Here is a 224,409-nt window from a genome sequence, read left to right as displayed (position 1 = left end):
CGCTCAAGGGGCTCGTGTACCTCGTCGAGGCGCTCGCGAAGCTGCGTACCGAGCAGCCCGACGCGCACCTCGTCGTCGTCGGCAAGCGCGCCGAGCAGGGGCCGGTCGCCCGCGCCATCGAGACGTACGGCCTCCAGGACGCGGTCCGCTTCGTCAAGGGCATCACCGACGCCGAGCTCGTCGACCTCGTCCGCAGCGCCCAGATCGCCTGCGTGCCCTCCCTCTACGAAGGCTTCTCGCTCCCGGCGGCCGAAGCCATGGCCACCGGCACGCCGCTCGTCGCCACCACCGGCGGCGCGATCCCCGAGGTCGCCGGACCCGACGGCGAGACCTGCCTCGCGGTGCCCCCGGGCGACGCGGGCGCGCTGGCCGCCGCGCTGGGCCGGATGCTGGGCGATCCGCAGCTGCGGGCCCGCCTCGGCGCCGCCGGGCGCGAACGGGTCCTGACCCGGTTCACCTGGGCCGCGGCTGCCAAGGGCACCGCCGCGCACTACCGCGCCGCCATCGAGCAGGCCGCCGCCGGCCGGACCCGTCGGGCGCGCTGACCTTCTGCTTCTTCTGCTTCCTCCGCTTCCTCACCATCCCCGAACACCCCCGCGACCGCGAAGGCAGGACCCCGTGCTGACCGTCGATTTCTCCCGGTTCCCGCTCGCCGCAGGCGACCGCGTACTCGACCTGGGCTGCGGCGCAGGCCGGCACGCCTTCGAGTGCTACCGGAGAGGCGCCCAGGTGGTCGCCGTCGACCGCAACGGCGAGGAGATCCGCGAGGTCGCCAAGTGGTTCGCAGCGATGAAGGAGGCCGGTGAGGCCCCCGCCGGGGCCACCGCCACCGCCATGGAGGGCGACGCGCTCGCGCTGCCCTTCCCCGACGACTCCTTCGACGTCGTCATCATCTCCGAGGTGATGGAGCACATCCACGACGACAAGGGCGTGCTCGCCGAGATGGTCCGCGTGCTCAAGCCCGGCGGGCGCATCGCCATCACCGTGCCGCGCTACGGCCCCGAGAAGATCTGCTGGGCGCTCTCCGACGCCTACCACGAGGTCGAGGGCGGCCACATCCGCATCTACAAGGCGGACGAGCTGCTCGGCAAGATGAAGGCCGCGGGCCTCAAGCCGTACGGCACGCACCACGCGCACGGGCTGCACTCCCCGTACTGGTGGCTCAAGTGCGCCTTCGGCGTCGACAACGACAAGGCGCTGCCCGTCAAGGCGTACCACAAGCTCCTGGTCTGGGACATCATGAAGAAGCCGCTGGCCACGCGGCTCGCGGAGCAGGCCCTGAACCCGCTCATCGGCAAGAGCTTCGTGGCGTACGCGACCAAGCCCCACCTCCCCGTCAGCGCGGCCCAGTGAGCACGCCGGGGCGCACCGAACACCTGGTCCTGGACGGCGTACTGACGGCCGAGGAGGCCGCCCTGACGGTGGCGGGGATCCTCGCCGCGCAGCGCGCCGACGGGGCCATACCGTGGTTCCGCGGGCACCACCTCGACCCGTGGGACCACACCGAGGCCGCGATGGCGCTGGACGCGGCCGGTGAGCACGAGGCCGCGGAGCGGGCGTACGCGTGGCTGGCCCGGCACCAGAACCAGGACGGTTCCTGGTACGCGGCCTACGCCGACCGGCCCGACGGTGTGGACACCGCGGAGCCGCAGGACGCGAGCCGCGAGAGCAACTTCACCGCGTACATAGCCGTCGGCGTGTGGCACCACTACCTCTCCACCGGCGACGACGGCTTCCTCGACCGCATGTGGCCGGCCGTGTACGCGGCCGTGGAGTGCGTCCTCTCGCTCCAGCAGCCGGGCGGCGAGATCGGCTGGAAGCGGGAGGCGGACGGCACGGCCGTCACCGACGCCCTCCTCACCGGCTCCTCCTCCATCCACCAGGCGCTGCGCTGCGCGCTGGCCATCGCCGAGCACCGCGAGGAGCCGCAGCCCGACTGGGAGCTCGCGGCGGGCGCGCTGCGGCACGCCATCCGGCGTCACCCGGAGCGGTTCCTCGACAAGGACCACTACTCGATGGACTGGTACTACCCGGTCCTCGGCGGGGCCCTGACCGGTTCGGAGGCCAAGGCGCGCATCGAGGAGCGCTGGGACGAGTTCGTGGTCCCGGACCTGGGCGTGCGCTGCGTGCTGCCCAACCCGTGGGTGACGGGCGGGGAGTCCTGCGAGCTGGCGCTCGCGCTGTGGGCGACGGGGGAGTCGGACCGGGCGCTGGAGATCCTGCGGTCGATCACCCACCTGCGCGCGGACAACGGCATGTACTGGACGGGGTACGTGTTCCAGGACGAGGCCGTCTGGCCGGTGGAGCAGACCACCTGGACGGCCGGGTCCCTGCTGCTCGCCGTCGCGGCGCTCGGCGGGGACGAGGCCACCACCGAGGTGTTCGGCGGGACCTCGCTCCCGGCCGGGCTGGAGCCCGACTGCTGCGGGTGAGGCCGATGGGGCGGCCGGCTCAGCGGCGGTAGAGCCAGCCGGCTATGGCGTGGCCGACGAGCAGGTAGGCCACGGCGGCGATGCCGTAGCCGATGACGACCTGGACCCATTCGCGGCTGAAGGTGAACAGGTCGTAGGACCAGGCCGCGAGCCAGGACGCGACGTCGTGGACGAGGTCGACCAGGGCGTTGCCCTGGTTGGCCTCCAGCAGGTAGAGCAGGATCCAGAGTCCGATGACGAAGGCGAGCACGTCCGCCACCAGTGCGACGGCGCGGCCTGCCTGACTGCTTCCCCGGGTGCGTACTCGTGTGTGAGTGCTCATGCGGCGCGTGTTGCCGCCCTGACGTGTCGTAAACCCGAACGGGTCCCCCGGGTGGTGGAGGCGGGGGACCGGGGTGAGGCTGCGGGAGACGCCTCATTCCCGGAGGAAACCGTGCCCGTGCCCGTGCCCCTGCCCGTACCCACGACCGTCCGATTCCGCCGCGCCCTCACGGCGGTGGTCCTGTCCACCGCGCTGATGGTCGGCGCCACCGCGTGCGGCAGTGGCGGAAACGGCCCGCGCGAGGAGCTCTCCGCCGCGTCGATGGGGGAGCTGGCCGCCCTCGCGGCGGCGGAGCCGGTCGCCGCCGAGGCCGACGAACTGGCCGCCGTGACGCCGTCGCCCAGCACGTCCGCGGAGAAGCAGAAGTTCGCCAAGACGCGCTTCGTGGCCAACGCGGGGCTCGCGGCCGGTGCGACGTACCAGTGGATCGTCAAGCCGTACCGCGCGGGCAAGTTCAAGAAGGGCGCCAAGGGCCGTACCTTCGCGCTGATCAAGGCGGGCCTCGCGGGCGCGTTCGCGTACAACCGGCTCAAGGCGGCGGCCGAGAACGCCAAGGGCGACCCGCTGCTGGCGAAGGCGGTGGCCCCGCTCACGGCGGGCATCGAGTCCCTCAAGGGCCTCGGCAGCAAGCTGCGCAAGGGGCAGGCGGGTGACGGCGACATCGATGCCTTCGACAGTGTCATCAACAGCGTGAAGGAAGCGGGCCAGAGCGCGGGTGCCACGGTGACGGACAAGGTCCCGAGCGTGTCCCAGCTGGGCGGCTAGGGCCTGTCCGGCGGATCTTGCCGGACAGGCCCCTGGCGCCGAGGAGGGCTCAGCGCTTGAGCGTGAAGGTGAAGTCGCCGGAGAGCTTGCCGCTCAGCCGGACCGCCGAAACGAGTTTGCCCTCCGTGATCAGTCTCTCGACCTCGGCCCGCGAAAGACCGCACCCTTCAGCGATCAGCCGCACCGGCCGGACAGGGATCCGGGCCGCGAAGCGGACCGAGACGTCGATCACCTCGTGGTCCAGGTGATCCGATCCGCCGGTGTCGAGGCGCCAGGCGTTGTCCCAGTCGAGGGCGATGCGATTACGGCGCCGCACGACCGGATCCTGGAGCAACTCAGCTGCCAGGCCAAGGTCGTTGTCATGCATCCGGTCCAGCAGCTCAGGCCGTACGGAGCGCACGTTTATCCGCTCCAGGACCGTGAGCTTTGCCGTGTCCCCGCAAGCGGTACAGAGCACGAGGAGCCAGGCGTCAAGGAGCTTGTGGTGTGCGTTGACGCGGAATTTGCCGTTCGCCCGGAAGCGGTCGGACGCGCACGCGGGGCAACGGCGGAGAACGGTTGGCAGGCAGGTGGGCATGACCACCCAGTCATTGAGCACAGAAGTACACCGGTTTCAGTGAGAAGTCCGCAGCAAAAAGCAGCGCGGCGCACAGGCGCGACGCGCGACAGATCAGCACTCGGGAGGTCTCACAGGGTGTACAACGGCACGTCCTTGCCTAGACGACTTGGCTCGGCAGCACGGTAATGGCGCACAGCGGCGCTGCTCCACTGGTTTTCGAGCGCCTCACCGCCAGGCTCTGGCCGGCGGATCATGGGCGGAGCCACGCCCATGCCAACGACCCGAAGTCACGACGGACACAAGATCCGCCGGACAGGCCCCAGGGCGCCGCGCGGACCTGGTTCCTCCCGCACTTCGCCCACAATGACGAAACGGGCCCCTCGGTGGTCAAGGGGCCCGTCGGCCATGACGTGTACTCGGCCCGCAGGGACGCTATCTCGACGAGAGGCGCAGCCGTGCCACCAGGCCGGCATGATCGGACGGCCACAGTCCGGTCGGGGTGCGGTCCCGCAGCTTGTCCCCGATCACGTCGGCGGAGACCGCCGACAGCCGGCCAGGCTGGTAGAAGACGTAATCGATGCGGCGGTCCAGCTTGGACGGCACGTTGGTGAGATCGGGGTCCTGAACTGCGGTGAAACCGCGTCCCGTGCCGTGGACGTTGCGCCACGCCTCTTCATAGCCGCCGGTGGTGAACGTGCCGTACGGACCGGTCACGTCCGCAGGCGGGGAGTTGAAGTCACCGACCGCGGTGACCGGGTACGGCGACTGTGCCAGCGCGTTGTGCAGTTCCTGGCCCTGGGCGTTCCGGACAGGCGGCGCCACAGGCTCCAGGTGTGTGTTCGCCACCCGTACTGGCTTGCCCGCGAGTTTCACGTCCACCGTGGACCAGCCGCGCGGAATGGTGAAGGTGATACCGAACGGTGTAGGGACGACGAGCTTTGCGGTGTAGATGTGCGATTGGGTGTTCGTCACCCGGACTCCGTGGCGTACGAGGATCACGTCCCGGTCCGTGAAGCTCGCCTGCTCGGTGGCGCTGATCGGCAGAGCGCCGCTGAACGTGGTGTTGACCGCGACCGCCCGGTAGTCCAGACCCGCCTTACGCAGTGTGCGAAGCAGGATGTCCAGGAAGTCGTACGTGGTGGTGAGGTCGCCGCCCTGCGGGCCGGTCTTCCACAGGGCGACCTCCTGCAGACCGATGACCTCGGGCCGGTCCTTCTTGATCAGGCGGGAGATGGCGCGGGCGCGAAGCGGGAAGTCGGTGGCGACCACCTGGCCGTAGGCGATTCCTGCTCGCCTGACGAGTTCCGGCAGGTTGGGTGCCGTAAAGAGGGGCGTGAGGTCGGCGCCTTGATAGATGTTGTACGTGGCTACGTCGAGTTGTCGACGCCCTGTTTCGGCCTGAGCCGGGGCCGCCAAGCCCAACGCTGCGGCGATCAGTCCGGCGACGACCCATAGTGCCGTCATTCTTCGCGGCATGCGCTGCTCCCAGTGCCGAGTGAGATTCTGGATAAATCACCGCATAGTTGAAATGGGGTGACAAGCGCATAGCCCGCGCCCGTCGAGAAGTCACCTGAATAGCTGTCCTGCGGCCCGGTGGCCACACCCGGACCCGGAAGCGCACCGCCCGGCCAGGGCAGGGGACAATGGGTGGGTGATCGAGATCGTGGTGGCTGTCCTCGGCGCCGTGGGGGCCGGGTGGCTGCTGCGGCGCAAGCATCGTGCGCGGACGGCCGCCGGGCCCGTGCCCGGGATTCCCTGCATGGTGCGGATTCCGGCCGGGGAGGGCCGGTGGCGGGCCGGGCGGGTGTACGCCGAGGAAGGCGTGGCCCGGTGGGTTCCGCAGCGGGGGGAGCCGGTGGCGCTGCCCGGCGGGCGGGCCACAGGGATCCGGGTGCCCTCCGTGAAGGAAGGGATCTCCATCAACCCCGGCTCGCGGATCGTCACTTGTGCCTATGACGGCGGTGGGAGCATCGAGATCGCCGTCATGCCGCTGGACGTGCGGGAGTTGCTTGACGTCGTACCGCAGGCCGAGTCCTGACGACTCTTCAGGACAGGACCTGCTGAGCAGTCTTCCGGCGGCGTCGCCGGTCGGCCACCGCGACGTACACGAGGCCGAGGGCGGCGGCCGTCGCCACGAGGCGGATGGCGCCCCAGGTCGTCCCGACGATGGCGTCCTGCAAAGGGGCCGACGCAACGGCCTCAGCTGTTGAGATCCGCCAGGACGCGCAGGGTGTGGGGGTCCGGGGCCGTCAGGAGGAGGTCGGTCACCGGGCCCTTGCGCCAGAGGTCCAGGCGTTCGGCGATCCGTTCCCGGGGGCCGATGAGCGAGATCTCGTCGGCGAACTCGTCCGGTACGGCCAGGACCGCCTCCTCCTTGCGGCCCGCGAGGAACAGCTCCTGGATGCGGCGGGCCTCCTCCGCGTAGCCCATGCGGGCCATCAGGTCGGCGTGGAAGTTGCGGGCCGCGTGGCCCATGCCGCCGATGTAGAAGCCGAGCATCGCCTTGACCGGGAGCAGTCCCTCCGTGACGTCGTCGCAGACCTTGGCGCGGGCCATCGGCGCGATCATGAAGCCCTCGGGGAGGTCGGCGAGGGAGGCCTGGTAGACGTCGGTGCGGGTCGGGGGCCAGTACAGGGGGAGCCAGCCGTCCGCGATCCGGGTGGTCTGGGCGATGTTCTTCGGGCCCTCCGCGCCGAGGAGGACCGGCAGGTCGGCCCGCAGCGGGTGGGTGATGGGCTTCAGCGGCTTGCCGATGCCGGTGCCGTCCTCGCCGCGGTACGGGTGGCTGTGGAAGCGGCCGTCCAGTGCGACCGGGCCCTCGCGGCGCAGCACCTGCCGGACGACGTCCACGTACTCGCGGGTGGCGGTGAGCGGTGAGGAGGGGAAGGGGCGCCCGTACCAGCCCTCGACGACCCGCGGCCCGGACAGGCCGAGGCCGAGCATCATCCGGCCGCCGGAGAGGTGGTCCAGGGTCAGGGCGTGCATGGCCGTGGCGGTCGGGGTGCGGGCGGCCATCTGCGCGATGGCCGTGCCGAGGCGGATCCGCGAGGTGTGCGCGGCGATCCAGGTCAGCGGGGTGAAGGCGTCCGAGCCCCAGGCTTCGGCGGTCCACACCGAGTGGTAGCCGAGGTTCTCCGCCTCGGTGGCGAGGTCGAGGTGCGCGGGGGCGGGGCCGCGGCCCCAGTAGCCGAGTGCGAGTCCGAGGCGCATCTGCGGTCCCTTCAGAATCTGACGAGGCGTCAGGTGACTGTAGGGCAACGGCCCCCCGCCCGGAAGGGCGGGGGGCCGTCGGCCTCGGTCGGTCCGGGTGGCGGTCAGCCGCGCTGGATGCCCGAGGTGTCGTTCAGCACGCCGCGGCGGCCGTCCTGGGTCTGGGCGATCAGAGTGGCCGCGCCACGCTGCTCGACGGCCAGGTACCAGGTGCCCGGGGCGAGTTCGGCGATCGGGGTCGGGGAGCCGTCCTCCCCGTAGAGGGGACGGGCCACCGGCACCGCGAACCAGAACGGCGTGAAGTCCGCCGCCGGGGCCGGGGCCGGGGCCGGGGTGTGCTGTGAGTCCTGCGGACCGGGACCCGGGGTCGGGGCCGGGTTCGGCGTGCCGCCGTACGGCGGGACCGGCTGCGGCGTGGCACCGTACGGCGTCTGCTGCGCGCCCGGGTAGCCGTACCCGGCACCCGGCTGGGGCTGGCCCGGCTGGCCCGCGTACGGCGGGACGGCGGCGGGGCGCGGTTCCGGGACGAGCTGGCCGGCGAGCGCCGGGATCTTCGCACCGGCGATGGCCACACCGGCCAGGGCCAGCGTGGCCAGGAGGGCGAGGATGGAGCCCGCGCCCAGGTCGAGCACGTCCGGGCAGGCGATGAGCGCCCACAGCGACGACCAGGCGGCGGAGACGGCGAGCACGGTGCCCCACGCCGTCAGCGGCAGGCCGGCCAGCTTGCGTTCCGGCTGGAAGCGGGACGCGATCAGCAGGCCGGCGGCGATGAAGGCGAGCAGGAAGATGCTGGGGAGCGTCAGGTGGTTGGAGTCAAGGTCCCACACGCTCGGCCGGTCGATACCGGTCGCGGAGTAGAAATCGAGGAACGAGGCGATGAACAGCAGCGCCGCTGCTCCGATCACCACGCCGTCGCCTCGAGTGAGGGAGCGGATGTTCACGTCTTAGGTGTCCTTCTCGGTCTCGGTCGTCGTCTCGTGGTGCCACGGTCGCAGAACGTGTCTGCAGCAGGGCGGGCTGCACCATGGTACGGAGGTTTCCGACGGCCGAGATGATCGGGTCGGCGGGTGGTCCCGCCGGACTCCCGAGGGGGACTACCCGCCCAGGAAGCCGACGATGCCGTCCGCGATGCCCTGAGCCGCCTTCTGCCGCCACTCCGGACTCGTCAGCTGCGCCGCGTCCTTGGCGTCACGCATGTTGCCGCATTCGATGAACACCTTGGGCTGGGTTGACAGGTTCAGTCCGCCGAGGTCGTCGCGGACGACCAACCCGGTGCCGCTGCCCAGGTAGTTGGCGGGGGCGGAGCCGGTGGTGCGGGCGAAGTTCCCGGCGATCCGCTCACCCAGCTCCCGGGACGGCCCGACGATCTTCGCGGTGTCCGCGGCGCCGCCCTTGACCTTGGCCGGGAGGATGATGTGGAAGCCGCGGTTGCCCGACGAGACCCCGTCGGCGTGGACGGACACGACGGCGTCGGCCTTCGCCTCGTTGCCGATGCGGGCGCGCTCGGTGATGCAGGGCCCCCAGGGGCGGTCGGCCTGGTGGGTGAGGACGACCTTGGCCCCCTGGGCCTCCAGGGCGGTCCGCAGGCGCCGGGAGACGTCGAGGGTGAAGTCCGCCTCCTTGTACCCGGCGTTGGTGGTGGTGCCGGTGGTGTCGCACTCCTTGCGGCCCGTGCCGATGTCGACCTGCTGGTCGATCTCGTCGGTGTGCTCGAAGTTTCCGGCGTTGTGGCCGGGGTCGACGACCACGGTCCGGCCGGTGAGCGGGCCCTTGGCGGGCGCGGGTGCGGGCGCGGGTGCGGCCGCGGTGGTGCTCTGACTGGCGCTGGGGCTCGTACTCGCGCTCGCGCCCTCGCTGGGGTCGGAGCCCGGCTTCGCGTCCCGCTGGCCCGGCGTCAGGGCCGAGTGCGAGGCGGACAGCGGCGCCGAGGGGGCCTGACCGCCGGACCCCGGCCCGGCGAACGCCTGGGTCAGGACCCAGCCCGCCAGAGCGGCCGGGGCGAGCGCGGCAACCCCGACGACGAGCGTGGAGCGTCGGGTGAACCAGGACCGGTCCGGGTCGATGGAGGAGCCGGACTCGGGGGGCGGGGGGCTGTTGTCGTTGCGCACGCCGCGATGCTAGACCCGGCTCCGGGCGCCCGTCCGGACCGTAGGCCATCCGAAGGCGTGGTGCGATTGTCTGCCTGGCGTTCATCAGGTCGGATGACTGGCCTGATGAACGCGCCCGACAGCCCTCAGATGCCCGCGCCCGTACGCCGCAGCACGCGCAGCGAGTCGGTGACGGAGATCTCCTCGAAGGCGCCGGAGGCCAGAGCCCGCAGATAGATCCGGTACGGGGCCTGGCCCCCGTCGGCCGGGTCCGGGAAGACGTCGTGGATGACGAGCGTGCCGCCCTCCGCGACGTGCGGGGCCCAGCCCTCGTAGTCGCCGCTCGCGTGCTCGTCCGTGTGGCCGCCGTCGATGAAGACGAAGCCGAGCTTGCCGCCCCAGGCGGCCGCGACCTGCGGGGACCGGCCCACGATCGCGATCACGTGGTCCTCCAGCCCGGCCTTGTGGAGGGTCCGGCGGAAGGTCGGCAGGGTGTCCATCAGCCCGACCTCCGGGTCCACGACCGTCGGGTCGTGGTACTCCCAGCCCGGCTGCTGCTCCTCGCTGCCCCGGTGGTGGTCGACGGTGATCGCCGCCACGCCGGCCTCACGGGCGGCGTCGGCGAGCAGGATGGTGGAGCGGCCGCAGTACGTGCCGACCTCCAGCAGCGGCAGCCCGAGCGCCCCGGCCGCGGTGGCCGCCTCGTACAGGGCGAGGCCCTCGCGTACGGGCATGAACCCCTTGGCGGCCTCGAAGGCGGCGAGGGTCTCCGGCTTGGGGGTGGCCATGGTTCCTCCGGCGGTGATCGTGTGTGGCGGCCCATGGTGCCTTACCCGCTGGTAGGACGCTACGGCCGGGGGTGCGCTCGTACGCCGCCGCCCGGTCAGCGGCCGAACAGCCGGGACAGGCCGCCCGTCCCGCCCGTCCCCTCGGCCCGCCGCTGCTCCCGTACGGCACGCCGGAAGTCCGCCCGGGTGTCGGAGACCTCCTGGGCCAGCCCCTGCATGCCGGAGAGGAAGGGGAGCCGGTGCAGCAGCAGGTTCATGTGCGCCAGGGCGCTCGCCGGATCGCCCGCCTCACCGATGGTGCGGAGCACCCGGTGGGCCACCTCCGGATTGCCGTACTCGGCGAGTTCGGCGAGATCCGGGAAGAGCCGCCAGTACAGGAGCGCGGCGCCGGCGACGTCACCGACCAGCCAGGCGTCGTGGGCCAGCCTGCGCCGCACGTCCAGCAGGACGGGACTGTCGGCGGTCAGGGCCCATTCCAGGTCGGGCAGCAGCGGCCCCAGCCAGGCGCGCTCGCTCAGCGCGCGCTCCCGGCTGCGCAGGTCCCACTGGCCGTCGCGGGCGTGGGCGCCCCGGTGCATGGCCGACGCGAGGTGGTAGCGGGCGGTCAGCGTGACCAGGGCGTGCGTGCCGAACACCCGCGTCGCCTGCTCGACGATCTCGCGCAGCTCCTGTTCGTGACGGCGGCCGTCCCCGGTCCCGAAGGCCGCCGCCTCGCCGACCCAGGCGGCGCGCCCGGTGATCGTGTCCGGGTGCTCCAGGCCCAGGACCCGCACCATGCGCGGCAGCAGGCGTTCCAGGTCGATCGTCCTGGACGGCCCCGGGACCCGCATCACGCGGTGGTAGGCGGCCCGCACCGTCAGGGTGTCCTGCGCGCCGAGTTCCTCGGTCAGGTCGTCAGTCAGCATGCGCAGCCGTTCCACGACGTCCGCCGGTTCGTCCTCCAGCAGCTGCGTCAGCCTGCGCTCCAGCATCGCGCGGACGGGGTCGGTGGCCGCGGTGTGCACGGTGGGGGCGTAGGAGGGTGGGGGCGGGAAGGAGCCCGCCTGCGGCACGGGGGCCGGTACGGGCGCCGGCGCAGGGGCGGGCGCGGGCGCGGGGGCCTCGCTCCGGGCGATCTCCGCCAGCCGCCGGGACACCTCGGCCGCGTCCGCGGGCCGGTCCGCCGGGTCCTTCGCGAGCAGCTCCAGTACGAGGGAGTCCAGCGCCGCCGGCAGCCCCGCCCGCAGCGAACTCGGAGCGGGCGGCGCGGTCGTGAGGTGCTGGGCGAGCAGCTCGTGCATCTCGCGCGCGGCGGCGAAGGGACGGGTACCGGTCAGCAGTTCCGTCAGCACGCAGCCCAGGGCGTACAGGTCGGCCCGCCCGTCGACGGGTACGCCGTTCGCCCCGCCGGTCCACCGCTCGGGAGCCATGTACGGGAAGGAGCCGATGATCATGCCGGTGGCCGTCAGCCCCGTCGTGGTGGTGGCGGCGCCGGTGCCGCCCCCGGCCTTGGCGATGCCGAAGTCGAGCACCTTCGTCAGCCCGCCGTCGGTGACCATCACGTTGGCCGGCTTGACGTCCCGGTGGACGATCCCGGCGGCGTGGGCCGCCCCGAGTGCGTCCGCGATGCGCCCGGCCCACTCCAGGGCGTCCGCGAGCGGCGGTACGCCGGCTTCCAGCACGTCGGCCAGGCTGCGGCCCCGGAGCAGCTCCATGACGAGGTAGACGGCGTCGCGCCCCTCGCGTTCGGTGCGCCCGAAGTCGTGGATGGTGGCGATGTTGGGGTGCGCGAGGTTCCCGGCGAGGCTGGCCTCCCGCTCGAAGCGGCGGGTGTCCTCCGGCGTCTGCGGATATCCGATCTTGACGGCGACCTGGCGGCCCACCCGGCTGTCCTCGGCCCGCCACACCTCGCCGAAGCCGCCCCGGCCGAGCAACTCGGCCAGCGCGTACCGGTCTTCGATCACTTCCCGCACCTGCCAGGCCCCCGTCACCCCAAGATCAGTTCGGCAGAGCATTATCGCCGCCCGCGCGCGGAGCGGCTGACGACCGCGTCTGACCGACCGTGACCGAATGCGTGATTCACGTCACCGGAGCGCATGCGGCTGATTACGCTCGGCGACAGGGCGAAACGAACGCCGAACGCACAGCGTGAACTTGGGGGTGACCACCTCGTGGTCAAGATCCGCGAGCTCGATCCCAGCGCCTCGCCGCTGGACTACTACGGCTACGAACTGCGGCGGCTGAGGGAGCAGGCGGGCCTGAAGCAGGCGCAGTTGGGCGAGATCATCTTCTGTACGGGCTCCCTGATCGGCCAGATCGAGACGACGAAGCGCGTCCCGACCCGGGACTTCTCCGAGCGGGTGGACGCGGCGCTCAATACCGGTGGGGTGTTCTCGCGGCTGGTGGGGCTGGTGCTGCGGAGCGTGCTGCCGACGTGGTTCCAGCCGTACGCGGAGATGGAGGCGCGGGCCACCTACCTCTCCACCTATCAGGCGCAGTTGGTGGATGGGCTGCTGCAGACGGAGGCGTACGCGCGCGCGGTGTTGGGGGTGTGGAGTGAGGACGACCTCGATGCGAAAGTGGCTGCCCGGATGGAGCGCCAGCGAGTACTCGACCGCGAAAATCCGCCGCTGATGTGGGTGGTGATGAGCGAGGCCGTGCTGCACCAGGAGATCGGCGGCCGGGCGGTCATGCGGAATCAACTTGCCCATTTGTTGGCGCAGCAGAGGCGGCAGTGGGTGCAGGTGCAGATCCTGCCTTTCGAGGCGGGTGCCCATGCGGGGCAGCCGGGCTCGTTCAGCCTCATGCGGTTCGACGGCGACCCGGACCTTGTCTATACGGAGGACTTCGTACAGGGCCATATGACGGCCAATCCGCAAGCTCTCAGGGAGGGTTCGCTCCGATACGATCATTTGCAGGCAGCCGCCCTGTCCGTGCAGGACTCGGCGGTACGGATTGCCCGCGTAATGGAGGAGCGATATGGACACCAACCGGAACCTGACGGGCGCGCAGTGGCGTAAGTCCTCGTACAGCTCTGACACGGGCGGTCAGTGCGTCGAGTGCGCGCCGCTCGGTGACACCGGCTGGCTGAAGTCCTCGTACAGCGGTGACACCGGCGGTGAGTGTGTCGAGGTCGCCGCTCAGCCCTGCCTCGTCGCCGTCCGGGACTCCAAGAACCCCGGGGGTCCCGTCTTCACCGTCCAACCCGCGGCGTTCGAGGCCTTCGTGAGGTCCGTCTCGGTATGATCCGCTCCCTGTCGACGGGGAGGGAGTCGGGGGAAATGGAGCACGTGGGACCTTCCGGTCCGACGCACGTGGGGCCGTTCAAGGTGGCTGGCGTGCTCGGGCAGGGCGGTATGGGGCGGGTGCTGCTGTGCGCCGGGCCTGACGGGCGGCTCGTCGCCGTCAAGCAGGTGCTCGCGCACTTCGCCGACGACGAGGGCTTCCGGGCCCGTTTCCGGCGCGAGGTCGCGGCCTCGCGCAAGGTCTCCGGTGCCTATACGGCGGCCGTGATGGACGCCGACCCGGACGCGCCGACACCGTGGCTGGCCTCGGTGTTCGTGGCGGGGCCCTCGCTGGGGGCCGTGGTCAAGACGGACGGGGTGCTGGAGGAAGCCGTCGTCCACCGGCTGGCGGCGGGGCTCGCGTCGGCGCTCGCGGAGATCCACCGGGCGGGGCTGATCCACCGGGACCTCAAGCCCGACAACGTGCTCCTCACCGAGGACGGCGTACGCGTCATCGACCTCGGCATCGCGCGGGTGACCGAGAGCGGGGTCGAGGGCGACATCGGGCTGACGCGCACCGGCTGGGTGATCGGTTCGCCCGCCTTCATGTCGCCCGAGCAGGCCGAGAGCAAGCCGCTGACACCGGCGAGCGATGTGTTCTCGCTCGGTTCGATGCTGGTCATGGCGTTCACCGGCAGCAGCCCGTTCGCCGGGACGTCGACCCTCCAGACGCTCTACGACGTGGTGCACTCCACCCCCGACCTGAGTGCGGTGCCCGACGGGCTGCGCGGGATCGTGGAGCGCTGCCTGGCCAAGGACCCGGCCGCCCGGCCCACCCCGGCGCAGCTGCTCGAACTCCTCGGGCCGGTGGCTCCGGCCGGCCGGCAGTGGCCGCCCGCCGTGTACCGGATGCTGGCCGTGCAACGGGCGGACATCGACCGGCTGTTGTCCGGTGACACGGCGACCGCGGTGGCGCCGCCGGAACCGCTCCCCGAGCCGGTTCCGGCGCCCGAGCCCGCGCCCGGGGAGGCGGTGGAGCGGGCGGCCGAGGTCACGGAGTCCGCCCCGCCCGTCATCCCGCCCGTCATCCCTCCCCGGCCGACGAGCCCGCCGACCGAGCCGTCGCCCACCCCGCCCCGGCGGCGGTCGCGGACGGTGGCCCTGGTGGCCGCCGGAGTGCTGGTGGCCACGGGCATCGGCGTAGGCGCGTACACCCTGGACCATGCGGCGGAGGGTGCCGATCCCGCCGCCTACGCCGACGTACCGGCCTGCCCGAAGGCCACCCAGTACATCTCGCTGACCGGGCGGGATGCCAAGGAGGACTTCCGCAGCGCGAGCGAGACCCAGGCCCACACGATGTGCACCTGGTACGACACGCTGGCGGACCGGCGGACCGCGCTGGTCCGGTGGGACGTCAAGCGGGGCAGTGACACCAGCGCCAACGCGAAGGTCCAGCAGGCCGGTTTCGCCGCGGACGCGGCCGACGGGAGGCGGGTGAACAACCTCGGGTTCGGCGACGGGGCGTACTGGGAGTCCGACGGCACCACCGAGTGGACCTGCGCGCTCTCCGTCCGGCACGGCAATCTGGTCGTCTGGGTCGGTCTCTACCATCCCGGGGCGTGCGAGCAGAAGGCCAAGGAGGTCGCCAAGGCGGCGCTGAAGCCGGTGCCGGTCACATCCGGCTGAATCCCGCCTACTGCTTCTCCTGCTGCCGTCGCACCATCTCGCCGATCCAGGCGGGCGCGAACGGAGACGTGCAGTTCGGAGGGGTCGGGTAGTCCTTGAGGACTTCCAGGCGCTCGCCGATGCCGATGGCACGGGCGCGGTGCTCGGAGTGCTCGATCCCGATCTGGGCCAGGCAGTGGTTCATCGCCCACTGCAGACGCTCCGGGGCGTCCTTCATCTCCGCCTCGATGGCATCGAGCAGGCCCGGGAGGTCGAGGCCGTCGGGCTTCTTCGCGACCCGCTCGGTGGTCAGCGCCCAGCCGGCGCTCGCGACCACCGGATCGGGATCCGCGAACCAGGCGAGGCGCAGTTCTTCGGAGTGCGGGCTCTTCTTCACGACGTAGTTCACGAGCCAGTCGTGCACCTTGGGGGTGCGGGCCTCGCGCAGCATGGCGTCCAGCTCGTCGCGCCCGAAGGCCTTCGGGCGGCAGATCAGCAGCGCCAGGAGCATCGCCGCGCTGTCGCCGGTCTTCCAGAGTTCGCGTGAGAGGTCCTGCTGCGTCTTGAGCCGCTTCGCGAGCGCGCGCAGCTTGCCGAGGTTCACGCCGTGATCGTCACCGTGTCTCTCGTTCACCGCGCGCGTCTTCGGGTCCTCCAGCCCGGCCAGCTCGGCCATGACCTGCTCCACCGTGGTCCCGGTCGTCTCGGTCATCCTGGCCTCCTGTCCGTCGCGGATGATTCCCGGCCAGCCTACGACCGCCTCCGCGACCTGCCGACCCGCCCGGTCTACTGACCGGTCGCGGCCTTCGCTGCGGACATGGTTTTCTGTTTGGCGAGCAGCGGCCCCGCCAGAGCCTTCGAATTGGACTCGATCAGGAACCGCTGATATTCACTTTCGGCGTCGGACCATACGCCGATCAGGTTCACCTTCTGCTTGCACAGCACGTCGGCGAGTGCCACTTCCTTCTCGTGGGCTCCGGGAGTGGCGGCACTGAATTCCTTGTCGTTGATCGCGGCGAGGGGGTCAGGGTAGGTGTGCCCGGATTCCTTCATGCAGTTCGACCACTCCTCGGTCGCTTTCACCACCGCAGGAGCCTTCTGCGACTTCGTGTAGCTTTCCATGTTGAGTTTGTGGGGAAGATTCAAGGCGTCCTGCAGCTCGACCTCGTGAAGCTCCCTCTGGGCCTCTCCGATGCATCCGCCTTGCGGTACGGGTGTGCCGTTGTACGTGGTCACTTCACCCGTGACGAGCTGCATGACCGATGAGGGATAGTCTTCGGCCCGTTTGTCCAGGTCGGGCACGTGATATCCGTGTTGCTTCGCGAGCTCCGCGTCGGCCAGGCCGTAGCGCCGCTCGTTCGTCTCGATATCGGTATTTCCCTGCGCTTTAGGGGTATAGGGGGCGCCCAATCCGGTAAGGCACCGCTGCATGAGGGAATCGCGCCCGCGGGCGAGCGCGCCCGCGTCGATCGTTGTCAGCAGGTAATCGTCCAGAGGCAGCTTGAGGGCCTTGCTGTCGGCGAGCCGGCGCGCCCCCGTCGGGCTTGGGGTTTCGCCGGAACCGGCGATGTCGGTCGTGCAGGCGGACAGGAGCGGCACCAGGAGCACCGCCATACCGGCACACGCTCTGGAGGAAGGGGTGGTCACGTTCACTGGTTCCTCTACAGGTAGCAAGGAAGGGTGCTCCGCAGCCGCGACGGCGGTTGCGGAACACCCTTTCCCGGTCCAGGTGCCGATGCTCAGCAGATCAGGTCCCTGACGGAAGCGTTGTTGTTGTACGTGTTCACAAGGTTCCGGGACGTGTGAGCCGGAACGGTGTCGTACGGGCCGGCGTAGTTCGAGTTGTAGTAGACCCGGTAGCAGTAGTTCGAGGCATTCTGGGTCGACGCGGCATTGTTCTTCACCGGCTCGCCCTCACCATTGGCCCACGTGGTGAATTCTTCCCCGGCGAGATTGGGTACATTGCCGTCCGTGAACCATCGGGCGCCGGCCTGGTTGGAGTTGTAGTAGAGACAGAAAAAGCCGGTCTGGCATGCATACGCGCTGGCCGGGGTGGCCATCCCGAGCGTGACGGCAGCTGAGGCAACCAGGAGTGCCAGGGTCCGCTTCATGCGCATGGTTCATCCCCTACGTAGTCGTGTCTCGCCGGCGCCAAATCGGGCGCCACGAAGGGGAGTTGGTTCCCGAAAGCGGCACGCTCGGACCCAGGCCGGCCGTGTCCTCGCCGACTATAGTGAACGGTCCATCTGTACTCAACAGCCTGTATAGAAGCCCGAGTTGGGGTGAAGTACGTCGGTGGACCCGCTATCTGCGGGTGCACTCGGACCGCGTTCGAGGCCTTCCGCCCTGCGGCGAACCGGCTACGGGACGACCGTGCCGTTGCGTCGGTACTCGATCAGCTCACAGGCGTGTGCTGCGACCGCCGCGGCCCGGCCCTGGACTTCGGCCACCTTGGGGTGGCACGTCGTATGGCGACGAGCCCTTCGTGGACGAGCATCGGCCCGATGCGGTCACGGTGCCGCGACGCCTTCAGGCGCCTGGTTTCCGGGCAGGGCACCCCCACCCCCGCAGCCGTACGGGTCGATTTCGTTGCCCCTCCTGTTACAGAGACGGCCAGGTCGCAGAGCCTCCGGCGTGGGACACGCTGACGGTAGCCGGTCGGCTACAGCCGATCAGGAGACCGCCCGAGTCGGCGCGCAAAGTTCAAGCCATCACCCGGCTGTCGCTGCAGAGAAGCGGTGGCGGCAAGGTCACTGAATTTCGGCGGAAAGCTGAACAGTGTGCACCAAATCGGGTCCGTGAATCAGCCAGAATGTTTTGCGGCAGCCTCTAATCCGATTGACTGCTGACATTCCTTCGTTGAGGATTTCTCCGGAAACCCCACCGGGGGAGTAGAAGAGGGGGATATGACGTGAGGAAATTCGGAAAATCGGCAGCTCTCGGCTTTGTGAGCGTGGCGCTCGCAGTGTTCGGCGCTGCCACGCCGGCGGCCGCGAACGGTTCTCAGACCGGGACCGCTACCGGTGTTGTGGACACCGCCGATCTCAAGGCCGGGCAGGTCGTCATTCATCAGCGCGGCGACGGGGTGCAGCCGCCGGCGGAGCTGGGCAACCCCTCCGAGTGGGGTGTGGTGAAGCTCGAAATCAGCGGTTCGGCGAGCGCTTTCCAGCCGACGGGGAACACCTGTAAGCAGGTCACGCACGGCACCTGGTGCTATGGGTGGCAGTCGGCGGGCCTGGACGGAAAGAAGTGCTACTCGAACTACATTGCAAATGTGGGGCACCTGACCACGGTCAGGGTCAGGAACATCGATTATTCGAGTGGCTGGGTGCCGAAGGGGCAGACTTCCTACGCCAACGTGACCATCGGCATGGCCTACACCTGCTACGCCTACTACAACAACGCCTAACTCCGGCTAGGTGCAGTAGACTTGTACGCGACTCCGGATCCCCACGTGGATCCGGAGTCGCGTCGTATCCGCTTGGATCCAGAACGGACGGGGAAGAGGAATCATGCACTTTCCGCGCGCTCGCGCTGCGTCGCTGGCAGCGCCTCTCGGGGTCGGTCTGGTGCTCGGCCTGCTGGGCCCCATTTCTGAAAAATGGGACAATCCCGTCAGTGTGGCCGTGAATGCCGTTTTCTCCGGCGGGTGGTCATGGGCCTGTTATGCGTTCCTGGTGGGATATTTCCGCCGATCCAAAATCGAAGCAACCCTTCTTGCGTCTTTCGGGCTGGCCATCGGGGTGGTTGCCTACTACCTGTTCAAAGGCATCGGTGTTGCCGCCCCGAACGGAATGGACGTCGGCGCCTCGGGTGGCGGATCGCTCTCCGGGATCGTGGTGTGGGGAACGCTGGCGTTCGTGTTCGGCGCACCTGTCGGGTTCTTGGGCAACCTGGCGCGAGTGCCGGGTGTCGGCGGCCTCTTCTTTCGACTGCTCATGCCGCTCGTAGCCTTTTATGAGACCTCCATGCGCTTGGCCGTCGAGGCGCGTGGGCAAGGTTCGGTCGTCGAAATTACCTGGAGTGCTGTTCGGTTCATCTCAGTTGCTGTTGCGCTCGCTCTGGTGGGGCACGTCATCTGGAGTTGGTGGCACACTCGACGCACTCGTTCGTTCGAGTTCTGAAGAGCTTGATCGCCGGCAGCCCGGGCCGCACCTCGCGCATGTGGGGATAATGGAGCGATGTGAGCCTTACGTTCTTCGACGACAGGCGTCTGGCGCGTGACCTCTATGCCGCGGCGAGCCAGAACGCCGGCCCCGAACAGGTCGGAGCGGGGATCTCGCGCGTGCTCGCCCCCATCGTGGCCCACGAAGTGCTGAGCCTGGTGGGAACCGATCCGGCAACCGGTCCCGGGCTGGGCAGTTTCAGCGGGATCTAGCGAGGAACCCCGGGCCTTCAGGCCCGGGAGGAATCGCTTCTCTGGACTGCTCTGACTGGCAGGTCACATCGGACGTTTCTGCTGCTCGATGTACTCCTTGATGACGGACAGGGGTGCTCCGCCGCAGCTCGCTGCGAAGTATGAGGGTGACCAGAAGTGTGCGCCCCACAGGTACTTGCGGATGTGGTCGGGGTATTCCTGGCGGAGTCTGCGGGCGGAGACGCCTTTGAGGGAGCCGACCAGTTTGGAGATGGAGACTTTCGGCGGGTAGTGGACGAGCAGGTGGACGTGGTCGGTCTCGCCGTTGAACTCGACCAGTTCGGTCTCGAAGTTCGCGCAAACGGATCGCATGACTTCCTCGCAGCGGCGAAGGATCTCGTCGGTGAATGGTCCGCGACGGTACTTCGGTGTGAAGACCAAATGGGCGTGGAGGGTGTAGACGACTGTACGGCCCCTGCGAATGTCGGGGTTTGACTCCCAGCGTGGTGACATAGGCCAACCGTATTCCGATGTCCCGCATAAAGATCGTCGTGCAGGTGAAGCTGATGCCGGATGCCGTACAGGCACCGGCTATCGGTGCGACCTTGCGCACGGTCAACGACCGGGCCAATTGGGTGTCCGGGGTGGCGTTCGTGCACGGTGTGCCGCGTGAGTACGAACTGCGGAAGCACACCTACGCAGAGCTGAGAGCCTCCGGTCTCGGGGCGCAAGCCTCGCAGCACACGATCAAGAAGGTTTGCGACGCCTACACCGCGTTGAAGGCGAACGTCCGGGCGGGGAATCTCGGCAAGCCCGGTTCCAAGCGCCGGGCCAAGGCGGAGTCGAAGCCGGTCACGTTCCGGCCGGACTCGGCACAGCCGTACGACGACCGGTGTCTGTCCTGGCAGTACGACGCGCAGACCGTCAGTATCTGGACCACCGCCGGTCGCTTGAAGAACGTGCGTTTCGCCTGCTCCGCCGACGCGCTCAAGATGCTCCGCGAGTACCGCAAGGGCGAGTCCGACCTGATCGAACGTAACGGCATGTTCTACCTGATCGCGGTGTGCGAGATCCCCGAAGCCCCGGTCAACGAGAACCCGTCCGGATTCATCGGCGTGGACCTCGGCATCGTCAACATCGCCACCACGTCCACCGGCTACCGGGCCGCCGGGCGCGGCCTGAACCGGCACCGCAAGCGGCAGCACGACCTGCGCCGCAAGCTCCAGGCCAAGGGCACCCAGTCCGCGAAGCGCCGGCTCAAGCACCGCGGCCGCAAAGAGACGCGGCACGCCGCGAACATCAACCACATCATCTCGAAGAAGATCGTCACCACCGCTGAACGCACCGGTCGCGGGATCGCCCTGGAAGACCTCACGGGCATCCGCGACCGGGTACGGCTCCGCAAGGACCAGCGGGCACAACTGCATTCGTGGAGCTTCCACCAGCTCGGCCGGTTCATCGCCTACAAGGCGTTGCGGGCTGGGGTGCCGCTGGTGTACGTCGATCCGGCGTACACCAGCCAGCAGTGCTCCGAGTGTGGACACATCGACCGGAAGAACCGAGTCGATCAAGCAACGTTCGCGTGCCGCGCCTGCGGCGTCACCGCGCACGCGGACGATAACGCGTCCCACAACATCGACCGCAAGGGCGAAGCCGTGTGGACCGCGGGGCGTGAGTCACGCGTCCCAGCCACCCCGTAGGTGGTCTGGACGGAGGAGACAACCCGGCAGCCAGTCGGGCTCTACCTCCAAGCCCGGCCCTTCAGGACCGGGTCAAGTTGACATGTGCAACTCGGGCGGGAAGCCCGTCCAGCGCAGTTCGGCCGGCAGGTGCCGCATGTCGTTGGAGAAGAGGACGGTGGCGGGTCGGCCGGGCGCGTAGCGGATGACCGTCAGGGCGGCGTTGGCGTGGTTGAGGCCGAGCCAGCGCCACTTCGGCGCGTGCATGGCCTCCCGGACGAGCCAGGCGACGAGGAAGTTGTGCGTGACGACCAGCTCGTGACGGTCCTCTTCGCCGTCCACCGGCCCGGTGAACAGATCCATCGCCCGGCGGGCCAGTGCGGGTCCGTTCTCTCGCTCCTCGGCGCTGGCGCCGGCGAGGAACTGGAGGTAGAAGTCGGCCGATTCCGGCGGGAGTTCATCCCGCTGCGGCATGTAGGGGACATAGTCGCCCGCGACGTCCGAAAGGTGCAGGGGGACGTCCGTCAGCTGGTCGCCGATCAGGCGGGCCGTCTGCTGCGCCCGGGGCAGCGGGCCGTGGTGGACGGCCGCGAGGGGGACGTTCCGCAGGCGCCGGCCGAGCAGTGTGGCCTGTCGGCGGCCTGCCTCGGTGAGCTCGCTCTCGTCCGGTGATGCCTCGCCGTGCCGGGCGAGATAGAGGTATCGGGTGGCCGTGCCGGTCATTGCAGACTCCTTCGAACCCATAATCGATCTTGTGGATCCGAGGACGCCGCCCCCTCCGGGGCCGGTTCCCGCCCCCGAATCCCTCCCCATCTGACCTTCCGTCAGAATGGAACGTGTTCTAGTCTGCCGCGCATGGGCATCGGAATCACGCAGGAGCAGCGCGAGTTGGCCGAGGCGGTGCGCGGCTGGGTCGCGCGGGCCGTGCCTCCCGAGGAGGTCCGCAAGCTGCTCGACACCCCGCCGCAGACCGGGTCACGGCCCGCCTACTGGGACGCGCTGACCGCGCAGGGGCTGCTCGACCCGCACCTGGACGGCGGCACCCTGCTCGACCTGGCCGTCGTCGTCGAGGAGACGGCCCGGGCCGCGCTGCCCGGGGCCTACCTGCCGAGCGCGCTGGCCTCCGTCCTGCTGGAGCGGGCCGGCGCCGAGCCCCTCGCGGGCCGGGTCGGGGCGGTCGCGCTCGGGCCGGGGACCCTGACCGCCGTCGCCGTCGAGGGCGGCGGCTACCTGCTCGACGGACTCGCCCCGCCCGTCCTCGGCGCCGGGGAGGCCGACCTGGTGCTGCTCGCCGCCGAGGCCGCGCACGGCACCCGCTGGTTCGCCGTGGACGCCGCCGCGCTGGACATTCGTACGCACGACAGCGCCGACCCCACCCGCCCCACCGCCGAGGTGCGGGCGCGCGGGGTCGCCACCGCCCCGGACCGGCTGCTGGCGCTGGACGCGGCCCTGGTCCGCGACCTGGCCTGCACGCTCTTCGCCGCCGACGCCTGTGGCACCGCCGCCTGGGCGCTGCACACGGCCGCCGAGTACGCGAAGGTGCGTGAGCAGTTCGGCCGGCCCATCGGGCAGTTCCAGGGCGTCAAGCACCTGTGCGCCGACATGCTGGTCCGGCTGGAACAGGCCCGGGCGCTGGCCTGGGACGCCGCGCAGGCGATGGACGAGCCCGCCGGCGTGCGCTCGCTGGTGGCCGCCCTCGCCGCCGGGACCGCCCTGGACGCCGCCTACTCCTGCGCCAAGGACTGCATCCAGCTCCTCGGCGGGATCGGCTTCACCTGGGAGCACGACGCCCACATCTACCTGCGGCGGGCGCTGGTCGCCCGACAGCTGCTGGGGCCCGGCGACGGGCACCGCGTACGGGCCGTGCGGTGCGCGGCGGGCGGCGCGCGGCGCGAGCTGCGCCTGGAACTCCCCGCGGAGGCCGAGACGTACCGCGCGAAGGCCCGTACCGCCATCGCGGACGCGCGCGGACAGGGCCCGGCCGCCGCCCGCCGGATCCTGGCCCCCACCGGCTACGCCGCCCCCTACCTGCCGCCGCCCTACGGGATCGGCGCGGGCCCCGTCGAGCAGCTCGTCGTCCAGCAGGAGCTGAGCGCGGCCGGCGTGAAGGTCGCCGACCTCGGGATCGCCACCTGGGTGGTGCCCTCACTGCTCGCCTACGGGACGCCCGCCCAGCGGGAGGCCTACCTCCTGCCGACCCTGCGCGGCGACGTCACCTGGTGCCAGCTCTTCTCGGAGCCGGGCGCGGGTTCCGACCTGGCCTCGCTGCGGACCCGGGCGGAGCGCGCGGAGGACGGCTCCTGGAAGGTCAACGGCCAGAAGGTGTGGACGAGTTCCGCGCACAGCGCCGACTTCGGGATCCTGCTGGCCCGCACCGACCCGGACGCGCCCAAGCACAAGGGGCTCGGCTACTTCGTCGTCGACATGAAGAACACCCCCGGCATCGACGTCCGGCCGCTGAAGGAGATCACCGGCGAGGCCCTCTTCAACGAGGTCTACTTCGACGACGTGGAGCTCCCGGCGGACGCGCTGGTCGGCGCGGCGGACGGCGGCTGGAAGGTGGCCCGCAACACCCTCGGCAACGAACGCGTCCACATGGCCGACCAGATGACCTTCGACACCGGCCTGGAGGCTCTTCTCGCGCGCGCCGCCGACCTCGACGGCACGTACAGGGCGCGGATCGGTGCACTCGCCGCCGAGGCGCACGCCCTGGCCTGCATCGGGCTGCGCACCACGCTCCAGCAGGTGTCGGGGCTGGAGCCGGGCGCGGGCGCTTCCATACGCAAGCTCGTCCAGACCCCGCACCAGCAGCGGACCGCCGAGCTCGCGCTCGAACTGCTGGGGCCGGCGGGCGCGGTACGGGAGGGGGCGGGGGAGCGGGCGGTGCACGGGATGCTCATGTCCCGCTGCCTGACCATCGCCGGGGGCACCACGCAGGTCCAGCTCAATGTCGTCGCCGAGCGGATCCTCGGCCTACCCAGGGACTAGGAGTTGTCGGGCATGAAGTCGTACATCGTGGGCGTCGGCATGACGAAGTTCGAGAAGCCGGAGTCGCGGGACTGGCAGTACTGGGACATGGCGAAGGAGGCCGGATCGGCGGCCCTCGCGGACGCGGGCATCGACTACGGACTGGTCGAACAGGTCCCGGTGGGCTACTGCTTCCAGGCCTCCACCGCCGGCCAGCGGGCGGCGTACGAGCTGGGGCTCTCCGGGGTGCCGGTCTACAACGTCAACAACAACTGCGCGACGGGCTCCACGGCGCTGATGATGGCGCGGCAGTTCGTGGCGGGCGGGATCAGCGACTGCGTGCTGGCGCTGGGCTTCGAGAAGATGAAGCGCGGCGCGTTGGGCGGGGGCGCGGACGGGGGCGACTTCAAGACCTCGCCGGTGGCCCGGCACTACGGGATCATGGCCGCCGGCCACGGCTTCGAGATGTCCCCGCCCACGGCGCAGATCTTCGGCAACGCGGCTCGGGAGCACATGGAGCGGTACGGGACCACGGCGGCGCAGCTCGCGGCGGTCGGTGCGAAGAACCACCGGCACTCGGCGAACAACCCGAACGCGCAGTTCCAGGACGTGTACTCGGTCGAGGAGATCCTGGCGGCCAAGGAGATCCACGCACCGCTGACGAAGCTCCAGTGCTCGCCGACCTCGGACGGCGCGGCGGCGGCGCTGGTGGTGTCCGAGCGGTTCGTGGTGCGGCACGGGCTGCACGACAAGGCGGTGGAGATCGTCGGCCAGTCGATGACGACGGACACCGAGGCTTCCTTCGCGTCGGGCTCGTGCATCGACGTGGTCGGCAAGCCGATGACGGCGGCGGCGGCCCGGCAGGCGTACGAGGCCTCGGGGCTCGGCATCGAGGACGTGGACGTGGTGGAGCTGCACGACTGCTTCTCGATCAACGAGCTGCTGACGTACGAGGCGCTGGGCATGTGCGAGGACGGCGCCGCCGGGAAGCTGGTGGAGTCGGGCGCGACGACGTACGGCGGGCGGTGGGTGGTGAACCCCTCCGGGGGGCTGATCTCCAAGGGGCATCCGCTGGGGGCGACGGGGCTGGCGCAGGCGGCGGAGCTGGTGTGGCAGCTGCGCGGCGAGGCCGGTCCGCGGCAGGTCGAGGGGGCGCGGGTGGGGCTGGCCCACAACATCGGCCTGGGCGGCGCGGCGGTGGTGACGCTGCTGCGGAGGTAGGGAGCCCGCCGGGCTCGCTCCCGGGGCTCCGCCCCGGCCCTGCCGGGCGCTGCCCGGACCCGCGCCTCAAACTCCCCCAGCTACCGCTGGGAGGTGCCCCCGGGCGGGGCTGGAAGAGCGGGGCTCCGCCCCGGGCCCCGCGCCTCGAAGGCTGGTGGGGATGGAGGCGCCGGGCCTGTTCGGAACTCGCTTTCGGCCATGGGGGCGGAGCGCTAGGCTCCGCTCCCGTGAGCGAGATACGCGAGGCGTCCTTCAGCGCCACCGGCAGCCTGACCAGGGACGAGTACGACGAGGCCGCCAAGGCGGCGGGGCTGTTCCGGCGGGGCCGGGCGGTGGCCGCCATCAGCACGGCCTTCCTCGCCGCGGCGAGCGTGACGCTGTCCTCCGGCGGTCTCACCGTGCACCCCGTCCCCCTCGGGATCGCGGTGGCGTACGGCCTCGTCGTGCTGATGGTCCTCCCGCGGTGGGTGGTGGGCCGGGGCTTCCGTAGCGGCAGGGCCGCCGAGGAGAAGCGGGTCGTGGTGGACGGTACGGGCATCGAGGTGTTCCGGGGCGAGGAGTCGCAGCGGATCGTGTGGGACGAGATGCGCTACTACCACGAGACGCCCCGGCTGCACGTGTTCGTGGGCCGCTCGCGCCGCCGGACGTGTCTCGTGGCGCTGCCCAAGCGGCTGTTCACCGCCCCGGGCGAGAGCGAGCTCCTCGCCGCCTTCGGGCACGAGCAGGCCGGCGACGGCTCGTAGCGGCCCGGCCCCGCCCCGCCCGGTCAGAGCTTTTCGATGTCCTTGTGCACCACGTCGGAGCCGGGGTGGTCGGCGTACAGGCGCACCTTGAGCGGGTGGCCGACCGGAGCCTTGATGATCCGGTCGGGGTACTCCCCCAGGCCGGTGCCGTTGCAGGAGGGCTCGCTGGTCAGGTTGGACCAGCCGTTCACGTCGTGCGGGTCGTTCCACGACACCCAGGCGCAGTCGCGCTCGCCGCTGGTGACGTGCACCGAGAGGATCCTGACCGAGTTCACCTCGCCGTCGACGCGCTCGTAGAACACCGTCCCGACGTTGTGGTGGAGGCCCTTGCCGGCCTCCAGGTCGACCTGGAGGACCGGGCCGGCCGGGGTGTCGGCAGCGGCCGGGGCCGCGCCTCCTGCGAGGGTCGCGAGCACGAGCGCGGCGGTGGCGGACAGGGCGGATAAGCGCATGGTTCCGTCTCCACGAAGCTAGGTTGAAGGGGGTCTCATCCTGCTCCAGTACGTGGACGCGCGCTGCTGCGGAATCCGTCAATCGGTGGCCGGGAGCGAGCGGTTGAGCCCGAGCCGGGCAGGCCCGTGCCCCACCGGGCGCTGCCCGGGCCCCGCGCCTCGAACGCCGGCCGGGCCGGGGTCAGCGGGATGCCGGCTTCAGTTCGCAGCGGCCGTCCGTGCACTCGCGTTGCAGGCGGCCCCTGGAGAGCGTCTGGGCCAGTCCGATCGCCCAGCACATCGGGCAGCCGCGCAGGGCCAGCAGGCCGATCGGGGCGAGGGCCAGGGTGGCCGGTCCGTAGAGCGGGAGAAGGGCGAAGGCGCCGATCAGGGCGCCGAGGCCGACCGCGCCGCGGAGCAGGTGCCGGGGCAGGGAGGAGCTCGCGAAGTCGGGGCCGTCAGTGGGTGACATCGTCGCCTCCAGGGGTCGGGTACAGGGTGTGCCGGAGGGCCGCGCGGGCCCGGTGCAGCCGTGATTTCATCGCGGCGGGGCTGAGTCCGAGCGCGTCCGCGGCCATCCGCCCGCTGTAGCCCTGGATGTCCCGCATGATCAGCACCCGCCGCTGGTCGGCGGGGAGGGCGGCGATCGCGCGCGCCACCCGGGCGGCCTCCAGGTGTTCCAGTACCTCGTCCTCGGCCGACATCACGGCGGAGTCGGACAGCGGGGCGCGCTCGCGCGGCACCAGCCGGGCCCGGCGCAGGCACTCGTTGCGGACGATGCGGAACATCCACGAGGCCAGGGCGCCGGAAGCGCGCAGCATGCCGATCTTCCGGTAGAGGATGATCAGCGCCTCCTGGGCCGCGTCCTCGGCGTCCTCGGGGGAGGCGCACAGCGAGTACGCGAACCTGCGGACGTTCGGATGCGATCCGGAGACCAGCGCGGTGACGGCGTCGAGGTCCCCGCCCTGCGCGGCGAGGATCAGCGGCTCGGCGGGCCAGGTCGACTCAGCCACGGGAGCGGCTCCGTCGGCGCACCACGAGGACGGTGCACGTGCAGAGCAGGAGCAGGACGACGGCGCCTACGGCGACAGCAGTGATCACGACAACCTCCAGGTCAGGTGCCGAACCTCTGCGTCGGCACATGCATAAGAGGCGTGGGAGCCGCAAAAGGATTCACCGGGATTCACCGAGATTCACCGGGAATCACGGGGACCTGCCGGGCTCCACCGGCGTTCACCCCAGGGCCGGGTCCACCACCGTCTCGCCCGTCGAGGCGCGCCGGACGCAGTCCGCCAGGTCCCCGACCGGGCCGTCCCGCAGCACCAGCCCCACCGCGCCCGCGGCGAGGGCGGCCTCCGCGAGGCCGGGGTGCGCCGAGCCCGTCAGGACGAGCACCCGGCACTCCGGGTCGTCGGCCAGCAGGGCGGTCACGGCCGCGAGCTCCTCCACCAGTGCCACCGCGGGCCGGGCCATGGGGTCCCGGACGATCTCGATGTCCGGCTGGAGGCCGAGCTGGAGCGCCAGGGCCGGATTCGGCGGCTCCAGCAGGACGCGCAGGGCGCGGGCCTCACGGTGATCAACAGGCATTTCGTCCACGCGGGCAGCGTATTGCCCCGCCTTCCGGCAGGCATGCAACACGCCCCGCACGCAGCGGATCTGACGTGAAGTCAAGAGTCTTCCCAAGTGTGGGGGCGTGCGTTATACATTCCCTCACCGGCCGGGCCTAGAACGCGTTCTAGAACCGGCCCCCGCATACGACCTCGGTGCGGCCGACGGTGCGGACGGCCGCACCGAGGTCTTCCACGGCCCCGGTTCTCCAACGACAGGGAGCAGCATCCCCATGCCGATCGATGCCGCCAAGGCCCTCGCCGCCGACCCCCGCCTGGGGGACATCGGCTGGGACCACAAGGACATCCAGCTGTACCACCTCGGCCTCGGCGCGGGCCGGCCGGCCACCGACCCGGACGAGCTGCGCTACACCCTCGAATCCAAGCTCCACGTCCTGCCCAGCTTCGCGACCGTCGCCGGCGCCGGCATGGCCATGCTGGGCGGCCTCGCCGCACCCGGGATCGACGTCAACCTCGCCGCCGTCCTGCACGGCGGCCACTCCATCGAGCTGCACCGGCCCATCCCCGTCAAGGGGCAGGCCACCTCCCGCTCGAAGGTCGCCGCCGTCTACGACAAGGGCAAGGCGGCCGTGATCGTGCTGCGCTCGGAGGTCGCGGACGCCGACGGGCCGCTGTGGACGAGCGACGCGCAGATCTTCGTACGCGGGGAGGGCGGCTTCGGCGGTGAGCGCGGGCCCTCGGCCAAGGAGGAGCTCCCCGGGCGCGCGCCCGACCGTACCGAGGAGCGGCACATCCGCGAGGACCAGGCGCTCCTCTACCGCCTCTCCGGCGACTGGAACCCGCTGCACGCCGACCCCGAGTTCGCCAAGACGGCCGGCTTCGACCAGCCGATCCTGCACGGCCTGTGCTCGTACGGGATGACCCTCAAGGCCGTCGTCGACACGGCCCTGGGCGGGGACGTCTCCCGGGTCCGGGCCTACCGCACGCGCTTCGCCGGGATCGTCTTCCCGGGCGAGACGCTGCGCATCCGGATGTGGCAGGAGCCCGGCCGGGTCCTGGTGTCGGTGACCGCCGCCGAACGGGACGACGCGCCGGTCCTCGCCGACACCGTCGTCGAACACGCGTAACCACGAGGACGAGCACAAGACCGTACGAGACCCAAGGAGCCGCACCGTGCGCGCAGCACTGCAGAGCGAGATCGGCCAGGACAAGCTCGAGGTCGTCGACGACATGGAGGCCGTCGGCCTCGGCCCCGGCAAGGTGAAGATCCGGATCAAGGCCACCGGCCTGTGTCACTCGGACCTCTCCGCGATGAGCGGCGTCCTGCCGCAGCCCGCCCCCTTCATCCCGGGCCACGAGGGCTCCGGGGTGATCTCCGACGTCGGTGACGGGGTGACCACCCTCAAGCAGGGCGACCGGGTCCTCGTCTGCTGGCTGCCGCCGTGCGGCCACTGTCCGTCCTGCAAGCGCGGCCAGGGCCACCTGTGCCTGGCGAGCCTGGTCAACGCGGGCACCCCCAACTTCCGCCGCGCGGGCGGCGACATCTTCGGCTTCGCCGCGACCGGCACCTTCGCCGAGGAGCTCGTGGTCGATGCCGCGTGCGCCGTCCCGATCCCCGACGACGTGCCCTTCGACATCGCCGCGCTCATCGGCTGCGGCGTCACCACCGGCCTCGGCGCCGCCATCAACACCGCCAAGGTGGAGGCCGGATCCTCGGTGGCCGTCATCGGCTGCGGCGGCGTCGGCATCTCCGTCATCCAGGGCGCCAAGGTCCAGGGCGCGGCCCAGATCATCGCCGTCGACCCGGTGGAGTCGCGGCGCGAGGCGGCCCTGCGGTTCGGGGCCACCGAGGCCGTGGGGCCGGAGGCCTTCGACGACGCCAAGAACCGGATCACCGGCGGCGAGGGCTTCGACTACGTCTTCGAGGTCGTCGGGAAGTCCGCCACCGCGCAGACCGCGTACAAGATGACCCGCCGCGGCGGCAGCGTGGTGATCGTCGGCGCGGGCGCGCTGGACGACAACTTCCAGATCGACATGTTCTCGCTCTTCTTCGACGAGAAGAAGATCCTGCCGTCGATGTACGGCGGCGGGGACGTGCTCCGCTCCTACGAGCGCACCATCGCGCTGTGGCGGGCCGGCCGGGTGGACCTGGCGACCCTGATCACGCACCGGGTGCAGCTCGCCGAGATCAACGACGCGCTCGACCAGATGCGTACGGGTGTCGCCCTGCGCACCTGCATCGAACTCTGACCCGCTCTGAGAGGAACGCTACGGATGTCACTCCCACTTGAGGGGCTCTCCGCCATCGTGACGGGTGCGGGCCGCGGGCTCGGCCGGGCCGAGGCGATCGAGCTCGCGCGGCTCGGCGCGAGCGTGGTCGTCAACGACTTCGGCCAGCCGGGCCGGGACGGCTCCGGGGAGGCCTCGGCCGCCCCGGCGGAGGAGGTCGCCGCCGAGATCCGCGCCGCGGGCGGCCGGGCGGTGGCGCACCTGGGCGACGTGGCCGACTTCGAGCAGGCGCGGGAACTGGTCGAGCTGGCGGTGGCCGGCTTCGGGAAGCTGGACATCCTGGTCAACAACGCGGGCATCCTGCGCGACCGGATGGTCTTCTCGATGTCGGAGGAGGAGTGGGACTCGGTGATCCGGGTCCACCTCAAGGGCCACTTCAACACCACCCACTTCGCGTCCGTGCACTGGCGCGAGCGCTCGAAGGCGGCGGGCGGCCCGGTCTACGGCCGGATCGTCAACACCTCCTCCGAGGCCTTCCTCGGCGGCTCGGCCGGCCAGCCGAACTACGCGGCGGCCAAGGGCGGCATCGTGGGCCTGACCACCTCGACCGCGCTCGCGCTCGCGAAGTACGGGGTGACGGCCAACGCCATCTGCCCGCGCGCCCGGACCCGGATGACCGAGGACGTCTTCGCCGGCTTCGAGGTACCGGAGGAGGGCAAGCTGGACGCCCTCGCCCCCGAGCACGTCGCACCGCTCGTCGGGTACCTGGCCTCGCCCGCCTCCGCCAAGGCCAACGGCCAGCTGTTCGTCGTGCACGGCGGCATCGTGGTCGTCATGGAGCGCCCGAAGGTGGCCGCCAAGTTCGACACGGCCAAGGAGTCCTTCTCCTACGAGGAGCTCGACGAGCTCCTGACCCCGCACTACGCGGCCCGGCCGGCGAACGAGACCTTCGCCGCGACCGAGGTACTGGGCCTCAAGCACGCCTAGGCGGCGACTGCCCCCGCCCCCCGTTCCTATCGCCCGGCCAGCGGTGCCTGCTGGAGGGGGACCGGGCGGGGGGCGGCCGCCGTGGGCGGATCCAGGACCACCGGCGGGGGAGGGGAGGCCGGCAGGTTCAGGCCGACGATCCCGCAGGGCACCTCGGGCGTCGCGTACGGGAGGTGCAGTCGGCCTTGCGGGCTCCACAGACCGGTCCCGCCGAGCCAGCCCGCCGGGGCGCCGAGCCGCAAGACGTGCCGGTCGGAGGGGCGCCACAGGCCGATGCCGCCCTCGGGCAGCCGCAGCGCCACCCCGCAGGTCTCCGGCATCAGGGCCTGGCCGGGCTGGACCGCGAACGGGCGGGCGTCCCCCAGGCGGGCCAGGCATTCCGGGAAGCGGAGGGGCAGGGAGCTGCCCAGCACCCCCCAGCCGAGGCGCGGTTCGCCCGGTGCGTCGGAGCGGATCAGCAGCAGACCGCTGTCCGGGTCGGCCAGCAGCAGCCGGTCGTCGCTGTCCTCGGTGATCTGCAGCAGCGGGGACACCTCGGTGCGCCCCAGGTCCACGGCGACGGCCTTGGTGGTGCCGTCCAGCTCGCGGTCCAGGGCCAGCAGCCGGCCCGCCCGGTCCAGCCAGACGCCGCCCGAGCACCGCCCCGGGATCCGGGCGACGGGCCGCGGGCCCGACGGGCCCCCGGCCACCTGCCAGACCGTGCTCACGGTGTCCTCCGCGGCCAGGGCGAAGGCACCGGAGCCGTCCGGATTCGGCGGGAGCAGGCGAACCCGTACGCCCTCCCGCACGTCCATCCCGCCCAGCTGGAGCTCCCCGGTGCTCGGCCCGGCCTCGGCTCCCGTCGGGTAGAGCAGCGCGAAGGCGTGCCGCTCCGCCACCCGCCGGTGGATGAGCACCCGTCCGTCGGCCAGCGGCAGCACCTCGCTGGCCGCCTCCTCGGGCTGCGCGAGCGGCAGCGGTACCGCGTACGGCTCGGGCCCGGCGAGGGTCCAGCGCTCCGCGTAGAGAGCGTCGCCCTCCCCGGCCAGCCGGGCGGCGTACGACCCGTCCGCGGCGATGCTGAACGCGGCCGTGGTCGTCATTTCGATGGCACAGACAGTCATCCGTGGTCACCTCCGGGGGGAAGCTAATGACCGGGCTTCCCGGCGAACAACACCACCACCACCGCTTCACACATACGGGTGTCCGCTCGGCGATTCGCGCGTGGTGGACGAGGCGGTTGTGCTGCGCGGCCTCCGAGCCGGGACGCTCCGCTGTCGGAAGGGGCGGCGGCCGTCAGGTCTTCGGCGACCCGGGAGCCCTCCCGGGGCCCGGGGCCCGGGCCCCGGCCGAGGAGGTACGGGGACCGGACGTGGCGCCCGGGCGGGCCGCGCGGTGCGCGGCGGTCCCCGCGGCTCCGCGGTCACGTGCCGGGGCCGGGGGACAGGTGCAGGCGGGAATCTTCCGGTTTGTCCGCCCCGGAAGGGAAGGGCCCCGACCGGCAGGGCTGGCCTGACCGGGACGGTCGCCCCGGACGGTAGCCTTGGCCCGTGCCCCGTCTCTCTGAAGTCATCGCCGCGCTGGACGCTCTCTGGCCCCCCTCGCGGGCCGAGCAGTGGGATGCCGTCGGAACCGTCTGCGGCGACCCGGACGCCGAGGTCACCCGGGTCCTGTTCGCCGTGGACCCCGTCCAGGACATCGCCGACGAGGCGGTCAAGCTGGGCGCCGACCTGATCATCACCCACCACCCCCTCTACCTGCGGGGCACCACCACCGTCGAGGCCGGCACCTTCAAGGGCCGCGTCGTGCACACGCTGATCAAGAACGACATCGCGCTGCACGTCGCCCACACCAACGCCGACACCGCCGATCCGGGGGTCTCCGACGCCCTCGCCGGCGCCCTCGGCCTGCGGATCACCGGCCCGCTGGTGCCCGACCCGAGCGACCCGGACGGCCGCCGGGGCCTCGGCCGGATCTGCGAACTGGACCACCCCGAGACCCTGCGCGAGTTCGCCGCCCGCGCCGCGGCCTGGCTGCCGCCGACCGCCCAGGGCATCCGCGTGGCCGGCGACCCGGACGCGCCGGTCCGCCGTGTCGCCGTCAGCGGCGGCTCCGGCGACAGCCTCTTCGAGCAGGTCCGCGCCGCCGGTGTGGACGTCTTCCTGACCGCCGACCTGCGCCACCACCCGGTGTCCGAGGCCCGCGAGACGAGCCGCCCGCTCGCCCTCGTCGACGCCGCCCACTGGGCCACCGAGTGGCCCTGGTGCGAGCAGGCCGCCGCGCAGCTCGACGCGATCTCCGAGCGCCACGGCTGGGGTCTGCGGACCCACGTCTCGCGCACGGTCACCGACCCGTGGACGGCCCACGCGCCGTCCGTCACACCCCCTTCTATCTCTGGAGCCCCCAACTGAACGCCGAGCCCGCCGACCAGATCCGACTTCTCGACGTCCAGGCGCTGGACGTCCGGCTGTCTCAGCTCGCCCACAAGCGCAAGTCGCTGCCCGAGCACGCCGAGCTCGACTCGCTCACCAAGGACCTGGCGCAGCAGCGCGACCTGCTCGTCGCCGCCCAGACCCAGGCGAGCGACACCGCGCGCGAGCAGACCAAGGCGGAGCAGGACGTGGACCAGGTGCGCCAGCGCGCCGTCCGCGACCAGCAGCGGCTCGACTCGGGCGTGGGCATCTCGGCCCGGGACCTGGCGAACCTGCAGAGCGAGGTCGTCTCCCTCGCCAAGCGCCAGGGCGACCTGGAGGACGTGGTCCTGGAGGTCATGGAGCGTCTGGAGGGTGCGCAGGAGCGCGTCACCGGGCTGACCGAGCGCGTCTCGGCCCTGGAGGCCAAGGCCGCGGACGCCACCGCGCGCCGTGACGCGGCGACCTCCGAGATCGACGCCGAGGTCGCGAAGGTCACCAAGGACCGCGAGGTCATCGTCACGTCCATGCCCGCCGACCTGATGGCGCTGTACGAGAAGATCCGCGTCAAGCAGGGCGGGGTCGGCGCCGCGCGCCTCTACCAGCGCCGCTGCGAGGGCTGCCGGCTGGAGCTCGACATGGCCGAGGTCAACGAGATCAAGGCCGCGGCCCGCGACCAGGTCGTACGTCACGAGAACTGCGGCCGCATCCTGGTCCGTACGGCCGACTCGGGCATCTGATGCCGCAGTTTGTCGTGGAGGCGGACGGCGGGTCCCGGGGCAACCCGGGGCCGGCCGGCTACGGCGCGGTGGTGCTCGACCCGGCGACGGGCGAGACGCTGGCCGAGCGTGCCGAGTACATCGGCATCGCGACGAACAACGTGGCCGAGTACAAGGGCCTGATCGCCGGGCTCGCGGCGGCCCGTGAGCTCGCCTCCGACGCGCAGGTCCTGGTCCGGATGGACTCGAAGCTGGTCGTCGAGCAGATGTCGGGCCGCTGGAAGATCAAGCACCCGGACATGAAGCCGCTCGCGGCCGAGGCCGCGCGGATCCTGCCGCGCGCGCAGGTGACGTACGAGTGGATCCCGCGCGAGCAGAACAAGCACGCGGACCGGCTCGCGAACGAGGCGATGGACGCGGGCAAGCGCGGCAAGCAGTGGGAGCCTTCGGCGTCCACGGCCGCCCTCGACCACGGCGCGGCGCGCGCCCTGGCCACCCCGCCGGCGCCGGCGGGCCCGCCGGGGGACGCGACGAAGGGAGCCGCGGCCGTCCGCGCCGCCCTGGTCTCCGCCTCCGGAGCCTCGGCCACGTCGGCCCAGGAGCTCGCCGACACGCTGTTCGCCGACGCCGAGGCCCTGGCGGACGCGATCGAGCCCTGCCTCGACGCCGATGCCCCGGCGGTCGCCGCGGGCAGCCACGGCTGGGGCCCGGACATGGGGGCGCCGGCCACCTTCGTGCTGCTGCGGCACGGCGAGACCGCCCTCACCCCGCAGAAGCGCTTCTCGGGCAGCGGCGGCAGCGACCCCGAACTGTCCCCGGCCGGCCGCCGGCAGGCCGCCGCCGTGGCCGAGGCGCTCGCCGCCCGCGGCACCATCCAGACGGTCATCAGCTCCCCGCTGCGCCGCTGCCGTGAGACCGCCCAGGCGGTCGCGGACCGCCTCGGCCTCACCGTGACGGTCGAAGAGGGCCTGCGCGAGGTGGACTTCGGGGTATGGGAGGGCCTGACCTTCGCCGAGGTGCAGCAGCGCTTCCCGGACGACCTCCAGGCCTGGCTGGACTCCCCGAAGGCGGCCCCCACGGGCGGCGGTGAGAGCTTCATGTCCGCCACCCGCCGGATCTCGGCCACCCGCGACCGCCTGCTGTCCGCCCACGCGGGCCGCACGGTCCTGCTGGTCACCCACGTGACCCCGGTCAAGATCCTGGTCCGGCTGGCCCTGGGCGCCCCGCCGGAAGCCCTGTTCCGCATGGAACTCTCGGCGGCCTCCCTGTCGGCGGTGGCCTACTACGCGGACGGCAACGCCTCGGTCCGCCTCCTGAACGACACGTCCCACCTGCGGTAGACCCCCGCTCGGGGAAGGCCCTCGCCGACGGCGGCCCGTCGGCGGCGGCCCGTCGGCGGCGGCCCGTCGGCGGGGGCGGGCCGGCGGGGGCGGGCCGTCACCGCGTCTGCACCCGTGCCCCCGTCAGGGCGCGGGCTTGAAGGGGTCGAGGGCCTTCATGGCCCGGTCGAGGGCGCGGACCATGTTCTGTGCCTCGGCCTGGGCGGACTGGACGGCGCCGCGCGCCTGCCGTGCGTACGGGCGGTCCCGCTCCCCGTCCGGCGCGGCCCAGTCCCCGGCGTCCCGCCGACCGATGTGGACCTCCAGCTGGCGCAAGGCGTCTTCGAGATGGCGGGCGAGTTCGCGCAGGCTCCCGGTCACGGCAGCGATTTCGGCGGGATCCGCGTAGGCGTTGCGGGGGTCGGTGGTCGCTTCGGCGAGTTCGCGTACGTGCGCGGCGGCCGAGGCCGCGCGGGCAGGGTGATCGGTCATGTGGCTGAGCGTCCCGCATCGGCCGGACCGCGGAAAGGCGTGTGCACCGACTGCCGGGATCCGGTGGCCGGGCCGCCGCCGAGCGGGGCCGGGGCGGGGAGCCGTGGCGCCGCTGCCCCGAACGGGAGGGGAAGCGGCAGACGAGCCGGCCTGTACGCCGGGTTCTGTCGCCCGGTGACCTCGCGGTCGCCGGGGAGACGGCCATCCATCTAGGACCGGTGTTGCCACCGGCCTCGTGCGGTCTACCCGCGAACTCGGGCGGGCAGCCCTCGAACGTTCGCGCAGACCCGTCCGGGGACGGATCCTCTTGACCTTGCTCCGGGTGGGGTTTACCTAGCCGCCTGAGTCACCTCAGGCGCTGGTGGTCTCTTACACCACCGTTTCACCCTTACCGAGGGCCGAAGCCCCTGGCGGTCTGTTTTCTGTGGCACTGTCCCGCGGGTCACCCCGGGTGGGCGTTACCCACCACCCTGCCCTGTGGAGCCCGGACGTTCCTCGGCGGGATCCTGAGACCCCGACGCGGCCGCCCGGCCGACTCGTCTGCCGTGGCGACCATGTTACCCGGGGCGACGGCCGCACTTGACCTCGCTTGACCTTGACGCAGCGGCAGGGTTTCTACTGGGGGCATGCGGATCGGAGAGATCGCCGCGGTCGTCGGGGTCACCACCCGGGCGATCCGGCACTACCACCATGTCGGGCTGCTCCCGGAACCGGAGCGGCGCCCCAACGGCTACCGGGCCTACAGCCTCCGTGATGCCGTCCTGCTGGCCCGCGTACGCCGGCTCACCGAGCTCGGGCTCAGCCTCGACGAGGTGCGGGACGTCCTCGCGGACGACGCCGGGCGCGAACTCGCCGACGTCCTCACGGAACTCGACGCCGACCTCGCCCGGCAGGAGGCCGAGATCCAGGAGCGGCGCCGCCGTCTCGCCGTGCTGCTCGCCGCCGGGCCGGGGGAGGCCGAGCCGCTCTCGCCCGGGCTCGCCGCGCTGCTGGCGAAGGCGCCGCGGACCGACTCGCCGGCCGCCGCGAAGGACCGCGAACACCTGGCCCTCCTCGACGCGACGGGCGCGGGCGGCCAGGAGATGTACGCCGCGCTCGGGCCGCTGGCCGGCGATCCCGCCGTGCTCGCGCTGTACGTGCGCCTCGACGAGCTCGCCGACGCGCCCGTGGACGACCCGCGGATCCCGCCCCTGGCGGCGGAGCTGGTGGCGGCCGTCCCCGACGAGGTGTTCGCCGCGATCCCCGCCGACGGGGTGGTCGTGACCGGGTTCAAGGAGGCGCTGCTCGCCGAGTACGCGCCCGCGCAGGCCGAAGTCGTCCGCCTCGTCATGGAGGCGTTCATCGAGAGGGGGCGGGGATGACCCGCATACGGGCGGCGCGGATCGCCGTCACCGCCGTCGTCCCGGCGGAGCTGGCGCTCGTGGTGTGCCTGGCGGCCGGGGTGCGCCTGCCCGGGTGGGCGCTCGCCGCCACCGAGGCGCTCCTCGCCGGCGTGCTGCTGCTGGAGGCGTGGGTGCTGCACGGCCTCTACGCCGCCGAGCGCGCCCGCGGCGCCGGCCGGCGGGCCGCCGTCCGGACGGCGGTCCGGGCCGTGGTCCCGGTGCGGGTGCGGCGGCTGGTGCGGCACGAGCTGCGCGCCATCGCCTCCCTCGGCCGGTGGGCCGTGCGCGGGAAGCACGGGGTGCGCCCCGGAGACCTCGCCGCCGCGTACACCGGACCGCAGACGGCCATGATGTACGGGATGCTCTTCGTGTCGGTGATCGAGACCGTCGGCCTGGCCGTGCTCATCCCCTGGCCGACGGTGCACCGGGTGGTGCTGGTGCTGGACGTGTACGGAATCCTGCTCGTCCTCGCCCTGCACGCCGCGTGCGTCACCCGGCCGCACGTGGTCCGCCCCGACGGGTCCCTGCGGATCCGCTACGGGGCCCTGTTCGACCTGGCCGTACCGGCGGACGCGGTGGCCTCGGTACGCGTGGACCGGCGCTACCCCGAGGGCCGGCTCGTCACGCTGTCCGAGGACGGGGTGCTCGACCTCGTCGTCGGCAGCCAGACCACCGTCACCCTGGAACTGAACCGGCCGCTCCCCTTCACCCGGCCGCTCGGAGCCACCGGCGAGGCCCGGACCGTCCGCTTCCACGCCGACGACCCCCGCGCCCTGGTCACCGCCCTGTGCCGGCAGCCCGCCACTTCCTAGTGCTGTGACCGGGCCACAGCACTAGCCGGGCACGTCGAAGAGGATCTTCGACGTGCCCGGGTCGGCCTCCGTCAGCCGGACCCGGATCCGGTCGCCCAGGGGCAGGTCCAGCGTGGTGGACCGGACGCGGCCGACCACCGCCGGATCCTCCAGGTGGACCGTGCCCGCCAGCGGCTCCCCGTCCTTGACGTCGATGACCGTGGCCTCGAAGGTCTCCCCGACCCGGTCCTTCAGCACGGCGGCCTCGACCAGGTCCACGGACTCCCGCTCCACCGTGTTCGCCAGCCGGCTGCCCTCCGCCATCTCGTCCGGGAGCGCGGGAAGGGCCGCCAGTGCCCACGGCGGCGGTTCGGTCCCGGCCACCGCCGCCAGGCACAGCTCGCCGGCGTACCGGTCGACGAGGCGGCGCAGCGGCGCCGTGCAGTGCGTGTACGGGGCCGCCACCGCGGAATGGATCGCCGGGTCGGGGCTGTCGCCGCCGGTGAAGGCCGTGTAGCCCGCGCCGCGCAGCAGCGCCGTGCACTCCTGGAGGAAGGCGGCGTGGGCGGGCCGGTGCGGGTCGAGGGAGCGCACCAGTTCGGCGTACGGCACGTGGTGCGGCCAGTCGATCCGCAGGGCCTTCGCCGTCCGCCGGAGCCGGCCGACCGCGCCGTCGGGGGCGCTGGGCAGCGTACGCAGGATGCCCGTGCCGGTGGCCAGCATCAGATCGGCCGCGGCCATGCCGGTCATCAGGGAGATCTGCGCGTTCCAGCCGTCGGCGGGCAGCGGGGCGCGGTAGGCCAGGGAGTACGTGCCGTCGCGCTCGACGACCTCCTGCTCGGGCACATTGAGGGAGATGCCGCCGCGCGCCTGTTCCAGGGCCTCGCGAAGCCGGCCGACGTCCTTGAGGAGGGCGAGCGGCTCCTCCGCCGTTCCGGTGTCGATGGCCTTCTGGACGCCGTCGTAGTCGAGCCGGGCCCGGCTGCGGACCAGCGCGCGGCGGACGTCGACGGTCTCGACCCGGCCGTCGGGGTCCAGGTCGAAGCGCCACACCAGGGCCGGGCGGACCTGGTCGGGCAGCAGGCTGGCGGCGCCCTCCGAGAGGACGGGCGGGTGCAGCGGGACCTTGCCGTCGGGGAAGTAGAGGGTGGTCACGCGGCGGTGGGCCTCGGCGTCGAGCGCGCCGCCGGGAGCGACGAAGGAGGCGACGTCGGCGATGGCGTAGTGGACGCGGTAACCGCCGCCGGAGCGCTTCGCCAGGTGCATGGCCTGGTCGAGGTCGACGGAGGCCGGCGGGTCGATCGTGAAGAAGGGGATGTCCGTACTGTCCAGGTCCGGGAGGCGGGGGTGCGCCGCCGCGTGCTCGGCCTCGGCGAGGACCGCCGCCGGGAAGGCCTCGGGCACCTCCAGCTTCGTCCGCAGTTCACGCAGCGCGGCCCGCAGAGCAGCCCCGTCTGCGCCGGTCATGTGCATCTGACGGCGTGGCATGCGTCGAGCCTAGGTCTGGCCGGCGCGGACGGCGCGGCGAGCGGGGGCGGAGGACGTCTACCCTGGCTCGGGGGCCGCACCCCCTGCGACGTCGTACCGAAGGAGAACCACCGTGCTCGTGCTGCTGCCGCCGTCCGAAGGAAAGGCCGCCGGCGGCTCCGGCGCACCCCTGAAGCCGGAGGCGCTGTCGCTGCCCGGTCTGACCCCGGCCCGTGCGGCGGTGCTGGAGGAGCTGGTCGAGCTGTGCGCGGCGGACGAGATGAAGGCGCGCGAGGTGCTGGGCCTGAGCGAGGGCCTGCGCGGCGAGGTCGCCAAGAACGCGGAGCTGCGTACGGCGGGGGCCCGTCCGGCGGGCGAGATCTACACGGGCGTGCTCTACGACGCGCTGGGCCTGGCCGATCTGCCCGCGGCGGCGCGGGCGTCGGCCGAGGACGCGCTGCTCGTCTTCTCGGGGTTGTGGGGTGCGGTGCGGGTCACCGACGCGATCCCCTCGTACCGCTGCTCGATGGGGGTGAAGCTGCCCGGGCTGGGCGCGCTGGGCGCGTACTGGCGGGGGCCGATGGCGGAGGTCATGCCGGAGGCGGCGGGGGACGGGCTGGTGCTGGACCTGCGGTCGGCGGCGTACGGGGCCGCGTGGAAGCCGAAGGGTGAGGTGGCGGGGCGGACCGCGACCGTCCGGGTGCTGCACTCGCAGCGGGTGGACGGGGTGGAGAAGCGGTCGGTGGTGAGCCACTTCAACAAGGCGACGAAGGGGCGGCTGGTACGGGACCTGCTGCTGGCCGGGGCGGCTCCGGCTTCGCCCGCCGAGCTGGTCACGGCCCTGCGGGACCTGGGCTACGTGGTCGAGGCCGAGCCCGCCGCGAAGCCGGGCAAGGCCTGGTCCCTCGATGTGGTGGTCACGCAGATCCACCACTGAGCCGGGCGCGGCGCCGTCGCCGGGGGCTCTGCCCCCGGACCCCCGCGCCTCAAACGCCGGCGGGGCTGAAACATGCAGCCCCGTCGGCGTTTGAGGCGCGGGTCCGGGCGGAGCCCGGGCTTAGTGGCCCAGGGGCCAGGCCACCGTGGCCGGGGTGCGGTCAGCGGCGCCCGCGTAGGTGGCGCAGGCGTCCGTCAGGGTTTCCAGGAGGGTGAGCGGGTCCGGGAGGGGGTGTTCCATGCCGCGGATCCAGGTCACCGCCTGGTCACCGGGCAGGGCCGCCGGCGGGACCAGGACGTAGCTGCCGCGGCAGTGCCAGCGCAGGCCCGGGTGTTCGTCCATCGTCTCGGGGTGGCAGTCCAGTACGCACGGCCACCACTCGTCCTCGTCCTCGGGGGTGCCGCGGGTGGCGGTGAAGAAGAGCATCCGGGCCTGCTCGCCGGTGCCGCCCGACTCGGCGACGGGGCCGACCTCGATCCCGGCCTCCAGCAGTCGGGCGAGGGCTGCGGTGCCGGCCTCCAGCGGGACGTCGAGAACGTCGTGGACCATGCCGGTCGCGGTGATGAAGTTGGCCTGGGGCTGGTTGCGCGCCCAGCGTTCGACCTGTGCGCGGTCGGTGGTCGACTGGGTCTGCCAGGCGAAGGAGATGGGGTGCCGTGCGGGCGTCGGACAGCCGATCCGGTCGCACGAACACCGGTAACCGGCGGGATGGGCGGCGGGGGCGAGCGGCAGGCCCGCGGCGGCGACGGCCAGGAGGAGCGCCTCGCGCTCCGCTCCGGGGTCCTCGGCGGTGGGTTTCTGCCGCCGGCGCAGCCACTGGGAAATCCTGCTCTGCTCGCCGCGTTTGACGCGGCCGGACTCAGACCCCATCTATCCCCTCACCTCACCGTATCCCCGGCGGACCAACCCATGGTCCCACCATCCTGAGCCCCGGGTGACCGCTCTTGACGACCGGGGGGTTGGAGATGCGCGACCGGAAACCCCCACATAACCATAGAATCAGGCCAAATGTTCTCGGCCGGTCTTCGATTCCCTGCCCGCTATCGGGCGGTGACGTTGGCCACCCCGCCCAGCACCCGGTCCACGAGCGCGTCGGTGTACGCGTGCGTCAGGGGCGCGGTGCGCATCAGCCAGCGGTAGGTGAGCGGTCCGACGAGCATCTCGACCGTGAGGCGCAGGTCCGTGTCCGGCGCGAGCTGGCCGGCCTCCCGGGCCGTGTGCAGCCGGGCCTCGTACAGGGCGAGCTGGGGCTCCAGCAGCCGCTCGGTGAAGCGGGCGCCGAGCTCGGGGTCGGTGGCCCCGGCCGCCGTCAGGGCGCGCGCGGGAGCCTCGTACTTCTCGTCGTTGAACTCGTCGACCGTCGCCCGCAGTACGTGCTTCAGGTCGGCCGCGAGATCCCCGGTGTCCGGGAAGCCGGTCCACCCGGCGTCCGTCTCCGCGTCCCCGGCGAGGGCCAGGGAGGCGTCGAGGAGGACGGCGGCCTTCGACGGCCACCAGCGGTAGATGGTCTGCTTGCCGACGCCCGCGCGGGCGGCGATGGCCTCGATGGTCAGCTTGTTGTAGCCGACCTCCCCGACGAGGGCGAGCGCGGCGTCGAGGATGGCGCGCCGGGAGCGGTCGCTGCGGCGGGTGGCGTCAGGGGTCTTGGGCATGGCCCGAAACTATCAAAGCGAGACGTCTCGTCTTTCCGCAGGTTTGCGTAAACCACCCAATCAGTTCACTGTGCTGTCCAGGTGGAGGAGAGACGATTCTCTCCAGCACTCGTCCCGAGTCGTGAAAGTCGTGAGGAGCCTTCTTTGCGCAGAGACGCCACACCCCGGCGCTACCTGATGTGCCCACCCGCACACTTCAAGGTCACGTACTCCATCAATCCGTGGATGGACCCCACGAAACCGGTGGACCTGCCCCTCGCACTGGCCCAGTGGGAAGACCTGAGGGACCGCTACCGCTCCCTCGGGCACATCGTCGAGACCCTCGAACCCGACCCCGCGCTGCCCGACATGGTCTTCGCGGCGAACGGGGCCCTCGTCGTCGACGGCCGGGTCCTCGGGGCCCGGTTCGCCTACCCGGAACGGTCCGCCGAGGCCGAGATCCACCTCGACTGGTTCCGTTCCCACGGCTACCCGGACATCCACGAGCCCTCCCACGTCAACGAGGGTGAGGGGGACTTCGCGGTCACCGCCCGCTACATCCTGGCCGGCCGGGGCTTCCGCTCCAGTCCGCTCTCGCACGACGAGGCCCAGGAGTTCTTCGGCCGCCCGGTCATCGGCCTCGACCTGGTGGACCCGCGCTACTACCACCTGGACACGGCGCTCAGCGTCCTCGACGGCGACGAGATCATGTACTACCCGGACGCCTTCTCGCCCGGCAGCCAGGCGGTGCTCAGGCGGCTCTTCCCGGACGCCCTGATCGCCGACGGCAAGGACGCGGCCGCCCTCGGCCTGAACGCGGTCTCCGACGGCCTGCACGTCCTGCTCCCGCAGGCGGCGACCGGACTCCTGGAGCCGCTGCGGGACCGGGGGTTCGAGCCGGTCCCGATGGATCTGGGCGAGCTGCTCAAGGGCGGCGGCAGCGTGAAGTGCTGCACCCAGGAGCTGCGGCCTTAGGGCCCGCTACGGTGCCGGGGGCCAGGCCTGGCCCCAGTCGGCGTCCCGGGCCGCCTTGTAGAGGTCGCCGTGGCGCTTGGTCACATTGACCCGGGTCAGGCCCGCTTCCTCGGGGCCGCACAGCTCCAGCAGGACGAGCCCCTTCCGGATCTGCGGCTTCCGCGTGATCCGGGAGGCGGCCGGCTCCGCCGGGAAGCGGGTCGCGGCGACGTAGCTGAACTTCTCGTCCTCGTACGGGAGCGAGCCGCCCTTGACCTGCCGGTGCAGGGAGGACCGGCTGACCCGCGCCGAGAAGTGGCACCAGTCCTTGCCGACCTCGATCGGACAGGTCCCGTCGTGCGGGCACGGGGCGGCGATCCGCAGCCCGGCCTCGATCAGCTGGTCACGGGCCTCGCGGATGCGCAGGTACCCCTCCGGCGTGCCCGGCTCGATCAGCACCACGGCCTGGCCGGCCCGCGCCGCCTCGGCGACGACGGCCGTGCGCGCCTGCGGGGTCAGCTCGCCGAGTACGTACGACACGGTCACCAGGTCGGCCTCGGGGAGGCTCAGCCCCGAGCCGATGACGGCCCGCCGCCACGCGGCCCCGCGCAGCACCTCGGAGGTCGAGGCGGCCGCCAGTTCCCGGCCGAGGGCCAGGGCCGGCTCCGCCCAGTCCAGCACCGTGGTCTCCCGCGGGCCGTCCCAGGTGGCGTCCACCGCCCAGGTCGCGGCGCCCGTGCCGCCGCCCACGTCCACGTGCGAGCCCGGCGCCCAGTCGGGTGCCGCCTCGGCCAGCCCGTCGAGGGCGCTCCGGACGGCCTCGAAGGTGGCGGGCATCCGGTACGCCGCGTACGCCGCCACGTCGGAGCGGTCACGCAGTACGGGCGCGTCGGTCGGGGTCTGTCCCCGGTAGCTGGCGATGAGCCGCTCGACGGCGGCCGCGGCCTGCTTCGGCGGGAGCCCGTCGAGCAGCCCGCCGAGCGTGCGGCGGAGGGTGTCGGCGGAGGTGGGGGCGGAGGCGTTCACCTGCGAAGTTTATGCCGCCGATCCGGGTCGGGGCCGCCGGTCCCGGGCGGGGCCGGCTGGTCGGGTGCGGCCGCCGGACCGGTGCGGCTCAAGGATCGGGGCTCCGCCCCGGACCCCGCGCCTCAAACGCCGGCGGGGCTGGAGTCGTCGGCGGGGTCGGCCAGGTCGGCGGAGGCGGATCGGCTCTGCCACGGGCGGCACAGGCCGGAGAAGGCGCTCAGGGCGAGCAGTGCGCACACCAGCTGGACCAGCGCCATCGGTACCGCCGTGTCCTCGCCCGCGATCCCCACCAGCGGCGAGGCGATCGCGCCGATCAGGAACGAGGAGGTGCCGAGGAGCGCGGAGGCCGATCCGGCCGCGTGCGGGGTCCGCATCAGGGCCTGCGCGTTGGTGTTCGGCAGCACCACGCCCATCGCCGACATCAGGACGAACAGGGCGGCGGCGATCGGGGTCAGCCCGACCTCCCCGAACACTCCGGTCGACATCAGCAGCAGGGCCACCGTGGCGGCCAGGACGACCGTGAGCCCGACGGCCAGGACCTTGTCCAGGCTGACCCGGCCCACCAGCAGCTTGCCGTTGATCTGGCCGACGAGGATCAGGCCGACCGAGTTGAGCCCGAACAGCAGGGCGAAGGCCTGGGGCGAGGCCCCGTAGATCTCCTGCACCACGAAGGGCGAGGCGGATATGTAGGAGAAGAGCGCGGCGAAGGCGAAGCCGCCGGTCAGGGTGTAGCCCGCGAAGACGCGGTCGCCGAGCAGCCCCCGCATGGTCCGCAGGGCGGAGCCGACACCGCCGGTGTGCCGCCGCTCGGGCGGCAGGGTCTCGCCGAGGCCGCGCCAGACCATCAGGGTGAGCACCGCGCCCACGACGGTGAGGACGACGAAGACCCCGCGCCAGTCGGCGAAGCGCAGCACCTGGCCGCCGATGAGCGGGGCGATGATCGGGGCGGCCCCGGATATGAGCATCAGGGTGGAGAAGAAGCGCGCCATCTCGTCCCCGTCGTACAGGTCGCGTACGACGGCCCGGGCGATGACGATCGCGGCGGCGCCGGCCAGGCCCTGGAGCAGCCGGAAGGAGATCAGCAGCTGGGTGGTCGGGGCGAGCGCGCAGATCGCGGTGGCCAGGACGTAGACGACCATGCCGATGAGGAGGGGCCGGCGGCGGCCCCACTTGTCGCTCATCGGGCCGATGACGAGCTGGCCCAGGGCCATGCCGGCGAGGCAGGCCGTGAGGGTGAGCTGGATGGTCGCGGCAGGGCTGTTCAGGGCGTCGGTGACCTGCGGCAGGGCCGGCAGGTACATGTCCATGGACAGCGGGGGGAGGGCGGTGAGCCCGCCGAGTATGAAGGTGACGAGAAGGCCCGTGCGGCGGGCGGCCGTCAGGGGCGTCGTGGCGGTGGGGGGAGTGGGGGCAGAGGGCGATGCGGGCGACGAGTCGTGCGAGGCGGCCGTCGCGGGGCCTCTCTCCGACATGCGGAACTCCAGTCTTCTCATCTGATCTACGCACCCCTGACCGACCCATGCTCTCAGCAATCGGAACGTCCGGGGAACGGGGCGCCGTGTGACGTACCCTGCGGCCCCATGGACGAAAGTACGAAGAAGATCGCCCTGGTGACCGGAGCCGGCTCCGGGATCGGCCGCTCCGTGGCGCTGACCCTGGCCGCCGCGGGCTGGGCCGTGGCCGTGGCGGGCCGCCGCACCGAACCGCTGGAGGAGACCGCCCAGGCCGCCGGGGAGGGCGCGGACGTGCTGTGCGTACGGGCGGACGTGAGCGACCCGGACGACGTGACTGCTCTGTTCGAGTCGGTCCGGGCCCGGTACGGGCGCCTCGACCTGCTCTTCAACAACGCGGGCACCTTCGGACCGGGCGGGGTCCCGCTGGAGGACCTCACCTACGAGGCCTGGCGCTCGGTCGTCGACGTCAACCTCACCGGCTCCTTCCTGTGCGCGCAGGCCGCCTTCCGGCAGATGAAGCGGCAGGACCCGCAGGGCGGCCGCATCATCAACAACGGCTCCATCTCGGCGCACGTGCCGCGCCCCCACTCCATCGCCTACACCGCGACCAAGCACGCGATGACCGGACTGACCAAGTCCCTGTCGCTGGACGGGCGGCCGTACCGGATCGCCTGCGGCCAGATCGACATCGGCAACGCGGCGACCGAGATGACCGAGCGGATGCGGACCGGCATCCTCCAGGCCAACGGGCGGCTGGCCGTCGAGCCGGTGATGGACGCCGCCGACGTGGCCCGCACGGTCCTGCACATGGCGGAGCTCCCGTTGGAGGCGAACGTGCAGTTCGCGACGGTGATGGCGACCTCCATGCCGTACATCGGCCGCGGCTGACCCACGCGGGATCCGGTGCCGCAATCGCATTGCCAGCCCGCGGGGACGCGGACGATCATGGCCGCATGACCGACACCGAGGTACTGCGCTACACCGCCTTCTCCCACGACCCGGACGGCGGCAACCCCGCCGGGGTCGTGCTCGACGCCGCCGGACTGGACGAGCGCGCCATGCTGGAGATCGCCGCCGGGCTGGGCTACAGCGAGACGGCCTTCCTGACCGCCCCGCCCGAGGGGTTCGGCGGTGCGGAGGGCCGGTCCTTCACCGTGCGCTACTTCAGCCCCAAGGCGGAGGTCCCCTTCTGCGGGCACGCCACCGTGGCCACGGCCGTCGCGCTGGGGGAGCGGATCGGGCCGGGCGAGCTCCTCCTCGCCACCCGGGCGGGGACCGTACCGGTGTCCGTCACCTCGGAGGACGGGCAGCTGCGGGCCACGCTCACCAGCGTCGAGCCGCACACCGAGGAGATCGGCGCGGCGGACCTCGCCGAGGCACTGGCCGCGCTGGACTGGCCCGAGGCCGACCTGGACCCGGCGTTCCCGCCCGCGATCGCCTATGCCGGTGCCCGGCACCTGGTGCTCGGCGCCGCCACGCGGGCCCGGCTCGCGGACCTGGACTACGACTTCGCCCGGCTGGAGGCCCTGATGCGCCGTCTGGACCTCACCACGGTCCAGCTGGTGCACCGGGCCGGACCGGCGGAGTTCCACGTACGCGACCCCTTCCCGGTGGGCGGCGTGGTCGAGGACCCCGCCACGGGAGCCGCCGCGGCCGCCTTCGGGGCGTACGCCCGCGAGCGCGGCCTGGTCCCGGCGGACGCCGTGCTCACCCTCCACCAGGGAACGGACATGGGCCGCCCCGGGGTGCTCACGGTGGAACTGCGCGCCGGTGACCCCCGGGTCAGGGTGGGCGGCGAGGGCGTCCGCATCCCGTGAGCGAAACCATCGGCCCGGATCCCCGGGGTTCCGCCCCGGACCCCGCCCCTCAAACGCCGGAAGGGATGGATTCGTGAGGGTGATCGGATGCGCCGAGGCGGACCTGCCTGCAGGGCTGGCGCGGCAGGTCGCGGAGCTGGAGGACGCGGCCTGGCCGGGGGCCGAGCCCGGGCACGACCCGGCCCTGGCCCCGCGGGCCCTGCTCCTGCTGGCCGCGGACGGCACCGTGGCCGCCTCGCTGGCACTGCTGTTCAAGGAGATCCGGCTCGCGGGGCGGACCTACCGGGCGGCCGGGCTGAGCGCGGTCGTGACCCGGCCCACGCTGCGCGGCCGGGGCCGCGGGGCGCGGCTGGTGGCGGAGGCCCGCGCCGAGCTGGCGGCCGACCCGGCCGTGGACCTGGCGCTGTTCAGCTGCGACCGGCCCCTGGCGGCCTTCTACGAGGCGGCCGGCTTCGAAGTGCTGCCCGGCACGGTCCTGGTGGGCGGGACCCCCGAGGATCCCCTGGCCACCGACGACCCCGGCTTCGACAAGGTGGTGCTCGCGGCCTTCTTCACGGACGACCCGGGCCGGGACCGCGCCGCCTTCACGGGCGTCCGCGTCCCGCTCCACCCCGGAAACACCGACAGGCTGTGGTGACGGGCCCGAGGGCCCCTCACCACAGCCTGCCGGCGGCAGCCGCTCGGCCGGACACCCTCAGCCGGCGGGCGTGGAGTCCGAGTCCGCGGGCCGTACCTTCGGCGCGGCCGCCGGGCGGCCGCGGTCGACGAGGAACAGCGTCAGCACGGGGACCAGGTACAGCAGCCACACCGTGAGCTGGAGGACGGTCGGGTCGGGCTGGAAGTTGAAGATGCCCTTGAGCAGGGTCCCGTACCAGCTGTCCGGCGGGATCGTCTCGCTGATGTCGAAGGCCCTGTCGCCCAGGCCGCCCAGGAAGCGGGCCTCCTGGAGGTCGTGCACCCCGTACGCGAGCACGCCCGCGGCCACGATCACCAGCATGGCGCCGGTCCACCGGAAGAACTTCGCCAGATTGATCTTCAGCGTGCCCCGGTAGAAGAGGTACCCCAGCAGGATCGCCGTGGCGATGCCCAGCAGCACACCGATCAGCGGTGCCGAGGAACCCTCGCCACTGGCCCGTACCGACGCCCACACGAACAGGGCCGTCTCCAGGCCCTCCCGGCCGACGGCCAGGAAGGCGGTGGCGACCAGCGCCCCGGTGCCCATGGCAAGCGCCGAGTCGAGCTTGCCGTGCAGATCGGCCTTCAGATGCCGCGCGGTGCGCTTCATCCAGAAGACCATCCACGTCACCAGGCCCACGGAGATGATCGACAGAGTGCCGCCGAGCAGCTCCTGCGCCTCGAAGGTCAGCTCCTGGGTGCCGAATTCGAGCATCGCGCCGAAGGCGAGGGACAGCCCGCAGGCGATCGCGATGCCCAGCCACACGGGACGCAGGGCGTCCCTGCGCTCGGTCTTCACCAGGTACGCGACGAGGATGCAGACGACCAGGCTGGCCTCCAGCCCCTCGCGCAGGCCGATCAGATAGTTGCCGAACACGGCGGTGGTTCCTCTCCGGCGGGGACTACGCGAACAGCGTCCGGCCCCACCAGTCGTCCTTGTCACGGACGCCCGGCGGGACGGCGAAGATCGCCGAACCCACGTGCTGGATGTATTCGTTGAGGACGTCGGCCTTCGCCAGCTGGCGCTGGATCGGGATGAAGCCCTTGCGGACGTCGCGCTGGTAGGCGAGGAAGAACAGGCCCGCGTCCAGGCGGCCCAGTCCGTCCGTGCCGTCGGTGAAGGAGTAGCCGCGGCGCAGGATCGTCGCACCGTTGTTGGTGTCCGGGTGCGCGAGGCGCACGTGCGCCTCCGGCTTCATCGCCTTCAGGAACGGCTCGTCGCGCTCCTTCGACTTGCCGACCGGGGCACCCTCGCCCTTGTCGCGGCCGAAGATGTCCTCCTGCTCCTGGAGCGGGGTGCGGTCCCAGGTCTCGATGTTCATCCGGATCCGGCGCGCCACCAGGTACGAGCCGCCGGTCAGCCAGTCGCTGCCGTCGCCCGCGCCGACCCACACGTGCTTGTCCAGGGCGGCCTTGTCGGTGCCGGAGATGTTCCGGGTGCCGTCCTTGAAGCCCATCATGTTGCGCGGGGTCTGCTCGTCGGGAGTGGTCGACGAGGTCTTGCCGAAGCCGAGCTGCGACCAGCGCATCGCGGTGCGGCCGAAGCCGATGCGGGCCAGCTGGCGGATCGCGTGCACGGCGACCTGCGGGTCGTCGGCGCAGGCCTGGACGCAGAGGTCGCCGCCGGAGCGGGCCGGGTCCAGGTTGTCGCCGGGGAACAGCTCCAGGTCCACCAGTGCCTCGGGGCGCTTGCCCTCCAGCCCGAACCGGTCCTTGGCGAACAGGCCCGGACCGAAGCCGATGGTCAGGGTGAGCCGGGAGGCCTTCAGGCCCAGCGCCTCGCCCGTGTCGTCCGGCGGGGCCTCAGGGAGGCCGCCGAAGCCGCCCTCACCGACCGGCAGACCGGCCGTCATCAGCCGGGCCGCCACCGTCCACTCCTTGAGGAGCTTGATCAGTTCCTCGCGGTCCTTCGTCTTCACGTCGAAGGCCGCGAAGTGCAGGCGGTCCTGCACGGCGCTCGCTATACCGGCCTGGTGCTCGCCGTGGAACGGCACGGCCGCCCCGGCGGACGCCGCCGACACCATGTCCGTGCCGCCGCCGAAGGCCGTCACCGCACCGCCGGCCGCGGCGGCGCCGAGCGCGAACCCGGCCCCGCCCCAGCCCAGCACCGCACGCCGTGAGGGCGCGGCACCGGAAGCCGGTGCGGATGCGGCACCGTCCTGCTGCGGCTGCTGCCCAGCCGAGTCCGACTCGGTCATCGTGATCTCCCGCCTGCTTCCGTCTCTGCCGGTTACTTGGTGACCGCGGCGGCGAGCTTGGAGAGCGGCTCGGCGAGCGCGTTCACGCCGTCCGAGAGCTCCTTGCGCTCCGGCTCGCCGACCTTGTCGTACGAGGTGAACTCGTAGCTGTTCTTGTCGGTGCGGTACTTGTCCAGCAGCACGGTCAGGGCCGCGAACTGGGTGTCGAGCTGCTTGACCAGCTCCGGGTCGTTCTTCGCGGCGATCGGCTTGAGCAGCTCGTACGCCTTCTGCGCACCCTCGACGTTGGCCTTGAAGTCGACCAGGTCGGTGCGCGAGTAGCGCTCCTCCTCACCGGTGACCTTGCCGGTGGCGACCTCGTCCAGGAGCTCCTTGGCGCCGTTGGCGATCGAGGTCGGGGTGATCTCCGCCTGGCCGACCTTCTTCTGCCAGTCGGTGAGGTCCGCGATCAGGGTGTCGGCGAGCTGCTTCTCGCGGTCGCCGATCTTGTTGTCGGCCCACAGGGCCTTCTCCAGGCGGTGCCAGCCGGTCCAGTCCTTCTCCAGGTCCTGGCCGGCCTCCAGGCCGTCCTCGCGGACGTCGACCTTGGGGTCGATGTCACCGAAGGACTCGGCGACCGGCTCGGTGCGCTCCCAGCCGATGCGCGAGGTGGCGTAGAGCTTCTTCGCGCCCTCGACGTCACCGGCCTTCACCGCGTCCGCGAAGGCCTGCGCCTTCGGGAGGGTCTCCTCGGCCTGCTGGACCACGTACGCGCGGTAGGCGGCGACGGCGGCGTCCATCTCGGGGCTGCGCTTCTCCTCGCCGCCCTTGCCGGTGGCCTTGACCTTCTGGGAGATGCCGTCGCCCTTCATGCCGGGCTTGCAGACGATCTCGTAGTCGCCCGCCTTGATCTCGGCGGTGATGGAGGCCTTGGTGCCGGGGCCGATGTTCTCGCGCTCGGTCACGATGCGGGCGTCCGGGAAGAGGACGTAGACCTCGGTGACCTTGGAGCCCTTGTTCTCGACGTCGATCTGCACCTTGCCGGCCGGGAACTCCGTCTTCGACACGTCGCAGGCGCTGTCGGACGCCGCCACCTTGATCGCGCCGTCGCCGCCCGCGTCGCTCTTCTGGGAGCAGCCGGTGACGGCGGTCAGCGCGGCCGCCACGGAGGCCGCGGCGATGACAGTGAGGCGAGCGGGGCGCATAGGGGGCTCCTGGCGTCGGACGTGAGGGGCCGCCCCGAGGAGGGAGAGGCCGTTGAGGCGGACCTAACTTAACCGAGGCTTACCTCACCCATACCCCCGCGTACCGTGATTCAGCTCATACGTCTGGGTCTTGGACACGGCGCTGTCACGGCGCCCCCACGGCAGCCCCATGGCACGGTCAAGCGGAGGTCAAGCCCGTACGGGAAACACCAGCGGGGCCCCGGTGCGCGGGTGCGGGAGCACCTCCACCGGCTGCCGGTACACCCGGCTCAGCAGCTCGTCCTCGAACACCTCTGCCGGCGGGCCGTCCGCGGCGATCCGCCCGTCGTGCAGCACGGCGGCCCGGTCCGCGTAGGCGGCGGCCAGCCCCAGGTCGTGCAGGACCACGACGACGGCGTCCCCGGCCGCGGCCCGCTCCCGGCAGATGCGCAGGACGAGCTCCTGGTGGCGCAGGTCGAGGGCGGCGGTCGGTTCGTCGAGCAGCAGCAGCGGGGTCCGCTGGGCCAGTACGCGGGCCAGCGCGACCCGGGCCCGCTCACCGCCGGAGAGGGCGGAGAAGGGGCGCGCGGCGAAGTCCGTGACCTCGGTGGCGGCCATGGCGGCGGCCACCGCCTCCTCGTCGGCCTCGGCGAAGGGGGTGCCGGCCCAGGGCGCGCGGCCCATCCGTACGACGTCCTCCACCGGGAAGGGGAAGGAGAGCGCGGCCGACTGGGGGAGTACGGAGCGGCGCAGTGCGAGATCCGGGGCGCTCCAGTCGCCCACCGGGCGGCCGTCGATCCGGATCACCCCGGAGGCGGCGGGCAGGTCGGCGGCGAGCGCGCCCAGCAGCGTGGACTTGCCGGCGCCGTTCGGGCCGACCAGCGCGAGCACCTCGCCGGCCCGCGCGGTCAGGTCGATCCCGGCGAGGACCTCGCGCTGCCCGAGCCGGAGGTGCAGGTCTACGGCCTCGGCGACCGCGTCACCCGGGGCGGGGCGGGCGGGGACGGTCCTGCGCGAGCGGGTGAGCAGCCCGGACAGCGGCCCTGCCAGCTTGCTGGTCAGCGGCCCGCTCGGCTTGCTCGTCGCCTTGCCGGTCGGTTTGCTGGTCGGTTTGCTGGTCGGCTTGCTGGTCACGCCCAGCCTCCTTGCCTGCGGCGGGTGCGGCGCAGCAGCCAGAAGAAGAACGGGCTGCCGAGCAGGGCGGTCAGTACACCGAGCGGCAGCTCGGCGGGCTGGGCGAGGGTACGGGCGGCCAGGTCGCCCGCGACCAGGACGACGGCGCCGGCGAGGGCGCTGCCGGGGACCAGGAAGCGGTGGCCGGGGCCGTTGGCCATGCGCAGCAGGTGCGGGACGAGCAGGCCGATGAAGGTGATGACGCCGGCCACGGCGACGGCGGCGGCGGTGAGCAGCGCGACGACCAGGATGAGGGAGAGGCGCAGCCGCTCGACGTCGATGCCGAGGTGGCGGGCCGGGCGTTCGCCGAGGGAGAGGAGGTCGAGGCGGCGGGAGTAGAAGGGGGCGATCAGCAGGCCGGCGACGGCGCAGGGCAGAACGGCGAGGACCTTGGGCCAGGTGGCCTGGGCGAGGGAGCCGAGCTGCCAGAAGGTGATCTGGTTGACCTGGCCGCTGTCCGCGAAGAAGACGAACAGGCCGATGAGGGCGCCGGCGAAGGCGTTGACGGCGATGCCGGTGAGGATGAGGGTGACGACCTCCGTCTTCCCGCCGTTGCGGGAGAGGAGATAGACCGAGCTGACGGTGATCAGGCCGGCGACGAACGCGCAGACGGTGATGGTCCAGTTGCCGAAGAAACTGAGGCCGAGGCCGATGGCGGCGACCGCGCCGACGGCGGCGCCGGCCGAGATGCCGATGACGCCGGGCTCGGCGAGGGGGTTGCCGAAGACGCCCTGCATGAGCGCGCCCGCGCAGCCGAGGCTGGCGCCGACGAGCAGGGCGAGCACGACGCGGGGGAGACGGACGTTCCACAGCACGCTCTCGCCGACCCGGTCGAGGGGGGCTCCGCCGAGGCCGAGGTGGTGCTGGACGGAGGCGAGGACGTCGGTGAGGGGGATGTCGTAGGCGCCGACTCCTGCGGAGAGCAGGGCGAGGAGGGCGAGGGTGGTGACGAGGGCGATGGTGAGCAGTGCGGGCCTGCCGATGCCGATGCCGATGCCGGTGCCGTTGCCGGTGCCGGTGCCGTTGCGCGGCTTTGCGGGGGTGGCGGTTCCGCCGGGGCCGGGGCCGGGCGCGCGCCGGGGCGTCTCCTCGGGCGCCGAATGTGACGAGGGGTCGGACGGCGCGGCGGAAGTGCATTCGGCGCCCTGCGGGGATCGCCCCGGCACACACCCGTCCCCGTCGGAACCGCGCGGGGGGTGCACCGGCGCACTCCCGTCCCCGTCGGAACCGGTTGACCGGTCGGAGGGTGCGGTGGCGGTGGTGCGTTCGGCCTGCGGGGGTCGCCCCGGCGCACTCCCGGCCCCTGCGGGACCGTGCGGTGCCGCGTGGGTGACCTGCTTGCTGGAGGAGTCCGTGCCGGGAGCGGTCCTGGCTTCGGGGTCGTAGAGGGCCACCTCAGGCGCCCTTGCCGTAGAGCTGGGTGACCAGGGAGGAGAGGACCTGGTCGGTGCGGGGGCCGTAGTTGAGGAGGACGCCGTCGTCGACCGTGACGACCCGGCGGTCCATGCCGGCCGGGGTCTGGGCGACGCCCGGGATCTTCACCAGGCCGTCGATGCCGCCGACCGATTCGAGGCCCTTGGACATGACGAGGATCGCGTCGGGTGCGGCGGCCGCCAGGGCCTCGCTGGTGATCGGGGTGAAGTCCTTGCCGAGTCCGGAGTCCTTGCCGGTGTCGACCGCGCCGGCGGCCTCCAGCAGGGAGGCGGCGCCGGAGTCCGAACCGCCCAGCAGGTAGACGGAGGCGGTGCCGCGCAGGTAGAGGAAGGCCACCCGGGGCTTCTTGCCGGAGGCGGCCGGGATGTCCTTGCGGACGGTGGCGATCCGGTCGGCGGTGCGCTGGTTCAGCTGCGTGCCGGCCTCCTTGACGCCGAGCGCGGCGGCCACGGCGTCGATGCGCTTCGGTACGTCGTCCAGTCCCTTGGCGGGGGCGATGACGAGGACCGGGACGCCGGCGTCGCGGATCTGCTGGATCGCTTCTCCGGGGCCGCTGGTGGTCTCCGCGATGACGAGGGTCGGGCGCAGGGACAGGACGCTCTCCGCGGAGACGTCGTGTCCACGTGTCACCACCGGCAGCTGGGCGGCCTGTTCGAAGGTGGCCGTGATGTCCCGGGCGACGACCTGCTTGCCGAGGCCCAGCGTGTGGACGATCTCGTTGAGGCTGCCGCTCAGCGGGACGACCCGGTCCGCGGACGTGATGGTGACCTGGGCGCCGTCGACCGAGGGCACGGTGACCGGCAGGGCGGGCTGTGGCGCCGGGAGCGGTTCGAGCCGGTCCGGGACCGCGGCTGCGGCGGGGGCGGATGAGCCCGGGGTGGTGGCCGTACCTCCGCAGGCCGTCAGTGCGAGTGCCAGTGCTGCCACGGCAACTGCGAGACGGGGAAAGCGGTGTGACGCGGCGGGCGTAGGCACGAAGGCACCGTCCTGATCGTCCGACTGAGGTTCTGGAGACCGGGGGGTGTTCATCCGGCCGGGGTTAGCTTAGGTTAGCCTAACCTTGCTCGCTAGACCTTAGGAGGGGGCATTCATGCCCACAAGACCCGTCCGTGCGTTCGCCGTCGCCCTGTTGGCGGCCCTGCTGGGCGCTCTGCTCCCGGCGACCGCCGCCCGGGCGGGCACCGTACAGGGGGGTCGACTCGACTGGGGCATCAAATCGTCTTTCCAGAGTTATGTCACGGGTCCGGTGGCAAAAGGTGGTTTCAAGCTGAAGAGTGGCGCAGCCACGGTGGGCGGCAGCCTCTTCCGCTTCCACTCCGCGGCCGGCTCCTACGATCCCGGCTCCGGAACCTTCGAGGCCTCCTACTCGGGCGGGGTGACCTTCCAGGGCCACCAGAAGCCCGACGGCGTCTACGAGCTGGACATGGCCATCAGCCGCCCGACCGTCAAGATCTCCGGCGGCAAGGGCACTTTGTACGTGGACGTCTCCAGCAAGGCCAAGGACAGCGGCGCGGTCACCGACCAGTCGCAGGTCGCCTTCGCCTCGCTCGGCGTCGGCGGCATCAACATGAAGGGCGGCGCCGGCCCGCTGTCCCTCACGAACATCCCGGCCACCCTCACCGCGGAAGGCGCCAAGGCGTTCGCCGGCTACTACGGCGCCGGCACCCAGCTCGACCCGATCTCGCTCTCCGCCGACGTCAAGACCGCCCCGGCCGCCGAGCCCGTGCCGTCGGCGACGGCCGCGCAGCCGAGCGCCACCGCGGAGACCCCGCAGGCGCCGGGCGCCTTCGCCGACGCCGCCGTCGACTGGGGGGTACGCCGCACCTTCCGCGAGTACGTCACCGGCTCGGTCGGCCAGGGCAAGTGGACCCTCGCCGAGGGAGCCCAGGACGGCGGCGCGCTGTTCCGCTTCCCGCAGGGCAAGGGATCGTTCGACGCCGCGAAAGGCGCTCTTGACGCGGCCTTCGCCGGTACGGTCCAGTTCACCGGCGCCCACCTGGACCTCACGCTCGGCAAGATGAGCGTGAAGGTGGAGAACGGCAAGGGCGTCCTGTCCGCGGACGTCACCGCCGGCGGCGCGACGAAGAACGCCGTCCCGCTCGTGGAGTTCGACGCCAAGGGTCTGAAGACCGAGGGCAAGCTGGCCACCCTGACCGAAGCCCCGGCCACCCTCACCGAGGGCGGCTCCCAGGCCTTCAACTCCATGTACAAGGCCGGCACCGAGATGGACCCCGTCTCGCTCGCCGTCGCCCTGGACTCCACCGCCCAGCTGCCCGCCCTGCCCGACCTGGGCTCGACGGCCTCGCCCGCCCCCGCGTCCGCGTCGCCGTCCGCCGAGCCCGCCCCCGCCGCGAAGGCTGCGGAGTCCTCGAACACCGGGCTCTTCGTCGCCCTCGCCGTGGCCCTCCTGGTCCTGGCCGGCGGTGGCACCTTCCTGGTCGTGCGCAAGCGTCGTACGGCAGCCGCCCCGGCCGCGCCGACCGACACGCCCCAGTAGGCACCCCCTCCTCTCCCCCTTCCCCCGGTTCCTTCAGGAGTCCCAGCCATGTCGTCCATCCGACGCCCGATCTCGCTCGCTGCCGCGGTCCTGACCGCCGCGGCGCTCGGCGCCACCGCCTTCGCCCTGCCCGCCACCGCCGCGGGCGGCCCGCCCACCGACCCGATGAAGATCACCGGTGGCACCCTCGACTGGGGCCTGCTCGCGAGCTACCGCGCCTACGTGACCGGCATGGCCAAGGGCACCATCACCGTCGCGGACGGCGCCAGGCAGAACGAGGACGGCACCCTGCGCTTCGTCGAGCCGGCCGGCGCGTACGAGCCGGCCAACGGGCACGTGGTGAAGGCGGCCTTCAAGGGCAGCGTCACCTTCTCCTCGCCCGCCCCGCCGGCCGGCCACGGCTTCGAGGTCAAGCTCTCGGACTTCCGCATCGACACCGGCACCAAGAAGCTCACCGTGGACGTCACCAAGGGCGGCGCGACCACTCAGGACGTGCCGATGGCCACCGTGGCCTTCGCCGGCCAGGTGATGAACGGCCTGGGTACCACGCTCACCAAGGAAGCCGCGGACGCGCTCGGTTACCCGGACTACAAGGACAGGCCCGGCGACCCGCTCACCGCGAAGCTGGAGTTCGAGAAGAAGCCCGACCCCGAGCCCACCCCGGAGAACACCACCAAGAACCCGACGCCTCCGGCCGGCGACACGCAGAAGGTGCTCAGCGGCAAGCTGACGTGGGGCGTGAAGGAGTCCTTCCGCAAGTACGTGCTGAGTGCGGGGTCGATCACCCCGGCCGGCGGTGCCGCCAAGAACGGCGACACCTTCGACTTCGCCTTCGGCAAGGGCGACCTCGACGCCAAGAAGCAGAAGCTGAACGCCTCCTTCCAGGGCAACCTCCGCTTCCAGTACGCGGCCCACGGCATCGACATGACCTTCGGCAGCCCCCGCGTCGAGGCCACCGGCAAGACCGGCACCCTCTACGTGGACGTCAAGAACGCCTCCGGCGCCAAGACGGGCCTTCGCTTCGCCACGCTCGACCTCTCGAAGACCGACTACAAGACCAAGAACGGCGTCCTGGCCCTGAACGCGGTCCCGGCGGTCTTCACCGCCGAGGGCGCGGCCGCCTTCGCCAGGGACGCCACCGGCTCCATGTACAAGGCGGGCGACGCGATCGACCCGCTCACCTTCGCCGTGGCGGTGGACAAGGACGCCACCCTCCCGAGCACCGGTGGGACGACCGGCGGCTCGACGGGCGGCTCGAACGGCGGCACCACGGGCGGAACCGGCGGCACCACGGGCAGTACGACCGGCGGCACCACCGGCGGTACGGGCGGCACCGTCGGCGGCGGTTCCTCCTCCGTCGGCGGCAACCTCGCCAACACCGGCGCCGAGATCCCGGCCGGGGCCCTGCTCACCACCTCCGGTGTGGTGATAGCGGCCGGCGCGGGCGCGGTGTACCTCGCGCGCAGGCGCCGTACGGCCCAGGTCTGAGCCGTGCTTCAATTCCCGCGTGAACGATCTCGACGTGTTGAAGGTCTTCTGCGCGGGTGACGGCCGCTTCGGCAACCTGCTCGGTGTCGTACGGGACGGCCGGACCTGCCCCGACGACGCGTCGCGGCAGGCCCTGGCCGCCGAACTCGGCTACAGCGAGACGGTGTTCGTCGACGACCCCGAGCGCGGGGTCGTCGACATCCGCACCCCCGGCACGCGCATGTCCTTCGCGGGACATCCGCTGGTCGGGGCCGCGTGGTTGCTGGACATCGAAGAGCTGCAGCCGCCCGCCGGATCCGTATGGGCCCGTGACGACGGGGAGTTCACCTGGATCACGGCCCGCCCCGAGTGGGTCGAGGGCAAGCGCACCGAGCAGTACGGATCCGTCGCCGAGGTCGAGGCGCTGCCCGCCCCGCCGCCCGGCGAGGGCTGGTTGTACGCCTGGGCCTGGGAGGACGAGGCCGCGGGCCGCGTGCGGGCCCGGGGCTTTCCGCGCCGCCCCGACGGGATCATCACCGAGGACGAGGCCACCGGCTCGGCGGCGATCCTGCTGACGGCCCAGCTGAACCGCGCCCTGAACATCACCCAGGGCGCCGGATCCCAGATCCTCACCGCTCCCGGCCCGGACGGCACCGTGGAGATCGGCGGCCGCGTCCGCTTCGCCCCGACCCCGGACAGGATCTGACACACCCCTTTCCGGTCCCACCTGCTCCTCATCGGGTGGCTCACGCCCCGGGCCTTCTCGGGCGGCTGATTTTTTACCGACAAGGCGTCGGGAACTCATTGACTTAGGCAAGCCTAAGTAGGAGGATCGGGCGTGACGGTGATGCCGCCGCGCCTGTTTCCTCTTCCTGGAGGTCCGCCTTGGACGCCTTCTCTACGGTCATCCGCGTCGCCTCGCACGAGCAGCACACCGAGGCAGAGACGTCGACCTTCATGAGCGATCTGCTGGGTGGACGGCTCGGCGTGGACGCGTACACGCGCTACACCGAGCAACTGTGGTTCGTGTACCGGGCCCTGGAGGACGCGGCCGAATCGCTCAAGGACGACCCGGTGGCCGGCCCGTTCATCCAGCCCGAGCTCATGCGCGTCGCCGAGATCGAGCGCGACCTCGCCCACCTGGTGGGACCGGACTGGCGGGAGAGCGTGGTGGCCCTGCCCGCGACGCGTGCGTACGCCGACCGGGTGGCCGAGTGCGCGGCGCAGTGGCCGGGCGGGTACGTCGCCCACCACTACACCCGCTACCTGGGCGACCTCTCCGGCGGCCAGATCATCCGCGACAAGGCCGAGCGCACCTGGGGCTTCGAGCGCAAGGGCGACGGCGTCCGGTTCTACGTCTTCGCGGACATCTCCAACCCGGCGGCCTTCAAGCGGACCTACCGCGAGCTGCTGGACGCCATAGCGGCGGACGACCTGGAGAAGCAGCGCATCATCGACGAGTGCAAGCGCGCCTTCGACTTCAACGGCGCGGTCTTCCGGGAGCTGGGCGAGCAGTTCCCGCTCAGCGCGTAGCCCCCGGGGAGTCCGCGGGAACAGGGCCGGGCCCGGTGCACAGGTGCACCGGGCCCGGTCGTGGTCGCGGAGAGACCGCTGGAACGGCCAGGGCCTAGGGAAGGGTCAGGATCTCCGCGCCGGAGTCCGTGACCACCAGCGTGTGCTCGAACTGCGCGGTCCGCTTGCGGTCCTTCGTGACGACCGTCCAGCCGTCCTCCCACATGTCGTACTCGTGGGTGCCCAGCGTCAGCATCGGCTCGATGGTGAAGGTCATGCCGGGCTCGATGACGGTGGTGGCGTGCGGGTTGTCGTAGTGCGGGACGATCAGGCCCGAGTGGAAGGACGTGTTGATGCCGTGGCCGGTGAAGTCACGGACCACGCCGTAGCCGAACCGCTTCGCGTACGACTCGATGACCCGGCCGATGATGTTGATCTGGCGGCCCGGCTTGACGGCCTTGATGGCCCGGTTCAGTGCCTCCCGGGTGCGCTCCACCAGCAGCCGCGACTCCTCGTCCACCTCCCCGCACAGGTAGGTCGCGTTGTTGTCGCCGTGCACGCCGCCGATGTACGCGGTCACGTCGAGGTTCACGATGTCGCCGTCGCGCAGGACGGTGGAATCGGGGATGCCGTGGCAGATGACCTCGTTCACGGAGGAGCACAGCGACTTCGGGAAGCCCCGGTAACCGAGCGTCGAGGGGTAGGCCCCGTGGTCGCACATGTACGCGTGGGCGACCCGGTCGAGCTCGTCGGTGGTCACCCCCGGCGCGATCAGCTTCGCGGCCTCTTCCATCGCCTGGGCGGCGATCCGGCCGGCGATGCGCATGGCCTCGATGGTCTCGGCCGACTGCACCTCCGGTCCGGTGTACGGAGTGGGTGCGGGCTTGCCCACGTACTCGGGCCGGCGGATGTTTCCGGGAACGGAACGGACGGGAGAGAGCTCGCCTGGTACGAGCAGCGACTGGCCAGACATGCGAGCGAGTGTATCCAGCGGGGATGGGGCAGCATGGCGGGATAGAGCGGTATGAGAGGAGCCCGACGACGATGGCCCTGTTCAAGAAGCGTCAGGTGGGCAAACCCGGCGAGTGGTACTACTGCCTGGTCCACAAGAAGGTCGAGGAGGGCCCCGACTGCCCGGCCAAGGACCGGTTCGGCCCGTACGGCACCCCGGAGGAGGCGAACCACGCCATGGAGACGGCGCAGGAACGCAACCTCGAATGGCAGAACGACCCCAAGTGGAACGACAGGACCCGCGAGGACGAAGAGGGCGGCACGGGCGGGGCGTAGGCCCTACCAGCGGCTGGGCGGCGGCGCGGTCAGGTGGTCGGCCAGCCGCGCCAGCCGGTCCCTGAACCGGCGCGGTCCGCGCCGCACCGGCACGGTGTTCTCCCCGGCCGCCGCGCTGACCAGGTGCTGCACGGTGTCCAGGTCCATCCCGTCCTCCGGCACCGGTGCCGGTACCGACAGCGCGTCATGGGCGAGCGTGCACAGATCCGGGTCCCCGCCGTCCAGGGACAGTACGGTCGCCCCCGCCCGCCGCGCGTCGTGGACGCGCTCCAGCAGCCCCTCACCCGGTGCCCCCGGAGCCACCACCAGCAGCGTGTGCCCGCGCCGGGCCGCCGCCAGCCGGCCCAGCCCCACCGACAGGTGCGGCGGCTCCCCGGGCCGCACGTGGTGGCGTACGAGCGTGGGCGCCAGCTCCGGCAGACCCGACCAGGCGGCCTCGTCCACCAGGTGCGCCGCCAGATGCCAGGGCTCGTAGCCCTCGGTCCCCACCAGCAGCAGGTGACCGCCGCCCGGTACGACGGACCGGCGCAGCGATCCGGCGAAGCGGCGCGCGGCACCCGGCCACTGCGTACCGGCGAGCACCTCGCGCAGCAGCGCGACCCTCACGGCGTCCATATCGGCATCCTGCACCATGCGGGCGACACGGGGGAGCGGTTCCCTCCCCTTCGACTGTGGACTACCCGGCAGTACCCTCGCCCCCATGACTTCCTCAGACAACACGCAGAAGCCGCCGGTCAAGGACCCGTGGGAGCTGCCGGACGTGTCCGGCCTCGTCGTCGGCGTCCTCGGCGGCACCGGTGACCAGGGCCGGGGCCTGGCCTACCGGCTCGCCAGGGCCGGCCAGAAGGTGATCATCGGCTCCCGCGCCGCCGACCGCGCGCAGACCGCGGCCGGCGAACTGGGCCTCGGCGTGGAGGGCGCGGACAACGCCGAGTGCGCGCGCCGCAGCGACATCGTCATCATCGCGGTGCCGTGGGAGGGCCACGCCAAGACCCTCGAAGCGCTGCGCGAGGACCTCGCGGGCAAGCTCGTGGTGGACTGCGTCAACCCGCTCGGCTTCGACAAGCAGGGCGCCTACGCCCTCCAGGTCGAAGAGGGCAGCGCCGCCCAGCAGGCCGCCGCGCTGCTCCCGGACTCCCGCGTCACCGCCGCCTTCCACCACCTCTCGGCCGTCCTGCTCCAGGACGAGTCGATCGACGAGATCGACACCGACGTGATGGTCCTCGGCGAGGTCCGCGCCGACACGGACATCGTCCAGGCCCTGGCCGCCCGCATCCCGGGCATGCGCGGCGTCTTCGCCGGCCGCCTGCGCAACGCCCACCAGGTCGAGTCCCTGGTGGCCAACCTGATCTCCACCAACCGCCGTTACAAGGCCCACGCGGGCCTGCGCGTCACGGACCTCTGACCCGGGTCCCCACGCCACCCCCGAAGCCGCACCCGGCGGCCCGGCCCGCAGGCCCGGACCGCCGGGAACCGGATCAGCCCCGGCGGCCGCCGCGCGCCTCGAAGGCGCCCAGGTGGGCCACCACCCCGTGGTAGAAGCGGTCGACCGCGGCGTCGACGCCGCGGATGAAACCGGGCTCCGTCGCGGGCCGAGCAGGCCGGGCTGATCGTTCTGTCACGCCCGGATACGGCGCGTACCCGCCGAACCTAGTGCCACGGGGTGCAGAAGATCAGGTGAAGCCGGAAACGAGCCGGATGGGATCGCCGGCGCTCTTACGGCAGCACTGCGGGGCATGGGGGACACTGGAGTGGCTCGACCCCGTTCAGTGTTTCCGAGGAGCTCTTTCCATGCCCCGCCTTGCCGTCTTCGCCCTTGTCGTCTGCGCCTGTGCGGTGGCCGCGGCCGTCGTCGCCTTCGTCGAAGGCAGCTTCCTCGGGATCGTCTGGGTGCTGCTGGCCGGCCTCACGTCCAACATGGCCTGGTACTACCTGCGCAAGGCGAAGGCCGAGAAGGCCTCCGCCGCGCGCCAGGTCGGCTAGGCCGTCTCGTCCGGCAGGATCCGGACGAGACGGCCCGGGAACCGCCCGGGCGGCCTCGGGGGTGTCCGGGGGCGTCCGGTGGGTCAGACGGCCGGGCCGAAACCGGTGACCGTGGGGTGCGGGGTGGCCGTGCCCGTACCCGGGAAGACGGTGACCTTGCCGGTGGCGTCCGCGGACCACAGGTCCGGCAGGCCGTCACCCGTGAGGTCGCCGTCGGAGCCGACGCGCGGGTGCGCGGCCGGGGTCAGGGTGGACAGGACCGGCCCGGCGGCCGGGTTCACGAAGGCGGAGAAGTCCGGTGCGTCAGCGGTGCCCTTGACGGAGAAGGCGCGGATCGCGCCGTCCGCCCGGGAGCGGGCCCACAGGGTCGGGAAGTCCGTGCCCTGCGCCCGGCCCGGGGTGAGCAGGTCGTAGCCGGCCCAGTGGGTGTCGTCGCCGGAGAGGAGCGTGGCCGTCCGCAGCCGGATGCCGCCCAGCTTCGCGAGCCACAGCCGCCCGTTCTCGACGAACAGCAGGGAGCTGCGGGGCAGGAGGCCGTTGACCGCGCTGTCGCCGGTCGGCGATCCGTACGCGGCGATCTGCGTGACCTTCGACCAGTCCGGACCGAACCCGTGCTGAGCGCAGTCGATGACGGAACCTGCCGTGTCCAGGCACGTGGCGGGCTTGCCCAGGTGGATCGGGCTCTGGTCCGTGAAGCGGCCCGCCCCGTCGTTGTTGAACCGGTAGATGTACTCCCCGCCGGGGGCATGGGCCACCAGGTCGTCGACCGTCTGCTCACCCAGCGACCCTCGGTGGGTGTACTGAACGCCCGCCCAGCTCTCGCCGCCGCCCGGGGCGGCCAGGTGGTGGGCGTTCGCGGGGTCCAGCGGGTTCGAGCCCCGCTTGCGGAGGCTGCCCGCCGCATCCGGGACGAGGACGTCCGGCTTTCCGTCGGCGTCGATGTCGCCGAAGGCTGCGGGCTTGGCGGCGGGCTGCGCGTAGTAGTACGCCTCCGCCTGGCCGAGGTTGCCCGCGTTGTCCCTGGTCTGGAGGTACACCGCCTGGCTGCCCCAGGTGGCGGGCTTGACCTTGATGTCGGCCGAGCCGTCCGTCAGCCGGAGGACGCGCGAGTCGGTCGCCTCGTCCGCGCAGCTCCAGCCGACCGGGAAGACGGGGCTCGTCTGCCAGCGGGCGCAGGCGATTCCCGAGCCGCCGTCGGTGCCCTTCAGGGTGAAGGTGGCCTCCTCGCCGACCTTCTTGGGGGTCTCGTCCGTGGTGACCTCGGCGGTGGGCCGGGTGTGGTCCACGCGGAAGTAGCACCAGGCCGTGTACGGGCTGGTCAGCTTCCCGTCGGTGGCCCGGGCCCGCCATGCGTACTGGCCGCCGTCCTTCAGCAGGTCGCGGGGGAGGTTCGTGGCGGCCTCGGGGTAGGTGGACCACGAGGTCGGGAAGTCGGTGCGCCTGCCCCCGTACGCGTTGTCCCACAGCTGGAACGTCGTCTGCAGCTGGGCGTTGGACGCCGAGGTGGCGGTGACCTTGGTGGTGACGTCGTTCAGGCCGATCCAGCCGGCTCCGGACCCTGCATACGGGTCGGTGTAGCAGTCGGAGTACTGCTCCTCGCCGGCGAAACCGGGGGCCGGGCTGGTGCGGGGCGCCGTGACCTCGGGTGCCGCCGGGTCGGCGGCGGCCGAGGCCGGCGCCGCGGCGGCCAGGCCGAGAGCCAGCGACAGGGCCGCCGCGGGCAGGGCGCGCAAGCGCGTTCTGGGTGTCATGTGTGCGAAATCCCCCTGAGATCACTGCTGTTGATCGGTCGGATCCGTTGCAGTATTTCCGAAAGGAATAGCAGATCGCACTGACATTTGACCGGGTGAGCGGCTCGGGCCGGGCCGAGCTCTCCGAGCTCTCCGAGCTCTCCGCCCGGCACCGGGCCGTCAGTCCTGCGGGACGGCGCAGAAGCTGCCGGTCTCCCGCCAGAAGTTGTAGAGCTCGCGGCCGCAGTACGTCTCCAGGTCCGACACGCCGAGCGCCGATATCACGCCGTCCACCACGCCGAAGAAGAACGCGTTGACCCCCGGGATCCACAGCAGCGCGAACACGGCCAGCAGGCCGAACTGCGCCAGCGGCTCCATCTCGCGGCGCACCCGGTACGACAGCCAGGGCTCGATGACCCCGTAGCCGTCCAGGCCCGGTACCGGCAGGAAGTTCAGGATCGCCGCCGAGACCTGCAGCATGGCGAGGAAGGCGAGCGCGTAGCGGAACGCCAGCGGCACCCCGTCGAGGGCGTCCAGCCAGAACGGGGCCGTGCACACCACGGCGAACGCCACGTTGGTCAGCGGGCCCGCCGCCGAGATGAGGCTGTGCTTCCAGCGGCCCTGGATCCGGTTGCGCTCGATGAACACCGCGCCACCGGGCAGGCCGATGCCGCCCAGGATCACGAAGATCACCGGCAGCACGATGCTGAGCAGCGCGTGCGTGTACTTGAGCGGATTCAGGGTCAGGTAGCCCTTGGCGCCCACCGTGAGGTCACCTCCGTGCAGCGCCGTGCGGGCGTGCGCGTACTCGTGCAGGCACAGGGAGACGATCCACGCCGACGTCACGAAGAGGAACACGGCGAGTCCCGGGCTCGCCGCGTACCCCGTCCACACCGCCCAGCCCGTGACGGCCATGATCGCGAAAATGCCGAGGAATACCGAACTGATCCGCCGCTCGCCGCGGCTGCCCTGATGACCCATGCCGGGAAACCTATCCCGCAGGCCTGACGGAAAACGGTGCGGGTCCGGTGCCGGGTGCGGGGACAATGGGCCGGTGCGTTACGCGATCCTCGGAACCGCCCAGGCCATCCACGACGACGGGACCCCCGTCGCCGTCGGCGGAGCACGCCTTCGGGCGCTCCTGACAGCGCTCGCGCTGCGGCCGGGGCGGGTGGTGCCCGCCCGGCTGCTCGTCGCCGAGGTGTGGGACGGCGATCCGCCGGCCGACGCGGTGGCGGCCCTGCAGGCGCTGGTCGCCCGGCTGCGGCGGGCGCTCGGGCACACGGCCGTGCGCTCCGCGGAGGGCGGCTACCAGCTGGCCGCCGAGCGCGAGGACGTCGACCTGTACCGCTTCGAGCGGCTGGTCCGGGCCGGAGGCCAGGCGCCGGAACCGGCCGAGGCGGCGGCCCTGTACGAGGAGGCCCTGGCCCTGTGGCGCGGACCGGCCCTCGCCGACCTGCCGGACCCGGCCGCGGAGGCCGCGCGCTGGGAGGCCGTACGGATGGACGCGCGCCGGGGGCGGCTCGCGGCGGGCCTGGCCATGGGCGAGGCGGAGCGGTGCCTGCCGGAGCTGACCGCGATGTGCGCGCAGCAGCCGCTGGACGAGCCGCTGCACACCCTGCGCATACGGGCCCTGCGCGACGCGGGCCGCCCGGCGGAGGCGCTGGCCGAGTACGACAGCCTGCGCCGGGAGCTGTCCGACCGGCTGGGCACGGACCCGGGCCCGGAACTGCGGGCCCTGCACGCCGAACTGCTGACCTCGGACGGGCACCCGCCGACCGCCGACGCTGCTGCCGCCGGTGCCGGTGCCGCGCCCGCCGCCGTCGTGGCCCCGGCCGCCCCCGCGTCCGCGGGAAATCTGCGGGCGCGCCTGACCACCTTCGTCGGCCGTGAGGACGACATCCGCACCATCGGGGACGACCTCGCGCGGGCCCGCCTCGTCACGCTCCTCGGGCCCGGCGGCGCCGGCAAGACGCGGCTGTCCCAGGAGGCCGCCGAGGCCCAGGACGAGAGCGCCTGGCCCGACGGGGTCTGGCTCGTCGAACTCGCCCCCGTCGACGACCCCGAGGACGTCGCCGAAGCCACCCTCGCCGCGCTCGGGGCCCGGGAGACCAAGCTGCGCGGCGCCGCCGCCGAGGAACTGCGCGCCTTCACCGACCGCGCCGGGGACGACCCCCTCGACCGGCTCGCCGAGCACTGCGCACGGCGCCGGCTCCTGCTGCTGCTCGACAACTGCGAGCACGTCATCGGCGCGGCCGCCGCCCTCGCGGAACGCCTCCTCACGCACTGCCCCGACGTCCGGATCCTGGCCACCAGCCGCGAACCCCTCGGCGTCCCGGGGGAGTCCGTGCGCCCGGTGGAACCGCTGCCCGACCCGATCGCGCTGCGGCTGCTCGGCGACCGCGGGGCCGCCGCCCGCGCCGGGTTCACCGTCGAGGAGGACCCGGCCGCGGCCGCCGAGATCTGCCGCCGCCTCGACGGTCTGCCGCTCGCCATCGAGCTGGCCGCCGCCCGGCTGCGGCTGCTCACCCCGCGCCAGATCGCCGACCGCCTCGACGACCGCTTCCGCCTCCTGACCAGCGGCGCCCGTACCGTCCTGCCCCGCCAGCAGACCCTGCGCGCCGTCGTCGACTGGTCCTGGGACCTGCTCGACGAGGCCGAACGCACGGCCCTGCGCCGGCTGTCCGTCTTCGCCGGCGGCTGCGACCTCGCCGCCGCCGAGGCCGTCTGCGCCGACCCGTCCGACCCCGCTTCCTACGACGCCGCCGACGTCCTCGGCTCCCTCGTCGACAAGTCCCTCGTCGTGGCCGCCCCCGGCCCCGACGGCCGCGGCATGCGCTACCGACTGCTGGAGACGGTCGGCGAGTACGCCGCCGAACGCCTCGCCGATACCGCCGGCGACCGCGAGGCCACCGAGCACCGCCACCTCGTCCACTACCGGGAGCTCGCCCGCACCACCGAGCCGCTGCTGCGCGGCCACGGCCAGCGGGCGGCCGCCGACCGGCTCGCCACCGAGTACGAGAACCTGCGTACCGCCCTGCGCCGCGCCGTCGCCGTACGCGACGCCGACGAAGCCCTGTGCCTGGTCCACTCGCTCGGCTGGTACTGGCACATGCACGACCTGCGCTCCGAGTCCCGGCACTGGGCCGAGGCCACCGCCACCCTCGGCCCCAACCCCTTCGAGCCGCCCTTCGTCCCCGCCGAGCCCGTCTACGAAAGGCTCGTCGACACGCCGCCGCCCTACTCCGGCGAAACGCGTACCGAAGGCTGGCGCGCCCTCAACCTGGTCCTGCTGGCCTCCCGCGACCAGACCAACGAGACCTGGAACACCCCCTCGGTCCGCGCCCTGATCGACGGGGTCCTCGCCACCTACCGGCCCGGACTGCCGCAGACCTGCCAGACCCCCGCCTCCCTGTGGATCTACGCCGTCATGATCGCCGGCGACCCCGGGCTGCTCCAGCGGGTCGTCGACGCGACCGTCACGACCGCCCGCGAGCTCGGCTACCGCTGGGAACTGGCCTCCGCGCTCCAGCTGCGCGCCAACATCCTCGCGAACCGGGCCGACTGGGCCGGGGACGCCTCGCGCGACGCCGACGAGAGCCTGGCCCTGTTCCGTGAACTCGGCGACGCCTGGGGCTGCGCCGAGGCGCTGTCCGCCCGCGCCGAGGCCCGGGAGAAGCGCGGCGCGTACGCACTGGCCGCCCGCGACTTCCAGGAGGCCATCGCCTACGCCGAACGCCTCGGCGCGATGGCCCAGGTGACGGTGCTGCGCGTACGGATGGCCGGGACGCTGACCGAGGCCGGCCGGATCGAGGAGGCCGAGCGGATCCTCACCGAGATCACCGCGACGGTGCAGCGGTACGGCAACGAGGCCATGCCCGCCGCCCGGATGTTCCTCGCGGGCATCCTCGGCCGCACGGGCCGGATCTCCGAGGCGCGCGCCCAGCTGCAGCTCCTGCGGGACGAGTTCGCCTTCGGCGCGTTCGCCATCTTCGACGGTTTCCTGCTCGGCACGATGGCCTGGCTGGACAACCGGCAGGGGCTGTACGAGGAGGCCCTCGGCCGGCTGCGCCAGGGCATGGGCACCGCCCTGGACCCGATGGCGCGGATGGTGGCCCCGCAGATGCCCGCGGTCTACCTGCTGACGGCGGCCCTCTCGCTGGTCTCGCTCGGCGGTCGGCGCCGGGAGTACGACGCCGCCAGGCTGCTGGGTGCCTACCGGGCGCAGCTGCCGCCCGCGCACTTCCCGGTCACGACGGAGCGCGAGGACCACGCCCGCGCGCAGGAGCTGGCCCGGGCGGCGCTGGGCGAAGCCGTCTACGAGAAGGCATACGCCGAAGGCGGCGGCCTCTCCCTGGAGGAGGCCACCGCCCTCATCTGACCCGGCCCCCGGCCGGTGCCCGTCCGGGACGCGATCCGAACGGATCGGTCCGCGGGTCAGGTCTTCTGGCGGAACTTCCGTACCGCGAGCGGCATGGTGACCGCGGTGATGGCCAGCGACCAGGCCAGGGTCATCCACACCGAGTCGCCCACCGGCGTCCCGTTGATCAGGGCCCGGGCCGCGTCGGCCAGGTTGGACAGCGGGTTGTAGTCCGTGAAGGTCTGCAGCCAGCCCGGCATGGTGGACGGCATGGCGAAGATGGAGCTGCCGAACTGGAGCGGCATGAGGACCATCATGGCCATGCCCTGGACGGCCTGTGCGGAGCTCAGGGTGAGACCCAGCAGGATGAAGATCCACATCAGCGCGCTGCCGAAGACGACCGACAGGCCGATGGACAGGAACAGGTCCACGATCGAGCCCTTGATCGACAGGCCCAGGATGAAGCCCATGCCCAGCAGGATCGTGATGGCGACGAGCATCCGGCCGATCTCGACGACGATCTTGGCGAGGAGTACGGACGACCGGGCGATCGGCATGGACCGGAACCGGTCCATCACGCCCTTCTTGAAGTCGTCGTTGACGCCGGTGCCCACCGCCATGGCGATGTTCATGCCCATCATGGCCATGAGGCCCGGGACCAGGTAGCTGACGTACTGGCTCTGGTTGCCCTTGCCGGAGACGGCGCCGCCGAAGACGAACACGAACAGCAGCGTGAAGATGATCGGCATGAACAGGACGTCGAACATCGACTCGGGGTCCTGCTTGATCTGCAGGGCGTTGCGGCGCACGAGCGCGCCGATGTGCCGCAGGTTGGCGCGCAGTCCGATCCGGCCCTCGCCGGACCGGCCGTCCACCGGAGCCGGACCGGAGGCGGTGGGAGCGGGCTTCGTCGTGGTTACGGTGCTCATGCCGCGACCTCCTCGGTCTTCTCGGTGGGAACGGAGTCCTCGACGGAGAGGGGCTTCTGGCCGGTGATGGCCAGGAACACCTCGTCCAGGCTGGGCAGGTAGGTGCCGAGATCGGCGATCGCGTACCCGCGGGCGGCCAGCAGGCCGACGACGGCCGTCAGCTGCTCGTCGCTGAGGATCGGGACCAGCAGCACGCCCTCGTCCGGCACGGCCTGGCTGCCGGCCACGCCGTCCAGTCCGGCCTCGGCCAGCGCCCGGGCCATGCCCGGCAGGTCCGAGGCCGCCACGGGGCGGATCTTCAGGGTGCGGCCGCCGACGCGCGCCTTCAGCTCGTCGACCTTGCCGTTGGCGATGACCTTGCCGCGGTCGATGACCGTCAGCTCGCTGGCGAGCTGCTCGGCCTCCTCCATGTACTGGGTGGTGAGCAGCACGGTGGCGCCCTCGGCGACCAGGCGCTGGACCTCGTCCCACACCTCGTTGCGGGTGCGGGGGTCGAGACCGGTGGTCGGCTCGTCCAGGTAGAGCACGGCCGGGTTGCCGATCAGGGAGGCGGCGAGGTCGAGCCGGCGGCGCATACCGCCGGAGTAGTGCATGGCGGCCTTCTTGCCCGCCTCGGTCAGGGAGAACCGCTCCAGCATCTCGTCCGCGCGGCGGCGGGCGTCCTTGCGGGAGAGGTCGAGCAGCCGCCCGATCATGTAGAGGTTCTCCCAGCCGGAGAGCTTCTCGTCGACCGAGGCGTACTGGCCGGTGAGGCCGATGGTGCGGCGCAGCTGCCGCGGCTGGCGGACCACGTCGAAGCCGGCGACGACCGCGGTGCCGGCGTCCGGGGTGATCAGGGTGGAGAGGCAGCGGACGAGCGTGGTCTTGCCGGCGCCGTTGGGGCCGAGGACCCCGAGGACCGTGCCCTCCCGTACGTCCAGGTCGACACCGTCGAGGGCCTTGGTCTCGCCGTAGTGCTTGACCAGCCCCCGTACCTCCACGGCGTTGGGCTTGTTGTCGTTTCGCGTCATGCCCTCATGGGACCAGCCGCCACTGACAAAGCACCGACAGCCGACCGACAAACGTACGACAGACATACGACAGCCCGCCGACACGCGGTCGGCGGGCTGTCGGGCCGTCGCTCACCGCGTCAGTGGAAGGCGTGCTCCGCCTGCGGGAACGTTCCGCCGACCACGTCCTCGGCGAAGGCCTTCGCCGCGCCGGTCATGGTCTCGCGGAGCTTCGCGTACTGCTTGACGAACTTCGGCATCTTCCCGCCGGTCAGGCCCATCATGTCGGTCCACACCAGCACCTGCGCGTCGCACTCCGCGCCGGCGCCGATGCCGACCGTCGGGATGTGCAGGGACCGGGTGACCTCGGCGGCCAGCTCGGCCGGGACGAGCTCCAGCACCACCGCGAACGCGCCCGCGTCCTGCGCCGCCTTCGCGTCGCGCAGCAACTGGTGCGCGGCCTCGTCGCCGCGGCCCTGGACCCGGTAGCCCATGGCGTTGACGGACTGCGGGGTCAGACCCAGGTGGGACATGACGGGGATGCCGGACTGCACGATCAGCTCGGTCTGGGCCAGCGAGCGCTCGCCGCCCTCCAGCTTCACCGCGCCGACCCCGGCCTCCTTGACGAGACGGGTGGCGCTGCGCAGGGCCTGCACCGCGCCTTCCTGGTACGAGCCGAACGGCATGTCGCCGATGACCAGCGCACGGCTCGTGCCGCGTACGACGGCCGCCGAGAGCATGGTCATCTGGTCCATCGTCACCGGGACGGTGGAGTCGTAGCCGAGGTGGCAATTGCCCATGGAGTCGCCGACGAGGATGACCGGGATACCGGCCTCGTCGAAGACGGACGCGGTCATCGCGTCGTAGGCGGTGAGCATGGGCCACTTCTCGCCGCGTTCCTTGGCGAGGGTCAGGTCGCGGACGGTGATGCGCCGGGTGCCCGTGCCTCCGTACAGGGTGGGTGCGTCCGACGGAGATGCTGTTGCGGGTTCGCGGGCAGGCGAAACGGCAGGCGTCATTGCAACTGCTCCTTGTGTCATCTCGAGGCGCCCTTACGACGTCCCCGGACTCACCCCCCATGGTGGCATCCGCGCGGGCAAAGGCGGAAGTGGTCCGTGGCGCGAGCCTGGCCACGGGATCCAATGTGCGCGTTTCGTGACAAGCGGAACCCCCTGCGCACGGCCGTTCGTCCTCCCGGACGTACGACCGTGACCGGCGGTCGTGACGTACGGCACGGAAGGCTCCGGTTCATCGCCTAGGGTCAAGGGGCGGGGACGGAGCGCGAGCACGGCAGTGAGGGCAGTGGCATGGCACAGGCGTACATGACGGAGTCGGGGAACGGTGGCTCGGAGCCCGAGCCCTCCGGAACCCACCTCCGGCGCCGGCTGACCGCACTGCGCAAGGACCCCGGAATCTGGCGGCGGGGCTGGGTCCTCGCCGCGATCGCCGCACTGATCTCGCTCGTCATGATCCTCCACGCGGAGCTGCCCAACCAGGTGGGCAACCTCGGCAGCCTCACCGAGACCTTCCTGCCCTGGGTGGGCCTGGCCGTCCCGCTCCTGCTGGCCGGGGCCGTCTACCGCAAATCCGCGACCGCGCTCCTCGCGGTACTGCTGACGGCCGCGGTCTGGGCGAACCTCTTCGGCGGCCTGGTCAGCGACAAGTCCGGCTCCGGCGGCAACCTGGTGGTGGCCACCCACAACGTCGACGCCGACAACCCCGACCCGCGCGGCACCGCCGAGTCGGTGGCCCGGTCCAGGGCCGACGTCCTGGCCCTGACCGAGCTCAAGGGCAGCGCCGTCCCCGTCTACGAGAGGGCCCTCGCGGCCACGTACAAGTACCACTCCGTCGAGGGCACCGTCGGCCTGTGGAGCAAGTACCCGCTCAGCGCGAGCGCGCCCGTCGACATCCGGATGGGCTGGACCCGGGCCATGCGCGCCACCGTCACCACCCCCCAGGGGGAGGTCGCCGCCTTCGTCGCCCACCTGCCCTCCGTCCGGGTCAAGCTGAACGCCGGCTTCACCGCCAACCAGCGCGACGACAGCGCCGACGCGCTGGGCGCCGCGCTCGCCTCCGAGCCGCTGAAGAAGGTCATCCTGCTCGGCGACCTCAACGGAACCATGAACGACCGCGCCCTGTCCGAGGTCACCTCGCAGATGCGCTCCACCCAGGGCGCGGCGGGCGACGGCTTCGGGTTCAGCTGGCCGGCGCAGTTCCCGATGGCCCGGATCGACCAGATCATGGTCCGCGGAATCCGGCCGGAGGCCTCCTGGACCCTGCCCCGCACCGGCAGTGACCACCTTCCCGTCGCGGCCCGGGTCACCTTGAAGCGCTGACGGACGCGGGTACGCGAAGGCCCCGGCCACTCCCCTCGGGGAGCGGCCGGGGCCTTCGCGCGGCCGCGGCTACGCCCGCTCGCGCCAGCCGTTCGTGATCGGCAGCCGGCGGTCCTTGCCGAAGCCCTTCGCGGAGATCTTCGTGCCCGGCGGGTACTGGCGGCGCTTGTACTCCGCCGTGTCCACCATCCGCAGGGTCCTGGCCACCAGCTCCGGGTCGAAGCCGGCCGCCACGATCGCGTCCATGCCCTGGTCGCGGTCCACGTACATGGCCAGGACCGCGTCGAGCACCGGGTAGTCCGGCAGCGAGTCCGTGTCCACCTGGCCCGGGCGCAGCTCGGCGCTCGGCGGCTTCACGATCGAGTTCTCCGGGATCGGCGGGAGCTCACCGCGCTCGGCGGCGGCCCGGTTGCGGTACTCCGCGAGCCGGAAGACGTCCGACTTGTAGACGTCCTTGATCGGGCCGTACGCGCCCACCGAATCGCCGTACAGGGTGGAGTAGCCGACGGCCAGCTCCGACTTGTTGCCCGGGGCCAGCACGATGTGGCCCTCCTGGTTGGACAGCGCCATCAGCAGGGTGCCGCGCAGCCGGGACTGGAGGTTCTCCTCGGCCAGGCCGGTCAGGCCCAGCGAGCCCATGTAGGCGTCGAACATCGGCTCGATGGAGACGGTCCGGAAGTTCAGCCCGGTGCGCTCGGCCAGGTCGGCCGCGTCGTTGCGGGAGTGGTCCGAGGAGTACTTCGAGGGCATCGAGACGCCGTAGACGTTCTGCGCGCCGATCGCGTCGCAGGCGATGGCGGCGACGAGCGCGGAGTCGATGCCGCCGGAGAGCCCGATCAGGACGGAGCGGAACCCGTTCTTCTTGACGTAGGCGCGCAGCCCCACGACCAGCGCGTCGTAGATCTCCTCGTCGTCGTCGAGCCGGTCGGCGTAACCGCCGGTGACCACCGGCTCGTACGGCTCCACGGGCTCCTCGGAGAGGATCACGCGCTCGATGCGCAGCCCGTCGTCCACCACGCCCTCGGGCGCGTCGGGGCGGGCGGCCGGCAGGTCGAGGTCGACCAGGACGCAGCCCTCGGAGAACTGCGGGGCGCGGGCGATGACCTGCCCGTCGGCGTCGACGACGATCGAGTCGCCGTCGAAGACCAGCTCGTCCTGGCCGCCGATCATCGCCAGGTAGGCGAGGGTGCAGCCGGCCTCCTGGGCCCGCTTCTGGACCAGTTCGAGGCGCAGGTCGTCCTTGTTGCGCTCGTACGGGGAAGCGTTCACGGAGATCAGCAGCCCGGCCCCGGCGGAGCGGGTGGCCGGGACCCGGCCGCCCTCCTGCCAGAGGTCCTCGCAGATGGCCAGGGCCACGTCGACCCCGCCCACCCGGATCACCGGCTGCGTGTCGCCCGGTACGAAGTACCGGAACTCGTCGAACACGCCGTAGTTGGGGAGGTGGTGCTTGGCGAAGCGCAGGACGACCTGCCCGCGGTGCAGCACGGCGGCCGCGTTCTCGGGGGAGCCGGCCGGGCGGCCCAGGCGGGGCGTGGCCCGCTCGGTGCGGTCGAGGTAGCCGACGACGACCGGCAGCTCGCCGAGCCCCTCGGCCGCCAGCCGCTCCGCGAGCTCGCGCAGCGCGGTACGGGAGGCCTCCACGAAGGACCCGCGCAGGGCGAGGTCCTCGACGGGGTACCCGGTCAGCATCATCTCCGGGAACGCCACCAGGTGGGCGCCCTGCTCGGCGGAGTGCCGGGTCCAGTGGACGACCGAGTCGGCGTTGGCGGCGATGTCGCCGACGTGCGAGTCGATCTGATTCAGAGCGAGTCGAAGTTGAGGCACGGGGCCCAGTGTAATCGTCTTTCTGACGCGATGTCCCGGGCCCCGCCTGTTTCCTGCGTGGTGACGTTCCGTCAGCCGATCGGGCCCGCGTACTTCACGTTGTCGAGACCGACCCCGGCGGAGATGTCCGCGGTGATGCTCTTGGTGCTCTTGGGGACCTCGAAGGCCACGACCCCGCTGGCGGATTCGCCCGGCAGGATCGAGCCCCTGATCATCTTCGGCACATTGCGGCCGTCGAAGGCCATCTGGGCGGTCATGCCCTGGTCGTCGCGGACGTTGGGCGAGGCGGAGATCACCTCGTGCGGCTTGGCCGAGCCGTTGGTGATGGTGACGGTGAGCACGACCGCGTTCTTGATCGTCTCGCGGGAGTACTGGTCCTTCGGCTCGTACATCGCCGGAACCGAGAGGCTCACCTTGATGCCGTTCGGGTAGGTGAAGGTCTCGCCGAACGGCAGCGCGCTGGTCAGGCCGGGGACCGGGGTGGGCGAAGGGGACTTGGAGGGCCAGGGCTCACTGCTGGGGTAGTGCCCGTCCGGCCCCCGGTCCTCCTCGGTCCGCCGGTCGAAGCGGCTGTCGGCCCTGTCGAAGAGCATGGAGGTGAGGAAGAAGCCGCCGACCGAGGAGAGCAGGCCGAGCACGGCGAGAACGGTGCCCACGACGGCCATCGACTTGTTCGGGGCGCCCTTGTTGGCGCGGGCGATACCGCCGATGCCGAGGCCCACGCCGACGGCGGCGATCAGGGTGCCGGCCCAGAAGAGGAACGGGATGACGCCCAGGAAGATGCCGAAGCCACCGGTGATGACGGCGGCGACCGCCAGGCCGTTGCCGGTCGGGGTGGCCTGCGGGTACGCGGGGTACTGGGCTCCGGGGAAGCCGGGGGTGGGCTCACCCCACGGGTGACCGGGTGCGCCGGGTGCGCCGAAGCCTGCGGCCGCGGGGGCGGGAGCGGGTGCGGACGGCGTCGGCGGAGCGAAGGCCGACGGGGCGAAGGCCGACGGGACGGGAACCGGCTCCGGGGCGGCCGCGGCCGCGGCAGGGGCTTCGGGGACCTCGGGGGCCTGGGCCGCCTCCGCCTCGGGGGTCGCCGGGGCCTCGGGGGCCTTCGGGGCCTCGGGGGCCTTCGGGGCGGCCGGGGTCTTCTCCAGCGAGAGCGGCTGCGCGGGCGCCGGTATGGAGTCCGTCTCGGGTGTCGGGGTGCCCGCCGGCTCGGTCGGCGAACCGACGGGAGTGCTGGGCGGGTTCGGCGGGGTGCTCATACCGGCGGGGTCGTCCTTTTGTCGCGGCAGTCGTGATCACCGCAAGGGTGTCATGCCCGCCCCGGGGCCCACCCGAATTCCCGCCCGGCCCGGAGGCCGGGCGGGGGGCCTGACCTACAGCTGGTAGCCGAGCACCGTCATCATCCCGGACTCCGAGTGGTAGACGTTGTGGCAGTGCGTCATCCACAGCCCGGGGTTGTCCGCGTCGAAGTCCACCGTCAGCCTGCGCCCCGGCAGGAGGATCGCGGTGTCCTTGCGCGGCCCGCCCTCCTGCCCGCCCAGCGCGAAGGTGTGCCCGTGCAGGTGTACCGGGTGCCACATCGGGGTCGCGTTGCGGAACTCCAGCCGGACCCGCTCGCCCGCCTTCACCGGGTGCCGCTGGTCGGGCGTGTACGGCTTGCCGTCGAAGGCCCAGTTGTAGTTGGTCATGGAGCCGGTGAGCCGGAGCTGCACCGTACGGTCCGGGTCGCGCGGGGCCAGTGCGACCGATTCGGCGGCCCTCAGCGCGTCCGCCATCAGCGGCGGCGCGTCCAGTTCGGACGGCCGGGTCGCGGCCGTGGGCGCCGTTCCCGAACCGGTGCGCAGCACCGCGAGCGCCGAGCCCTCCTTGCCCTCGGCCAGCGCGGTGAGGGGGAACACCCCGTCCTTGGCGGTGACCAGGACGTCATACCGCTCGCCCATGCCCAGCAGCAGTGACCCCGTCGTCGTCTGCTCCACCGGGTAGCCGTCGGTGTGGGTGACCGTCAGTTCGTGGTCGCCGAGGGCGATCCGGAAGGCGGTGTCCCCGCCGGCGTTGACGAGGCGCAGCCGGATCCGGTCGCCGGGCTTGGCGGTGAACACCGAAGGGTCGTCCGCCACCCGCCCGTTGATCAGGTAGTACGCGTAGACGACGTCGCCCGCGTCCCCGCCGAGGTAGTCGCTGTGGCCGCCCATGGCGACGTAGGGGCGCTTCTTGGTGCCGCTGGGGGAAGGGGACGGGGAGGGGGAGGAAAGGGAGGGGGAAGCGCTCCGGCCGTGGGCCGCGTGGGCTCCGCCGTTGCCGTTCATGCCCTTGCGGAGCTCGGCGAGGACGGCGTCCGGGGTGGCTCCGTCCACCCCGTCGATCCAGTCGTCCAGGACCACCACCCACTCCTTGTCGTAGGAGAGCGGCTCCTTGGGGTCCTCGATGATGAGCGGGCCGTAGAGGCCGCGGTCCTGCTGGACCCCGGTGTGCGGGTGGAACCAGTACGTGCCCGGGTTCGGGACGGCGAACCTGTACGGGAAGGACCCGCCCGGGGCGATGTCCCGCTGGGTGAGCCCCGGGACCCCGTCCATGTCGTTGCGCAGCGTGAGGCCGTGCCAGTGCAGGGAGGTGGCCTCGGGGAGGTTGTTGGCCAGGGTGAGGGCGAGGGTGCCGCCCGCGGTGGCCCGGACCTCCTGGCCCGGCAGCTTGTCCCCGTACGCCCAGGAGCGGACGGTGATGCCGGCGCCGAGGTCGAGCGGGGTGGCGGTCGCGGTCACCTTGACCTCGGTGAGCGGGCCGGTGGCCTTGCGGGCGGCCTCGGCGGCCTGCACCTCGGGCCCGGCCGGGTCCACGTACCCCTCGGGCGCGTCGGCGGCGGAGCCGCCGTGGTTCATCGAGCCGTGGCCGGTGCCGGCGGACCCTGCGGATCCCCCTGAACCGGAGGATCCGGAGCAGGATGCGAGCAGCCCGGAGCCGAGGGCGGCCGCGGACGCGCCGAGCACGGTGCGACGGGTGGGAAGAGAGCGCATGGGAGCACCTCATGGGTGTGGTGGTACGGATGCATGGGCACGGTTCGGCGCCGCCCCGGGCATGCACGGGCATGCGGGGGCGGCGGCGTCGGCCTACACCCGCAGGACCGCCAGCCGGGTGAGGAGCTCGCGGGGCGAGGGCGGGTCCGGACCACCGCCGGACCGGACCGGTATGCGGGCCGCGCCCCCGAGCGGCGCGGCGCGACGGGATCCGGTCCGGCCGGTGCCGATGAGCAGGACGACGAGCCCCGCGAGCACGGCGAGGCAGACCGACGTGGGGTCCATCTCGGTCGCGGGCATCGCGTGTCCCCACCAGGGGACCGCGGGGGAGGGCGCGTCGGTGGCCGGGGCCGAGATGTGGCGCGTGCCACCGTGCCCGGCCGGGGCGGGGTGTCCCGCCGAGGCAACGGAGTCGGCCGGGGACACGTCTTGCACGGCGTGGGACTCAGTCGGATGGCCCAGGGTGTGCATGGTGACGATGCCCAGCAACAGTGCGGCGAGCAGCAGCAACCGGGCCCCCGGGGCGGCTCGCTGAGCACTGCGCGTCATGACGGGAACCCTACCGGGGGTGGGTATCCGATCGTAGGACCGACCCCGCGTCTGCTTAGGATTAGTCACACTATGTCCCCACATGGACTCTCGCCGCGGACCGCCTGGCCGGTCGCCACCCTGATCGGTCTGGCCGCGGCCGCCTACACGGCGTGGGTACTCGAAGTCGTCCTCTCCACGGGCCTCAACCCCATCAAGACGTACGTCAGCGAACTCGCCGCCCAGGACCAGCCGCTCGGCGGCCTGTTCCGGGCCACCGACTTCACCGCCGGGCTGCTCGCCTTCGCCGGAGGGCTTCTGGCCCTCTTCCGGCTGCTGAAGTACGCGGAGTCCCGCCGCGCCTGGGCGGTCATCGGCTGGTCCGGGATCGCCCTCTTCGGCGCGGCCACCGCCGCCGATGCCTGGCTGCCGCTGAGCTGCCGGCCCACCGTGGACCCCGAATGCGCCGCCCGGGAGACCGCCGGACTGGTCCCCGCCACCCATCAGGCCCACGCCGTCAGCAGCAGCCTGGCCATGACCGGGGCCCTCGTCGGCCTGGTGGCCCTCACGGTCGCCGCCCGCCGCTACGGCTGGTTCGCCCCGCTCGCCCGCTACGGCCCCGCCCTCGTCGCCCTCGAACTGCTCGCCACCGTCTGGACCCTCTCCGCGATCGCCCTGTTCACGGCCGGGCGCGGGACCTGGGCCCTCGGCGCCGGCCAGCGGCTCCAGGTGCTCCTCGTCGCGCTCTGGCTGGGCCTGCTCGCCTACTCCGTCCACAAGGAAGGCCGTACGTGAGCGTCACCGGCCGGTTCGTCACCGTCCACGGCGCCGACGGCCTCCACGGCGTCGACCGCGTCGACGGGGTCCCGCTGCACGTCGTCGTCGAAGGCCGGGGACCCGTGTGCGTCCTCAGTGCCGGGCTCGCCATGGCCTGGTTCGACTGGGACCCGGTCGTCGCACCCCTCGTTGCCGCGGGCCGCACCGTCGTCCGCTTCGACCGCCCCGGACACGGCCTCAGCGGCCCCGCCACCGAGCCGCCCACCACCGCCGGGGAGGCCCGCCGCATCGCCGGGCTGCTGGACGCGCTGGGGCTCGGCACCCCGGCCGCCGGTCCCGTCACCGTCGTCGGGCACTCCATCGCCGCCTTCCACGCCGAGGCCTTCGCCCGCCTGTACCCGCAGCGCACCGCCGCGCTCGTCCTGGTCGACGGCAGCGTCGAGGAGACCCCGCACACGATCCTGCCCGTCGCACTGCGCACCGGGGCCGCCCGCGCCCTCGGCCGGGCCCTGAGCGCCGCCGGACTGCCGGCCGCGCTGGGACCGCTGGCCCGGCGCGCCACCGTACGGGCCTCCCGCACCGGCGGCTCCGACCCGGCCGCACCGGACCTCGTACGCCGCTGCTACCGCACCGGCCGGGTCTGGCGCGGCGCCCTGCTGGAGAACTCCCGCTACCTGGACATGGCCGCCGAGCTGCAGGACCTGCGCGCGACGCACCCGCTGGCCGCCCCCACCACCGTCCTCGCCGGTCACGACGGCTCGGCCGGGCGCCCGGCCCTGCGCTGGCTGGCCCGGCAGGCGGACCTCGCCGACCTGCTCGGCGCCCGCTTCGAGGTCGCCGAGCCCGCCGGCCACCTGGTCATGCTGGACCGCCCGGGCCAGGTGGCCCGGGCGGTCCTGGCAACGGCCGGGCAGGGTCAGGCCCGCGCGTAGACCTTCTCCACGAAGGTGGCCATCTGGTCGTCGGAGAGGTGCTGGGCGAGGTCGGCCTCGCTGATCATGCCCACCAGCTTCTTGTTCCGGATCACGGGCAGTCGGCGGATCTGGTGGCTCTGCATCTCCTCCAGCACGTCGCCGACGTCCGCGCCCGCGTCGATCCAGCGCGGGGTGCCCTGAGCCATGTCACCGCAGGTGACCTTCGCCGGGTCGTGGCCCTTGGCCACACAGTTCACGACGATGTCGCGGTCGGTGATGATGCCGCACAGCCGCTCCTCCGCGTCGCTGATGGGCAGGGCGCCCACATTGAGCCGGGCCATCAGCTGGGCGGCCCGGTCGAGGGTCTCGGTGGCGGGAATCCACTGGGCCCCGGGGTGCATGATGTCTGCGGCGGTGGTCATCGTCGAACCTCCTGAGCACGTCGTTCGACACCGGGCGCGGACGCGTCCGGCGCGGCGGTCCCCCACGGGCCGGTACGGGTCCCACACGGCGGAGCACACGCCCGTACGGGTGAGAGGGCGCCTCTCACCACGGTACGGGCGTGTCGCGTCACCCGCGCGGCGCGGCTCCGCGCTGCCGCAGCATGTCCGCCATCAGGGCGAGCTCCGAGCGCTGCGCGTCGACCATGCCCTGCGCCAGTGCCCGCTCGACCGGGGTCTCGCACTGCTGCGCACAGCCCTCGGCCATCGTGACGCCACCCTTGTGGTGGTCGGTCATCAGCTGGAGGAAGAGCACCTCCGCGTCCCGCCCCGAGGCGGTGCCCAGCCGGTCCAGCTCCTCCTTGGCGGCCATGCCCGGCATCAGCGCGCCGGGCTTGGCGGCGCCCGCGTCGGCGCCGTGCCCCGCGTGCCCGCCGTGGCCGCCCGAGGTCCCCATCCAGGACATCGGCGGCTCGCCGGCCACCACCTTCGGCAGCCCCCACAGGTCCAGCCAGCCGAGCAGCATGCCCCGCTGGTTGGCCTGGGTGTTGGCGATGTCGTAGGCGAGGGTGCGTACCGCCTCGTCCTGGGTGCGGTCGCGGACGATGAAGGACATCTCCACCGCCTGCTGGTGGTGTACCGCCATGTCCCGGGCGAAGCCCGCGTCCGGCGACCGGAGCCCGGGAGTACGGGGCGCCGCCGCCGTACCGGCCGACGGACCGGAGCCGGCGGAACCGCGGTTGTTCGTCGCGGCCACCGTGGCGGCAGCCGCGAACAGCAGGGCCAGCAGGACGGCCGTGCCCGCGACCCAGTACGTACGGGGGACGGGGCGGACCGGGCGGACCGGGCGGCTCACTTGCCGGCCAGCCCGCTCGTGCAGGCCGCGCCCGGCTCCGGGGTCTGCTCGCCCTGCACGTACTTCGTGAAGAACTGCGACACCCGCGGGTCGTCCGCGCTGTCCACGGTCAGCTGCTTGCCCCACGCGCTGAGCATGATCGAGCCGGTCTGCTCCTTGACCGGGCTCATCAGCGAGTACGGAGTCTTGCCGACGGTCGCGGCCAGCTTGTCCACGTCACCCTTGGGGGCCTTCTCGTTGTACGTCACCCAGACCGCGCCGTGCTCCAGCGAGTGCACGGCGTTCACCTCCGGCACCGGGCTCTTGTAGACGTCACCGTTGCAGTTCATCCAGCGGGGGTGGTGGTCACCACCGACCGGCGGGTTCATCTCGTACTTCACCGGGGTCTCGACGTGGTTGCGGCCCAGCTTCTTCGCGTCCCAGAGCTGCTCGCCCTCGACCGGCTGCTTGCGGATCTCCTCGGCCTCCTTGCGGATCTTCTCCGCGGCCGCCTGCTTGCGCTGCTCGTCCTGCTTCTGGTCGATCAGCACCCACGCGCCGAAGCCGACGAGGCCGACGACCACGGCCGACGCGGCCGTGATCGCGATGGCCTTGTTGCGCCGCTCCCGGATCTGGTCGGCGCGGCGCATCTCGGCTATGCGCGCCTGACGCGAGTTCGGGTCGGTGTTCTGGTTGGTCCTGCCGGACTTGCTGGCCATGTGCCCTGGTTTCCTTCTGCTGAGGGGGGTGGATGAACGCGAAACCGAACCGGACCGCTCAGGTCCGCAGCACCTGGAGGGCATACAGGTCCGGGGCGCGCGGCGGAGCCCCGTACAGCCGGATCCGCGAGGCCCCGGAGGCGATCGCGGCGGGCGCCGGCGCACCCATGGGGCCCGTCACGGCGGGCGGCGGAACGGGCAGCACACCCGGAGTGACGCGCGTGCGCGGAGAGCAGCCGGGCAGGTCGTACGGAGACACGCAGACGGCGTGCGCCGACGCCCCCGCCCCCGCCTGTACCTGCTGCACCTGCACACCCGGCGACGGGACGTGCGACTCGCCCGAGCGCGCGCACAGCAGCAGCGCGCCGGCCAGCACCCCGAAGACGATCAGCAGGGCGGCACGCCGAAGCCCGGGACGTCCGCGACGCCCCGGCTGCGTGTCCTGCCGGCCCCCCATGGCCGCAGATGGTAATGCTCATGACGGCTCCCAGGTCAGTGCGGGGGTGCCGCGAGCTTTCCCGGGTGCGTAATGTGGCGGAAACCACGACTGGCGATACTGGGCGCGCCCGACTGTGCCCCGACTGTCGAGGCGGTGGTGCACAGGCCGTCTGAACTGCGAGGATGAAGGCATGGACAAGCAGCAGGAATTCGTCCTCCGGACGCTTGAGGAGCGCGACATCCGCTTCGTGCGCCTGTGGTTCACCGACGTACTGGGCTTCCTCAAGTCCGTCGCGGTCGCGCCGGCGGAGCTGGAGCAGGCCTTCGACGAAGGCATCGGTTTCGACGGCTCCGCGATCGAGGGCTTCGCGCGGGTCTACGAATCCGACATGATCGCCAAGCCGGACCCGAGCACGTTCCAGATACTGCCGTGGCGCGCGGAGGCCCCCGGGACCGCCCGGATGTTCTGCGACATCCTGATGCCGGACGGCTCGCCGTCCTTCGCGGACCCGCGCTACGTCCTCAAGCGCATCCTGGCCAAGACCTCCGACCTGGGCTTCACCTTCTACACCCACCCGGAGATCGAGTTCTTCCTGCTGAAGGACAAGCCGCTGGACGGCACCCGCCCGGTCCCGGCCGACAACTCCGGCTACTTCGACCACACCCCGCAGAACGTGGGCATGGACTTCCGCCGCCAGGCGATCACCATGCTCGAATCGATGGGCATCTCGGTGGAGTTCAGCCACCACGAGGGCGCCCCGGGCCAGCAGGAGATCGACCTCCGCTACGCCGACGCGCTCTCCACGGCCGACAACATCATGACCTTCCGCCTGGTCATGAAGCAGGTGGCGCTCGAACAGGGCGTCCAGGCCACCTTCATGCCGAAGCCGTTCTCGGAGTACCCCGGCTCGGGCATGCACACCCACCTCTCCCTCTTCGAGGGCGACCGCAACGCCTTCTACGAGTCGGGCGCCGAGTACCAGCTCTCCAAGGTCGGCCGCTCCTTCATCGCGGGCCTGCTGCGCCACGCCGCCGAGACGGCAGCGGTCACCAACCAGTGGGTCAACTCCTACAAGCGCATCTGGGGCGGCTCCTCCCGCAGTGCCGGCGCGGGCGGCGAGGCCCCCTCGTACATCTGCTGGGGCCACAACAACCGCTCGGCACTGATCCGCGTCCCCATGTACAAGCCGGGCAAGACGGGCTCCTCGCGCGTCGAGGTCCGCTCGATCGACTCGGGCGCCAACCCGTACCTCACCTACGCCGTCCTCCTCGCGGCCGGCCTCAAGGGCATCGAGGAGGGCTACGAACTCCCGGCGGGCGCCGACGACGACGTCTGGGCCCTCTCCGACGCCGAACGCCGCGCGATGGGCATCGAACCCCTCCCGCAGAACCTCGGCGAGGCCATCGCCCTGATGGAACGCAGCGAACTGGTCGCCGAGACCCTCGGCGAGCACGTCTTCGACTTCTTCCTGCGCAACAAGAAGCAGGAGTGGGAGGAATACCGCTCGGAGGTCACGGCCTTCGAACTCCGCAAGAACCTCCCGGTCCTGTAACCCCAGGTCAGCGGCGATACCCCAGTCACACGCACCCCGGGCCGGCGGCCCTCAACCGCCGGCCCGGAAACGGGGCATCAGCCACTGCGCCGGTCCCCGGTCCGGTCAGTGGAACACGATGGCGTGACCGGTGGCGATGCTCGTGCGGCACACCTCGTACAGCTGGAGCCAGGCGAACCTCTCCATGTGGAAGGGGTTGTCGGACGCGGTGTCCAGGCGGGCGCTCTCCTCGTCGGAGAGATGCCAGTCCCGGTCGAGCCGGACTCCGATGGCGGGAGCGAAACCGCACAGTTCGGCGAGCAGCTGCTGACTGGAACCGACCATCCCGCCGCCCTCCACCTGCTTGTCCGCCGGCAGGAAGAGCGGATCGTCGAAGTCGACCGGCACGTAGAATCCCGCGCTGTCCGAGTGGCACAACAGGTGCGAGCTCATCATCGTCGACTCGTCGAAGACCTTGTCCTCGTCCCGTTCGTACTGCTCGGCGTTGGTGGCCGATGCGGGCGTGACGGACTCGCCCCGGGCCGCCAGCACGAAGACGCGGCGCAGGTGGTGCAAATGACCGGTGGGGAAACTTGTGAAACGCAGATGCGACGGCTCGTCCAACGCCGGCTCCTGCCAGACGATTCCCTCATCGGCCAAGGCCCGGCTGAGAAGGTCGAATCTCCCCTGCCAGCGTACGAGCGCCTCGTGCTCCTCGATGCCGGCCATGTTCTGGAGCATGCCGACCGAAATGTGAAGTCCCATGTCCGGAAGGCTAGACGGTGGCTCTGACAGTCATGTCAGCAACCACCGTGCGTCGGCGCCGTCACGGCTGGCTTTGTTGGTCAGTGGCGAGAGCGTCTGTTGCCCAGGCGCGAGAGCACCCCGCTGACGAGGGAAACGATGCCGCCGACTTTCAGCAGCACCTGACTGCTTGACGAATGTGGATGGAAAGCCGTTGGTGTCGCAGGGCCCGCAAGGCAATATATGGCGTCACTCAATAAAGGCCGGTCGGCTATGAGCCGACCGGCCTTGTTTTCGACTCTCGGGGCATAAGCCCTCAGGTGTTCTTTCTTGTCGGCGAATTCACGCCGCGCGGTCAGGCGGAAGGTGTGGGAACCTCAAGCCTGTCCCAGGTGAGCTTCCCCGGGAAGCCGTCCGCGTCGGAGCCCTCGAACCCATTCTTTTTCTGCCACTTGCTGTACGAGGCCTTGTCCGCCGACGACCACGTCACGTCCGGCTCCGGCGGCTCGTAGGTGCCACAGCCTTCCCGCTCCAGGCGGCGAGCCATCGCGAGGACGACCTTGTTGTTCGGCTGACGGTGGAACCACAGCGCTCCGGGGAACGGCACGAAGCCGTTTCCTGAGTGGGAGATGACCAGGCGCTGCCCGGCGCGGATCTTGTCGGGGTCCGGAATGTTGTTCAGCTTCTGGAGCTCCGCGACTGTGGTCCCGAAATGCTGGGCTATCTCGGAGAGAGTGTCGCCGTCTACGACGTAGTAGATGGCGTCTCGTGTCTGTGTTGTGGTCATGGCTTTAAGGCTAAGCCTGTTCGCAGTGGCTCGCATTTCGAAGCTTAGCAGGCGTGCGGGTTCACCCTATTGGCGTATCGGCGGATGACTACATTTTACTGGTGGAATAAAACGCCTCGCAGACGGTGGAGCTTGGCCCATACCCGGGCCTTGCTCCACTCGGAAAAGCGCCGGTGGGCTGTCGCCCCCGACGGGGCACAGAGGACCAAGGGAGCGCAGCACTCCTGACGAAGCGGCCGGGTGCTTCGCGGACCGAGCCACCTGGCCGGCATGCCACCATCGTGTGAGCAGCGCGTGAAAGTAGTGGGCTCACGCCTCACCTTTCCATGTCCCTGCACGTCAGGTGCCCTGTAGTGCTTCAACCACGGATGCCCTCCCGAGCCGTGTGCGCACACGCGGCTGCGAAGTGTGAGTACAGCCGCCGTCTCGCGATCCAGCTCCGTCCCTCTAGAGCGCGGACGGCCGCTTGGAAGCTGGCTGGGGCGGGGTCGGAGGGTGGGATCACGGCTTCCTGCGCAACAGGAAGCAGGAGTGGGAGGAATACCGCTCGGAGGTCACGGCCTTCGAACTCCGCAAGAACCTCCCCGTCCTGTAACTCCAGCTCAGCGTGCACGTCACCCCGGGCCGGTGGTCAGCGACCGCCGGCCCGGAGTCGTCTCACCGGCCCTGGGCCGGCACCCCCTAGCATGTGGCTGCCGCCCGGGCGTGACGGGCAGGCGGTGGGTGGCACAGATGCGGGGGAAGAGCGTGAGCAGGAACAGGGGCGGCGGCGTGTGGGTGGCTGTTGCGGGGGTCGCGGCGCTCGCGGGGGTGCTCGGCGTCGGTGGGGCCGTGCTGGCTTCGGCCGGTGAGGACGGCCTCGACGGCTGGGTCCGGGAACCGGCGGGGGCGGAGGTTCCGGCCCGCGTCGGGGGAGATCCGTCGCGGGGCACGGTCGCGGCGGAGCTCGCCGCCGCAGCCACCGCCGCAGGGCTCACCCCGGGCGCCGCGCACCCCGCGGAGGAGGGGGAGCTCGCCGACTGCATCGCGGACTGGACGGGCGACGGCCCCGCCGACGACGGCCGGCTGGCGGCTCTCGAAACCGCTCTGGAGGAACGCGGCTGGCAGGTCACGGCCCGCCAGGGCGGGCCCGCTCCGGCGGTGGCCCTGAAGAGCGGCTCCTGGCGTCTGCACTTCACCAACGGCGGCCTCGTCGACACCCTCTCGCTGGTGGCCACCCGCTCCGGCCGCACCTGCGAAGAAGCCTTCCGCCGCGCCGAAGCGACCCGCGGCCCGCTCGGTTAGGCCGTCTCCTTTCCCCCGGGCGGCCTCAGTGGACCGCGCGGTGCCAGGTGGGGCGGTTGGGGGTGGTGGGGGTCGTCGTCGTGTGGAGTTCGGCGTCCAGGCCCAGGACCGCCGTCGTGGTGGTGCCCGAGGGTTCGAGGACGGCCGACGGGGCGCCCGCGAAGAGCATGAGGGATTCGGCCCATGCCGGGGGGCCGCCGAGGCCCGTGGTGCTGACGGTGCCGCTGTCCGCGCGGCCCACCATGAGGCGGCCCGCGGCGCCGACCGCGCCGTAGCCGGCGCGGCCGCCCGCCTCCGTGACGCTGGAGACGTGGGGCCGGACCGAGGGTCCCGCCGTCACCAGGGCGGTGCGGACCACCCCCGAGTCCGGGCGGCGGAAGAAGAGGCGGACGCCCGCGCCGTCCGGGGCGGCCGACAGGGGGACCGTGGTGGCGGGCAGGCCCGTCGGTGCGGGGCCGAGCAGCGGGGTGTCCGGGGTGCGCTGGGTCCAGGCCAGGACGGACGTCGTGGTGGTCGCGTACACGTGGCGCCGCCCGGCCGCGTCGATCGCCGTCACCGGGTCGCTCTGCAGGTCCTCGCCGCCGAGCCGCTCCCACGGGGAGAAACTGCCGTCCGGCTGCTGGGTGCTCGCGCGCAGGGTGCGGCGCGAGTCGCGGAGGTAGACGGTGAGGAGGCCCCGCGCGTCCACGGACACCGCGGGTGCGCTGATCGCCGAGGTGCCCTCGTCGTCGGTGCGCTCCGGGGTGCCGAGCGACTGCCACGGGCCGAACGGGCCGTCGGGCGCGGCCTGGACGGCGTACACGACCTCGCGCCGGTACTCCGCGGACGCGGAGCCGAAGGTGGTGCGGGTGGCGAGGACGGCGACGCGGCCGCCGGGGAGGCGGGCGGCGGTGGCGCCCGGGTCGATGCCCGTGCCCGGAAGGAAGATCGGGCCCGCCCAGTCGCCGCCGGAGGTGCGGGTCCAGTACGCGGTCTGGCCGTCCAGCGTGGCGAAGGCCCACAGGCGGCCGGGCGTTCCCTCCGTCAGCCAGGAGGTGTTGTCGGCGCGGGTGTAGCGCAGCGACTGGGCCCAGTTGCGCCCGGTCGGGTTGCCCGCGACCTTGCGGTCGCCGCAGCCCGACGGACTGCCGCAGTAGTCCTGGTGGTCCTGCCAGGCGTAGGTCCTCAGGAAGCCGGTCTTGGTCTCGGCGGTCTGCGGGTCCAGCGCGTGCGGGAGGGTGCTGTTGTGGTAGCCGAGGTAGCTCTGGACCGTGAAGTGCGGGCGTCTGCTGACCTGGGCGGCGTACGTGGCGGTGGCGGCCTGCACGAAGCGGGCGCCGTACATGTGGTCCTGGTGGTCGGTGTACCGGCCGGTCCCGTTCTCGCCGTACCGGTTCGGCGTCGGGTCCTGCATCCGTATCGTCGTCGGCCGGTAGCGGTCCAGGACCGCGGCTATCGCCTGGACGAGCTGGTCCTTCGTGTACGTGAACGGCTGCTTGACCGGGGTGCCGGAGGTGAGCTGGGCGTCCAGCGCGGGTATCCGGCCGTTCCACAGGCCGCGCAGGCTCTCGGGGGTGTCCCCGCCGGTGGTGCGGGCCTCCCGCAGCATCAGCCACACCAGGTTGACCTGCGGCTTCGCTATGAGGACGTCGAGCTCGGCCTGCCCGCCCCCGGCGGTGGGTATGACCGTACGCCTCCACGCGCTGGTGCGGTCCCCGGTGGCCATCTGCGCGTATGCGGAGCGGATGCCGTTCTGCCGGGCCTCCGCGTAGTGGGCGCGGTCGGCGGGCTGTTCGGGGTCGGTGGCGGCGCCGCCGTGGGCCTCGTTGCGGCCGTCGGACTCGCCGGAGGTGAGGTAGGCGGTGGTGACCTGGGTGCCGGACAGCAGGGATCGGCTGAGGTCCGGGTTCATGAAGAACAGGTCGTCGTCGGGGTGGGCGACGATCTGGACGACCGAACCGGCGGTGACGCTCGCGGGCCGGGCCGCGGCCGGGTTCTTCTCCTGGGTGGCCTGGGCGGTGGTCTGCTGGCCGCCGGCCACGGAGAGCACACCGGTGGCGCCGGCTGTCAGCACGGTGAGCAGGGCCGCGAAGCGGCGACGGGTCACGGGCATCGGGTCACGCCTCGGGTTCGTTCTGGGCGGGAGAAAGCGTTGAACAGTCAGAGAGAGGGCAAATCGGCGGACTTGGTTCACCGAATGCGCAGATGACCGGCGCTTTTCCGGAACAAAATGCGGACGTTGTTCGTCCGCCTACGCGGGCGGCGGAGCCGACTTACGGAGACGGAGACGGAGACGGAGACGGAGGCGCGTTGCGCGGGCCCACCGGCTGCCACGGCGCCAGGTGCGCGTTCGGGGCGTCGGCCGAGGAGGTCACGTACAGCCGCGCGTCGAGCCCCACCACCGCCAGGCTGACCAGGTTCTTGCCGGTCATCGTGGAGGAGGGCGCGCCGACGAACATCAGCGGGGACCGTTCCCACGGGCGCCCCGGCCCGGCCTCCGAGCCCAGTTGGCCGCCCGCCGTGCGGCCCGCCAGCACGTGCCCGCTCGCCGTCACCGAGCCGAAGCCCTGGAGGCCGCCGAGGTCGGTCATCTGGCTCACCTTCAGCCCGCCCTCACCCGTGATCAGGGCGGTACGGACATTGCCGGAGCCGGGCTTGCGGAACCACAGCCGTACCCCGCCCTCGCGGCCGTCCGCGGTCAGCGGGAGCGTGGTGTCCGGCAGCCCGGTGGCCGTGACCTGGCCCAGCGGGGCGCCCGGCATCGGCTGCACCCAGCCCACCACCGACTTGGAGGTGGCGGAGAACACCATGCGCCGCCCGGCGCCGTCGGTCGCGGTGGCCGGGGAGCCGTGCAGGTCGGTGCCGCCGTACTTCTCCCAGGGCCCCCAGCTGCCGTCCGCCCGCTGCACCCGGCCGCGCAGGCTGTTCGCGCCGTCGCGGACGTACGCCGCCAACTGCCCGGTGCCGTCGACCGATACGGCCGGCGCGCTGATGTCGGAGGTCCAGGTCTCGTCCGCGGTCTCGGGGGTGCCGAGCGACTGCCACTCCGTGAACTCCTCGGCCCCCGGCTGCTTCTGGACGACGTAGACGATCTCGCGCTTGTAGTCGGTGGGCTTCGCGCCGAAGGAGGTGCGGGTGCCGAAGGCGGCTATCCGGCCGTCCGCCAGGGTCACGGTGCTCACGCCCGGATCCATGCCGGTGCCGGGGAGCAGGTCCGGGCCCTTCCAGCGGCCGGCGAGACCGGGCCGGTGCCACACGGCCACCTGGCCGTCGAGCACCTTGAAGGCCCACAGCCCGTGCCCGGGGTCGGAGGTCAGCCAGCTGGTGCTGGTGCCGCGGGTGTAGTTGATGGAGTCCGACCAGCGGTTGCCGCCCGGCTGGTCGGAGACCTTGAGGTCGCCGCAGCCGGCGGGGCTGTTGCAGTGGTTCTGCTGGTCGAGCCAGGCGTAGGTGCCCAGGATGTCCAGCTTCTCCCTGGCCTCGTCCGGGTCCAGGGTGCTGGGGAGCGAGCCGTTTATGTAGCCGGCGTAGTTCTGCACCGCGAAGTGCGGGCGGTCCGTGACGTCCTTGGCGTAGGCGGCGGTGGCCAGCTGCACGAACCGGGCGCCGTAGAAGTGGTCCTGGTGGTCGGTGTACCGCTTGGTGTCGGGATGCCGGCCGGGGGTCGGGTCCTGGGAGCGGACGGTGGTCGGCCGGTACTGCTCCAGGATGCCCACGAGGGTCTGGACGACCTGGTCCTTGGAGTACGAGAACTTCTCCTTGACCGGGGTGCCGGACGCGAGCATGGAGTCCAGGCGGGGAACCTTGCCGTCCCACAGGCCGTGCAGGCTGTCTGGGGCGTTGTCGTAGACGGTGCCGGCCTCGCGGAGCTGCAGCCAGACGAGGTTGACCTGGGACTTGGCGACGAGGACGTCGACCTCGGCGTGGCCGCCGCCCTTGGTCGGGACGACGGTGCGGGTCCAGGGGCTGCCGCGGTCGCCGGTGGCCATCTTGGCGTAGGCGGCGCGGATGCCGTTCTGGCGGGCCTCGGCGTAGGCGGGCTTGTCGGGCTTGGTGGTGGCCGCCTTGGCGGCGCCGGCGTTGATGCCGTCGGCCTCGCCGGAGGTCAGGTAGACCGAGGTGACGGGGTGGCCGGCGGATATGGAGTACCGCAGGTCCGGGTTCATGAAGTACAGGTCGTCGTCGGGGTGCGCTATGACCTGGAGCACCCGGCCGGGGTCGGGCGGCTCGGGGGCGGGGGTGGGGGTGCCGGCCGCCTTGTCGGGGACGGTGGGGGAGCCGAGGCGGTCGAGGAGTTCGTTGCCCCGGAGCAGGAGAAGGCTCCCGGCGGCGGTGACCACGCAGAAGGCGACGACCTTGACGAGGGCGGCCCGGCGGCGGCGACGGGCCCCACTGCGGACCCCACCGCGGGCCCCGTCCTTGCCGCGGGCGAGGCGGCGCGCCCGGCGGCGGCTGTCGGTGGCTCCGGCCTCGGGGGCCTCGGGGGCTTCGGCGGACTCGGGGGCTTCGGGGGCTTCGGCTGACCCGGGGGTCTCGGCCACGGCGAGCGGGTCGGCAGGTTCGGCCGTGGCCGGCGGTTCGGCCGCGTCGCCCAAGTCGGCCTGCGGCGTGGCCTGGTGGGCCTGCTGGGGCGGGCGGGCGTACGCGTGTGCATGTTGCTGTGGGTGCCCCTGGTGCGGCTGTTGCGCCGGATACTGCTGGTGCTCCTCGTACCCCTCGTACCCCTCGTACCCCTCGTCCCCCTGGTACCCCTCGTCCCCCTGGTACGCCTCGTCCCCCGGGAGCGCCTGCCCGGACGGCCAGGCCTGCTGCCCCCGCGCGGATCCGGTCGGTACACCTCGCGGGTCCCAGGCTCCGGGGCCCTGCCAGGAGTCGGACATGAGGCTCCTTCCGGCAGGACGGCGGGGTGTACCCCGATGACGCGATAAATAATCCGATGAGGTCAGAGAATCCTTGGCATCGTATGCGCCTCGGGTCGAACATTTGATCCGGACACGCCCAAACCTACGCCGCGGTCCGAGCGGGACCCCGCCGACCGGTCCCAGGGCCTAGGCTCAGGAGCAGAGCCCGCGACCCAGGGCAGTGCAGGCAGTGGCAGCGACAACCGCGGGAGGCGGCGGGATGACGGTCCCGGGACGCAGGAGCAGCACCTTCATCCGGCTGCTCCGCAGCGGCTTCACCGACCCCTCCGCCGCCGCCCGGCTGCTCGACGCCGACGCGCTCGCGGCCGTGCGCGCCGATCCCGTGCTGCTCGACGCCCTCGGCGCGACCGCCGACCCCGACCTCGCCCTCCTCGGCCTCGTCCGGCTCGCCGAGGCCCAGCCCGACGGCGAGCTGCCCGGGCTCCTCGACACCCTCGTCAGCGCCAAGCCGCTGCGCGACCGGCTGCTCGGCGTGCTCGGCGCCTCCGAGGCCCTCGGCGACCACCTCGCCCGCCACCCCCGCGACTGGCTCGGCCTCATCACCTACGAAGCCGCCGACCTGCACCCCGGACTCGCCGAGTTCGAGCTCGGCCTCGCCGACGCGCACGACCCCGTCGGCCTGCGCGTCGCCTACCGCCGCTGCCTGCTCTCCATCGCCGCCCGCGACGTCTGCGGCACCATCGACGTCGCCCAGACCGCCGCCGAGCTCGCCGACCTGGCCACCGCCACCCTCCGCGCGGCCCTGCGGATCGCCTCCGCCGCCGCCCCCGAGGACGCCGCCCTGTGCCGGCTCGCCGTCATCGCGATGGGCAAGTGCGGCGGCAACGAGCTGAACTACGTGTCCGACGTCGACGTCATCTTCGTCGGAGACTCGGTCCCCGGCGCCGACGAGGGCAAAGCCCTCCAGGCCGCCACCCGCCTCGCCTCCCACCTCATGCGGATCTGCTCGGAGACCACCGTCGAGGGCACCATCTGGCCCGTCGACGCCAACCTCCGCCCCGAGGGCCGCAACGGCCCCCTCGTCCGCACCCTCGCCTCCCACCTGGCCTACTACCAGCGCTGGGCCAAGACCTGGGAGTTCCAGGCCCTCCTCAAGGCCCGCGCCGTGGCCGGCGACGAGGCCCTGGGCGCCGAGTACATCGCCGCCATAAGCCCGCTGGTCTGGCAGGCCGCCGAACGCGAGAACTTCGTCGCCGACGTCCAGAAGATGCGCCGCCGCGTCGTCGACAACATCCCCGCCGCCCAGGTCGACCGCGAGCTGAAACTCGGCCCCGGCGGCCTGCGCGACGTCGAGTTCGCCGTCCAGCTGCTCCAGCTCGTGCACGGCCGCAGCGACGCCACCCTGCACTCCGGCACCACCCTCGACGCCCTGCACGCCCTCGCCGCCGGCGGCTACGTCGGCCGCGCCGACGCCGCCCAACTGCACGACGCGTACCGCTTCCTGCGCGCCATGGAGCACCGCATCCAGCTCTACCGGCTGCGCCGCACCCACCTCGTCCCCGAGGACGAGAACGACCTGCGGCGCCTCGGCCGCTCCATGGGCCTGCGCACCGAACCCGTCGTCGAGCTCAACAAGGCCTGGCGCCGGCACGCCTCCGTGGTCCGGCGCCTGCACGAGAAGCTCTTCTACCGGCCGCTGCTCGACGCCGTCGCCCAGCTCACCCCCGGCGAGACCCGGCTCTCCCCGCGCGCCGCCGGCCAGCGCCTCGAAGCCCTCGGCTACGCCGACCCGGCCTCGGCCCTGCGCCACCTCGAAGCCCTCGCCTCCGGTGTCACCCGCAAGGCCGCCATCCAGCGCACCCTGCTGCCGGTGATGCTCGGCTGGTTCGCCGACTCCGCCGACCCGGACGCCGGCCTGCTGAACTTCCGCAAGGTCTCCGACGCCCTCGGCAAGACGCCCTGGTACCTGCGCCTGCTGCGCGACGAGGGCGCCGCCGCCGAGAACCTCGCCCGCGTCCTGTCCGCCGGGCGCCTCGCCCCCGACCTGCTGATGCGCGCCCCCGAGGCCGTGGCCCTGCTCGGCGACCCCGAAGGCCTGCAGCCCCGTACGCACGAGGCCCTGGAGCAGGAGGTCCTCGCCGCCGTCGGCCGCGCCGAGAACCCCGAGGCCGCCGTCGCCGCCGCCCGCGGCGTGCGCCGCCGCGAGCTGTTCCGCACCACCGCGGCCGACATCATCGGCTCGTACGGTACGGAGGACAACCCGGCCGAGGAGGACCACGGAGCCCTCGTCGACCGGGTCGGCGGGGCCGTCTCCGACCTCACCGCCGCCACCGTCGCCGGGGCCCTGCGCGCCGCCGTCCACAGCCACTACGGCGACACGCTGCCCACCCGCTTCGCCGTCATCGGCGTCGGCCGCTTCGGCGGCCACGAACTCGGCTACGGCTCCGACGCCGACGTCCTGTTCGTCCACGAACCCCGCGAGGGCGTCGACGAACAGGAGGCCGCCAAGGCCGCCCAGACCGTCATCGCCGAAATGCGCAGGCTGCTCCAGCTGCCCACCACCGACCCGCCGCTGCTCATCGACGCCGACCTGCGCCCCGAAGGCCGCTCCGGCCCGCTGGTGCGCACGCTGGCCTCCTACGCCGCCTACTACCGGCGCTGGTCCCTGACCTGGGAGAGCCAGGCCCTGCTGCGTGCCGAACCGGTGGCGGGCGACGCCGACATCGGCGCCGGCTTCATCGAGCTGATCGATCCGCTGCGCTACCCGATGGAGGGGCTCGGTGAGGACGCCGTACGCGAGATCCGCCGGCTCAAGGCCCGCATGGAGTCGGAGCGGCTGCCCCGCGGGGCCGACCCGACCCTGCACACCAAGCTCGGCCGCGGCGGCCTCAGCGACGTCGAGTGGACCGTCCAGCTGATCCAGATGCGGCACGCCTGGGCCGAACCGGGCCTGCGTACCACCCGTACCCGCGAGGCCCTGGCGGCCGCCCACGCCGCCGGGCTGATCCCGACCGAGGAGGCGCAGATCCTGGACGAGGCCTGGGTCCTGGCGACCCGGGTCCGCAACGCCGTGATGCTGGTGCGCGGCCGCGCCGGGGACACCTTCCCGACCGAGGCCCGGGAACTCGCGGCCGTGGGCCGCTACCTCGGATACGCCGAGGGCACGGTCGGGGAGCTGCTGGACGACTACCGCCGCATCACCCGCCGTGCCCGGGCGGTCGTGGACGAACTCTTCTACGGCGCGTAGCCGGCTCGGGGACCGGGCCGCCCAACTGGCCTGCCGTGCCTATGCAAATGCCTTCGCTATTTGCATAGGATCAGCCTCCGATCATGGGGGAGGCACGGAAATGACAGACGTGTTGGGTCCAATACCGGATCAGCGGGTCGACATGCGCTTGAACAGCGGGCCGCCGTTGGGCCCGTACGCTCCGGGCACCACCGCGCCGTCGGTGGTGCCGTACGCCCCGGGAGTGACCCCGCCGCCGTCCGGGCCGTTCGTTCGGGGCGGGTCCCCGGACTTCGCCTCGTCGCCCGCCGAGAAGAACGCGGCGGCGGTCACGATACAGACCTACCTGGAACCCGAGACCAAGAAGCACGCCGGGGGCGCGGACGAGGCCACCGAGGCCGCAGGGAAGGGCTTCGAGGGCTGGCAGACCGCCGCCGCCCTGAAGAAGGTGACGGACACCTGGGACCAGCAGGTGAAGACCCTGATGGGCCGCCTCGCCGGGGAGAAGACCGCCCTGCGCCGCGCCGCGGGTTCTTTCGCGGGCAACGACATCGGCCTGGGCAACCAGTTCGCGTCGCAGTCGCAACTGAACCGGATGTAAGGGGCTTCGGTGCTGACCTACTACGAAGTCCTGACCACGGATCTGGGTCTGCTGTCGACGGCCGCCGCCAAGTGGGAGGCGATGGCGGGCGAGCTGCAGAAGATCGAGACCCACTACGGCGACACCGTCCAGAAGATCACCATGGGCGACACCTGGTCCGGTCTCAGCGTCCAGACCGCGCGGGTGAAGTTCACGGCGACCCGCTACGAGTACTCCGCCGCGCAGAGCCAGGCCAAGGCCGTCGCGAGCCTGCTACGGGGCGCCCACGCGCTGCTCACCGACCTCAGGAAGAAGCTGGAGAGCGCCCGCGACGACGCGATCGCCGCCGGCATGACCGTCTCGGAGCAGGGGCGCGTCGCCTTCGACTACAGCAAGCTCACGCCCGCCGAACGCAGTGCCCATCACCACGACCCCGACGGCCAGGAGGCCGTCCGGACCGCCGTCGGCACGTGGCAGAAGCACATCGACGACAGGGTGAAGGCCGCCTCCGACGCCGACCAGCACGTCCACGACGCCCTCACGACGGCCGTGGTCGACAGCAACAAGGACGCCCTCGGCAAGGGCAGCGGCGCGGACGAGACCCTCACCGGCTTCAACAAGTACGCGGAGGGCGACCTCAAGAAGTTCGAGAAGCCCGAGGCCGCGCCTGCGAAGACCGGTGGACCCGAGGGGAAGGTGACGGTGACCGGGCCCGATGCGGGCTTCACCATCAGCGGTGTCAAGTACGGCAAGGAGGGCTCGGTCAAGGCGTACGCCGACCTCTTCCATGTCACCGCGGAAGGATCGATGCCCAAGGGCGACTGGGCGCTCTCCGGGATCGCCGATGTCTATGGGGGCGCCAGAGCCACCGCGAACTACGGCATCACCGGCGAGGGCGTCGTCGCCAAAGCCGAGGGATCCGTAGGGCTACGGGCACTGGCCGAGGGGCGTGCCCAGAACGGGCGTTTCGGTACCTACGGGCGTTTCGAGGGCTTCGCCGGCGGCGAGATAAGCGGCACTGCCCAGGCGACCAAGGAAGAGGTCACGCTGGGGGCGAAGGCGTTCGCCGGGACGAAGGTCGGTGTCGCCGGGGGCCTGGAGTATGCGGGGATCGGCATCGGCGGAACTGCCGAGGCGTGGAACGGGCCCGGTGCCAAGGCGTGGTGGGGTCTGAAGCACAACGAGGCGACGGGCGTGTGGTCGCTCGGCGGCGAGGCGGGTGCTTCCCTCCCCAAGGGCGGTGCACTGGGGTTCGAGATCACCTTCGACCCTGACAAGGTTACGGAGGCCGCCGGCGCCGCGGCTGACTCGGTCGGTGACGCGGTCGGCGACTTCAAAGACTGGTTGATCGACCTACGTATGTCTCAGTGAAGGGAGGGCTGGAGATGCCCACAACACTGCCGGTGCCGATCGAATTCCGGCTGCCGGAGGGCTGGCTCCCGGCCCGTCCGGAGGGGTTCGGGGCACCAGAGGTGGCTTTCGCCGCGGTGTGTCCGGAGTCGGACGCCGGGTTCACCGCCAACATCACCATCGACGGCGGGTTCCCGAAAGACGGGGTGACCCTGGCCGAGATCGCTGATGCGTCGGTAGAGCGCCTGCGCGAGTTCGCCGAGTCGGTGGAGCTGGTCCACCGCCGCGAGGTCGGTTCCGAGGAGGCGCCCGCCCTGACCCAGCGGCTGAACTTCTCGGCCGTGGCCGACGGTGCCCGCCACGAGCTCGTCCAGTCCCAGGTGTACCTGTGCCTCGTGGACACCGAGGACCCGCACAAGCGGGCGATGATCCGCCTGGCCCTGACCGCCACCAGGGCCCGGCACGACGAAGTCCTGCACAAATTCCAGGACTTCGTACGCACGGTGCGCCCGGACAATGGGGCGGTGAGCTGACGATGGGCCGTCTCTGGGACAAGTACACCGGCACCAGGTACCCCGACAGCGGGATCGCCCCGCTGCCGACGATGGAGCTCCGGGAAGCGCTGCTTGCGGTCAATGGCCAGGACGTGCCATTCCGTATCCGTTATGCCTTCCCGAAGGAGAAGGCCGACCTGGTGGCGGAGTGGCGGGTGCTGAAGCCAGCCTCGGGCTCCGGCTTCTCCCGTAGGCAAGTGGAGCTGAGACTCAAGATCCGGATGCGCTTCATCCCCCTGCAGCGCGAGGTGCGCACCCTCGACGAGCAGGTGCAGGTGACGTGGGTCGGGGATCCGCCCAAGTTGGCCGTGTCGCGTGAGTCCGGAAGCGGGCCGGCGCCCACGGTTTCCCGGGAGTGGACGTATGAGAAGGGGCTCGACGGCCGGCGGCGCAAGGTCGAGACGTTCAGCTTCGACTCGCGGGACATGAAGGACCCACTGCGGAACCTGGTTCTCGAGGCGGGCTGGACCTGGCGCGGGGTGGTGTACAGGTTTTGACGAGCGGACCGCCGGGCGGGCCGACGCACGGTGTGCGCCCGGACAACGGGGCGAGGAGCTGACGATGGGGCGTTTCTGGGACAAGCGCACGGGCACCAGGTACCCGGCCCGTAGCGTCACTCCGGGGGCCGCCGAGGAGCTCCGGGACGCGCTGCTCGCGCTGGGAGGCCCGGACGGGCTGTTCGCCGTCCGTGAGGGCACCCCGCGAGAACGAGCCGACCTGGTGGTGGAGTGCCGGGTCAGCGAGATGCGCCTGACCCTCAAGACCAGCATGCGCCTGGTCCCCGCGAAGCACGAGGTGCGCGTACTCGAAGAGCGGTGGGAGCCCTCGCTGGAGCACTCCGGCGAGCAGTACGGCCGGGGGCCGGGGAAGGCGGTCTACCGACAGTGGGAGTTCCAGCGGGGCGCTGACGGCCGCCGCCGCAAGGTGGAGACGTTCCGCTTCGACACGGGGCTGATGAAGAACCCCCTGCAGAACACGGTCCTCAGGGCGGGCTGGACCTGGCGCGGAGTGCTGTTCAGGCTGTGACCGGAACGGGCGCAGCGGACCGCGGACCCTTCGTGGGTCCGCGGTCCGCTCCACCGGGCGGGCGCGGGGTCAGCGCGCCGTGCCGAAGTCCTGCGTCCAGTAGGAGCCGGGCTGCGCCAGGCCGATACCGATCTCCTTGAAGGAGCAGTTCAGGATGTTCTCCCGGTGGCCCTGGCTGTTCATCCAGCCCTCCATGACCTTCTCGGGCGTGCTGTAGCCGTAGGCGACGTTCTCGCCGTACGTGCTCCAGGTGTACCCGGCGCGGGTGATGCGTGCGCCCGGGTCCGAGCCGTCGGAGCCGGTGTGGGACATGTTGCTGTGGGAGGCCATGTCGGCGCTGTGGTCCTGCGCGGCCTTCGTGAGCTTCGCGTTGAGGGAGACGGCCTGGCATCCGGCCGAGGCGCGCTCCTGGTTCACGAGCGCGAGGACCTGGGCGATCTCGCCGGAGGCCGGCGGGGCGGCCGGCTTCGACGGCGCGGGCGCCTGCGGCTTCTTGGTGGCGACCGGCGGCTTCGCAGGCTTGGGCTGCGCGGGCGGCGTGGTCTCCACGACGGGCGGTGCGGCGGTCTCGGCGGGGCTGCTCGGGGAGGCCTCGGCGGGGCTGCTGCTCGGCGACGTGGCCGGGAGCGGGGCGTCCACGGGCGCCAGGGTGCTCGGAGTGGCCGAGGGCGTGGACTGCCACTGCCACGGGCGCTGCTGCTGGTGGCTCGCGGTCCGGGTCCGGCCGTTGCCGTCGTCCTGGCCGTCGAAGCAGGCCATGGCGGCGGTGGGAACACCCACGAGGGCGAGCGCGCCGACGCCGATGGCTATTTTCTTGTAGGACGACTTCTTCCGATGCTTCTGCATGCCTGACCTCATTCAGTGATCGCGAAGCTTCCGGCGCCGGAAGCGCAGGGCGCCGAAGAGGCCGCCATTCTTAAAAGCCTCTGAATGGCCTGGCAAGTTTCCGCTGATCACGAGCCTGGGGCGGTCGGCACGTGGCTTGAAACGGGACCGTGATCGTGCATCATCACGATTTGGTCACTCCCGCAACCGTCTGATGAGTGCTCAGAAACGGCTGTGACCTGGCCGGTCGGCGGCGGGTCTACCGGTACCACGCATTCCGTTTGCGGCGGAGAGGGGAATGTCAATTCCAAAAGGGACAAATATCGAAATGTCGGCGGGTTAACGCTCCGTCAAGAAAGCCCACCACCGACGTGCACGCCGTGACGCATATCACTGTTTCCCGGCCGGGCGGCCCGGCGAGGCCGAGACAGCGCGAAGCGCCCGTTCCCCGACGTACGGCGGGAAAACGGGCGCTTCGCGCTGTCTCGCAGGCCCTACCGCGGTTCCAGGGCCGCCGCCCGGCAGGCGCCGTTTGCGGCGCCACCCGGCACTCCTGCCGCGGTCAGGCCGCTCACGCAGCCCTGCAGGTCGCCGCTCACGCCCTGCCGGCAGGACGCCGTGACGGCGTCGGTGACCTCGACACCCGTCTGCGCGGCCATGTTCGTGCAGGCGGGGATGTCCGCGTGGGCGGCGGGGGCGACGAGGGCTGCGCCGGTGAGGGAGAGGAGCAGACCGGCGAGGACACCGGCGATACGGGTCGACGGGCGCATGGGGCACACACCTGCTCTCGGAAGGGGGGCACGGGCGGCGGCGGAGTTCCTATTCGGGGGCCACCCGGCAGGCGCTCACCGCAGTCCCGTTGGTGACACCGGCCCCGGTCAGGCCGGACACGCACTGCTCGTTGTCGCCGGTCAGGCCGACGTAGCAGGCCATGCGGACGGAGTCCGGGGCCTCGCCGCCCTGCAGCTCGCGCTCGACCTGGTTGACGCAGGCCGTGACATCCGCGTGGGCGGCGGGGGCCGACAGGGCGGCGCCGCCGAGGGCGAGGGCCAGGCCGGTGAGGACACCGGCGATACGGGTCGACATGCGCATGAGGACGTACCTGCTCTCCGAATTCGCCGCAGCCGGGTCCGGTCCTCCCCCGTACCGGACGGCTCGGCAGGACTTCCCCCTCGTCTTGGGTGCTGGATCAGCCGTGTGGCTACCTCGACTGGACGGCGAAGAGCTCGACGGCGTACTGGCCGTTCGTGCCGATCCCGGTCTGCTTGTACGTGCAGTTCAGAATGGTGGTCCGGTGGCCCTTGGTGCTGGCCATCCAGCCGTCCACGTGGGCCTTGGAGGAGTCGAAGCCGGGTCCGGAGACGTTCTCCGCGGACGGGCCTGCGGGCGAGTAGCCGGCCTTCTCCATGCGGGACAGGGCGGTGGACCCGTCCGAGCCGTCGTGCGCGGTCAGCCCGTTCGCCGCCATGTCGTCAGCGTGGGCCTGGGCGGCCGCCGCGAGCCGCGGGTCCACCGTCAGGGGCTCGCAACCGGCATTTTTGCGCTCCTCGTTGACCAGTACGAGGATCTCGTCCGGCGAGGACTGCTGCACGCTGCGGGTGACGGAGGCCGACGCCGCCGTGGCTGCCGCCGGGACGGCGACCGCGGTGGCCGCGCCGCCGAGTACGAGCAGCGGGACGGTACAGGCGGCGGCGCACACGCGACGGATCCGGCTGTTCTTGGTACGCATCAGAGTTTTCCCCTCGTCGGGGGTCGTGGGGAGCCGCCCATGGCACCCGCCTCTCGGGGTCGGGGTGCTGCGCGGCCTGTGCGGGCAGGTGCACCGCCGCAGGCTGCTGCGGGGGCGCGCGCCTCCTTCCACCGTACGACCGGTGGCACCTCCCCACGACCGGGGGAGGCCGGTCCTGCGGAGTGGTGCTTGCGGCGGAAGGGCGCGAGGTCGTTGTGGAAGCCGATGACGAGGTCGCCGGTGATGGCAGCGGGGTGGCCGTCGAGTTCCGTGCATGCCACGGCATCCACCCAGTCGCAGTGGCCGGTGAGTGGCCGGCCGATGGCTTGGCCGATGGCTTGGCCGGTGGTGAGGGCCCGGGACACGCAGGGCACCGCCGACTTCGCCATCAAGAACGGGCGCCCTGACCCAGCTGCCCCTCAGCGGCCTTGTACCCCAGGCCACTTGCGGACCCCAGGCGTTCTGACCTCGCACATCGACCCGCCGCCCAGGGGCCGGGACCGGTCGTCGAGAATGAGGGCGGAGTACGTCGCGGCTGCAACGCGACGCCCACTCGCAGTCGTAGCGAGCCCTGTTGAGGGCCAAACCCGAGGAGACACCATGCGCTTGTCCAGAACTGTTACCGCCGGAGCCGCTCTCATAGCGCTTGCGTCCCTGACGGGCTGCGGCGGGGAAGGGGAGGCCGTCGCCGGAGGCGGCGGCAAAAGCCTGCCGAAGGCGAAGGACGTCGCCGCGATGGAGCGGTTCGTCAACCAGTACACGCCCTGCACGGACCTGGAGGTGAACCCGCCGGACGCCCGGCACGGGGGCTCGGAGTTCGAGGACCTCCCCAAGGGCGCCGGAGCGGGCGTGAAGGAGCAGGTGTACTGCGACGCCGACAGCGGGCACATCGCTCTGGTGGCCATCTCCGACATGAAGAAGTTCCAGCAGGCGCTCAAGGCCAACGACGCAGCCGGGAAGGAAAGCGATGCGGTCGCGCTGGTCGGGGTGGACTTCGCCGTCGTTCCCACTGACAGCGACACAGCGCGCGCGCTGAAGCCCTCGGGACTGCTCGTCGCGTCGTGCAATGCAAAGTTCAACAGCAAGATCCCGAGTGGCTACACCAAGAAGGAAGGCAAGGTCGAGGGCTGCATCACGACGGACTACCTCCCCGCGTAGCCCGCACCGCCGCCACAAGAGCACGGTGACGTGCGCTGGGACCCCGGCCTGGGCTGAGGGGTCGAGCCGTTCACGCCACCCGCGGACGGCCGGCTCCGCCTCCGGGATCCGGACGACGAGTCCCGTCTGACCCGCTTGAACACCGAGCCCGAAGAGGTCCGGATCCCGGACATGCGCTGTGGCATGATCCGGGCACAAGCTCTGACGCCGCGTGAATCGCTGACCTTCATCGAGAAGGCACTGGGGGAGACATGAGCCTCCGGCCCGGCTCCGTACCGGCGCCCTCGAAGGAGCTCGTACCCGTACCGGCTCCCGCGCAAAGGCGGTTCCTCCGGTCCGGGCGCCCGGTCTGAGCTTCCGAAGTGCCCGGGAACGCGGCGGGGTTACGGTGAGGTCATGTTCACAGTTCGTCGCGCCGCCCCGTACGACGGGGGCGTCCTCGGTGAGATCCACGCCGCGGCCTGGGAGGCGGCCTACGCCCCCCTCTTCGATCCGGAGTTCGCCGCACGCGGTGTCCGGAGCAGGCGAACGCGGTGGCACGAAAGGGTCGGACAGCCGGACACCACGATCCTGCTCGCCGAACACGACGGCCGTGCGCTGGCGCTGACCGCCTTCAGGGCCTCTTCGACCCGGCCGGGTCTTTCCGAGATCCTCTCCTTCTACAGCCACCCCGACGGCTGGGGCAGCGGCATCGCGGCCGCGCTGATGACCGGGACGCTGGACCACCTGCGCAACGACGGGTTCGCCCGGACACACCTGTGGACCCTGCGCGACACCCCGCAGTCCCGCCGCTTCTACACCAAGTGCGGCTTCACCGAGAGCGGCGCCGTCCGTCCCTTCGACTTCGGCGACGGGAAGCCCCTCACCCAGGTCGAGTACGAGCGCGCGTGCTGACACTCTGCCGAATTCCGCCGGACTCCGGCAGAATCCGACTGCCGTTCGCCTGACGTACCCGCTGCCGTCACACCGGGCTCCCTCTCCGGTACGCCAGGCGCGCTGTTCTTGGGAGCGCTCAACCACCCTCGACAAAGCAGAGGTCTCGCCATGGCAGAACTCAACCGCCGCCGTTTCCTGCAGCTCACCGGCGGCGCCGCCGCCCTGAGCCTGCTCAACGAGAGCATCGCGCGCGCCGCCGCCATCCCCGCGCAGGGGACGACCGGAACCATCGCCGATGTCGAGCACATCGTGGTCCTGATGCAGGAGAACCGTTCCTTCGACCACTACTACGGCGCGCTGCGCGGTGTCCGGGGCTTCGGCGACCCGCGCCCGGTGACCCTGCCCAGCGGCAAGTCCGTCTGGCACCAGGCCGACAACGCGGGCAAGGAGACGCTGCCCTTCCGCCCGCCGTCCGACGACCTCGGCATGGAGTTCCTCCAGGGCCTCAACCACGACTGGGCGGGTGGCCAGAGCGCCTTCAACAAGGGCAAGTACGACAACTGGGTGCCCGCCAAGACACCGGCCACCATGGCGTACCTGACGCGCGACGACATCCCGTTCCACTACGCGCTCGCCGACACGTTCACCGTCTGCGACGCCTACCACTGCTCCTTCATCGGCTCGACCGACCCCAACCGCTACTACCTCTGGTCGGGCCACACCGGCAACGACGGCACGGGCGGCGGCCCGGTCCTCAACAACGCCGAGGCCGGCTACGGCTGGACCACCTACCCCGAGCGCCTGGAGCAGGCCGGCATCTCCTGGAAGGTCTACCAGGACATCGGCAACGGTCTCGACGCCGCCGGATCGTGGGGCTGGATCGATGACGCCTACCGCGGCAACTACGGCGACAACTCGCTCCTCTACTTCGACAACTACCGGGGCGCCCAGCCCGGCAACCCGCTCTACGACAAGGCCCGCACCGGCACCGACGCCCGGACCGGCGAGGGCTACTTCGACCGGCTGCGCGCCGACGTCGCCGCCGGCACCCTGCCCCAGGTCTCCTGGATCGCCGCCCCCGAGGCGTTCAGCGAGCACTCCAACTGGCCCTCCAACTACGGCGCGTGGTACATCGCGCAGGTGCTGGACGCGCTGACCTCCAACCCCGACGTGTGGGCCCGTACCGCGCTGTTCATCACCTACGACGAGAACGACGGCTTCTTCGACCACGTCGTCCCGCCGTACGCCCCGGCCGACGCGAACCAGGGACTGTCGACCACGCCGACCGCCCTCGACGTCTTCCCCGGCAAGACCGGCTACGTCGCCGGACCGTACGGGCTGGGACCGCGCGTCCCGATGCTCGTCGTCTCGCCGTGGAGCACCGGCGGCTACTCCTGCTCCGAGACCTTCGACCACACCTCCGTGATCCGCTTCATGGAGAAGCGCTTCGGTGTGCACGAGCCGAACATCTCGCCCTGGCGCCGCGCCGTCTGCGGTGACCTGACCTCGGCCTTCGACTTCGCCCGCCAGGACACGGCCACGGTGTCGCTGCCCGACACCGGTTCGTGGGAGCCGCAGGACCGCGAGCGCCACCCCGACTTCCGGGCCACCCCGCCCGCCGTGGGGAGCATGCCGCGCCAGGAGAAGGGCCTGTGCCGCACCCGTCCGCTGAGGTACGCCCCGTACGTGGACGGCGCCGCGCTCACCGGCGAGGGCAAGTTCAGGCTGACCTTCAGCGGCGGCCCGGACCTGGGCGCCCAGTTCCACGTCACCGCGGACAACCGGACCGACGCCCCCTGGACGTACACCACCGAGGCCGGCAAGTCGATCTCGGACACGTGGAACACCCGCTACTCCGCCGGAGTCACCGACCTGACCGTCCACGGTCCGAACGGCTTCCTGCGCGGCTTCCGCAACCCGGGCACCACCCCCGGCCCCGAGGTCACCGCCCGCCACAACGCCACCACGGGCAACCTGGACCTCACCCTCACCAACGCCGGGGCGTCGACCGTGACGCTCACCGTCACCAACGCCTACGGCGGCGGCCCCAAGCGCCTCACGGTCGCCAAGGGCGCCACCGTCACGTACAGCGTCTCCCTGAAGAACACCCGACGCTGGTACGACGTGACGGTCACCGCGTCGGAGTTCGCGGACTTCGGCCGCCGCTTCGCCGGCAAGGTCGAGACCGGCGCGGCCGGCCTGTCGGACCCGGCGATCCTGACGAACCAGTCGTCCTGACCCCGAGGCCCGCCCGCGGGGATATGCGCTGGCACGGAACGAGCGGTCGCTGGTTGGATGCCGGGATGAGCGATGACCTTCCCGACGGATACGAGATCTCCACCGACGCCGCCCGACTGGACGTCGGGCTCGTCCACCGGTGGCTGTCCGAAGACGCGTACTGGGCGCTCGGGCGCAGTCGGCAGAAGCAGGAGGACGCCATCGCGGGCTCCCTGAACTTCGGCCTCTACGACCAGGCCTCCGGGGCCCAGCTCGCGTACGCCCGCCTCGTCACCGACCGGGCCACCTTCGCCTGGCTCTGCGACGTCTACGTCGATCCGGGCGCCCGCGGCAAGGGGCTCGGCGGGGCCCTCGTCGACGCGGTGTGCGCGCACCTGGAGCCGTACGGGCTGCGCCGGGTCCTGCTCGCCACCGCCGATGCGCACGCCGTCTACGCCCGGGCCGGCTTCGAGCCCCTCACCACGCCCGGGAAGTGGATGGCCCTCGGGCAGCAGTAGCCGGCCCGGCGCACCTTCCCGGTCACAGCACTAGCGGCGGGTGAGGACGCGGTTCAGCAGGTCCGACGCGGGGTGCGGGCCCGTGTGCTCAGGGTGGCGGGGCAGGCGGTGGGCGAAGGAGCCGTACCAGGACCGCGAGACCGTGTAGCCGAAGGTCAGGCAGAGCATGCCGCCCACGGCGTCGAGCCAGAAGTGGTTGGCGGTGGCCACGATGACGACGAGGGTCGCCGTCGGGTAGAGCAGGCCCAGGATCCGGGCCCAGGGGGCCGAGGCGACCGCGAAGATCGTCAGGCCGCACCAGAGCGACCACCCTATGTGCATGGACGGCATCGCGGCGTACTGGTTCGACATCTGCTTGAGGTTGCCGGAGGCCATGGAGCCCCAGGTGTGGTGGACCAGCACGGTGTCGATGAAGTTCTGCCCGTTCATCAGCCGGGGCGGCGCGAGCGGGTAGCAGTAGTAGCCGACCAGGGCGACACCCGTGGTGGCGAAGAGGACCAGACGCGTGGCGGCGTACCGCCCCGGATGAAAACGGTAGATCCAGACCAGCACGCCGATCGTCACGACGAAGTGGAGCGTGGCGTAGTAGTAGTTCATGCCCACGATCAGCCACGTCACGGAGTTGACCGCGTGGTTGACCGACTGCTCGACGGCGATACCGAGGGTCCGCTCGGCGCTCCAGATCCAGTCGGCGTTGGCGAGGGCCGCCGCCTTCTGCTCGGGCACCGCGTTGCGGATCAGCGAGTACGTCCAGTAGCTGATCGCGATGAGCAGGACCTCGAACCAGATCCGAGGCCGGCGCGGGGCACGCAACCGGGAGAGCAGGGTGCGCTCGGACCCCGGGCGGGTCTCGGTCTCAACCACGGTGGGTGATGAGACGTCCGTCCGGGTTTCCAGTGTCTTCACGCTCGATTCACCCATGGGCAGAGTCTGCCAGATGCCTTCCCGCCTCCGATCATCCCTCGGGACGGTCTTCGGCGCAGCCGCTCAGACCTGGGGACGACATGGCCGCGTCAGTCTCCCACCTCTCCCGCCTTCCCGGCGACGATCTGCTGCCCGCGGGTGGAGTCGACGACGATGGGGGCACCACCAGGGAGGCCACCGAGCCGATCACGAGCACCAGCAGGCCGCCGAGCGCCACGAAGGCGAGGGCGGTGGCGGACCGGACCCGCATCACCCCGGCAGGGACACGTCCTCCGGAGGCCGCCGTACCGGCCGTACTAGTCCCGGCGGCGTTGGCCCGGGCCCGAGGCCGTGGAGCCGCGCACCACCAGTTCGGGGAGGAAGACGAACTCGCTGTGGGGGGCGGGCGTGCCGCCGATCTCCTCCAGCAGGGTCCGGACCGCCGCCTGCCCCATCGCCTGCACGGGCTGGCGGATGGTCGTCAGCGGCGGGTCGGTGAACGCTATGAGCGGGGAATCGTCGAAGCCGACCACCGACACGTCCTGCGGCACCTTCAGCCCCTGCTGCCGGGCCGCCCGGATCGCGCCGAGCGCCATCATGTCGCTCGCGCACACCACCGCCGTGCAGCCGCGCGAGATCAGCGCGGCCGCGGCGGCCTGGCCGCCCTCCAGCGAGTAGAGGGAGTGCTGGATCAGCTCCTCGATCTCGGCCTCGCCCAGTCCGAGCCGCTCCTTCATCCCGAGCCGGAAGCCCTCGATCTTGCGGAGGACCGGCACGAAGCGCTTCGGTCCCACCGCGAGCCCGATGCGGGTGTGCCCGAGCGCGGCGAGGTGGGTGACGGCGAGCTGCATCGCGGCCCGGTCGTCGGGGGAGACGAAGGGGGCCTGCACCTTCTCGGAGAACCCGTTGATCAGGACGTACGGGACGCCCTGCCCGCGGAGTTGGTCGTAGCGGCCCATGTCGGCCGTGGTGTCGGCGTGCAGGCCGGAGACGAAGATGATCCCGGAGACCCCGCGGTCGACCAGCATCTCGGTCAGCTCGTCCTCGGTGGACCCGCCGGGCGTCTGCGTGGCCAGCACCGGCGTGTACCCCTGCCGGGTCAGGGCCTGGCCGATGACCTGGGCGAGCGCCGGGAAGATCGGGTTGTCCAGTTCAGGAGTTATCAGACCGACGAGCCCCGCACTGCGCTGGCGCAGTTTCACGGGCCGCTCGTAGCCGAGTACGTCGAGGGCGGCCAGCACGGATTCGCGGGTGCCTGCGGCCACACCGGGCTTGCCGTTGAGTACGCGGCTGACTGTGGCTTCGCTGACCCCCGCCTGGGCTGCGATGTCGGCTAGCCGTGCGGTCACGGGATTGGACTGTACCGGTCGGACGTTCACAATGACCACCACGTGCACGAATCCGGGGGAAGCCGGACGGTGCGGCCGTCCGTTTCCACCGGGGCGCTGGAGAGTACGGGACGCCCGGGCGCGGGAAGTTCGACCGGGCCGGAGCGGCTGTTGAGCGTGCAGGCGAAACCGGGGCGGGTGAAGAGGAGCACGCCCTCGGGGGCGGACTGCCAGCGCATTCCGCATGCGTACGGGCCGTACGGGTCGTACGGCCCGTACGGGGCTTCGGCCGAGGCATCGGCCCCGGCCCCCGCCTCCGTCCCGGCCCCCGCCTCCGCGCCCGCCCCCGCCTCCGGCGCGCCCAGCCCCGGCATCGCCCGGCGCAGTTCCAGCGCGGCGCGGTAGAGCTCCAGCGTCGAGTGCGGGTCGCCGGTCTGCGCGGCGACGCTGAGGCCGCCCCAGCCGGCGGGCTGCGGGAGCCAGCTGCCGGCCGGCCCGAAGCCGTACGGGGGCTCCGCGCCGGACCAGGGGAGCGGCACCCGGCACCCGTCGCGCAGCCCGTCCTGTCCCTCCGGCTCCGCCGCGCCCTCCGGCCGGGGCCCCGGCCCGGAGGGCGCGCCGACCTGTGGTCCGCAGGCGGCGGGGGCAGGGGACCCGGTCCCGCCGGCCTCCCCCTCCCACCCCGCCGGGCCGTCCGTGTCCCACGGCTGCCGGCGCCCGCGGCGGAAGGCAGGGTCCTGGCGGACCTGGTCCGGGAGGTCCGCCACCTCCGGGAGGCCGAGCTCCTCGCCCTGGTAGAGGTACGCCGACCCGGGCAGGGCCAGCATCAGCAGGGCGGCGGCCCGGGCCCGGGCCAGGCCGCGGGCCCCGCCGCCGTAGCGGGTCACATGGCGTACGACGTCGTGGTTGGACAGCACCCAGGTGGTCGGGGCGCCGACGGCGGTGGTGGCGGCCAGGGACTCGTCGATGACGGTGCGCATCGCGGCGGGGTCCCACGGGCAGTTCAGGAAGCGGAAGTTGAACGCCTGGTGCAGTTCGTCGGGGCGGACGTACAGGGCGAGCCGCTCCGAGGTGGGCGCCCAGGCCTCGGCGACCCCGATGCGCCCGCCCGCGTAGGAGTCGAGGAGGCGGCGCCAGGAGCGGTGGATCTCGTGGACCCCGTCCTGGTCGAAGAAGGGGAGCGGCTCGGTGCCGATCAGGGTGGCCTGGGCGCCGCGGCCGATGTCCGGCAGGCCCGGGGCCTTGACCATGCCGTGGGCGACGTCGATGCGGAAGCCGTCGATGCCGAGGTCGAGCCAGAAGCGCAGGACGGAGGCGAATTCGGCGGCGACCTCGGGGTGGTCCCAGTCGAGGTCGGGCTGCTCGGGGGCGAAGAGGTGCAGGTACCAGCCGCCGTCCGGGACCCGGGTCCAGGCGGGGCCGCCGAAGATCGACTCCCAGTCGTTCGGGGGCTCGGCGCCGTCCGGCCCCCGCCCGGGCCGGAAGTGGTAGCGCTCGCGGGCCCCCGGATCCCCGGCGAGGGCGGCGCGGAACCACGGGTGCTGCTCGGAGGTGTGGTTCGGCACCACGTCCACGATGACCCGCAGCCCCAGCGCGTGCGCGGCCCGGACCAGCTCGTCGGCGTCGGAGAGGTCCCCGAAGAGGGGGTCGACGGCCCGGTAGTCGGCGACGTCGTAGCCGCCGTCTGCCTGTGGGGAGACGTAGAAGGGGGTGAGCCACACGGCGTCGACCCCGAGGCGGGCGAGGTGGGGGAGGCGGGAGCGGACCCCGCGGAGGTCGCCGATTCCGTCCCCGTCGCTGTCGGCGAAGGAGCGTACGTACACCTGATAGATGACGGCATCGCGCCACCAGTCACCGCTCGCGGTCGCGTTGCTGGAAGAGCTTGCAAGCTGGACGGCCGTCGAGTCGTGGGTCATATCGGGGTCAACGCGGGTACATGCCCCCTGGTTGCGGGCCCGGACAGTCGAAGGTGACCCGAACTAACAGCAAGCTGCGGCAACCGTACGGACACACGGATGTAACGATCGCCTCCGCTTGCAGAAAGTTTGCGCAAGGTCTTTCGGTCCTCTTTCAGTCTTGTTACGTTCCTGGCAACTCGGGACCGCGAGGGCGCGGCCGGGATCATCGAAGGAGTTCATATGCGGCGTGGCATAGCGGCCACCGCGCTGGTCGCGACCCTGGCGCTCGCGGCGACGGCTTGCGGTGGGGACGACAAGGACGCGGCCGGCGGGACCAAGGCAGGCGGCGAGCTTTCCGGCACGGTCACGTGGTGGGACACCTCGAACGACGCCGAGAAGGCCAGCTTCCAGAAGCTCGCCGAGGCGTTCACCGCCAAGCACCCGAAGGTGACCGTCAAGTACGTCAACGTCCCGTACGGCGACGCGCAGAACAAGGTCAAGAACGCCTTCAGCAGCGGCTCCGACGCGCCTGACGTCATCCGTGCCGACGTCGGCTGGGTCGCGGACTTCGCCTCCCTGGGCTACCTCGACGAGGTCCCGGCCGACACGGCGAAGAAGATCGACGCCGAGTTCCTCCCGCAGGCCGCGGCCAGCGGCAAGTTCGAGGGCAAGACCTACGCCGTCCCGCAGGTCATCGACAGCCTCGGCCTCTTCTACAACAAGAAGATGCTCGCCGACGCCGGCGTCCAGCCCCCCAAGACGCTGGAAGAGGTGAAGACCGCCGCAGCCGCGATCAAGGAAAAGACCGGCAAGGCCGGCCTCTACCTCCGCGGCGACGACTCCTACTGGTTCCTCCCCCTCATCTACGGTGAGGGCGGCGACCTGGTCGACGCCAAGAACAAGACGGTCACGGTCGACAACGAGGCGGGCGTCAAGGCCTTCAAGACCGCTCGTGACCTCGTCACCTCCGGCGCGGCGATCACCAACGCCACCGACGGCTGGAACAACATGCAGACCGCCTTCAAGACCGGCCAGGCGGCCATGATGATCAACGGTCCGTGGGCGGTGGCCGACAGCTTCGCCGGCGACCAGTTCAAGGACAAGGCCAACCTCGGCATCGCCGCGGTCCCGGCCGGCTCCGTCAAGGCCGGTGCCCCGCAGGGCGGCCACGACCTCGCCGTCTACGCCGGCTCCAAGAACACCGCGGCCGCGCACGCCTTCGTCGAGTACATGACCTCGCAGGAGGTCCAGGTGCAGTCGACCAAGGAGCTCAGCCTGCTCCCGACCCGGACCGCCGCCTACGAGCAGCCGGACGTCAAGAGCAACGAGATGGTCCAGTTCTTCAAGCCGGCCGTGGACAAGGCCGTCGAGCGCGCCTGGATCCCGGAGAACGGCTCCCTCTTCGAGCCGCTGAAGGTCGAATACACCAAGGCGATCACCGGGGCGTCGAGCCCGGAGGACGCGGCCAAGTCGGCCGGCGTCGAGTTCCGCAAGATCCTCAAGGGCTGGAAGTAACGAAACCATGGCTGCTCACACCAGCCAGTCGGTGGCGAAGGCCGCGGGCGACGACGTCGAGAACGACGCCGCCGCCCGCGGCCGGAGCCGCAGGACTGACAGCGACAGCGGTAACCGTGACGGTAACCGCGGTGGAAAGGGCGCGTCCGGCCTCCGGCGCGCCGTCGGCACACACTGGTACGCCTGGGCCATGGTCGCCCCGGTGGTGCTCGTCCTCGGCGTGATCATCGGCTGGCCGCTGGTCCGGGGCGTCTACCTGTCACTGACCGACGCCACCGAGCGCAACGTCTCGCGCACCATCGGCGCCCGGCACATCGAGGCCACGTACGAGTTCGTCGGACTCGACAACTACGTGGCCGTGCTCAGCGACCCGGTGTTCCTGCAGCGGCTGGTGTGGACGGTGATGTGGACCGTCGCGTGCGTGTCCGTCACCTTCACGCTCGGTCTGATCCTGGCCAACATGCTCAACCGGGACTTCAAGGGCCGCGCCGCCTACCGGATGGCGCTCATCCTCCCCTGGGCCGTCCCCGGCTTCGTCTCCGTCTTCGCCTGGCGGTTCCTCTTCAACCGCGACAACGGCATCCTCAACAAGATCCTCGACGGTGGCGGCATCGCCGCGATCCCGTGGCTCGACGACCCGACCTGGGCCAAGTTCTCGGTCATCGCCGTCAACGTCTGGCTCGGCGTCCCCTTCATGATGGTCGCCCTGCTCGGCGGCCTGCAGTCGATCCCCGGCGAGCTCTACGAGGCCGCCGAGATGGACGGCGCCAGTGCCTGGCAGCGCTTCCGGCACATCACCCTGCCCGGGCTGCGCGCGGTGAGCATGACGGTGATCCTGCTCTCCACCATCTGGACCTTCAACATGTTCCCGGTGATCTTCCTGCTCACCCGGGGCGGACCCGGCGACTCCACCGAGATCCTGGTGACCCAGGCCTTCCGCGAGGCGTTCGTGTCGAGCCCGCGCGACTTCGCCGGCTCGGCCACGTGGGGCGTCCTGATCCTCGCCCTGCTCATGATCTTCGCGCTGGTCTACCGGCGCTCGCTGCGCAAGCAGGGAGAGGTGTGGTGACCATGTCCACTGCGAACACCGATCGTACGGCCACCGCCGGCGAAGCCACCGCCGGCAAGGCGACCACGGGCAAGGCGACTGCAGGCAAGGCGACCGTCCGTGCCCGGGGCAGCCGTTCCCCACTCGCCTCCGTCGGCCTGCACGGCACCCTCGTCGTGGCGTCCGTGATCGCCGTCTTCCCGGTGTTGTGGATCCTGCTGACCTCGCTCAAGCCGGCCAAGCACGCGGTCACCACCGACTTCGTCAAGGAACCGACCCTCAGCAACTACACGTACCTGCTGGAGCAGAGCCACTTCCTCAGCTGGTTCGCGAACTCCGTCCTGGTCGCCGGCATCACCACCGTCCTCGGTGTCTTCATCGCCGCCACCACCGGATACGCGGTCAGCCGCTTCAAGTTCCCCGGCATGAAGCCGCTCATGTGGACCCTGCTCATCACGCAGATGTTCCCGATGGCGATCCTCATCGTCCCGCTCTACAACCTCATGGGCGACCTCGGCCTGCTCAACCAGCCGCTCGGCCTGATCATCACCTACCTCACCATCGCCGTGCCGTTCTGCGCCTGGATGATGAAGGGCTTCTTCGACACCATCCCGGTGGAGATCGACGAATCGGGCCGCGTCGACGGGCTCAACCCCTTCGGCACCTTCTGGCGCCTCATCCTGCCGCTCGCCAAGCCCGGCCTCGCCGTCACCGGTTTCTACGCCTTCATCACCGCCTGGGGCGAGGTCGCGTACGCCTCCGCCTTCATGGTCGGGGAGGAGAACCTCACCCTGGCCGGCGGACTGCAGACCTTCGTCACGCAGTACACCTCCAACTGGGGAGCCATGAGTGCCGCCTCGGTCCTCATCGCCATCCCCGCGGCGATCTTCTTCGTCTTCGCCCAGCGTCACCTCGTCGCCGGGATGACGGCAGGCGCAACCAAGGGCTGACCACCCGAGCCTGCCCCCTCTCACCCCCGGCCCGATCTCTCCAAGGACACCATGACCCAGCACCTCGCCGACGCGCTCCCCACCTCCACCGGCACGCAGCCCGGCTGGTGGAGAGAAGCGGTGATCTACCAGGTCTATCCGCGCAGCTTCGCCGACTCCAACGGGGACGGCATGGGGGACCTCGAAGGCATCCGCAGCCGCCTGCCCTACCTGAAGGAGCTGGGCGTCGACGCCGTCTGGCTCAGCCCCTTCTACGCCTCCCCGCAGGCCGACGCCGGCTACGACGTCGCCGACTACCGGGCCATCGACCCGATGTTCGGCACCCTGCACGACGCCGACGCCGTGATCCGCGAAGCCCACGAACTGGGCCTGCGCATCATTGTGGACCTCGTCCCGAACCACTGCTCCGACCAGCACGAATGGTTCAAGCAGGCGCTCCGGGAAGGCCCCGGCAGCCCGCTGCGCGAGCGCTTCCACTTCCGCCCCGGACAGGGCGCGGACGGCTCGGAGCCCCCGAACGACTGGGAGTCGATCTTCGGCGGCCCGGCCTGGACCCGGGTCGCGGACGGCGAGTGGTACCTGCACCTCTTCGCCCCCGAGCAGCCCGACTTCAACTGGGAACACCCCGCAGTACAGGACGAGTTCCGCTCCATCCTGCGCTTCTGGCTCGACCTCGGCGCCGACGGCTTCCGCATCGACGTCGCGCACGGCCTGGTCAAGGCCCCCGGCCTGCCCGACCTCGGCCGCGACGAACAGCTCAAGCTGCTCGGCAACCAGGTCCTGCCCTTCTTCGACCAGGACGGCGTCCACGAGATCTACCGCTCCTGGCGCCTGGTCCTCGACGAGTACGCGGGCGACCGCATCGGCGTCGCCGAGGCCTGGACCCCCAGCGCCGACCGCACCGCCATGTACCTGCGCCCCGACGAACTGCACCAGGCCTTCAACTTCCACTACCTGAACACCGGCTGGGACGCCGAGGCCCTGCGCGCCACCATCGACGAGTCCCTCGACTCGATGCGGCCCGTCGGCGCCCCCACCACCTGGGTGCTGTCCAACCACGACGTGGTCCGCCACCGCACCCGCTTCGGCACCCTGGGGAAGGCGCGCGCCGCCGCCCTGCTGATGCTGGCCCTGCCCGGGTCGGCGTACGTCTACCAGGGCGAGGAGCTCGGCCTCCCGGAGGTGGTGGACCTCCCGGACGAGGTGCGCCAGGACCCCTCCTTCTTCAAGGCGAACGGCCAGGACGGGCTCCGCGACGGCTGCCGCGTACCGATCCCGTGGAGCGGCGACCAGGCCCCGTACGGCTTCGGGACCGGCGGCAGCTGGCTCCCGCAGCCCGCCGAATGGGCCGGGCTCAGCGTGGAGGCGCAGACCGGCGACCCCGACTCCACGCTGGAGCTCTACCGCTCCGCGCTGCGGGTACGGCGCGCGCACCCGGCACTGGGCGCCGGCGACGGCGTCGAGTGGCTGCCCGCACCGGCCGGCGTACTGGCCTTCCGGCGCGGAGACTTCGTCTGCACCGTGAACACCACGGACGAGCCGGTACGGCTGCCCGCGCCGGGCACCGTGCTGCTGGCGAGCGGCGACCTCGCCGACCCCGACGTCCTCCCGGCGGACTGCACGGTGTGGTGGCAGGGGTGACTTCCCCGCTGAGGCTGACGGACATCGCCGCGCAGGCCGCGGTCAGCGAGGCGACCGTCAGCCGCGTGCTCAACGGCAAACCGGGCGTGGCGGCCGGCACCCGGCACAAGGTGCTGGCCGCGCTCGACCTGCTGGGCTACGAGCGGCCCGTACGGCTCAAACGGCGCAGCAACGGGCTGGTCGGGCTGCTCATCCCGGAGCTCACCAACCCGATCTTCCCGGCGTTCGCGCAGGTCATAGAGCAGGCGCTGGCCGGGCACGGGTACACGCCGGTGCTGTGCACGCAGACCCCCGGCGGGGCCACCGAGGACGAACTGGTGGAACAGCTGGAGCAGCGCGGGGTCACCGGGATCGTCTTCCTGTCCGGCCTGCACGCCGACGCCCACGCCGACCCCGCGCGCTACCAGAGACTGGCGGCGCGCGGGGTGCCGTTCGTCCTGATCAACGGCTTCAACGAGCAGGTGAACGCCCCGTTCATCTCCCCGGACGACCGGGCGGCGGCCGACATGGCCGTACGGCACCTGCAGGACCTGGGGCACCGCAGGATCGGGCTCGCGATCGGACCGACGCGCTATGTGCCGTCGGCCCGCAAGGAGCAGGGATTCCTCGCGGCGCTGCCGACTGCGGAGGCGGACGGGCTGATCCAGCGCACGCTCTTCACGGTGGAGGGCGGACACGCGGCGGGCATGGCCCTGCTGGACCGCGGCTGCACGGGCATCGTGTGCGGCAGCGACCCGATGGCGCTCGGCGTCATCCGGGCGGCGCGCGAGCGTGGGCTGCGGGTGCCGCAGGACGTGTCGGTGGTCGGCTTCGACGACTCACCGCTGATCGCGTTCACGGACCCGCCGCTGACGACGGTCCGCCAGCCGGTACGCGCGATGGCGACGGCGGCGGTGGGTGCCCTCCTGGAGGCGGTGTCGGGCACCCCGGTCCAGCGCACGGAGTACGTCTTCCAGCCGGAACTGGTGGTGCGCGGCTCGACGGCCGAGGTGCCGTAGGCCTCCGGGGGGGCGGGGGCTTCGGAGGGCGGAAGCCACCGCCCTCCCGCTACCCCTGCCGTCAGTGGCCGTGGCCCCCGTGGCCGCCCCCGTGCCCGCCACCCCCGTGGCCGCCGTCCTGGTCGACAGGGAGGGGGGCGTCGGGGTCGACGATCGTGAACGGGCGCATCAGGTCGTCGTCCTCGTGTTCGAGGAGGTGGCAGTGGTGGACGTACGTCGCCGGGAGCTCGGTTCCGCTGTTCGGGATCCCGGCGATCTCTTCCATCGGCGGGCTCCATGGGTCAGTGACGATTCTGGTCACCGTCTCCGGATAGGACTTGAAGGTGTCCTTGTAGGAGAGTGCTTCGTCCGGGTCCGGCGGGATCGGCGGGCCGGTGAAGTAGTTCGCCAGTACCGGCTTGTCCGCCGCTTTCCGGCCGCCGTCGATCCACTTCTCGTAATCCGCCTGGTAGGCGGCCGCGTCGATGGGCTGCCTGTTCAGAACCTGGAAGTTGACGAGGTGGACGTGCATCGGGTGCGCGTCGTGGTTGGGATTCACGTACTCCCAGATTTCCCTCGCGCCCGCCTTGATGAAGTCCTCGGACGGCTCCATGAAGGGCACCGCGTTGAACGTCATGGTGCTGAAGAGCTTGTGCTGGTACACGACCCATTCCCGCCGGTGGATCTCCGGTTCCGGCTCGATGGGCACGACCTCCGGCAGCTTGAGATGCTTGGGCGGCGTCGTCCTGTCCGCACCGGACAGCGGCTTGGTGACCTGGAACTGCATGACTTCCGAGATCTCCGGTCCCTGGCCGGGCACGCCCGGGTAGTGCACCGGTGCGTGGTAGTTCGTCAGTGTGATCTTCGAGCCCGTGGGCATCCCGCTGAAGTCGACGATCAGGTCGTACCGCTCGGCCGGCCCGATCAGGAAATTCAGCATGTGCAGCGGGGCGCGGAATCCGCCGTCGGTGCCGATCAGCCAGAACGGAAGATTGGGCTGCAGCACCACGTCCCTGGGAGGGTCGAACCTCAGCCGCCAGAAACGCTCGTTCGACGCGTTGAGGATCCGCAGCCGGTAGCGCCGCGGCTCGACGGCCAGGAAGGGGTACGCCTTGCCGTTGACGACCGGGGTGTCCTCGCCCTCCTGCTGGGTCATGGTGTAGGCGAGTCTGCCGTCCGGGTGGAAGGTCCGGTCCTGCAGGATGAGGGGGACCTCGAACTCGCCCTGCGGCAGCCCGAGCCGCTCGTCGGCGGGGTCGCGGATGAGGTACAGGCCGGCGAGGCCCGCGTAGACGTTGACGCTGGTCATCCCCATGCCGTGATCGTGGTACCAGAGCATGGACGAGCGCTCGTGGTTGGTGTACGCGCAGATCGCTTCGTTGCGTTTGACGCGGTCCGGTTCCAGCGTGGTGTAGGACTCGGCATGGATGCCGTCCGGGCTGAACGAATGCAGAGGCATTCCGTCGGACTGCGGTGGTGTGAAACCGCCGTGCTGGTGCACGACGTTCCACACGTTGACGTTCTCGGGAAAGGGCGGTTCGCTCGTGTAGGGAGGCGGGGCGATCGGGGCGAGCTGGGGGTCCCCGCTGCGGATCGCGTCGATCACGAACTGGAAGAGGTGCGTGGTCGGCAGCTTGTTCCGGTATTTGACGACCGTCGGCTGGTCCTTGATCACGCTGATGGTCGGCCCGAGATAGCCCATGCCGATCGGCTGGTGGCGATCGTGAGGGTTCTTGGCCCAGTAGCCCCACACGTCGGCCGGCCCGAGGTCCCGGTGGAATTGCCAGGTGCCCGGCCGCATCGTGATGTCGTAGTAGTCGGCGCCCGGATAGGCGGAGGTGTCCGGGACGGCGGTTTCCGGCGTGGGCAGCGGGTCGACGTACTTCTCCAGCGGAGGGGTCTTCGGAATCGGGGCGTCCGAAGGCGCCGGTTCGTGACCGTGATGATGGCCGGGACCGGGATCCGCGTGCGCCTGTGCCCCCTGACCGCTCCCCGAGAGCATGGCCGCACCCCCGACGGCGCCGGCCATGAGGAAATTCCTTCGCCCAACCATCGTCTTCAGCCTTCCGCCGGCGCCGTGTGTCCTGGAAGGCATATCGCGCTGGTTCGGAGGGCGTTGTCGCCGCGCGCCGGTCCGGATGGAGATGCGCCCATTCGGCAGTAATTGGGCAGGAATTGAGATCGAGTTATTGTCGCCGGTCCAAAAATATCTCGCCCGGTGCGACCGAATGCCTTCATCCCGTACGCACTCCGCCCCGGGCGCGATTGCGGGCCGCGCGTGAGGTCGGCCGTGGGGGGCGCGGGCGCAGGGCGGGCGCCGGCACCCGGCGAGGGGCGGGTGTGTCGCGGCCGCGTCCCGGGGGGTGAACTGGCTCTGCCGGGGCCGGAGTCCAGGGGCCCCGCTCAGGAGGACACACCTCGGAAACAATTCTGCAATCTCTTGCGCAAGGTCTTGCAGGGCTCCTACCTGGCCCCTACGGTCGCTCCAATCCCCACGTCTTCCGCCAGGAGGCCCCCCGCATGCCTGCCAGAGCCGTCAGAGCTGCAACCTTTTGCGCCACCACCGCACTTGCCGCCGCCACCCTCACGGGCCTCGGGCCGCAGGCCGCCGCCGCGCCCCCCGGCGAGAAGGACGTCACCGCCGTCCTGTTCGAGTGGCGCTTCGACTCCGTCGCCAAGGCCTGCACCGATTCCCTCGGGCCCGCCGGGTACGGGTACGTGCAGGTGTCGCCGCCGCAGGAGCACGTGCAGGGCGGGCAGTGGTGGACCTCGTACCAGCCCGTCAGCTACAAGATCGCCGGGCGGCTCGGGGACCGGGCCGGCTTCAAGGCCATGGTCGACACCTGTCACGCCGCCGGGGTGAAGGTCGTCGTCGACTCCGTCATCAACCACATGGCCGGACCGGCGGACGCCGGCGCCACCTTCACCGGGACCGGGGGATCTTCGTACACGAAGTACGGCTATCCGGGGCTCTATTCGGGTGCCGACATGGACGACTGCCGGTCCTCGATCTCGAACTACCAGGACCGGGGCAACGTCCAGAACTGCGAGCTCGTGCAGCTCGCCGACCTGGACACCGGTGAGGACCACGTGCGCGGGCGCATCGCCGGGTACCTGAACGACCTGCTGTCGCTGGGCGTCGACGGCCTCCGGATCGACGCCGCCAAGCACATGCCCGCCGCCGACCTCGCCGACATCAAGTCCCGGCTCACCAACCCCAACGTGTACTGGAAGCAGGAGGCGATATACGGGGCCGGGGAGGCCGTCTCGCCGGGCGAGTACCTGGGGAACGGGGACGTGCAGGAGTTCCGGTACGCCCGGGACCTCAAGCGGGTCTTCCAGAACGAGAACCTCGCCTACCTGAAGAACTTCGGCGAGGCCTGGGGGTACATGCCCGGCGGCCAGGCAGGCGTCTTCGTCGACAACCACGACACCGAGCGGGGCGGCGACACCCTCAGCTACAAGGACGGGTCCGCGTACACGCTGGCCGGCGTCTTCGCGCTGGCCTGGCCGTACGGCTCACCCGACGTGCACTCCGGCTACGAATGGACCGACAAGGACGCCGGTCCGCCCAACGGAGGTGCCGTGAGCGCCTGTTACGCCGACGGCTGGAAGTGCCAGCACGCCTGGCGGGAGATCTCCTCCATGGTCGGCTTCCGCAACGCCGCCCGCGGCCAGTCCGTCGGCAACTGGTGGGACAACGGCGGTGACCAGATCGCCTTCGGGCGCGGCACCAAGGCGTACGTGGTGATCAACCACGAGGGTTCCGCCCTGACCCGGACCTTCCAGACCTCGCTGCCGGGCGGCGACTACTGCGACGTGCAGAGCGGGCGGACGGTCACCGTCGGCTCGGGCGGGCAGTTCACCACCACGGTCGCCGCCGGGACGGCTCTCGCCCTGCACACCGGGGCCCGTACCTGCTCCGGCACCCCGGCGGGCCCGGCCGGGGCCTCCTTCGGCGTCAACGCCACCACCGTTCCCGGGCAGAACATCTACGTCACCGGTGACCGCGCCGAGCTCGGCAACTGGAACACCGGCGGCGCGCTGAAGCTCGACCCGGCCGCGTACCCGGTCTGGAAGCTCGACGTGACGCTCCCGGCCGGGACCGCGTTCTCGTACAAGTACCTCCGCAAGGACGCCGCCGGGAACGTCACCTGGGAGAGCGGAGCCAACCGCACCGCCACCGTCCCCGCGAGCGGCAAGGTCACGCTGACCGACACCTGGCGCACCTGAGCCGCCGCTCCACAGACCAGGGGGCCGCCCGGCACCATCCTCCCTGCCAGGCCGGGCGGTCCTCATCCATGCGACACGTACACAAGGAGACCTGCCTTGATACGCCCTGCCGCAGGAGTGCTCGCCGCCGCCCTGGCCGTGACGCTCCTGCCCGCCCTCCCCGCCGCGGCCGCGACGAGCGGGCCGCCGCCCGCCCCGCCCTCGGACGCGAAACTGGCCGCCGAACCGGCCCGCCACGACCTGACCCGGGAGCAGTTCTACTTCGTGCTCCCGGACCGGTTCGCGAACGGCGACCCGGGCAACGACCGGGGCGGCCTGACCGGCTCGCGCCTGGAGACCGGCCTGGACCCCACCGACAAGGGCTTCTACCAGGGCGGTGACCTCAAGGGGCTCACCGACCGGCTCGACTACATCAAGGGGCTCGGCACCACGGCCATCTGGCTGGCGCCGATCTTCAAGAACCAGCCGGTGCAGGGCAAGGGGGCCGATGTCTCCGCCGGCTACCACGGCTACTGGATCACCGACTTCACTCAGGTCGACCCGCACTTCGGGACGAACGCCGACCTGGAGCGGCTGATCGACAAGGCGCACGGGAAGGGGATGAAGGTCTTCTTCGACGTCATCACCAACCACACCGCCGATGTCGTGGACTACCGGGAGGCGTCGTACTCGTACCTGTCGAAGGGGGCGTTCCCCTATCTGACGAAGGACGGGGTGCCGTTCGAGGACAAGGACTATGCGGACGGGAAGGCGAAGTTCCCGAAGGTGGACGGCACGTCCTTCCCGAGGACTCCCTTCGTGCCCGACGCGAAGAAGAACCTCAAAGTGCCGGGCTGGCTGAACGACCCGACGATGTACCACAACCGAGGGGACTCCACCTTCGCGGGCGAGTCCTCCGACCAGGGCGACTTCTTCGGCCTCGACGACCTGTGGACCGAGCGTCCCGAGGTCGTCAGCGGGATGGAGAAGATCTACGAGAAGTGGGTGCGGGACTTCGGCATCGACGGCTTCCGGATCGACACGGTCAAGCACGTCAACACCGAGTTCTGGACGCAGTGGGCGACCGCCCTCGACACCTACGCCGCGAAGCGCGGCCGTGACGACTTCTTCATGTTCGGCGAGGTCTACTCCGCCGACACCGCCGTCACCTCCCCGTACGTGACCCGCGGGAAGCTCGACGCCACCCTCGACTTCCCGCTCCAGGACGCGATCCGCGCGTACGCCTCCCAGGGCGCGGCGGCCGGCCGGCTGGCCGCCGTCCTCGGCGACGACTACCGCTACACCTCCGGCAAGGCCAACGCCTACGAGCAGGTGACCTTCCTCGGCAACCACGACATGGGCCGCTTCGCCACCTTCCTGAAGCAGGACCGGCCGGGGGCCGGGGAGCAGGAGCTGCTGGAGCGCTACCGGCTGGCCAACGAGCTGATGTTCTTCTCCCGGGGCAACCCGGTGATCTACTCCGGTGACGAGCAGGGCTTCACGGGCGCGGGCGGCGACAAGGACGCCCGGCAGCCGCTCTTCGCCACGCAGGTCGCCGACTACCTGGACGACGACCAGCTCGGAACGGTGCGCACACACGCGAGCGACGCTTACGATCCGGGACACCCGCTCTACCAGCAGATCAGTGCTCTCTCCAAGCTGACGAAGGCGCACCCGGCCCTCCGCGACGGCGTCCAGAGTGAACGTTTCGCCGACGGCTCCGTCTACGCCTTCGCCCGCACCGACACCAAGACCCGCACCGAGTACCTGGTCGCCGCCAACAACGGCGCCGCATCCCGCACCGTCGAGATCGACGCCCCGGCCGGCGCCCAGTACCGCACCCTGTACGGCGGCACCGCGCTGATCCGCGCCTCGGCGGCCGGCAAGCTCCCCGTCCCCGTCCCCGCCCTCGCCTCCGTCGTCCTCCAGGCCGTGACGCCCGCCGCCAAGCCGGCCGCCAAGCCCACCCTGACCCTGAAGGCCCCGGCCCCCGGCGCCACCGGCACCGTCGAGCTCTCCGCCGACATCAGCGGCGGCGGCCTGAACCGCGTCGTCTTCGCCGCCCAGACCGGCAACGGGAAGTGGCAGGTCCTCGGCACCGCCGACCACGCCCCCTACAAGGTCACCCAGCACCTCGACGCCAAGACCCCGGCCGGCACCGCCCTGCGCTACAAGGCCGTCGCCGTCGACTCCGCCGGCCGCACCGCGAGCGCCCTCGCCTCCTCCGCCGCCGGCCAGGCCCCACCCACCGAGATCCCCACCGCCACCCAGCGGGACTACGCGGTCGTCCACTACAACCGCCCCGACGGCGACTACACCGACTGGCGCCTGTACGCATGGGGCGACCTCGCCGAGGGCGAGGCCACTCCGTCAAAGGCACAGCCGGCCGGCCACGACTTCACCGGCCGCGACGCCTACGGCGCCTTCGCGTACGTCAAGCTCAAGCCCGGCGCCTCCTCCGTCGGCTATCTCGTCATCGACAAGGACGGCAACAAGGACGTCGCCGCCGACCGCACCATCGACGTGACGAAGACCGGCGAGATCTGGCTGGAGCAGGGCAAGGAGCCCGCCCGCACCGACCGCCCCGCCTACCCGCCGCAGGACCAGTCCAAGGCCGTCCTGCACTACCAGCGCCCCGACGGCGCCTACGACGGCTGGGGTCTGCACGTCTGGACCGGAGCCGCGAACCCCACCGACTGGTCCAAGCCGCTCCTCCCCACCCGCACCGACTCCTACGGCGCGGTCTACGAGGTCCCGCTCGCGCCCGGCGCCACCAGCCTCAGCTACATCCTCCACAAGGGCGACGAGAAGGACCTGCCCACCGACCGGTCCCTGGACCTGAAGGCCACCGGCCACGAGGTGTGGATGCTGGGCGGCCGGGAGCAGTACCTCCTCCCGCAGCCCGCCGGCTCCGCCGCCGCCCTGGACCTCACCAAGTCCCAGGCCGTCTGGATCGACCGCGACACCCTCACCTGGAACGCCCCCGCCGCAGCCGCCTCCGTGCAGCTCCTCGCCTCGCGCGAAGGCGCCGTCAAGGCCGAGAACGGCACCCTGACCGGCCGGGCCCAGTGGCTGCGGCTGGGCAAGGCCGAGCTCACCGCCGCCCAGAAGCAGAAGTTCCCGCACCTCGCCTCGTACGGCGCCTACACCGTCGACCCGCGCGACCGCGACCGGGTCCGCGAGGCCCTGCGCGGCCAGCTCGTCGCGAGCGCCCGCGCCGCGAACGGCGCGGTCCTCGCCGCCACCGGCGTACAGCTCGCCGGCGTCCTCGACGACCTGTACGCGACCACCGCCTCTCTCGGCCCCGCCTTCAAGGACGGCCGCCCCACCCTCTCCGTCTGGGCCCCCACCGCCCAGCAGGTCTCCCTCGAACTCGACGGCCGCACGGTCGCCATGCGCCGCGACGACGCCACCGGCGTCTGGTCGGTGCGCGGCGAACGCTCCTGGACCGGCAAGCCCTACCGCTACGACGTGACCGTCTGGGCCCCGAGCACCCGCCAGGTGGTCCACAACCTCGTCACCGACCCCTACTCCACCGCGCTGACCGCGGACTCCGTCCACAGCCTGGTCGTGGACCTGGCCGACCCGAAGCTCGCCCCGCCCGGCTGGAAGACCCTGCGCAAGCCCGCGCCCGTCCCCTTCACCTCCGCGCAGATCCAGGAGCTGCACATCCGCGACTTCTCCGTCGCGGACCGCACCACCACCCACCCCGGCCAGTACCTGGCCTTCACCGACACCACCTCGGCGGGCATGCGGCACCTGCGCGACCTGGCCGCCGCCGGGACCTCGTACGTCCACCTCCTGCCGGCCTTCGACATCGGCACCATCCCGGAGAAGGCCGCCGACCGCACCGAGCCCGCCTGCGACCTCAAGGTGTACGCCCCCGACTCGCAGGAGCAGCAGGCCTGCGTGGCCGCCGCGGCCGCGAAGGACGCGTACAACTGGGGCTACGACCCGCTCCACTACACCGTCCCCGAGGGCGGCTACGCGAGCGACCCGAACGGCACGGCCCGCACCGTCGAGTTCCGCAGGATGGTCCAGTCCCTCAACGGGTCAGGGCTGCGCACGGTGATGGACGTCGTCTACAACCACACCGTCGCCGCGGGCCAGTCGGACAAGTCCGTCCTGGACCGCATCGTCCCCGGCTACTACCAGCGCCTGCTGGCGGACGGCTCCGTCGCCACCTCCACCTGCTGCGCCAACACCGCCCCCGAGAACGCCATGATGGGGCGCCTGGTCGTCGACTCGATCGTCACCTGGGCGAAGGAGTACAAGGTCGACGGGTTCCGCTTCGACCTGATGGGCCACCACCCGAAGGCCAACATCCTGGCCGTCCGCTCGGCCCTCGACTCCCTGACGGTCGCCAAGGACGGGGTCGACGGCAAGAAGATCGTCCTCTACGGGGAAGGCTGGAACTTCGGCGAGATCGCCGACGACGCCCGCTTCGTGCAGGCCACGCAGAAGAACATGGCCGGAACCGGCATCGCCACCTTCTCCGACCGGGCCCGTGACGCCGTGCGCGGCGGCGGCCCCTTCGACGAGGACCCGCGCGTCCAGGGCTTCGCGTCCGGTCTGTTCACCGCCCCGAACGCCTCGCCCGCGAACGGCACCGCCGAGCAGCAGAAGGCCCGCCTCCTGCACGCCCAGGACCTGATCAAGGTCGGGCTCTCCGGCAACCTCGCCTCGTACGCCTTCACCGACACCACCGGCCGCCGCATCAAGGGCTCCGAGCTGGACTACAACGGCGCCCCGGCCGGCTACGCGGCCGCCCCCGGCGACGCCCTCGCCTACGCCGACGCCCACGACAACGAATCCCTCGCCGACGCCCTGACCTACAAACTCCCGCCGGCCACGAGCAACGCGGACAAGGCCCGCATGCAGGTACTGGCCATGGCCACGGCCACCCTCTCGCAGGGCCCGGCCCTCTCCCAGGCGGGCACCGACCTGCTCCGCTCCAAGTCCCTGGACCGCAACTCCTACGACAGCGGCGACTGGTTCAACGCCATCCACTGGGACTGCCGGGGCGGCAACGGCTTCGGCCGTGGTCTGCCCCCGGCCGCCGACAACGCCTCGAAGTGGCTCCACGCGAAGCCGCTCCTCACGGGACCGGCGCCCACCTGCACCGACATCAACGCCACCTCGGCGGCCTATCGCGACCTGCTGAGGATCCGCACCACCGAGCCGGACTTCGCCCTCACCACGACCGAGGCGGTCCAGTCCCGGCTGGCCTTCCCCCTCTCGGGCAAGGACGAGACCCCGGGCGTGATCACCATGACCCTGGGCGACCTGGTGGTCGTCTTCAACGCGGCCCCCACCGCCCGGGCCCAGCGCGTCCCCGCCCTCGCCGGCACCGCCTACCGGCTGCACCCGGTCCAGGCCGCGGGCGCCGACGCCACCGTCAAGCAGTCCGCGTACGACGCGAAGACAGGAGAGTTCACCGTCCCCGCCCGCACCGTCTCGGTCTTCACACGACGCTGAGCCGGTCCAGCCGCTTCTCCAGCAGGATCACCCCGTAGGTCCTGCCGTCCTTCCCCTCCTTGTTGGGGAGCTCCCCGACCACCCGGTAGCCCGCACCCCGGTAGTACGCGAGCAGCCGGGGGTTGGTGGAGACGCAGTCCAGCCGCGCCCGTTCCCGACCGGTCCGGGCGGTCCGGCGCTCGGCGTGTTCGAGCAGCCGCCGCCCGGCCCCCGCGGGGGCCACCTCGCGCGCCACCATCAGCCGGTGCACGTAGCCGGCCACGGGCGGCTGGACGCCCCAGGCTTCCTCGTCGGACCACCACAGCTCGTAGGCCCCGCACACGCGCCCGTCGGCATCGGCGGCGAGCCAGACCTCGCCCTCGCGCATCTTCGACCGGAAGTGCGCGGCGTCCTTGTCGCCGGGCTTCCACTGATCGATCCCGTGCTTGCGCATCCACCGGGCAGCCTGGTCGTACAGCTGCACCAGCGTGCCGGCGTCCTTCTCCTCGGCAGGCCGGAACAGGATCTCGTCGTCAATGATCACGCGGGCATTATCGATGATCATGGGCGGCCGTCACACCCCGGATCCGGCGCGGATTCAGCCCGCCTTCCGCATCTGGCCCGGCACCCGGCCCGGCGACTGGCCCGGCCCTCAGCCCGGGACGGTCTCCGACGCCCCGCCCGGCACCAGCGCACCGAGCCGCCCGACCAGCTCCCCGAAGGGCCCGTCGGCAGGCTCGCCGGCCAGGATCCCCACGAGGATCCCCGCCATCTCCGCGTCGTACGCGGCGCTCACGGCGGCCAGCGCGGCGAAGTCGTGCACCAGCTGCAGCTCCAGTTCGCCCCGCGGGATCCGGCGCCCGTCCAGCCAGATCAGCGCGGTGGACTCGGCGAGCGACACCCAGGACCGCACCACGAGCTCCAGGCGCGCGGGCGTGCGCTCCAGCCCGATGCCCAGGTGCGTGAGGATCTGCTCGTACGCCGCCTGCCGGACCTCGTCGATCATCGCGTTCGTCCGGCTGCTGCCGACGGCCGGACCGCCGCGCATCAGCGCCGAGAAACCCGGCCCGTGGTCGTCGACGAAATCGAAGAACCGCCCCATCACCCGCAGCAGGCGCGCCCCGAGCGGACCCTCCCGGGGCTCCACGAACCGCAGCGCCAGCTCGTCGGCCGCCCGCCGCAGCGCGGCCTCGTACAGGCTCAGCTTGCCCGGAAAGTAGTGGTAGACGAGCGGCCGGGATATCCCCGCGGCCGCCGCGATCTCGTCGATCGACACATCGTCGGGCGAGCGGTGGCTGAACAGCTCCAGGGCAACCCCGATCAGCTGCTGCCGCCGCTCCTCGACACCCATCCTGCGTCGCACTCCGGTTGTCATGCGGACACCCTACTGGGGAGCGTTCAGAGGTCCAGGACCAGCCGGTCCCCCTTCGCGCGGGAGACGCACAGCAGCATCGAGTCCTCGCGCTCCCGGTCCGTGAGGAGCTCGTCGCGGTGGTCCACCCCGCCCGCCAGGACCCGGTGTTGGCAGGTCCCGCAGAAACCCTGCTCGCAGGAGTACGGGGTGTCCGGCAGCTCCCGGCGCACCGCGGCCAGCGTGCTCTCGTCCGCCGCCACCTCCACGACCCGCCCCGAGCGGCGCAGTTCGACCGTGAAGGCCCGCCCCGGACCGGGGCCGTCCGCCGGGGCGAACCGCTCCAGGCGCACCGCCGCCGGATCCGCGGCCGCCGCCGTGACGGCCCGCATGAGCGGCTCCGGACCGCAGCAGTAGACCAGGGTGCCCGGCCCCGCCGCGGACACCGGGGCCAGGTCGGGCAGGCCCGTCTCGTCCTCGGGGAGGACCGACACCCGGTCGCCGTAGGGCGCGAGGTCGTCCAGGAAGGGCATCGAGTCGAGGGTGCGGCCCCCGTAGAGGAGGGTCCAGTCGGCGCCCGCCGCCGTGGCGGCCCGCAGCATCGGCAGGATCGGCGTGATGCCGATGCCGCCCGCGACGAAGACGTACGAGGCCGCCGGGACCAGCTCGAAGCGGTTGCGCGGCGGGCGCAGTTCCAGCTCGGCGCCCTCGACCAGCTGCGCGTGCGCCTCGCGGGAGCCGCCCCGGCCGTCCTCGATCAGCCGGATCGCGATCGTGTACCGGCCGGCGTCCGCCGGGTCGCCGCACAGCGAGTACTGGCGGACCAGGCCCGAGGGCAGGGTGACGTCCACGTGCGCGCCCGGGGTCCACGCCGGCAGGTCCGGTGACTCCACGGTCAGCCGGAGCACGCCCTGCGCGGGCTCCGTACGGGAGACGATCAGCGCCCGCAGCGCGCGGCGCGGGGAGTGGCCCGAGACCGGGGTCTCCAGGGCCGGCAGCGGCCAGAGCGGGGAGCCGCCGATGCGGCGCTTCAGGGCGCGCCTGGTCACCCAGGCCGCGCCCAGGGCGGCCGCGACCGTGAGGGCGCGCCTCATGCCCGCACCCCGCCGTTCGCACCGGGGGAGGCGGCGAGATAGGCCACCGCCTGGGCCGTCGAGCCCTCCTGCGAGGGGTGGTAGGTGCGGGAGAGGTACTTCGGGATGGACTTCAGCATCGCCCCGGTCGACGGGAGCACCCCCTGCTGCCCGGCCACGAAGAACTTCCCGAAGGAGGCCTTGCCGTCCACCAGGTGCGGGTCGTTCTCCATGAAGAAGCGCACCCCGCGCTGCCACAGGAACACCAGGGCCGAGAAGGCGGTCGCCCAGGTCCGCGCCCGGCGGCGGTAGTTGCCGTCGACGTGCATGAAGAGGTCGAAGGCCACCGAGCGGTGCTCGACCTCCTCCGCCCCGTGCCAGCGCAGCAGGTCCAGCATGGTGGGGTCGGCGCCCCGCCGGTCCAGCCCGTCGGCGTTCAGCACCCAGTCGCCCAGGAACGCCGTGTAGTGCTCGATCGCCGCGATCATCGCGACCCGTTCCATCAGCCACCAGTGGCGGGCCCGGCCCGGCGGCAGGGTCCGGTCGCCGAGGAGCTTCTCGAACAGCCAGTCCACCTGCGCGGTGTAGGGGGTCGGGTCCAGCCCGAGCCGCTTCAGGTGGGGGAGCACGTCGTCGTGCGCGGTGGCGTGCATGGCCTCCTGGCCGATGAAGCCGACGACGTCCGCCCGCAGCTGCCCGTCCTCGATGTACGGGAGCACCTGCTTGTAGACGTGTACGAACCAGCGCTCCCCGGCGGGGAGCAGCAGGTGCAGCACATTGATCATGTGCCCGGCGAAGGGGTCGCCGGGCAGCCAGTGGAGCGGGGTGTCCTCCCAGCCGAAGGACACGTTCCGGGGCCTCAGGTCCACGTGTTCCGACGCCACGGGGGCGGGCGCGAGCGGCGTATTAGACATGGCGTCAATGTACTGATGGGTAGGTGCAAGGAGAAGCCCCCTGCGCGGACTTCTCCGGCATGCCACTGCCCGGGCGCGTCCACGCCCGGGCAGTGTGTGTCGGTGTGCGTGGGGATCGAGCCGGCTATCGCCCGACGTGGCCGGTCGAGAGCGCCCACTCGCGGTTCAGGGTGCCCAGCGGGATACGGCGCTCGAAGACGGGCGTGCCGAACAGCGACAGCTGGAGCTGGAGGTTTCCGCTCAGGTCGAAGCCGCCGTACAGTGCCCAGGCGCCGTCGAGGGAGGTCTTGCCGTCGCTGGACGCGGCCGCCTTGATGTCTCCCTCACCACGCAGGTACGGGGCGAAGTCCGCGGTGACGCCGACGGCACCGTAGAGACCGACGGAGGCCTCGGCGCCGAGCGCGCCCTTGACCCGCCCGGCGGCGGTGACGCTCGCCCGGACCGGCGTGCTCTTCACGTTCGAGGCGCTCACCGGGGTCCAGCCCTTGCCCGCGGCGTAGCTGCCGCCGACCTTGAAGTCGCCCTTGACGTCCTGCTGGACGTCGAGGGTCACGCGGCCGTCGGCCTCCACCTGGATGTAGCAGGTCAGGTCGAGGTTGACGACGACCGGCACCGGGCCGACCTGGATGACGGGCGAGCTGTGCAGCTTGGCGAACGGGATCCGCTTGGGCGCCCCGGTGCTCGCGGCGGCGCGGCCCTGGAGCTTCCACTGCGAGGACCAGTCGCCGCTCATGCCGAGGAAGGCGCCGCGCGGACCGGGCGTACCGCCGGTGCTGCCGTCGTACGCGAACTCGATCTGCGGGGCGAGCTGGACGAACCCGGACACCGAGGCACCGGCCGAGGCGGGGGCGTCCGGGGCGGTGTCGACGGAGGCGTTGACGTCGAGCCGCAGGTTGCCGAGCGGCAGCTTCGCGCCCTCGGGGCCGAAGGTCAGGCCCGGGCCCTTGGCCCAGGAGAAGGTGACGCCCTTCATCAGGGGCTCGACGGTGACCGCCGTCGGGTCGACGGGGACCTTGCCGTCGGCCTTGTCGTCACCCAGGACGGCGGCCAGCGTGGTGGAGGCGGTCTTGACCTCGGTGCCCTTGTCGGTCTTGCCGACGACCTCGGTGACCTTGGCGAGCAGGCCCGCGGGGGCGCCGGGGGCCGGTGCGCTGGCGATGACATCGCCCACCGCCACCGGCTTGTCGGCCTCGGGGGACTTGCCGGCCTCGGGGGACTTGCCGCTCTCGGGGGCCTTGCCCGTGCCGGTCGACTTGCCGGGTGAGGGCGAACGCCCGGCTTCCGGTGCGGACTTGGCGATGACGGCCCGGCCGCTGGCCTGGTCGTAGGAAGCGACCTTCAGCGTGGACTTCTCGGTCTTTCCCTTCCCGTCGGCCCGGGCCACGGCCGCCGGCGTGGGCGTCCCCTGCGGGGCCGCGGCCACGTCGAGCTGCTGCGACGTGCCGTCGGACGAGGGGGTGACGGAGGCGGGGGCGGCCGGTCCGGCGTCGCTGGTGTGAGGGGTCGAGCCGCAGCCGGTGGCGGTGAGGGCGAGGGCGGTCAGGCCGGGTATGAGGAGGCGTCGGGTGAGCGTGCGCACGTGGGGTGACCTTCAGGTGGGGGAGGGGTGTTGAGGGTTACCGCTTGGTAACCGGAATCCGATCATGCCATGTGCCCATGGCGACCGTCATGTCCGGATCCCGCCAACTGCCCGACGGTTTCTGACGGTTGAAGCTTCACCCACCCGCAAGGTCCACCCGCAAGGTCCTACCGCAGCACGCCCGCCTTCGTCCCGTCCGTCAACTTGCCCGACAGATCCACCTGCGCACCCGCCGGCGCCTTCACCGCCAGCCGGTTGCCGTTCGCCGACCCGCTCACCCCGCCGCCCGACACCGACAGCGAGGCGAACTGCGCACTGCCCGCCGCCAGCACGTACCACTGGCCGGCCCGCGACTTCCACAGCACGCCCGCCAGCACCCGCGGCTCCCGCGGCCCGCAGGCCGCCGACCCCTCCGAGCGGGCCGCCTGCGCCGCCATCGGGGCACCCGGGGCCAGGAACTGCGCCTGCACCCGGTCGGCCGCCCCCTGCCAGGTCTCGGCACGGGTGCAGAGCCAGGCCGCCGTCCCGCCGCCCTCCGGCAGCGGCTGCTTCGCGTACGTCCACGCGTTGACCGTACGGACCCCGTGCGAGCGGACCGCCGGCAGCAGACAGACGATCCTCGACCAGTCCCCGAGCTCCGCGGCCTCCGTCACATCGCGCTCGGCACCCGGCGCACCCGACGTCAGCCGGGCCGGCGTCAGTTCACCGAGGTCGGTGATCAGCCGGGTGGCGCCGTCGCCCGTCAGAGCCAGCGCGTTCCAGCTCGTACAGCTGCCCGCCGGGCCCGCCACCGGCGGGGTCACCCCGTCCGGGGACGGCTTCAGCGCCACCACGGGCGCGGCGGGCTTGAGCAGGTCCCGCAGGGCCGTGCCGGTGACCCAGGGCGCCGTGAGATAGCGGACGTTGCCGTCGACCCGGCTGAGCACCAGCGCGGTGGCGGTCTCCGCCGAGGCGCCGTCGGTCCGGGCGAAGTCGAGGGCGGCGCCCGCCGTCCCGGTCCGCGGTTCGGCGTAGCGGACCACGCGCAGGCCGTCGTACATCAGGACCACGACGGCCTGGTCCACGGCGCCCGCGAACAGCAGCTGCGCCGGCCCCATCGGCGGCCCGGCGGGCGTGCCCGGGGTGGCCGAGGTGACCACCGAGGGGCCGGGCCGGGCCCACACGGCCAGCGCCCGGCGCAGCAGCTCCGTGTCGCCGGCCCGGTCGCCGCGGGCGGGCCAGGTGGAGAAGTCCGTACGCGACGACGTAGGCCAGAGGGCGGGCGAGGCCCGGACCAGCTTCGCGGGATCCAGGGCCTGCTCGGCCGCGGCGTTGCGCGCGTACAGCGGGGCGGCGGCCCCGTCCGAGCCCCAGCCCCCGCCGGGCAGCGCGAGCAGCGCCCCGCACACGGCGAGGGCGGCCCCGGCGGCCAGCGCGGCCCGCCCGAGACGGCGCCGCCGCAGCAGGTCGGTGGGCCGGGCCTGCAGCACGCACGGGTCGAACTCGGGGGAGGCGAACAGGGCGTCGTTCGCCGGATCCCCGGACTCCGCGACCGCGGCGGCCGGATCCGGGACCCCGGCCTCGTCGAGCACCCGGAGCACCTCCGGCTCGGACAGCCGTTCCAGGGCCCGCAGCACGCAGGCGGCCCGGCCCGCCCCGTCGAGGGTGGCCAGCCACTGGTCGAGGGCGAGCTCCTCGGCCCCGCCCGAGCGGGGGAACAGCCGCAGCCCCCACACCTGGGGGAGCACCGGCGGGAGCTGCGCGCGCCGCGGCAGCGCCCGGAAGGTCAGCGGGATCCCCGCCTCCAGCGCGGCGCGCAGCACGCGCAGCCGGACGTACGCGTACCCGGAGTCCTCCGCCCCGTCCCGCTGGCCCGGAACCCCGCCCCGCACGGCGGCCGCGGCCGCCGCCGAGTCCCGGCGCCCGCGCGGCAGCGCCCGCTGGACCAGCGAGTGGGCGGTGAGCACCCGCCGGTTGCGGCCGAGGGCGGGCGGCAGCGCCAGATAGGCGAGCCGCACCAGCCGGGGGTAGTGCTCGACGATGGCGGCCTCGGCCTGCTCGACGTCCGGCGGCACGGGAGGCATGGGGCGGGTGGCGGTATCCGGCGCAGTCACGTTCAGCAGAACGAGCGAATCGTCGGATGGTCACCGGTCCCGGCCCCCGGCCCGGGGTGTGGGGCGCGGTCCCGGGGTGCGGGGGCAGGGGGGCGGGGGGCGGGGCGCTGGGTCAGACCACCAGACGGGCGCGCAGCGCCTCGACCGTCTCGTCGGCGACACCGAGCCCCTCACTCACGTACTTCTCCATGGAGCCGTACCGCGTCTCGACCTCGTCCAGCGCCGCCCGCAGGTAGGAGGGGAAGACGCCGATCAGCGCGAGCGCGATGTCCGGGTTGCCGCCGGCCGCCGTGAAGCCCTCGATCATCGGGGCGAAGGCGTGCTTGACCGCCGGATTGACGGACAGGTATTCGGCCATCAGCGTCTCGTCGTCCGCACCCAGCAGCGCCAGGATGACCGTCGCGCCCCAGCCGGTCCGGTCCTTGCCGGCCGTGCAGTGGAACAGCAGCGGGCCCGAGCCGGCGTCGGCGGCCTCGGTGAGCAGCATCCGGTACGCGGCCTGCGCGGAGCCGGAGTTCACGAAGGACCGGTAGGTGTCGGCGAACAGCGCCTGCGCCCGCCCGCCGCCCAGGTGCTTCTCGGCCACGGCCGGGTCGGACAGCAGGTCCTTCAGCTGCGCGGCGGGCACCTGGGCGGAGTTCAGCTTGTCGGCGAGGACGTCGCCGACCAGGACCCGGGCCCCGGCGGGTATCCGGTCGGGGTGGTCGGCGCGCTCGGCGGCGGCGCGGAAGTCGATGACGGTGCGCAGGCCCAGCCCGGCCACCACCGGGTCGGCGTCGAGGTCGAGCCGGTCGAGCTGGCCGGAGCGCAGGACCAGGCCGGGGCGGACGGTGCGGCCGCCGGGGAGCGGGGTGCCGCCGAGGTCGCGGAGGTTGGCGACGGTGGTGGACGGGGTGGCGGTCATCGTGGCAGCTCCTGCTGGGTGTGGTTCATGTAATTTTCTGATGTTTCGCCCCGGAAAGGCAATCGAGGGCCAGCGAGACCCCTATGCCCACCCCGAGCGCGGCCAGGTGCCCGGCGTCCGTGAAGGTCCGCCCGCGCCGGACCACCGGCGCCGCCGCGAGCGCCAGCAGCCCCACCCGCGCGGCCGCACGGACCGCCCCGCGCGGCAGGGCCGAGGTCAGCGAGCCGAGCACGGCGTTGAACCCGTAGCTCGTCCCCACGTCCACCGCGCGCCGCGTCCGCGGATCGGCCCTCCCGCGCAGGGCGCCGTAGACGAGGAGGGTCGCCGCGGCGTGCCCGAACAGGAACACCGCGGCCGTCCACCAGGCGCCGTACGCGTACTCGGCGTATCCGAGGACCGCGACCAGCAGGAGCGCGTACGGCAGGGGCATGGGCTCCTCGACGACGAGGGCACTGCTCAGCAGCGTCTCCCAGCGCCCGGCGGCGAGATTGTCGACATTCGTCGAGCAGTCCCGGAGCAGCCGCTCCCGCTCGGCCGCCCCGGTGCGCTCCAGGGCGTAGGCCCCGAACTGCACCCCGCCGGCGTACACCGCTCCCCACGGAATTGGATTCATCTGCTCATGATCGGATAAGCCTCTGGCGGGAACCAAGGCACCCCGTGCGAACATGTCCCGGCCATGTTCGAATCATTCGCGCCGATGCGCGCCACGCGAGCCGCAATATTCGCGGCGATGTGTGTCGCCCTGGGCGCGACAGGGCATTCGTCCATGTCCGGAACGGATATCCCCTTCTTCGGCCTTCTGGGTGCTTTCGGGGTGACCTGCGGGTTCGGATGGCTCGCCGCCGGGCGGCGGCGGGGCCCCGTGGGCATCACCGCCGCGGTGCTCTCCGTACAGGGCGTGCTCCACCTCGTCTTCTCGGGGAGTACGGGCGCCAAGCCGTTCGCCGCTCCCGCCCCGCTGCACGGCCACCACCCCCTGTCGGCCGCGGACGCGGGCACGATGGCCGCCGAAGCCCCCGGCACGGCCGACGTGGCCGACATGGCTCACATGGCGGGCACCGCAGGGATGGCAGGCACCACGGGCCTGGCCGACATGGCCGACATGGCCGGCCTGGCCGGTCACGGCGGCGCCGCGATGATCGCCGCCCACGTGCTCGCCGGGCTGCTCTGCGCCGCCTGGCTCGCGCGCGGCGAGGCCGCCGTCTTCCGGCTGGCCCGCGTCCTGGCCACCGCGCCGCTGCACGCGGCCCGGCCGCTCGCCCGCGCGCTCGCCCTGGTCCGGGCACGGGCGGCCGCCGTACCGGCCCCGCCCGTCTTCCCCGCCCCGTACGAACGGCCGCGCCGCCTGCGCGGAGCCGTCCACGCCCACGCCGTGGTGCGCCGCGGGCCGCCAGGACGCACTCCGCTCCCGCGTTCCACGGCCCCCGGCCGGCCTGCCCACGCCTGATCCGGCGAAGCGGCGAGACCTGGGGTCTGCTCCCCATGTCTTCGCCAACACCTAGGATCCCCATGTCTCTTGACGAGGTTCAAGACGTCCGCACCCCGGACGCCGAACCGGCCGGCACGGCCAGGAACCGCGGCGGCAGCTGGGCGGCCGTACGGCCGCTCCTCCTGCGCATGCACTTCTACGCGGGGCTGCTCGTCGCCCCGCTGATCTTCCTCGCCGCCGCCACCGGGCTGCTCTACGCCGCCTCCTGGCAGGCCGAGAAGATCATCTACTCCGACGAGCTGACCGTCGCCCGCGTCGGCGAGAGCGCCCTGCCGCTCAGCGCCCAGATCGACGCGGCCAAGGGGGCCGCCCCCGAGGGCGAGGTCGTGTCCGTGTGGCCCGCCCCCGACACCGAGGCCACCACCCGGGTGATCATGGAGAGCCCGGGCCTCCCCGAGGGCGAGACCCTCACCGTCTTCGTCGACCCGTATACGGCCGAGGTGCGCGGGCAGCTCGCCACCGCCGGCGACGCGCTGCCGCTGCGGGCCTGGCTGAGCGAGTTCCACTCCAGCCTCCAGCTCGGCGAGTTCGGCCGGAACTACAGCGAGCTCGCCGCGAGCTGGATGTGGGTGGTCGCGCTCGGCGGACTCGCCCTGTGGCTCGGCCGCCGCCGCAAGCGCAGGTCACAGCTGGTCCTCCCGGACCGCAAGGCCACCGGCCGCCGCCGCACCCTGTCCTGGCACGGAGCCGTCGGCCTGTGGGCCGTCGCCGGACTCGTCGTACTCTCCGCCACCGGCCTGACCTGGTCGAAGTACGCCGGCGAGAACATCGGGCAGCTCCAGGACAGCCTCGGCGGGGCCACCCCCGCCGTCTCCGCGCAGCTCAGCGCCGGGGCGGACGCCGGCTCCGACGAGCACGCCGGGCACACCATGCCCGACGGCACGCAGATGGCCCCGCCGCCCGCACCCACCACCGACGTCGGCATCGACAAGGCCGTGGACGCCGCCCGGGCCGCAGGCGTCACCGAGGCGCTCCGCGTGACCCTGCCCGCCAAGGGCAAGGGGTACGTCATCAAGGAGCAGGACAAGCTGGTGCCGGTGCACCTGGACTCGGTCGCCGTCGACCCCGCGGACGCCCGCGTCATGGACGAACTGCGCTTCGCCGACTACCCGGTCCTCGCCCAGATGACCCGCTTCGGCATCGACCTGCACATGGGTACGACCTTCGGGCTCGCCAACCAGATCGCGCTGGCCGCGCTCGCCGTCGCCGTGATGTTCCTCGTCTTCTGGGGCTACCGCATGTGGTGGCTGCGGCGGCCGACGAAGGACCGCAAGCTGTCCGTCGGCCGTGCACAGCCGCGCGGCGCCTGGCGCAAGCTCCCGGTGACCGCGGTGCTGCCGCTGGCCGCGGTGACCGCCGTGATCGGCTGGTTCGTCCCGCTGCTCGGGATCAGCCTGGTCGTCTTCCTCGCGGTCGACGTCCTGCTGGGCTTCGTCGCCGGCCGCCGGGCCAAGGCCGCGTAGCCGCATCGCCGCAGGGCCGCACGGCCGTCACGAACGAGGTGGGCCCGTACTCCCCAGGGGAGTACGGGCCCACCGCCGTCAGGTCAACCGCCGACTCAAGGCGCGTACTTGTAACCGACCCGGCGCACCGTCTGGATCGCGGCGCGGTGGGAGGCGCCCAGCTTGCGGCGCAGACGGGCGATGTGGACGTCCACGGTCCGGCCGTCGCCGACGTGCCCGTAGCCCCAGACCGTGGTGACCAGCTGGTCCCGGCTGTGCACCCGGTGCGGGTGCTGCACCAGGTGGGCCAGCAGCTCGAACTCCAGGTACGTCAGGTCGAGCACCTGGCCGTCGACCTCGGCGGTGCGCTGCGCCGAGTCGATCCGCACCAGGCCGTCCCCCGGTCCGGCCGGAGCGGCGGCGGGAGCCGGCTGCACGGCGGCGGCCACCGCCTGCGGGGCGAAGGCGATCGGAGGCTGCTGGTCGGCCGGTACGAGCACCAGGTAGCCGATCATCGGCGGCTGACCCGGCAGCGCCGGCAGGGTGTGCTGGGGCGCGGGCAGCCAGGTGGCCCCCGGCGGCAGGAGGTCCACGACTCGGGCCACTTCGTCTCGGTCAACGGAACGGAGCCGGTGGCGCGGACTGGGCGGATACGTCAGGGGAGAGGTCGCAGCGGTGGCGGCGGAAGAAAGTGAGCGGGTGTTCGCCATGAGTGGTCAGCTCTTTCACGCGGAGTGGTCGGCAGGAGACGTGCGTACGTCGTCGATGTCGATACCGCGCAGACCGAAGGCCTCGGGGAAGGTCAGGTGGGTGATCCCGGAGGCTTTAGAGGGCCGGCGCGTTCTTCGCGCGGCAACACTCCCGGTCGTAATCGTGATCCTGACGGGACGGCCAGAAAGGCTCGAGGTCGCTGCGACCTGACGAGGTGTGCGAATGGCTGGCCATGGCCCCATTCAAGCAGAAGTCATGTCTCCGGGGCAGGTCCCGTCTCACCCCGTGGATGGAAATCTCATATATCGAGCCCACCCCCCCTGTCAATCCGGGACAAAAGCCAACTCCTGCGGGCCTCAGGGGAGACGCAGCCGCTGCCAACTCGGACCGACGTCCCAGCCCTTCTCCTGGCGGGCCCAGCGCGCCATGACCTCCACCACCTCGGCCGCCGCGGGCAGATGCACCTGGAAGTGCCGCTCCGCGGACCCGTCACGGTGCTCCAACTGGTAGTCGTCGCCCTCGTCGTGCCAGACCTGGATGTAGACGTCCGGCTCCTCGACGAGCCGCTCGACGATGACGAAGCGGTCCCCGTCCGCGCCGATGCGCTCCACGAGTTCGGACAGCACGCCGAGCGCGGGGCGTTCGTAGGACTCGCCGCGCTCCGTCTGGATCTTGATCGCCAACATGGCCACACCGTGCCACACGCCACTGACAACGCCCGCCGGCCCCATGGGGGCGCGGCGGGCGCTGTCAGTGGTCATCGGCCGGGTGCGGTCCCGGCGGTGCCGGACCGGGTGCGGGACCCGGTGCCGGTCCTGAACCCGGTCGTCAGACCAGGCCGTCCTTCTCCAGGCCGGCGCAGCAGGTGTCCGTGATGAGACGGGTCACCACGTACGGGTCCACGTTCGCGTTCGGACGGCGGTCCTCGATGTAGCCCTTGCCGTCCTTCTCCACCTGCCACGGGATACGGACCGAGGCGCCGCGGTCCGAGACGCCGTAGCTGAACTCGTTCCACGGGGCGGTCTCGTGCAGACCCGTCAGGCGCTCGTCGATGCCGGCGCCGTAGTTCTTCACGTGGTCGAGCGGCTTGCTGCCCTCGCCCAGCGCGTCGCACGCGGAGATGATCGCGCGGTAGTCCTCGCGCATCGCCTTCGTGGAGAAGTTGGTGTGCGCGCCCGCGCCGTTCCAGTCGCCCTTGACCGGCTTCGGGTTCAGCGTCGCGGAGACGTTGAAGTCCTCGGCGGTGCGGTAGAGCAGCCAGCGCGCGATCCACAGCTGGTCCGAGACCTCCAGCGGACCGACGGGGCCGACCTGGAACTCCCACTGGCCGGGCATGACCTCGGCGTTGATGCCGGAGATGCTCAGGCCCGCCGCGAGGCAGTGGTCCAGGTGCTTCTCGACGATCTCGCGGCCGAAGATCTCGTCGGAGCCGACACCGCAGTAGTAGCCGCCCTGCGCGGCCGGGAAGCCGTTCACGGGGAAGCCGAGCGGACGGGTGCCGTCGAAGAAGGTGTACTCCTGCTCGATGCCGAAGATCGGCTCCTGCGCGGCGAACTTCTCGGCGACCGGACGCAGCAGCGCGCGGGTGTTCGACTCGTGCGGGGTCATGTCGATGTTCAGGACCTCGCACAGGACGAGGACGTTGTCGCCGCCGCGGATCGGGTCCGGGCAGGAGAAGACCGGGTTGAGCACGCGGTCGGACGCGTGGCCCTCGGCCTGGTTCGTGCTCGATCCGTCGAAGCCCCAGATCGGCAGCGCGTCGCCGTCCCCGATGATCTTCGTCTTGGAGCGAAGCTTCGCCGTCGGCTCGGTGCCGTCGATCCAGATGTACTCAGCCTTGTAGCTCACGGGCCCCATCCTCAGACTCTGCGGGTGCTGCTGGTCGCTGTTTCATCGCTGCGGTGATGACCGCAGCGTGCCCGCCCGCGATTTCTCTTCCGTTGCCCGTGTGTGAACCCCGTGTTACCGAGGTTTGCACCGCAGGTCGGGTGGGTTGTGCGGGTTGGTGGTGGCGCGCCCGTCCGGGTGGGGCAGACTGACCACGTGAGCATTTCGTCTGATTTGAACTCCGCCGAGGGCCCCGTCGAGAGCGCCGCCGGACGTGTCGCCGAACGTGTCGCCGAAGGTGCCGCCGATCAGGCCCCCGCAGGCCGCCGCCCCCGGGTCGGGCTGCTGGGCACCGGCCCCTGGGCCCACCGCACCCACGCCCCCGCCCTCGCCGCGCACGCCGGCTCCGACTTCGCCGGCGTGTGGGGCCGCCGGCCCGAGGCCGCGGCCGAGCTGGCGCACGAGTACGGCGTGAAGGTGTACGAAGACCCCGACGAGCTGTTCGCCGAGTGTGACGCCGTCGCCTTCGCCCTGCCGCCCGACGTACAGGCCGCCATGGCCGTCCGCGCCGCCGCCGCCGGATGCCACCTGCTCCTCGACAAGCCCGTCGCCACCACCGTGGAGGACGCCCGCGCCGTCGCCGAAGCGGTCACGCGCCACCAGGTCGCCTCCGTGGTCTTCCTCACCCTGCGCTTCGCCGAGCCCACCGCGGGCTGGGTCGAGGAACAGGCCGCACGCTCCGGCTGGTTCACGGCAGCGGCCCACTGGCTCGGCGCCGTCTTCCCGCCCGACGGAACGCCCAGCGCCTACGCCGACTCGCCCTGGCGCAAGGCCAAGGGCGGACTGTGGGACGTCGGCCCGCACGCCCTGTCCGTCCTGATCCCGGTGCTCGGCGAGGTCACCGCGATCAGCGCCACCCGGGGCCCCTCCGACGTGGTCCAACTGGCACTCCGGCACACCTCCGGCGCGGCCAGCACCGCCGTGCTCAGCCTGGGCGCGCCGCGCGCGGCCGCCGGAGTGGGCCTCGAACTGCGCGGCACCGAGGGCGTGCACGAACTGCCCGGCTGGAGCGACGTACCGGGCGCCTACGGACGTGCCCTGGACGCGCTGCTCACCGCGGCCCGGACGGGGGTGCCGGACCCGCGCGGGGCGGAGTTCGGGGCCCGGCTGACGGAGATCCTGGCCGAGGCGGAGGCACAGCTCCCTACTTGATCACCGCGTTCGCCACGATGATGGCCAGGCCGATGGTGGCGTCCGCCATGCCGATCGCCAGGGCGGAGCCGAGCCGGTAGCCCACGCGGAGCGCGACGAGCGCACCCCAGGCGAACAGCAGGGCGGTGTTCACCCCCAGCCCGACGGCGGTCACCGCGTAGGCGTCCCAGTCGAAGACACCGGCGGCGACCAGCAGCAGGACGGTGGGCAGGGCGGCCACGATCAGCGGCCACTCGTTCCACAGCGCCAGGCCCAGCATCCGCCACCGGTGCCCGGCGGAGTCCTGGCGGTCGGAGGCCATGTGGTGCGAGTACCCGTGCGCGAGCCCGGCGGTCGCGGCCGTCACGAGCACCCAGCTGGCGTCGTAGTACGGGGTGAACTCCTCCCCCTTCTGGTGCAGCGCGGCCAACAGCGCACTGGCCAGAACGGTCCCGTACACCCCGCCGAACATCCAGTCGGCCCCCCGCCGCCCGGGTCGTGAGCCCGCCCCGGCGGGGAGGGCCGACCGGGCCGCCTGGCCGTGTGGCTGCTGCTCCTCGTTGACATCCTCGTTCACAACGGATCCTCGGGTCCTCGGGTCCTTGGGTCTTCTGTCCGATACATCCTCTTTGTCACCCTGGTCACCCTAGGGGGTGGGGGGTGGGGGCGGGATGAAGAGGGGGAGCCGGTCGGGCAGATCCCGCCTTCCGGAGCCACCGCCGCACTTCGTCTGATGCCGCCCAACCGGCTCCCGCCGCCCGAAGCCCCCGCCCCGCCTCCCCGACCCCGCCCGGCTCCCGCCCCCCGACCCCACCCGCCCGGCACCGCATCCCCTCACCTCGACCCGCTCACCACCCCCGCCAAGGTTGCGAGTGCCCGGGTGAACGCCGAGTCCGGGGGTGCCGCGTAGCCGACCACCAGGCCCTCGCGGGGTGGGGCCGGGTCGGCCGGGTGCTGGTAGGACGACAGGCCGTCCAGGGCCAGGCCCGCGGCGTGGGCCGCCGCGAGCGCGGGGGATTCCCGGCCCGGGGGGAGTTCCAGTACGGCGTGCAGGCCGGCCGAGATGCCCGTCACCCGGACCTCCGGGGCGCGTGCCGCCATTACGGCGACCAGCTGGTCGCGGCGGTCCCGGTAGCGCAGGCGCATCCGGCGCACGTGGCGGTCGTACGCCCCGCACTCGATGAAGTCGGCCAGCGCCAGCTGGTCCAGCGTGCTCGCCCAGGACTCCCGCAGCCCCTTCGCGGCCAGCACCTGATCGCGCAGCTGGTCGGGGAGGACCAGCCAGCCCAGGCGCAGCGCGGGGGAGAGGCTCTTGCTCAGCGAGCCCGCGTACACCACGTGTTCGGGGGCCAGCCCCTGCAGCGCGCCGACCGGTTTGCGGTCGTAGCGGAACTCCCCGTCGTAGTCGTCCTCCACGATCACGCCACCGGTGCCGCGGGCCCATTCCACGGCGGCGGCCCGCCGTGCGGGCAGCAGGCGGCCGCCCGTCGGGAACTGGTGCGCCGGTGTGAGCAGCAACGTACTGGCCCGGGAGGGGAGTTCCTCCCCCAGCCTCCGGCCGGGAGCTACCCCCAGCAGGGCGCCGTCCTCGTCGACCGGGACGGGGTGCGGGCGGACCCCGGCGGCTTGGAGGATGCCGTGGTGGAAGGGCAGCCCGTACGCCTCGACGGCCCAGTCCCGGGGCCGGACGGACGACAGGAGCCGCAGTCCGTTGGCGAAGCCGGAGCAGATCACGATGTTCTCGGGGCCGCAGCGCACGCCCCGCGCGCGGGAGAGGTAGTCGGCCAGGGCCCGCCGCAGTTCGGGGCGGCCCTGCGGATCGCCGGGCCCGAAGGCCTCGGTGGGTGCCTCGGCCAGAGCCCGGCGGGCGCTGGCGGCCCAGGCGGCGCGCGGGAAGGAGGCGGGGTCGGGCTTGCCCTGGAGCAGGTCGTGGCGGGGCCGGTCGGGCGCGGGCCCGGCCGGGGCGGCCGGTGCGCCGGCGGTTGCGACCCCCTCGGCGACCCGGGTGCCGGAGCCCTGCCGGGCCGTGAACCAGCCCTCGGCGACCAGCTCGGCGTACGCGTCGGCGACGGCGTTGCGGGCCAGCCCGAGGTCGGCGGCCAGCGTCCGGTACGGCGGCAGCCGGGTCCCGCCGGCCAGCCGGCCGCTGCGCACGGCGCTGCGCAGGGCCTGGGCGAGGGCGGTCCGCCGGGCGCCCTCGGCGGGGAGTTCCAGGTGCAGGCCGGCACCGCCGCCGGGCCCCTGGTCGGGGGTGGTCATGGGCGCGGCTCCGATGCGAAGACGGCGTGGGTGGCCGTCAGGAAGCGGCGCACGGTCTCCCGTTCGGCGGGGTCGAAGGAGTCGAGCACCTGGAGCACCCCGTCGATCAGCGGCCCGAAGAACTCCTTGCCCAGACGGATCGCCGCCGGCTCCACGCGCAGCAGGATCCGGCGCCGGTCGTGGTCGTCGCGGATCCGTGCCACGTGGCCGAGCCGTTCGAGCCGGTCGATCACGGCGGTGGTGCCGGCGGAGTTGAGGCCGAGCCGGGCGCCGAGCAGGCCCGCGGTGGCCGGTTCGCCCGCGCGGGCCGCGTCGAGCAGGCAGATCAGGGCGCGTACGTCGGTGGGGTGCATGCCGTTGCGGGCGGCGAACTCGGCCTGGCGCAGGCCGAACTCGACGGTCACCGCGCGGAGCAGGTGCACCAGTCGGAGGTTGTCGGGCTCCTCGTTCTGGGGCTCCTCGTTCTCGGGTTGCTCGTTCTCGGGTTCCCGGTGGTCCGGGTTTCTGTCGCCGTTCATATCGCCCCCTGGCGGAATCTCTCGCTGGGCGAGATTATCGTCTGGCGAGATATTCGATGAGGCATGCATGAGGAACCGGCTGAGGCATTGGACGAGGGATCGGAGCGGCACATGTCCCGGACGTCTTCCTTCCGCGCCGCCTACGACGCGGTGCTCGGCCGGTGGCCCGGACCCGTCGAGGCCGTCGACCTGACCACCCCGTACGGGGTCACCCGCGTCAACCGCTGCGGCCCGGCCGACGCGCCGCCGCTGGTGCTGCTGCCCGGTGGCGGGTCCACTTCCACCGTATGGGGCGCCTGCGTGGCCGCCGGGGCGGCCCGCGCCCACCGGGTGCACGCCGTGGACCTGGTGGGGGACCCGGGGCTCAGCGTTCCGGCGCCCGACCGGGCGATCCGGACCGCCGGAGACCTGGTCGGCTGGCTCGATGCGGTCCTCGATGCGGTCCTCGACGGGCTGGGTTCGCACGGGCCGGTGACCCTCGCCGGGCACTCGTACGGGGCCTGGATCGCCGCCCACTACGCCGCCCGGCGCCCGGCCCGGCTCGGCCGCCTGGTGCTGCTTGACCCGACTCAGGTCTTCGCGGGACTGCGCCCGGGCTACGTCCTGCGCGCGCTGCCCATGCTGGTGCGGCCCACCCCGGAGCGGATCCGCTCCTTCCTCGCCTGGGAGACCCGAGGGGCCGCGCTCGATCCGGCCTGGCTGCGGCTGCAGGAGGAGAGCGCCGGCTTCCCCGCCGTCCGGCCGGTCACCGGGCCGCGCCCGGACCTGGCCGGACTCGCGCAGCTCACGGGCGCGGGCCCGCAGGTCGACGTCCTCTTCGCCGGGCTCGCCCGCTGCCACGACTCCGGCCGTGCGGCCCGGGCAGCGCGCGGGGCGCTGCCGGGCGCGCGTGTCGGCGTACTGCCCGGGGTCCCGCACCACGCGCTGCCGCTGACGGCCGCCGCGGAGATCGCCCGGCGCGTGTTCTAGCCCTTGCGGGACAGGGCCTCGCGGACGGCCTCCTCGGAGCGGCCGACCACGGCCGTGCCGTCCTCGGCGGTGATGATCGGGCGCTGGATGAGCTTCGGGTGAGCGGCCAGGTGGGCGATCCAGAGCCCGCGCGCCGCGTCGGTCTCCTCACGCGGCAGGTCCCGTACGCCGGTCTCCTTGGCCAGCGGGTCCGAGGTGCGCGTGATGTCCCACGGCTCCAGCCCGAGACGGCCCAGCACCTCGCGGATCTCGTCCTCGGAGGGCACGTCCTCCAGGTAGCGGCGCACCGTGTAATCGGCGCCCTCCGCGTCCAGCAGGGTCAGGGCGCTGCGGCACTTGGAACAGGCGGGATTGATCCAGATCTCCATGGCGGCAACCCTACCCAGGGTCGGTCTGGCCAGGGGCTTTTGTCAGTGGTCCCCGGTAAAATCGAGGAAGAACGACAGGACGCCAACTACCGTTTGGGAGGCTGTAGATGGCCACTGCCACCACCGTCCAGCACGTCAAGAAGAAGCCGCTGCCGGCGGGGCTGCCCCGCGAGTGGTACGAGAGCCACAACCGCCGTCTGAAGGCGATGCGGCTGGCGATATCCCTGCTCGACTCGGGGACGTACGACGCCCGCCGTGCCACCAACCGGAAGATCCGGACGATGGCCGTCCGGACGGGGATCCACCGGCCGTCGAATGTCACCTGCAAGATGGTGCGCGCGTTCATCATGGAGTCGTAGGCGCCGGTCGTGACCGGTGCGGCGGTCACTCACCGCATGACAGGGGGTTCCGGCCGGCCGGGCGCGGCCGGCCGGCCGGAACCGCCCGGCACGGCCTACGCCGCCGGTTCCCGTCCGTCCAGGGAGAGCAGCAGCAGGGCCACGTCGTCGTTCGGGCCGCCTTTCGTGAAGTCCGCGAGGTCCCGCCACACCGCCCCGACCAGGCCCGCCGGGTCCCGCGCCAGTACGGGGACCCGGGCGGCCAGCGGGTAGAAGTGCCCCGTCGCGTCGCGGGCCTCCGTCACGCCGTCGGTGTGCAGCAGCAGCTGGTCCCCGGGGCGCACCGCCAGCTCCGTCGCCACCGGCGGGGTCGGACCGGCGAGCCCCAGGCCCAGGGGCGGCCCCGGCTCGACGAGCACCTCCTCCACCACCGATCCGCGGACCCGCAGGGCCGACGGATGCCCGCACGACACGATCCGTACGACATCCAGCCCGGGAGGGAATTCCAGCAGCACGGCCGTGGCGAACAGCTCCGGATGCTCGACCGACGCGGCCGCCGCGTCCGCCACCAGCCGCCGGTCCAGCCGAGCCGCGACCGCACCGAGTCCGGCGTCGTCGATCACGGCCTCGCGGAAGGCCCCGAGCAGCGCCGCCACCGTGCCGACCGCCGCCAGCCCATGCCCCTGCACGTCCCCGACCAGCGCCCGCACCCCGTACGGCCCGGCCCGTACGTCGTACAGGTCGCCGCCGACCAGCGTGCCGTGCTGCGCCGCCCGGTAGAGGCCCGAGCAGCGCACCGGACCCACCCGTTCCGGCACCGGTGGGAGGACCGCGAGCTGGGCCGCCTCCGCCACCGTCCGGACGCTGACCAGCTGCGCGTCCCGGCGCTGGCGGACCCAGGCGATCACCACGCTGAGCACGCCGACGGCGGCCACCGTGGCCAGGTCCGTGCCCCGGGCGTTGGCGACACCGAGCGAGTGGACCCCCAGCAGCAGGAGGACGATGCCGGCGAAGGCCGCGGTCCCGGCCGCCCCGTACGCGAAGGCGGCCACCGGGGGCAGACCGGCCAGGAAGAACCCGAGCTCCGCGCCGGGGGTGACCGCCTGGGCCAGGACCAGCACGACCAGGGCCGCCGCGGGCGCGATCCGGGCCCAGCGCGGCGGTGGCTCGCCGCGCAGCCAGCCCGCCTCCTGACGTCGCCGTCTCACCCCTCCACCCTGGTACGGGCGCCGGGCCCGCGCACCCCGGACCGGCCCGCCGGGTGGCCTCGTACGCCCCGGGCCGCGACAGTGGGGGGCGTGACGGCAAGCGAAGGCGCGGGGAAACGGCCCGGCAAGGCGCACATCGAGGCACACGGCGAGGGCGACGGCTCGCAGAGCGCGGAGATCAGCACGCGGCTCAACTGGCTGCGCGCGGGTGTGCTCGGTGCCAACGACGGGATCATCTCCACCGCGGGCCTGGTGGTCGGTATGGCGGGGGCCACCACCTCGCGCTCGGCGATCCTGGCGGCGGGCGTCGCCGGGCTGCTGGCGGGCTCGCTGTCGATGGCGGCGGGGGAGTACGTCTCCGTCAGCTCCCAGCGGGACTCCGAACGGGCGGCGCTCGACCTGGAACGCCGGGAACTGGCCGAGGAGCCGGAGGCGGAGCTCGACGAACTCACCGACCTGCTCGCCGGGCGGGGGCTCAGCCGGGACGTGGCGCGGGAGGCCGCCGAGCAGCTGACGGAGCGGGACGCGTTGCGGGCCCATGCCCGGGTGGAGCTCGGGATCAACCCCGACGAGCTCGCCAACCCGTGGCACGCAGCCTTCGCCAGCCTCGTCGCCTTCACGGTGGGGGCGCTGCTGCCGCTGCTGGCGATCATCCTGCCGGGGCCGTCGCAGCGGGTGCCGGTGACGGTGGTGGCGGTGCTGGCGGCGCTGACGCTGTGCGGGGTGATCAGTGCGCGGCTGGGCGGGGCGCCGCTGCCGAGGGCGGTCGCCCGCAATGTGGCCGGCGGCGCCCTGGCCATGGCCGTGACCTACGCGGTCGGCACCTGGCTCGGCACCGCGACCGCCTGAACCGGGCTCCGCCCGGCCCCGGGGCTCCGCCCCGGACCCCGCGCCTCAATCGCCGGCGGGGCTGAAGATCCCAGCCCGGGTCGGCGATCGAGGCGCGGGCGCGGAGCGCCGTGTGGTGACGTCCGCGGACGGCGCACCCCCAAACCCGGCCGAGCAAGCGCAGCGACCCGGCAGGATGGGGGCATGCGGATTGCTGTCACCGGGGCGACCGGGCTCATCGGAAGTGCACTCGTGCGGTCCCTGCGGGCGGACGGGCACGAGGTGGTGCGGTTCGTGCGGCGGGAGCCCGTCGGCGCGGACGAGGCGCGATGGGATCCGGCGCGCGGGTACGTGGACCCTGCCGGGCTGGCCGGCTGCGGGGCCGTCGTGCACCTGGCCGGGGCCGGGGTCGGGGACCACCGGTGGACGGCCGCGTACAAGAGGGAGATCCGCGACAGCCGGGTGCTCGGCACCGCCGCGCTCGCGCAGGCCCTCGCCGACCTCGACGAGCCGCCCGCCGTCCTGGTCAGCGGTTCGGCCGTCGGCTACTACGGGGACACCGGTGACCGGGCCGTCGACGAGACCGCCCCGGCCGGGCGGGGGTTCCTGCCCTCGGTCTGCGTGGAGTGGGAGGCGGCCGCCGCCCCCGCCCAGGAGGCCGGGATCCGGACCGCGTTCGCCCGTACCGGACTGGTCGTCGCCCGCGAGGGCGGGGCCTGGGGGCGGATGTTCCCGATCTTCCGTGCCGGCATCGGCGGCCGGCTCGGCAACGGCCGCCAGTACTGGTCGTACATCTCCCTCCGGGACGAGATCGCGGCCCTGCGGCACATCATCGACACCCCGGGCCTGTCCGGCCCGGTCAACCTGACCGCCCCGGAGCCGCTGACCAACCGCCAGGTCACCGAGGCCATGGCCCGGGTGCTGCGCCGGCCCGCGCTGCTGCCCGTACCGGCCGTGGCGCTGCGCGTCGTGCTGGGGGAGTTCTCCGAGGACGTGCTGGGCAGTCAGCGGGCCCGGCCCGCGCGGCTGCTGGAGTCCGGCTTCGTCTTCCGCGACCCCGGCATCGAGCAGGCGATCCGCGCCGCGCTCTGAGATCCGCGTGCGACCACCGTGCGACCGTTCGTGACCCACATGCGACCGCTGTGCGACCGGAGTTGACCGTAATACCCCGCCGAACTCGGGTTCCCCTTTAACCGGTTGGGGGAAGGAGGATCCCCACACAGCCGCGCCGACCTCGGGGAGGGGCACGTGCTCAGCAGCGCACACCATGCCGCACACCATGCGGACGTCGTCATCGTAGGAGCCGGAGTCTCAGGACTCGCGGCAGCGCAGCACCTGATCGCAGCCGGAGTCACGGTCACCGTCCTGGAAGCCGCGGACGACCCCGGTGGGCGGATGGCCACCGAGTCCGCCGACGGGTTCCGGCTGGACCGGATCGGCCAGCTGCTCAACACCTCGTACACGGAGCTCGAACGCACCCCCGGCCTGCGGGCCCTGACCCTGCGCCCCTTCACACCGGGCGTCCTCGTCCACACCGACGGGAAACAGCTGCGGGTCGGGGTCCTCACCCCGGCCCGGGCCCTGGCCAGCGGCTCCCTCGACCAGGCCCGGATCAGCGCCGCCCTCGGCCGGCTCGCCACCCTGCCCGAGGAGAAGCTGCTCGCCCGTCCCGAACGCACCGCGCACGCCGCCCTGCGTTCCCGCGGGCTGCCGGCACGCACCCTGAACGGAGCGCTCCGCCCCCTGCTCGCCACCCTGCTGCGCGACCCGGAGCTCACCACCTCCAGCCGGGTCGCCGACCTCGCCCTGCGCACCTTCGCCCGCGGCCGCCTCGCCGTGCCCGAGGGCGGCGCGGCGGCCCTGCCCGGCCTGCTCGCCGCCGCCCTGCCCCCCGGCACCGTACGGACCGGGGTCCGGGTCCGGTCGGTGGCGACCAACCTGGTCACCACCGAGGAGCACGGCGACTTCCGCTGCCGTTCCGTCCTCCTGGCCACCGGGGCCCGCGCCGCCGCCGAGCTCCTGCCCGGCCTGCGCGTGCCCGCCTTCCACGAGGTCGCCGTCCTGCACCACGCCACCACCGCACCCCTGACCCGGGACGGCTCGCTGCTCCTGGACGGGGACCCCAGGTGGCCCGTCTCCCACACGGCCGTGATGAGCGCGGTCGACCCGACCCGGGCACCGGCCGGCCGGAGCCTGGTCACCACCACCGTGCTCGGTCCGCCGCCGCCCGCGCGCACGGTCGCCTCGCGGCTGGCCCGGCTCTACGACACCCCCACCCGCGAGTGGGACCTGCTGGCCGTCCACCACACCCCGGAGGCGGTCCCCGCGATGCCCCCGCCGCACGACACAGGGCGTCCCGTACGGGTACTGGCCGGGCTGTACGTGTGCGGCGACCACCGCGACACCAACACCGTCCAGGGGGCCCTGCACTCGGCCCGGCGTGCCGCCGGCGCCGTCCTGCGCGACTTCGGAATCCCGCTCCCGGTCGCCCCGGAGCCCGCGCTTCCGGTGGCAGCCTGAGAACCACGTCCGACACAGGGGCCCGGTCCCGTCACAGGACCGGGCCCCTGCCGCATGTCCCGGGGCGCTTCAGGACGGCTCAGGACGCATTAGGACGCATCAGGACGGCTCGGGCGCTTCAGGACAGGGCGGCCACCCGGTCCCGGTAGGTCCGCACGGCCGAGGCGTCCCGGTACGGCTCCAGCCGCCGCTCGAAGTCCCGTACGTACTCCACCGCCCGCACCGACCGCATCTCCATCGCCTGCTGCGCCGCCTCCGCGCCCAGTGCGCACGCCTGGTCCAGCTCGCCCAGCCCCAGCCGGGCCGTGGCCAGCACCACCCGGCAGAACAGCCGGGAGCGCGCGTACGCCGGTCCCCGCAGCTGCAGGGACCGTTCCGCGTGCTGCGCCGAGGCCCGGTACTGCTGGAGGTCCCGGTGGCAGTGCCCGAACTCGTCCGCCAGCTGCGCCTCGTCGTAGAACCGGGCCCAGTGCGGAACGTCGTCCCCCGGCCGGGCCGCGCCCAGCGCGCGCTCGGCCCGCACCAGGGAGGCGGTCGACGCCCGGACCTCGCCGAGCACCGCGTGTCCGCGTGCCTCCGCCGAGTGGAGCAGCGCCTGCACCACGGGCGGCGGCCCGGAGCCGACGCCCTGCTGGGCCACCCGGGCGAGCTGCACGGCCTCGCGGCCGTGGCCGAGGTAGACCGCCTGCCGGCTCATGGTGACCAGTACGTACGAGCCGTAGGGGCGGTCCCCGGCAGCCTGCGCGAGCCGTAGCGCCTGCACGAAGTACCGCTGGGCGAGCCCGTGCGCGGCGATGTCGTACGAGGTCCAGCCCGCGAGCCGGGTCAGATCGGCGGCGGCCGCGAACAGCCGCCTCCCGGTGGTCTCCCCGTAGGTCCCGCGGAGCATCGGTTCGGCCTCGTGCTCCAGGTAGCGCACCAGGGCCTGGCGGGCGTGCCCGCCGCCGTAGGCCTGGTCCAGGGTCCGGAACAGCTCGCTCACCGATCTCAGCGCCGCGATGTCCCCGCTCGTCACGCGCTGCCCGGGGCCGCGGTCGATCTGCCGCTGCCGGGGGACCGAGCCCCGCCCCTGCAGCGGGACGCGGGCCGCGGAGGGTTCCGCGCCCCGGCCGACCCGCTCGTCGGCCCGCCCGATCAGCCAGTCCCGGCTGGGCACGACCAGCCCGGCCGGGGTGAAGGCGATCTTCCGGAGCTCGGCGTGCGAACCGGAGTCCTTGCGCCACAGCCCGCTCGCGATGTCCACGGCCTCCTCCGGGGTGGCCGCGAACTCCAGCCCCGCGTACACGGGCGCGCAGGCGTCCAGACCCAGGTCCTGTGCGGAGAGCCGGCGTCCGAGGCGGCGGGTGAAGACCTCGGCGATCAGCGCCGGGGTGGTCCCGCGGGGCTGCTGCCCGCGCAGCCATCGGGTCACGGAGGTCTTGTCGTACCGCAGGTCGAGACCGTGCTCCAGGCCGAGCTGGTCGACGCGGCGTGCGAGACCGGCGTTGGAGAACCCGGCTTCCGCGATCAGCGCCGCGAGCTGCCGGTTGGGGACGCGCTGGGCAGGTCGTTCCGTCATCGGCTCCACGGTTTCCTGACGTGACGGACCGGAGTCCCGGCCCTGTGAACGGCGTGAATGTAGCGGCGAACTTCGCCGATGCCGCCCTCTCTACCCCACATTCATCCGATCGTGTGCAGAATGCGTAGGGCCCTTTACGGACCGGCCCCCTCCGCCCGCGTACGCTGCGGCCCATGACCCCTCGGCCCCACAGGGCGCACCTCCCCGAGGAGCGAACCGAATCCACCGCTCCGCTGCCGCCGCCCGAACTGACGGAGGCGGAGTGCCGGCGCTGCGGCACCTACATCGCGGGGCTCGACGGCCGGTACGCGTGCGGGGTGTGCGGCTGGGTCAACGACCATTCGGAGGGCCACCGGCGGCTGCCGCGCGCGGACGAGGACCCGGACCGGCCGCTCAAGGGACGGCGCCGGCCGAAGCAGCTGCCGGGGCCCCCGCCGGAGCCCGTGCCGGGGCCCTGAAGGGGCCCTGAAGGGGCCCGCACGGGTCGCCGTACCCTTGCTCAGTGAGGTACGTGCACACAGCAGGTTCAATGAGGAGGCGCTGCGGTGGCTGAGCTTGGGTTTGTCCATCTGGGCTTCGGACCGGAATCCGTCGAGTACACCCAGGCCTGGGAAGAACAGCGCAGGGTGCACGCAGCCCGCTTCGCGGACGAGATCGAGGACACCTGCCTGCTGCTGGAGCACCTGCCGGTCTACACGGCGGGCCGGCGTACCGACCCCAGTGAGCGCCCCCTCGACGGCACCCCCGTCGTCGACGTGGACCGCGGCGGCAAGATCACCTGGCACGGCCCCGGCCAGCTGGTCGGCTACCCGATCATGAAGCTGCCCCGCCCCGTGGACGTCGTCGCCCACGTCCGCCGGCTCGAAGAGGCCCTGATCCGCACCGCCGCCGAGTTCGGCCTGGAGACCACCCGGGTCGAAGGACGCTCCGGTGTCTGGGTCCTGGGCGACCCCGTCGAGGAGCGCCCCATGATCGGCGGCCTCTCGCTGGAGCTCGACCCCCGGCTGCACGACGAGGAGTTCGACGCGCGGCTGAACGGCCCCGAGTACGCCCCGTCCAACGCCGGCCAGCGCCGCGAGGACCGCAAGCTCGCCGCCATCGGCATCCGGGTCGCCAAGGGCGTCACGATGCACGGCTTCGCGATCAACGTGAACCCGGACAGCACCTGGTTCGACCGGATCATCCCCTGCGGGATCCGGGACGCCGGTGTGACCTCGCTCTCGTACGAACTGGGCCGGGAGATCACCATCGCCGAGGTGCTTCCGGTGGCCGAACGGCACCTGAAGGACGTACTGGAGCACGCGGAGCTGAGGCCCCGCGAGACAGAGCCGGCCGTGGGCTCCTAGCCCACGGGAATGAGTCCGGCCGCTCGCAGGTTGGCCGACGTAAGAGCGTACGAAATTACGGGCGTACCCTGGTGGGCGCCCGAACAATCGAAGTCACAGGGAGCCGGTCGTGTCCGCAGTCGCACCCGACGGACGCAAGATGCTGCGCCTCGAGGTCCGGAATGCCCAGACCCCCATCGAGCGCAAGCCCGAGTGGATCAAGACCCGGGCGAAGATGGGTCCCGAGTACACCAAGATGCAGGCCCTGGTGAAGGGCGAAGGACTGCACACGGTGTGCCAGGAAGCCGGTTGTCCGAACATTTACGAATGCTGGGAGGACCGCGAGGCCACCTTCCTCATCGGTGGTGACCAGTGCACCCGGCGCTGTGACTTCTGCCAGATCGACACGGGCAAGCCCGAGGCGCTGGACCGTGACGAGCCGCGCCGCGTCGGCGAGTCCGTGGTCACGATGGACCTGAACTACGCCACCATCACCGGCGTCGCGCGCGACGACCTGGCCGACGGCGGCGCCTGGCTGTACGCGGAGACCGTGCGCCAGATCCACCAGCAGACGGCGGGCCGCGAGTCCGGCCACACCAAGGTCGAGCTGCTGGCCCCCGACTTCAACGCGGTCCCGGAGCTGCTGGAGGAGGTCTTCGCCTCCCGCCCCGAGGTCTTCGCGCACAACGTCGAGACGGTGCCGCGGATCTTCAAGCGGATCCGCCCCGGCTTCCGCTACGAGCGCTCGCTCGACGTGATCACCAAGGCCCGTGCCTACGGCCTGGTGACCAAGTCGAACCTGATCCTCGGCATGGGCGAGGAGCGCGAGGAGGTCTCGCAGGCCCTGAAGGACCTGCACGAGGCCGGCTGCGAGCTCATCACCATCACCCAGTACCTGCGGCCCTCGCCGCGGCACCACCCCGTCGAGCGCTGGGTGAAGCCGGCCGAGTTCGTGGAGCTGGCGAAGGAGGCCGAGGAGATCGGCTACTCCGGCGTCATGTCCGGCCCGCTGGTCCGCTCGTCCTACCGTGCGGGTCGCCTCTACCAGCAGGCGATGGAGAAGCGCAGCCGAGTCTGAGCGCAGGTTGAGGGTCCGCCCGAGGTACGAGGGCGGGCACTCGGCCGGAGCGGTGACGAGGCGGAGCTCGACCGCAGGTACCGAGAAGCGCGCGTCGGTCTGACCGGCCGCGCGACCGTCCGCGCGCCGAGCGTGTGAAGTCGCGCACAAAGCGTTACTAGTGGGTAACACCGCATCGACGCGGCCCCTAGGCTCTTTCCTGAGGAAGAGTCCGGCGGGTCGCGTCAGTGTTTGCAACGTGTCCATCACATTTGACCGACCGGTCACGCCCTGGTAACACCAGTCAGTGACGCTTGGTCCACGCACCGCACACACCGCTCGCATCACGCAGAGGCGAGCATCGTGAAAGGGATCGACATCATGCAGGCCGCGCCCGTACGCGCCATTGCCATCCCGACCCTCTCCGACGCCTTCCGGGGTATTGAGTCCCTGCTGATGAGCGGGGCCCGTCGCAACGCCTGGACGGCGGTCCTGGAGGACCGCAAGAGGGCCAAGGACCGGGTCGAAACCGAACATGTACTTGAGGTCGCGGCTACCCGAACCCCGCAGGCCACGTAAACTTCGCTTTATGGCGAGGAAGTCAAACGCAGAGACTGCTGCGAACCCCGGGCGACTGAAGCAGATCGCCCTGACGTACAAGATGACGCGCAAGGCGGACCCGAAGGTCGGTCTGATCGTCGCAGGCGTGGGCATCGTCACCTTCGGTGTCTTTCTCGCGATCGGCTTCCTGGTCGGGCATGAGCTCTACCTGGGCATCCTGGGATTCCTGGTGGCGTTCCTCGCGATGGCGATCGTCTTCGGACGGCGGGCCGAGCGGGCTGCCTTCGGGCAGATGGAAGGGCAGCCGGGAGCGGCCGCGGCCGTGCTGGACAACGTGGGACGGGGCTGGACGACCACCCCCGCCGTCGCGATGACCCGGCAGCAGGACATCGTCCACCGTGCCGTCGGCAAGGCCGGCGTCGTGCTGATCGCCGAGGGCAACCCGAACCGGGTGAAGCCGCTGCTCGCGAACGAGAAGAAGAAGCTGGCCCGGATCATGCCGGACGTGCCGGTGCACGACTTCATCGTGGGTACGGGCGAGGGCGAGGTGCCGCTCAAGAAGGTGCGCACCACCCTGCTCAAGCTGCCGCGCGTGCTGGCCGGCCCGCAGATCACCGAGGTCAACGACAAGCTGCGCGCCATGGGTGATCTCATGAGCAACATGCCGCTGCCGAAGGGCCCCATGCCGAAGGGCATGAAGATGCCGCGCGGCGGAAAGATGCGCTGACCGGGTCACCTGATTTTCGTATACGACACAGGGGTGCCCCCCGAGCCCGCGGGCTCGGGGGGCACCCCTGTGTCGTCGTACGCGTTCCCCGCAGTGCGGGGCGGTCGCCCTAGATGCGGACCTGGACGGCGCGGGCCAGCCGGTCGTGGAGGCCGCGGCCGTCGCGGTCCCAGATCAGCGCCGGGACGACCAGGGCCAGCAGCAGCGTGCGCAGGACCACCCGGACGATGCCGAGGCGGCCGCCGGACTCCGAAATCACCCGGAGGCCCAGGATCCGCTTGCCGGGGGTGAAGCCCACGGTGCCGACCGTCAGGATGGTGAGGGCCACGAAGAGGGCGAGGGTCCAGTTGCCCGCCGCGTCCAGGTTGCCGCCGGTGATCAGCCCGTAGGCAATCAGCTGGCAGCCGATCCAGTCGATCGCGACGGCGCCGAGCCGGCGCCCGAAGCGGGCCACCGAGCCGGGCCCCTGCTGGGGGAGGCCGAGCCGCTGACCCGGATAGCCGAAGTCGACGCCCATCTCCTCGGCGGCCGCGCGGGGGCCGGAGAGCCAGGATCCGATTGCCTGTCTGTTGTCCACCCGAACACGGTACCCGTGGCGCCGCACGGCCCTCCGGCCGGACCCTGGTTAACTTGTGCGAAACAAATGGGTCATGCTTGGGAAATCCCGTCTGCTTATGGTCGGGTCAGCGTGCGGCACCGCACTGACGCACCACGAGCTATAAAGCCCGTCCCTGCCCCGGGGCCGGGAGTAGGAGGAGTTGGATGTTCAAGAACGCCGACGAAGTGAAGCAGTACATCGAGGAGAACGACGTCAAGTTCGTCGACGTCCGCTTCTGTGACCTGCCTGGTGTGATGCAGCACTTCACCATCCCGGCGCGAGCGTTCGACCCGGCGGAGGAGCTCGCCTTCGACGGATCCTCGATCCGCGGCTTCCAGGCGATCCACGAGTCCGACATGGCGCTGCGTGCCGACATCACCACCGCGCGTCTGGACCCGTTCCGCAAGGACAAGACGCTCAACATCAACTTCTTCATCCACGACCCGATCACGGGTGAGGCCTACAGCCGCGACCCGCGCAACATCGCGAAGAAGGCCGAGGCGTACCTCGCCTCCACCGGCATCGCCGACACCGCGTACTTCGGCCCCGAGGCCGAGTTCTACGTGTTCGACAGCGTGCGCTTCGCGACCTCCGCGAACGAGGGCTTCTACCACATCGACTCCGAGGCCGGCGCCTGGAACACCGGTTCCGAGGAGAACAACCGTGGCTACAAGGTCCGCTACAAGGGTGGTTACTTCCCCGTAGCCCCGGTCGACCACTTCGCCGACCTGCGCGCCGAGATCTCCCTCGAGCTGGACGCCCAGGGCCTCCAGGTCGAGCGCCAGCACCACGAGGTCGGCACCGGTGGCCAGGCCGAGATCAACTACAAGTTCAACACGCTGCTCGCCGCGGCCGACGACCTGATGCTCTTCAAGTACATCGTGAAGAACGTCGCCTGGCGTAACGGCAAGACCGCGACCTTCATGCCGAAGCCGATCTTCGGTGACAACGGCTCGGGCATGCACGTGCACCAGTCGCTGTGGGCGAACGGCGACCCGCTGTTCTACGACGAGGCCGGCTACGCGGGCCTGTCGGACACCGCGCGCTACTACATCGGCGGCATCCTCAAGCACGCCCCGTCGCTGCTGGCGTTCACCAACCCGACGGTGAACTCCTACCACCGCCTGGTGCCGGGCTTCGAGGCGCCGGTCAACATGGTGTACTCGCAGCGCAACCGCTCCGCCGCCATGCGCATCCCGATCACGGGCTCGAACCCGAAGGCCAAGCGCGTCGAGTTCCGCGCCCCGGACCCGTCGTCCAACCCGTACCTCGCCTTCGCGGCGCTGCTGCTCGCGGGCCTCGACGGTGTCAAGAACAAGATCGAGCCGATGGAGCCGATCGACAAGGACCTCTACGAGCTCTCGCCCGACGAGCACGCGAGCGTCCCGCAGGTCCCGACCAGCCTTGAGGACGTCCTCAAGGCCCTGGAGGAGGACCACGAGTACCTCCTGGCCGGCGGTGTCTTCACCCCCGACCTGATCGAGACCTGGATCGACTACAAGCGCACGCACGAGATCGCCCCGATCGCGCTGCGTCCGCACCCGCACGAGTTCGAGCTCTACTTCGACATCTAAAAACACCTGATGGGAGGCCCCCCGCCACGCTCCACGGAGTGCGGCGGGGGGCCTTTCCGCTTTGACAGGGCCGCATGGGCGAGTGAGGGTGGAAATGACCTAAAAGCCTCATAAGCGAAAGATGTGCGGAGGTGCATGATAATGCGCCGTAAGATCGTTGCGGCAGCCATGGCGGGCGCCGCGGGAATCGCGATAGGTCTGCTGCCCGTCGCCAGCGCCTCGGCTTCGGTCGTCACCGGTAGCGGTGGCGGCGGTGGGAACGGCGGCTACGACTGCTACCGGTACCCCTCGAACCGCTCCGACGCCCGGTGGGACGCCTGCTGCAACCACGACTGGCGCAACCGTCCCAGCTGGTGCTGGGACCAGGGCGGCGTCGGCGGATACAACGACAACTGGCGCGACAACCACAACTGGCGCGACTCGAACTGGTCGAACTGGAACGACTCCGGCCGCGGTGGCAACGGTGACTGGGGCCACCACGACGACTGGGGCAACGGTCGCGGCGGCAACGGTGACTGGGGCAACGGCCGTGGTGGCGACGGTGGACGCGGTGGCGACGGCGGCGGCAACTGGGGTGACGGCGGCGGTCGCGGTGGCGACGGCGGCGGCAACTGGGGCGGCGGCGGGGGCGGTGACGGCGGTCGCGGAGGCGACGGCGGCGGAGGCAACTGGGGTGGCGGCGGAGGGGGCGGCGGTGGCGGTGGCGGCGGCTGGGGTGGCTGAACCCCACCTCGAAGCGTAGAGCCGCGGGCCCGGCCCGGCCCGACCCGATGCGATGCCCCTGTTCCTACCCCTGGCGGAGGAGCAGGGGCATCGCCCCTGTGAGGTCGCGCAGGCAGCGGACCGCGAGCTCCGCCGGGGATCCGGGGCCCGAGACCGGGGCCTGCGTCGTCGACCACAGCTCCAGCGAGACGCGGATCGCGTCCGTGGCCGCCGCCGCGAGCAGACGTACCTCCAGCGGGTCGGCCCCGGGGCCCACGAGCCGGGAGATCACCGGGACCAGGTGCTCCTCGGAGTCCTGGTTCACGCGGTACCAGACCGCGCGCAGGGCCTGGTCGTCCGCCGCCGCGCGCAGCAGGCCGCGGGTCACCTCCAGGCCCTCCTCGACCGCCTGCCGTCCGCTCAGGGACCGGGTGACCGCGCGTTCCAGCGCCTCGCCCAGCGGCGTGCCGGGGTCCTCCTCGGCGAGCAGGGCGCGCCAGGCGTCACCGCCGCCCGTCAGCAGCGGGGCCACCGCCTCCTGCTTGTTGCGGAAGTAGCGGTAGAAGGTGCGCAGCGCCACCCCCGCCCGGTGGGCGATGTCCTCGGCGGTGGTGCCGTCGGGGCCGTGTTCGGCGAACAGTTCGCAGGCCGCGCGGGCGATGTCGAGCTGGGTGGCGGCCTTGCGGCGCTCGGTCAGCGACTGGGCTCCGGGGCCGGCCTGGGGAGAGTACGGACGAGGGGATCTCACGGGTGAAGCGTACCCCTCGCCAACCTCGGTGATTACATTCTTTGTCGTCGTGGCAAAACGTGCCATCGCTTCGGTACGCTCGCGCCATGAACCGTTACGAAGGACGTCGCGTCCTCATCACCGGCGGTGGCTCCGGCATCGGCCGGGCCACCGTCCACCGCATCCTCGCCGAGGGCGGCCGGGTCCACACCGTGGACGTCAACGAGGCCGGCCTGAAGGCCACCGCCGACCAGGCCGCCGCCGACGGCCACGCGGCCCGCCTCACGACCGCGCTCCTCGACGTATCCGACGAGAGCGCCGTCAAGGAGGGCGTGGCCGCCGCGGCCGGCGTCCTCGGCGGGATCGACGTACTCGTCAACGCCGCCGGCATCCTGCGCTCCGGGCACACCCACCGGACCACCCTCGACCTCTGGAACCAGGTCATCGGGGTCAACCTGACCGGCACCTTCCTGATGATCCGCGAGTCCCTCCCGGCGCTGCTCGCGGCCGACCGGCCGGTCGTCGTGAACTTCAGCTCCACCTCGGCGTCCTTCGCCCACCCCTACATGTCCGCCTACGCGGCCAGCAAGGGCGGCATCCAGTCCATGACCCACGCGCTGGCCGCCGAGTACAGCAAGCAGGGCCTGCGCTTCGTCAGCGTCGCACCCGGCTCCATCGAGAGCGGCATGACCACCGGCGACGGCCCCGGCCTGCCGGAGGACACCGACTGGTCCCTCTTCGCCAAGCTGGCCCCGGCCCTCGGCCAGGGCTTCGCCGGCCCGCAGACCGTCGCCGGCGTCGTCGCCATGCTGGGCTCCGAGGACGGTGCGTTCATCACCGGTACGGAGATCCGCATCGACGGCGGCACGCACTACTGATCAGGCGCGGAACCGGTCCCACAGCCGGGGGAAGCGCTCCGCGAGCACGGCTTCGTTCTCGAAGTCCAGCGGGGCGCCCTCCGGCTCGGCTGCCTGCAGCGGGATGCCCAGATCCGGCGCCACCGCCCCGGTCAGCTGCTCGTACGCCTCGTCGGCCGCGTACCCCAGCTCCTCGCCGTCCCCGTCGATCTCCTCGTCGAAGTCGCCCAGGAGCTCCGCCAGCTGGTCGGGATCGTGCACCCCGCCCTCGAACACCTCCCGGCCCTGGCCGATCAGCCAGCAGCGGAAGTAGTCGAACGCGTCGTCGCTCGCCCCGTCGAGCAGCACCCAGGCCGCGCCCCACAGGTCCCAGGTGTACGCCCGGTTGTACCGGGACTCGAAGTGGCGGGCGAAGTCCAGGACGGAGTCCGGGTCGAGCAGTGCGAGCCGCTCCACGAGCAGCTCGGCGTGTTCCTCGGGGTCGCCGTCGGCGGCCTCGCGGGTACGGTCGACGATCTCCCAGAACTCCGTCTCGTCCATCACCGCTCCAGCATCACGGGTTCACCCCCCGGCCGCCACCGCTCATACGGCCAAAGGCCGGTGTCCGACCCCCTTGGCGGGGCCGGACACCGGCCTTCGGTGTGCCGTGCGCGGGCGCGGGACCTTACAGGCCGTAGCGCTCCCGGGCCTCCTTGACGGCGGACGCCGGCACCTCGCCGCGGCGGGCGAGCTGGGCCAGCGCGGCCACCACGATCGACTGGGCGTCGACGCCGAAGTGGCGGCGGGCGCCCTCGCGGGTGTCGGACAGGCCGAAGCCGTCCGTACCGAGCGAGGTGTAGTCCTGCTCCACCCACTGGCTGATCTGGTCCGGGACCTGACGCATCCAGTCGGAGACGGCGAGCACCGGGCTGGTGACGCCCTCCAGCGCGCGGGTGACGTACGGGGTGCGGACCTCGCCGCGCAGCAGCGCCTCGTCGCACTCCAGCGCCTCGCGCCGCAGCTCGCCCCAGGAGGTGGCGGACCAGACGTCGGCGGCCACGTTCCACTCGGCGGCCAGCAGCTTCTGCGCCTCCAGGATCCAGTGGATCGCCGTACCCGAGGCCATCAGCTGGACCTTGGGGGCGTCGGCGGCCGGGGCCGCCTCCGCCAGGTCCGCCGCCGTGTTGAAGCGGTAGAGGCCCTTGAGGATGCCCTCCTCCACGCCCTCCGGCATGGCGGGCTGCACCTTCGGCTCGTTGTAGACCGTCAGGTAGTAGAAGACGTCTTCCGGCGTCTCGCCGTACATCCGGCGCAGACCGTCCTTGACGATCACCGCGATCTCGAACGCGAAGGCCGGGTCGTAGTTGAGCGACGCCGGGTTCGTGGACGCGATCAGGTGCGAGTGGCCGTCCGCGTGCTGCAGGCCCTCGCCGGTCAGCGTGGTGCGGCCCGCGGTGGCGCCGACGATGAAGCCCTTGCCGAGCTGGTCGGCGAGCTGCCACATCTGGTCGGCGGTGCGCTGCCAGCCGAACATCGAGTAGAAGATGTAGAACGGGATCATCGGCTCGCCGTGCGTCGCGTACGACGTGCAGGCGGCGATGAAGTCGGCCATGGCGCCGGCCTCGGTGATCCCCTCGTTGAGGATCTGGCCGTCCTTGGCTTCCTTGTAGTACATGAGCTGGTCGCGGTCGACCGGCTCGTACGTCTGGCCCAGCGGCGAGTAGATGCCGGCCGACGGGAAGAGGGACTCCATACCGAAGGTACGGGCCTCGTCGGGGACGATCGGCACCCAGCGCTTGCCGGTCTCCTTGTCCCGCATCAGGTCCTTGACGAGCCGGACGAAGGCCATGGTGGTGGCCATCTCCTGCTTGCCGGAGCCCTTGAGCAGCGGGGCGAAGGAACGGTCCGCGGGGGCGGGCAGGGCCACGTGCTTGACCTTGCGGGCCGGGGCCGGACCGCCGAGCGCCGCGCGGCGCTCGTTCAGGTACCGGACCTCGGGGCTGTTCGCGCCCGGGTGGCCGTACGGGACGACGCCGTCGGCGAAGGCGCTGTCCGGGATCGGGAGGCCAAGGAGGTCACGCATGTCCTTGAACTCGTCGATCGTCAGCTTCTTCATCTGGTGGTTCGCGTTCTTCGACTCGAACCCGGCGCCCAGCGTGTAGCCCTTGACGGTCTGCGCGAGGATGACCGTCGGCGCACCCTTGTGCTCCAGGGCGGCCTTGTACGCGGCGTAGACCTTGCGGGGCTCGTGGCCGCCGCGCGAGGAGTGGAAGCACTCGGCGATCTTCGCGTCGGAGAGCACCCCGGCCAGCTGCACGAGGTCGGCGTTGGCGCCGAAGAAGTGCTGGCGGATGTAGGCCACGTCGCGGGTCGCGTACGTCTGGAACTGCGCGTCCGGTACCTCGCGCAGGCGGCGTACGAGGGCGCCCGTGGTGTCGAGCTGGAACAGCTCGTCCCAGGCGGAGCCCCACAGGGACTTGATGACGTTCCAGCCGGCGCCGCGGAACTGGGCCTCCAGCTCCTGGACCACGCGGAAGTTGGCGCGGACCGGACCGTCGAGGCGCTGCAGGTTGCAGTTGATGACGAAGGTCAGGTTGTCGAGCTGCTCGCGGGAGGCGAGGGCCAGGGCGGCGGTCGACTCGGGCTCGTCCATCTCGCCGTCGCCCAGGAAGGCCCAGACGTGCGAGTTCGCGGTGTCCTTGATGCTCCGGTTCTGCAGGTAGCGGTTGAAACGCGCCTGGTAGATCGCGGAGAGGGGGCCGAGGCCCATGGACACCGTCGGGAACTCCCACAGCCACGGCAGGCGCCGCGGGTGCGGGTAGGACGGCAGGCCGTTGCCGCCGGACTCCTGGCGGAAGTTGTCGAGCTGCTGCTCGGAGATGCGCCCGTCGAGGAACGCGCGGGCGTAGATGCCGGGGGAGGCGTGGCCCTGGATGTAGAGCTGGTCACCCGATCCGTCGGCCTCCTTCCCGCGGAAGAAGTGCTGGAAGCCGGTCTCGTAGAGCCACGCGGCGGAGGCGAAGGTGGCGATGTGGCCGCCGACGCCGTACTTGGAGCCGCGGGTCACCATGGCGGCCGCGTTCCAGCGGTTCCACGCGGTGATCTTGGCTTCCATCTCCTCGTCACCGGGGAACTCGGGCTCCGCGGCGGTCGGGATGGTGTTGACGTAGTCCGTCTCCAGCAGCTTGGGCAGGGCGAGGCCGGCGGCCTCGGCGTGCTGGAGCGTGCGGCGGAGCAGGTATTCGGCGCGGCGCGTACCGGCGGCCTGTGCGACGGCGTCGAGGGAGGCCGCCCATTCGGCGGTCTCCTCGGTGTCGCGATCCGGGAGCTGGTCGAGCTCGCTCGGAAGCTTTCCTACGGGGTCGGACATTGCTGTGCGCCGCCTTCCGGACAAAGGAGAGGTGGTGAAAAAATCCCTGACGGGCAGGACAGGGTCGGTGGACCTGGTTGAGGTCCGCGACGACTGTAAATCGCTGATCGATGATCGATCAAATGAAAGTGACAAAGAAACGTCCATCCGGCGAAAGTCGGCACCGCGTGCCAGGGAAAAAGGCACGCGGTGCCGGTCAAACGCGGACAAACAGGTGCGCCCGCAGTCGATCAAGCGCGCGGGGCGCACCCCAGGACATGCCGCTTCACGAGCAGCCCGATGTCCGGATCCTGACTGCGGAACGCCTCGACGAGGGCCTCGTGCTCCTCGGCGTACGACTTCTGGACGGTCCCCAGCCAGCGGATGGACAGCGCCGTGAAGACCTCGATGCCCAGGCTCTCCCAGGTGTGCAGCAGCACGCTGTTCCCGGCCGCCCGCACCATCTCCCGGTGGAATCCGACGGTGTGCCGCACCTGCGCGGTCCCGTCCTCGGTCCGGTCGGCCTCCCACAGCGCCGCCACGTGCGGCTCCAGCGCCGAGCAGTCGCTCGCCAGCCGCGGCGCGGCCAGCTCGGCCGCGATCTGCTCCAGACCGGCCCGGACCGGGTAGATCTCCTCCAGGTCGGCCGCGGAGAGGTTCCGCACACGCACGCCCTTGTTCGGCGCCGACTCGATCAGCCGCAGCGTCTCCAGCTCGCGCAGGGCCTCCCGTACGGGCGTCTGGCTGACCTCCAGCTCCACGGCGATCCGGCGCTCGACGATCCGCTCGCCGGGCTTCCAGCGCCCGCTGACGATCCCCTCCACGATGTGCTCGCGGATCTGCTCGCGCAGCGAGTGCACGACGGGTGGGGTGATCATCGGGGCTTCATCTCCTGTAGGGGCATGCATCGCTTCGATGCGTAGACAATACGGCCGAGTAGCCCCCACCGGATGCGTTCCCGGTCGCGGACGCTGGGTGAGGCTGGTTACAACAGGCTCCGGACCAGGGCTCCCAGAGGGGTACGACGACGGCGCCCCCGCCCGGAGGTGTTCCGGGCGAGGGCGCCGTGTGCGACGGCCGGGGCCGTGCGGTGCCCCTTACAGGCCGAGCTCGACCTCGAACTCGCCGGCCTCAAGGATCGCCTTGACGGCCGAGAGGTACCGGGCCGCGTCCGCGCCGTCCACCAGACGGTGGTCGTAGGACAGGGTCAGGTACGTCATGTCGCGGATGCCGATGTTGGTGCCCTCGGCGGTCTCGATGACCACCGGGCGCTTCACCGTGGCACCGATGCCCAGGATGGCGACCTGGTTCGGGGGCACGATGACCGTGTCGAACAGCGCACCGCGCGAGCCGGTGTTGCTGATGGTGAAGGTCGCGCCCGACAGCTCGTCCGGCGTGATCTTGTTGCCGCGGACCTTGGCGGCCAGGTCGGCGGTCGCCTTGGAGATGCCCGCCAGGTTGAGGTCACCGGCACCCTTGATGACCGGGGTCATCAGGCCCTTCTCGGAGTCCACGGCGATGCCGATGTTCTCCGAGTCGAAGTAGGTGATGGTGCCCTCGTCCTCGTTGATCCGGGCGTTGACGACCGCGTGGGCCTTCAGCGCCTGGGCAGCGGCCTTGACGAAGAACGGCATCGGCGAGAGCTTGACGCCCTCGCGGGCCAGGAACGCGCCCTTGGCCTTCTCGCGCAGCTTCATGATCTTGGTGATGTCCACCTCGACCACGGAGCTGAGCTGAGCCTGCGAGTGCAGGGCCTTCATCATGTTGTCGCCGATGACCTTGCGCATGCGGGTCATCTTGACGGTCTGACCGCGCAGCTCCGAGACGGCGGCCACGGGGGCCTTCGCGGCGGGAGCGGCGGCGGCCGGAGCCGGCGCGGCGGCAGCGGCCTTGGCGGCCTCGGCGGCGGCCAGGACGTCCTGCTTGCGGATACGGCCACCGACACCGGTGCCCGAGACCGTGGACAGGTTGACGCCGGACTCCGAGGCGAGCTTGCGCACCAGCGGGGTCACGTACGCGGCCTCGTCACCGGCGGACGCCGGAGCGGCGGCCGGGGCGACCGGAGCCGGGGCGACCGGAGCCGGGGCGGCCGGAGCGACCGGGGCCGGAGCGGCCACCGGGGCGGCGGCCTGGACCGGAGCCGGGGCGGCGGCCGGAGCGGCCGGGGCGACCGGAGCCGGAGCGGCCACGGGGGCCGGGGCGGCAGCCGGAGCCGGGGCGGCCGGAGCGGCACCGGCGACGCCGATGACGGCCAGGCGGGCGCCGACCTCGGCGGTCTCGTCCTCGCCGACCACGATCTCCAGCAGCGTGCCGGAGACCGGCGCGGGGATCTCGGTGTCGACCTTGTCCGTGGAGACCTCGAGCAGCGGCTCGTCGGCCTCGACGGACTCGCCGACCTGCTTCAGCCAGCGGGTGACGGTGCCCTCGGTGACGGACTCGCCCAGGGCGGGGAGCACGACATCGGTGCCGGCGGCGGCCGGGGCGGCCTCGGCGGCGGGGGCCTCGGCGACGGGAGCCGGGGCCGCGGGGGCCTCGGCGACCGGGGCCGGGGCGGCCGCGGGGGCCTCGGCAGCGGCGGCCGGCTCGGCGGCCGGAGCCGCAGCAGGCGCGCCGGAGCCGTCGTCGATGACGGCCAGCTCGGCGCCGACCTCGACGGTCTCGTCCTCGGCGACCTTGATGGAGGCCAGGATGCCCGACACGGGGGAGGGGATCTCGGTGTCGACCTTGTCGGTCGAGACCTCGAGCAGCGGCTCGTCGGCCTCGACGCGCTCGCCCTCGGCCTTCAGCCAGCGGGTGACAGTGCCCTCGGTGACGCTCTCACCGAGCGCCGGAAGGGTTACGGAAACCGACATGGTTTCAGTTGCTCCTAACGAATGTGCGGAAGTGGTCGTCGCGCCCGTGACGAATTAGTCGTGGGAGTGAAGCGGCTTGCCGGCGAGGGCCAGGTGGGCCTCGCCCATCGCTTCGTTCTGGGTCGGGTGCGCGTGGATGAGCTGCGCGACCTCGGCCGGCAGAGCTTCCCAGTTGTAGATCAGCTGGGCCTCGCCGACCTGCTCGCCCATCCGGTCACCGACCATGTGGACGCCGACCACGGCACCGTCCTTGACCTGGACGAGCTTGATCTCGCCCGCGGTCTTGAGGATCTTGCTCTTGCCGTTGCCCGCCAGGTTGTACTTCAGGGCCACGACCTTGTCCGCGCCGTAGATCTCCTTGGCCTTGGCCTCGGTGATGCCGACGGAAGCGACCTCGGGGTGGCAGTAGGTGACGCGCGGGACACCGTCGTAGTCGATCGGGACGGCCTTGAGGCCGGCCAGACGCTCCGCGACCAGGATGCCCTCGGCGAAGCCGACGTGCGCGAGCTGGAGGGTGGGGACGAGGTCACCGACGGCCGAGATGGTCGGCACGTTGGTCTGCATGTACTCGTCGACCAGGACGTAGCCGCGGTCCATCGCGACGCCCTGCTCCTCGTAGCCCAGGCCCTGCGAGACGGGGCCACGGCCCACGGCGACCAGCAGCACCTCGGCCTCGAAGGTCTTGCCGTCGACCAGCGTCACGCGGACGCCGTTCTCCGTGTACTCGGCCTTGTCGAAGAAGGTGCCCAGGTTGAACTTGATGCCGCGCTTGCGGAACGCGCGCTCCAGCAGCTTCGAGCTGTTCTCGTCCTCGACCGGCACGAGGTGCTTGAGGCCCTCGATGACGGTGATGTCGGAACCGAAGGACTTCCACGCCGAGGCGAACTCGACGCCGATGACGCCGCCGCCCAGGACGATCGCCGACTCGGGGACGCGGTCCAGGACCAGCGCGTGGTCCGAGGAGATGATGCGGTTGCCGTCGATGTTCAGGCCCGGCAGCGACTTCGGCACGGAGCCGGTCGCCAGCAGGATGTGGCGGCCCTGGATGCGCCGGCCGTTCACGTCGACGGAAGTCGGGGAGGAGAGGCGGCCCTCTCCCTCGATGTAGGTCACCTTGCGGGAGGCGACCAGGCCCTGCAGACCCTTGTACAGGCCCGAGATGACCTCGTCCTTGTACTTGTGGACACCCGCGATGTCGATTCCCTCGAAGGAGGTCTTGACACCGAACTGGGCGGCTTCACGAGCCTGGTCCGCGATCTCGCCCGCGTGCAGCAGAGCCTTCGTGGGGATGCAGCCGTTGTGCAGGCAGGTGCCGCCGAGCTTGTTCTTCTCGATCAGGGCAACGTCCAGACCCAGCTGGGATGCGCGCAGCGCCGCGGCGTAACCGCCACTGCCACCGCCGAGGATCACTAGGTCGAAAACGGTGCTGGCGTCGTTCGCCACGTCACGTCCTCCATGCATGTGCGCCGGGCACCGGTCCTCTGTGACCGGGCGGCGGCTGGTATACGGCCGCTTGTTTCTTCGGCCCTGTGGTGGGGGCCCTGTCCTGCCGAGAACCCATCTTCGCATTTGTCGGGGGAACGCGGGACGCCGGGCCCACGATGTGATCGGGCGATCCTCCCGGACCGGGGGTTACCACTGCGTAGGTACCTACCGAGATACCTACCGATTCCTTCAGGTTTCGTCGTGAGACGGACGCACCCCGGGCCCTGACCCGGCCCGGGGTGCGTCACGTCACATCGAACGGCGTGGTCAGCCGAGGTCGCCCGTGGCCGTGCGCTCGGCGAGACGCACCAGGGTGCGGACGGCGGAGCCGGTGCCGCCCTTGGGGGTGTAGCCGTGCGGCGCGCCCTCGTGGAAGGCCGGGCCGGCGATGTCGAGGTGGGCCCAGGTGATGCCCTCGCCGACGAACTCCTGCAGGAAGAGGCCGGCCACCAGGCCGCCGCCCATGCGGACACCCATGTTGGCGATGTCGGCGGTGGGGGAGTCCATGGTCTTGCGCAGCTCCGCGGGGAGCGGCATCGGCCAGGAGGACTCGCCGACCTCCTCGGCGATCTCGTGGATCGACGTGCGGAAGGCGTCGTCGTTGGCCATGATCCCGAAGGTGCGGTCGCCGAGGGCGAGCACCATGGCGCCGGTCAGGGTGGCGACGTCGACGATCGCGTCCGGGTTGTCCTCGGAGGCCTTGGTCAGCGCGTCACCGAGGACCAGACGGCCCTCGGCGTCCGTGTTGAGGACCTCGACGGTCTTGCCGCTGTACATGCGCAGCACGTCACCGGGCTTGGTGGCGGAGCCGGACGGCATGTTCTCGGCGAGCGCGAGCCAGCCGGTGACGTTGACCCGCAGGCCGAGCTTCGCGGCCGCGACGACGGAGGCGAAGACGGCGGCGGCGCCGGCCATGTCGCACTTCATCGTCTCGTTGTGGCCGGCCGGCTTCAGGGAGATGCCGCCCGAGTCGTAGGTGATGCCCTTGCCGACGAAGGCCAGGGTCTTCTCCGCCTTGGGGTGCGTGTAGGTGAGCTTCACCAGGCGCGGCAGGTTCTCGGAACCCTTGCCGACGCCCATGATGCCGCCGTAGCCGCCCTTGATCAGGGCCTTCTCGTCCAGGACCTGGACCTTGATGCCGTTCTCCTTCGCGGCCGCGGAGGCGATCGCGGCGAAGGCCTCGGGGGTCAGGTCGTTCGGCGGGGTGTTCACCAGGTCACGGGCGACGTTGACCTCGGCCGCCACGACCGCGGCGCGCTCGGCGGCGGCCTTGTGCTCCTTGTCGCGGGGCTTGGCGCCCAGCAGGGCCACCTCGGCCAGCGGGGCCTTCGGGGCCGCGCCCTTGGCCTCCTTGCGGGCCTTGTTCTCGCCGCCCTGGTAGGCGGTGAAGGCGTACGCGCCCAGCAGGGCGCCCTCGGCGACGGCGGTGACGGCCGAGGCGTCCTCCAGCGGGAGGGCGAAGGCGGCCTTCTTGCTGCCGTGCAGCGCGCGGGCGGCGGCGCCGGCGGCGCGGCGCAGCACCTCCTCGTCGAACGACTCGTCCTTCTCGGGGACGGAGCCGAGCCCCACCGCCAGCACGACCGGGACCTTGAGGCCCGCCGGGGCCGGCAGCTTGGTGATCTCGCCTTCGGCGCCCGAGGCGCCCAGCGCGTCGAGGACGCCGGCGAGCTTACCGTCGTACGCCTTGTCCACGGCCTCGGCGCCCGCGGCGACGATCGGTCCCTTGGGGCCCTTCGCCACGCCGACCACGAGGGCGTCGGCGCGGAGCGTCGCCGCGCCGGCAGTGCTGAGAGTCAGAGCAGTCACGGTGGTGAAGTCTCGCTTCCGTTTGTGTGTGTGGGCCGAGTGGGTGGACGGCCATCCGTAGCGATCGTATTCGGGCCCGACAGCCGCCAGAAATGAGCCTACGCGTACGCGCTCGTCCGTACGTCACTCGAAGGTTTGGCAAGTTGTTCGATCAAGAGGCCATCGGGTTCACCCATCTGTGGACTCTGCTCCAGGTTTGCCCCGTAGACCTGACGAGGTCCGAAAGACTCGGTCCACTCTCGCAAGGGGACGCGGGGTTCCTTTGCATGATTTCCACAGAGCCTCCCAGGCCCGGCTGTCCGCCAAGGGCCGAGTCGAGGGACGCCTGCGGGGGGAAAGGCCGAAATGGTCAACAAGAACCGGATGAACAGGGTCGCCGCGATGATGGCGGCAGCCGCCCTGGTATCCGTGGCAGTACCCGCCGCGACCGCCCAGGCGGCCGTGACACCGCGCATCGACCTGAAGGTGCTGGTCGTCGACGACGGCGGCAGCTCGGTCGAGGCGATCACCGCGGAACTCCGCGACACGGGGGTGCCCTACACCCGCGTCCAGCTGGGCAGCAGCGGCCGCCCGGTCATCAACGCGGGCTTCCTCAGCGACACCGTGGACGGCCGTCCGCGCGCCAAGTACCAGGGTGTCGTCCTGCCGAACGAGAACCCGTTCGGCGAGGGCTCGGCCGAGATGGCCGCCCTCACCGCCTACGAGACGACGTACGGCATCCGCCAGGTCGACGCCTACACCTGGGCCCACCCGGGCGTCGGGCTGGAATACACCGACAACGGCGGCTACAGCGGACAGCTCGACGGCACCCAGGCCGCCGTCACCACCGCCGGCAAGTCGGGCCCCTTCGCCTACCTCGGCGGCCAGGTCACCTTCGAGGACAACTCGGCCCTGGTCCCCGAGAGCTTCGGCTTCATGGGCAAGCCGCGCCCCGGCTACACCAGCTACGTCGACGCGCCCGTCGGCTCCGGCCGGGCCTCGCTCGTCGGCGAGTACACGCACGACGGCCGCAGCGAACTGGTCGTCACCTTCGGCTACAACCAGTACCAGCAGCAGTTCCGGCTGCTTGCCCGCGGCATCGTCGACTGGCTGACCCAGGGGGTGCACCTCGGCCAGAGCCGCAACTACTTCGCGGTCCACGTCGACGACGTCTTCGCCCCCGACGCCCGCTGGAACAAAGACCTGAACTGTACGCCGGGCGACTACGCCTGCGCGGGCGGCGAGGGCAAGGAGAGCACCATCCGGATGAGCGCCGCCGACGCCGTGTACGCGGCGCAGTGGCAGACGTCGAAGAACTTCAAGCTCGACATGCTCTTCAACGGCGGCGCCGGGGAGGAGTGGAAGGCCGAGAACGGCGGCGTCGACGCGCTGACCGCCCAGCTCGTGGCCGACCGCGCCAAGTACCGCTGGATGAACCACACCTACACCCACCCCTTCCTCGGCTGCGTCCAGAACACCACTGTCACCCCGTGGACCTGTACGAAGAACTCCGCCGGCGCGATCCAGTACATGAGCCGCGCCGAGATCTCCGCCCAGATCCGCGACAACAACAACTGGGCCGCCGCCAAGGGCATCACCACGGACAAGACCGAACTGGTCACCGGTGAGCACTCCGGCCTCAAGACCGCACCGCAGCAGCCCGTGGACAACCCCAACCTGGCCGGCGCCCTCGCCGACAACGGGGTCAAGTGGGCGGGCAGCGACAACTCCCGCGAACCCGCGCAGCGCGCGGTCGGCGCCGCCCTCACGGTCCCCCGGCACCCGATGAACGTGTACTACAACACGGGCACCAACGCCGAGATGGCCGACGAGTACAACTGGATCTACACCAGCCGCGCCCACGGCGGAAGCGGCGTCTGCGAGGACAACCCGGCGACCTCCACCTGCCTGCCGGCCCCGCTGAACGTCAACACCGGCTACCTCGACACCATCGTCCCGGCCGAGGCCCGCACCGCCCTGCGCCACGTCCTGGCCAACGACCCGCGCCCGCACTACGTCCACCAGTCCAACCTCGCCGAGGACCGGACCCTCTACCCGGTGCTCAACCAGGTCCTCGACACCTACCGCGCCCTCTACGCCCCCAGCGCGCCGATCGTCAACCAGAGCATGAAGGACACCGGCGTCGAGTTCCAGCGCCGCGCCGCCTGGGACAAGGCCCTCGCGGACGGCAAGGTCACCGCCTACCGCATCGGCAAGGACGTCACCGTCAAGGCGCCCTCCGGGATCGTCGCCCCGGTGACCGCCCCCACCGGCACCAAGAAGCAGCTGCTGCTCGGCACCGCCGACTTCGGCACCGCGTACGCCGGTACCCGTTCCGCCTGGGCCGGTCCGGAGCTGCTCCAGAGCGCCGTCACGCTCAAGCTGCCCAGCTGACCGTCCCGCAAGCCACCACGAGTAACACCTAGCGCCGGCGCTCCGCGAACCCTCGGGCGCCGGCCCCTTTTCCGTCCTGGGGGGACACACCGCATGAGTCATGGGCGTCACGTCACCATGCTCACCGAAGGCACCTATCCGCACGTCCACGGGGGCGTCAGCACCTGGTGCGACCAACTGGTACGAGGTATGCCGGAGGTCGACTTCAACGTCATAGCCCTGACCGGCTCCGGACGAGAGCCGGTCACCTGGGAACTGCCCCGCAACGTCTACCGGCACACCGCCTTCCCGCTCTGGGGGCCGCTCCCGTCCCGCATCCGCCGGCCGGCCCTGCGCGGCAAGGCCCACCGCCGCTTCACCGAGGTCTACGAGAGCTTCCTGCTCTCCCTGCTCGACCCCGAGCCCGATCCCGCCCGGCACAGCTTCTCCGAGGCCCTGCGCGAACTGGCCGTCCTGGCCCGGGCCGGAAAGCTCGCCCCGGCCCTGCGCTCCGAATCGGTCCTGCGGCTGCTGATGACCGTATGGACCCGGCCCGGGCTCGTCACCGCCGAGGCGGGGCCCACCATCCACGACGCGCTCACCGCCACCGACCTGCTGGAACACGCACTGCGCCCGCTCGGTGTCCGGATCCCGCCCGACAGCGTCGCGCACGCCGTCAGCAGCGGCCTCGCCACCCTCCCGGCCCTCGCCGCGAAATACCTCGACGGGGTCCCCTTCCTGCTCACGGAGCACGGCATCTACCTGCGCGAGCGCTACCTCGGCTACCGCAGCGCCGCCCAGCGCTGGCCCGTCAAGGCCCTCATGCTCGGCTTCTACCGCGAGCTCAACACCGAGGGCTACCGGCAGGCCGACCTGATCACCCCGTGCAACCAGTACAACCGCCGCTGGGAGGAGCGCGGAGGCGCCGAGTCCGACCGCATCCGCACCGTCTACAACGGCGTCGACCCGCACGCCTTCCCCGAGGCCGGCCCCGAACCCGACGTGCCCACCCTCAGCTGGTGCGGCCGCATCGACCCGATCAAGGACCTCGAAACCCTCATCCGGGCCTACGCCTTCATGCGCGAGGAACTGCCCGCCCTGCGGCTGCGGCTCTTCGGCCCCGTCCCGGCCGGCTGCGAGGAGTACAAGCTCCGCCTGGAGAAGCTCGCCGCCGAACTCGGCGTGACCGACGGGATCACCTACGAAGGCCGCATCGAGCAGGTGGCCCAGGCCTACGCGGCCGGCAGCGTCGTCATGCTCTCCTCCATCAGCGAGGGCTTCCCCTTCAGCATCATCGAGGCCATGTCCTGCGGCCGCACCACCGTCTCCACCGACGTCGGCGGAGTCCGCGAGGCCGTCGGCGACACCGGCCTCGTCGTACCGCCGCGCGAGCCCGAGACCATGGCCCGCGCCACCCTCGCCCTGCTCCGCGACGACGAACGCCGGGCCGAGCTCGGCCGGATGTCCCGCAAGCGGGTCGTGGAGAAGTTCACCCTCCACCAGTCCGTGGACGGCTTCCGGCACATCTACCGCGAACTCGCCGGCCAGCCCGTCCTGCCCGTCCACGCGGGCGACGAATGGACCCAGCGGCTCGCCGATCCCTGGTACCGCGAACTCGCTGCCGACGGGAGCCTGTGGTGAGCGGATCCCTCTGGCTCAAGCCGCCCGGCCCCGGTTCCGGCCCCGGCCCCGGTTCCGGCCCCGGCCCCGGCTCCGGTTCCGACACCCTTCCGGCCATCCCCCGGCCGCGCCGCGACGGCGCCGACGTCACCGCCGCCGACGCCGCCACCGACCCGATGAACGAACTCGCCGAGCGCCTCGACGTGTTCATCGCCTCCGCCGTCCACCCCGACGAGATCGCCGCCATCCTCGAATCCGACGGCATGACGGACGAGTACATCCGGCTCACCTACGGCCGGCACGACTCCTTCGGACTGGCCGAGGAGCTCTACGCCCGGGTGCCCCGCTCCTTCCCGGAGCCGGGCGCCGCCCCCGACCCCTGGAAGGTCTCCCTCACCGCCTGCCTGCTGCGCGGGCTGATCTTCGCCCTGCCCGGCCTGGCCTACCTGCTCGGCGCGCCCCTGCTCGAAGGCCCCCAGGACCGCCTCGGCCTGCCCGCCGGGACCCTGACCCTGCTCGCCGGCGCGCTCATCGGCTGGGTCTGGGACCAGACCCTGTCCCACCGGGCCTACTCCTGGCTCGGCCTCGGCGACCGGCGCGCCGCCGGGCGGACCCTGCTCGTCGGAGCCCCCGTCGGCGCCCTGCTGGGCACCGCCGCCGCACTGGCGGTGCCCGGCGGGCCCCCGTTCTCCTACGCCTTCGCCGCCGGACAGGCCTTCTACGTCGGGGCCGCCACCGTCCTGCTGGTCCTCGGCCGGGAACGGGTCCTGCTCGCCGCACTCGCCCCGATGGCCGGCGGAGCCCTGCTCGCGCTCTTCGTCGACCTGCCCGTGCCGGTCCGGGTGGCCCTGCTCGTCGTCTCCCTGCTGGCCGCCTGCACCCTGGCCCTGCGGGAACTCCCGCTGGCCGACGGGCTCCGGAGCGCCGTGCACCGGATCCGCGCCTCGGCGGCCCGCCGCCCCGGCCAGGGCCCCGTGCGCTGGCAGATGCTGCGCGGCGCCGAGGAGGACTTCGCACCCCGCGGACCCCGGATCGGGGACTCGGTCCCCTACGGGGTCTTCGGCCTCGGCACCGGCCTGCTCGTGCTGTACGCCGCCCTCGGGGAGGTCCTCGCCGGAGGCCCCGCCGAGGCGGTCGCCGCCCCCTCGGCGGTGGCACTCACCCTCAGCATGGGCCCGGCCGAATGGCTGCTCCACCGGTTCCGCAGCGGGAGCCTCTCCGGACTCCAGGGGGCCCGCTCGCCCGGGGCCTTCCGCCGGCGGATGCTCGCCACCCTGACCCGGTGCCTCGCCGTCTACCTGACCGTCCTGCTGGCCCTGGGGCTGGCCGGCACCCTGCTCTGGCCCGGCGCCCCCATGCTCACCGAGGTCCGGATCGCGACCCTGCTGCTGCTCGGGGCCGTCATGTGGACCGGACTGCTCCTGCAGTCCTTCGGGGCGGTCCGGCCCGCGGCCGTGGTCTGCTCCTCGGCCGCCGTCGCCCAGAGCCTGGCCCTGCTGACCGGGCTCGGCCAGCCCCGGGCGGTCCAGCTCGTGGTGGCGGGCGCCGCCGCCGCCGTACTGGCCACCCTGGTCTGCCTGCTCCTCGGCCGCGCGACCGCCCACCGATGACGCACCATCCGTCCGAGAAGAAGGACCCCATGCTGCTGGTGCCCCTCTACGAGCATCCCGCCGACCGGCCGGAAGCCTGGGAGCGGCTCATCCGCTCCGCCGGCCGGCTGCACTCGGTGGTCCTCAACCCCGACAGCGGACCGGGCGCCGCCCGTGACGAACGGTTCGCCGTCGTCGCCGAACGGCTGCGCGAGGCCGGGGTACCCGTCCTCGGGTACGCCGACACCGACTACGGGCGGCGCCCGCACGCCGAGGTGGTGCAGGACCTGCTGCGCCACCGCGACTGGTACGCCACCGACGGGGCCTTCCTCGACCAGGCCTCCGCCGACCCGGAACTGCTCCCGCACTACGGGCGGCTCGCGGTCGCCGCCCGGGCCGCGGGCGCCCGTACCCTCGTCCTCAACCACGGGGTCCACCCGCACCCCGGCTACGCCGAACTCGCCGACCTGCTCGTCACCTTCGAGGGCCCCTGGGACGCCTACCGGGACGCGGCCGCCGTACCGACCTGGACCGCCGACCATCCGGCCCAGCGGTTCTGCCACCTCGTGTACGCCGTCCCGCCGGGCGCGCTCGCCGCCCGGCTCGCCGAGGAACTCGCCGCCGAACGCGGGGCCGGGGTGCACTGCGCCGTCCCGGGCAGCGGCGCGCACCCCTGGGGGACCCTGCCGTACGCACTGGAGGCGGCGGGATGAGGAAGCTCGCACTCCTGCTGGCCGTGCCCCTGCTGCTGCTCGCGGCGTGCACGGCCCAGCCGGAACCGGAACGTGACGAGCTGTCGCCCGACCCGCCGCCGGGGGAGCGGTGGCAGCCGAAGCCGGGGGTCGGCTGGCAGTGGCAGCTCACCGGGAAGCTCGACACCTCGGTGAAGGCGGCCGTGTACGACGTCGACGGGTTCAACACCACCAAGGAGCAGCTGGCCACCCTGAAGAAGGACGGCCGCAAGACCATCTGCTACATCTCCACCGGCGCCTGGGAGGACTTCCGGCCGGACGCCGACGCCTTCCCTGAGGCGCTGCTGGGCGAGGGCAACGGCTGGGAGGGCGAACGCTGGCTGGACATCCGGCGCCTGGCGGAACTGGAACCGCTGATGGGCAAGCGGTTCGACATGTGCAAGGTGAAGGGCTTCGACGCGGTGGAGCCCGACAACATGGACGGCTACGCCAACCGGTCCGGCTTCCCGCTGACCGCGGACGACCAGCTGAAGTACAACCGCCTGATCGCCCGGCTGGCGCACGACCGGGGCATGTCGGTGGGACTGAAGAACGACCTGGACCAGATCCCGGAGCTGCTGGCCGACTTCGATTTCGCGGTCAACGAGCAGTGCGTGGAGTACGAGGAGTGCGAGCGGCTGACGCCCTTCATCGAGGCGGGGAAGGCCGTCTTCCACGCGGAGTACGAACTGCCGACGGGCCGCTTCTGCGCACGCTCGCGGGAACTGAAACTGAGCTCCCTGGAGAAGAAGTACGAACTGGACGCTTGGCGGCGCACCTGCCGTTAGCCTCGCCGCCGGTTTCTGCACCCTTCATGAGGGAAACCCCCGGCCTCAGCCGGGCCACCTCAGCCCCGCCGGGCCCTTGGACGTCACGGTGAAGCACCGGGGCCCGGTGCCGGCGCGAGGCTGTTGATGACCGCGCAGGCGTACGACGTAAGGCTGGCGCGCAATTGGTCCCAGCCTTCTTCGGAGGCGGGCGCGAGGCCTGCCATCAGCCGGCGCTGCTGCTCCACCACGAAGGGCCAGGAGGCGATCCCGATCAGGGTCATCAGCAGATGACCGACCTCTTGCGGCGAGGTGAGGGACAGTGCCTTGCCGAGGGTCTCGTTCTTGCTCAGGTAGTACGCCTGGCGCTCCTCCTCGCCGGGAATCTCGGCGTCTCCGTAGTGCAGGCCCTCCCAGGCCAGGAGCCGCACGAGACTGGTGTCACGGCGGTGGTAGTCGAAGATCCGGCCGACGTAGTGCTCGAGGTCCTCCCGCGTCGTCGGCACCGGAACCTGCTCGCCCAGTTCCCGGTAGGCGCGCGCCAGGACGGTGGAGAACAGCTGTTCCTTGCTGCCGAAGTAGGAGTACAGGCGCTGCTTGTTCGCCGCAGCCCGCTCAGCGATGCGGTCCACCCTGGCGCCTGCGATGCCGAACTTGGCGAACTCCGCACGGGCCGCGTCCAGGAGACGGGTCGGCGTGTCGCGGGTTGCGTCCTTGGTCATGGACTCAGCTTAGAACATAGCCAACCAACTGGATAGTTCAGAAAAACCATCTAGTTGGTTGCACCCTCTCTCATGATCGCTTAGTGTCGGTGACGTCAGCCCGGCAGGCACCTCCGACAGAGCCCCGGGGCCCGGTACAGCCCGGCACACAGCCCGGGCCGGGGACCGCACGGCGCTCGGAGCCGCGACGGTCTCCGCGCTTCGCACACTCATCACTCTGGTCACCCGTCGTGGCACTTCCATGCCGCACGGCTCCACTACCGAGGAGTTCCCATCAATCACTCGATCCAGAGCATCGTCCTGGTCGGGGACCGGTTCAGCGGGTTCTCCGTCCAGGAGAACGTCTTCACCGTCTCGCAGTTAGTCGACGACATCCGGCGCGGCGTCTACGCCAAGGAGGGCGACCCGGTCCTCATCGAAAGCGCCCAGGGCGTGTCCGAGGCCGATGTGTTCCTCATCGTCGAGGAACTGCGTCATCGCGGCCTGGACCGCATACACATCCGGCTCCAGCCTTCCACCCTCAGCGGAGCCGGCGAGGTCCACAAACACCAGGTCGCCAACGCCCTGATCGCGGATCTGCACCAGGTGGACGACTCGCTCTTCGGCGCCGGACTGCGGCTGCACAACGACAACGAGCTCCTGCTCGACCACCAGACCGGCCAGCATGTGCAGGGCATGGTCGCCATCGAGGCGTCCCGGCAGATGTTCCTCGCCGTGACCGAGCGGTTCTTCGCCGCCCAGTGGCCGCAGCGCAAGTACTACTTCGTCATCGAGCACATGAACACCGCCTTCGAGAACTTCCTGTTCCCGCTGTGTTCGACCATCGAGTACCGGATCACCGAGTCCCGCACGCAGGACCCGTCCAGGCTCTCCTTCAGCGCCGAGGTCGGCATCCACCAGGCCGGCCGCCGCGCCGCCTTCACCCAGCTGGCCTTCACCGCCTTCGACACCGACGTGATCGAGGCCAAGGAGGACCAGCGCGCCCGCCGGGCCGTCGAGCACACGCTCCGGGCCCCGGCCGACGCCCTCTCCGGCGTCTGACAGACCCCGGCCCCGGCCGTTCCCCCGGCCGCCGCCGCACCCCCGGCGTCGCCCGGTTCTCCCTTTCACAGATCCCCCGAGGAGCACAGTCATGTCCGCATCACTCATCACCGCCGTGGAACTGTCGGTCAAGCCCGACCAGGTCGATGCCGCCGCCACCGCATGGAAGGCGCACCACGCCGCGTCGGCGTTCGAAGGCCGTGCGCTGTTCCGCAGCCTGGAGGGTTCCACCCTCCTGGAGCTGGCCCCGGTCGCCGGCTGGGAGCAGCTCGGCGCTCTGCGCGCCGACTGGGACCAGCTGTGGGAGACGCTGGCCCCGGCGGCCGAGGGCGACTTCCGCCGTCAGGTGCTGGGCTTCGTCGACGCGCCCAAGCCGGTTGACACCCCGCTGCCGCAGACGGCCTACGTGCAGATGCGCCACATCGAGGTGCCGCCGCGGGTGTACAGCGCGTACCGCGCCTGGCGTGAGGAGACCATCTACGACGTGGTGCGCGGCGCCGACGAGGTCGAGGCCTTCGAGGCGTACCACTCGGTGCTCAGCACCGAACCCGGTGTCATGTTCGTCTCCGGGTTCAACTGCGACCCGGCCGAGTACAACGCGGTGTTCACCTCCCCGCGTTACCAGGAGATCGTTCGCCAGGCCGGTGACCGCTTCATCGCGGGCGGCGAGCGCGGTCTCTACACGACGATCTACGCCCGCGTGGCGTAGGCGCCGCACGCTGACCTGTTGCAGAACCGGAAACCCGACCGGTCGCAGAACGAGGAACCGACACCGGTCGCAGAACGAGGATCCAGATGAGGAGAAGCGGATGGGACCGTCGCGCACCTACCAACTGAGTCTCACCACCCAGGGACCGGCCTACCCGCCCAGCGAAGTGATGGATGCAAACGGCGACTTCGTCGTGATCGGTCGCATCAACCGTGACGACGGGGCGGGCGGCGTCTCGAACGGCTGGGGTTGCGCGATCGTCGCCGCCGACAGTCCGCTGCCGGAGTTCGGCGGGAACGAGCCGTACCGCATTATCCGTGAACTGCCGGACCATCCGAGCCAGTTCAGCCCTGCTGACAACGAGATCGTGCTCCACACGCTGCCGCTCCCGCTGCCGTGCAGCAACTACCCGATGGTGTTCGCCCCCGAACAGTTCCCGAACGCGTCCGAGGTCGTCCGCCCCAGCTATCCGTTCCACCAGGTCGCCGTGCCGGACCTGCGGGCGCAGGACGGGCCGAAGGTGACCGAACCGGTGACGCTCGGCACCTGGGGCCGGGCGCGCGGCGAGCTTGAGGTACGGCTGAGCGACGACAGGAAATCCGGGGAGTTCGGCTTCGAGTTCTCCGGGATGCTGCCGAACAGCCTGTACACGGTGATGTCGCTGCGCGAGCACGACCTGGACCCGGCCGGGCCGACCCGGCCCGGACCGCTCGGGGTGCCCAACGCCTTCGTCACCGACCAGGACGGCAGGGGCCGCTATCGGGCGGTGCTGCCCGACCCCTTCCCGGCGCCCGGCACCGGCGGCAATCGCATCGTGAACGTCGTCGTGCTGTGGATGAGCTACCAGCAGAACTACGGCGGGGCGATCGGCCGGTTCGGCCTGGGCGGGGACATCCACGCGCAACTGAAGCTGCAGGGACCGAGCTTCGGCGAATTCATCACCAACGGCTGACGAGAGGAACCACCACCATGCCGATCATTTCCGTGACGACCTGGCCCAGCGAGGACGACGACAAGTGCCGCGAGCTCGTGGAAGAGCTGACGGAGACCGTACACCGGGTCACCGGAGCGCCGCGCGACCGGATCACCGTCTACGTCCAGGAGGTGCCGCGAAACCGCTGGTCCGAAGGCGGCGCGATGGGGTCCGACCCGGATTTCGCGCGGCTCAGCCGAGCCGGCGGCGTCTGACACCGCCCGCCCCTGGCACCACCGGTGCCCGTGCCGGTACCGGCACCGGTGCCGGGCACGGCGCCCGGCACCACATCGCACCGCACCGCACCGCACCAGGAAGGAACCCCGGCATGAGCACCCCCTGCCCCGGCACCGAGCACGACAACGACCGCATGGAGCGCGGGCTGCGGACGCTGCGCCGGATCGAGGCCACCGAGCGGCCCGGCATCCTCGACGGTTTCCAGGACGTTGCCCCCGGCTTCGGTGAGCTGGTCGTCGGCTTCGCCTTCGGCGACATCTGCTCCCGCCCGGGCCTGGAGCTGCCTACCCGCCAGCTCGTCACCGTCGCGGCACTCACCGCGCTGGGCAACGCCGCCCCGCAGCTGGAGTTCCACGTACGGGGCGCACGCAACGTCGGGTGCGACCGCCGCGAGATCGTCGAAACGGTCCTGTGGCTGAGCGGCTACGCCGGTCTCCCCGCGACGCTGAAGGCGCTGGGCGTCGTCCGGTCCGTCTTCGCCGCCGAGGCCGAGGCCACGGGCGCGGGCGTGCCGTCCGCCGAACGGTCCGAGCGCGGGCTGCGAACGCTGCGGGCCCTCGACGACGACGGCGGTGTCTGCGAGCAGGTGCTGGCCTCCGTGCGCGCCCTCGACCCGGACCTCGCGGACGATGTCGTCGAGAGTGCCTTCGGCCACCTCGACCCCGTCACGTCGCGCGGCGGTCTCGACCCGCTCACCCGCGCCATCGTCTCCGTGGCCGCCTGCACTGCCCTGGGCACGCTCCGGCCGCAGCTCACGGCACAGGTGCACGCGACCCTCGACGCCGGCGGCACACCGCAGGACGCCGTCGAGACGATCCTGCAGATGGCCGTGTACGCCGGTGTCCCGGCGGCCGTGAACGGCCTCAACGCGGCGCGCGACGTCTTCCGCACGCGATGACCGGCGCCGCCACCGCGCCCGCCACCGTCGCGCGGCGGCCCCGGAGCCCGATCCCGCATCAGAAGGAGGGACCCGTCATGACCTCTCGTTCCTACCTTGTCTTCGCCGACGTGGACGAGACCCTGATCCACTGCAAGAGCATGTTCGACTTCCTGCGGTACCACCTGACCGGCCGGCACGGTGCCGCGGGGACGGCCGAGCACGACCGGCTCCTCACCGGCTTCCGGCGGGCCGCCGACGCCGGCACGCCGCGCGAGCAGATCAACCGCGCCTACTACGCCGCCTACGCGGGTGAATCCGTTGCCACCATCGCCGCCTGGGGCGAGCGCTGGTTCGCGGACCGCGCCGCGGACGGTCTGTTCATCGACACGACCCGGGTCGCGCTGCGCGCCCACCGCGAGGCCGGTGCCGAAATCGTCCTGGTCTCGGGTTCGTTCCCCGCCTGCCTGGACCCCATCGCAAGGGCCGTCGGCGCCGGGCACCTGCTGTGCAGCCGCCCTCTCGTCGAGGCGGACGGCCCGGCCGGCCCGGGAGGTGGCGGTACCTACACGGGGCTGATCGAGACCCCGATGATCGGTGCGCAGAAGGCGGTCGCGGTCCGTCGGTTCCTCGCCGCCCGGCCGGAGATCGACCCGCGGGATTGCTACGCGTACGGCGATCACCCATCCGACCTGCCGATGCTCGAATGCGTCGGCCACGCGGTCGCGGTCGGCGACGACCCCGCGCTGCGAGCCCTGCTCGACGCCCGGCCCTCCTCCACTCCTTTGGAGCACCAGCCATGACCGTGTACTCACCAGCAACGTCAGCCATCGGCATCGTCGGATCCGGCTCGTACCTCCCGAGCGACATCGTGCCCAACTCCGAGGTCGCCGAACGGGCCGGGGTCACCTCCGAGTGGATCGTCCGCAAGACCGGCATCCGCGAGCGCCGCCGCGCCGCGCCGCACGAAGCGACCTCCGACCTGGCCACCGCCGCCGCGCGGTCCGCGATGGACGACGCCGGGATCTGCGAACGCGACATCGCCTGGGTGATCGTGGCGACCTCCACCCCCGACCACCCGCAGCCGGCCACCGCCTGTCTGGTGCAGGACCGGATCGGCGCGACGCAGGCCGCCGCCTTCGACATCAACGCCGTCTGCGCCGGCTTCGTCTTCGCCCTGCAGACCGGTGCGCAGCTGCTGGCCGGGATCAGCGAGCACAGCGAGGCCAAGTACGCACTGGTCGTGGGCGCGGACGTCTACTCGCGGATCCTGGACCACAGTGACCGCAAGACCGCGGTGTTGTTCGGGGACGGTGCGGGAGCCGTCGTACTCGGCCCGGCCCGGCCCGGATTCGGCATCGTCGGTACCGGTACCAGCACCGACGGCAGCCTCCACGCGCTGATCGGGGTCCAGGCGGGCGGCAGCCGCCACCCCGCCTCGGCCGGCACCCTCGCCAACGGCCAGCACTTCTTCAAGATGCAGGGGCGCGAGGTCCGCGACTTCGTCAACGAGCGCCTGCCTTCGGCCGTCCAAGGGGTGCTGGCCGCGCACGACGTGGATCCGGCCGCGGTCAGGCACTTCGTTCCGCACCAGGCCAACGGTGTGATGGTCGGCGAGGTCATCCCCAGCCTCGGGCTGCCCAACGCCCAGGCCCACCTGCCGGTCGACCTGCACGGCAACACCGGCGCCGCCTCGATACCGCTCGCGCTCGACCAGGCCAACCGGTCCGGCGCGTTGCTGGACGGCGATCTGGTGCTGCTGGCCGGCTTCGGCGGTGGCATGGGGGTCGGCACGGCCCTGATCCGCTGGGACGCCGAGTCCCCCAAGCACCTGCCACGCGAGCGAGCGGCGCAGCTCGTCGGGAGCGTCGCCCGGTGAACGGATTCCCCCTCGGCCCCGCCCACGCCTTCCGCTCCGCCCCCGTGTCCGACGCGCTGTGCGTCGTGCCCGGATGCGCGATCGCCCACTGGTCGATGGGACCCGACGTCCTGGACGCCGGCCCGTGCCCGCACGGCTGGAGTCCCCGCGCCCGGTCCGACAGCGACACCTCCGCCCTTGTCCTCACCCGAACCGGCCCCGACGGCCCCACCGATGTTTCACCCCAGGGAGACCGACAGCCATGACACAGACCTCAACCACTCCCGCCCAGGACGGACAGCGCACCGTCGCACCCGATCCCGGCGCCTCACCGCTGCGCGCCTGGCTGGCCGTGATCGCCCTCGGGCTGGGCACGTTCTCCTTCGTCACCACCGAGACACTTCCCATCGGGCTGCTGCCGTCCATCGGCGCGGGCGTGGACGTCTCCGTGGGCACCGCCGGCTTCCTCGTCACCGGCTTCGCCGCCGTCGCCGCGATCACCGCGGCGCCGCTGACCACCCTGTGCGGGCGCATCGACCGCAAATGGCTGCTTGCCGGACTCCTGGTGCTGTACGTCGCGGGCAACCTGCTGGCCGTGATCGCCACCTCCTACGGCATGCTCCTGGGCGCCCGGGTGCTGGTGGCGCTCGCCCATGGCGTCTTCTGGTCGATCGCCGCGGCCATCGCGGTCCGTCTGGTCCCCGAGCGGCACGCCGTGCGGGCCACCGCCCTCGTCCTCGGCGGGATCTCGCTGGCCTCAGTGCTCGGCGTCCCGCTGGGCACCATGATCGGCCAGCGGTCCGGCTGGCACACCGCGTTCGCCGCCGTCGCCGCGATCGGCTTCGTCGTACTGGTCGCCGTGCTCTTCCTGCTGCCCAGCCTGCCCGCCCAGGGCACGGGGAGCCTGGCCGCCCTGCCGCGCGTCCTGCGCAACAGCCGGCTGCGCGCCGCCGTCGGGGTCACCGCGCTGGTGATGATCGGCCATTTCCTCGCCTTCACCTACATCGCCCCGTACCTGGAGCAGGTCACCGGCATCAGCGAAGGCATGGTCGGTGTGCTGCTGCTGGTCTTCGGGGCCGCCGGATTCGCCGGCAACTTCGTCGCGGGCGCCGTCGTCGGCCGCTCGGTGCACGGCACCCTGGTGGGCGCGCTCGTCCTGATGGCCGGCTCGCTCGCCCTGCTGTGGGCCTTCGGTGACTCGCGGCCCGCGGCGATCACTCTGCTCGTCCTGTGGGGCCTGGCCTTCGCGGCCCTGCCCGTGGGCCTGCAGACCTGGGTGCTGCAGCTCGCCAAGGAGGAGTCCGACGCCGCCTCGTCGCTGTACGTGGCCGCCTTCAACGGCGCCATTGCCGTGGGGTCCCTGGTCGGCGGCCTCCTTGTGGACTCCGCCGCCGGACCGCGCGCCGTGACCGCCGTCGCCGCCGTGCTGACCGCCTGCGCCCTGCTCACCCTGCTGCTCTCCGCCCGCAGCGCGCGCACCCACAACCCCGCACCCGCCGGAACCCTGACGAACGCCTGACCGCACCATCGCGACCACCGCGACTCACGCCGGCCGGCTCACGACCTCTGACCGGTTCACGAACACCCGACCCACGACCCGGCCGGAACGCGCGGCCGGAACGAAGGAGTGGCACCTCATGCACCAGCGCACCCTCGGCACCTCAGGACTCCAGGTCTCGGCGATCGGCCTCGGCTGCATGGGCATGTCGGCCTTCTACGGTACGAGCGACGACACCGAGTCGGTCGCCACGATCCGGCGCGCCCTCGACATAGGGGTGACGTTCTTCGACACCGCCGACGCCTACGCGGCCGGCCGGAACGAGGAACTGCTCGGCCGGGCCCTCAAGGGCCGCCGCGACGAGGCGGTGGTGGCGACCAAGTTCGGCATCCGAGGCATCGGGCCCGGTGGCACGGCCGGCGGCGCCGTCATCGACTCCAGTCCCGCCTACGCCCGGCAGGCCTGCGACGCGTCGCTGGCCCGGCTGGGCGTGGACACCATCGACCTCTACTACCTGCACCGCCGCAACCCCGACACACCGATCGAGGAGACCGTCGGGGCCATGGCCGAACTCGTCACGGCCGGAAAGGTCCGGCATCTGGGGCTGTCGGAGGTCAACGCGGACACCCTGCGCCGTGCCCACGCCGTCCACCCCATCACCGCCCTGCAGAGCGAGTACTCGCTGTGGGAGCGTGATGTGGAGACCCACATCGCACCCACAGCACGGGAGTTGGGCATCGGACTCGTGCCCTACTCGCCGGTCGGCCGGGGTCTGCTCACCGGAGCCCTCACTTCACTCGACCAGCTGGACGCGGACGACTACCGCCGCACCGACCCGCGCTTCCAGGGCGAGAACCTCACGCGCAACCTCGCCCTGGTCGAACGGGTCCGGGCCCTGGCCGACCGGATCGGCTGCACCCCGGTGCAGCTCGCCCTGGCCTGGCTGCTGACCCGTGGCCCGGAGGTCGCCCCGATTCCCGGCACCCGGCGCATCACCCGCCTGGAGGAGAACGCCGGAGCGGCCGGCCTGACGCTCACCGCCGCACAGCTGGACGAGCTGGAGCAGGCCGTCCCGGCGACCGCGGTCGCCGGGGAGCGCTACGCCCCGGCGGCGCTGCGCCTGCTCAACACCTGACATTCCGCCCCGCCCACTCGGGGCCTGCGCCACGTCACCCCTGCGTTCTACCCACCCGCTGGGAGCATGGTTCCCCGGGGCTCCGCCCCAGACCCCGCGCCTCAAACGCCGGCGAGGCTGAAAGTGGCTCGGCCGAGGCCGAACGGTGCGGCGAGGCGGGATGGTGCCGTCGGCGAAGCCAATGGTGCGGTCAAGCCGAGGCGGAAACGGCTACCCCAGGGGGAGGATGGCGTGGACGCGGTAGCCGCCGCCGAAGCGGGGGCCCGCGAAGCAGGAGCCGCCCAGGGCGCCGGTGCGCTCGCGCATGCCGAGGAGGCCGTGGCCGCCGCCCGGGTCGGCCGGTTCCGGGGCCGCGTCGGCCGCCTCACCGCCGTCGTCGAGGACGGTCACCTCCACCGACAGCCCGACCCCGACCACGCTGACCTCGGCCTTCGCCCCCGGGCCCGCGTGCTTGCGGACGTTCGTCAGCGCCTCCTGGATCACCCGGTACGCCGCCAGGTCCACGGCCGCCGGCAGCGGCCCCGCCGTCCCGTCCAGCTGGACGATGACCTCCACCGGCAGTCCGGCGTGCCGGAAGGTGTCCACCAGCTCGTCCAGGACGCCGAGCCCCGGCGCGGGCTCCGTAGGTGCCTCCGGGTCGCCGGACTGCCGCAGCAGCCCGACCGTGGCCCGCAGTTCGTTCAACGCCGACCGGCTGGCGTCCCGTACGTGCGCCAGTGCCTCCTTGGCCTGGTCCGGGCGCTTGTCCATGACGTGCGCGGCCACTCCCGCCTGCACGTTGACCAGGGCGATGTGATGGGCCACCACGTCGTGCAGGTCCCGGGCGATCCGCAGCCGCTCCTCGGCGACCCGCCGCCTGGCCTCCTCGTCCCGGGTCCGCTCGGCGCGCTCGGCCCGTTCCCGGATGGCGTCGACGAAGGCCCGCCGGCTGCGTACCGCGTCCCCGGCGGCGGCGGCCATCCCGGTCCAGGCGAAGATCCCGATGTTCTCCTGGGCGTACCAGGGCAGCGGCCCGGCGAGCATGGCCACGCCGGTCAGCCCCGCCATGGTGAGCAGCCCGATCCGCCAGGTCGTCGGCCGGTCGGTGTGGGCGGCCACCGTGTACAGGGCGATCACCGTGCACATGGCGACGGGCGCCCGCGGCTCCCCGGTGGTCAGCTCCAGCAGGGACAGCCCGCAGGTCACGGCGAGCACGGCGCGCGGCTGCCGGCGCCGGAACACCAGGGCGGCCGCGCCGAGCAGCATCAGCAGCAGCGAGAACGGCTCCGGGGTGCGCGTCCCGAAGGTGGGTCCGTGCGGCCCGTGCGGATCGGCGAAGGAGCCGACGACCATGGCGACGAACGCCCCGAACGCCAGCACGGCATCGGTGGCGAGCGGATGGGCCCGCATCCACTGCCGGGTGGGGGCGAACCGCGCGAGGTCTGTCGTCACCCGGATACGGTACGGCCTCATCCGCCGGTGCCCCCTACGGCGGAGGGTGCGGCCCCAGCATGACGCGGGAACGCACCGGACCCCAGCGCGCCCGCAGCACGCACACCGCCATGACGGCGGTGATGGCCGCCAGGTGCTCCTTGCCCGCCAGGTTGTCCTTGACCAGCACCTCGCCGATCATCGCCAGGATCACCAGGGCGCCGGTCAGGTACGCCCGGTAGCGCCAGCAGACGTAGATGGCCAGCCCCACCACCGCCGCCGAGGGCCCGGTGTCGTTGACGATCCGGTCGGACACCGGCAGACCGAGGGGATGGTCCGGCCCGAGCGCGAGCCCGATCCGCGCGTACGTGGTCCCGGCGAGCGTGGCGACGTAGCCGATCAGCAGGGTGCGCCACCAGCCGATGCAGATCTCGGCGATGCCGAAGACGAGCAGGATCTGCGCGAGCGCCCCCCACACCGGCAGGTCCAGGGCGGGGACGAACAGGGACAGCGGGGTGCGCATGAGGGCCGTCCCGAGCGGGTCGGCGGCTTTGACCGATCCGAGGTCCTGGACCGGCTGGAACCCCCAGGAGGTGTTCTGCACGATCTGGAAGACCGAGGTCAGACAGACCGCGCCGAGGGTCATCGGGATCGCCCGCCACGTGTCGCGGACGAGCGCGTCCCGGACGGTCCAGAACATGGGTCCCCACTCACGGCGGGCGAACCGCCGGAGTGAGGAGGTGTTCCACGCTGTCAACGGCGCGTCTCCAGGTGTCTGCGGTGCAGCCACTTCGGAAGGCCGGGGGCCTCCAGGAAGCCCTCGGCCCGGCCGGCCGCGACACCGATCCGCAGCAGGTCCGAACTCTTCTCGAAGAGCATGAACCGCGGTTCCCAGATCGGCCGGTATTTGGCGTTGGCCCGGTAGAGGGACTCGATCTGCCACCAGCGGGAGAAGAAGCTGAGCAGCGAGCGCCACATCCGCAGCACCGGACCGGCGCCGAGCCGGGACCCGCGCTCGAAGACGGACCGGAACATCGCGAAGTTGAGGGAGACCTGGGTGACCCCGATCTCCTTGGAGCGTTCGAGGAGTTCGATGACCATGAACTCCATCAGGCCGTTCTCGGAGTCCCGGTCGCGGCGCATCAGGTCCAGCGACAGACCCTTGGGTCCCCACGGTACGAAGGACAGCACGGCCCGCAGTTCGCCGTTGCCGTCCGTGCACTCCAGCATCACGCACTGGCCGTCGCCGGGATCACCCAGCCGGCCCAGCGCCATGGAGAAGCCGCGCTCGGTGGCGCCGTCGCGCCAGTCGTCGGCGCGGCGCACCAGCTCGGCCATCTCCTCGGCCGGGATGTCGTCGTGGCGGCGGATGCGGACGGTGTACCCGGCCCGCTTGACGCGGTTGAAGGCCTGCCGGACGGTCCGCATGGCGCGGCCCTCCAGGGTGAAATCGGCGGTCTCGACGATCGCCTCGTCACCGAGTTCGAGGGCGTCCAGGCCGTGCCGCGCGTAGATCTGCCCGGCCTCCTCGCTCGCCCCCATCACGGCCGGCACCCAGCCGTGCTCGCGGGCCTCGGCCAGCCACGGATCGATGGCGCCGGGCCAGGCCTCGGGGTCGCCGATCGGGTCGCCGGAGGCCAGGGAGACCCCGCCGACGACGCGGTAGGTGACGGCGGCCTTGCCGGTGGGGGACCAGATGACGGACTTCTCGCGGCGCAGCGCGAAGTAGCCGAGCGAGTCGCGGTCGCCCTGGCGGGCCAGCAGCGCCCGCAGCCGCTCCTCGTCCTCCTCGCTGATCGGGTCGACGGCGCGGCGCGAGCGGAAGGCGGCGAACAGCACGGCGAGCAGCAGCAGCATCGACATGACGTTGATGAACACGTCCACCCAGCCGGGCGTGATGATCGCCTCGGAGGCCCGCTCACCGGGCGTCAGGGTGATCAGCCGCATCACGCCGTACCACCAGCGCTCCGGGAAGGAGGCCTCGGCGCTCAGCGGGGAGACGTTGGTGGCGCCGACGAGCAGGGCCGCGACCAGCGAGGTGAGCAGCAGGCCGACGGCGGCGACGGCGCTGGCGAGCGTCGGGTTGGAGCGGTCGCCCTTGGCGTAGAACTCGTGGCGGCCCAGCAGCAGGGCCCCCGTGAAGGCGGCGGTCAGGACCAGGGAGACCCAGTTCTGCGGGTGCTCGCGGATCTCCTCGTGCGTGGAGAGCGCGTAGGCGAGCAGCAGGGCCAGGAGGCCGCTGAGGACGAGGTTGAGGATCCAGGAGGCCCGCTTGCGGCGGCCGAGGGTGACGGCGAGCAGCAGCGTGAACAGCCCGGAGGCGAACCCCGCGGTGAGCATGTACGGGGTGTAGAAGTCCTCGATGTTGTGGCGCCTGAGGTCCTGCCCGAGCGAAACCCACACCGCGCTGAGGAAGTTGATGAAGGTGACGGCGCGCAGGTACCACACCGCGAACGCGGCGCCGTGCCGTGAACGGGCGCTCCCCCGGCCGGTCTCCCGGCCGCCACCCGCCGCCCTGCCGGCGGGGTCGCCGCCGGCCTCTTTCCTGCCGGCTGACGGACCGGTCGCCGGTACGCCGGTGCGGTCGGTCTCTGCGCTGGTCAAACGGACCTCTCCCATAAAAAGCGATCATATGGGGCGCAGCTGTCCGTGATTGTGCGGTCGGGGGCCACGGCCTGGTCAGGACCGTGGGCCCCGGCGGCTCATTCCGTCGGCTCCTCCACCGCCCGCTCCGGGAGTTCCGCCGCGAGTGCGGCGGCCGCCTGGACGAGGGGGAGAGCCAGCAGTGCCCCGGTACCTTCACCTACTGTGACGCCGTGATCGAGCACGGGGTTGAGCGCCATTCGGTCAAGTGCCTTCGCCTGGCCCGGCTCGCCGCTGGCCTGTCCGGCCAGCCACCAGTCCGGAGCCCGGAACGCGGCCCGCTGGGCCACCAGTCCGCACGCGGCCGAAACGACACCGTCAAGGATGACGGGAGTACGGCGCACCGCGCACTGGAGGAGGAATCCGGTGATGGCGGCCACGTCCGCGCCGCCGACCGCGGCCAGCAGCGCCACCTGGTCGCCCAGGACCGGGCGGGCCCGGCGCAGCGCGTCGCGGATCGCCGCGCACTTGCGCATCCAGGCCAGGTCGTCGATGGGCAGGCCGCCGCGTCCGGTGACCACCGAGGCGTCGGTTCCGCACAGGGCGGCGACGAGGGTCGCGGCGACGGTGGTCCCGCCCACGCTCAGGTCACCGAGGACGACCAGATCCGTTCCGGAGTCGGCCTCCTCGTCGGCGATCCGCATCCCGAGCCGCACCGCGGCCTCGGCCTCCTCGGCCGTCAGCGCGTCCTCCACGTCGATCCGGCCGCTGCCACGCCGGACCCGGTGCCCGACCACGTCCGCGGGGAGCAGCTCGGGATCGCAGTCGAGCCCGGCGTCGACGATCCGTATGGTGGCGCCGAACCGGCCGGCCAGGACGGCCACGGGGCTGGCCCCTTCGAGGACGGCCCGCACCAGTTCGTGGCCGGTGGACGCGGCCCGGGCGGAGACGCCCTCGGCGGCGATCCCGTGGTCGGCGGCGAACAGCACCACGCGCGGGCGCTCGATCGGTTTGACCGGAACCCGACCCTGCGCGGCGGCGAGCCACTCGGCGAGTTCGTCCAGCCGGCCCAGCGCGCCGGGCGGGACGGCGAGGCGCTCACGGCGTTCCTCGGCGTCACGCCGGACGCCCCCGTCGGGGCGCTCGATCAGATCGGAGAAGTCGTCGAGATTCAGCGTGCTCATCTGCCAGAGAGTACAGCCGGTAAGGCCCTCCCTCAGGCCTTCGGCGGCGGGCCGTCGGACTCCTCGTCGCCGGGGCCCTCCGACGCTTTCCCGCGCTATTCCTTGAGTACGGTCACCAGGCCCGCGACGACGAGAAGTACGTGCTCGCACTCGCCCGCGACGGCCGCGTTCAGCCGGCCCAGCTCGTCGCGGAAGCGGCGGCCCGAGGCGGTCGCCGGGACGACGCCCGAGCCGACCTCGTTGCTGACCAGCACCACCGGACGGCGGGTCGCGCGTACGGCCGCCACCAGCTCGGCGGTCCGCCCGGCGAGCTGCTGCTGCCCGCCGTTGAGCCACACCGCGTCGTCCCACGCCCCGGCCCGGTCCATCGCGTCCGTCAGCCACATCGCCAGGCAGTCGATCAGCAGCGTCGGCCCGTCGGCGGCCAGCAGCGGGACCAGCTCGCACGTCTCCACCGTCCGCCAGCTCCCCGGCCGGCGCTCCCGGTGCAGGCCGACCCGCTGGGCCCATTCCGCGTCGCCGTCCCGGGTGCCGCCGGTGGCCACGTAGACCACCTCCGGGAAGGACTCCAGCCGCCGCTCCGCCTCCACGGACTTGCCGGAGCGGGCCCCGCCCAGCACCAGGGTCCGGCGCGGCAGGTCCGGCACCGCGTGGTACTCCCCGACGATCACGGTCGTCCCGTCCGGCACCGCCCGGGCCCCGGACGCCGCGCACCGCCGCTCCACCTCCCGGCCCGGCGCGATGCCGTGGTCCAGGTGGACGGCGATCACGTCCGTCGCCGGGCCGACGGCGCCGCTCGCCCGCAGCCGCGCCAGCGCCTCGGGCCGGCCCAGCACGTCCATGAGGACCATGTCGTACGGGCGCCGCCCGGCCTGGCCGGCGACCCCGGCCGGGGCCCCGCCCGGCGGCAGGTACAGCAGCCGGGCGCCGTCCGGGCCGGTCACCTCGTACCCGGTGCCCGGCGCGTCCATCGGCACCGCCCGCACCCGGTGCCCGGAGATCACCGCGAGCTCCCGCCCGTCCGGCACCCGCCCGGCGGCCGGCAGCCCGGGCGGCAGCTCGACCGCGGGCCCGTCGTGCGGGTGGGTCAGCAGCACCTGCCGCACACCGGCCAGCGAATGCCCGGCCCGGGCGCCCGCCAGCACCGCCCCGGGGGTCAGGTCCAGCAGCAGCGCCCCGTCGACGAGGACGGCCGTGGCGGCGCGGGAGCGCGAGCCGACGGAGACGGCGCAGGCCGCACAGGGGCAGCCGGGGCGGGGCAGGCCCTCGGGTGTTCCGGTGCCGAGCAGAGTGAGTTCCACAGGATGATCCTCCCGCGTCGCCGAGACTGCTGCGCGCCCGGTTACTCTGCGGGCACACTCAGGACAGGAAGCGTGCGAGCAACGGAGGCGGACATGGCGTGGACGTGGCGGTTCGAGACGGCCGACGGCACCGAGACGAGCCCGTCGGTGGTACCCGAGGAGTTCACCACGCAGGGGGACGCGGAGTCCTGGATCGGCGAGTACTGGAAGGACCTGCTCGAAGGCGGCGTCGAGCAGGTGAAGCTGTCCGACGACGGCGGGACCGAGCTCTACACGATGAGCCTGCGCGCCGCCCTGGAGGCGTAGCCGTTCCGTAGGCACGAGAACGACGGAGCCGCCGGGTCTGTGACCCGGCGGCTCCGTCGTTCTGCCGGTGCTCGGGGCTGGGCGGGAGGCAGACGGACGGTGGCGGTCTAGGCGAGGTCGAACCGGTCGAGGTTCATCACCTTGTCCCAGGCGGAGACGAAGTCACGGACGAACTTCTCTCCCGCGTCCTTCGACGCGTAGACCTCCGAGAGGGCTCGCAGCTGGGCGTGCGAACCGAAGACGAGGTCCACCGCGGTCGCCGTCCACCTGACCTTGCCCGTGGCGTGGTCCCGCCCCTCGAACACGTTCTCCGCGGACTCCGACGCCTTCCACCGCGTACCCATGTCGAGCAGGTTGACGAAGAAGTCGTTGGTCAGCGCCTCCGGGCGGTCCGTGAGCACGCCGTGCCGGGCCTGCCGGAAGCCGGTGTTCATGGCCCGCATGCCGCCGACGAGCACCGTCATCTCGGGGGCGGTCAGGTTCAGCAGGCAGGCACGTTCCAGCAGAAGCGCCTCCGGCGACAGCTTCTCGCCCGCCTGCAGGTAGTTCCGGAACCCGTCCGCCTTCGGTTCGAGGACGGCGAAGGACTCGACATCGGTCTGCTCCTGCGAGGCATCCGTGCGCCCCGGTGTGAACGGCACCTCGATGTCGTACCCGGCGTTCTTCGCGCCCTGTTCGACGGCCGCGCAGCCGCCCAGCACGATCAGGTCGGCGAGCGAAACCCTCTTCCCGCCGGCCTGCGCCCGGTTGAAGTCCTGCTGGATCCCCTCCAGCTTCCGCACCGCCTCGGCGACCTCGGGCTGGGCGTTGGCCTCCCAGTCCTTCTGCGGCGCGAGCCGGATCCGGGCCCCGTTGGCCCCGCCCCGCATGTCGGTGCCGCGGAAGCTCGACGCCGCCGCCCAGGCGGTGACGACCAGCTGGGGGAGGGACAGCCCCGAGGCGAGGACGGTGCGCTTGAGGGCGGCGACGTCCTCGGCCGCGACCAGCTCGTGATCGACCGCGGGGACGGGGTCCTGCCACAGCTGCGGTTCGGGGACCCACGGGCCGAGGTAGCGCGAGACCGGGCCCATGTCGCGGTGCAGCAGCTTGTACCAGGCCTTGGCGAACGCGTCGGCGAGCTGGTCCGGGTTCTCGTGGAAGCGCTTCGCGATCGGCGCGTAGACCGGATCCATCCGCAGCGCGAGGTCCGTCGTCAGCATCATCGGCGCGTGCCGCTTCGAAGGATCATGGGCGTCCGGCACGGTGCCCTGGGCCGAGGGGTCCTTGGGGGTCCACTGCTGCGCACCGGCCGGGCTCGTGGTCAGTTCCCACTCGTACCGGAACAAGTTGTCCAGGTAGCCGTTGTCCCACTTCGTCGGCTCGGTGGTCCATGCGCCCTCCAGCCCGCTGGTGAGCGCGTCGGCGCCGCTGCCGGTGCCGTAGGTGTTCTTCCAGCCGATCCCCTGCTGCTCGATCGGGCAGGCCTCGGGCTCGGGCCCGATGTAGTCGGCGCCCACCGCACCGTGGCACTTGCCGAACGTGTGGCCGCCGACGATGAGGGCGACCGTCTCCTCGTCGTTCATGGCCATGCGCGCGAACGTCTCGCGAATGTCCCGGGCGGTGGCGACCGGGTTCGGGTCGCCGTTGGGCCCTTCCGGATTGACGTAGATCAGTCCCATCTGCACGGCGCCGAAGGGGCCGGAGAGTTCCCTGTCGCCGCTGTAGCGCTCATCTCCGAGCCAGGTGTCCTCGGGTCCCCAGAAAATCTCCTCGGGTTCCCAGATGTCCTCCCGCCCGAAGGCGAAGCCGAACGTCTTGAAACCCATCGATTCCATGGCGCAGTTGCCGGCGAACACCAAAAGGTCGGCCCATGAGATTTTCCGACCGTATTTCTGCTTGACCGGCCAGAGCAGGCGGCGCGCCTTGTCGAGGCTCGCATTGTCGGGCCAGCTGTTGAGAGGGGCGAACCGCTGGGCGCCGGCTCCGCCGCCACCCCGGCCGTCGGCGATGCGGTACGTTCCCGCGGCATGCCAGCTCATCCGGATGAAGAGCGGGCCGTAGTGGCCGTAGTCCGCGGGCCACCAGTCCTGCGACGCCGTCATCACCTCGAAGACGTCCCGCTTCAGGGCGTCGGGGTCCAGGGTCGCGAACTCTTCCGCGTAGTCGAAATCGTCGCCCATCGGATCGGCCAGGGGTGAATACTGATGCAGAACCTGAAGGTCCAGCTGGTTCGGCCACCAGTCCCGATTCGACCTGGGGCGAGTCGGCGCGGGGGTCGGGGCAGGGATTACCGGGTTCTCGCTGTCGCTGCCGGACACGTCCGTCCTTCTTCCTGTGTCGATGTTTCCATCTGCTGGCTGCTTGCGTCGGCGCGTCCGTATGGTCGCGCACCGAAGGGCCCGCCGCTGCGAGAACACGCAGGGCATGGGCGCGTAGAAAACACTCGGAATTCGGATCGGTGTCCCGGCTCGACGGTTCCGCTTCCCGCCGGGCCGGTATCGGTATCGGTAACGTTCTGTTGTCCTGCCGAGCCGAAAAGGTGAGCCGATATGAGTGACCTCCTGGAGCGACTTCGGGGGCGCGGCTGGCGGATGACGTCCCAGCGGCGTGTCGTCGTGGAGGTCCTCGACGGCGATCACGTGCACCTCACGGCGGACGAGGTGCACGCCCGCGCGGCGCAGCGGCTGCCCGAGATCGCCCGGGCGACCGTCTACAACACCCTGGGCGAGCTGGTCGCGATCGGGGAGGTGGTGGAGGTCTCCGTACAGGGCCGGGTCAGGCGCTTCGACCCCAACGCGCACCACCCGCACCAGCACTTGGTGTGCACGGGCTGCGGCACCATCCGCGACGTGCACGCGGCCGGCACGCCGGCCGATCTGCCGCCGGAGGAGCGGTTCGGCTTCGCCGTCTCCGCGGTCGAGGTCACCTACCGCGGGTTGTGCCCTTCCTGCACCTCCGGGACGGGTCGGGCGTGACCGTGACCGTGTTCATGCGGAGCCCGCTCCCCGGGCCCGGCACGCGCCGGGGGTGATGGCCTCCCACCGGGTGAACACGCGGACCGGGGCCGTGGCTCCGCAGCCGGCCGGCGCAGGCGCGGTGCAGGGCGCAGGACGGGCCGGATGCGGCCGGGCACCCGCCGGGCGGGCGGCTCCCGCCGCTCGGCCGGCAGCTCAGCCACGTGCCGCGCCCGCACCTGCGCACGACGTGCACCGAGCGCCGCGGCGCCGTCCCTCGGGCTTCGAGCGGATTTCGGGCGTACCGGGGCGTGTCAGGCCGGGAAGTGATGCAGAAACGCTGCATGTTGCCCGTGGGACGCCCGCCCCCGGAGGGTGGGCGCCGCACGATCCACCCGCACCCGTTCCAGGAGCATCATGCGCACCTCGCCCCGCCCGGCCCGGTGGCTGCTGCCCGTCCTCCTCCTCGTGGTCTGGCTGGGTGTCGGAGGGACCCTCGGCTCCTACGCGGGGAAACTCGGCGAGGTCTCCACCAACGACCAGGCGGCCTTCCTCCCCCGCAGCGCCGAATCCACCCGGGTGGCTCAGGCCCAGAGCGCCTTCCGGCAGGAGGGGTCCCTGCCGGCCGTGGTGCTCTGGACGGCGGACGGCGCCGGAGGAGTGACCGCGGCCACCACCGGCTCCGCGCAGGCCGCACTGGCCGCACTCAAGGACCGTCCCTGGATTGCGGGCCCGCCCTCCCCGGTCGTCGCGTCGCGCGACGGCAGGGCGCTGCAGGCGGTGGTACCACTGGCCCCCGCACTGGGTGACGAACTGCCCGCGGCGGTCGCCGAGATCCGGGCGGCCGGCTCCCGGGTCGCGGCCACCACCTTCCACGTGACGGGACCGGCGGCCACCCGGGCCGACCTGTCGGAGGCCTTCGCCGGAATCGACGGCCTGCTGCTGGGCGTGGCACTGGCGGCCGTCCTCGTGATCCTGCTGCTCGTCTACCGCAGCGTCCTCCTGCCACTGCTGATCATCATCGGGGCCGTGTTCGCCCTCTCCCTGGCCTGCGCGATCGTCTACGCCCTTGCGAGCGCGGGGCTCGTCCGCGTCGACGGGCAGGTCCAGGGGATCCTCTCGATCCTCGTCATCGGCGCTGCCACCGACTACGCCCTGCTGCTGACCGCCCGCTTCCGCGAGGAACTGGGGCACACCGAGGACCGGTACGCGGCGATGCGCGCGGCTCTGCGCCAGTCCTGGGGCCCGGTCGTGGCCAGCGCCGGCACCGTGGCCCTGGGCCTGCTCGCCCTGTTCCTCAGCGACCTGACCAACAACCGGGCGCTGGGGCCCGTCGGGGCGATCGGGATCGTCTGCGCGGTGGCGAGCGCCCTCACCTTCCTGCCGGCGGCGCTGGTGCTGCTGGGACGCAGGGCCTACTGGCCGGCGCACGTGACCGCCGGCAGCGCCGGCGTCGCGGCAGGGGTCTGGAGCCGGATCGCCGCCCTGGTCGGCGGAGCACCCCGGCGGGTGTGGGCCGTGGCCCTGGCGGGCCTGCTCGCGTGCGCCGCCTTCGCGCCCACGCTGCACTCGGGCGGCGTTCCGCTGGACGAGATCTTCGTGAACGAGGCCGCTTCGGTGACGGGGCAGAAGGAACTGGGCCGGCACTTCCCGGGCGGGGCGGGGAACCCGGCCGTCGTGATCGCCGCCGCCGACCGGCAGACGGAGGTACGCGAGCGCGCCGAAGGCACGCAGGGCGTTGACTCGGCCGCCGTGCGGGGCGAGAAGGACGGCCTCGTACGGATCGACGTCGTCCTGAAGGACCCGGCGGACAGCGCGGCGGCGAAGGAGACGGTGGTCAGGCTCCGCGAGGCGGTCCATCCGGTGCCGGGCGCGGACGCCCTCGTCGGCGGGTACACCGCACAGGCCTACGACACGCAGAAGACGGCCGAACGGGACCGCGAGGTCATCGTCCCGGTGGTGCTGGCCATCATCCTCGTCATTCTGGTGGTCCTGCTGCGCTCGCTGGTGATGCCGCTTCTGCTGGTGGTGACGGTGGCCCTCAACTTCTTCGCCACCCTGGGCGTTTCCGCCCTCGTGTTCCGCCACGTGTTCGGGTTCAGCGGCACCGACTCGTCCGTCCCCCTCTACGGCTTCGTCTTCCTCGTCGCCCTGGGCGTGGACTACAACATCTTCCTCATGTCGCGGGTGCGCGAGGAGTCGCTGCGCCACGGCGTCCACGAGGGTGTGATCCGGGGCCTGACGGCCACCGGCGGGGTGATCACCTCTGCGGGGGTGGTCCTCGCCGCCACGTTCGCCGCGCTGGGTGTCATCCCGCTGGCGTTCCTCGTGCAGATCGCCTTCATCGTGGCCTTCGGCGTCCTCATGGACACCCTGGTCGTGCGCTCGCTCCTGGTCCCCGCCCTGGTCCTGGACATCGGCCCCGCGGCCTGGTGGCCGGGCCGGCTGAGCCGCCGCCCGAGCTGAGTCCGTCCGGACCGGAACACCTCACCCCCACCTGTCCGGACAGGTGGGTGACGCGGCCGGCGGGTGTTCGGCAGTCGCCGACGTCCCAGGACGACAACACACCCAGGCCGTCCTTTCGGATCTTGACGGCCCGGCAAGATCCAGAAAACGGCCTGCGGGACAGCCCTTAGGGCTTGCAGAGAATCAACCTGTGATCGAACACCCTGCATGACCTGGTCTGTCAAGAGCTGAAACACCCAGGTTAATTCTCTGCAAGCCCTTAGCCCCGCACCCCGCACAGGTGCAGCAGTGCGGCCACACCCCGGTAGGGGTCGGTCCGCCCGGCGCGGTCCTCGGCGGCCAGCAGCCGCTCCAGCTCCTCGTCGGGCGGCAGGATCTCGCCCGCCTCGGTGCCGTCGGTGAAGACGCGGACGCCGTACCAGGACTGCAGCGGCGCACCGATCCCCGACAGGGTCGCCGTCAGGCCGGCCAGCCGGTCCGCGCGGACGTCCAGGCCCAGCCGGTTCGTGTAGTCGGTGGAGTCGAACGCGGCCAGCGCGCCCTTCCAGTCGCCGTCCAGGCCCGGCCGCATGGCGAGCGCGTCGCCGTTGCGCACCAGCAGGGACAGCAGTCCGCCCGGGGCCAGCATCCGGGCCAGTCCCGCCAGCATGGCGTCCGGTTCGGGCACGTACATCAGCACCCCGTGGCACAGCACCACGTCGAAGCTGCCCGGCAGGAAGTGGGCCCCGGTCTCGCGGCCGTCGCCCTCCAGGAGGCTGACGCGGTCGCGGATCCCGGCGGGCTCCGCGGCCAGTGCCTCACGGGCGACGGCGAGCATGCCGGGGTCCTGCTCCAGGCCCGTCACCTTGTGCCCGGCGCGGGCCAGCCGCAGTGCCTGCGTGCCCTGGCCCATGCCGACGTCGAGCACGCGCAGCCGCTGCCCGACCGGGAAGCGCTGCGCGATCTGCTCGTCGACCTGCCGGCCCACGAGCTCCTGCCGGACGGCATTGCGCAGCCCGCCCAGGCCTTCGAGCCAGAGCCGGGCGCCTTCCGCGAAGCCTTCCCCCGACATGCCGGGCGTCGCTCGGCTCAGGGCCGTTCCCCTCGCTTGACCTGCGGCTTCGGGAGACGGAGCCGGCGCATCTGGAGGGTGCGCATGAGGCCGTAGGCGATGGCGCCGCGGCGGGGCTCGTCCGGGAAGCGCGTGACCAGGGCCTTGCGCAGACGGAAGACGAGGCCGATGGAGTCGAGCAGGATCAGGACGATCACGACGAGCCACAGCGTCAGCGCGATGGTCTGGATCGAGGGCTGGCGCACCATGCTCAGCACCAGGATGACCACCGCCAGGGGCAGGAACATCTCGGCGACCGAGTAACGGGAGTCCACGTAGTCGCGGACGAACCGGCGGACGGGGCCCTTGTCACGGGTGGGCAGATAACGCTCGTCGCCATTGGCCAGCGCTTCGCGCTGCTTGGCCATCTCGGTACGGCGACGCTCACGGGCTCGCTTGGCATCCTCCTTGCGGTTGCCGGTCGAGGCCACCACGGCCTTGCGCTGCGACTGGGCCACAGCACGCTTCGGCGTAGGGCGGCCCTTCGGGGCCTGCGGGTCACGGGGCTGCGAGAGGTCGGCGCTCACCTTGTCGGTGGCGGCGGCCTTCTCTTCCTTGGAGGAGCGGCTACCAAACACAAAACCCAAGCCTACGTGGTTGCGGGCATGGGCCCCACCCCGCTGGGGAACGATCCGGCAACGGCGGGCGTCCTTCCCCTTGCACGGTACGTGCGGTGGGCCCGTTCTCCTGGGATCACCTACTCCTTCCGCCTGATGGGGCGCGGGCGTAGTCGTCCTGGAGGAGGAGCGCATCCGTACTCGAACAGTGCGGTAATGGAGACAGGGCCCGTACTGTGGGTTCTGTCGGTGACCTGGAGCACAGTCCGTCTAGAAGGGGGCGCGCGAAGCCCATGAGCGGTGTCATGAAGCGTATGGGGATGATCTTCCGCGCGAAGGCGAACAAGGCCCTTGACCGGGCCGAGGACCCGCGCGAAACCCTCGACTACTCGTACCAGAAGCAGCTGGAGCTGCTGCAGAAGGTGCGCCGCGGAGTCGCCGACGTGGCGACCTCCCGAAAGCGCCTGGAGCTGCAGCTGAACCAGCTCCAGGGGCAGTCCGCCAAGCTGGAGGACCAGGGCCGCAAGGCCCTCGCCCTGGGCCGCGAGGACCTGGCCCGTGAGGCCCTGTCCCGGCGCGCCTCGCTCCAGCAGCAGGTCAGCGACCTGGAGGTGCAGCACCAGACCCTGCAGGGCGAGGAGGAGAAGCTGACCCTCGCCGCCCAGCGGCTCCAGGCCAAGGTGGACGCCTTCCGTACGAAGAAGGAGACCATCAAGGCCACCTACACGGCGGCCCAGGCGCAGACCCGGATCGCGGAGTCCTTCTCCGGCATCTCCGAGGAGATGAGCGACGTCGGCCTGGCCATCCAGCGGGCCGAGGACAAGACCGCCCAGCTGCAGGCCCGCGCCGGTGCGATCGACGAGCTGCTGGCCTCCGGCGCGCTCGACGACAAGAGCGGCCTCGGCTCCAAGGACGACATCCAGGCCGAGCTGGACCGCCTCTCGGGCGGTACGGACGTGGAGCTGGAGCTCCAGCGCATGAAGGCCGAGCTGGCGGGCGGCCCGTCCGCCCAGCAGCAGGCCATCGAGGGCGGTGCGCAGGGCAACGGCCAGCAGCCGCAGACCCCGCACCGGTTCGACAAGCAGTAGGACGGGGCCCGTCATGATTGTCCGCATCATGGGGGAAGGCCAGGTGGAAGTGGCCGACAGCCACTTCCCCGAGCTCAACAAGCTGGACGACGAACTGCTCGTGGAGCTGGAGAGCGGTGACGAGGAGGGCTTCCGGCGGACGCTGGGCGCACTGCTCGACGCCGTCAGGCGGCTCGGCACGCCGCTCCCGGACGACGCGCTGGAGCCGTCCGAGCTGATCCTCCCCGGTGATGGCGCCGCTCTGGACGAGGTCAGGGAGATGCTCAGCGACGACGGCCTGATCCCGGGCTGAGCCCGGGCCGGGTGCACCGACGGCACGGCGGCGGGCCCTCCCCCTTCGACGGGGAGGGCCCGCCGCCGTCGTCAGTGCGGGGGTGGCTTCTGCAGGGAGACGGGGTGATCCGGGTCCGGGGTCCCGCCGATGAAGTTCTCGAACCTGCGGCGCGGCCGCGCCCAGCGCCGGTCGTGGTGGAAGGCGCGCAGCCCGGCCCTGGCCCGGGCGCGCGGCCGGTTCGCGTAGAACCGCTTCGCGTACGGGGATCCGGGCCGGGCCAGCCGGATCGCGCCGACCAGCGCCACGAAGGGCACGACCAGGCCGAAGAGCGCGGTGCGCGCCTTGCCCTTCCACAGGGCGAGCAGGGCGAGGAAGAAGTTGGTGGCTCCGTTCATGACGACCAGACCGCGGCTCTGGCGCTCCTCGCTCGACAGGTCGTTCACTCCGAAGGGCACGAAACCGCCGATGACCAGGGCCACGATGGCGGCCGTGACGACCACGAGCTCCACGCTCTTGCGGCCCTGCTCGCTCCAGTAGACGTCGTCGAGGTGCAGGATGAGCGCGAACTCGTCCAGGACCAGGCCCGCTCCCAGGCCGAAGATCACGGCGGAGGCCCACGCGCCGAAGCCGTACCGGCCGCTGCCGACCGCGCCGAAGCCGCCGATGATCACGAGGATCACGCCCGGCACCACGTGATGGATGTGCAGACCGCCCGGGGTGACGTTCTTGAAGGGGCCCCGGCCGGCCCGGATCGTCCGGGTGATCACACGGGTGACCAGGAACGACATTACGAAGGAGAGCAGGGCGAGCAGGAGCGGCAGCTTCCCCGGTTCGACGATGTTCCGATACCACCAGTGACCCATCCCACTGACTCCCTATTTGGCATGTAATGGGTAATTTACCGCCCGCGCCGAGCGGGTACCGTTCCCGCCGATGACAGATTCGTACGACGGCCCGCCCCTGATGCCGCCCCCGGAACGCGCCTCGTTCCTCGACGGCGTCCGTTTCGCGTTCGGCACCCTCACCGTGCTGCCCGCCCGCATCACCCGCTGGGACCGCCCCGCCGCCCGCACCGGAATGGCCTGCGCCCCGCTCGCCGGGCTGGTCGTAGGCGTGCTCGCGGCCCTGCCCGGAGCGCTCCTGCTGCTGCTCGGCGGGGGCCCGCTGCTCGCCGCGGCCGTCACCGTCGCCGTACCGGCCGCGCTGACCCGGGGACTGCACCTCGACGGCCTCGCCGACACGGCCGACGGCCTCGGCAGCGCCAAACCCGCCGACGAGGCCCTGCGGATCATGAAGCAGTCCGACATCGGCCCCTTCGGTGTCGTGGCCCTGGTGATCGTGCTGCTCCTGCAGGCGGCCGCCCTGTCCGACATCTACGCCGACAGCTGGATCCGCGGCGCCCTCGCCGCCGTGGTCGCCGCCGTGGCGGCCCGCCTCGCCATGACCCTGGCCTGCCGGGAAGGCGTCCCGGCGGCCCGCCCCGGGGGACTCGGCGCCGCCGTCGCCGGGGTGGTCCCGCGCCGCGCCGCCGTCCTGATCGCCGTGCTCGTCGTCGCCCTGGCCGCGGCCGCCGCACTCCCGCTGGGCCTCCCCGCCGCCGGCCGGAGCGCGGCGGCGGTCCTGGCCGCCCTGCTCGCCGCGGAACTGCTGCTCCGCCGCTGCGTACGCCGCTTCGACGGGGTCACCGGCGACGTCTTCGGCGCCCTGGCCGAGGTCGCGGCGACCACCGCCCTGATCGTCCTCGCCCTGGGCTGAGCGCGGACGGCGGGCCCGCGTACCCTCAGCCCGTGGACCAACTTGCGACGGACCTGCCCTCCGCCGCGCCCCTCAGGGTGCTGCTCGCCGACGACCAGGCGCTGCTGCGCAGCGCCTTCAAGGTGCTCGTCGACTCCGAGGCCGACATGGAGGTCGTCGGGGAGGCCTCCGACGGGGCGCAGGCCTTCGAACTCGCCCGCCGGCTGCGCCCCGACGTCGTCCTCATGGACATCCGGATGCCCGGCACCGACGGGCTCGCCGCCACCCGCATGATCAGCGCGGACCCGGAACTCGCCGGCGTGCGCGTGGTGATGCTGACGACCTTCGAGGTCGACGAGTACGTGGTCTCGGCCCTGCGGGCCGGCGCCTCCGGCTTCCTCGGCAAGGGCGCCGAGCCCGACGAGCTGCTCAACGCCATCCGCGTTGCCGCGGCCGGCGAGGCACTGCTCTCCCCGGCCGCCACCAAAGGGCTCATCGCCACCTTCCTCGCCCAGGGCGGCGGCGCCGACCCGGCCACCGCCGGAGCCTCGGCCGGGGCGCACGCGGAGCGGCTCGCCGCGCTGACCGTCCGGGAGCGCGAGGTCCTCGTACACGTCGCGGCCGGGCTGTCGAACGACGGGATCGCCGGGCGGCTGGAGGTCAGCCCGCTGACCGTCAAGACCCACGTGAACCGGGCCATGGCCAAGCTCGGCGCCCGCGACCGCGCCCAATTGGTGGTTATTGCCTACGAATCAGGACTGGTACGCCCACGCGCGGAGTAGCACCGCCCCGCACGGCGTACTCCAGACGCGGTATGCCGCACATAAGGACGGCACCTGCGAGCGACGAAACGCGCTACCACGGTGGGACAGGGTAGGAGTGCCCTCGCGTTCGTCACTGCAGAGAGATCTCATCACCATGTCGTGGCTGTCCCGCTTCAGCCTGGCCCAAAGGGCCTTGGTCGGCCTCGTGTCGATCGTCGCGCTCCTCTTCGGCGCCATAGCCATCCCGCAGCTCAAGCAGCAGCTGCTGCCCTCCATCGAATTGCCGATGGTGTCCGTGCTCGCGCCGTACCAGGGCGCCTCACCCGACGTGGTCGAGAAGCAGGTCGTCGAACCGATCGAGTCCATGCTCAAGGGCGTCGACGGCATCACCGGCATCACCTCCACCGCCAGCGAGGGCAACGCCCTCATCATGGCCACCTTCGACTACGGCGACAGCGGCACCAAGCAGCTCGTCGCCGACGTCCAGCAGGCCGTGAACCGGGCCCGCGTCCGGCTGCCCGCCGAGGTGGACCCGCAGGTCGTGGCCGGCTCCACGGACGACATCCCGACCGTCATCCTGGCCGTCACCGCCGACAAGGACCAGCAGGCGCTCGCCGACCAGCTGGAACGTTCCGTCGTCCCCGTCCTGTCGGACATCGAGGGCGTCGGCCAGGTCACCGTCGACGGCGTCCAGGACCTCCAGGTCACCGTCACCCCCGACAACGCCAAGCTCGCGGCCGCCGGCCTCGACGGCGCCAAGCTCGCCGAGGGCCTCCAGGCGGGCGGCGCGGCCGTCCCCGCCGGCTCCTTCGACGAGGCGGGCAAGAACCGCACCGTGCGCGTCGGCGGCGGCTACACCTCCCTCGCCCAGCTGGAGGAGCTGCGCCTGACCCCCGGCCCGGGCAAGCCGGCCGTCCGCCTCGGCGACGTCGCCTCCGTCAAGCAGGAGCCGGCCAAGGCCGTCTCCATCACCCGCACCAACGGCAAGCCCAGCCTCGCCCTCGTCCTCACCATGGACAAGGACGGCAGCGCCGTCGCCATCTCCGACGCGGTCAAGGACAAGCTGCCCGAGCTGCGCACCACGCTCGGCGCCGGCGCCGACCTGACCGTCGTCAGCGACCAGGGCCCGGCCGTCGCCAAGTCCATCTCCAGCCTCACCACCGAAGGCATGCTCGGCCTGCTCTTCGCGGTGATCGTGATCCTGGTCTTCCTCGCCTCGCTGCGCTCGACGCTGGTCACGGCGGTCTCCATCCCGCTGTCCGTCGTCCTCGCGCTCATCGTGCTGTGGACCCGCGACCTGTCGCTCAACATGCTGACCCTGGGCGCCCTCACCATCGCCATCGGCCGTGTCGTCGACGACTCGATCGTGGTCCTGGAGAACATCAAGCGCCACCTCGGCTACGGCGAGGAGCGCGAGGCCGCGATCATCACCGCGGTCAAGGAGGTCGCCGGCGCGGTCACCTCCTCCACCCTCACCACCGTCGCCGTCTTCCTGCCGATCGGCCTCACCGGCGGCATGATCGGCGAGCTCTTCGGCTCCTTCTCGCTCACCGTCACCGCGGCCCTGCTGGCCTCGCTGCTCGTCTCGCTGACGGTCGTACCGGTGCTCTCGTACTGGTTCCTGAGCGCGCCCAATGGCGTCGAGCCCGGGAACGCCGAGAGCGCGGCCAAGGCCCGCCGCGAGGCCGAGGAGAAGGAGGCGCGCAGCCGCCTCCAGCTCTTCTACGTCCGCGTCCTGGGCTTCGCCACCCGGCGCCGCCTGACCAGTGTGGCCATCGCCGTGGTCGTCCTCCTCGGCACCTTCGGGATGACCCCGATGCTGAAGACCAACTTCTTCGACCAGGGCGAGCAGGAGGTCCTGACGGTCAAGCAGGAGCTCGCCCCCGGCACCTCGCTGGCCGCCTCCGACGAGGCGAGCCGCAAGATCGAGCAGGTGCTGGCCTCGGTCGAGGGAGTCAAGAGCTACCAGGTCACCGTCGGCTCCTCCGGCTTCCTCGCGGCCTTCGGCGGCGGTACGGGCTCCAACCAGGCCTCGTACCAGGTCAGCCTGAAGGACTCCGGCAAGGCGGACGCCGTCAAGAAGGGCATCGAGGGCAAGCTGGCCGCCCTCGACGGCATCGGCGAGACCCGCATCGTGGCGGGCGACGGCTTCGGCAGCCAGAACCTCAGCGTGGTCGTCAAGGCCGGTGACGGCAAGGTCCTCGCCGAGGCCGCCGAGCAGGTCCGCGTCGAGGTCGCGAAGCTCAAGAACGTCGCCGACGTGCAGAGCGACCTCTCCCAGTCCGTGCCCCGCATCTCCGTGACCGCCACCCCCAAGGCGGCCGAGGCCGGCCTGAACCAGACCGCGCTCGGCGCGATCGTCGCGCAGGCCGTCCGGGGCAACCCGGCGGGCAAGGCCGTACTCGACGACACCGAGCGGGACATCGTCATCCGGTCCGCGCAGCCGGCCACCACCCTGGCCGAACTGCAGGCGCTCCCGGTCGGCCCGGTCAAGCTCGGCGACATCGCCGAGGTCAAGGAGGTCCCCGGCCCGGTCGCGATGACCCGGATCGACGGCGCCCGCGCCGCCACCGTCACCGCCCGGCCGCTCGGCGACAACACCGGCGCGGTCAGCGCCGAGCTGCAGACCAAGCTCAAGGCCCTGGACCTGCCGGAGGGCGCCACCGCATCCATCGGCGGCGTCTCCGAGGACCAGGACGAGGCCTTCGGCTCGCTGGGCCTGGCCATGCTCGCGGCCATCGCGATCGTGTTCATGCTGCTGGTCGCGACCTTCCGGTCGCTGATCCAGCCGCTGATCCTGCTGGTCTCCATCCCGTTCGCGGCGACCGGCGCACTCGGCCTGCTCATCGCCACCGGCACCCCGATGGGCGTCCCGGCGATGATCGGCATGCTGATGCTCATCGGCATCGTGGTGACCAACGCGATCGTGCTGATCGACCTGGTCAACCAGTACCGCGCCCAGGGCCTGGGCGTCGTGGAAGCGGTCGTCGAGGGCGGCCGCCACCGGCTGCGCCCGATCCTGATGACGGCCCTGGCGACGATCTTCGCGCTGCTCCCGATGGCGCTGGGCGTCACCGGCGAGGGCGGCTTCATCTCGCAGCCGCTCGCGGTCGTGGTGATCGGCGGCCTGGTCAGCTCCACCCTGCTGACGCTGCTCCTGGTGCCGACCCTCTACACGATGGTCGAGCTCCGCAAGGAGCGCCGCCGCGCCAAGCGCGCGGCGAAGCGCGAGGCCCGCCTGACGGTGGTCCCGGCCCCCTCCGCCACGGAGGAAGAGGTCCCGGCCAAGGCCTGACACCGCTCGCACAACGGCCGAAGGGCCGCTCCTCGAGGGGCGGCCCTTCGGGCGTGTGCGGGGGAGGCGGCGGCTACGGGAGCGCCAGCATCCGCTCCAGTGCGAGCTTCGCGAAGCTCTCCGTCTCCTTGTCGACCTGGATCTGGTTGACGAGGTTGCCCTCGGCCAGGGACTCCAGGGTCCACACCAGGTGCGGGAGGTCGATGCGGTTCATCGTCGAGCAGAAACAGACCGTCTTGTCGAGGAAGACGACTTCCTTGTCCTCGGCGGCGAATCGGTTCGCCAGACGGCGGACCAGGTTCAGCTCCGTGCCGATGGCCCACTTGGAACCGGCCGGGGCCGCCTCCAGCGCCTTGATGATGTACTCCGTCGAGCCGACGTAGTCCGCGGCCGCCACGACCTCGTGCTTGCACTCGGGGTGGACCAGGACGTTCACGCCGGGGATCCGGGCGCGGACGTCGTTGACCGAGTCGACCGAGAACCGGCCGTGCACCGAGCAGTGCCCGCGCCACAGGATCATCTTGGCGTTGCGCAGCTGCTCGGCCGTCAGGCCGCCGTTCGGCTTGTGCGGGTTGTAGAGCACGCAGTCGTCCAGGGACATGCCCATGTCGCGGACGGCGGTGTTGCGGCCCAGGTGCTGGTCCGGGAGGAAGAGGATCTTCTCGCCCTGCTCGAACGCCCACTCCAGGGCCTTCTTCGCGTTGGACGAGGTGCAGATCGTGCCGCCGTGCTTGCCGGTGAAGGCCTTGATGTCGGCGGAGGAGTTCATGTACGAGACGGGCACCGTGGTGTCGGCGATGCCGGCCTCGGTCAGTACGTCCCAGCACTCCGCGACCTGCTCGGCGGTGGCCATGTCGGCCATCGAGCAGCCGGCGGCCAGGTCCGGCAGGACCACCTTCTGGTCGTCCGAGGTCAGAATGTCCGCGGACTCGGCCATGAAGTGCACGCCGCAGAAGACGATGTACTCGGCCTCCGGCTTGGCGGCCGCGTCCTTGGCCAGCTTGAAGGAGTCGCCGGTGACGTCCGCGAACTCGATGACCTCGTCACGCTGGTAGTGGTGGCCCAGGATGAAGACCTTGTCCCCGAGCTTCTCCTTGGCCGCGCGGGCGCGCTCCACGAGGTTCGGGTCCGACGGCGAGGGCAGGTCGCCGGGGCACTCCACCCCGCGCTCGCTCTTGGGGTCGGCCTCACGGCCGAGCAGCAGCAGGGCAAGGGGCGTCGGCTGGACGTCCAAAGGCTGGGCGGTGGTCACGACACGCACCCTTTCTGTTCTGCGACAAGGGACTTCTGGATCATCACTTCGACTTCTCGTCTATTTGACGCTATCTATCATAACCGCTTCACGTCACTTTGACGATGCCGATAGTGTCAATGTGACGCATCAGCCCACGATTCGCCGGATCCACCCCCGCGCGCGGTGTGCGAGCATGGAATATCTGAAACAAGCGTCGGGTCCCGGAATGAATCCGCGGTCCCGCTCGTTGCCACCGACGGCAAGAGTCCGACGTTTCCCCGCCTTCCGGCGGGGAGCCGCCCACTTCGGGAGTGAATGCAGATGTCCGTACAGGACGACAAGACCACTGTGAGCGACGGCATCCTCCTGTCCGACGCCGCCGCCGAGAAGGTCAGGACCCTGCTGGAGCAGGAAGGCCGCGATGACCTGGCGCTCCGCGTCGCCGTCCAGCCCGGTGGCTGCTCCGGCCTGCGCTACCAGCTCTTCTTCGACGAGCGCTCCCTCGACGGCGACGTCGTGAAGGACTTCGACGGTGTGAAGGTCGTCACGGACCGGATGAGCTCCCCGTACCTCCACGGTGCCTCCATCGACTTCGTCGACACCATCGAGAAGCAGGGCTTCACGATCGACAACCCCAACGCCACGGGCTCCTGCGCCTGCGGCGACTCGTTCAGCTAAGCCGGACGCCCACGAGGGCCCGCCCCCGGTCGAATCCGACCGGGGGCGGGCCCTCGTGTCATATCCGGCCCCGGGTCCTGCCCGGGACCCCGGGTCCTGCCCGGGACCCCGGCTACTGCCGGGGGAGCGGCTTGCCCGTGGCCGCGTCGAGCACCTTCCGGTCGCCCAGCGGCTGCTGCAGCGTCACCGTCAAGGACATCTCCTGCGCCAGCATGATGCAGGCCTGGCCCGGCTTGTTCGGGGTGTCCGTGATCTTCACCAGGACCGATTCCGCCTGCTCCCGCGCCTCCACGGCATAGGTGCTGCACACGCTGCCCCAGAAGTTCACGGTCAGCTTCCGGTCGGCCTCCGCGTACGAGAAGCCGGTCACCGTACGAATGTCCTTCGGGCCGGGAGTGCCCTCCTGGGCGGCCGCCGCCGGCTGGGCCACCGTGTGACCGGGCGCGCCGCCTTGGCCCGCCACCTCGAAGAGCCAGGCCGGAACCAGACCCTGCGCCCCGTTCACCGTGCCGGGGACCAGCCCGAGCACGGCGCCCTTCACCGCCTCCGTCCGCGGGGGCTTCATAGGCCGCGGCTCCGGGTTGCACGGCACCGTGTCCGTGGCCGACACCGGGGTGTCCGCCGTCAGCGGGACCGCGCTCGCGCATCCGCTGGGCTCGGGGTTGCCCTCCCCGCCGCCCGACTTCGCATTCAGCCGGGCCAGCGCCTCCACGGCCCCGACCACCTGCTGCGAGGCCGCCCGTACGGGGGCCTTCAGCTCCCCGTTGCCCCCCACCACCGAGCCGTCGGAGCCCACGCTGACCTTCGTGGCCCAGCCGTGCGTGGGCAGCCCGCCGACCACCGGGTCGGCGGCCACCACCCGTACCGAACCCTGGTTGAACCGGGCGTCCGGCGTGGCCCCCTCCACCCCCGCGGCGGTCAGTACCGGGGCCGCGGCGGCCTTGGCGGCCTCCTCCGACACCGGCTTGCCCGTCTCGGCCCCGCCGCCCGCACTCGCCCCCGCGTCCCGCGGGAGGGTGGCCGGACCACAGGTGTCCTTGCCGCGCACACAGTCGTCCCCGGCGCCGTTGCCGTTGCCCAGCGCCTGGAAGCGGGCGAAGTTCCACGTCCCCGGCGCCGTACGGACCACCGTGAGCCGGGGCCCGGAGCCGTCTGCGGCCTCCCCGGCCAGCCAGACGTCCCCGCTCAGTCGCGGCTCGCCGGGCAGACCCAGAGCCGCCGCGAGGCGGGCCACCTCCGCCGCGGTGACCTCGCCGGACAGCGCGTAGGTAGGCGCGTCGGCCGGAGCCTCCGGAAGCTTCACGTCGGCCCGGTAGACCACCCCGCCGCCGGACGGGTCGGGCTCCCCGGGCGCGATGCCCGGCCCCGAGGGGTCCCCCGCGTCGCGGGGCGCGGAGGCCGCGCTGTCACCCGTACGGTGGCCCGACCCACCGTCGCCGTAGGCGGTCGACGCCCAGTACGCGCCACCGCCGCCCGCGAGCAGGACGGCGGCCGCGATCGAGCCGACGGCCCAGGCGGGCCGCCGCCGAGTGCCGCGTGATGTGTCGTCGGGTTCTTCGCTGGTCACCGCATCGCTCCTTCACCGGTCCCGTCGTACCTGATGCGGGTGTGACGGAGCGGGAGCGAAACCGGTTCCCTCCTACTGGTCCCCGTACACGGACGTGGAGGCGATCAGCCGCGCCGAGGCCGGCGGGACGCTGATCCCGTGGATCTGCGAAGGGGCCACGCGGACCGGCCGGGGGCCCGCCGGGACCGCCCAGTGCGGGGCCATCCGCGCGCAGTCACCCAGCAGACGGGCGAAACCGGGCTGTCGTGGGGCTTCCGCGCCGCGCTTGTCGGCGGTGTACTCGGAGTAGCCGAAACCGTCGGTATAGGTCATGCAGGCACCGTAGGCATCGAAGCTCATGCGAAGAAAGACCTACTAAGGGGTAGTTTCCGGGGTACAGCCTGGGGCCGCTTACCGGGTAGTTTTGACTGTCCCTCGCCGTCCTCAGCAGGAGCGTCCTCGCCGTGCGCATCGCAGTCACCGGCTCCATCGCCACCGACCACCTCATGACCTTCCCCGGCCGTTTCGCCGACCAGCTGGTCGCGGACCAGCTGCACACGGTCTCCCTCTCCTTCCTCGTCGACAACCTCGACGTCCGGCGGGGCGGGGTCGGCCCGAACATCTGCTTCGGTATGGGGCAGCTCGGCAGCCGCCCGATCCTCGTCGGAGCCGCCGGCTCCGACTTCGACGAGTACCGCGCCTGGCTCGACCGGCACGGCGTCGACACCGAGTCCGTCCGGATCTCCGAGGTGCTGCACACCGCGCGCTTCGTGTGCACCACGGACTCCGACCACAACCAGATCGGCTCCTTCTACACGGGCGCGATGAGCGAGGCCCGGCTGATCGAGCTCAAGTCCGTGGCCGACCGGGTGGGCGGGCTCGACCTGGTCCTCATCGGCGCGGACGACCCCGAGGCGATGCTGCGCCACACGGAGGAGTGCCGCACGCGCGGGATCCCCTTCGCCGCCGACTTCTCGCAGCAGATCGCCCGGATGGACGGCGACAACATCCGCACCCTGATGGAGGGTGCGACCTTCCTCTTCTCGAACGAGTACGAGAAGGGCCTCATCGAGTCGAAGTCCGGCTGGACCGACGAGGAGATCCTGTCGAAGGTCGGCACGCGCGTGACCACGCTGGGCTCCAACGGCGTCAGGATCGAGCGCGTCGGCGAGGCCCCGATCGTGGTCGGCTGCCCGGAGGAGAACGCGAAGGTCGACCCGACGGGTGTCGGCGACGCGTTCCGCGCCGGGTTCCTGACCGGTCTGGGCTGGGGCGTCGGCCTGGAGCGTGCGGCGCAGCTGGGCTGCATGCTCGCGACGCTGGTCATCGAGACCCTGGGCACCCAGGAGTACACGCTGGCCCGTGCCCACTTCATGGAGCGCTTCACCAAGGCCTACGGCGACGAAGCCGCGGCAGAAGTCCGCGCCCGCCTCTCCTGACCCCACCGCCCCCGCCGCCGTCTCAGCCCGGCCCCATTCAGCCTCGCCGGCGTGTGAGCCCGCGCCGGTTTCCGCCTCGCCGGCGTTTGGGCCCGGCCCCATTCAGCCCGGCGCAGCTGGATCGGTGCGGGTGGGGCGGGGCCGACCCGGCGGGGCCGACCCGGCCGGGCCGGGCCGGGTCAGGCCGCTCGGCGGACCGTGTAGGCGGAGCCGACCTCGCGGGGGGTCTCGCCCACATACGTGTGGCCCCGCATCGCGCACCACGCCGGGATGTCCAGCCGGGCCACCTCGTCGTCGGAGACGACCGTGACGGTCCCGCCCACCGGGACCGTCACGATGGCCCGGGCCAGTTCGATCACCGGCTGGGGGCACCGCAGCCCGAGCGCGTCGAGCTCCAGGGAGTCCGCCACCGGAGCCACCGCCGGGGGCTCCGACACGCCGAGCCGTTCCCGTACGTCCGCCACCGCGCGCGGCAGCACCTCCAGGAACGCGTTGACGTCCTCCGCCGGGGTCCCCGGCGGCAGGGACACCCGTACGTTCCCCTCCGACAGCACGCCCATCGCCCGCAGCACGTGACTGGGGGTCAGCGTGGAGCTCGTGCACGAGGAGCCGGAGGAGACCGAGAAGCCGGCCCGGTCCAGCTCGTGCAGCAGCGTCTCCCCGTCGACGTACAGGCAGGAGAAGGTGACCAGGTGCGGCAGCCGCCGTTCCGGATCGCCCACCACCTCCACGTCCGGGACCAGCCGCACCACCCGCCGCCGGATGCGGTCCACCAGGACCCGCAGCCGGGCCGCCTCCGCGTCCGCCTCGGCCCGTACGGCCCGCAGGGAAGCCGCCGCGGCCACGATCGCGGGCAGGTTCGTGAAACCGGGGGAGCGTCCCGACTCCCTCTCGTCCGCGGGGCCTTGGGGGGAGAAGCGCACCCCCTTGCGGACCGCCAGCAGGCCGACCCCGGGCGGGCCGCCCCACTTGTGCGCACTCGCGGCCAGTACGGACCAGGCGCCCTCCACCGGACCCCAGCCCAGCGACTGGGCCGCGTCCACCAGCAGCGGCACTCCGGCGGCCCCGCAGACCTCGGCCACCTCCGCCACGGGCTGGATGGTGCCCACCTCGTGGTTGGCCGACTGGAGGCAGGCGAGGGCACTCTCCGGGGCGAGCGCGTCCGCGTACGCGGCGGGCGTCACCGCGCCCCACCGGTCCACCGGGACCTCGGTCACCGTCCCGCCGTGCGCCTCGTGCATCTCGGCCGCGTGCAATACAGAACTGTGTTCGACCGCCGATACGACCAGATGACTTCCGACGCGCCGGCGCCCCGCGAGGACCCCCGCCACCCCCGTGTGAACCGCGTGCGTCCCCGAAGGAGTGAACACGAGCTCGTCGGCCCGGCATCCCACGGCCTCCGCGGCGGCCTCCCGCGCCGCGTCCAGCAGCAGCCGGGCGCGCCTGCCCTCCCGGTAGAGCCGGGCCGGATCGGCCCAGCCCTCGTCCAGGGCGGCCTGCAACGCCTGGCGGGCCACGGGGTGCAGGGGAGCGGCGGACGCGCTGTCGAAGTACGGCATCCGGTCACCGTAAGGCAGGGGCCGTGCGGAGCACGCCGTTGAGGGGTGGTGGTCGGGCGACGGGTGGGCAGGGGTCGTGCGGAGCACGCCGGTGGGGGGCGGTGGTCGGATGACGGGTGGGCGGGGCCCGGAGCGTTCGAGGTCAGGGGGCGTCAGATGTGCTCCGGAGCCCGCCATTCAGGGTCATTCGTGCCGTCCCCCGGACGGCGGATCCATCCCTTCGGGGGCAGTAGCGGCGCGTTGGGCACCCTCCCCGCGCGACCCCAAATAGCGTCCAGTAGGGTTTGGTCCGCATAAACATCCAAACCCCTGCCTGCGTCAGGGCCGGCGACCGACCCGAACACGGCCGCGGCCGGCCGCGCGGGCCGAGACTCTCGGGAAGGCGCTACGTGAGTCCCTACGGCTCCGACCGCTCGCCGCGGCGCCCGATGCGGCGGAAGCTGCTGCAGGCGCTGACTGCGGGCGTGGTCCTGGCGACCGCCACTGGTTGCTCGTATACATGGAAAGACTTCCCCCGCCTCGGAATGCCGACTCCGGTAACCGAGGAGGCGCCGCGCATCCTCTCCCTGTGGCAGGGATCCTGGGCGGCCGCGCTGGTCACGGGCATCCTCGTGTGGGGCCTGATCATCTGGAGCGTCATCTTCCACCGGCGCAGCCGGACGAAGATCGAGGTCCCCGCGCAGACCCGGTACAACATGCCCATCGAGGCGCTGTACACCGTGGTCCCGCTCATCATCGTCTCGGTGCTCTTCTACTTCACCGCTCGTGACGAGTCGAAGCTCCTGGCCCTCACCCCGAAGCCGCCGCACACGATCAACGTGATCGGCTTCCAGTGGAGCTGGGGCTTCAACTACGTCGAGAACGTCGACGGCGACGCGGCGACCCCGAAGGCGGGCGCGGTCCCCAAGGAGCTGGCCTCCATCCCGGACCGCTTCACCAAGGACTTCCCGGCGGGCGCCGAGGGCGTCTACCAGAAGGGTGTCCCGGGGGACAAGAACCCCCAGACGGGCAACCCGGGTCCGACCCTGGTCCTCCCCAAGGGCGAGAAGGTCCGTTTCATCCTGTCGTCGAACGACGTGATCCACTCCTTCTGGGTGGTCCCGTTCCTGTTCAAGCAGGACGTCATTCCGGGCCACACCAACGTCTTCGAGGTCACCCCGTCCGAATACGGCACCTTCATGGGCAAGTGCGCCGAGCTCTGCGGCGTTGACCACTCCCGGATGCTCTTCAACGTCAAGGTGGTCTCCCCCGAGGAGTACCGGGCGTACCTGAAGGATCTGGCGGAGAAGGGTCAGACCGGCTACCTCCCGGCCGGCATCCAGCAGACCGACCCGGCCCGGAATGCGGAAGTGAACAAACTGTGAGCATCCTCAACGAATCCCAGGGTGCCGCCGCCGACTCGTATGAGAACGAGCTGCCGGTACGGCGCAAGCAGCCGGGCAATGTGGTCGTGAAGTGGCTGACCACGACCGACCACAAGACCATCGGCACGATGTACCTGGTCACGTCGTTCGTGTTCTTCATCATCGGCGGCGTGCTGGCGCTCTTCATGCGCGCCGAGCTGGCCCGTCCGGGCACGCAGATCATGTCGAACGAGCAGTTCAACCAGGCGTTCACCATGCATGGCACGATCATGCTGCTGATGTTCGCCACCCCGCTCTTCGCGGGCTTCGCCAACTGGATCATGCCGCTGCAGATCGGCGCGCCCGACGTGGCGTTCCCGCGGCTGAACATGTTCGCGTACTGGCTGTACCTCTTCGGCTCGACCATCGCGGTGGCCGGCTTCGTGACGCCGAACGGCGCCGCGGACTTCGGCTGGTTCGCCTACTCCCCGCTGTCGGACGCGGTCCGGTCGCCGGGCATCGGCGCCGACATGTGGATCATGGGTCTGGCCTTCTCCGGCTTCGGAACCATCCTCGGCTCGGTCAACTTCATCACCACGATCATCTGCATGCGCGCACCCGGCATGACGATGTTCCGCATGCCGATCTTCACCTGGAACGTGCTGCTGACCGGTGTCCTGGTCCTGCTCGCCTTCCCGGTGCTGGCCGCCGCACTCTTCGCGCTGGAGGCCGACCGCAAGTTCGGTGCGCATGTGTTCGATGCCGCGAACGGCGGCGCATTGCTCTGGCAGCACCTCTTCTGGTTCTTCGGGCATCCAGAGGTGTACATCATCGCGCTGCCGTTCTTCGGAATCGTCTCCGAGATCATCCCGGTCTTCAGCCGTAAGCCGATGTTCGGCTACATCGGCCTGATCGCCGCGACGATCGCGATCGCGGGCCTCTCCGTGACCGTGTGGGCCCATCACATGTACGTCACCGGTGGTGTGCTGCTGCCGTTCTTCTCCTTCATGACCTTCCTGATCGCGGTACCGACCGGTGTGAAGTTCTTCAACTGGATCGGCACCATGTGGAAGGGCTCGCTGTCCTTCGAGACCCCGATGCTCTGGACGATCGGCTTCCTGGTCACCTTCACCTTCGGTGGTCTGACCGGCGTCATCCTGGCCTCGCCCCCGATGGACTTCCACGTCTCCGACTCGTACTTCGTCGTCGCGCACTTCCACTACGTCGTCTTCGGCACCGTGGTGTTCGCGATGTTCGCCGGCTTCCACTTCTGGTGGCCGAAGTTCACGGGCAAGATGCTGGACGAGCGCCTGGGCAAGATGACGTTCTGGACGCTGTTCATCGGCTTCCACGGCACCTTCCTGGTGCAGCACTGGCTGGGTGCCGAGGGCATGCCGCGTCGTTACGCGGACTACCTCGCCGCCGACGGTTTCACCGCGCTGAACACGATCTCGACGATCAGCTCGTTCGTGCTCGGCCTGTCGATGCTGCCGTTCATGTACAACGTCTGGAAGACGGCCAAGTACGGCGAGAAGATCGAGGTCGACGACCCGTGGGGTTACGGCCGTTCGCTCGAGTGGGCGACGTCCTGCCCGCCGCCGCGGCACAACTTCCTCACCCTGCCGCGGATCCGTTCCGAATCCCCGGCGTTCGACCTGCACCACCCTGAGATCGCGGCCCTCGACCACCTCGAGGACCACAGCGTCGCCGCCAAGGCCGTCACCGGTGGCAAGGAGGCCGACAAGTGAAGATCCAGGGCAAGATGTTCCTCTGGCTCTCCTTCTTCATCCTGATCATGGCCGTCGTGTACGGCGTGTGGTCGAAGGAGCCCGTCGGTACCACCGCGCTCTTCCTGGCCTTCGGCCTGAGCGTCATGATCGGCTACTACCTGGCCTTCACGGCCAAGCGTGTCGACGAGATGGCCCAGGACAACCTGGAGGCCGACGTCGCCGACGAGGCGGGCGAGCTGGGGTTCTTCTCCCCGCACAGCTGGCAGCCGCTCTCGCTGGGCATCGGCGGTGCGCTCGCGTTCATGGGCGTCATCTTCGGCTGGTGGCTCATGTACTTCTCGGCCCCGATCATCGTGATCGGCCTGTGGGGCTGGGTGTACGAGTACTACCGCGGTGAGAACCAGAACCAGTAGCAGCACCTTCGCGGCCGCGCCGCGCAGCACTTGGGGCCCGGGCACCTCCTTCGGGAGGAGCCCGGGCCCCTCGTTTGCAGTCACCCCGCGCGCCGGATTTGTCATACTTTCATAGCGTTGGCTCCATGAAGCACTCACCGCGTCTTTGGACGGTACTCAGCTGCTCCCTGCTGGTCGCGTCCCTCGGGGCCGGCGCCACCGCATGCGGGTCCGGCGACAAGAACCCGCTGTCAGCCCGCCCGTACGACGCGGGCGATCAGGTCGCCTTCAACCAGAGCGCCGGCAACCGCCCCGTGAACCCCGACCGGCCCCTCGAAATCACCGCCAAGAGCGGCGGCGGCCGGATCACCGATGTGCTGGCCGTGGACACCCACGGCCGCCGCCTGGCGGGCGAACTGAGCGCCAAGGGGGACCGCTGGCACAGCACCACCCCGATGGCCTCAGGCGTCCGCTACACGGTCACCGTGAGCACCGAGGACGAGCGGGGCGCCCCCGGGCAGCGCACGCTCACCTTCGACACCACCCCCTCCAAGGGGATCCTGAAGGTCGAGTTCGGCCCGGACGAGGGCAAGTACGGCGTCGGGCAGCCCGTCACCGCCGAACTCAGCGAGCCCGTCAAGGACAAGGCCGCCCGCGCCATCGTGGAACGGGGCCTCGTCGTCGACACGCCGCCCGGCGTCGAGGGCGCCTGGCACTGGGTGGACGACAAGAACCTCCACTACCGGCCCAAGGACTACTGGCCCGCCAACTCCGCCGTCTCCGTGCGGAGCAACCTGGAAGGCGTCAGGATCACCGACGAGCTCCACGGGGCCGTCGCCAAGCCGCTGAAGCTGGAGATCGGGGACCGGGTCGAGGTCACCACCGACGCCTCCTCGCACTACCTCACGTTCCGGCGCAACGGAGAAGTGATCAACACCATTCCGGTGACCACCGGAAAGCCCGGCTTCTCCACCCGCAACGGCATCAAGGTGGTGCTGGGCAAGCAGTACTACGTACAGATGCGCGGGGACACCGTCGGCATCGGCGGCAGCGAGTACTACAACCTGCCCGTCTACTACGCCACCCGCGTCACCTGGAGTGGTGAATACGTCCACGCCGCGCCGTGGTCCGTCGGCTCCCAGGGCTACGAGAACGTCAGCCACGGCTGCACCGGCATGAGCACCGGCAACGCCGCCTGGTTCTACGAGAACATCACCGAGGGCGACGTCGTCAAGGTGATCAACAGCATCGGCGACGACATGGACGTCTTCGGCAACGGCTTCGGCGACTGGAACATGGACTGGAAGGACTGGCGCCAGGGCAGCGCCCTGCTCAAGGGCACCCAGGAAGGCCGCAGCCCGGTCGACCAGGCCCGCCTGCGCCCCACCGTCTAGGTGGCCCCGGGCCGCCCCCTCCCCCCGGACGCCGTCCGGGGGGAGAATCCCGGCTCATTCACCCGTACGGGCCCCTGCGGGGCGCACACGGGCACACGCGGGGCCCGTAGGACGGATCAGGCGTCCAGGGACAGACGGGTCCTCAGGAGGCCCGCCAGGGTGTCCGCGAACTGCACCGGGTCCACCGGAAGGGTCACGGCGGCGTCCGCGCGGCTCCACGTGGCCAGCCAGGCGTCCTGCGGGCGCCCCATCAGCAGCAGCACCGGCGGACACCGGAAGATCTCGTCCTTGATCTGCCGGCACACACCCATGCCTCCGGCCGGAACGGCCTCGCCGTCCAGCACGCACACGTCGATTCCGCCCGCGTCCAGCTCCGTCAGGACCGCCGGCAGCGTCGCGCACTCCAGGAACTCCACCGGCGGCAGGTCCGCGGCGGGCCTGCGTCCTGCCGCCAGCCGCACCTGCTCCCGGGTGCCCGCGTCGTCGCTGTAGACCAGAACCCGCGCAGTCGCCCGCATTTCGTTCCTCCACGTGGCCGTGAATCACGTTGATGTTGCGCGGGATGCTACTCCTCCCGGTGCGCCGTCAACATCGGTTCGAACATGTCGCAGGTGGCGGCGTGCAGGGCTCGTCTGATGGGCCGTTCGGGCCTTGCACACGCCCCTGACACTCCGAACGGCACCCCCCGGGGTGAGGGCGGGATAAGCGACCGACATAATGTCGGTCGTGGCGACAGCAACGACAGTAGATACCGGGCACGCGCACCCGACGGTCAACCGGCCGAACCTCGTCAGCGTCGGAACCATCATCTGGTTGAGTTCCGAGCTGATGTTCTTCGCGGCCCTCTTCGCGATGTACTTCACCCTGCGATCCGTGATGGGTCCCGAGTTCTGGACGAAACAGGCCGAGGCCCTGAATCTTCCCTTCTCGGCGACGAACACGACGATCCTGGTGCTTTCCTCGCTCACCTGCCAGCTCGGCGTATTCGCCGCCGAGCGCGGTGACGTGAAGAAGCTCCGGACGTGGTTCATCATCACGTTCGTCATGGGTGCGATCTTCATTGGCGGCCAGGTGTTCGAGTACACCGAGCTGGTCAAGCATGAGGGCCTGTCCCTCTCGTCGGACCCCTACGGCTCGGTGTTCTACCTGACCACCGGCTTCCACGGTCTGCACGTGACGGGCGGTCTCATCGCCTTCCTGCTGGTCCTCGGCCGGACGTACGCGGCCAAGAGGTTCACCCACGAACAGGCCACGTCGGCCATCGTCGTGTCCTACTACTGGCACTTCGTCGACGTCGTCTGGATCGGCCTCTTCGCGACGATCTACCTGATCAAGTAGCGAACACGTCACCGGGCAAGACCCGGCACTCCATCCAGACACACCGACGCAGAAGATCCTGACACCGGGGTAATCCGTGAAAAAGCTCTCCGCACGACGACGCCATCCGCTGGCGGCGGTCGTCGTTCTACTCCTCGCGCTGGCGGCCACTGGGGGGCTGTACGCCGCCTTCGCCCCCGCGGGCAAGGCGCAGGCCGATGAAACCGCCCAGTCCCTCGCCATCGAGGAGGGCAAGAAGCTCTACGCCGTGGGTTGCGCAAGCTGCCACGGAACCGGCGGTCAGGGTTCCTCTGACGGCCCGAGCCTGGTCGGCGTCGGCTCCGCGGCCGTCGACTTCCAGGTGAGCACGGGCCGCATGCCCGCCCAGCAGCCCGGCGCCCAGGTGCCGAAGAAGCCCGTCATTTACGAACAGGCGCAGATCGACCAGCTGGCCGCGTACATCGCGTCCCTCGGCGCCGGTCCGATCACGCCGACCGCGAAGCAGTACGACCCGGCGGGCGCCGACATCGCCAACGGTGGTGAGCTCTTCCGCAACAACTGCGCGCAGTGCCACAACTTCACCGGCGAAGGCGGCGCGCTGACGAACGGCAAGTACGCCCCCAACCTTGAGGGCGTCTCGCCGAAGCACATCTACGAGGCCATGCAGACCGGCCCGCAGAACATGCCCTCCTTCCCCGACAGCACCATGCCGGAGAAGCAGAAGAAGGACATCATCGCGTACCTGGAAAACGTCAACGGCGAGAAGTCGACCAGCCCCGGCGGCCTGAAGCTCGGTGGCCTCGGCCCCGTCTCCGAGGGTCTGTTCGGCTGGATCTTCGCCCTGGGTGCGCTGATCGCTGTCGCCGTCTGGGTCGCGGCCCACACCGCTAAGGCCAAGAAGTCATGAGTAGCCAAGAGATTCCCGAAGAGAAGCACCTGCCGAGCGAGCAGGGCGACACCCACCACGGTGGCGTAGCGGTCGCGGACGACCCGTTCGCCGACCCGGGCCTGCCGGTCCACAAGCCCCGCATCCAGGACATCGACGAGCGGGCGGCGAAGCGCTCCGAGCGCACCGTCGCGATGCTCTTCATCCTGTCGATGCTGGCGACGATCGGCTTCATCGCGTCCTACGTGATCTTCCCGGTCGACAAGATCGTCTACATCTTCCCCATCGGGAAGGTCAGCGCGCTCAACTTCTCCCTGGGCATGACCCTGGGCGTGGCCCTCTTCTGCATCGGCGCGGGCGCGGTCCACTGGGCCCGCACCCTGATGTCCGACGTGGAGGTCGCCGCCGAGCGCCACGAGATTGCCGCTCCGCCGGAGGTCAAGGCGCAGGTCCTGCAGGACTTCGCCGACGGTGCGAACGAGTCCGGCATCGGCCGGCGTCCGCTGATCCGCAACACGCTGCTCGGCGCGATGGCCATGGTGCCGCTCGCCGGCGTCATGCTGCTGCGCGACCTGGGCCCGCTGCCGGAGGAGAAGCTCCGCAAGACCCTGTGGGCCAAGGGCAAGCTGCTCATCAACGACAACACCAACGAGCCGCTGCGTCCCGAGGACGTGCTCGTCGGGTCGCTGACCTTCGCCAGGCCGGAAGGCCTGGAGGAGGAGCAGCACGACTTCCAGGTCCAGATCGCCAAGGCCGCCCTGATGATCGTCCGTATCCAGCCGGACGACATCAAGGACAAGAAGGAACTGGAGTGGTCCCACGACGGGATCGTGGCCTACTCCAAGATCTGCACCCACGTCGGCTGCCCGATCAGCCTGTACGAGCAGCAGACGCACCACGTGCTCTGCCCGTGCCACCAGTCCACCTTCGACCTCTCCGACGGCGCCCGTGTCATCTTCGGCCCGGCCGGTCACGCGCTTCCGCAGCTGCGGATCGGCGTGAATGACGAAGGCTTCCTCGAAGCGCTTGGCGACTTCGAAGTGCCCGTCGGTCCTGCATTCTGGGAGCGCGGATGAGCACCAGCGACAACAACGAGCGCAAAGCGCCGGCCGGCGAGCGCGTAGCGGACTGGGCGGACGGCCGCCTGGGCATCTACGGCCTGGCCAAGGCCAACATGCGCAAGATCTTCCCGGACCACTGGTCCTTCATGCTGGGTGAGATCTGCCTCTACAGCTTCATCATCATCATCCTCACGGGTGTGTACCTGACGCTGTTCTTCCACCCGAGCATGAACGAGGTCGTGTACCACGGCTCGTACGTGCCGATGCAGGGCGTCATGATGTCCGAGGCCTTCGCCTCGACGCTGGACATCAGCTTCGACGTCCGCGGTGGCCTGCTGATCCGTCAGATCCACCACTGGGCGGCACTGATCTTCGTCGCGGCGATGATCGTGCACATGATGCGCGTCTTCTTCACCGGCGCGTTCCGCAAGCCCCGTGAGGTCAACTGGATCTTCGGCTTCCTGCTGCTGGTCCTCGGCATGTTCACCGGCTTCACCGGTTACTCGCTGCCGGACGACCTGCTCTCGGGTACCGGTGTCCGCTTCATGCAGGGCGCCATCCTGTCCGTCCCGGTCGTCGGCACGTACCTGTCGATGTTCCTGTTCGGCGGGGAGTTCCCGGGCGGCGACTTCGTCGCGCGGTTCTACTCGGTGCACATCCTGCTGCTGCCCGGCATCATGATGGGCCTGCTCGTGGCCCACCTGATCCTGGTCTTCTACCACAAGCACACCCAGTTCGCGGGTCCCGGCAAGACGAACAACAACGTCGTCGGCATGCCGCTGCTGCCGGTCTACATGGCCAAGGCCGGAGGCTTCTTCTTCCTGGTCTTCGGTGTCATCTCGGCCGTCGCGGCCATCGCCACGATCAACCCGATCTGGGCGCTCGGCCCGTACCGCCCGGACCACGTGTCCACCGGTGCGCAGCCCGACTGGTACATGGGTATGCCGGAAGGCCTGATCCGAGCCATGCCCGGCTGGGAGATCAACATGTGGGGCCACACGCTCGTCCTGGGCGTGTTCATCCCGCTGCTGCTCTTCCCGCTGGTGCTCGGTGCGATCGCCGTCTGGCCGTTCATCGAGTCCTGGGTCACCGGGGACAAGCGCGAGCACCACATCCTGGACCGCCCGCGCAACGTCCCGACCCGCACGGCCTTCGGTGTCGCCTGGATCGCGGAGTACATCGTGCTCCTCATCGGCGGTGGCAACGACATGTTCGCCCAGTACTTCCACCTGTCGATCAACTCGATCACCTGGTTCGTCCGGATCGGCTTCTTCGTCGTCCCGGTCCTCGCCTTCATCGTCACCAAGCGGATCTGCCTCGGCCTCCAGCGCCGGGACCACGACAAGGTGCTGCACGGTCGCGAGACCGGCATCATCAAGCGCCTGCCGCACGGTGAGTTCGTCGAGGTCCACGAGCCGCTCCCGGCGGGCCAGCTGCACAAGCTCACCGCGCACGAGCAGTACAAGCCGATCGAGATCGGCCCGACGGTCGACGAGAACGGTGTCGAGCGCAAGGTGAAGGCCACCGAGAAGCTGCGCGCGAAGCTCAGCAAGGGCTTCTACGGCGAGAACAACCAGATTCCGAAGCCCACGGCGGAGGAGTACAAGGAGATCCAGGCCGGCCACGGCCACCACTGATCTCCGTATGAACGCATGAGGGACTGATTTCGGTCAGTCCTGGTGTCGCCACGGCGAGAGCCCCGTCCAGTGTCTGGACGGGGCTCTTTGCCGTAACCGGGGCTGGATAGGCTGAACCCTGACCGATCAGACGTGGGCGCCAGAGAATGGGGACGGCCCACCGACAGCAGGAGCGGACCATGAACGTTGCGACCCCGGCAGGCGGCGACAGCGTGGCGGCCCGTGGCTGGCCGGGCCTTCTCGACGCTCTGCTGACCGGCCAGGACCTGCGCGCGGAGGACACCGCCTGGGCCATGGACCGGATCATGCGGGGGGAGGCCACCGACGCCCAGATCGCCGGCTTCACGGTCGCGCTGCGGGCCAAGGGGGAGACGGTCGAGGAGATCAACGGCCTCGTACGGGCGATGTACGCGCACGCCAACCTGATCGAGGTGCCCGGCCGGACGGTGGACATCGTCGGCACCGGCGGCGACGGGGCCAAAACGGTGAACATCTCCACGATGTCGGCGGTCGTGGTGGCCGGTACCGGCGCCAAGGTCGTCAAGCACGGCAACCGGGCCGCGTCCTCCGCGAGCGGCTCCTCGGACGTCCTGGAGAAGCTCGGGGTGAACCTCCACCTGAGCCGGGAGCGGGTCGTGGAGGTCGCCGAGGAGGCGGGCATCACCTTCTGCTTCGCCGTGAAGTTCCACCCGGCTCTGCGCCATGTGGCCGCGGCCCGCAAGGAACTGGGCATCCGGACCTTCTTCAACGCGCTGGGCCCGCTGACCAACCCGGCCCGGGTGCGCGCCCAGGCGACCGGCGTGGCCGATCCCCGGATGGCCCCGATCATCGCGGGCGTGCTCGCCGAGCGGGGCTCCTCCGCGCTGGTCTTCCGCGGTGACGACGGCCTGGACGAACTGACCACGACGTCGACCTCGCGCATCTGGTGGGTCGGCGACGGCAAGGTCTCCGAGCGGGCCTTCGACCCCCGTGACGTGGGCATCTCCCTGGTCGACGTCTCCGCCCTGGCTGGCGGGGACCCCTCGTACAACGCGGACGTGGCCCGCCGCCTGCTGGCCGGCGAGACCGGACCGGTCCGCGACGCCGTGCTGCTGAACTCGGCGGCGGCCCTGGTGGCCCTCGACCCGGGCCCGGGCAGCCTGGAGGAGCAGATCACGGCCGGTATCGCCCGTGCGGCGGAGTCCATCGACTCGGGTGCGGCGCGGGCCGCCCTGGAGCGCTGGGTGACGGCCAGCAACGCGTAGCGGTGTGAGAACGGCGTGAAAGCGACGACCCCGGTCCGCCATTCGGACCGGGGTCTTGCGTTCGGTCGATCTTGTGGCAGGATGCTGGACAGGTCACGAGTGACAGCGTTTAGGCCCCGGCTTGCTGTCCGGCAACCCTCCTTCCGTGGCGGGGTGCCCCGGGTGATGACCAGGTCGTAGGCAGCAAGGCCTACGGCAAGCGCGGATCCCTCGACACCAGGGGTCCTGGTCTTCTCGAGGAGCTTTTTCCGTGAGCAAGCGAATGCGATAGGGCGACTCCGCCCCTACTTCAACCCTCGGATCAGGGTCACTTCCGTGTACCCCCGCCCACCGCGGTCCGAGGACTCTCCCGTACCCCGGACGGCCGCAGCGCCGTACCCGCGTACGGGCACACCGAAGCCATTCAGCCCTGCCTGCCGGGAGATACCGCCATGTCCGCAACCCTGAACGCCGCCGTCGCCACCGCCGCCGCAGCCACCGTCGACCCCGCCTGTGCCGAGCCGCTCGCGGTCCTCGGCCGCGACGTCACGGTCCCGCTCGTCACCGGGGGCGAGGTCACCTACGCGGCCCTCGACTACGCGGCCAGCGCCCCCGCCCTGCAGCGGGTCTGGGACGACGTGGCCGCGTACGCCCCGTACTACGGCAGCGTGCACCGCGGCGCCGGGTACCTCTCGCAGCTCTCCACCGACCTCTTCGAGCAGAGCCGGGTCACCGTCGCCGAGTTCCTCGACTGCCGCCCCGCCGACCAGGTCGTCTTCACCCGGTCCACCACCGACTCGCTGAACCTGCTCGCCGCCGTACTCCCCGCCGGCTGCCAGGTGTTCGTCTTCGAGACCGAGCACCACGCCTCCCTGCTGCCGTGGGTCGACGCACAGGTCACCTACCTCAACGCGCCGCGCACCCCCGCCGAGGCCGTCGCCACCCTGGAGCGGGCGCTCGCCGACCGCGACCCGTACGGTCCCGCCCTGGTCTGCGTCACCGGCGCCTCCAACGTCACCGGCGAGCTGTGGCCGGTCAAGGAACTCGCCGCCGCCGCGCACGCCCACGGCGCGCGCATCGTGCTGGACGCCGCCCAACTCGCCCCGCACCACCGCGTCTCCGTGCAGGAGCTGGACGTCGACTGGGTCGCCTT

The 224,409-nt window shown here is 71.6% G+C and carries 208 protein-coding genes, 1 other RNA gene, 2 pseudogenes and 1 riboswitch (2 of these 212 cut by a window edge); of the genes and pseudogenes, 111 read left to right on the top strand and 100 right to left on the bottom strand.

From position 1 onward, the window contains the following. The 3 genes from ACFY04_RS02660 to ACFY04_RS02650 all read left to right on the top strand — a co-directional run. On the top strand, positions 1-545 hold the 3' portion of the coding sequence (locus tag ACFY04_RS02660) for a glycosyltransferase family 4 protein (RefSeq protein WP_389113859.1). Its footprint begins 775 nt before the window's first position; 545 of the gene's 1,320 nt are visible here — the last part of the coding sequence; its start codon lies off the left edge, out of view; it ends in the stop codon at positions 543-545. 73 nt (positions 546-618) lie between these two features. Then, positions 619-1,353, top strand: coding sequence for a class I SAM-dependent methyltransferase (locus ACFY04_RS02655; protein ID WP_030012203.1), 735 nt, complete (start codon positions 619-621; stop codon positions 1,351-1,353). Beyond that, complete coding sequence (locus ACFY04_RS02650) at positions 1,350-2,432, top strand: prenyltransferase (RefSeq protein ID WP_389113858.1); 1,083 nt, start codon at positions 1,350-1,352, stop codon at positions 2,430-2,432. The genes ACFY04_RS02655 and ACFY04_RS02650 overlap by 4 nt, the downstream gene beginning before the upstream one ends. 19 nt (positions 2,433-2,451) lie before the next feature. On the opposite strand, the gene ACFY04_RS02645 is transcribed toward ACFY04_RS02650, so the two are convergent. After that, complete coding sequence (locus ACFY04_RS02645) at positions 2,452-2,754, bottom strand: hypothetical protein (RefSeq protein WP_301371482.1); 303 nt, start codon at positions 2,752-2,754, stop codon at positions 2,452-2,454. Between the two features lie 195 nt (positions 2,755-2,949). Between ACFY04_RS02645 and ACFY04_RS02640 the strand changes: the two genes are divergently transcribed. Continuing rightward, positions 2,950-3,519: a hypothetical protein gene (locus tag ACFY04_RS02640; RefSeq protein ID WP_389113918.1), complete on the top strand. Its 570-nt coding sequence runs from the start codon at positions 2,950-2,952 to the stop codon at positions 3,517-3,519. A 49-nt stretch (positions 3,520-3,568) separates the two neighbouring features. Here ACFY04_RS02640 and ACFY04_RS02635 read toward each other — a convergent pair whose 3' ends face one another. Then, positions 3,569-4,117, bottom strand: coding sequence for a DUF1062 domain-containing protein (locus ACFY04_RS02635; protein WP_389113857.1), 549 nt, complete (start codon positions 4,115-4,117; stop codon positions 3,569-3,571). A 393-nt stretch (positions 4,118-4,510) separates the two neighbouring features. Continuing rightward, positions 4,511-5,554 (bottom strand): endonuclease/exonuclease/phosphatase family protein, encoded by a 1,044-nt coding sequence (locus tag ACFY04_RS02630; protein WP_389113856.1) that lies wholly within the window; start codon positions 5,552-5,554, stop codon positions 4,511-4,513. Positions 5,555-5,729: 175 nt separating this feature from the next. Between ACFY04_RS02630 and ACFY04_RS02625 the strand changes: the two genes are divergently transcribed. Beyond that, on the top strand, positions 5,730-6,116 hold the full coding sequence (locus ACFY04_RS02625; protein WP_389113855.1) for a hypothetical protein: 387 nt from the start codon (positions 5,730-5,732) through the stop codon (positions 6,114-6,116). A gap of 7 nt (positions 6,117-6,123) precedes the next feature. On the opposite strand, the gene ACFY04_RS02620 is transcribed toward ACFY04_RS02625, so the two are convergent. The 6 genes from ACFY04_RS02620 to ACFY04_RS02595 all read right to left on the bottom strand — a co-directional run bounded on the left by ACFY04_RS02620 (position 6,124) and on the right by ACFY04_RS02595 (position 12,106). Further along, positions 6,124-6,258 (bottom strand): hypothetical protein, encoded by a 135-nt coding sequence (locus ACFY04_RS02620; protein ID WP_389113854.1) that lies wholly within the window; start codon positions 6,256-6,258, stop codon positions 6,124-6,126. A gap of 19 nt (positions 6,259-6,277) precedes the next feature. Beyond that, positions 6,278-7,288 (bottom strand): LLM class F420-dependent oxidoreductase, encoded by a 1,011-nt coding sequence (locus ACFY04_RS02615; protein ID WP_389113853.1) that lies wholly within the window; start codon positions 7,286-7,288, stop codon positions 6,278-6,280. 104 nt (positions 7,289-7,392) lie between these two features. After that, entirely contained in the window at positions 7,393-8,229 is an 837-nt protein-coding gene (locus tag ACFY04_RS02610; protein WP_389113852.1) for a hypothetical protein, read from the bottom strand. Between the two features lie 153 nt (positions 8,230-8,382). After that, positions 8,383-9,396, bottom strand: coding sequence for an N-acetylmuramoyl-L-alanine amidase (locus tag ACFY04_RS02605; RefSeq protein ID WP_389113851.1), 1,014 nt, complete (start codon positions 9,394-9,396; stop codon positions 8,383-8,385). 125 nt (positions 9,397-9,521) lie between these two features. After that, positions 9,522-10,163 (bottom strand): class I SAM-dependent methyltransferase, encoded by a 642-nt coding sequence (locus ACFY04_RS02600; protein WP_382536382.1) that lies wholly within the window; start codon positions 10,161-10,163, stop codon positions 9,522-9,524. 95 nt (positions 10,164-10,258) lie between these two features. Further along, entirely contained in the window at positions 10,259-12,106 is a 1,848-nt protein-coding gene (locus tag ACFY04_RS02595; protein WP_389113850.1) for a protein kinase, read from the bottom strand. Positions 12,107-12,313: 207 nt separating this feature from the next. Here ACFY04_RS02595 and ACFY04_RS02590 point away from each other — a divergent pair, with 207 nt between their 5' ends. The 3 genes from ACFY04_RS02590 (at position 12,314) to ACFY04_RS02580 (ending at position 15,052) form a co-directional block, all read left to right on the top strand. Next, positions 12,314-13,162 carry a helix-turn-helix transcriptional regulator gene (locus ACFY04_RS02590; protein ID WP_389113917.1) on the top strand — a complete coding sequence of 283 codons (849 nt, stop codon included), beginning with the start codon at positions 12,314-12,316 and terminating at the stop codon, positions 13,160-13,162. Continuing rightward, positions 13,122-13,388 (top strand): DUF397 domain-containing protein, encoded by a 267-nt coding sequence (locus tag ACFY04_RS02585; RefSeq protein WP_389113849.1) that lies wholly within the window; start codon positions 13,122-13,124, stop codon positions 13,386-13,388. The genes ACFY04_RS02590 and ACFY04_RS02585 overlap by 41 nt, the downstream gene beginning before the upstream one ends. A 92-nt stretch (positions 13,389-13,480) precedes the next feature. After that, entirely contained in the window at positions 13,481-15,052 is a 1,572-nt protein-coding gene (locus ACFY04_RS02580; RefSeq protein ID WP_389113848.1) for a serine/threonine-protein kinase, read from the top strand. A gap of 7 nt (positions 15,053-15,059) precedes the next feature. On the opposite strand, the gene ACFY04_RS02575 is transcribed toward ACFY04_RS02580, so the two are convergent. The 3 genes from ACFY04_RS02575 to ACFY04_RS02565 form a co-directional block, all read right to left on the bottom strand. Beyond that, the gene (locus ACFY04_RS02575; RefSeq protein WP_389113847.1) at positions 15,060-15,743 is read right to left on the bottom strand and encodes a DNA alkylation repair protein; all 684 of its coding nucleotides are present in this window, start codon (positions 15,741-15,743) and stop codon (positions 15,060-15,062) included. Positions 15,744-15,817: 74 nt separating this feature from the next. Continuing rightward, positions 15,818-16,678: a hypothetical protein gene (locus ACFY04_RS02570; RefSeq protein ID WP_389113846.1), complete on the bottom strand. Its 861-nt coding sequence runs from the start codon at positions 16,676-16,678 to the stop codon at positions 15,818-15,820. A gap of 92 nt (positions 16,679-16,770) precedes the next feature. Further along, positions 16,771-17,148 (bottom strand): peptidase inhibitor family I36 protein, encoded by a 378-nt coding sequence (locus ACFY04_RS02565; protein ID WP_373038994.1) that lies wholly within the window; start codon positions 17,146-17,148, stop codon positions 16,771-16,773. Between the two features lie 794 nt (positions 17,149-17,942). Here ACFY04_RS02565 and ACFY04_RS02560 point away from each other — a divergent pair. The 3 genes from ACFY04_RS02560 (at position 17,943) to ACFY04_RS02550 (ending at position 19,409) form a co-directional block, all read left to right on the top strand. Continuing rightward, complete coding sequence (locus ACFY04_RS02560) at positions 17,943-18,440, top strand: lactococcin 972 family bacteriocin (RefSeq protein WP_389113845.1); 498 nt, start codon at positions 17,943-17,945, stop codon at positions 18,438-18,440. Between the two features lie 103 nt (positions 18,441-18,543). Beyond that, a complete protein-coding gene (locus tag ACFY04_RS02555; RefSeq protein WP_389113844.1) occupies positions 18,544-19,155 on the top strand; it encodes a hypothetical protein in 612 nt (203 codons plus the stop codon). A 59-nt stretch (positions 19,156-19,214) separates the two neighbouring features. Beyond that, positions 19,215-19,409, top strand: a complete 195-nt coding sequence (locus tag ACFY04_RS02550; protein WP_389113843.1) for a hypothetical protein — start codon at positions 19,215-19,217, stop codon at positions 19,407-19,409. Positions 19,410-19,472: 63 nt separating this feature from the next. On the opposite strand, the gene tnpA is transcribed toward ACFY04_RS02550, so the two are convergent. Next, on the bottom strand, positions 19,473-19,901 hold the full coding sequence (tnpA, locus tag ACFY04_RS02545) for an IS200/IS605 family transposase (RefSeq protein WP_389113842.1): 429 nt from the start codon (positions 19,899-19,901) through the stop codon (positions 19,473-19,475). A gap of 17 nt (positions 19,902-19,918) precedes the next feature. Between tnpA and ACFY04_RS02540 the strand changes: the two genes are divergently transcribed. After that, a complete protein-coding gene (locus ACFY04_RS02540) occupies positions 19,919-21,088 on the top strand; it encodes an RNA-guided endonuclease InsQ/TnpB family protein (RefSeq protein WP_389113841.1) in 1,170 nt (389 codons plus the stop codon). Between the two features lie 72 nt (positions 21,089-21,160). Here the strand turns inward: ACFY04_RS02540 and ACFY04_RS02535 are convergent, their stop codons facing one another. Then, entirely contained in the window at positions 21,161-21,790 is a 630-nt protein-coding gene (locus ACFY04_RS02535) for a histidine phosphatase family protein (RefSeq protein WP_389113840.1), read from the bottom strand. A gap of 132 nt (positions 21,791-21,922) precedes the next feature. On the opposite strand from ACFY04_RS02535, the gene ACFY04_RS02530 reads away from it, so the two are divergent. From ACFY04_RS02530 to ACFY04_RS02520, 3 genes are all read left to right on the top strand, one after another. Beyond that, positions 21,923-24,055 carry an acyl-CoA dehydrogenase gene (locus ACFY04_RS02530; RefSeq protein WP_389113839.1) on the top strand — a complete coding sequence of 711 codons (2,133 nt, stop codon included), beginning with the start codon at positions 21,923-21,925 and terminating at the stop codon, positions 24,053-24,055. 12 nt (positions 24,056-24,067) lie between these two features. Next, complete coding sequence (locus ACFY04_RS02525; RefSeq protein ID WP_389113838.1) at positions 24,068-25,255, top strand: lipid-transfer protein; 1,188 nt, start codon at positions 24,068-24,070, stop codon at positions 25,253-25,255. A 227-nt stretch (positions 25,256-25,482) separates the two neighbouring features. Further along, positions 25,483-25,998: a YcxB family protein gene (locus tag ACFY04_RS02520; protein ID WP_389113837.1), complete on the top strand. Its 516-nt coding sequence runs from the start codon at positions 25,483-25,485 to the stop codon at positions 25,996-25,998. A gap of 23 nt (positions 25,999-26,021) precedes the next feature. On the opposite strand, the gene ACFY04_RS02515 is transcribed toward ACFY04_RS02520, so the two are convergent. From ACFY04_RS02515 to ACFY04_RS02500, 4 genes are all read right to left on the bottom strand, one after another. Continuing rightward, positions 26,022-26,450: a hypothetical protein gene (locus ACFY04_RS02515; protein ID WP_389113836.1), complete on the bottom strand. Its 429-nt coding sequence runs from the start codon at positions 26,448-26,450 to the stop codon at positions 26,022-26,024. A gap of 181 nt (positions 26,451-26,631) precedes the next feature. Then, the gene (locus ACFY04_RS02510) at positions 26,632-26,901 is read right to left on the bottom strand and encodes a hypothetical protein (protein WP_389113835.1); all 270 of its coding nucleotides are present in this window, start codon (positions 26,899-26,901) and stop codon (positions 26,632-26,634) included. Further along, complete coding sequence (locus ACFY04_RS02505; RefSeq protein ID WP_389113834.1) at positions 26,888-27,442, bottom strand: RNA polymerase sigma factor; 555 nt, start codon at positions 27,440-27,442, stop codon at positions 26,888-26,890. The genes ACFY04_RS02510 and ACFY04_RS02505 overlap by 14 nt, the downstream gene beginning before the upstream one ends. Positions 27,443-27,662: 220 nt before the next feature. Then, complete coding sequence (locus ACFY04_RS02500) at positions 27,663-28,016, bottom strand: DNA-binding response regulator (RefSeq protein WP_351163065.1); 354 nt, start codon at positions 28,014-28,016, stop codon at positions 27,663-27,665. 253 nt (positions 28,017-28,269) lie between these two features. Between ACFY04_RS02500 and ACFY04_RS02495 the strand changes: the two genes are divergently transcribed. Genes ACFY04_RS02495 through ACFY04_RS02485 form a run of 3 tightly spaced genes read left to right on the top strand, consistent with a single transcriptional unit; the run spans position 28,270 to position 31,213 of the window. Then, entirely contained in the window at positions 28,270-29,124 is an 855-nt protein-coding gene (locus tag ACFY04_RS02495) for a MaoC/PaaZ C-terminal domain-containing protein (RefSeq protein ID WP_389113833.1), read from the top strand. A 46-nt stretch (positions 29,125-29,170) separates the two neighbouring features. Further along, entirely contained in the window at positions 29,171-30,247 is a 1,077-nt protein-coding gene (locus ACFY04_RS02490) for a Zn-dependent alcohol dehydrogenase (protein WP_389113832.1), read from the top strand. A gap of 24 nt (positions 30,248-30,271) precedes the next feature. Then, the gene (locus ACFY04_RS02485; protein WP_389113831.1) at positions 30,272-31,213 is read left to right on the top strand and encodes a 3-oxoacyl-ACP reductase; all 942 of its coding nucleotides are present in this window, start codon (positions 30,272-30,274) and stop codon (positions 31,211-31,213) included. A gap of 26 nt (positions 31,214-31,239) precedes the next feature. Here ACFY04_RS02485 and ACFY04_RS02480 read toward each other — a convergent pair whose 3' ends face one another. Beyond that, positions 31,240-32,316: a hypothetical protein gene (locus ACFY04_RS02480; RefSeq protein WP_389113830.1), complete on the bottom strand. Its 1,077-nt coding sequence runs from the start codon at positions 32,314-32,316 to the stop codon at positions 31,240-31,242. Positions 32,317-32,742: 426 nt separating this feature from the next. Between ACFY04_RS02480 and ACFY04_RS02475 the strand changes: the two genes are divergently transcribed. Genes ACFY04_RS02475 through ACFY04_RS02465 form a run of 3 tightly spaced genes read left to right on the top strand, consistent with a single transcriptional unit; the run spans position 32,743 to position 35,662 of the window. Beyond that, the gene (locus ACFY04_RS02475; protein WP_389113829.1) at positions 32,743-33,603 is read left to right on the top strand and encodes a Nif3-like dinuclear metal center hexameric protein; all 861 of its coding nucleotides are present in this window, start codon (positions 32,743-32,745) and stop codon (positions 33,601-33,603) included. After that, entirely contained in the window at positions 33,600-34,343 is a 744-nt protein-coding gene (locus ACFY04_RS02470) for a zinc ribbon domain-containing protein (RefSeq protein WP_373039433.1), read from the top strand. The genes ACFY04_RS02475 and ACFY04_RS02470 overlap by 4 nt, the downstream gene beginning before the upstream one ends. Then, positions 34,343-35,662, top strand: a complete 1,320-nt coding sequence (locus tag ACFY04_RS02465) for a bifunctional RNase H/acid phosphatase (RefSeq protein ID WP_389113828.1) — start codon at positions 34,343-34,345, stop codon at positions 35,660-35,662. Before ACFY04_RS02470 ends, ACFY04_RS02465 begins: the two co-directional genes overlap by 1 nt. Before the next feature lie 123 nt (positions 35,663-35,785). Here the strand turns inward: ACFY04_RS02465 and ACFY04_RS02460 are convergent, their stop codons facing one another. After that, on the bottom strand, positions 35,786-36,133 hold the full coding sequence (locus ACFY04_RS02460) for a hypothetical protein (RefSeq protein ID WP_389113827.1): 348 nt from the start codon (positions 36,131-36,133) through the stop codon (positions 35,786-35,788). Between the two features lie 137 nt (positions 36,134-36,270). Continuing rightward, positions 36,271-36,672: RNase P RNA component class A (gene rnpB, locus ACFY04_RS02455), an RNA gene on the bottom strand. 87 nt (positions 36,673-36,759) lie between these two features. Between rnpB and ACFY04_RS02450 the strand changes: the two genes are divergently transcribed. Continuing rightward, complete coding sequence (locus tag ACFY04_RS02450; protein ID WP_389113826.1) at positions 36,760-37,494, top strand: MerR family transcriptional regulator; 735 nt, start codon at positions 36,760-36,762, stop codon at positions 37,492-37,494. After that, positions 37,491-38,327 carry a hypothetical protein gene (locus ACFY04_RS02445; RefSeq protein WP_389113825.1) on the top strand — a complete coding sequence of 279 codons (837 nt, stop codon included), beginning with the start codon at positions 37,491-37,493 and terminating at the stop codon, positions 38,325-38,327. Before ACFY04_RS02450 ends, ACFY04_RS02445 begins: the two co-directional genes overlap by 4 nt. Positions 38,328-38,348: 21 nt before the next feature. On the opposite strand, the gene ACFY04_RS02440 is transcribed toward ACFY04_RS02445, so the two are convergent. Then, the gene (locus tag ACFY04_RS02440) at positions 38,349-39,794 is read right to left on the bottom strand and encodes an RNB domain-containing ribonuclease (RefSeq protein ID WP_389113824.1); all 1,446 of its coding nucleotides are present in this window, start codon (positions 39,792-39,794) and stop codon (positions 38,349-38,351) included. Positions 39,795-39,906: 112 nt separating this feature from the next. Between ACFY04_RS02440 and yaaA the strand changes: the two genes are divergently transcribed. Further along, the gene (gene yaaA, locus ACFY04_RS02435) at positions 39,907-40,710 is read left to right on the top strand and encodes a peroxide stress protein YaaA (RefSeq protein WP_389113823.1); all 804 of its coding nucleotides are present in this window, start codon (positions 39,907-39,909) and stop codon (positions 40,708-40,710) included. Between the two features lie 120 nt (positions 40,711-40,830). On the opposite strand, the gene ACFY04_RS02430 is transcribed toward yaaA, so the two are convergent. Both ACFY04_RS02430 and ACFY04_RS02425 read right to left on the bottom strand, forming a co-directional pair. Then, positions 40,831-41,580, bottom strand: a complete 750-nt coding sequence (locus ACFY04_RS02430) for a bifunctional DNA primase/polymerase (protein WP_389113822.1) — start codon at positions 41,578-41,580, stop codon at positions 40,831-40,833. Positions 41,581-41,750: 170 nt separating this feature from the next. Further along, the gene (locus tag ACFY04_RS02425; protein ID WP_389113821.1) at positions 41,751-42,362 is read right to left on the bottom strand and encodes a TetR/AcrR family transcriptional regulator; all 612 of its coding nucleotides are present in this window, start codon (positions 42,360-42,362) and stop codon (positions 41,751-41,753) included. 81 nt (positions 42,363-42,443) lie between these two features. Between ACFY04_RS02425 and ddaH the strand changes: the two genes are divergently transcribed. Next, entirely contained in the window at positions 42,444-43,316 is an 873-nt protein-coding gene (gene ddaH / locus ACFY04_RS02420) for a dimethylargininase (RefSeq protein ID WP_389113820.1), read from the top strand. A 6-nt stretch (positions 43,317-43,322) separates the two neighbouring features. Here the strand turns inward: ddaH and ACFY04_RS02415 are convergent, their stop codons facing one another. Both ACFY04_RS02415 and ACFY04_RS02410 read right to left on the bottom strand, forming a co-directional pair. Next, on the bottom strand, positions 43,323-44,321 hold the full coding sequence (locus ACFY04_RS02415) for a small ribosomal subunit Rsm22 family protein (RefSeq protein ID WP_389113819.1): 999 nt from the start codon (positions 44,319-44,321) through the stop codon (positions 43,323-43,325). 122 nt (positions 44,322-44,443) lie between these two features. Then, positions 44,444-45,793: a Bcr/CflA family multidrug efflux MFS transporter gene (locus ACFY04_RS02410; RefSeq protein WP_389113818.1), complete on the bottom strand. Its 1,350-nt coding sequence runs from the start codon at positions 45,791-45,793 to the stop codon at positions 44,444-44,446. A gap of 108 nt (positions 45,794-45,901) precedes the next feature. Between ACFY04_RS02410 and ACFY04_RS02405 the strand changes: the two genes are divergently transcribed. The 3 genes from ACFY04_RS02405 to ACFY04_RS02395 all read left to right on the top strand — a co-directional run bounded on the left by ACFY04_RS02405 (position 45,902) and on the right by ACFY04_RS02395 (position 48,229). Beyond that, a complete protein-coding gene (locus ACFY04_RS02405) occupies positions 45,902-46,663 on the top strand; it encodes an SDR family oxidoreductase (protein ID WP_389113817.1) in 762 nt (253 codons plus the stop codon). 65 nt (positions 46,664-46,728) lie between these two features. Then, entirely contained in the window at positions 46,729-47,592 is an 864-nt protein-coding gene (locus ACFY04_RS02400) for a PhzF family phenazine biosynthesis protein (protein WP_389113816.1), read from the top strand. Positions 47,593-47,665: 73 nt separating this feature from the next. Beyond that, on the top strand, positions 47,666-48,229 hold the full coding sequence (locus ACFY04_RS02395) for a GNAT family N-acetyltransferase (protein WP_389113815.1): 564 nt from the start codon (positions 47,666-47,668) through the stop codon (positions 48,227-48,229). Positions 48,230-48,286: 57 nt separating this feature from the next. On the opposite strand, the gene efeU is transcribed toward ACFY04_RS02395, so the two are convergent. The 6 genes from efeU to ACFY04_RS02365 form a co-directional block, all read right to left on the bottom strand. Continuing rightward, positions 48,287-49,144: an iron uptake transporter permease EfeU gene (efeU, locus tag ACFY04_RS02390; protein ID WP_389113814.1), complete on the bottom strand. Its 858-nt coding sequence runs from the start codon at positions 49,142-49,144 to the stop codon at positions 48,287-48,289. A gap of 25 nt (positions 49,145-49,169) precedes the next feature. After that, positions 49,170-50,465 (bottom strand): iron uptake transporter deferrochelatase/peroxidase subunit, encoded by a 1,296-nt coding sequence (gene efeB / locus ACFY04_RS02385; protein ID WP_389113813.1) that lies wholly within the window; start codon positions 50,463-50,465, stop codon positions 49,170-49,172. Positions 50,466-50,497: 32 nt separating this feature from the next. Further along, positions 50,498-51,649 carry an iron uptake system protein EfeO gene (gene efeO / locus ACFY04_RS02380; RefSeq protein WP_389113812.1) on the bottom strand — a complete coding sequence of 384 codons (1,152 nt, stop codon included), beginning with the start codon at positions 51,647-51,649 and terminating at the stop codon, positions 50,498-50,500. Positions 51,650-51,838: 189 nt separating this feature from the next. Then, on the bottom strand, positions 51,839-52,666 hold the full coding sequence (locus tag ACFY04_RS02375; RefSeq protein ID WP_389113916.1) for a heme ABC transporter ATP-binding protein: 828 nt from the start codon (positions 52,664-52,666) through the stop codon (positions 51,839-51,841). A gap of 92 nt (positions 52,667-52,758) precedes the next feature. After that, positions 52,759-53,796 carry a FecCD family ABC transporter permease gene (locus ACFY04_RS02370; RefSeq protein WP_389113915.1) on the bottom strand — a complete coding sequence of 346 codons (1,038 nt, stop codon included), beginning with the start codon at positions 53,794-53,796 and terminating at the stop codon, positions 52,759-52,761. A 400-nt stretch (positions 53,797-54,196) separates the two neighbouring features. Next, a complete protein-coding gene (locus tag ACFY04_RS02365; RefSeq protein ID WP_389113811.1) occupies positions 54,197-55,210 on the bottom strand; it encodes a hemin ABC transporter substrate-binding protein in 1,014 nt (337 codons plus the stop codon). Between the two features lie 115 nt (positions 55,211-55,325). On the opposite strand from ACFY04_RS02365, the gene ACFY04_RS02360 reads away from it, so the two are divergent. The 4 genes from ACFY04_RS02360 to ACFY04_RS02345 all read left to right on the top strand — a co-directional run bounded on the left by ACFY04_RS02360 (position 55,326) and on the right by ACFY04_RS02345 (position 59,732). After that, complete coding sequence (locus ACFY04_RS02360; protein ID WP_389113810.1) at positions 55,326-56,732, top strand: HtaA domain-containing protein; 1,407 nt, start codon at positions 55,326-55,328, stop codon at positions 56,730-56,732. A gap of 48 nt (positions 56,733-56,780) precedes the next feature. Next, positions 56,781-58,220, top strand: a complete 1,440-nt coding sequence (locus ACFY04_RS02355) for an HtaA domain-containing protein (RefSeq protein WP_389113809.1) — start codon at positions 56,781-56,783, stop codon at positions 58,218-58,220. A 19-nt stretch (positions 58,221-58,239) separates the two neighbouring features. Continuing rightward, on the top strand, positions 58,240-58,905 hold the full coding sequence (locus ACFY04_RS02350) for a PhzF family phenazine biosynthesis protein (protein ID WP_389113808.1): 666 nt from the start codon (positions 58,240-58,242) through the stop codon (positions 58,903-58,905). Between the two features lie 179 nt (positions 58,906-59,084). Further along, the gene (locus tag ACFY04_RS02345; protein WP_314251161.1) at positions 59,085-59,732 is read left to right on the top strand and encodes a biliverdin-producing heme oxygenase; all 648 of its coding nucleotides are present in this window, start codon (positions 59,085-59,087) and stop codon (positions 59,730-59,732) included. Positions 59,733-59,826: 94 nt separating this feature from the next. Here the strand turns inward: ACFY04_RS02345 and map are convergent, their stop codons facing one another. Next, on the bottom strand, positions 59,827-60,684 hold the full coding sequence (gene map / locus ACFY04_RS02340; RefSeq protein WP_389113807.1) for a type I methionyl aminopeptidase: 858 nt from the start codon (positions 60,682-60,684) through the stop codon (positions 59,827-59,829). 71 nt (positions 60,685-60,755) lie between these two features. Between map and ACFY04_RS02335 the strand changes: the two genes are divergently transcribed. After that, positions 60,756-60,998: a hypothetical protein gene (locus ACFY04_RS02335; protein ID WP_389113806.1), complete on the top strand. Its 243-nt coding sequence runs from the start codon at positions 60,756-60,758 to the stop codon at positions 60,996-60,998. A gap of 3 nt (positions 60,999-61,001) precedes the next feature. Here the strand turns inward: ACFY04_RS02335 and ACFY04_RS02330 are convergent, their stop codons facing one another. Then, positions 61,002-61,613: a hypothetical protein gene (locus ACFY04_RS02330; protein WP_389113805.1), complete on the bottom strand. Its 612-nt coding sequence runs from the start codon at positions 61,611-61,613 to the stop codon at positions 61,002-61,004. Positions 61,614-61,698: 85 nt separating this feature from the next. Between ACFY04_RS02330 and npdG the strand changes: the two genes are divergently transcribed. Further along, positions 61,699-62,403 carry an NADPH-dependent F420 reductase gene (gene npdG / locus ACFY04_RS02325; RefSeq protein ID WP_301371536.1) on the top strand — a complete coding sequence of 235 codons (705 nt, stop codon included), beginning with the start codon at positions 61,699-61,701 and terminating at the stop codon, positions 62,401-62,403. Between the two features lie 73 nt (positions 62,404-62,476). Here npdG and ACFY04_RS02320 read toward each other — a convergent pair whose 3' ends face one another. Beyond that, positions 62,477-62,620, bottom strand: a complete 144-nt coding sequence (locus ACFY04_RS02320; protein WP_389113804.1) for a hypothetical protein — start codon at positions 62,618-62,620, stop codon at positions 62,477-62,479. Positions 62,621-62,789: 169 nt separating this feature from the next. Between ACFY04_RS02320 and ACFY04_RS02315 the strand changes: the two genes are divergently transcribed. Then, the gene (locus ACFY04_RS02315; RefSeq protein WP_266597256.1) at positions 62,790-62,981 is read left to right on the top strand and encodes a hypothetical protein; all 192 of its coding nucleotides are present in this window, start codon (positions 62,790-62,792) and stop codon (positions 62,979-62,981) included. Between the two features lie 83 nt (positions 62,982-63,064). On the opposite strand, the gene ACFY04_RS02310 is transcribed toward ACFY04_RS02315, so the two are convergent. Both ACFY04_RS02310 and ACFY04_RS02305 read right to left on the bottom strand, forming a co-directional pair. Continuing rightward, positions 63,065-64,732, bottom strand: coding sequence for a hypothetical protein (locus ACFY04_RS02310; protein WP_389113803.1), 1,668 nt, complete (start codon positions 64,730-64,732; stop codon positions 63,065-63,067). A gap of 159 nt (positions 64,733-64,891) precedes the next feature. Beyond that, entirely contained in the window at positions 64,892-65,692 is an 801-nt protein-coding gene (locus ACFY04_RS02305) for a site-2 protease family protein (protein WP_389113802.1), read from the bottom strand. 73 nt (positions 65,693-65,765) lie between these two features. Between ACFY04_RS02305 and ACFY04_RS02300 the strand changes: the two genes are divergently transcribed. Further along, the gene (locus tag ACFY04_RS02300; RefSeq protein ID WP_389113801.1) at positions 65,766-69,092 is read left to right on the top strand and encodes a BTAD domain-containing putative transcriptional regulator; all 3,327 of its coding nucleotides are present in this window, start codon (positions 65,766-65,768) and stop codon (positions 69,090-69,092) included. Positions 69,093-69,148: 56 nt separating this feature from the next. On the opposite strand, the gene ACFY04_RS02295 is transcribed toward ACFY04_RS02300, so the two are convergent. From ACFY04_RS02295 to panB, 3 genes are all read right to left on the bottom strand, one after another. Continuing rightward, positions 69,149-70,000 carry an ABC transporter permease gene (locus ACFY04_RS02295; protein ID WP_389113800.1) on the bottom strand — a complete coding sequence of 284 codons (852 nt, stop codon included), beginning with the start codon at positions 69,998-70,000 and terminating at the stop codon, positions 69,149-69,151. Beyond that, positions 69,997-71,010: an ATP-binding cassette domain-containing protein gene (locus ACFY04_RS02290; protein WP_389113799.1), complete on the bottom strand. Its 1,014-nt coding sequence runs from the start codon at positions 71,008-71,010 to the stop codon at positions 69,997-69,999. Before ACFY04_RS02290 ends, ACFY04_RS02295 begins: the two co-directional genes overlap by 4 nt. A gap of 119 nt (positions 71,011-71,129) precedes the next feature. Beyond that, a complete protein-coding gene (gene panB, locus ACFY04_RS02285; protein ID WP_389113798.1) occupies positions 71,130-72,008 on the bottom strand; it encodes a 3-methyl-2-oxobutanoate hydroxymethyltransferase in 879 nt (292 codons plus the stop codon). A 288-nt stretch (positions 72,009-72,296) separates the two neighbouring features. On the opposite strand from panB, the gene ACFY04_RS02280 reads away from it, so the two are divergent. Further along, on the top strand, positions 72,297-73,325 hold the full coding sequence (locus tag ACFY04_RS02280) for an endonuclease/exonuclease/phosphatase family protein (RefSeq protein WP_389113797.1): 1,029 nt from the start codon (positions 72,297-72,299) through the stop codon (positions 73,323-73,325). Between the two features lie 69 nt (positions 73,326-73,394). Here ACFY04_RS02280 and ACFY04_RS02275 read toward each other — a convergent pair whose 3' ends face one another. The 4 genes from ACFY04_RS02275 to ACFY04_RS02260 all read right to left on the bottom strand — a co-directional run bounded on the left by ACFY04_RS02275 (position 73,395) and on the right by ACFY04_RS02260 (position 78,706). Continuing rightward, entirely contained in the window at positions 73,395-75,149 is a 1,755-nt protein-coding gene (locus ACFY04_RS02275) for an NAD+ synthase (RefSeq protein ID WP_389113796.1), read from the bottom strand. A 71-nt stretch (positions 75,150-75,220) separates the two neighbouring features. Then, positions 75,221-76,405, bottom strand: coding sequence for a DUF4352 domain-containing protein (locus ACFY04_RS02270; protein WP_389113795.1), 1,185 nt, complete (start codon positions 76,403-76,405; stop codon positions 75,221-75,223). Positions 76,406-76,519: 114 nt separating this feature from the next. After that, on the bottom strand, positions 76,520-78,157 hold the full coding sequence (locus ACFY04_RS02265; RefSeq protein ID WP_389113794.1) for a multicopper oxidase family protein: 1,638 nt from the start codon (positions 78,155-78,157) through the stop codon (positions 76,520-76,522). A 93-nt stretch (positions 78,158-78,250) separates the two neighbouring features. Continuing rightward, positions 78,251-78,706 carry a hypothetical protein gene (locus tag ACFY04_RS02260; protein WP_389113793.1) on the bottom strand — a complete coding sequence of 152 codons (456 nt, stop codon included), beginning with the start codon at positions 78,704-78,706 and terminating at the stop codon, positions 78,251-78,253. A gap of 72 nt (positions 78,707-78,778) precedes the next feature. Between ACFY04_RS02260 and ACFY04_RS02255 the strand changes: the two genes are divergently transcribed. Both ACFY04_RS02255 and ACFY04_RS02250 read left to right on the top strand, forming a co-directional pair. After that, positions 78,779-79,480, top strand: a complete 702-nt coding sequence (locus ACFY04_RS02255) for a DUF998 domain-containing protein (RefSeq protein WP_389113792.1) — start codon at positions 78,779-78,781, stop codon at positions 79,478-79,480. Next, the gene (locus ACFY04_RS02250; protein ID WP_389113791.1) at positions 79,477-80,394 is read left to right on the top strand and encodes an alpha/beta fold hydrolase; all 918 of its coding nucleotides are present in this window, start codon (positions 79,477-79,479) and stop codon (positions 80,392-80,394) included. Before ACFY04_RS02255 ends, ACFY04_RS02250 begins: the two co-directional genes overlap by 4 nt. Here the strand turns inward: ACFY04_RS02250 and ACFY04_RS02245 are convergent. The 4 genes from ACFY04_RS02245 to ACFY04_RS02230 form a co-directional block, all read right to left on the bottom strand. Beyond that, on the bottom strand, positions 80,379-80,798 hold the full coding sequence (locus ACFY04_RS02245) for a CBS domain-containing protein (RefSeq protein WP_327735177.1): 420 nt from the start codon (positions 80,796-80,798) through the stop codon (positions 80,379-80,381). The genes ACFY04_RS02250 and ACFY04_RS02245 overlap by 16 nt on opposite strands. Before the next feature lie 148 nt (positions 80,799-80,946). After that, on the bottom strand, positions 80,947-81,672 hold the full coding sequence (locus tag ACFY04_RS02240; RefSeq protein ID WP_389113790.1) for a DUF305 domain-containing protein: 726 nt from the start codon (positions 81,670-81,672) through the stop codon (positions 80,947-80,949). After that, positions 81,669-82,370, bottom strand: coding sequence for a DUF3105 domain-containing protein (locus ACFY04_RS02235; RefSeq protein ID WP_389113789.1), 702 nt, complete (start codon positions 82,368-82,370; stop codon positions 81,669-81,671). The genes ACFY04_RS02240 and ACFY04_RS02235 overlap by 4 nt, the downstream gene beginning before the upstream one ends. 58 nt (positions 82,371-82,428) lie before the next feature. Next, the gene (locus ACFY04_RS02230) at positions 82,429-82,827 is read right to left on the bottom strand and encodes a hypothetical protein (protein ID WP_389113788.1); all 399 of its coding nucleotides are present in this window, start codon (positions 82,825-82,827) and stop codon (positions 82,429-82,431) included. A 172-nt stretch (positions 82,828-82,999) separates the two neighbouring features. On the opposite strand from ACFY04_RS02230, the gene ACFY04_RS02225 reads away from it, so the two are divergent. Then, entirely contained in the window at positions 83,000-84,361 is a 1,362-nt protein-coding gene (locus tag ACFY04_RS02225) for a glutamine synthetase family protein (RefSeq protein WP_030012459.1), read from the top strand. Positions 84,362-84,466: 105 nt separating this feature from the next. Here the strand turns inward: ACFY04_RS02225 and ACFY04_RS02220 are convergent, their stop codons facing one another. Continuing rightward, positions 84,467-85,105: a hypothetical protein gene (locus tag ACFY04_RS02220; protein ID WP_389113787.1), complete on the bottom strand. Its 639-nt coding sequence runs from the start codon at positions 85,103-85,105 to the stop codon at positions 84,467-84,469. 334 nt (positions 85,106-85,439) lie between these two features. After that, a complete protein-coding gene (locus ACFY04_RS02215) occupies positions 85,440-85,871 on the bottom strand; it encodes a peptidoglycan-binding protein (protein ID WP_389113786.1) in 432 nt (143 codons plus the stop codon). A 508-nt stretch (positions 85,872-86,379) separates the two neighbouring features. Here ACFY04_RS02215 and ACFY04_RS02210 point away from each other — a divergent pair. Continuing rightward, positions 86,380-86,466, top strand: a pseudogene (locus ACFY04_RS02210) (glutamine synthetase); the annotation flags it as partial. A gap of 152 nt (positions 86,467-86,618) precedes the next feature. Beyond that, positions 86,619-87,155, top strand: a complete 537-nt coding sequence (locus ACFY04_RS02205) for a hypothetical protein (RefSeq protein WP_389113785.1) — start codon at positions 86,619-86,621, stop codon at positions 87,153-87,155. A 25-nt stretch (positions 87,156-87,180) separates the two neighbouring features. Here the strand turns inward: ACFY04_RS02205 and ACFY04_RS02200 are convergent, their stop codons facing one another. Then, positions 87,181-89,247, bottom strand: a complete 2,067-nt coding sequence (locus ACFY04_RS02200; protein WP_389113784.1) for a PIG-L family deacetylase — start codon at positions 89,245-89,247, stop codon at positions 87,181-87,183. 160 nt (positions 89,248-89,407) lie between these two features. Further along, positions 89,408-92,014 carry a PIG-L family deacetylase gene (locus ACFY04_RS02195; RefSeq protein WP_389113783.1) on the bottom strand — a complete coding sequence of 869 codons (2,607 nt, stop codon included), beginning with the start codon at positions 92,012-92,014 and terminating at the stop codon, positions 89,408-89,410. Positions 92,015-92,255: 241 nt separating this feature from the next. Between ACFY04_RS02195 and ACFY04_RS02190 the strand changes: the two genes are divergently transcribed. The 6 genes from ACFY04_RS02190 (at position 92,256) to ACFY04_RS02165 (ending at position 98,732) form a co-directional block, all read left to right on the top strand. Continuing rightward, positions 92,256-95,243 carry a bifunctional [glutamine synthetase] adenylyltransferase/[glutamine synthetase]-adenylyl-L-tyrosine phosphorylase gene (locus ACFY04_RS02190; RefSeq protein ID WP_389113782.1) on the top strand — a complete coding sequence of 996 codons (2,988 nt, stop codon included), beginning with the start codon at positions 92,256-92,258 and terminating at the stop codon, positions 95,241-95,243. Positions 95,244-95,385: 142 nt separating this feature from the next. Beyond that, positions 95,386-95,823: a hypothetical protein gene (locus ACFY04_RS02185; RefSeq protein WP_389113781.1), complete on the top strand. Its 438-nt coding sequence runs from the start codon at positions 95,386-95,388 to the stop codon at positions 95,821-95,823. 9 nt (positions 95,824-95,832) lie between these two features. After that, positions 95,833-97,173 carry a hypothetical protein gene (locus tag ACFY04_RS02180; RefSeq protein WP_389113780.1) on the top strand — a complete coding sequence of 447 codons (1,341 nt, stop codon included), beginning with the start codon at positions 95,833-95,835 and terminating at the stop codon, positions 97,171-97,173. 14 nt (positions 97,174-97,187) lie between these two features. Beyond that, complete coding sequence (locus ACFY04_RS02175; protein ID WP_389113779.1) at positions 97,188-97,685, top strand: hypothetical protein; 498 nt, start codon at positions 97,188-97,190, stop codon at positions 97,683-97,685. Positions 97,686-97,687: 2 nt separating this feature from the next. After that, complete coding sequence (locus ACFY04_RS02170) at positions 97,688-98,203, top strand: hypothetical protein (protein ID WP_389113778.1); 516 nt, start codon at positions 97,688-97,690, stop codon at positions 98,201-98,203. A 64-nt stretch (positions 98,204-98,267) separates the two neighbouring features. Continuing rightward, on the top strand, positions 98,268-98,732 hold the full coding sequence (locus ACFY04_RS02165) for a hypothetical protein (RefSeq protein ID WP_389113777.1): 465 nt from the start codon (positions 98,268-98,270) through the stop codon (positions 98,730-98,732). A 69-nt stretch (positions 98,733-98,801) separates the two neighbouring features. On the opposite strand, the gene ACFY04_RS02160 is transcribed toward ACFY04_RS02165, so the two are convergent. The 4 genes from ACFY04_RS02160 to ACFY04_RS02145 all read right to left on the bottom strand — a co-directional run bounded on the left by ACFY04_RS02160 (position 98,802) and on the right by ACFY04_RS02145 (position 101,286). Continuing rightward, entirely contained in the window at positions 98,802-99,578 is a 777-nt protein-coding gene (locus ACFY04_RS02160; RefSeq protein ID WP_389113776.1) for a CAP domain-containing protein, read from the bottom strand. 473 nt (positions 99,579-100,051) lie between these two features. Next, complete coding sequence (locus tag ACFY04_RS02155; RefSeq protein WP_389113775.1) at positions 100,052-100,327, bottom strand: hypothetical protein; 276 nt, start codon at positions 100,325-100,327, stop codon at positions 100,052-100,054. 49 nt (positions 100,328-100,376) lie between these two features. Then, positions 100,377-100,649, bottom strand: coding sequence for a hypothetical protein (locus tag ACFY04_RS02150; protein WP_389113774.1), 273 nt, complete (start codon positions 100,647-100,649; stop codon positions 100,377-100,379). Between the two features lie 109 nt (positions 100,650-100,758). Continuing rightward, on the bottom strand, positions 100,759-101,286 hold the full coding sequence (locus ACFY04_RS02145) for a CAP domain-containing protein (RefSeq protein ID WP_389113773.1): 528 nt from the start codon (positions 101,284-101,286) through the stop codon (positions 100,759-100,761). 600 nt (positions 101,287-101,886) lie between these two features. Between ACFY04_RS02145 and ACFY04_RS02140 the strand changes: the two genes are divergently transcribed. From ACFY04_RS02140 to ACFY04_RS02120, 5 genes and pseudogenes are all read left to right on the top strand, one after another. Further along, positions 101,887-102,444 (top strand): hypothetical protein, encoded by a 558-nt coding sequence (locus tag ACFY04_RS02140; protein WP_389113772.1) that lies wholly within the window; start codon positions 101,887-101,889, stop codon positions 102,442-102,444. 141 nt (positions 102,445-102,585) lie between these two features. Further along, positions 102,586-102,699, top strand: a pseudogene (locus ACFY04_RS02135) (transcriptional regulator); the annotation flags it as partial. 141 nt (positions 102,700-102,840) lie between these two features. Then, entirely contained in the window at positions 102,841-103,338 is a 498-nt protein-coding gene (locus tag ACFY04_RS02130) for a GNAT family N-acetyltransferase (RefSeq protein WP_389113771.1), read from the top strand. Positions 103,339-103,488: 150 nt separating this feature from the next. Further along, the gene (locus tag ACFY04_RS02125; RefSeq protein WP_389113770.1) at positions 103,489-105,558 is read left to right on the top strand and encodes a phosphocholine-specific phospholipase C; all 2,070 of its coding nucleotides are present in this window, start codon (positions 103,489-103,491) and stop codon (positions 105,556-105,558) included. A gap of 65 nt (positions 105,559-105,623) precedes the next feature. Next, on the top strand, positions 105,624-106,055 hold the full coding sequence (locus ACFY04_RS02120; RefSeq protein ID WP_389113769.1) for a GNAT family N-acetyltransferase: 432 nt from the start codon (positions 105,624-105,626) through the stop codon (positions 106,053-106,055). 30 nt (positions 106,056-106,085) lie between these two features. Here ACFY04_RS02120 and ACFY04_RS02115 read toward each other — a convergent pair whose 3' ends face one another. The 3 genes from ACFY04_RS02115 to ACFY04_RS02105 all read right to left on the bottom strand — a co-directional run bounded on the left by ACFY04_RS02115 (position 106,086) and on the right by ACFY04_RS02105 (position 110,202). Next, entirely contained in the window at positions 106,086-106,976 is an 891-nt protein-coding gene (locus ACFY04_RS02115) for a phosphatase PAP2 family protein (RefSeq protein WP_389113768.1), read from the bottom strand. Between the two features lie 299 nt (positions 106,977-107,275). Next, positions 107,276-108,307: a LacI family DNA-binding transcriptional regulator gene (locus tag ACFY04_RS02110; protein WP_314251245.1), complete on the bottom strand. Its 1,032-nt coding sequence runs from the start codon at positions 108,305-108,307 to the stop codon at positions 107,276-107,278. A gap of 26 nt (positions 108,308-108,333) precedes the next feature. After that, positions 108,334-110,202 (bottom strand): glycoside hydrolase family 13 protein, encoded by a 1,869-nt coding sequence (locus tag ACFY04_RS02105; protein WP_389113767.1) that lies wholly within the window; start codon positions 110,200-110,202, stop codon positions 108,334-108,336. 222 nt (positions 110,203-110,424) lie between these two features. On the opposite strand from ACFY04_RS02105, the gene ACFY04_RS02100 reads away from it, so the two are divergent. The 5 genes from ACFY04_RS02100 to ACFY04_RS02080 are packed head-to-tail and all read left to right on the top strand — an operon-like array spanning position 110,425 to position 116,336. Beyond that, complete coding sequence (locus ACFY04_RS02100) at positions 110,425-111,699, top strand: extracellular solute-binding protein (protein WP_389113766.1); 1,275 nt, start codon at positions 110,425-110,427, stop codon at positions 111,697-111,699. 7 nt (positions 111,700-111,706) lie between these two features. Next, on the top strand, positions 111,707-112,768 hold the full coding sequence (locus ACFY04_RS02095; RefSeq protein ID WP_389113765.1) for a carbohydrate ABC transporter permease: 1,062 nt from the start codon (positions 111,707-111,709) through the stop codon (positions 112,766-112,768). Between the two features lie 2 nt (positions 112,769-112,770). After that, entirely contained in the window at positions 112,771-113,697 is a 927-nt protein-coding gene (locus ACFY04_RS02090; protein WP_389113764.1) for a sugar ABC transporter permease, read from the top strand. A gap of 51 nt (positions 113,698-113,748) precedes the next feature. Then, on the top strand, positions 113,749-115,338 hold the full coding sequence (locus ACFY04_RS02085) for a glycoside hydrolase family 13 protein (RefSeq protein ID WP_389113763.1): 1,590 nt from the start codon (positions 113,749-113,751) through the stop codon (positions 115,336-115,338). Further along, entirely contained in the window at positions 115,326-116,336 is a 1,011-nt protein-coding gene (locus ACFY04_RS02080; protein ID WP_389113762.1) for a LacI family DNA-binding transcriptional regulator, read from the top strand. Before ACFY04_RS02085 ends, ACFY04_RS02080 begins: the two co-directional genes overlap by 13 nt. Positions 116,337-116,397: 61 nt before the next feature. On the opposite strand, the gene ACFY04_RS02075 is transcribed toward ACFY04_RS02080, so the two are convergent. Further along, complete coding sequence (locus ACFY04_RS02075; protein WP_389113761.1) at positions 116,398-118,344, bottom strand: multicopper oxidase family protein; 1,947 nt, start codon at positions 118,342-118,344, stop codon at positions 116,398-116,400. A 491-nt stretch (positions 118,345-118,835) separates the two neighbouring features. Here ACFY04_RS02075 and ACFY04_RS02070 point away from each other — a divergent pair, with 491 nt between their 5' ends. Beyond that, positions 118,836-120,548 (top strand): carbohydrate-binding module family 20 domain-containing protein, encoded by a 1,713-nt coding sequence (locus ACFY04_RS02070; protein WP_389113760.1) that lies wholly within the window; start codon positions 118,836-118,838, stop codon positions 120,546-120,548. A 96-nt stretch (positions 120,549-120,644) separates the two neighbouring features. Further along, a complete protein-coding gene (gene pulA, locus ACFY04_RS02065; protein ID WP_389113759.1) occupies positions 120,645-126,005 on the top strand; it encodes a pullulanase-type alpha-1,6-glucosidase in 5,361 nt (1,786 codons plus the stop codon). On the opposite strand, the gene ACFY04_RS02060 is transcribed toward pulA, so the two are convergent. The 8 genes from ACFY04_RS02060 to ACFY04_RS02025 all read right to left on the bottom strand — a co-directional run bounded on the left by ACFY04_RS02060 (position 125,992) and on the right by ACFY04_RS02025 (position 134,511). Then, complete coding sequence (locus tag ACFY04_RS02060) at positions 125,992-126,528, bottom strand: GNAT family N-acetyltransferase (RefSeq protein WP_389113758.1); 537 nt, start codon at positions 126,526-126,528, stop codon at positions 125,992-125,994. The two genes, pulA and ACFY04_RS02060, sit on opposite strands and share 14 nt — an antisense overlap. 108 nt (positions 126,529-126,636) lie before the next feature. Then, a complete protein-coding gene (locus ACFY04_RS02055; RefSeq protein WP_030009450.1) occupies positions 126,637-127,359 on the bottom strand; it encodes a TetR/AcrR family transcriptional regulator in 723 nt (240 codons plus the stop codon). 23 nt (positions 127,360-127,382) lie between these two features. Beyond that, complete coding sequence (locus ACFY04_RS02050; RefSeq protein WP_389113757.1) at positions 127,383-128,429, bottom strand: PDR/VanB family oxidoreductase; 1,047 nt, start codon at positions 128,427-128,429, stop codon at positions 127,383-127,385. After that, a complete protein-coding gene (locus ACFY04_RS02045; RefSeq protein ID WP_389113756.1) occupies positions 128,426-129,322 on the bottom strand; it encodes a metal-dependent hydrolase in 897 nt (298 codons plus the stop codon). The genes ACFY04_RS02050 and ACFY04_RS02045 overlap by 4 nt, the downstream gene beginning before the upstream one ends. A gap of 124 nt (positions 129,323-129,446) precedes the next feature. Further along, positions 129,447-130,901, bottom strand: a complete 1,455-nt coding sequence (locus ACFY04_RS02040) for a hypothetical protein (RefSeq protein WP_389113755.1) — start codon at positions 130,899-130,901, stop codon at positions 129,447-129,449. Between the two features lie 167 nt (positions 130,902-131,068). Next, the gene (locus ACFY04_RS02035; protein WP_389113754.1) at positions 131,069-132,994 is read right to left on the bottom strand and encodes a hypothetical protein; all 1,926 of its coding nucleotides are present in this window, start codon (positions 132,992-132,994) and stop codon (positions 131,069-131,071) included. A 112-nt stretch (positions 132,995-133,106) separates the two neighbouring features. After that, the gene (locus ACFY04_RS02030) at positions 133,107-133,898 is read right to left on the bottom strand and encodes a tyrosine-protein phosphatase (protein WP_389113753.1); all 792 of its coding nucleotides are present in this window, start codon (positions 133,896-133,898) and stop codon (positions 133,107-133,109) included. A gap of 25 nt (positions 133,899-133,923) precedes the next feature. Next, entirely contained in the window at positions 133,924-134,511 is a 588-nt protein-coding gene (locus ACFY04_RS02025; RefSeq protein ID WP_389113752.1) for a rhomboid-like protein, read from the bottom strand. A 153-nt stretch (positions 134,512-134,664) separates the two neighbouring features. Between ACFY04_RS02025 and ACFY04_RS02020 the strand changes: the two genes are divergently transcribed. Continuing rightward, positions 134,665-135,345 (top strand): hypothetical protein, encoded by a 681-nt coding sequence (locus ACFY04_RS02020; protein ID WP_389113751.1) that lies wholly within the window; start codon positions 134,665-134,667, stop codon positions 135,343-135,345. Positions 135,346-135,407: 62 nt separating this feature from the next. Beyond that, the gene (locus ACFY04_RS02015) at positions 135,408-136,850 is read left to right on the top strand and encodes a PepSY-associated TM helix domain-containing protein (protein WP_389113750.1); all 1,443 of its coding nucleotides are present in this window, start codon (positions 135,408-135,410) and stop codon (positions 136,848-136,850) included. A 95-nt stretch (positions 136,851-136,945) separates the two neighbouring features. On the opposite strand, the gene ACFY04_RS02010 is transcribed toward ACFY04_RS02015, so the two are convergent. From ACFY04_RS02010 to glnII, 3 genes are all read right to left on the bottom strand, one after another. After that, complete coding sequence (locus ACFY04_RS02010; RefSeq protein ID WP_389113749.1) at positions 136,946-137,539, bottom strand: winged helix-turn-helix domain-containing protein; 594 nt, start codon at positions 137,537-137,539, stop codon at positions 136,946-136,948. Between the two features lie 357 nt (positions 137,540-137,896). Next, entirely contained in the window at positions 137,897-138,226 is a 330-nt protein-coding gene (locus ACFY04_RS02005; protein WP_389113748.1) for a hypothetical protein, read from the bottom strand. Positions 138,227-138,368: 142 nt separating this feature from the next. Further along, positions 138,369-139,388 (bottom strand): glutamine synthetase, encoded by a 1,020-nt coding sequence (glnII, locus tag ACFY04_RS02000; RefSeq protein ID WP_389113747.1) that lies wholly within the window; start codon positions 139,386-139,388, stop codon positions 138,369-138,371. 321 nt (positions 139,389-139,709) lie between these two features. On the opposite strand from glnII, the gene ACFY04_RS01995 reads away from it, so the two are divergent. Further along, complete coding sequence (locus ACFY04_RS01995; protein WP_389113914.1) at positions 139,710-140,579, top strand: Gfo/Idh/MocA family protein; 870 nt, start codon at positions 139,710-139,712, stop codon at positions 140,577-140,579. Here the strand turns inward: ACFY04_RS01995 and ACFY04_RS01990 are convergent. The 3 genes from ACFY04_RS01990 to ACFY04_RS01980 all read right to left on the bottom strand — a co-directional run bounded on the left by ACFY04_RS01990 (position 140,572) and on the right by ACFY04_RS01980 (position 143,335). Next, positions 140,572-141,135: a hypothetical protein gene (locus ACFY04_RS01990; RefSeq protein ID WP_389113746.1), complete on the bottom strand. Its 564-nt coding sequence runs from the start codon at positions 141,133-141,135 to the stop codon at positions 140,572-140,574. The two genes, ACFY04_RS01995 and ACFY04_RS01990, sit on opposite strands and share 8 nt — an antisense overlap. A 257-nt stretch (positions 141,136-141,392) precedes the next feature. After that, complete coding sequence (locus tag ACFY04_RS01985; protein ID WP_389113745.1) at positions 141,393-142,817, bottom strand: PLP-dependent aminotransferase family protein; 1,425 nt, start codon at positions 142,815-142,817, stop codon at positions 141,393-141,395. Continuing rightward, complete coding sequence (locus tag ACFY04_RS01980) at positions 142,814-143,335, bottom strand: MarR family winged helix-turn-helix transcriptional regulator (RefSeq protein WP_389113744.1); 522 nt, start codon at positions 143,333-143,335, stop codon at positions 142,814-142,816. The genes ACFY04_RS01985 and ACFY04_RS01980 overlap by 4 nt, the downstream gene beginning before the upstream one ends. A gap of 111 nt (positions 143,336-143,446) precedes the next feature. Here ACFY04_RS01980 and ACFY04_RS01975 point away from each other — a divergent pair, with 111 nt between their 5' ends. After that, positions 143,447-144,304: an alpha/beta fold hydrolase gene (locus ACFY04_RS01975; protein ID WP_389113743.1), complete on the top strand. Its 858-nt coding sequence runs from the start codon at positions 143,447-143,449 to the stop codon at positions 144,302-144,304. On the opposite strand, the gene ACFY04_RS01970 is transcribed toward ACFY04_RS01975, so the two are convergent. Beyond that, positions 144,301-144,672, bottom strand: coding sequence for an ArsC/Spx/MgsR family protein (locus tag ACFY04_RS01970; RefSeq protein ID WP_030012990.1), 372 nt, complete (start codon positions 144,670-144,672; stop codon positions 144,301-144,303). The genes ACFY04_RS01975 and ACFY04_RS01970 overlap by 4 nt on opposite strands. 107 nt (positions 144,673-144,779) lie before the next feature. On the opposite strand from ACFY04_RS01970, the gene ACFY04_RS01965 reads away from it, so the two are divergent. Next, positions 144,780-145,031 (top strand): hypothetical protein, encoded by a 252-nt coding sequence (locus tag ACFY04_RS01965; protein ID WP_030012991.1) that lies wholly within the window; start codon positions 144,780-144,782, stop codon positions 145,029-145,031. A 95-nt stretch (positions 145,032-145,126) separates the two neighbouring features. Here the strand turns inward: ACFY04_RS01965 and ACFY04_RS01960 are convergent, their stop codons facing one another. Beyond that, a complete protein-coding gene (locus tag ACFY04_RS01960) occupies positions 145,127-146,218 on the bottom strand; it encodes a PP2C family protein-serine/threonine phosphatase (protein ID WP_389113742.1) in 1,092 nt (363 codons plus the stop codon). A 135-nt stretch (positions 146,219-146,353) separates the two neighbouring features. Here ACFY04_RS01960 and ACFY04_RS01955 point away from each other — a divergent pair, with 135 nt between their 5' ends. From ACFY04_RS01955 to ACFY04_RS01945, 3 genes are all read left to right on the top strand, one after another. Further along, complete coding sequence (locus tag ACFY04_RS01955; protein WP_389113913.1) at positions 146,354-147,067, top strand: VIT family protein; 714 nt, start codon at positions 146,354-146,356, stop codon at positions 147,065-147,067. 183 nt (positions 147,068-147,250) lie between these two features. Beyond that, positions 147,251-148,138, top strand: coding sequence for a TIGR01777 family oxidoreductase (locus ACFY04_RS01950; RefSeq protein ID WP_389113741.1), 888 nt, complete (start codon positions 147,251-147,253; stop codon positions 148,136-148,138). A gap of 156 nt (positions 148,139-148,294) precedes the next feature. Continuing rightward, a complete protein-coding gene (locus ACFY04_RS01945) occupies positions 148,295-149,566 on the top strand; it encodes an NAD(P)/FAD-dependent oxidoreductase (protein WP_389113740.1) in 1,272 nt (423 codons plus the stop codon). A 118-nt stretch (positions 149,567-149,684) separates the two neighbouring features. Here the strand turns inward: ACFY04_RS01945 and ACFY04_RS01940 are convergent, their stop codons facing one another. After that, positions 149,685-151,124 carry a regulator gene (locus ACFY04_RS01940; protein ID WP_389113739.1) on the bottom strand — a complete coding sequence of 480 codons (1,440 nt, stop codon included), beginning with the start codon at positions 151,122-151,124 and terminating at the stop codon, positions 149,685-149,687. Positions 151,125-151,297: 173 nt separating this feature from the next. Here ACFY04_RS01940 and ACFY04_RS01935 point away from each other — a divergent pair, with 173 nt between their 5' ends. From ACFY04_RS01935 to ACFY04_RS01915, 5 genes are all read left to right on the top strand, one after another. Further along, the gene (locus tag ACFY04_RS01935; protein WP_389113738.1) at positions 151,298-151,582 is read left to right on the top strand and encodes a hypothetical protein; all 285 of its coding nucleotides are present in this window, start codon (positions 151,298-151,300) and stop codon (positions 151,580-151,582) included. Positions 151,583-151,669: 87 nt separating this feature from the next. Continuing rightward, the gene (gene lipB / locus ACFY04_RS01930) at positions 151,670-152,470 is read left to right on the top strand and encodes a lipoyl(octanoyl) transferase LipB (protein WP_389113737.1); all 801 of its coding nucleotides are present in this window, start codon (positions 151,670-151,672) and stop codon (positions 152,468-152,470) included. Between the two features lie 109 nt (positions 152,471-152,579). Further along, the gene (lipA, locus tag ACFY04_RS01925) at positions 152,580-153,527 is read left to right on the top strand and encodes a lipoyl synthase (RefSeq protein WP_030010915.1); all 948 of its coding nucleotides are present in this window, start codon (positions 152,580-152,582) and stop codon (positions 153,525-153,527) included. A gap of 360 nt (positions 153,528-153,887) precedes the next feature. Continuing rightward, positions 153,888-154,085 carry a hypothetical protein gene (locus tag ACFY04_RS01920; protein ID WP_389113912.1) on the top strand — a complete coding sequence of 66 codons (198 nt, stop codon included), beginning with the start codon at positions 153,888-153,890 and terminating at the stop codon, positions 154,083-154,085. Between the two features lie 10 nt (positions 154,086-154,095). Then, positions 154,096-154,794 (top strand): DUF4191 domain-containing protein, encoded by a 699-nt coding sequence (locus tag ACFY04_RS01915; RefSeq protein ID WP_389113736.1) that lies wholly within the window; start codon positions 154,096-154,098, stop codon positions 154,792-154,794. Between the two features lie 109 nt (positions 154,795-154,903). Here ACFY04_RS01915 and ACFY04_RS01910 read toward each other — a convergent pair whose 3' ends face one another. Further along, the gene (locus ACFY04_RS01910; protein ID WP_389113735.1) at positions 154,904-155,371 is read right to left on the bottom strand and encodes an RDD family protein; all 468 of its coding nucleotides are present in this window, start codon (positions 155,369-155,371) and stop codon (positions 154,904-154,906) included. Positions 155,372-155,556: 185 nt separating this feature from the next. Between ACFY04_RS01910 and glnA the strand changes: the two genes are divergently transcribed. Further along, positions 155,557-156,966 (top strand): type I glutamate--ammonia ligase, encoded by a 1,410-nt coding sequence (gene glnA, locus ACFY04_RS01905; RefSeq protein ID WP_030010919.1) that lies wholly within the window; start codon positions 155,557-155,559, stop codon positions 156,964-156,966. Positions 156,967-157,107: 141 nt separating this feature from the next. Beyond that, on the top strand, positions 157,108-157,689 hold the full coding sequence (locus ACFY04_RS01900) for a hypothetical protein (protein ID WP_389113734.1): 582 nt from the start codon (positions 157,108-157,110) through the stop codon (positions 157,687-157,689). Positions 157,690-157,753: 64 nt separating this feature from the next. Here ACFY04_RS01900 and ACFY04_RS01895 read toward each other — a convergent pair whose 3' ends face one another. Further along, entirely contained in the window at positions 157,754-158,416 is a 663-nt protein-coding gene (locus ACFY04_RS01895) for a TetR/AcrR family transcriptional regulator (RefSeq protein ID WP_389113733.1), read from the bottom strand. A gap of 86 nt (positions 158,417-158,502) precedes the next feature. Between ACFY04_RS01895 and ACFY04_RS01890 the strand changes: the two genes are divergently transcribed. Beyond that, the gene (locus ACFY04_RS01890; protein ID WP_389113732.1) at positions 158,503-159,273 is read left to right on the top strand and encodes an SDR family NAD(P)-dependent oxidoreductase; all 771 of its coding nucleotides are present in this window, start codon (positions 158,503-158,505) and stop codon (positions 159,271-159,273) included. Here ACFY04_RS01890 and ACFY04_RS01885 read toward each other — a convergent pair whose 3' ends face one another. The 6 genes from ACFY04_RS01885 to ACFY04_RS01860 all read right to left on the bottom strand — a co-directional run bounded on the left by ACFY04_RS01885 (position 159,274) and on the right by ACFY04_RS01860 (position 168,723). Continuing rightward, positions 159,274-159,792 (bottom strand): DUF4240 domain-containing protein, encoded by a 519-nt coding sequence (locus ACFY04_RS01885; RefSeq protein ID WP_030010629.1) that lies wholly within the window; start codon positions 159,790-159,792, stop codon positions 159,274-159,276. 124 nt (positions 159,793-159,916) lie between these two features. Next, the gene (gene aceE / locus ACFY04_RS01880; RefSeq protein WP_389113731.1) at positions 159,917-162,601 is read right to left on the bottom strand and encodes a pyruvate dehydrogenase (acetyl-transferring), homodimeric type; all 2,685 of its coding nucleotides are present in this window, start codon (positions 162,599-162,601) and stop codon (positions 159,917-159,919) included. A 230-nt stretch (positions 162,602-162,831) separates the two neighbouring features. Next, positions 162,832-163,455, bottom strand: a complete 624-nt coding sequence (locus tag ACFY04_RS01875; RefSeq protein WP_030010631.1) for a GntR family transcriptional regulator — start codon at positions 163,453-163,455, stop codon at positions 162,832-162,834. 222 nt (positions 163,456-163,677) lie between these two features. Then, positions 163,678-165,432 (bottom strand): 2-oxoglutarate dehydrogenase, E2 component, dihydrolipoamide succinyltransferase, encoded by a 1,755-nt coding sequence (gene sucB / locus ACFY04_RS01870; protein ID WP_389113730.1) that lies wholly within the window; start codon positions 165,430-165,432, stop codon positions 163,678-163,680. A 54-nt stretch (positions 165,433-165,486) separates the two neighbouring features. Continuing rightward, complete coding sequence (gene lpdA, locus ACFY04_RS01865; protein ID WP_030731050.1) at positions 165,487-166,875, bottom strand: dihydrolipoyl dehydrogenase; 1,389 nt, start codon at positions 166,873-166,875, stop codon at positions 165,487-165,489. A gap of 309 nt (positions 166,876-167,184) precedes the next feature. After that, the gene (locus ACFY04_RS01860; protein WP_389113729.1) at positions 167,185-168,723 is read right to left on the bottom strand and encodes a leucyl aminopeptidase; all 1,539 of its coding nucleotides are present in this window, start codon (positions 168,721-168,723) and stop codon (positions 167,185-167,187) included. 345 nt (positions 168,724-169,068) lie between these two features. Here ACFY04_RS01860 and ACFY04_RS01855 point away from each other — a divergent pair, with 345 nt between their 5' ends. The 5 genes from ACFY04_RS01855 (at position 169,069) to ACFY04_RS01835 (ending at position 175,803) form a co-directional block, all read left to right on the top strand. Continuing rightward, a complete protein-coding gene (locus ACFY04_RS01855; protein WP_389113728.1) occupies positions 169,069-171,096 on the top strand; it encodes a hypothetical protein in 2,028 nt (675 codons plus the stop codon). A 93-nt stretch (positions 171,097-171,189) separates the two neighbouring features. Beyond that, entirely contained in the window at positions 171,190-172,716 is a 1,527-nt protein-coding gene (gene pelF / locus ACFY04_RS01850) for a GT4 family glycosyltransferase PelF (protein ID WP_314253142.1), read from the top strand. Then, entirely contained in the window at positions 172,713-174,305 is a 1,593-nt protein-coding gene (locus ACFY04_RS01845; RefSeq protein WP_389113727.1) for a hypothetical protein, read from the top strand. The genes pelF and ACFY04_RS01845 overlap by 4 nt, the downstream gene beginning before the upstream one ends. After that, entirely contained in the window at positions 174,302-174,997 is a 696-nt protein-coding gene (locus ACFY04_RS01840; protein WP_389113726.1) for a spherulation-specific family 4 protein, read from the top strand. The genes ACFY04_RS01845 and ACFY04_RS01840 overlap by 4 nt, the downstream gene beginning before the upstream one ends. Further along, positions 174,994-175,803, top strand: a complete 810-nt coding sequence (locus tag ACFY04_RS01835) for an endo alpha-1,4 polygalactosaminidase (RefSeq protein ID WP_389113725.1) — start codon at positions 174,994-174,996, stop codon at positions 175,801-175,803. The genes ACFY04_RS01840 and ACFY04_RS01835 overlap by 4 nt, the downstream gene beginning before the upstream one ends. 83 nt (positions 175,804-175,886) lie before the next feature. On the opposite strand, the gene ACFY04_RS01830 is transcribed toward ACFY04_RS01835, so the two are convergent. Continuing rightward, positions 175,887-176,504 carry a TetR/AcrR family transcriptional regulator gene (locus ACFY04_RS01830; protein WP_389113724.1) on the bottom strand — a complete coding sequence of 206 codons (618 nt, stop codon included), beginning with the start codon at positions 176,502-176,504 and terminating at the stop codon, positions 175,887-175,889. A gap of 432 nt (positions 176,505-176,936) precedes the next feature. Between ACFY04_RS01830 and ACFY04_RS01825 the strand changes: the two genes are divergently transcribed. From ACFY04_RS01825 to ACFY04_RS01780, 10 genes are all read left to right on the top strand, one after another. Beyond that, positions 176,937-177,545 carry an AfsA-related hotdog domain-containing protein gene (locus ACFY04_RS01825; RefSeq protein ID WP_389113723.1) on the top strand — a complete coding sequence of 203 codons (609 nt, stop codon included), beginning with the start codon at positions 176,937-176,939 and terminating at the stop codon, positions 177,543-177,545. Positions 177,546-177,636: 91 nt separating this feature from the next. Then, positions 177,637-178,254 carry a hypothetical protein gene (locus tag ACFY04_RS01820; RefSeq protein WP_326591242.1) on the top strand — a complete coding sequence of 206 codons (618 nt, stop codon included), beginning with the start codon at positions 177,637-177,639 and terminating at the stop codon, positions 178,252-178,254. A 100-nt stretch (positions 178,255-178,354) separates the two neighbouring features. Further along, positions 178,355-179,206 carry a hypothetical protein gene (locus ACFY04_RS01815; protein WP_389113722.1) on the top strand — a complete coding sequence of 284 codons (852 nt, stop codon included), beginning with the start codon at positions 178,355-178,357 and terminating at the stop codon, positions 179,204-179,206. A gap of 17 nt (positions 179,207-179,223) precedes the next feature. After that, positions 179,224-179,442 carry a tautomerase family protein gene (locus tag ACFY04_RS01810; RefSeq protein ID WP_326591245.1) on the top strand — a complete coding sequence of 73 codons (219 nt, stop codon included), beginning with the start codon at positions 179,224-179,226 and terminating at the stop codon, positions 179,440-179,442. Between the two features lie 113 nt (positions 179,443-179,555). Next, positions 179,556-180,362 (top strand): carboxymuconolactone decarboxylase family protein, encoded by an 807-nt coding sequence (locus ACFY04_RS01805; RefSeq protein ID WP_389113721.1) that lies wholly within the window; start codon positions 179,556-179,558, stop codon positions 180,360-180,362. Positions 180,363-180,439: 77 nt separating this feature from the next. Then, complete coding sequence (locus ACFY04_RS01800; RefSeq protein ID WP_389113720.1) at positions 180,440-181,144, top strand: HAD family hydrolase; 705 nt, start codon at positions 180,440-180,442, stop codon at positions 181,142-181,144. Beyond that, the gene (locus tag ACFY04_RS01795; RefSeq protein ID WP_373038843.1) at positions 181,141-182,220 is read left to right on the top strand and encodes a 3-oxoacyl-ACP synthase III family protein; all 1,080 of its coding nucleotides are present in this window, start codon (positions 181,141-181,143) and stop codon (positions 182,218-182,220) included. Before ACFY04_RS01800 ends, ACFY04_RS01795 begins: the two co-directional genes overlap by 4 nt. Beyond that, positions 182,217-182,465: a hypothetical protein gene (locus ACFY04_RS01790; protein ID WP_389113719.1), complete on the top strand. Its 249-nt coding sequence runs from the start codon at positions 182,217-182,219 to the stop codon at positions 182,463-182,465. The genes ACFY04_RS01795 and ACFY04_RS01790 overlap by 4 nt, the downstream gene beginning before the upstream one ends. Next, positions 182,462-183,718, top strand: a complete 1,257-nt coding sequence (locus tag ACFY04_RS01785; protein ID WP_389113718.1) for an MFS transporter — start codon at positions 182,462-182,464, stop codon at positions 183,716-183,718. Before ACFY04_RS01790 ends, ACFY04_RS01785 begins: the two co-directional genes overlap by 4 nt. A gap of 118 nt (positions 183,719-183,836) precedes the next feature. Beyond that, a complete protein-coding gene (locus ACFY04_RS01780; RefSeq protein ID WP_389113717.1) occupies positions 183,837-184,832 on the top strand; it encodes an aldo/keto reductase in 996 nt (331 codons plus the stop codon). A 210-nt stretch (positions 184,833-185,042) separates the two neighbouring features. Here ACFY04_RS01780 and ACFY04_RS01775 read toward each other — a convergent pair whose 3' ends face one another. The 5 genes from ACFY04_RS01775 to ACFY04_RS01755 form a co-directional block, all read right to left on the bottom strand. Then, positions 185,043-186,284: a sensor histidine kinase gene (locus ACFY04_RS01775; protein WP_389113716.1), complete on the bottom strand. Its 1,242-nt coding sequence runs from the start codon at positions 186,282-186,284 to the stop codon at positions 185,043-185,045. A 13-nt stretch (positions 186,285-186,297) separates the two neighbouring features. After that, the gene (locus ACFY04_RS01770; RefSeq protein WP_389113715.1) at positions 186,298-186,942 is read right to left on the bottom strand and encodes a hypothetical protein; all 645 of its coding nucleotides are present in this window, start codon (positions 186,940-186,942) and stop codon (positions 186,298-186,300) included. 53 nt (positions 186,943-186,995) lie between these two features. Further along, positions 186,996-188,861 (bottom strand): phosphatidylglycerol lysyltransferase domain-containing protein, encoded by a 1,866-nt coding sequence (locus ACFY04_RS01765; RefSeq protein ID WP_389113714.1) that lies wholly within the window; start codon positions 188,859-188,861, stop codon positions 186,996-186,998. An 83-nt stretch (positions 188,862-188,944) separates the two neighbouring features. Then, entirely contained in the window at positions 188,945-190,009 is a 1,065-nt protein-coding gene (gene cobT / locus ACFY04_RS01760; protein WP_389113713.1) for a nicotinate-nucleotide--dimethylbenzimidazole phosphoribosyltransferase, read from the bottom strand. Between the two features lie 95 nt (positions 190,010-190,104). Further along, positions 190,105-191,310: a bifunctional adenosylcobinamide kinase/adenosylcobinamide-phosphate guanylyltransferase gene (locus tag ACFY04_RS01755; protein ID WP_389113712.1), complete on the bottom strand. Its 1,206-nt coding sequence runs from the start codon at positions 191,308-191,310 to the stop codon at positions 190,105-190,107. A 93-nt stretch (positions 191,311-191,403) separates the two neighbouring features. On the opposite strand from ACFY04_RS01755, the gene ACFY04_RS01750 reads away from it, so the two are divergent. After that, positions 191,404-191,616, top strand: a complete 213-nt coding sequence (locus ACFY04_RS01750; RefSeq protein WP_327388651.1) for a hypothetical protein — start codon at positions 191,404-191,406, stop codon at positions 191,614-191,616. Between the two features lie 107 nt (positions 191,617-191,723). Here ACFY04_RS01750 and katG read toward each other — a convergent pair whose 3' ends face one another. Further along, positions 191,724-193,913, bottom strand: coding sequence for a catalase/peroxidase HPI (katG, locus tag ACFY04_RS01745; RefSeq protein WP_389113711.1), 2,190 nt, complete (start codon positions 193,911-193,913; stop codon positions 191,724-191,726). 231 nt (positions 193,914-194,144) lie between these two features. Between katG and ACFY04_RS01740 the strand changes: the two genes are divergently transcribed. Continuing rightward, complete coding sequence (locus tag ACFY04_RS01740; protein ID WP_389113710.1) at positions 194,145-194,570, top strand: Fur family transcriptional regulator; 426 nt, start codon at positions 194,145-194,147, stop codon at positions 194,568-194,570. A 396-nt stretch (positions 194,571-194,966) separates the two neighbouring features. Further along, the gene (locus ACFY04_RS01735; RefSeq protein WP_389113709.1) at positions 194,967-197,015 is read left to right on the top strand and encodes an MMPL family transporter; all 2,049 of its coding nucleotides are present in this window, start codon (positions 194,967-194,969) and stop codon (positions 197,013-197,015) included. Between the two features lie 259 nt (positions 197,016-197,274). Here ACFY04_RS01735 and ACFY04_RS01730 read toward each other — a convergent pair whose 3' ends face one another. Both ACFY04_RS01730 and ACFY04_RS01725 read right to left on the bottom strand, forming a co-directional pair. Next, a complete protein-coding gene (locus ACFY04_RS01730; RefSeq protein WP_373038832.1) occupies positions 197,275-198,066 on the bottom strand; it encodes a class I SAM-dependent methyltransferase in 792 nt (263 codons plus the stop codon). Positions 198,067-198,083: 17 nt separating this feature from the next. Beyond that, positions 198,084-198,692 (bottom strand): DUF3043 domain-containing protein, encoded by a 609-nt coding sequence (locus tag ACFY04_RS01725; RefSeq protein ID WP_301371624.1) that lies wholly within the window; start codon positions 198,690-198,692, stop codon positions 198,084-198,086. A gap of 263 nt (positions 198,693-198,955) precedes the next feature. Between ACFY04_RS01725 and ACFY04_RS01720 the strand changes: the two genes are divergently transcribed. Together ACFY04_RS01720 and ACFY04_RS01715 are read left to right on the top strand one after the other, a co-directional pair. Then, positions 198,956-199,750: a PspA/IM30 family protein gene (locus ACFY04_RS01720; RefSeq protein ID WP_389113708.1), complete on the top strand. Its 795-nt coding sequence runs from the start codon at positions 198,956-198,958 to the stop codon at positions 199,748-199,750. A gap of 13 nt (positions 199,751-199,763) precedes the next feature. Next, the gene (locus ACFY04_RS01715; protein ID WP_389113707.1) at positions 199,764-200,042 is read left to right on the top strand and encodes a hypothetical protein; all 279 of its coding nucleotides are present in this window, start codon (positions 199,764-199,766) and stop codon (positions 200,040-200,042) included. Between the two features lie 71 nt (positions 200,043-200,113). Here ACFY04_RS01715 and ACFY04_RS01710 read toward each other — a convergent pair whose 3' ends face one another. Further along, a complete protein-coding gene (locus ACFY04_RS01710; RefSeq protein ID WP_389113706.1) occupies positions 200,114-200,887 on the bottom strand; it encodes a hypothetical protein in 774 nt (257 codons plus the stop codon). A 70-nt stretch (positions 200,888-200,957) separates the two neighbouring features. Between ACFY04_RS01710 and cobS the strand changes: the two genes are divergently transcribed. The 3 genes from cobS (at position 200,958) to ACFY04_RS01695 (ending at position 205,817) form a co-directional block, all read left to right on the top strand. Further along, the gene (gene cobS / locus ACFY04_RS01705) at positions 200,958-201,779 is read left to right on the top strand and encodes an adenosylcobinamide-GDP ribazoletransferase (RefSeq protein ID WP_389113705.1); all 822 of its coding nucleotides are present in this window, start codon (positions 200,958-200,960) and stop codon (positions 201,777-201,779) included. Between the two features lie 32 nt (positions 201,780-201,811). Then, positions 201,812-202,540, top strand: a complete 729-nt coding sequence (locus ACFY04_RS01700; RefSeq protein ID WP_389113704.1) for a response regulator — start codon at positions 201,812-201,814, stop codon at positions 202,538-202,540. A gap of 136 nt (positions 202,541-202,676) precedes the next feature. After that, positions 202,677-205,817 (top strand): efflux RND transporter permease subunit, encoded by a 3,141-nt coding sequence (locus tag ACFY04_RS01695; protein ID WP_389113703.1) that lies wholly within the window; start codon positions 202,677-202,679, stop codon positions 205,815-205,817. A gap of 73 nt (positions 205,818-205,890) precedes the next feature. Here ACFY04_RS01695 and nadA read toward each other — a convergent pair whose 3' ends face one another. After that, a complete protein-coding gene (nadA, locus tag ACFY04_RS01690) occupies positions 205,891-207,078 on the bottom strand; it encodes a quinolinate synthase NadA (RefSeq protein WP_389113702.1) in 1,188 nt (395 codons plus the stop codon). A gap of 294 nt (positions 207,079-207,372) precedes the next feature. On the opposite strand from nadA, the gene erpA reads away from it, so the two are divergent. Beyond that, positions 207,373-207,729: an iron-sulfur cluster insertion protein ErpA gene (gene erpA / locus ACFY04_RS01685; protein ID WP_030010511.1), complete on the top strand. Its 357-nt coding sequence runs from the start codon at positions 207,373-207,375 to the stop codon at positions 207,727-207,729. A gap of 112 nt (positions 207,730-207,841) precedes the next feature. Here erpA and ACFY04_RS01680 read toward each other — a convergent pair whose 3' ends face one another. Both ACFY04_RS01680 and ACFY04_RS01675 read right to left on the bottom strand, forming a co-directional pair. Beyond that, a complete protein-coding gene (locus tag ACFY04_RS01680; protein WP_389113701.1) occupies positions 207,842-209,296 on the bottom strand; it encodes a hypothetical protein in 1,455 nt (484 codons plus the stop codon). Positions 209,297-209,368: 72 nt separating this feature from the next. Continuing rightward, on the bottom strand, positions 209,369-209,608 hold the full coding sequence (locus ACFY04_RS01675; protein ID WP_301371632.1) for a hypothetical protein: 240 nt from the start codon (positions 209,606-209,608) through the stop codon (positions 209,369-209,371). Positions 209,609-209,739: 131 nt separating this feature from the next. Between ACFY04_RS01675 and ACFY04_RS01670 the strand changes: the two genes are divergently transcribed. Beyond that, the gene (locus ACFY04_RS01670; protein WP_389113700.1) at positions 209,740-210,714 is read left to right on the top strand and encodes a carbohydrate kinase family protein; all 975 of its coding nucleotides are present in this window, start codon (positions 209,740-209,742) and stop codon (positions 210,712-210,714) included. 179 nt (positions 210,715-210,893) lie between these two features. Here ACFY04_RS01670 and ACFY04_RS01665 read toward each other — a convergent pair whose 3' ends face one another. Further along, positions 210,894-212,273, bottom strand: coding sequence for a cysteine desulfurase/sulfurtransferase TusA family protein (locus tag ACFY04_RS01665; RefSeq protein ID WP_389113699.1), 1,380 nt, complete (start codon positions 212,271-212,273; stop codon positions 210,894-210,896). A gap of 389 nt (positions 212,274-212,662) precedes the next feature. Between ACFY04_RS01665 and coxB the strand changes: the two genes are divergently transcribed. From coxB to ACFY04_RS01645, 4 genes are all read left to right on the top strand, one after another. Beyond that, on the top strand, positions 212,663-213,637 hold the full coding sequence (gene coxB, locus ACFY04_RS01660; RefSeq protein WP_301371635.1) for a cytochrome c oxidase subunit II: 975 nt from the start codon (positions 212,663-212,665) through the stop codon (positions 213,635-213,637). Further along, positions 213,634-215,364 carry a cytochrome c oxidase subunit I gene (gene ctaD, locus ACFY04_RS01655; protein ID WP_373038822.1) on the top strand — a complete coding sequence of 577 codons (1,731 nt, stop codon included), beginning with the start codon at positions 213,634-213,636 and terminating at the stop codon, positions 215,362-215,364. The genes coxB and ctaD overlap by 4 nt, the downstream gene beginning before the upstream one ends. Further along, a complete protein-coding gene (locus ACFY04_RS01650) occupies positions 215,361-215,759 on the top strand; it encodes a cytochrome c oxidase subunit 4 (RefSeq protein WP_030291781.1) in 399 nt (132 codons plus the stop codon). The genes ctaD and ACFY04_RS01650 overlap by 4 nt, the downstream gene beginning before the upstream one ends. Positions 215,760-215,884: 125 nt before the next feature. Then, a complete protein-coding gene (locus ACFY04_RS01645) occupies positions 215,885-217,132 on the top strand; it encodes an Ig-like domain-containing protein (RefSeq protein ID WP_389113698.1) in 1,248 nt (415 codons plus the stop codon). 116 nt (positions 217,133-217,248) lie between these two features. Here the strand turns inward: ACFY04_RS01645 and ACFY04_RS01640 are convergent, their stop codons facing one another. Continuing rightward, positions 217,249-217,650 carry a hypothetical protein gene (locus ACFY04_RS01640; protein WP_266597477.1) on the bottom strand — a complete coding sequence of 134 codons (402 nt, stop codon included), beginning with the start codon at positions 217,648-217,650 and terminating at the stop codon, positions 217,249-217,251. A 199-nt stretch (positions 217,651-217,849) separates the two neighbouring features. Here ACFY04_RS01640 and ACFY04_RS01635 point away from each other — a divergent pair, with 199 nt between their 5' ends. The 6 genes from ACFY04_RS01635 to ACFY04_RS01610 all read left to right on the top strand — a co-directional run. Beyond that, positions 217,850-218,470: a heme-copper oxidase subunit III gene (locus ACFY04_RS01635; RefSeq protein ID WP_266390758.1), complete on the top strand. Its 621-nt coding sequence runs from the start codon at positions 217,850-217,852 to the stop codon at positions 218,468-218,470. 76 nt (positions 218,471-218,546) lie between these two features. Continuing rightward, on the top strand, positions 218,547-219,356 hold the full coding sequence (locus ACFY04_RS01630; RefSeq protein WP_389113697.1) for a c-type cytochrome: 810 nt from the start codon (positions 218,547-218,549) through the stop codon (positions 219,354-219,356). Continuing rightward, entirely contained in the window at positions 219,353-220,411 is a 1,059-nt protein-coding gene (locus ACFY04_RS01625; RefSeq protein WP_389113696.1) for a Rieske 2Fe-2S domain-containing protein, read from the top strand. Before ACFY04_RS01630 ends, ACFY04_RS01625 begins: the two co-directional genes overlap by 4 nt. After that, positions 220,408-222,033 carry a cytochrome bc complex cytochrome b subunit gene (locus ACFY04_RS01620; protein WP_389113695.1) on the top strand — a complete coding sequence of 542 codons (1,626 nt, stop codon included), beginning with the start codon at positions 220,408-220,410 and terminating at the stop codon, positions 222,031-222,033. The genes ACFY04_RS01625 and ACFY04_RS01620 overlap by 4 nt, the downstream gene beginning before the upstream one ends. A 179-nt stretch (positions 222,034-222,212) precedes the next feature. Next, a complete protein-coding gene (gene trpD / locus ACFY04_RS01615) occupies positions 222,213-223,277 on the top strand; it encodes an anthranilate phosphoribosyltransferase (protein ID WP_389113694.1) in 1,065 nt (354 codons plus the stop codon). A 91-nt stretch (positions 223,278-223,368) separates the two neighbouring features. Further along, positions 223,369-223,485, top strand: a riboswitch (SAM riboswitch). A gap of 223 nt (positions 223,486-223,708) precedes the next feature. Continuing rightward, positions 223,709-224,409, top strand: the 5' portion of a protein-coding gene (locus tag ACFY04_RS01610; protein ID WP_389113693.1) for an aminotransferase class V-fold PLP-dependent enzyme. The gene runs 709 nt beyond the window's last position; the window shows 701 of its 1,410 coding nt (coding positions 1-701); it begins with the start codon at positions 223,709-223,711; its stop codon lies beyond the right edge, outside the window.

The organism is Streptomyces sp. NPDC001549 (assembly GCF_042894025.1).
Taxonomy (GTDB): Bacteria; Actinomycetota; Actinomycetes; order Streptomycetales; family Streptomycetaceae; genus Streptomyces; species Streptomyces kutzneri.
This window is presented reverse-complemented; position numbering and strand designations above follow the sequence as displayed.

Bases quoted from the DNA above. Each gene is read 5' to 3' on its own strand.
- ACFY04_RS02090 (WP_389113764.1), top strand. From the start codon at position 112,771: ATGTCCACTGCGAACACCGATCGTACGGCCACCGCCGGCGAAGCCACC.
- efeO (WP_389113812.1), bottom strand. From the start codon at position 51,649: ATGCGCCCCGCTCGCCTCACTGTCATCGCCGCGGCCTCCGTGGCGGCC.
- ACFY04_RS02215 (WP_389113786.1), bottom strand. From the start codon at position 85,871: ATGACCACAACACAGACACGAGACGCCATCTACTACGTCGTAGACGGC.
- ACFY04_RS02260 (WP_389113793.1), bottom strand. From the start codon at position 78,706: ATGACGCGCAGTGCTCAGCGAGCCGCCCCGGGGGCCCGGTTGCTGCTG.
- ACFY04_RS02245 (WP_327735177.1), bottom strand. From the start codon at position 80,798: ATGACCACCGCCGCAGACATCATGCACCCCGGGGCCCAGTGGATTCCC.
- ACFY04_RS02160 (WP_389113776.1), bottom strand. From the start codon at position 99,578: ATGCAGAAGCATCGGAAGAAGTCGTCCTACAAGAAAATAGCCATCGGC.
- ACFY04_RS01975 (WP_389113743.1), top strand. From the start codon at position 143,447: ATGTCCCGGACGTCTTCCTTCCGCGCCGCCTACGACGCGGTGCTCGGC.
- ACFY04_RS02190 (WP_389113782.1), top strand. From the start codon at position 92,256: ATGACGGTCCCGGGACGCAGGAGCAGCACCTTCATCCGGCTGCTCCGC.
- ACFY04_RS02125 (WP_389113770.1), top strand. From the start codon at position 103,489: ATGGCAGAACTCAACCGCCGCCGTTTCCTGCAGCTCACCGGCGGCGCC.
- ACFY04_RS02175 (WP_389113779.1), top strand. From the start codon at position 97,188: ATGCCCACAACACTGCCGGTGCCGATCGAATTCCGGCTGCCGGAGGGC.
- ACFY04_RS02565 (WP_373038994.1), bottom strand. From the start codon at position 17,148: ATGCGCATGAAGCGGACCCTGGCACTCCTGGTTGCCTCAGCTGCCGTC.
- ACFY04_RS02530 (WP_389113839.1), top strand. From the start codon at position 21,923: ATGGGCATCGGAATCACGCAGGAGCAGCGCGAGTTGGCCGAGGCGGTG.
- aceE (WP_389113731.1), bottom strand. From the start codon at position 162,601: ATGTCCGACCCCGTAGGAAAGCTTCCGAGCGAGCTCGACCAGCTCCCG.
- ACFY04_RS02235 (WP_389113789.1), bottom strand. From the start codon at position 82,370: ATGGCCAGCAAGTCCGGCAGGACCAACCAGAACACCGACCCGAACTCG.
- ACFY04_RS02645 (WP_301371482.1), bottom strand. From the start codon at position 2,754: ATGAGCACTCACACACGAGTACGCACCCGGGGAAGCAGTCAGGCAGGC.
- ACFY04_RS02075 (WP_389113761.1), bottom strand. From the start codon at position 118,344: ATGGCCGGCGCCGTCGGGGGTGCGGCCATGCTCTCGGGGAGCGGTCAG.
- ACFY04_RS02195 (WP_389113783.1), bottom strand. From the start codon at position 92,014: ATGTCCGACTCCTGGCAGGGCCCCGGAGCCTGGGACCCGCGAGGTGTA.
- ACFY04_RS01855 (WP_389113728.1), top strand. From the start codon at position 169,069: ATGGTCAACAAGAACCGGATGAACAGGGTCGCCGCGATGATGGCGGCA.
- ACFY04_RS02575 (WP_389113847.1), bottom strand. From the start codon at position 15,743: ATGACCGAGACGACCGGGACCACGGTGGAGCAGGTCATGGCCGAGCTG.
- ACFY04_RS02225 (WP_030012459.1), top strand. From the start codon at position 83,000: ATGGACAAGCAGCAGGAATTCGTCCTCCGGACGCTTGAGGAGCGCGAC.
- ACFY04_RS02165 (WP_389113777.1), top strand. From the start codon at position 98,268: ATGGGGCGTTTCTGGGACAAGCGCACGGGCACCAGGTACCCGGCCCGT.
- ACFY04_RS02640 (WP_389113918.1), top strand. From the start codon at position 2,950: ATGGTCGGCGCCACCGCGTGCGGCAGTGGCGGAAACGGCCCGCGCGAG.
- erpA (WP_030010511.1), top strand. From the start codon at position 207,373: ATGTCCGTACAGGACGACAAGACCACTGTGAGCGACGGCATCCTCCTG.
- ACFY04_RS02355 (WP_389113809.1), top strand. From the start codon at position 56,781: ATGTCGTCCATCCGACGCCCGATCTCGCTCGCTGCCGCGGTCCTGACC.
- ACFY04_RS02360 (WP_389113810.1), top strand. From the start codon at position 55,326: ATGCCCACAAGACCCGTCCGTGCGTTCGCCGTCGCCCTGTTGGCGGCC.
- panB (WP_389113798.1), bottom strand. From the start codon at position 72,008: ATGACGCCTGCCGTTTCGCCTGCCCGCGAACCCGCAACAGCATCTCCG.
- ACFY04_RS02085 (WP_389113763.1), top strand. From the start codon at position 113,749: ATGACCCAGCACCTCGCCGACGCGCTCCCCACCTCCACCGGCACGCAG.
- ACFY04_RS02515 (WP_389113836.1), bottom strand. From the start codon at position 26,450: ATGCGCTTATCCGCCCTGTCCGCCACCGCCGCGCTCGTGCTCGCGACC.
- ACFY04_RS01970 (WP_030012990.1), bottom strand. From the start codon at position 144,672: ATGGAGATCTGGATCAATCCCGCCTGTTCCAAGTGCCGCAGCGCCCTG.
- ACFY04_RS01885 (WP_030010629.1), bottom strand. From the start codon at position 159,792: ATGGACGAGACGGAGTTCTGGGAGATCGTCGACCGTACCCGCGAGGCC.
- ACFY04_RS02200 (WP_389113784.1), bottom strand. From the start codon at position 89,247: ATGCCCGTGACCCGTCGCCGCTTCGCGGCCCTGCTCACCGTGCTGACA.
- ACFY04_RS01815 (WP_389113722.1), top strand. From the start codon at position 178,355: ATGGGACCGTCGCGCACCTACCAACTGAGTCTCACCACCCAGGGACCG.
- ACFY04_RS01830 (WP_389113724.1), bottom strand. From the start codon at position 176,504: ATGACCAAGGACGCAACCCGCGACACGCCGACCCGTCTCCTGGACGCG.
- ACFY04_RS02145 (WP_389113773.1), bottom strand. From the start codon at position 101,286: ATGCGTACCAAGAACAGCCGGATCCGTCGCGTGTGCGCCGCCGCCTGT.
- ACFY04_RS02315 (WP_266597256.1), top strand. From the start codon at position 62,790: ATGCCCCGCCTTGCCGTCTTCGCCCTTGTCGTCTGCGCCTGTGCGGTG.
- ACFY04_RS01820 (WP_326591242.1), top strand. From the start codon at position 177,637: ATGTCCGCATCACTCATCACCGCCGTGGAACTGTCGGTCAAGCCCGAC.
- ACFY04_RS01840 (WP_389113726.1), top strand. From the start codon at position 174,302: ATGACGCACCATCCGTCCGAGAAGAAGGACCCCATGCTGCTGGTGCCC.
- ACFY04_RS02425 (WP_389113821.1), bottom strand. From the start codon at position 42,362: ATGCCCAAGACCCCTGACGCCACCCGCCGCAGCGACCGCTCCCGGCGC.
- ACFY04_RS01740 (WP_389113710.1), top strand. From the start codon at position 194,145: ATGAGTGACCTCCTGGAGCGACTTCGGGGGCGCGGCTGGCGGATGACG.
- ACFY04_RS02095 (WP_389113765.1), top strand. From the start codon at position 111,707: ATGGCTGCTCACACCAGCCAGTCGGTGGCGAAGGCCGCGGGCGACGAC.
- ACFY04_RS02445 (WP_389113825.1), top strand. From the start codon at position 37,491: ATGACCCGCATACGGGCGGCGCGGATCGCCGTCACCGCCGTCGTCCCG.
- ACFY04_RS01940 (WP_389113739.1), bottom strand. From the start codon at position 151,124: ATGACGGAACGACCTGCCCAGCGCGTCCCCAACCGGCAGCTCGCGGCG.
- ACFY04_RS02630 (WP_389113856.1), bottom strand. From the start codon at position 5,554: ATGCCGCGAAGAATGACGGCACTATGGGTCGTCGCCGGACTGATCGCC.
- ACFY04_RS01625 (WP_389113696.1), top strand. From the start codon at position 219,353: ATGAGTAGCCAAGAGATTCCCGAAGAGAAGCACCTGCCGAGCGAGCAG.
- ACFY04_RS01780 (WP_389113717.1), top strand. From the start codon at position 183,837: ATGCACCAGCGCACCCTCGGCACCTCAGGACTCCAGGTCTCGGCGATC.
- ACFY04_RS02525 (WP_389113838.1), top strand. From the start codon at position 24,068: ATGAAGTCGTACATCGTGGGCGTCGGCATGACGAAGTTCGAGAAGCCG.
- ACFY04_RS02020 (WP_389113751.1), top strand. From the start codon at position 134,665: ATGTCCGGAACGGATATCCCCTTCTTCGGCCTTCTGGGTGCTTTCGGG.
- ACFY04_RS02600 (WP_382536382.1), bottom strand. From the start codon at position 10,163: ATGGCCACCCCCAAGCCGGAGACCCTCGCCGCCTTCGAGGCCGCCAAG.
- pelF (WP_314253142.1), top strand. From the start codon at position 171,190: ATGAGTCATGGGCGTCACGTCACCATGCTCACCGAAGGCACCTATCCG.
- ACFY04_RS02280 (WP_389113797.1), top strand. From the start codon at position 72,297: ATGGCACAGGCGTACATGACGGAGTCGGGGAACGGTGGCTCGGAGCCC.
- ACFY04_RS01635 (WP_266390758.1), top strand. From the start codon at position 217,850: ATGTCGGTCGTGGCGACAGCAACGACAGTAGATACCGGGCACGCGCAC.
- ACFY04_RS01710 (WP_389113706.1), bottom strand. From the start codon at position 200,887: ATGGGTCACTGGTGGTATCGGAACATCGTCGAACCGGGGAAGCTGCCG.
- ACFY04_RS02100 (WP_389113766.1), top strand. From the start codon at position 110,425: ATGCGGCGTGGCATAGCGGCCACCGCGCTGGTCGCGACCCTGGCGCTC.
- ACFY04_RS02500 (WP_351163065.1), bottom strand. From the start codon at position 28,016: ATGCCTGTTGATCACCGTGAGGCCCGCGCCCTGCGCGTCCTGCTGGAG.
- ACFY04_RS01920 (WP_389113912.1), top strand. From the start codon at position 153,888: ATGCAGGCCGCGCCCGTACGCGCCATTGCCATCCCGACCCTCTCCGAC.
- ACFY04_RS02140 (WP_389113772.1), top strand. From the start codon at position 101,887: ATGCGCTTGTCCAGAACTGTTACCGCCGGAGCCGCTCTCATAGCGCTT.
- ACFY04_RS01720 (WP_389113708.1), top strand. From the start codon at position 198,956: ATGAGCGGTGTCATGAAGCGTATGGGGATGATCTTCCGCGCGAAGGCG.
- ACFY04_RS02005 (WP_389113748.1), bottom strand. From the start codon at position 138,226: ATGTTGGCGATCAAGATCCAGACGGAGCGCGGCGAGTCCTACGAACGC.
- ACFY04_RS01800 (WP_389113720.1), top strand. From the start codon at position 180,440: ATGACCTCTCGTTCCTACCTTGTCTTCGCCGACGTGGACGAGACCCTG.
- ACFY04_RS01915 (WP_389113736.1), top strand. From the start codon at position 154,096: ATGGCGAGGAAGTCAAACGCAGAGACTGCTGCGAACCCCGGGCGACTG.
- trpD (WP_389113694.1), top strand. From the start codon at position 222,213: ATGAACGTTGCGACCCCGGCAGGCGGCGACAGCGTGGCGGCCCGTGGC.
- ACFY04_RS02155 (WP_389113775.1), bottom strand. From the start codon at position 100,327: ATGCGCCCGTCGACCCGTATCGCCGGTGTCCTCGCCGGTCTGCTCCTC.
- ACFY04_RS01735 (WP_389113709.1), top strand. From the start codon at position 194,967: ATGCGCACCTCGCCCCGCCCGGCCCGGTGGCTGCTGCCCGTCCTCCTC.
- ACFY04_RS01640 (WP_266597477.1), bottom strand. From the start codon at position 217,650: ATGCGGGCGACTGCGCGGGTTCTGGTCTACAGCGACGACGCGGGCACC.
- ACFY04_RS01775 (WP_389113716.1), bottom strand. From the start codon at position 186,284: ATGAGGCCGTACCGTATCCGGGTGACGACAGACCTCGCGCGGTTCGCC.
- ACFY04_RS02535 (WP_389113840.1), bottom strand. From the start codon at position 21,790: ATGACCGGCACGGCCACCCGATACCTCTATCTCGCCCGGCACGGCGAG.
- cobS (WP_389113705.1), top strand. From the start codon at position 200,958: ATGACAGATTCGTACGACGGCCCGCCCCTGATGCCGCCCCCGGAACGC.
- ACFY04_RS01950 (WP_389113741.1), top strand. From the start codon at position 147,251: ATGCGGATTGCTGTCACCGGGGCGACCGGGCTCATCGGAAGTGCACTC.
- ACFY04_RS02450 (WP_389113826.1), top strand. From the start codon at position 36,760: ATGCGGATCGGAGAGATCGCCGCGGTCGTCGGGGTCACCACCCGGGCG.
- ACFY04_RS02555 (WP_389113844.1), top strand. From the start codon at position 18,544: ATGCACTTTCCGCGCGCTCGCGCTGCGTCGCTGGCAGCGCCTCTCGGG.
- ACFY04_RS02495 (WP_389113833.1), top strand. From the start codon at position 28,270: ATGCCGATCGATGCCGCCAAGGCCCTCGCCGCCGACCCCCGCCTGGGG.
- ACFY04_RS01645 (WP_389113698.1), top strand. From the start codon at position 215,885: ATGAAGCACTCACCGCGTCTTTGGACGGTACTCAGCTGCTCCCTGCTG.
- ACFY04_RS02400 (WP_389113816.1), top strand. From the start codon at position 46,729: ATGACCGACACCGAGGTACTGCGCTACACCGCCTTCTCCCACGACCCG.
- ACFY04_RS02030 (WP_389113753.1), bottom strand. From the start codon at position 133,898: ATGACCGCCACCCCGTCCACCACCGTCGCCAACCTCCGCGACCTCGGC.
- ACFY04_RS02480 (WP_389113830.1), bottom strand. From the start codon at position 32,316: ATGACTGTCTGTGCCATCGAAATGACGACCACGGCCGCGTTCAGCATC.
- ACFY04_RS02430 (WP_389113822.1), bottom strand. From the start codon at position 41,580: ATGGGGTCTGAGTCCGGCCGCGTCAAACGCGGCGAGCAGAGCAGGATT.
- ACFY04_RS02070 (WP_389113760.1), top strand. From the start codon at position 118,836: ATGCCTGCCAGAGCCGTCAGAGCTGCAACCTTTTGCGCCACCACCGCA.
- ACFY04_RS02405 (WP_389113817.1), top strand. From the start codon at position 45,902: ATGGACGAAAGTACGAAGAAGATCGCCCTGGTGACCGGAGCCGGCTCC.
- ACFY04_RS01965 (WP_030012991.1), top strand. From the start codon at position 144,780: ATGGCCACTGCCACCACCGTCCAGCACGTCAAGAAGAAGCCGCTGCCG.
- tnpA (WP_389113842.1), bottom strand. From the start codon at position 19,901: ATGTCACCACGCTGGGAGTCAAACCCCGACATTCGCAGGGGCCGTACA.
- ACFY04_RS01935 (WP_389113738.1), top strand. From the start codon at position 151,298: ATGACCCCTCGGCCCCACAGGGCGCACCTCCCCGAGGAGCGAACCGAA.
- ACFY04_RS02015 (WP_389113750.1), top strand. From the start codon at position 135,408: ATGTCTCTTGACGAGGTTCAAGACGTCCGCACCCCGGACGCCGAACCG.
- sucB (WP_389113730.1), bottom strand. From the start codon at position 165,432: ATGTCGGTTTCCGTAACCCTTCCGGCGCTCGGTGAGAGCGTCACCGAG.
- cobT (WP_389113713.1), bottom strand. From the start codon at position 190,009: ATGAGCACGCTGAATCTCGACGACTTCTCCGATCTGATCGAGCGCCCC.
- ACFY04_RS01980 (WP_389113744.1), bottom strand. From the start codon at position 143,335: ATGAACGGCGACAGAAACCCGGACCACCGGGAACCCGAGAACGAGCAA.
- ACFY04_RS02025 (WP_389113752.1), bottom strand. From the start codon at position 134,511: ATGAATCCAATTCCGTGGGGAGCGGTGTACGCCGGCGGGGTGCAGTTC.
- ACFY04_RS02255 (WP_389113792.1), top strand. From the start codon at position 78,779: ATGTCCCCACATGGACTCTCGCCGCGGACCGCCTGGCCGGTCGCCACC.
- ACFY04_RS02410 (WP_389113818.1), bottom strand. From the start codon at position 45,793: ATGTCGGAGAGAGGCCCCGCGACGGCCGCCTCGCACGACTCGTCGCCC.
- ACFY04_RS01675 (WP_301371632.1), bottom strand. From the start codon at position 209,608: ATGACCTATACCGACGGTTTCGGCTACTCCGAGTACACCGCCGACAAG.
- ACFY04_RS01785 (WP_389113718.1), top strand. From the start codon at position 182,462: ATGACACAGACCTCAACCACTCCCGCCCAGGACGGACAGCGCACCGTC.
- ACFY04_RS01750 (WP_327388651.1), top strand. From the start codon at position 191,404: ATGGCGTGGACGTGGCGGTTCGAGACGGCCGACGGCACCGAGACGAGC.
- ACFY04_RS01795 (WP_373038843.1), top strand. From the start codon at position 181,141: ATGACCGTGTACTCACCAGCAACGTCAGCCATCGGCATCGTCGGATCC.
- ACFY04_RS01890 (WP_389113732.1), top strand. From the start codon at position 158,503: ATGAACCGTTACGAAGGACGTCGCGTCCTCATCACCGGCGGTGGCTCC.
- ACFY04_RS02330 (WP_389113805.1), bottom strand. From the start codon at position 61,613: ATGGACGCCGTGAGGGTCGCGCTGCTGCGCGAGGTGCTCGCCGGTACG.
- ACFY04_RS01665 (WP_389113699.1), bottom strand. From the start codon at position 212,273: ATGCCGTACTTCGACAGCGCGTCCGCCGCTCCCCTGCACCCCGTGGCC.
- ACFY04_RS02220 (WP_389113787.1), bottom strand. From the start codon at position 85,105: ATGGGACTTCACATTTCGGTCGGCATGCTCCAGAACATGGCCGGCATC.
- map (WP_389113807.1), bottom strand. From the start codon at position 60,684: ATGTCTGGCCAGTCGCTGCTCGTACCAGGCGAGCTCTCTCCCGTCCGT.
- ACFY04_RS02540 (WP_389113841.1), top strand. From the start codon at position 19,919: ATGTCCCGCATAAAGATCGTCGTGCAGGTGAAGCTGATGCCGGATGCC.
- ACFY04_RS02185 (WP_389113781.1), top strand. From the start codon at position 95,386: ATGCGCTTGAACAGCGGGCCGCCGTTGGGCCCGTACGCTCCGGGCACC.
- ACFY04_RS02310 (WP_389113803.1), bottom strand. From the start codon at position 64,732: ATGACACCCAGAACGCGCTTGCGCGCCCTGCCCGCGGCGGCCCTGTCG.
- ACFY04_RS01805 (WP_389113721.1), top strand. From the start codon at position 179,556: ATGAGCACCCCCTGCCCCGGCACCGAGCACGACAACGACCGCATGGAG.
- ACFY04_RS02010 (WP_389113749.1), bottom strand. From the start codon at position 137,539: ATGGCGAACACCCGCTCACTTTCTTCCGCCGCCACCGCTGCGACCTCT.
- ACFY04_RS02290 (WP_389113799.1), bottom strand. From the start codon at position 71,010: ATGACGCGAAACGACAACAAGCCCAACGCCGTGGAGGTACGGGGGCTG.
- ACFY04_RS02465 (WP_389113828.1), top strand. From the start codon at position 34,343: ATGCCGCAGTTTGTCGTGGAGGCGGACGGCGGGTCCCGGGGCAACCCG.
- ACFY04_RS01985 (WP_389113745.1), bottom strand. From the start codon at position 142,817: ATGACCACCCCCGACCAGGGGCCCGGCGGCGGTGCCGGCCTGCACCTG.
- ACFY04_RS01765 (WP_389113714.1), bottom strand. From the start codon at position 188,861: ATGGGAGAGGTCCGTTTGACCAGCGCAGAGACCGACCGCACCGGCGTA.
- npdG (WP_301371536.1), top strand. From the start codon at position 61,699: ATGACTTCCTCAGACAACACGCAGAAGCCGCCGGTCAAGGACCCGTGG.
- ACFY04_RS01835 (WP_389113725.1), top strand. From the start codon at position 174,994: ATGAGGAAGCTCGCACTCCTGCTGGCCGTGCCCCTGCTGCTGCTCGCG.
- ACFY04_RS02050 (WP_389113757.1), bottom strand. From the start codon at position 128,429: ATGAGGCGCGCCCTCACGGTCGCGGCCGCCCTGGGCGCGGCCTGGGTG.
- ACFY04_RS02295 (WP_389113800.1), bottom strand. From the start codon at position 70,000: ATGAGCACCGTAACCACGACGAAGCCCGCTCCCACCGCCTCCGGTCCG.
- ACFY04_RS02615 (WP_389113853.1), bottom strand. From the start codon at position 7,288: ATGCGCCTCGGACTCGCACTCGGCTACTGGGGCCGCGGCCCCGCCCCC.
- ACFY04_RS02270 (WP_389113795.1), bottom strand. From the start codon at position 76,405: ATGAGCACCCCGCCGAACCCGCCCAGCACTCCCGTCGGTTCGCCGACC.
- ACFY04_RS02485 (WP_389113831.1), top strand. From the start codon at position 30,272: ATGTCACTCCCACTTGAGGGGCTCTCCGCCATCGTGACGGGTGCGGGC.
- ACFY04_RS02585 (WP_389113849.1), top strand. From the start codon at position 13,122: ATGGACACCAACCGGAACCTGACGGGCGCGCAGTGGCGTAAGTCCTCG.
- ACFY04_RS02115 (WP_389113768.1), bottom strand. From the start codon at position 106,976: ATGGGTGAATCGAGCGTGAAGACACTGGAAACCCGGACGGACGTCTCA.
- ACFY04_RS02105 (WP_389113767.1), bottom strand. From the start codon at position 110,202: ATGACCCACGACTCGACGGCCGTCCAGCTTGCAAGCTCTTCCAGCAAC.
- glnA (WP_030010919.1), top strand. From the start codon at position 155,557: ATGTTCAAGAACGCCGACGAAGTGAAGCAGTACATCGAGGAGAACGAC.
- ACFY04_RS01730 (WP_373038832.1), bottom strand. From the start codon at position 198,066: ATGTCGGGGGAAGGCTTCGCGGAAGGCGCCCGGCTCTGGCTCGAAGGC.
- ACFY04_RS02170 (WP_389113778.1), top strand. From the start codon at position 97,688: ATGGGCCGTCTCTGGGACAAGTACACCGGCACCAGGTACCCCGACAGC.
- ACFY04_RS02335 (WP_389113806.1), top strand. From the start codon at position 60,756: ATGGCCCTGTTCAAGAAGCGTCAGGTGGGCAAACCCGGCGAGTGGTAC.
- ACFY04_RS02150 (WP_389113774.1), bottom strand. From the start codon at position 100,649: ATGCGCATGTCGACCCGTATCGCCGGTGTCCTCACCGGCCTGGCCCTC.
- ACFY04_RS02130 (WP_389113771.1), top strand. From the start codon at position 102,841: ATGTTCACAGTTCGTCGCGCCGCCCCGTACGACGGGGGCGTCCTCGGT.
- ACFY04_RS02120 (WP_389113769.1), top strand. From the start codon at position 105,624: ATGAGCGATGACCTTCCCGACGGATACGAGATCTCCACCGACGCCGCC.
- ACFY04_RS02305 (WP_389113802.1), bottom strand. From the start codon at position 65,692: ATGGGTCATCAGGGCAGCCGCGGCGAGCGGCGGATCAGTTCGGTATTC.
- ACFY04_RS02460 (WP_389113827.1), bottom strand. From the start codon at position 36,133: ATGACCGATCACCCTGCCCGCGCGGCCTCGGCCGCCGCGCACGTACGC.
- ACFY04_RS01695 (WP_389113703.1), top strand. From the start codon at position 202,677: ATGTCGTGGCTGTCCCGCTTCAGCCTGGCCCAAAGGGCCTTGGTCGGC.
- ACFY04_RS02440 (WP_389113824.1), bottom strand. From the start codon at position 39,794: ATGCCACGCCGTCAGATGCACATGACCGGCGCAGACGGGGCTGCTCTG.
- ACFY04_RS01620 (WP_389113695.1), top strand. From the start codon at position 220,408: ATGAGCACCAGCGACAACAACGAGCGCAAAGCGCCGGCCGGCGAGCGC.
- ACFY04_RS01770 (WP_389113715.1), bottom strand. From the start codon at position 186,942: ATGTTCTGGACCGTCCGGGACGCGCTCGTCCGCGACACGTGGCGGGCG.
- ACFY04_RS01715 (WP_389113707.1), top strand. From the start codon at position 199,764: ATGATTGTCCGCATCATGGGGGAAGGCCAGGTGGAAGTGGCCGACAGC.
- ACFY04_RS01810 (WP_326591245.1), top strand. From the start codon at position 179,224: ATGCCGATCATTTCCGTGACGACCTGGCCCAGCGAGGACGACGACAAG.
- ACFY04_RS02510 (WP_389113835.1), bottom strand. From the start codon at position 26,901: ATGTCACCCACTGACGGCCCCGACTTCGCGAGCTCCTCCCTGCCCCGG.
- ACFY04_RS02265 (WP_389113794.1), bottom strand. From the start codon at position 78,157: ATGCGCTCTCTTCCCACCCGTCGCACCGTGCTCGGCGCGTCCGCGGCC.
- ACFY04_RS01900 (WP_389113734.1), top strand. From the start codon at position 157,108: ATGCGCCGTAAGATCGTTGCGGCAGCCATGGCGGGCGCCGCGGGAATC.
- ACFY04_RS02045 (WP_389113756.1), bottom strand. From the start codon at position 129,322: ATGTCTAATACGCCGCTCGCGCCCGCCCCCGTGGCGTCGGAACACGTG.
- ACFY04_RS02230 (WP_389113788.1), bottom strand. From the start codon at position 82,827: ATGGGGGGCCGGCAGGACACGCAGCCGGGGCGTCGCGGACGTCCCGGG.
- efeB (WP_389113813.1), bottom strand. From the start codon at position 50,465: ATGACCGAGTCGGACTCGGCTGGGCAGCAGCCGCAGCAGGACGGTGCC.
- ACFY04_RS02055 (WP_030009450.1), bottom strand. From the start codon at position 127,359: ATGACAACCGGAGTGCGACGCAGGATGGGTGTCGAGGAGCGGCGGCAG.